The sequence below is a fragment of the Sinorhizobium fredii NGR234 genome (assembly GCF_000018545.1).
Classification (GTDB): domain Bacteria; phylum Pseudomonadota; class Alphaproteobacteria; order Rhizobiales; family Rhizobiaceae; genus Sinorhizobium; species Sinorhizobium fredii_A.
In genome coordinates, this window is sequence record NC_012587.1 from 2,817,211 (window position 1) to 3,044,275 (window position 227,065).

At 63.6% G+C, this 227,065-nt stretch carries 198 protein-coding genes, 2 tRNA genes, 1 other RNA gene and 3 pseudogenes (2 of these 204 running past the window's edge); 102 read left to right on the top strand and 102 right to left on the bottom strand.

Features of this window, described 5'->3' with window-relative positions:
* Together NGR_RS24665 and NGR_RS24670 are read left to right on the top strand one after the other, a co-directional pair.
* Window positions 1–595 carry the 3' portion of a YdcF family protein gene (locus NGR_RS24665; protein WP_240545171.1) on the top strand. The gene continues 104 nt to the left of window position 1, outside the view, so only the last 595 of its 699 coding nucleotides appear in the window; its start codon lies beyond the left edge, outside the window; the stop codon is at window positions 593–595.
* Between the two features lie 106 nt (window positions 596–701).
* Window positions 702–1,484, top strand: coding sequence for a lysophospholipid acyltransferase family protein (locus NGR_RS24670; protein WP_012709210.1), 783 nt, complete (start codon window positions 702–704; stop codon window positions 1,482–1,484).
* Window positions 1,485–1,538: 54 nt separating this feature from the next.
* On the opposite strand, the gene NGR_RS24675 is transcribed toward NGR_RS24670, so the two are convergent.
* Window positions 1,539–2,093 carry a gamma-glutamylcyclotransferase gene (locus NGR_RS24675; RefSeq protein ID WP_012709211.1) on the bottom strand — a complete coding sequence of 185 codons (555 nt, stop codon included), beginning with the start codon at window positions 2,091–2,093 and terminating at the stop codon, window positions 1,539–1,541.
* A 233-nt stretch (window positions 2,094–2,326) separates the two neighbouring features.
* Between NGR_RS24675 and NGR_RS24680 the strand changes: the two genes are divergently transcribed.
* Complete coding sequence (locus tag NGR_RS24680) at window positions 2,327–3,340, top strand: DUF2125 domain-containing protein (protein ID WP_012709212.1); 1,014 nt, start codon at window positions 2,327–2,329, stop codon at window positions 3,338–3,340.
* Window positions 3,341–3,355: 15 nt separating this feature from the next.
* Here NGR_RS24680 and NGR_RS24685 read toward each other — a convergent pair whose 3' ends face one another.
* The 3 genes from NGR_RS24685 to NGR_RS24695 form a co-directional block, all read right to left on the bottom strand.
* Window positions 3,356–4,282, bottom strand: a complete 927-nt coding sequence (locus NGR_RS24685) for a prephenate/arogenate dehydrogenase family protein (RefSeq protein WP_012709213.1) — start codon at window positions 4,280–4,282, stop codon at window positions 3,356–3,358.
* Window positions 4,279–5,385 carry a histidinol-phosphate transaminase gene (gene hisC / locus NGR_RS24690; RefSeq protein WP_012709214.1) on the bottom strand — a complete coding sequence of 369 codons (1,107 nt, stop codon included), beginning with the start codon at window positions 5,383–5,385 and terminating at the stop codon, window positions 4,279–4,281. The genes NGR_RS24685 and hisC overlap by 4 nt, the downstream gene beginning before the upstream one ends.
* Window positions 5,386–5,467: 82 nt before the next feature.
* On the bottom strand, window positions 5,468–6,232 hold the full coding sequence (locus tag NGR_RS24695) for a class I SAM-dependent methyltransferase (protein WP_012709215.1): 765 nt from the start codon (window positions 6,230–6,232) through the stop codon (window positions 5,468–5,470).
* 83 nt (window positions 6,233–6,315) lie between these two features.
* Between NGR_RS24695 and gloB the strand changes: the two genes are divergently transcribed.
* Both gloB and NGR_RS24705 read left to right on the top strand, forming a co-directional pair.
* Window positions 6,316–7,086 carry a hydroxyacylglutathione hydrolase gene (gloB, locus tag NGR_RS24700; protein WP_012709216.1) on the top strand — a complete coding sequence of 257 codons (771 nt, stop codon included), beginning with the start codon at window positions 6,316–6,318 and terminating at the stop codon, window positions 7,084–7,086.
* Window positions 7,086–7,538: a cupin domain-containing protein gene (locus NGR_RS24705; protein WP_012709217.1), complete on the top strand. Its 453-nt coding sequence runs from the start codon at window positions 7,086–7,088 to the stop codon at window positions 7,536–7,538. Before gloB ends, NGR_RS24705 begins: the two co-directional genes overlap by 1 nt.
* 152 nt (window positions 7,539–7,690) lie before the next feature.
* Here NGR_RS24705 and yddG read toward each other — a convergent pair whose 3' ends face one another.
* A complete protein-coding gene (yddG, locus tag NGR_RS24710; protein WP_012709218.1) occupies window positions 7,691–8,581 on the bottom strand; it encodes an aromatic amino acid exporter YddG in 891 nt (296 codons plus the stop codon).
* 127 nt (window positions 8,582–8,708) lie between these two features.
* On the bottom strand, window positions 8,709–9,485 hold the full coding sequence (locus NGR_RS24715; protein WP_012709219.1) for a DUF3108 domain-containing protein: 777 nt from the start codon (window positions 9,483–9,485) through the stop codon (window positions 8,709–8,711).
* Between the two features lie 464 nt (window positions 9,486–9,949).
* Here NGR_RS24715 and rpmB point away from each other — a divergent pair, with 464 nt between their 5' ends.
* Window positions 9,950–10,240, top strand: coding sequence for a 50S ribosomal protein L28 (rpmB, locus tag NGR_RS24720; RefSeq protein ID WP_012709220.1), 291 nt, complete (start codon window positions 9,950–9,952; stop codon window positions 10,238–10,240).
* A gap of 142 nt (window positions 10,241–10,382) precedes the next feature.
* Entirely contained in the window at window positions 10,383–11,021 is a 639-nt protein-coding gene (locus NGR_RS24725; protein WP_012709221.1) for a VUT family protein, read from the top strand.
* A 37-nt stretch (window positions 11,022–11,058) separates the two neighbouring features.
* Here the strand turns inward: NGR_RS24725 and NGR_RS24730 are convergent, their stop codons facing one another.
* From NGR_RS24730 to NGR_RS24745, 4 genes are all read right to left on the bottom strand, one after another.
* The gene (locus tag NGR_RS24730) at window positions 11,059–12,063 is read right to left on the bottom strand and encodes an esterase-like activity of phytase family protein (RefSeq protein WP_012709222.1); all 1,005 of its coding nucleotides are present in this window, start codon (window positions 12,061–12,063) and stop codon (window positions 11,059–11,061) included.
* A 114-nt stretch (window positions 12,064–12,177) separates the two neighbouring features.
* The gene (gene cobT / locus NGR_RS24735) at window positions 12,178–14,070 is read right to left on the bottom strand and encodes a cobaltochelatase subunit CobT (RefSeq protein ID WP_012709223.1); all 1,893 of its coding nucleotides are present in this window, start codon (window positions 14,068–14,070) and stop codon (window positions 12,178–12,180) included.
* A 32-nt stretch (window positions 14,071–14,102) separates the two neighbouring features.
* Entirely contained in the window at window positions 14,103–15,098 is a 996-nt protein-coding gene (cobS, locus tag NGR_RS24740; RefSeq protein WP_012709224.1) for a cobaltochelatase subunit CobS, read from the bottom strand.
* A 76-nt stretch (window positions 15,099–15,174) separates the two neighbouring features.
* On the bottom strand, window positions 15,175–15,813 hold the full coding sequence (locus NGR_RS24745) for a J domain-containing protein (protein ID WP_012709225.1): 639 nt from the start codon (window positions 15,811–15,813) through the stop codon (window positions 15,175–15,177).
* A 124-nt stretch (window positions 15,814–15,937) separates the two neighbouring features.
* Between NGR_RS24745 and NGR_RS24750 the strand changes: the two genes are divergently transcribed.
* Window positions 15,938–16,219 carry a BolA family protein gene (locus NGR_RS24750; RefSeq protein ID WP_012709226.1) on the top strand — a complete coding sequence of 94 codons (282 nt, stop codon included), beginning with the start codon at window positions 15,938–15,940 and terminating at the stop codon, window positions 16,217–16,219.
* A gap of 1 nt (window position 16,220) precedes the next feature.
* Here the strand turns inward: NGR_RS24750 and NGR_RS24755 are convergent, their stop codons facing one another.
* Genes NGR_RS24755 through NGR_RS33595 form a run of 4 tightly spaced genes read right to left on the bottom strand, consistent with a single transcriptional unit; the run spans window position 16,221 to window position 19,367 of the window.
* On the bottom strand, window positions 16,221–17,528 hold the full coding sequence (locus NGR_RS24755; protein WP_012709227.1) for an HlyC/CorC family transporter: 1,308 nt from the start codon (window positions 17,526–17,528) through the stop codon (window positions 16,221–16,223).
* Complete coding sequence (gene aroB / locus NGR_RS24760) at window positions 17,525–18,655, bottom strand: 3-dehydroquinate synthase (RefSeq protein ID WP_012709228.1); 1,131 nt, start codon at window positions 18,653–18,655, stop codon at window positions 17,525–17,527. Before aroB ends, NGR_RS24755 begins: the two co-directional genes overlap by 4 nt.
* Entirely contained in the window at window positions 18,652–19,239 is a 588-nt protein-coding gene (locus NGR_RS24765; protein ID WP_012709229.1) for a shikimate kinase, read from the bottom strand. The genes aroB and NGR_RS24765 overlap by 4 nt, the downstream gene beginning before the upstream one ends.
* A complete protein-coding gene (locus NGR_RS33595) occupies window positions 19,239–19,367 on the bottom strand; it encodes a hypothetical protein (RefSeq protein ID WP_282096852.1) in 129 nt (42 codons plus the stop codon). The genes NGR_RS24765 and NGR_RS33595 overlap by 1 nt, the downstream gene beginning before the upstream one ends.
* Window positions 19,368–19,394: 27 nt before the next feature.
* Here NGR_RS33595 and NGR_RS32445 point away from each other — a divergent pair, with 27 nt between their 5' ends.
* From NGR_RS32445 to NGR_RS24795, 7 genes are all read left to right on the top strand, one after another.
* Window positions 19,395–19,544: a hypothetical protein gene (locus NGR_RS32445; protein WP_012709230.1), complete on the top strand. Its 150-nt coding sequence runs from the start codon at window positions 19,395–19,397 to the stop codon at window positions 19,542–19,544.
* On the top strand, window positions 19,541–20,482 hold the full coding sequence (gene xerD, locus NGR_RS24770) for a site-specific tyrosine recombinase XerD (protein ID WP_012709231.1): 942 nt from the start codon (window positions 19,541–19,543) through the stop codon (window positions 20,480–20,482). Before NGR_RS32445 ends, xerD begins: the two co-directional genes overlap by 4 nt.
* 63 nt (window positions 20,483–20,545) lie before the next feature.
* Window positions 20,546–21,499 carry an acetyl-CoA carboxylase carboxyltransferase subunit alpha gene (locus NGR_RS24775; RefSeq protein WP_012709232.1) on the top strand — a complete coding sequence of 318 codons (954 nt, stop codon included), beginning with the start codon at window positions 20,546–20,548 and terminating at the stop codon, window positions 21,497–21,499.
* Between the two features lie 269 nt (window positions 21,500–21,768).
* A complete protein-coding gene (locus NGR_RS24780; protein ID WP_012709233.1) occupies window positions 21,769–23,178 on the top strand; it encodes a L,D-transpeptidase family protein in 1,410 nt (469 codons plus the stop codon).
* Window positions 23,178–23,414, top strand: coding sequence for a sulfurtransferase TusA family protein (locus NGR_RS24785; RefSeq protein WP_012709234.1), 237 nt, complete (start codon window positions 23,178–23,180; stop codon window positions 23,412–23,414). The genes NGR_RS24780 and NGR_RS24785 overlap by 1 nt, the downstream gene beginning before the upstream one ends.
* Before the next feature lie 110 nt (window positions 23,415–23,524).
* On the top strand, window positions 23,525–24,007 hold the full coding sequence (locus tag NGR_RS24790; RefSeq protein WP_012709235.1) for a methyltransferase family protein: 483 nt from the start codon (window positions 23,525–23,527) through the stop codon (window positions 24,005–24,007).
* Window positions 24,008–24,198: 191 nt separating this feature from the next.
* Window positions 24,199–26,022: a M10 family metallopeptidase C-terminal domain-containing protein gene (locus tag NGR_RS24795; protein ID WP_012709236.1), complete on the top strand. Its 1,824-nt coding sequence runs from the start codon at window positions 24,199–24,201 to the stop codon at window positions 26,020–26,022.
* A 30-nt stretch (window positions 26,023–26,052) separates the two neighbouring features.
* Here the strand turns inward: NGR_RS24795 and NGR_RS24800 are convergent, their stop codons facing one another.
* Together NGR_RS24800 and NGR_RS24805 are read right to left on the bottom strand one after the other, a co-directional pair.
* Window positions 26,053–27,183 (bottom strand): CobW family GTP-binding protein, encoded by a 1,131-nt coding sequence (locus tag NGR_RS24800; RefSeq protein ID WP_012709237.1) that lies wholly within the window; start codon window positions 27,181–27,183, stop codon window positions 26,053–26,055.
* Between the two features lie 65 nt (window positions 27,184–27,248).
* Window positions 27,249–28,346, bottom strand: a complete 1,098-nt coding sequence (locus NGR_RS24805) for a D-alanyl-D-alanine carboxypeptidase family protein (RefSeq protein WP_164924675.1) — start codon at window positions 28,344–28,346, stop codon at window positions 27,249–27,251.
* Window positions 28,347–28,496: 150 nt separating this feature from the next.
* Here NGR_RS24805 and NGR_RS24810 point away from each other — a divergent pair, with 150 nt between their 5' ends.
* Complete coding sequence (locus NGR_RS24810; protein WP_012709239.1) at window positions 28,497–29,660, top strand: M20 aminoacylase family protein; 1,164 nt, start codon at window positions 28,497–28,499, stop codon at window positions 29,658–29,660.
* Window positions 29,661–29,684: 24 nt separating this feature from the next.
* On the top strand, window positions 29,685–30,149 hold the full coding sequence (locus NGR_RS24815) for an Lrp/AsnC ligand binding domain-containing protein (RefSeq protein WP_012709240.1): 465 nt from the start codon (window positions 29,685–29,687) through the stop codon (window positions 30,147–30,149).
* 127 nt (window positions 30,150–30,276) lie between these two features.
* Here the strand turns inward: NGR_RS24815 and NGR_RS24820 are convergent, their stop codons facing one another.
* Window positions 30,277–31,323 (bottom strand): NAD(P)-dependent alcohol dehydrogenase, encoded by a 1,047-nt coding sequence (locus NGR_RS24820; protein WP_012709241.1) that lies wholly within the window; start codon window positions 31,321–31,323, stop codon window positions 30,277–30,279.
* 330 nt (window positions 31,324–31,653) lie between these two features.
* Between NGR_RS24820 and NGR_RS24825 the strand changes: the two genes are divergently transcribed.
* Window positions 31,654–32,595 (top strand): AraC family transcriptional regulator, encoded by a 942-nt coding sequence (locus tag NGR_RS24825; RefSeq protein ID WP_012709242.1) that lies wholly within the window; start codon window positions 31,654–31,656, stop codon window positions 32,593–32,595.
* A 245-nt stretch (window positions 32,596–32,840) separates the two neighbouring features.
* On the opposite strand, the gene NGR_RS24830 is transcribed toward NGR_RS24825, so the two are convergent.
* Window positions 32,841–35,768, bottom strand: coding sequence for an aminotransferase (locus tag NGR_RS24830; protein ID WP_012709243.1), 2,928 nt, complete (start codon window positions 35,766–35,768; stop codon window positions 32,841–32,843).
* A gap of 28 nt (window positions 35,769–35,796) precedes the next feature.
* Complete coding sequence (hutC, locus tag NGR_RS24835) at window positions 35,797–36,540, bottom strand: histidine utilization repressor (protein ID WP_164924474.1); 744 nt, start codon at window positions 36,538–36,540, stop codon at window positions 35,797–35,799.
* A 129-nt stretch (window positions 36,541–36,669) separates the two neighbouring features.
* Between hutC and hutF the strand changes: the two genes are divergently transcribed.
* From hutF to NGR_RS24865, 6 genes are all read left to right on the top strand, one after another.
* A complete protein-coding gene (gene hutF / locus NGR_RS24840; RefSeq protein ID WP_012709245.1) occupies window positions 36,670–38,043 on the top strand; it encodes a formimidoylglutamate deiminase in 1,374 nt (457 codons plus the stop codon).
* A 34-nt stretch (window positions 38,044–38,077) separates the two neighbouring features.
* Entirely contained in the window at window positions 38,078–39,112 is a 1,035-nt protein-coding gene (locus tag NGR_RS24845) for an ABC transporter substrate-binding protein (RefSeq protein ID WP_012709246.1), read from the top strand.
* A 134-nt stretch (window positions 39,113–39,246) separates the two neighbouring features.
* The gene (locus tag NGR_RS24850; protein WP_012709247.1) at window positions 39,247–40,104 is read left to right on the top strand and encodes an ABC transporter permease; all 858 of its coding nucleotides are present in this window, start codon (window positions 39,247–39,249) and stop codon (window positions 40,102–40,104) included.
* Window positions 40,097–40,924 (top strand): quaternary amine ABC transporter ATP-binding protein, encoded by an 828-nt coding sequence (locus NGR_RS24855; protein ID WP_012709248.1) that lies wholly within the window; start codon window positions 40,097–40,099, stop codon window positions 40,922–40,924. Before NGR_RS24850 ends, NGR_RS24855 begins: the two co-directional genes overlap by 8 nt.
* A complete protein-coding gene (locus tag NGR_RS24860) occupies window positions 40,917–42,404 on the top strand; it encodes an HAL/PAL/TAL family ammonia-lyase (RefSeq protein WP_164924475.1) in 1,488 nt (495 codons plus the stop codon). Before NGR_RS24855 ends, NGR_RS24860 begins: the two co-directional genes overlap by 8 nt.
* A complete protein-coding gene (locus NGR_RS24865; protein WP_012709250.1) occupies window positions 42,401–42,973 on the top strand; it encodes a HutD/Ves family protein in 573 nt (190 codons plus the stop codon). Before NGR_RS24860 ends, NGR_RS24865 begins: the two co-directional genes overlap by 4 nt.
* Before the next feature lie 36 nt (window positions 42,974–43,009).
* Here NGR_RS24865 and NGR_RS24870 read toward each other — a convergent pair whose 3' ends face one another.
* The 3 genes from NGR_RS24870 to NGR_RS24880 form a co-directional block, all read right to left on the bottom strand.
* Entirely contained in the window at window positions 43,010–43,258 is a 249-nt protein-coding gene (locus tag NGR_RS24870) for a hypothetical protein (protein WP_012709251.1), read from the bottom strand.
* Between the two features lie 34 nt (window positions 43,259–43,292).
* The gene (locus NGR_RS24875; RefSeq protein ID WP_012709252.1) at window positions 43,293–43,481 is read right to left on the bottom strand and encodes a hypothetical protein; all 189 of its coding nucleotides are present in this window, start codon (window positions 43,479–43,481) and stop codon (window positions 43,293–43,295) included.
* Window positions 43,482–43,559: 78 nt separating this feature from the next.
* Window positions 43,560–43,955: a low affinity iron permease family protein gene (locus tag NGR_RS24880; RefSeq protein ID WP_012709253.1), complete on the bottom strand. Its 396-nt coding sequence runs from the start codon at window positions 43,953–43,955 to the stop codon at window positions 43,560–43,562.
* A 199-nt stretch (window positions 43,956–44,154) separates the two neighbouring features.
* Between NGR_RS24880 and NGR_RS24885 the strand changes: the two genes are divergently transcribed.
* Window positions 44,155–44,553 carry a hypothetical protein gene (locus tag NGR_RS24885; protein ID WP_164924476.1) on the top strand — a complete coding sequence of 133 codons (399 nt, stop codon included), beginning with the start codon at window positions 44,155–44,157 and terminating at the stop codon, window positions 44,551–44,553.
* 27 nt (window positions 44,554–44,580) lie between these two features.
* Here NGR_RS24885 and NGR_RS24890 read toward each other — a convergent pair whose 3' ends face one another.
* The 5 genes from NGR_RS24890 to NGR_RS24910 form a co-directional block, all read right to left on the bottom strand.
* Window positions 44,581–45,159, bottom strand: coding sequence for a hypothetical protein (locus NGR_RS24890; RefSeq protein ID WP_012709254.1), 579 nt, complete (start codon window positions 45,157–45,159; stop codon window positions 44,581–44,583).
* Between the two features lie 237 nt (window positions 45,160–45,396).
* Window positions 45,397–45,633, bottom strand: a complete 237-nt coding sequence (locus NGR_RS24895) for a hypothetical protein (protein ID WP_012709255.1) — start codon at window positions 45,631–45,633, stop codon at window positions 45,397–45,399.
* A gap of 483 nt (window positions 45,634–46,116) precedes the next feature.
* Window positions 46,117–47,124 (bottom strand): aldo/keto reductase, encoded by a 1,008-nt coding sequence (locus NGR_RS24900; protein ID WP_164924477.1) that lies wholly within the window; start codon window positions 47,122–47,124, stop codon window positions 46,117–46,119.
* Window positions 47,125–47,296: 172 nt separating this feature from the next.
* Complete coding sequence (locus tag NGR_RS24905) at window positions 47,297–48,286, bottom strand: PQQ-dependent sugar dehydrogenase (RefSeq protein ID WP_012709257.1); 990 nt, start codon at window positions 48,284–48,286, stop codon at window positions 47,297–47,299.
* 190 nt (window positions 48,287–48,476) lie between these two features.
* Entirely contained in the window at window positions 48,477–48,686 is a 210-nt protein-coding gene (locus tag NGR_RS24910; RefSeq protein WP_240545216.1) for a hypothetical protein, read from the bottom strand.
* A 716-nt stretch (window positions 48,687–49,402) separates the two neighbouring features.
* Between NGR_RS24910 and NGR_RS24915 the strand changes: the two genes are divergently transcribed.
* Complete coding sequence (locus NGR_RS24915) at window positions 49,403–49,627, top strand: hypothetical protein (protein ID WP_164924479.1); 225 nt, start codon at window positions 49,403–49,405, stop codon at window positions 49,625–49,627.
* 659 nt (window positions 49,628–50,286) lie between these two features.
* Here NGR_RS24915 and NGR_RS24920 read toward each other — a convergent pair.
* Window positions 50,287–50,363: transfer RNA gene (locus NGR_RS24920), tRNA-Met, on the bottom strand.
* Between the two features lie 134 nt (window positions 50,364–50,497).
* Entirely contained in the window at window positions 50,498–51,694 is a 1,197-nt protein-coding gene (gene mnmA, locus NGR_RS24925; protein WP_012709259.1) for a tRNA 2-thiouridine(34) synthase MnmA, read from the bottom strand.
* A gap of 433 nt (window positions 51,695–52,127) precedes the next feature.
* Here mnmA and NGR_RS24930 point away from each other — a divergent pair, with 433 nt between their 5' ends.
* Both NGR_RS24930 and NGR_RS24935 read left to right on the top strand, forming a co-directional pair.
* A complete protein-coding gene (locus NGR_RS24930; protein ID WP_003527546.1) occupies window positions 52,128–52,403 on the top strand; it encodes a DUF1153 domain-containing protein in 276 nt (91 codons plus the stop codon).
* Window positions 52,404–52,663: 260 nt separating this feature from the next.
* Window positions 52,664–52,945 carry a GNAT family N-acetyltransferase gene (locus NGR_RS24935; RefSeq protein WP_012709260.1) on the top strand — a complete coding sequence of 94 codons (282 nt, stop codon included), beginning with the start codon at window positions 52,664–52,666 and terminating at the stop codon, window positions 52,943–52,945.
* A gap of 131 nt (window positions 52,946–53,076) precedes the next feature.
* Here the strand turns inward: NGR_RS24935 and NGR_RS24940 are convergent, their stop codons facing one another.
* On the bottom strand, window positions 53,077–53,427 hold the full coding sequence (locus NGR_RS24940; RefSeq protein WP_012709261.1) for a flagellar export protein FliJ: 351 nt from the start codon (window positions 53,425–53,427) through the stop codon (window positions 53,077–53,079).
* Window positions 53,428–53,949: 522 nt separating this feature from the next.
* Between NGR_RS24940 and ctrA the strand changes: the two genes are divergently transcribed.
* Window positions 53,950–54,651 carry a response regulator transcription factor CtrA gene (ctrA, locus tag NGR_RS24945; RefSeq protein ID WP_012709262.1) on the top strand — a complete coding sequence of 234 codons (702 nt, stop codon included), beginning with the start codon at window positions 53,950–53,952 and terminating at the stop codon, window positions 54,649–54,651.
* Between the two features lie 170 nt (window positions 54,652–54,821).
* Here ctrA and NGR_RS24950 read toward each other — a convergent pair whose 3' ends face one another.
* Both NGR_RS24950 and chpT read right to left on the bottom strand, forming a co-directional pair.
* Window positions 54,822–55,184: a response regulator gene (locus tag NGR_RS24950; RefSeq protein WP_012709263.1), complete on the bottom strand. Its 363-nt coding sequence runs from the start codon at window positions 55,182–55,184 to the stop codon at window positions 54,822–54,824.
* Between the two features lie 260 nt (window positions 55,185–55,444).
* Window positions 55,445–56,089 carry a histidine phosphotransferase ChpT gene (gene chpT, locus NGR_RS24955; protein WP_164924480.1) on the bottom strand — a complete coding sequence of 215 codons (645 nt, stop codon included), beginning with the start codon at window positions 56,087–56,089 and terminating at the stop codon, window positions 55,445–55,447.
* Window positions 56,090–56,441: 352 nt separating this feature from the next.
* Between chpT and NGR_RS24960 the strand changes: the two genes are divergently transcribed.
* Together NGR_RS24960 and NGR_RS24965 are read left to right on the top strand one after the other, a co-directional pair.
* The gene (locus NGR_RS24960; RefSeq protein ID WP_012709265.1) at window positions 56,442–57,035 is read left to right on the top strand and encodes a DUF1134 domain-containing protein; all 594 of its coding nucleotides are present in this window, start codon (window positions 56,442–56,444) and stop codon (window positions 57,033–57,035) included.
* Window positions 57,036–57,197: 162 nt separating this feature from the next.
* On the top strand, window positions 57,198–58,355 hold the full coding sequence (locus NGR_RS24965; protein WP_012709266.1) for a hypothetical protein: 1,158 nt from the start codon (window positions 57,198–57,200) through the stop codon (window positions 58,353–58,355).
* 229 nt (window positions 58,356–58,584) lie between these two features.
* On the opposite strand, the gene NGR_RS24970 is transcribed toward NGR_RS24965, so the two are convergent.
* Both NGR_RS24970 and NGR_RS24975 read right to left on the bottom strand, forming a co-directional pair.
* Window positions 58,585–59,415: a TrmH family RNA methyltransferase gene (locus NGR_RS24970; RefSeq protein ID WP_012709267.1), complete on the bottom strand. Its 831-nt coding sequence runs from the start codon at window positions 59,413–59,415 to the stop codon at window positions 58,585–58,587.
* A 3-nt stretch (window positions 59,416–59,418) separates the two neighbouring features.
* Window positions 59,419–59,802, bottom strand: a complete 384-nt coding sequence (locus NGR_RS24975; RefSeq protein WP_012709268.1) for a hypothetical protein — start codon at window positions 59,800–59,802, stop codon at window positions 59,419–59,421.
* A 28-nt stretch (window positions 59,803–59,830) separates the two neighbouring features.
* Here NGR_RS24975 and NGR_RS24980 point away from each other — a divergent pair, with 28 nt between their 5' ends.
* Together NGR_RS24980 and rpoH are read left to right on the top strand one after the other, a co-directional pair.
* The gene (locus NGR_RS24980; protein ID WP_164924481.1) at window positions 59,831–60,859 is read left to right on the top strand and encodes an RluA family pseudouridine synthase; all 1,029 of its coding nucleotides are present in this window, start codon (window positions 59,831–59,833) and stop codon (window positions 60,857–60,859) included.
* Window positions 60,860–61,065: 206 nt separating this feature from the next.
* Window positions 61,066–61,971, top strand: coding sequence for an RNA polymerase sigma factor RpoH (gene rpoH / locus NGR_RS24985; RefSeq protein WP_012709270.1), 906 nt, complete (start codon window positions 61,066–61,068; stop codon window positions 61,969–61,971).
* Window positions 61,972–62,061: 90 nt separating this feature from the next.
* Here the strand turns inward: rpoH and NGR_RS24990 are convergent, their stop codons facing one another.
* Together NGR_RS24990 and NGR_RS24995 are read right to left on the bottom strand one after the other, a co-directional pair.
* Window positions 62,062–64,410, bottom strand: a complete 2,349-nt coding sequence (locus NGR_RS24990; RefSeq protein ID WP_164924482.1) for a hypothetical protein — start codon at window positions 64,408–64,410, stop codon at window positions 62,062–62,064.
* 63 nt (window positions 64,411–64,473) lie between these two features.
* Window positions 64,474–65,772, bottom strand: a complete 1,299-nt coding sequence (locus NGR_RS24995; RefSeq protein ID WP_012709272.1) for an adenylosuccinate synthase — start codon at window positions 65,770–65,772, stop codon at window positions 64,474–64,476.
* Between the two features lie 207 nt (window positions 65,773–65,979).
* On the opposite strand from NGR_RS24995, the gene NGR_RS25000 reads away from it, so the two are divergent.
* Complete coding sequence (locus NGR_RS25000) at window positions 65,980–66,870, top strand: DMT family transporter (RefSeq protein ID WP_012709273.1); 891 nt, start codon at window positions 65,980–65,982, stop codon at window positions 66,868–66,870.
* Window positions 66,871–67,086: 216 nt separating this feature from the next.
* On the opposite strand, the gene serA is transcribed toward NGR_RS25000, so the two are convergent.
* The 13 genes from serA to tolQ form a co-directional block, all read right to left on the bottom strand.
* Complete coding sequence (gene serA / locus NGR_RS25005) at window positions 67,087–68,682, bottom strand: phosphoglycerate dehydrogenase (protein ID WP_012709274.1); 1,596 nt, start codon at window positions 68,680–68,682, stop codon at window positions 67,087–67,089.
* Between the two features lie 79 nt (window positions 68,683–68,761).
* A complete protein-coding gene (locus NGR_RS25010) occupies window positions 68,762–69,940 on the bottom strand; it encodes a phosphoserine transaminase (RefSeq protein WP_012709275.1) in 1,179 nt (392 codons plus the stop codon).
* Window positions 69,941–70,089: 149 nt separating this feature from the next.
* A complete protein-coding gene (locus tag NGR_RS25015; RefSeq protein ID WP_012709276.1) occupies window positions 70,090–70,908 on the bottom strand; it encodes an outer membrane protein in 819 nt (272 codons plus the stop codon).
* 174 nt (window positions 70,909–71,082) lie between these two features.
* The gene (locus NGR_RS25020) at window positions 71,083–71,847 is read right to left on the bottom strand and encodes an outer membrane protein (protein WP_012709277.1); all 765 of its coding nucleotides are present in this window, start codon (window positions 71,845–71,847) and stop codon (window positions 71,083–71,085) included.
* A 214-nt stretch (window positions 71,848–72,061) separates the two neighbouring features.
* A complete protein-coding gene (gene glmM / locus NGR_RS25025; RefSeq protein ID WP_164924677.1) occupies window positions 72,062–73,414 on the bottom strand; it encodes a phosphoglucosamine mutase in 1,353 nt (450 codons plus the stop codon).
* Window positions 73,415–73,773: 359 nt separating this feature from the next.
* Complete coding sequence (gene ftsH / locus NGR_RS25030) at window positions 73,774–75,711, bottom strand: ATP-dependent zinc metalloprotease FtsH (RefSeq protein WP_012709279.1); 1,938 nt, start codon at window positions 75,709–75,711, stop codon at window positions 73,774–73,776.
* Between the two features lie 99 nt (window positions 75,712–75,810).
* On the bottom strand, window positions 75,811–77,148 hold the full coding sequence (gene tilS / locus NGR_RS25035; RefSeq protein ID WP_012709280.1) for a tRNA lysidine(34) synthetase TilS: 1,338 nt from the start codon (window positions 77,146–77,148) through the stop codon (window positions 75,811–75,813).
* Window positions 77,149–77,158: 10 nt separating this feature from the next.
* Entirely contained in the window at window positions 77,159–78,181 is a 1,023-nt protein-coding gene (ybgF, locus tag NGR_RS25040; protein WP_012709281.1) for a tol-pal system protein YbgF, read from the bottom strand.
* 191 nt (window positions 78,182–78,372) lie between these two features.
* Window positions 78,373–78,903 carry a peptidoglycan-associated lipoprotein Pal gene (gene pal / locus NGR_RS25045; RefSeq protein ID WP_012709282.1) on the bottom strand — a complete coding sequence of 177 codons (531 nt, stop codon included), beginning with the start codon at window positions 78,901–78,903 and terminating at the stop codon, window positions 78,373–78,375.
* Between the two features lie 337 nt (window positions 78,904–79,240).
* Window positions 79,241–80,548, bottom strand: coding sequence for a Tol-Pal system beta propeller repeat protein TolB (gene tolB, locus NGR_RS25050; protein WP_164924483.1), 1,308 nt, complete (start codon window positions 80,546–80,548; stop codon window positions 79,241–79,243).
* Window positions 80,549–80,629: 81 nt separating this feature from the next.
* Entirely contained in the window at window positions 80,630–81,700 is a 1,071-nt protein-coding gene (locus NGR_RS25055) for a hypothetical protein (protein WP_012709284.1), read from the bottom strand.
* A 9-nt stretch (window positions 81,701–81,709) separates the two neighbouring features.
* Window positions 81,710–82,162, bottom strand: a complete 453-nt coding sequence (gene tolR / locus NGR_RS25060; RefSeq protein WP_012709285.1) for a protein TolR — start codon at window positions 82,160–82,162, stop codon at window positions 81,710–81,712.
* A 27-nt stretch (window positions 82,163–82,189) separates the two neighbouring features.
* Window positions 82,190–82,909, bottom strand: coding sequence for a protein TolQ (tolQ, locus tag NGR_RS25065; RefSeq protein ID WP_012709286.1), 720 nt, complete (start codon window positions 82,907–82,909; stop codon window positions 82,190–82,192).
* Window positions 82,910–83,287: 378 nt separating this feature from the next.
* On the opposite strand from tolQ, the gene NGR_RS25070 reads away from it, so the two are divergent.
* A complete protein-coding gene (locus tag NGR_RS25070) occupies window positions 83,288–84,142 on the top strand; it encodes a Ku protein (RefSeq protein WP_012709287.1) in 855 nt (284 codons plus the stop codon).
* Window positions 84,143–84,151: 9 nt separating this feature from the next.
* Entirely contained in the window at window positions 84,152–86,749 is a 2,598-nt protein-coding gene (gene ligD, locus NGR_RS25075) for a DNA ligase D (RefSeq protein WP_012709288.1), read from the top strand.
* A 7-nt stretch (window positions 86,750–86,756) separates the two neighbouring features.
* Here ligD and ybgC read toward each other — a convergent pair whose 3' ends face one another.
* On the bottom strand, window positions 86,757–87,209 hold the full coding sequence (ybgC, locus tag NGR_RS25080) for a tol-pal system-associated acyl-CoA thioesterase (protein WP_012709289.1): 453 nt from the start codon (window positions 87,207–87,209) through the stop codon (window positions 86,757–86,759).
* A gap of 126 nt (window positions 87,210–87,335) precedes the next feature.
* Here ybgC and NGR_RS25085 point away from each other — a divergent pair, with 126 nt between their 5' ends.
* From NGR_RS25085 to NGR_RS25095, 3 genes are read left to right on the top strand one after another with little or no spacing between them, the layout of a single operon-like run.
* Window positions 87,336–88,556 (top strand): NAD-dependent epimerase/dehydratase family protein, encoded by a 1,221-nt coding sequence (locus NGR_RS25085; protein ID WP_012709290.1) that lies wholly within the window; start codon window positions 87,336–87,338, stop codon window positions 88,554–88,556.
* On the top strand, window positions 88,553–89,416 hold the full coding sequence (locus NGR_RS25090; RefSeq protein WP_012709291.1) for a glycosyltransferase: 864 nt from the start codon (window positions 88,553–88,555) through the stop codon (window positions 89,414–89,416). The genes NGR_RS25085 and NGR_RS25090 overlap by 4 nt, the downstream gene beginning before the upstream one ends.
* Window positions 89,413–90,414: an NAD-dependent epimerase/dehydratase family protein gene (locus tag NGR_RS25095; RefSeq protein WP_012709292.1), complete on the top strand. Its 1,002-nt coding sequence runs from the start codon at window positions 89,413–89,415 to the stop codon at window positions 90,412–90,414. The genes NGR_RS25090 and NGR_RS25095 overlap by 4 nt, the downstream gene beginning before the upstream one ends.
* A gap of 80 nt (window positions 90,415–90,494) precedes the next feature.
* Here the strand turns inward: NGR_RS25095 and NGR_RS25100 are convergent, their stop codons facing one another.
* From NGR_RS25100 to ruvC, 4 genes are all read right to left on the bottom strand, one after another.
* Entirely contained in the window at window positions 90,495–91,397 is a 903-nt protein-coding gene (locus NGR_RS25100; protein ID WP_012709293.1) for a metallophosphoesterase, read from the bottom strand.
* Between the two features lies 1 nt (window position 91,398).
* Window positions 91,399–92,439 carry a Holliday junction branch migration DNA helicase RuvB gene (gene ruvB, locus NGR_RS25105; RefSeq protein WP_164924484.1) on the bottom strand — a complete coding sequence of 347 codons (1,041 nt, stop codon included), beginning with the start codon at window positions 92,437–92,439 and terminating at the stop codon, window positions 91,399–91,401.
* A 154-nt stretch (window positions 92,440–92,593) separates the two neighbouring features.
* Window positions 92,594–93,211: a Holliday junction branch migration protein RuvA gene (ruvA, locus tag NGR_RS25110; RefSeq protein WP_012709295.1), complete on the bottom strand. Its 618-nt coding sequence runs from the start codon at window positions 93,209–93,211 to the stop codon at window positions 92,594–92,596.
* Window positions 93,212–93,458: 247 nt separating this feature from the next.
* Complete coding sequence (gene ruvC / locus NGR_RS25115) at window positions 93,459–93,971, bottom strand: crossover junction endodeoxyribonuclease RuvC (protein ID WP_012709296.1); 513 nt, start codon at window positions 93,969–93,971, stop codon at window positions 93,459–93,461.
* 168 nt (window positions 93,972–94,139) lie between these two features.
* Between ruvC and NGR_RS25120 the strand changes: the two genes are divergently transcribed.
* Window positions 94,140–95,138 (top strand): LLM class flavin-dependent oxidoreductase, encoded by a 999-nt coding sequence (locus NGR_RS25120; protein ID WP_012709297.1) that lies wholly within the window; start codon window positions 94,140–94,142, stop codon window positions 95,136–95,138.
* Between the two features lie 244 nt (window positions 95,139–95,382).
* On the opposite strand, the gene NGR_RS25125 is transcribed toward NGR_RS25120, so the two are convergent.
* The 6 genes from NGR_RS25125 to NGR_RS25150 all read right to left on the bottom strand — a co-directional run bounded on the left by NGR_RS25125 (window position 95,383) and on the right by NGR_RS25150 (window position 103,379).
* Window positions 95,383–96,129: a YebC/PmpR family DNA-binding transcriptional regulator gene (locus NGR_RS25125; RefSeq protein WP_012709298.1), complete on the bottom strand. Its 747-nt coding sequence runs from the start codon at window positions 96,127–96,129 to the stop codon at window positions 95,383–95,385.
* 143 nt (window positions 96,130–96,272) lie between these two features.
* Complete coding sequence (locus tag NGR_RS25130; RefSeq protein ID WP_012709299.1) at window positions 96,273–97,112, bottom strand: MBL fold metallo-hydrolase; 840 nt, start codon at window positions 97,110–97,112, stop codon at window positions 96,273–96,275.
* A 174-nt stretch (window positions 97,113–97,286) separates the two neighbouring features.
* Window positions 97,287–100,463 carry an efflux RND transporter permease subunit gene (locus NGR_RS25135; RefSeq protein ID WP_012709300.1) on the bottom strand — a complete coding sequence of 1,059 codons (3,177 nt, stop codon included), beginning with the start codon at window positions 100,461–100,463 and terminating at the stop codon, window positions 97,287–97,289.
* A complete protein-coding gene (locus NGR_RS25140; protein ID WP_012709301.1) occupies window positions 100,460–101,617 on the bottom strand; it encodes an efflux RND transporter periplasmic adaptor subunit in 1,158 nt (385 codons plus the stop codon). Before NGR_RS25140 ends, NGR_RS25135 begins: the two co-directional genes overlap by 4 nt.
* A 350-nt stretch (window positions 101,618–101,967) precedes the next feature.
* Entirely contained in the window at window positions 101,968–102,792 is an 825-nt protein-coding gene (locus NGR_RS25145; RefSeq protein ID WP_012709302.1) for a TIGR00282 family metallophosphoesterase, read from the bottom strand.
* 5 nt (window positions 102,793–102,797) lie between these two features.
* Window positions 102,798–103,379 (bottom strand): 5-formyltetrahydrofolate cyclo-ligase, encoded by a 582-nt coding sequence (locus NGR_RS25150; RefSeq protein WP_012709303.1) that lies wholly within the window; start codon window positions 103,377–103,379, stop codon window positions 102,798–102,800.
* 267 nt (window positions 103,380–103,646) lie between these two features.
* Here NGR_RS25150 and NGR_RS25155 point away from each other — a divergent pair, with 267 nt between their 5' ends.
* Complete coding sequence (locus NGR_RS25155) at window positions 103,647–103,856, top strand: transcriptional regulator (protein WP_164924485.1); 210 nt, start codon at window positions 103,647–103,649, stop codon at window positions 103,854–103,856.
* On the opposite strand, the gene NGR_RS25160 is transcribed toward NGR_RS25155, so the two are convergent.
* Window positions 103,851–104,075 (bottom strand): hypothetical protein, encoded by a 225-nt coding sequence (locus NGR_RS25160; protein WP_164924486.1) that lies wholly within the window; start codon window positions 104,073–104,075, stop codon window positions 103,851–103,853. The two genes, NGR_RS25155 and NGR_RS25160, sit on opposite strands and share 6 nt — an antisense overlap.
* Window positions 104,076–104,178: 103 nt before the next feature.
* Here NGR_RS25160 and NGR_RS25165 point away from each other — a divergent pair, with 103 nt between their 5' ends.
* Complete coding sequence (locus NGR_RS25165) at window positions 104,179–105,045, top strand: LysR family transcriptional regulator (RefSeq protein WP_164924487.1); 867 nt, start codon at window positions 104,179–104,181, stop codon at window positions 105,043–105,045.
* 9 nt (window positions 105,046–105,054) lie between these two features.
* Here the strand turns inward: NGR_RS25165 and ssrS are convergent.
* From ssrS to NGR_RS25180, 3 genes are all read right to left on the bottom strand, one after another.
* Window positions 105,055–105,213, bottom strand: a non-coding RNA gene (gene ssrS / locus NGR_RS25170) — 6S RNA.
* Between the two features lie 96 nt (window positions 105,214–105,309).
* Window positions 105,310–105,687, bottom strand: a complete 378-nt coding sequence (locus NGR_RS25175) for a cell division protein ZapA (RefSeq protein WP_012709306.1) — start codon at window positions 105,685–105,687, stop codon at window positions 105,310–105,312.
* 12 nt (window positions 105,688–105,699) lie between these two features.
* Window positions 105,700–105,969 (bottom strand): DUF4164 domain-containing protein, encoded by a 270-nt coding sequence (locus NGR_RS25180; RefSeq protein WP_012709307.1) that lies wholly within the window; start codon window positions 105,967–105,969, stop codon window positions 105,700–105,702.
* A gap of 414 nt (window positions 105,970–106,383) precedes the next feature.
* Between NGR_RS25180 and tkt the strand changes: the two genes are divergently transcribed.
* From tkt to NGR_RS25210, 6 genes are all read left to right on the top strand, one after another.
* On the top strand, window positions 106,384–108,360 hold the full coding sequence (tkt, locus tag NGR_RS25185; RefSeq protein ID WP_012709308.1) for a transketolase: 1,977 nt from the start codon (window positions 106,384–106,386) through the stop codon (window positions 108,358–108,360).
* A 72-nt stretch (window positions 108,361–108,432) separates the two neighbouring features.
* A complete protein-coding gene (gene gap / locus NGR_RS25190; RefSeq protein ID WP_012709309.1) occupies window positions 108,433–109,443 on the top strand; it encodes a type I glyceraldehyde-3-phosphate dehydrogenase in 1,011 nt (336 codons plus the stop codon).
* Window positions 109,444–109,447: 4 nt separating this feature from the next.
* Entirely contained in the window at window positions 109,448–110,038 is a 591-nt protein-coding gene (locus tag NGR_RS25195; protein WP_012709310.1) for a putative glycolipid-binding domain-containing protein, read from the top strand.
* Window positions 110,038–111,237 carry a phosphoglycerate kinase gene (locus NGR_RS25200; protein ID WP_012709311.1) on the top strand — a complete coding sequence of 400 codons (1,200 nt, stop codon included), beginning with the start codon at window positions 110,038–110,040 and terminating at the stop codon, window positions 111,235–111,237. Before NGR_RS25195 ends, NGR_RS25200 begins: the two co-directional genes overlap by 1 nt.
* Before the next feature lie 244 nt (window positions 111,238–111,481).
* On the top strand, window positions 111,482–112,507 hold the full coding sequence (locus NGR_RS25205; protein WP_012709312.1) for a class I fructose-bisphosphate aldolase: 1,026 nt from the start codon (window positions 111,482–111,484) through the stop codon (window positions 112,505–112,507).
* Window positions 112,508–112,669: 162 nt separating this feature from the next.
* A complete protein-coding gene (locus NGR_RS25210) occupies window positions 112,670–113,587 on the top strand; it encodes a PhzF family phenazine biosynthesis protein (protein ID WP_012709313.1) in 918 nt (305 codons plus the stop codon).
* Between the two features lie 18 nt (window positions 113,588–113,605).
* Here the strand turns inward: NGR_RS25210 and NGR_RS25215 are convergent, their stop codons facing one another.
* Together NGR_RS25215 and NGR_RS32450 are read right to left on the bottom strand one after the other, a co-directional pair.
* Window positions 113,606–115,498 carry a TPR end-of-group domain-containing protein gene (locus tag NGR_RS25215; protein WP_240545172.1) on the bottom strand — a complete coding sequence of 631 codons (1,893 nt, stop codon included), beginning with the start codon at window positions 115,496–115,498 and terminating at the stop codon, window positions 113,606–113,608.
* A 185-nt stretch (window positions 115,499–115,683) separates the two neighbouring features.
* Window positions 115,684–115,839 carry a hypothetical protein gene (locus NGR_RS32450; RefSeq protein ID WP_012709315.1) on the bottom strand — a complete coding sequence of 52 codons (156 nt, stop codon included), beginning with the start codon at window positions 115,837–115,839 and terminating at the stop codon, window positions 115,684–115,686.
* Between the two features lie 180 nt (window positions 115,840–116,019).
* On the opposite strand from NGR_RS32450, the gene NGR_RS25220 reads away from it, so the two are divergent.
* The 3 genes from NGR_RS25220 to NGR_RS25230 all read left to right on the top strand — a co-directional run bounded on the left by NGR_RS25220 (window position 116,020) and on the right by NGR_RS25230 (window position 118,363).
* Window positions 116,020–117,321, top strand: coding sequence for an MFS transporter (locus NGR_RS25220; RefSeq protein ID WP_012709316.1), 1,302 nt, complete (start codon window positions 116,020–116,022; stop codon window positions 117,319–117,321).
* Window positions 117,308–117,496 (top strand): DUF1192 domain-containing protein, encoded by a 189-nt coding sequence (locus NGR_RS25225; RefSeq protein WP_012709317.1) that lies wholly within the window; start codon window positions 117,308–117,310, stop codon window positions 117,494–117,496. Before NGR_RS25220 ends, NGR_RS25225 begins: the two co-directional genes overlap by 14 nt.
* Before the next feature lie 348 nt (window positions 117,497–117,844).
* Entirely contained in the window at window positions 117,845–118,363 is a 519-nt protein-coding gene (locus tag NGR_RS25230) for a DUF1465 family protein (RefSeq protein ID WP_012709318.1), read from the top strand.
* A gap of 511 nt (window positions 118,364–118,874) precedes the next feature.
* Here NGR_RS25230 and rpmE read toward each other — a convergent pair.
* Window positions 118,875–119,096 (bottom strand): 50S ribosomal protein L31, encoded by a 222-nt coding sequence (gene rpmE, locus NGR_RS25235; protein ID WP_012709319.1) that lies wholly within the window; start codon window positions 119,094–119,096, stop codon window positions 118,875–118,877.
* A 198-nt stretch (window positions 119,097–119,294) separates the two neighbouring features.
* Here rpmE and NGR_RS25240 point away from each other — a divergent pair, with 198 nt between their 5' ends.
* Together NGR_RS25240 and NGR_RS25245 are read left to right on the top strand one after the other, a co-directional pair.
* Entirely contained in the window at window positions 119,295–121,097 is a 1,803-nt protein-coding gene (locus tag NGR_RS25240; protein WP_012709320.1) for an ABC transporter transmembrane domain-containing protein, read from the top strand.
* A 248-nt stretch (window positions 121,098–121,345) separates the two neighbouring features.
* The gene (locus NGR_RS25245) at window positions 121,346–122,338 is read left to right on the top strand and encodes a Bug family tripartite tricarboxylate transporter substrate binding protein (RefSeq protein ID WP_012709321.1); all 993 of its coding nucleotides are present in this window, start codon (window positions 121,346–121,348) and stop codon (window positions 122,336–122,338) included.
* A gap of 151 nt (window positions 122,339–122,489) precedes the next feature.
* Here the strand turns inward: NGR_RS25245 and NGR_RS25250 are convergent, their stop codons facing one another.
* The 6 genes from NGR_RS25250 to NGR_RS25275 form a co-directional block, all read right to left on the bottom strand.
* Window positions 122,490–124,139 (bottom strand): FAD-binding dehydrogenase, encoded by a 1,650-nt coding sequence (locus tag NGR_RS25250; protein WP_012709322.1) that lies wholly within the window; start codon window positions 124,137–124,139, stop codon window positions 122,490–122,492.
* Between the two features lie 73 nt (window positions 124,140–124,212).
* Window positions 124,213–125,244 (bottom strand): peptidoglycan -binding protein, encoded by a 1,032-nt coding sequence (locus tag NGR_RS25255; protein WP_012709323.1) that lies wholly within the window; start codon window positions 125,242–125,244, stop codon window positions 124,213–124,215.
* A gap of 3 nt (window positions 125,245–125,247) precedes the next feature.
* Window positions 125,248–126,354, bottom strand: a complete 1,107-nt coding sequence (locus NGR_RS25260; RefSeq protein ID WP_012709324.1) for a MotA/TolQ/ExbB proton channel family protein — start codon at window positions 126,352–126,354, stop codon at window positions 125,248–125,250.
* A gap of 359 nt (window positions 126,355–126,713) precedes the next feature.
* A complete protein-coding gene (locus NGR_RS25265) occupies window positions 126,714–127,514 on the bottom strand; it encodes an inositol monophosphatase family protein (RefSeq protein WP_012709325.1) in 801 nt (266 codons plus the stop codon).
* A 244-nt stretch (window positions 127,515–127,758) separates the two neighbouring features.
* Complete coding sequence (locus NGR_RS25270; protein ID WP_012709326.1) at window positions 127,759–128,895, bottom strand: tetratricopeptide repeat protein; 1,137 nt, start codon at window positions 128,893–128,895, stop codon at window positions 127,759–127,761.
* Between the two features lie 8 nt (window positions 128,896–128,903).
* On the bottom strand, window positions 128,904–129,557 hold the full coding sequence (locus NGR_RS25275; RefSeq protein WP_012709327.1) for a thiamine phosphate synthase: 654 nt from the start codon (window positions 129,555–129,557) through the stop codon (window positions 128,904–128,906).
* A 103-nt stretch (window positions 129,558–129,660) separates the two neighbouring features.
* Between NGR_RS25275 and NGR_RS25280 the strand changes: the two genes are divergently transcribed.
* On the top strand, window positions 129,661–130,440 hold the full coding sequence (locus tag NGR_RS25280; protein WP_012709328.1) for a sulfite exporter TauE/SafE family protein: 780 nt from the start codon (window positions 129,661–129,663) through the stop codon (window positions 130,438–130,440).
* Window positions 130,441–130,551: 111 nt separating this feature from the next.
* Window positions 130,552–130,812, top strand: coding sequence for an ArsR/SmtB family transcription factor (locus NGR_RS25285; RefSeq protein ID WP_037389169.1), 261 nt, complete (start codon window positions 130,552–130,554; stop codon window positions 130,810–130,812).
* Window positions 130,813–130,991: 179 nt separating this feature from the next.
* On the opposite strand, the gene NGR_RS25290 is transcribed toward NGR_RS25285, so the two are convergent.
* The gene (locus NGR_RS25290) at window positions 130,992–131,165 is read right to left on the bottom strand and encodes a YdcH family protein (RefSeq protein WP_012709330.1); all 174 of its coding nucleotides are present in this window, start codon (window positions 131,163–131,165) and stop codon (window positions 130,992–130,994) included.
* A 211-nt stretch (window positions 131,166–131,376) separates the two neighbouring features.
* On the opposite strand from NGR_RS25290, the gene NGR_RS25295 reads away from it, so the two are divergent.
* From NGR_RS25295 to NGR_RS25320, 6 genes are all read left to right on the top strand, one after another.
* Window positions 131,377–131,580, top strand: a complete 204-nt coding sequence (locus NGR_RS25295; protein ID WP_012709331.1) for a YdcH family protein — start codon at window positions 131,377–131,379, stop codon at window positions 131,578–131,580.
* A 53-nt stretch (window positions 131,581–131,633) separates the two neighbouring features.
* Window positions 131,634–132,098, top strand: a complete 465-nt coding sequence (purE, locus tag NGR_RS25300) for a 5-(carboxyamino)imidazole ribonucleotide mutase (RefSeq protein ID WP_164924679.1) — start codon at window positions 131,634–131,636, stop codon at window positions 132,096–132,098.
* Window positions 132,095–133,144 carry a 5-(carboxyamino)imidazole ribonucleotide synthase gene (locus tag NGR_RS25305; protein ID WP_012709333.1) on the top strand — a complete coding sequence of 350 codons (1,050 nt, stop codon included), beginning with the start codon at window positions 132,095–132,097 and terminating at the stop codon, window positions 133,142–133,144. The genes purE and NGR_RS25305 overlap by 4 nt, the downstream gene beginning before the upstream one ends.
* Window positions 133,145–133,321: 177 nt before the next feature.
* Window positions 133,322–133,447 carry a type B 50S ribosomal protein L36 gene (ykgO, locus tag NGR_RS25310; RefSeq protein WP_012709334.1) on the top strand — a complete coding sequence of 42 codons (126 nt, stop codon included), beginning with the start codon at window positions 133,322–133,324 and terminating at the stop codon, window positions 133,445–133,447.
* Between the two features lie 96 nt (window positions 133,448–133,543).
* Window positions 133,544–134,143, top strand: a complete 600-nt coding sequence (locus NGR_RS25315; protein ID WP_012709335.1) for a hypothetical protein — start codon at window positions 133,544–133,546, stop codon at window positions 134,141–134,143.
* A gap of 50 nt (window positions 134,144–134,193) precedes the next feature.
* The gene (locus NGR_RS25320; protein ID WP_012709336.1) at window positions 134,194–135,240 is read left to right on the top strand and encodes an alpha/beta fold hydrolase; all 1,047 of its coding nucleotides are present in this window, start codon (window positions 134,194–134,196) and stop codon (window positions 135,238–135,240) included.
* Here the strand turns inward: NGR_RS25320 and pyk are convergent.
* Window positions 135,207–136,646 (bottom strand): pyruvate kinase, encoded by a 1,440-nt coding sequence (gene pyk, locus NGR_RS25325; RefSeq protein ID WP_012709337.1) that lies wholly within the window; start codon window positions 136,644–136,646, stop codon window positions 135,207–135,209. The two genes, NGR_RS25320 and pyk, sit on opposite strands and share 34 nt — an antisense overlap.
* Window positions 136,646–137,029: pseudogene (locus NGR_RS25330) on the bottom strand (DUF1036 domain-containing protein); the annotation flags it as partial. The pseudogene NGR_RS25330 and the gene pyk, both read right to left, overlap by 1 nt.
* Before the next feature lie 387 nt (window positions 137,030–137,416).
* Between NGR_RS25330 and NGR_RS25335 the strand changes: the two are divergent.
* From NGR_RS25335 to NGR_RS25345, 3 genes are all read left to right on the top strand, one after another.
* Window positions 137,417–138,211 (top strand): N-formylglutamate amidohydrolase, encoded by a 795-nt coding sequence (locus NGR_RS25335; protein WP_012709339.1) that lies wholly within the window; start codon window positions 137,417–137,419, stop codon window positions 138,209–138,211.
* An 18-nt stretch (window positions 138,212–138,229) separates the two neighbouring features.
* Entirely contained in the window at window positions 138,230–138,535 is a 306-nt protein-coding gene (locus NGR_RS25340) for a DUF1244 domain-containing protein (RefSeq protein WP_012709340.1), read from the top strand.
* A 176-nt stretch (window positions 138,536–138,711) separates the two neighbouring features.
* Window positions 138,712–138,978: a DUF2312 domain-containing protein gene (locus NGR_RS25345; RefSeq protein WP_012709341.1), complete on the top strand. Its 267-nt coding sequence runs from the start codon at window positions 138,712–138,714 to the stop codon at window positions 138,976–138,978.
* A gap of 169 nt (window positions 138,979–139,147) precedes the next feature.
* Here NGR_RS25345 and NGR_RS25350 read toward each other — a convergent pair whose 3' ends face one another.
* Window positions 139,148–141,010: a DUF882 domain-containing protein gene (locus tag NGR_RS25350; protein ID WP_012709342.1), complete on the bottom strand. Its 1,863-nt coding sequence runs from the start codon at window positions 141,008–141,010 to the stop codon at window positions 139,148–139,150.
* 180 nt (window positions 141,011–141,190) lie between these two features.
* The gene (locus tag NGR_RS25355) at window positions 141,191–142,735 is read right to left on the bottom strand and encodes a sigma-54-dependent transcriptional regulator (protein WP_012709343.1); all 1,545 of its coding nucleotides are present in this window, start codon (window positions 142,733–142,735) and stop codon (window positions 141,191–141,193) included.
* A 185-nt stretch (window positions 142,736–142,920) separates the two neighbouring features.
* Here NGR_RS25355 and NGR_RS25360 point away from each other — a divergent pair, with 185 nt between their 5' ends.
* From NGR_RS25360 to NGR_RS25370, 3 genes are read left to right on the top strand one after another with little or no spacing between them, the layout of a single operon-like run.
* Window positions 142,921–144,789 carry a M3 family oligoendopeptidase gene (locus tag NGR_RS25360; protein WP_012709344.1) on the top strand — a complete coding sequence of 623 codons (1,869 nt, stop codon included), beginning with the start codon at window positions 142,921–142,923 and terminating at the stop codon, window positions 144,787–144,789.
* A gap of 45 nt (window positions 144,790–144,834) precedes the next feature.
* Complete coding sequence (locus tag NGR_RS25365; RefSeq protein ID WP_012709345.1) at window positions 144,835–145,992, top strand: aminodeoxychorismate synthase component I; 1,158 nt, start codon at window positions 144,835–144,837, stop codon at window positions 145,990–145,992.
* Complete coding sequence (locus NGR_RS25370; protein WP_012709346.1) at window positions 145,989–146,615, top strand: aminotransferase class IV family protein; 627 nt, start codon at window positions 145,989–145,991, stop codon at window positions 146,613–146,615. Before NGR_RS25365 ends, NGR_RS25370 begins: the two co-directional genes overlap by 4 nt.
* Here NGR_RS25370 and NGR_RS25375 read toward each other — a convergent pair.
* On the bottom strand, window positions 146,580–147,530 hold the full coding sequence (locus tag NGR_RS25375) for a GGDEF domain-containing protein (RefSeq protein ID WP_012709347.1): 951 nt from the start codon (window positions 147,528–147,530) through the stop codon (window positions 146,580–146,582). The genes NGR_RS25370 and NGR_RS25375 overlap by 36 nt on opposite strands.
* A gap of 117 nt (window positions 147,531–147,647) precedes the next feature.
* Here NGR_RS25375 and NGR_RS25380 point away from each other — a divergent pair, with 117 nt between their 5' ends.
* The 5 genes from NGR_RS25380 (at window position 147,648) to hemH (ending at window position 154,173) form a co-directional block, all read left to right on the top strand.
* Window positions 147,648–148,559: a heme-dependent oxidative N-demethylase family protein gene (locus NGR_RS25380; RefSeq protein WP_012709348.1), complete on the top strand. Its 912-nt coding sequence runs from the start codon at window positions 147,648–147,650 to the stop codon at window positions 148,557–148,559.
* A 190-nt stretch (window positions 148,560–148,749) separates the two neighbouring features.
* The gene (locus NGR_RS25385; protein WP_012709349.1) at window positions 148,750–150,201 is read left to right on the top strand and encodes a homospermidine synthase; all 1,452 of its coding nucleotides are present in this window, start codon (window positions 148,750–148,752) and stop codon (window positions 150,199–150,201) included.
* 349 nt (window positions 150,202–150,550) lie between these two features.
* The gene (omp10, locus tag NGR_RS25390; protein ID WP_012709350.1) at window positions 150,551–150,916 is read left to right on the top strand and encodes an outer membrane lipoprotein Omp10; all 366 of its coding nucleotides are present in this window, start codon (window positions 150,551–150,553) and stop codon (window positions 150,914–150,916) included.
* Between the two features lie 226 nt (window positions 150,917–151,142).
* The gene (locus NGR_RS25395; protein ID WP_012709351.1) at window positions 151,143–153,020 is read left to right on the top strand and encodes a bifunctional metallophosphatase/5'-nucleotidase; all 1,878 of its coding nucleotides are present in this window, start codon (window positions 151,143–151,145) and stop codon (window positions 153,018–153,020) included.
* A gap of 115 nt (window positions 153,021–153,135) precedes the next feature.
* The gene (hemH, locus tag NGR_RS25400) at window positions 153,136–154,173 is read left to right on the top strand and encodes a ferrochelatase (protein ID WP_012709352.1); all 1,038 of its coding nucleotides are present in this window, start codon (window positions 153,136–153,138) and stop codon (window positions 154,171–154,173) included.
* Window positions 154,174–154,223: 50 nt separating this feature from the next.
* Here the strand turns inward: hemH and NGR_RS25405 are convergent, their stop codons facing one another.
* The 4 genes from NGR_RS25405 to NGR_RS25420 all read right to left on the bottom strand — a co-directional run bounded on the left by NGR_RS25405 (window position 154,224) and on the right by NGR_RS25420 (window position 159,066).
* On the bottom strand, window positions 154,224–154,511 hold the full coding sequence (locus NGR_RS25405) for a glycine zipper 2TM domain-containing protein (RefSeq protein ID WP_012709353.1): 288 nt from the start codon (window positions 154,509–154,511) through the stop codon (window positions 154,224–154,226).
* Between the two features lie 100 nt (window positions 154,512–154,611).
* Window positions 154,612–155,868: an arginine deiminase gene (locus tag NGR_RS25410; RefSeq protein WP_012709354.1), complete on the bottom strand. Its 1,257-nt coding sequence runs from the start codon at window positions 155,866–155,868 to the stop codon at window positions 154,612–154,614.
* Window positions 155,869–155,882: 14 nt separating this feature from the next.
* A complete protein-coding gene (locus NGR_RS25415; protein WP_012709355.1) occupies window positions 155,883–157,316 on the bottom strand; it encodes a basic amino acid/polyamine antiporter in 1,434 nt (477 codons plus the stop codon).
* 322 nt (window positions 157,317–157,638) lie between these two features.
* Window positions 157,639–159,066, bottom strand: coding sequence for a basic amino acid/polyamine antiporter (locus tag NGR_RS25420; protein ID WP_012709356.1), 1,428 nt, complete (start codon window positions 159,064–159,066; stop codon window positions 157,639–157,641).
* A gap of 261 nt (window positions 159,067–159,327) precedes the next feature.
* Here NGR_RS25420 and NGR_RS25425 point away from each other — a divergent pair, with 261 nt between their 5' ends.
* The 3 genes from NGR_RS25425 (at window position 159,328) to NGR_RS25435 (ending at window position 164,469) form a co-directional block, all read left to right on the top strand.
* Window positions 159,328–159,807 (top strand): YqhA family protein, encoded by a 480-nt coding sequence (locus NGR_RS25425; RefSeq protein ID WP_012709357.1) that lies wholly within the window; start codon window positions 159,328–159,330, stop codon window positions 159,805–159,807.
* Between the two features lie 337 nt (window positions 159,808–160,144).
* On the top strand, window positions 160,145–161,320 hold the full coding sequence (locus tag NGR_RS25430; RefSeq protein WP_012709358.1) for an efflux RND transporter periplasmic adaptor subunit: 1,176 nt from the start codon (window positions 160,145–160,147) through the stop codon (window positions 161,318–161,320).
* Entirely contained in the window at window positions 161,317–164,469 is a 3,153-nt protein-coding gene (locus tag NGR_RS25435) for an efflux RND transporter permease subunit (RefSeq protein WP_012709359.1), read from the top strand. Before NGR_RS25430 ends, NGR_RS25435 begins: the two co-directional genes overlap by 4 nt.
* 79 nt (window positions 164,470–164,548) lie before the next feature.
* On the opposite strand, the gene NGR_RS25440 is transcribed toward NGR_RS25435, so the two are convergent.
* A complete protein-coding gene (locus tag NGR_RS25440; RefSeq protein ID WP_012709360.1) occupies window positions 164,549–165,985 on the bottom strand; it encodes a metal-dependent hydrolase family protein in 1,437 nt (478 codons plus the stop codon).
* Between the two features lie 161 nt (window positions 165,986–166,146).
* Window positions 166,147–168,033 (bottom strand): diguanylate cyclase, encoded by a 1,887-nt coding sequence (locus NGR_RS25445; protein ID WP_012709361.1) that lies wholly within the window; start codon window positions 168,031–168,033, stop codon window positions 166,147–166,149.
* A gap of 305 nt (window positions 168,034–168,338) precedes the next feature.
* On the opposite strand from NGR_RS25445, the pseudogene NGR_RS25450 reads away from it, so the two are divergent.
* The 4 genes and pseudogenes from NGR_RS25450 to NGR_RS25465 all read left to right on the top strand — a co-directional run.
* Window positions 168,339–169,328: pseudogene (locus NGR_RS25450) on the top strand (SPFH domain-containing protein); the annotation flags it as partial.
* 13 nt (window positions 169,329–169,341) lie between these two features.
* On the top strand, window positions 169,342–169,809 hold the full coding sequence (locus NGR_RS25455) for an NfeD family protein (protein ID WP_012709362.1): 468 nt from the start codon (window positions 169,342–169,344) through the stop codon (window positions 169,807–169,809).
* 28 nt (window positions 169,810–169,837) lie between these two features.
* On the top strand, window positions 169,838–170,443 hold the full coding sequence (locus NGR_RS25460; RefSeq protein WP_012709363.1) for an ankyrin repeat domain-containing protein: 606 nt from the start codon (window positions 169,838–169,840) through the stop codon (window positions 170,441–170,443).
* A gap of 102 nt (window positions 170,444–170,545) precedes the next feature.
* Entirely contained in the window at window positions 170,546–171,985 is a 1,440-nt protein-coding gene (locus tag NGR_RS25465; RefSeq protein WP_012709364.1) for an outer membrane beta-barrel protein, read from the top strand.
* Between the two features lie 23 nt (window positions 171,986–172,008).
* Here NGR_RS25465 and NGR_RS32455 read toward each other — a convergent pair.
* The 3 genes and pseudogenes from NGR_RS32455 to galU all read right to left on the bottom strand — a co-directional run bounded on the left by NGR_RS32455 (window position 172,009) and on the right by galU (window position 174,561).
* A pseudogene (locus tag NGR_RS32455) lies at window positions 172,009–172,319 on the bottom strand (DHCW motif cupin fold protein).
* Window positions 172,320–172,350: 31 nt separating this feature from the next.
* The gene (locus tag NGR_RS25470; protein ID WP_012709365.1) at window positions 172,351–173,352 is read right to left on the bottom strand and encodes a threonine ammonia-lyase; all 1,002 of its coding nucleotides are present in this window, start codon (window positions 173,350–173,352) and stop codon (window positions 172,351–172,353) included.
* A gap of 321 nt (window positions 173,353–173,673) precedes the next feature.
* The gene (gene galU, locus NGR_RS25475) at window positions 173,674–174,561 is read right to left on the bottom strand and encodes a UTP--glucose-1-phosphate uridylyltransferase GalU (RefSeq protein ID WP_012709366.1); all 888 of its coding nucleotides are present in this window, start codon (window positions 174,559–174,561) and stop codon (window positions 173,674–173,676) included.
* 251 nt (window positions 174,562–174,812) lie between these two features.
* Between galU and NGR_RS25480 the strand changes: the two genes are divergently transcribed.
* The gene (locus NGR_RS25480) at window positions 174,813–176,030 is read left to right on the top strand and encodes a lytic murein transglycosylase (protein ID WP_012709367.1); all 1,218 of its coding nucleotides are present in this window, start codon (window positions 174,813–174,815) and stop codon (window positions 176,028–176,030) included.
* A gap of 105 nt (window positions 176,031–176,135) precedes the next feature.
* Window positions 176,136–177,386: an SGNH/GDSL hydrolase family protein gene (locus NGR_RS25485; protein ID WP_012709368.1), complete on the top strand. Its 1,251-nt coding sequence runs from the start codon at window positions 176,136–176,138 to the stop codon at window positions 177,384–177,386.
* 284 nt (window positions 177,387–177,670) lie between these two features.
* Here NGR_RS25485 and NGR_RS25490 read toward each other — a convergent pair whose 3' ends face one another.
* The gene (locus tag NGR_RS25490) at window positions 177,671–179,128 is read right to left on the bottom strand and encodes a glutamate synthase subunit beta (RefSeq protein ID WP_012709369.1); all 1,458 of its coding nucleotides are present in this window, start codon (window positions 179,126–179,128) and stop codon (window positions 177,671–177,673) included.
* A gap of 99 nt (window positions 179,129–179,227) precedes the next feature.
* A complete protein-coding gene (gltB, locus tag NGR_RS25495; protein ID WP_012709370.1) occupies window positions 179,228–183,952 on the bottom strand; it encodes a glutamate synthase large subunit in 4,725 nt (1,574 codons plus the stop codon).
* Between the two features lie 554 nt (window positions 183,953–184,506).
* Here gltB and NGR_RS25500 point away from each other — a divergent pair.
* Window positions 184,507–185,553, top strand: a complete 1,047-nt coding sequence (locus tag NGR_RS25500) for a threonine aldolase family protein (protein WP_012709371.1) — start codon at window positions 184,507–184,509, stop codon at window positions 185,551–185,553.
* A 726-nt stretch (window positions 185,554–186,279) separates the two neighbouring features.
* On the opposite strand, the gene NGR_RS25505 is transcribed toward NGR_RS25500, so the two are convergent.
* On the bottom strand, window positions 186,280–186,741 hold the full coding sequence (locus NGR_RS25505; protein WP_012709372.1) for an Hsp20 family protein: 462 nt from the start codon (window positions 186,739–186,741) through the stop codon (window positions 186,280–186,282).
* A 390-nt stretch (window positions 186,742–187,131) separates the two neighbouring features.
* Here NGR_RS25505 and NGR_RS25510 point away from each other — a divergent pair, with 390 nt between their 5' ends.
* Window positions 187,132–188,115 (top strand): alpha/beta fold hydrolase, encoded by a 984-nt coding sequence (locus tag NGR_RS25510; protein ID WP_012709373.1) that lies wholly within the window; start codon window positions 187,132–187,134, stop codon window positions 188,113–188,115.
* A gap of 1 nt (window position 188,116) precedes the next feature.
* Here the strand turns inward: NGR_RS25510 and hisN are convergent, their stop codons facing one another.
* Complete coding sequence (hisN, locus tag NGR_RS25515; protein WP_012709374.1) at window positions 188,117–188,893, bottom strand: histidinol-phosphatase; 777 nt, start codon at window positions 188,891–188,893, stop codon at window positions 188,117–188,119.
* Between the two features lie 248 nt (window positions 188,894–189,141).
* Window positions 189,142–190,023 carry an N-formylglutamate amidohydrolase gene (locus NGR_RS25520; RefSeq protein ID WP_012709375.1) on the bottom strand — a complete coding sequence of 294 codons (882 nt, stop codon included), beginning with the start codon at window positions 190,021–190,023 and terminating at the stop codon, window positions 189,142–189,144.
* A gap of 190 nt (window positions 190,024–190,213) precedes the next feature.
* On the opposite strand from NGR_RS25520, the gene cpdR1 reads away from it, so the two are divergent.
* Together cpdR1 and NGR_RS25530 are read left to right on the top strand one after the other, a co-directional pair.
* Window positions 190,214–190,576 carry a response regulator CpdR1 gene (gene cpdR1 / locus NGR_RS25525; RefSeq protein WP_012709376.1) on the top strand — a complete coding sequence of 121 codons (363 nt, stop codon included), beginning with the start codon at window positions 190,214–190,216 and terminating at the stop codon, window positions 190,574–190,576.
* Window positions 190,577–190,873: 297 nt separating this feature from the next.
* Window positions 190,874–190,948: transfer RNA gene (locus NGR_RS25530), tRNA-Val, on the top strand.
* A 212-nt stretch (window positions 190,949–191,160) separates the two neighbouring features.
* Here NGR_RS25530 and NGR_RS25535 read toward each other — a convergent pair.
* Window positions 191,161–191,634 carry a hypothetical protein gene (locus NGR_RS25535; RefSeq protein WP_012709377.1) on the bottom strand — a complete coding sequence of 158 codons (474 nt, stop codon included), beginning with the start codon at window positions 191,632–191,634 and terminating at the stop codon, window positions 191,161–191,163.
* Between the two features lie 287 nt (window positions 191,635–191,921).
* Between NGR_RS25535 and NGR_RS25540 the strand changes: the two genes are divergently transcribed.
* Entirely contained in the window at window positions 191,922–192,125 is a 204-nt protein-coding gene (locus NGR_RS25540) for a hypothetical protein (RefSeq protein WP_164924489.1), read from the top strand.
* A 146-nt stretch (window positions 192,126–192,271) separates the two neighbouring features.
* Here the strand turns inward: NGR_RS25540 and NGR_RS32460 are convergent, their stop codons facing one another.
* The 3 genes from NGR_RS32460 to NGR_RS25550 form a co-directional block, all read right to left on the bottom strand.
* Window positions 192,272–192,439 carry a hypothetical protein gene (locus tag NGR_RS32460; protein ID WP_012709378.1) on the bottom strand — a complete coding sequence of 56 codons (168 nt, stop codon included), beginning with the start codon at window positions 192,437–192,439 and terminating at the stop codon, window positions 192,272–192,274.
* A 301-nt stretch (window positions 192,440–192,740) separates the two neighbouring features.
* Entirely contained in the window at window positions 192,741–193,421 is a 681-nt protein-coding gene (locus tag NGR_RS25545) for a peroxiredoxin-like family protein (RefSeq protein ID WP_012709379.1), read from the bottom strand.
* An 87-nt stretch (window positions 193,422–193,508) separates the two neighbouring features.
* Window positions 193,509–196,778, bottom strand: coding sequence for an AAA family ATPase (locus NGR_RS25550; RefSeq protein WP_012709380.1), 3,270 nt, complete (start codon window positions 196,776–196,778; stop codon window positions 193,509–193,511).
* Window positions 196,779–197,116: 338 nt separating this feature from the next.
* Between NGR_RS25550 and ilvD the strand changes: the two genes are divergently transcribed.
* Window positions 197,117–198,955, top strand: coding sequence for a dihydroxy-acid dehydratase (gene ilvD / locus NGR_RS25555; RefSeq protein ID WP_012709381.1), 1,839 nt, complete (start codon window positions 197,117–197,119; stop codon window positions 198,953–198,955).
* A gap of 69 nt (window positions 198,956–199,024) precedes the next feature.
* On the opposite strand, the gene NGR_RS25560 is transcribed toward ilvD, so the two are convergent.
* Window positions 199,025–199,429 carry a GFA family protein gene (locus NGR_RS25560; RefSeq protein ID WP_012709382.1) on the bottom strand — a complete coding sequence of 135 codons (405 nt, stop codon included), beginning with the start codon at window positions 199,427–199,429 and terminating at the stop codon, window positions 199,025–199,027.
* A 101-nt stretch (window positions 199,430–199,530) separates the two neighbouring features.
* Between NGR_RS25560 and NGR_RS25565 the strand changes: the two genes are divergently transcribed.
* Window positions 199,531–199,992: a MarR family winged helix-turn-helix transcriptional regulator gene (locus NGR_RS25565; protein ID WP_012709383.1), complete on the top strand. Its 462-nt coding sequence runs from the start codon at window positions 199,531–199,533 to the stop codon at window positions 199,990–199,992.
* Window positions 199,993–200,009: 17 nt separating this feature from the next.
* On the opposite strand, the gene NGR_RS25570 is transcribed toward NGR_RS25565, so the two are convergent.
* Complete coding sequence (locus tag NGR_RS25570; protein WP_012709384.1) at window positions 200,010–200,456, bottom strand: MarR family winged helix-turn-helix transcriptional regulator; 447 nt, start codon at window positions 200,454–200,456, stop codon at window positions 200,010–200,012.
* 287 nt (window positions 200,457–200,743) lie between these two features.
* Here NGR_RS25570 and NGR_RS25575 point away from each other — a divergent pair, with 287 nt between their 5' ends.
* Window positions 200,744–201,214, top strand: coding sequence for a DUF1579 domain-containing protein (locus NGR_RS25575; RefSeq protein WP_012709385.1), 471 nt, complete (start codon window positions 200,744–200,746; stop codon window positions 201,212–201,214).
* 37 nt (window positions 201,215–201,251) lie between these two features.
* A complete protein-coding gene (locus NGR_RS25580; RefSeq protein ID WP_012709386.1) occupies window positions 201,252–202,013 on the top strand; it encodes a VOC family protein in 762 nt (253 codons plus the stop codon).
* A gap of 39 nt (window positions 202,014–202,052) precedes the next feature.
* Here NGR_RS25580 and NGR_RS25585 read toward each other — a convergent pair whose 3' ends face one another.
* On the bottom strand, window positions 202,053–203,006 hold the full coding sequence (locus NGR_RS25585; protein WP_012709387.1) for a LysR family transcriptional regulator: 954 nt from the start codon (window positions 203,004–203,006) through the stop codon (window positions 202,053–202,055).
* Between the two features lie 108 nt (window positions 203,007–203,114).
* On the opposite strand from NGR_RS25585, the gene NGR_RS25590 reads away from it, so the two are divergent.
* From NGR_RS25590 to NGR_RS25645, 12 genes are all read left to right on the top strand, one after another.
* On the top strand, window positions 203,115–204,149 hold the full coding sequence (locus NGR_RS25590; RefSeq protein WP_012709388.1) for an aldo/keto reductase: 1,035 nt from the start codon (window positions 203,115–203,117) through the stop codon (window positions 204,147–204,149).
* 138 nt (window positions 204,150–204,287) lie between these two features.
* Complete coding sequence (locus tag NGR_RS25595; protein WP_012709389.1) at window positions 204,288–207,614, top strand: DUF2126 domain-containing protein; 3,327 nt, start codon at window positions 204,288–204,290, stop codon at window positions 207,612–207,614.
* Window positions 207,615–210,023: a circularly permuted type 2 ATP-grasp protein gene (locus NGR_RS25600; protein ID WP_012709390.1), complete on the top strand. Its 2,409-nt coding sequence runs from the start codon at window positions 207,615–207,617 to the stop codon at window positions 210,021–210,023. It abuts the gene before it with no gap.
* Between the two features lie 257 nt (window positions 210,024–210,280).
* Entirely contained in the window at window positions 210,281–211,159 is an 879-nt protein-coding gene (locus NGR_RS25605; protein ID WP_012709391.1) for a transglutaminase family protein, read from the top strand.
* A gap of 175 nt (window positions 211,160–211,334) precedes the next feature.
* Complete coding sequence (locus NGR_RS25610) at window positions 211,335–212,576, top strand: vWA domain-containing protein (RefSeq protein ID WP_012709392.1); 1,242 nt, start codon at window positions 211,335–211,337, stop codon at window positions 212,574–212,576.
* 274 nt (window positions 212,577–212,850) lie between these two features.
* Complete coding sequence (locus tag NGR_RS25615) at window positions 212,851–215,316, top strand: glycogen/starch/alpha-glucan phosphorylase (protein ID WP_012709393.1); 2,466 nt, start codon at window positions 212,851–212,853, stop codon at window positions 215,314–215,316.
* The gene (gene glgB / locus NGR_RS25620; RefSeq protein ID WP_012709394.1) at window positions 215,313–217,523 is read left to right on the top strand and encodes a 1,4-alpha-glucan branching protein GlgB; all 2,211 of its coding nucleotides are present in this window, start codon (window positions 215,313–215,315) and stop codon (window positions 217,521–217,523) included. The genes NGR_RS25615 and glgB overlap by 4 nt, the downstream gene beginning before the upstream one ends.
* Before the next feature lie 114 nt (window positions 217,524–217,637).
* Window positions 217,638–218,900 carry a glucose-1-phosphate adenylyltransferase gene (glgC, locus tag NGR_RS25625; protein ID WP_012709395.1) on the top strand — a complete coding sequence of 421 codons (1,263 nt, stop codon included), beginning with the start codon at window positions 217,638–217,640 and terminating at the stop codon, window positions 218,898–218,900.
* Window positions 218,901–218,911: 11 nt separating this feature from the next.
* Window positions 218,912–220,354 (top strand): glycogen synthase GlgA, encoded by a 1,443-nt coding sequence (gene glgA / locus NGR_RS25630; protein ID WP_012709396.1) that lies wholly within the window; start codon window positions 218,912–218,914, stop codon window positions 220,352–220,354.
* Window positions 220,355–220,359: 5 nt separating this feature from the next.
* Window positions 220,360–221,988 carry an alpha-D-glucose phosphate-specific phosphoglucomutase gene (locus NGR_RS25635; RefSeq protein ID WP_164924490.1) on the top strand — a complete coding sequence of 543 codons (1,629 nt, stop codon included), beginning with the start codon at window positions 220,360–220,362 and terminating at the stop codon, window positions 221,986–221,988.
* A 250-nt stretch (window positions 221,989–222,238) separates the two neighbouring features.
* Window positions 222,239–224,203, top strand: a complete 1,965-nt coding sequence (gene glgX / locus NGR_RS25640) for a glycogen debranching protein GlgX (RefSeq protein WP_012709398.1) — start codon at window positions 222,239–222,241, stop codon at window positions 224,201–224,203.
* 77 nt (window positions 224,204–224,280) lie between these two features.
* Window positions 224,281–224,769 (top strand): MaoC family dehydratase, encoded by a 489-nt coding sequence (locus tag NGR_RS25645; RefSeq protein WP_012709399.1) that lies wholly within the window; start codon window positions 224,281–224,283, stop codon window positions 224,767–224,769.
* 275 nt (window positions 224,770–225,044) lie between these two features.
* Here the strand turns inward: NGR_RS25645 and soxG are convergent, their stop codons facing one another.
* Both soxG and NGR_RS25655 read right to left on the bottom strand, forming a co-directional pair.
* Window positions 225,045–225,593, bottom strand: coding sequence for a sarcosine oxidase subunit gamma family protein (soxG, locus tag NGR_RS25650; protein WP_012709400.1), 549 nt, complete (start codon window positions 225,591–225,593; stop codon window positions 225,045–225,047).
* A protein-coding gene (locus NGR_RS25655; RefSeq protein WP_012709401.1) for a sarcosine oxidase subunit alpha crosses the window boundary here: on the bottom strand, window positions 225,586–227,065 show its end. Its footprint extends 1,514 nt past the window's final position; 1,480 of the gene's 2,994 nt are visible here — the last part of the coding sequence; its start codon lies beyond the right edge, outside the window — the gene reads right to left on this strand; its stop codon occupies window positions 225,586–225,588. Before NGR_RS25655 ends, soxG begins: the two co-directional genes overlap by 8 nt.

Here is a 227,065-nt window from a genome sequence, read left to right on the forward strand (position 1 = left end):
TCTCGCCGTCTTCGTCGCCGGCTTCCTGTATTTCGCCGACACGGTGGCCTCGCTGCAGCCGCCTGCCGCACCCAAGGCGGATGCGATCGTCGTACTGACCGGCGGCTTCCAGCGGATAGAGCAGGCGGTCGAGCTTCTGAAATCCGGTGCCGGCAACCGGCTTCTCATCTCGGGCGTCAATCCGGCGACGACGGGCAGCCAGATACGCCGCAACACGCAAAGCTCGGCCGACCTCTTCAAATGCTGCGTCGATATCGGCCATGAAGCGGTCGACACGATCGGCAACGCAACCGAGGCCGGTCAATGGATCCACGATCACGGCTACAGGAGCGTCCTCGTCGTCACCAACAACTACCATATGCCGCGCAGCCTTCTCGAACTACGCCGGGTTCGGCCTGACACAGAATTCATCGCCTATCCGGTCGTCAATTCGGATCTGAAGACATCGAACTGGCTGCGCAATCCGCGCTTTATCAAGGCAATTCTGCTCGAATATGCCAAGTATTCCATCGCGTTCTTGCGCGATTTCGCGAACGCGCACTTGGCAGACAGTTCGAGAACGGACACCGCCCCGCCGATCCAGGCGAAAGAGTAGCGGGCCGGATTCTGCAAGAACAGTTTTCCTCGGTGCGAGTTTCGTGTAGGCAGCGAACGGCCAGCCGTCTCGCGGTCGGCATCGCCTTCCCATCGAGAGCCTATTGATGATCATCCTGCGTTCGATCCTCTTCAACCTGGTCTTCTACACCAATCTGATCGTCCAGATGATCGTGCTGACCCCGATCTATTTTCTCGTGCCGCGCAAGACGGCCTGGTTCGTGCCGAAGAACTGGGTGCGCAGCAACCACTGGCTCATGGAGAAGATCGTCGGAACGACCTTCGAGATCGAGGGTCTCGATAACGTCCCCAAGGGCGCCTACATCTTCGCGCCGAAGCATCAGTCCTTCTGGGACGCCTATGCGCTTCTGCCGTGGCTCGACGACCCGTTCTACATCCTGAAGCGCGAGCTCACCTGGATACCGCTTTTCGGCTGGTACATCGTCAAGCAGCGGATGGTGCCGGTAAACCGCGCGGCGCGCGGCAAGGCGATGACCGAGGTCATGGAGCGCACCAAGCGGGAAATGGCGACCGGCCGCCAGTTGATCATCTATCCGGAAGGCACGCGGCGCCCGCCCGGCGCACCGCCGGAGTATAAGTATGGCATTGCGCGGCTCTACCGCGACCTGCAGGTACCGGTTGTCCCGGTCGCCATGCATCCGGGCCTGTTCTGGCCACGCCGCAAGTTCCTGCGCTTCCCCGGCCATTTCAAGGTCCGCGTCCTGCCGCCCATCGAAGCCGGCCTGGATCCGGATGCCTTTTTGGCGAGGCTCGTGGAGGTGACCGAGGCCGCGAGCGACGAACTCCTCGTCGAGACCGTCAGGGCCAATCCGCATCTGCCCCTGCCACCCACGGCAAAACAGCGTCTGCGCGAACTCGGAGCCGCATGAGGAAAAGCGTGCGCGGTTTTCCGCCCGCATCCAGCTCTAAGATTCTGGAGCCGGTCAGGCCTGATCCGAAGCTGCTGCGCCGGCCATAAGATTGGCGGCGACTTCCTCGAGCCAATGGTCGCGGATGCCCATCTCCCTGAGATGCGCAAGCGTATTGAGCACATATTCCCTGTTGTTCCCCGACTTGCCCACGGCGGTTGCGACCGTGGCCGCCGCCGCGGCGGCCGTCAGCGCACCGGCATATTGCACGTGCTTGCGGTCGGTTACATAGGCCAGCGCCGGAACCCGGCGACCGTCGGAGAGCTGCACCGGCATGGTCCGCTCCTTGTAGACATGCGTGACCAGTTCGCGCTCGCGCAGGTAGTCCGTCACTTCCGCCCTTTCGGCGGCGGCAACGCGAAACGCCATGCCGATGCAGGAACCGCCGTAGTCGAGTCCAAGGACCAGTCCCGGATGCCGCTCGGTGCCGCGGTGCACCCACGAATGGACGCACAGGGAGCGGCGATAGCCGAAGGCCCGCGCCGTCAGCTTCTCCTCGAAGCGAAAGCCCGGATTCCACATCAGCGACCCGTAGCCAAAGACCCAAAATTCGTCCATATCCGCTGCCATTCAACCGAATGTTGCCGCACTTGCCGAATCACCAATGGGTTTGGGCAGCGGCCGACGGGAACTTTCTAAAGCGGGACAGGCGAGACTGTGAAGCGGTTTTCCGCCTCAATGCCGTTCCAACGTGTTGAGACCCGCTGCGCGCCGCTTAAAAGCGGAAGCGATTCGCCGCGGTCGAAGTCGAGTTTGCAGAGAGGCCGATAACACCGGCCGGGTAAGTTGGAGTACGCGATACCATGACGGTCACCGAGGTCGCAAAGGGACGGACCGCCAGCCGGAAGTTTCTCTGGCTTGCAATAGGCATCATCCTCGTCGCCGGCATCTATTCGGGCGCCTGGTTCGCCGCCGCCGACCAGATCGAGAAACGTCTGCCGGCCTATCTGGCGGAAAGGCAGGCGAGCGGCCTTGGCGGCGAATGCACCGACCCGGAAATTCGCGGCTTTCCGTTCCGCATCGGTCTTTTCTGCGACAAGGTACGCCTCGACGACACCCGCCACGGTGCGTCCGCATCCTTCGGAGCCCTGAGGACGGCCGCACAGGTCTACCAGCCGGGGCGCGCCGTCGTGGAACTCGACGGGCCTGCGGAAATCCGGGTCTCTCCGGGCGTATCGGTGTCCGCCGACTGGACGCTCCTGCATGCCAGTCTCGCCGCGACGCTTTCCGGTGTCGACCGCACCTCCATTGCCTATGACAATCTGACCGGCACCGTCCGTTCGCCGCTCCTGGGCAAAGGCGTGGGATTCGGCGCGAGCCACGGGGAAATCCACCTGAGGCAGAATGGCGACGACCTCGACGCGGCGCTCAGCGTGGACAAGCTCGATCTGCGCCCCGAGGAAGGTCCGAGCCCCGCCCCGCCGGCCAACATCGCCGCCGACCTTACGGTCACCGGCAAGGCCGAATGGCTGCGCGGCGGTCCGCTTTCCCCACACATGCTGCGCGGCACCAAAGGGGAATTGCGTCAGTTGATCCTGGATGCGGGGAACGGCATGAACGCCAAACTCTCGGGGCCCTTTTCGGTCAACGAGCAAGGGCTCGTTTCGGGCGAATTCTCCCTGACCCTGGTGAACATCGACGCATGGCGCGAGAACATGGTGAAAGCCGTCCCCGAGGAGACTGACCTCATCAACAACATCGCCAACATGTTGACGGCGCTCGCCGCCGGCAAGAACGAGGCGACCGTCAAGCTCAACGTGCGCGACGGCACTGCCTTCCTGGCCTTCGTTCCGATCGGTGTCCTGCCGGCTCTCTGAGTCGAGCGATCGAACTTATTTCTGATCCATGGCATGCCGGCCGAAGTCCGGCATGGCCGTATCCTGGCCGGCCTGGATGATCGACCGGCGGATCGCCCGCGTGCGGGTGAAGAGATCGAACAGCTTGTCGCCGTCGCCCCAGCGGATCGCGCGCTGCAGCGAGGCGAGATCCTCCGAGAAACGCGCCAGCATTTCGAGGATCGCATCTTTGTTGTGCAGGCAGACGTCGCGCCACATGGTCGGGTCCGAGGCGGCAAGACGGGTGAAATCGCGGAAACCGGAAGCCGAATACTTGATCACTTCGGACTCGGTCACGGTTGCGAGGTCGTCCGCGGTGCCGACGATGTTGTAGGCAATGATGTGCGGAAGATGCGAGACGATCGCCAGCACCATGTCGTGATGCTCCGGGTCCATCTCGTCGACCATCGAGCCGAGCGCTTCCCAGAACAGCCTGAGCTTGGCGACGGCTTCCTCGTCCGTGCCCGGAGGCGGCGTCAGAATGCACCAGCGACCGCGGAAAAGCCCGGCGAAGCCGGCATCCGGACCGGAGTGCTCGGTGCCCGCGATCGGGTGGCCCGGCACGAAATGCACCGTGTCCGGCAGATGCGGCGCCATCTGCGCGATCACCGAGCCCTTCGTCGAGCCGACATCGGTGACGATCGCACCGGGCTTCAGATGCGCGGCGATTTCGGCGGCCACAGATTCCGAAGCACCGACCGGCACGGAGACGACGACGAGATCGGCATCCTTTACCGCCTCGGCGGCCGAGAGCGTGTAGCGATGCCCGAGGCCGAGCTCACCGGCACGCTTCAGGGTCGCTTCGCTGCGCGTCGAGACGACGATCGTTCCGGCCAGCTGCCTGTCGAGAATATCCCGCGCGATCGACGAGCCGATCAGGCCGATGCCGATGAGGGCGATGGTTTCGAACTGCTGTGCCATCATTTCCGTCCCATGAATTCGGTTAGCGCCGCGACCACGCCCTCATTCGCCTCTTCAGGGCCGATCGTCATCCGCAACGCATTGGGGAAGCCGTAAGCGCTGACCGCACGCAGGATGAAGCCGCGGCTCGTCAGGAATGTATCCGCCTCCTCGGCCGATCTGCCGCCCGCTTCCGGGAAGTGGATCAGCACGAAATTGGTGACCGACGGCGTGATGCGTAGACCAATCGCCGTCAGCGCTTCACTCACTCTCGCAAGCCAGGCGAGGTTGTGATCGACAGCCGCGGCGAGGAAGGCCTGGTCCCGGATCGCCGCCGCACCTGCCGCAATCGCCGGCGCATTGAGGTTGAAGGGACCGCGCACGCGGTCCACGGCCTCGACGACCTGGCGCGGCGCATACATCCAGCCGATCCGCAGGCCGGCGAGGCCGTAGACCTTCGAGAAGGTGCGCGTCATCACGACGTTGAAGTTGGACGAAACCAACTCTATTCCCGCCTCGTAATCGTTGCGCCGGACATATTCGGCGTAGGCAGCATCCAGCACGAGCAGAACGCCGGCTGGCAACCCGGCATGCAGGCGCCGCACCTCGTCGACGGGGATATAGGTGCCCGTCGGGTTGGCCGGATTGGCGATGAAGACAATTTTCGTCCGCTCGGTAACGGCAGCGAGGATTGCGTCGACGTCGACGCGCGCATCCCTCTCCCCGACCGTCACCGCAGTGCCGCCTGCGGCGGTGATCTGGATCTTGTAGACGAGAAATCCGTGCTCCGTGACGATCCCTTCGTCGCCGGGGCCGAGATAGGTGTGGCAGAGGAGCCCGAGCAGCTCGTCCGAGCCGTTGCCGCAGAGGATATTGGCCGGATTGAGCCCGTGAACCGCTGCAATTGCGTCCTTGAGATCGTGCGCCTGCCCGTCCGGATAGCGCTCGAGATTGAACGCCGCCTGCTGGAACGCCTCGATCGCGCGCGGGCTCGCGCCGAGCGGCGTTTCGTTCGACGACAGCTTGTGCACCTTCGCAACGCCCGGTGCATGTTCCCTGCCCGGCACATAGGCGGCGATATCCAGGATGCCGGCGCGCGGCTCGGGGCTCTTCAAGGCAAGGTTCATCGGCTCGGCTTTCGCGGGAGGAATGCGGTCCAGCCAATACCGGGGCAGAGGAAATTTGTCGAGTGCGACGTGGTGGCCGTAACTACGGGGCTTCCGGCGCTCGAATGCGGGTGCTGGGAACGCCATGCGGTGCCAGGACAGGGACGAAGACGCGGCGGGAGGCACGCGCCGCCACGGGTAGGCCCTGATAGAGCCGCTTTTGTGCTTCGACGATGATCACCCCGGAAAAGACCGGCCACACCGAGCGACCGAAGCGCTCCAGCCCGTGGCGCAGCCGCAGGATCATCTTTCGTCTGGACGGCGGAAAGAAAAGCGCCTCCGAGCTGGCTCCCGGCGTGAAGTTCGTCTCGCGCAACAGTGCGGTCAACTGGCCCCGCGAATAGGGCCGGCCCGAGCCGAAGGGGGTATGCTCCATCCGCGCCCAGACGCCGCGCCGGTTCGGCACCACGATGACGAGCCGACCGCCCGGCGCAAGGACGCGCCAGATCTCCTTCATCGTCTCGCGCGGGCTCTCGGCAAATTCCAGCGCATGCACCATCAGCACCCGGTCGATCGAGGCGTCCGGCAGCGGCAATTCCTCGTCGAAGACGAGCGCCGTGGAGGAGAGTTCGGCAACCGGCCAATTCACCGCGCCCTGGCCGGCCGGCATGAAGGCGAAAGTCCGCTCGGTGTCGGCGCGGAAACGCTCGAGATAGGGAACCGCGTAGCCGAGGCCGACCAGCCGCTCCTCCGGCATTCGCGCCCAAACGGAGGAGAGCGCCATGCTGACGGCTTGCTCCGCCATCCGGCCGAGCTCGGAATGATAGAATTGGCGGAGATCGACGATATCGGTGTGCATGCGCAACATGTTAGCCCTGAAGCGGTGGACTTCAAGGCGGGGCTCGCTACATTCGCCTAGACCCGCCGCACGCACAATGGGAGGACCAAGCCATGGCCGCGCTCGAACTTGACCTCTTTCTCTGCCGAACCGACAATTTTGGTGTGCTGATCCACGATCCGGCCAGCGGCGCGACGGCGTCGATCGACGCTCCGGAGGAGCGACCGATCCTCGAGGCACTGGAGCGGCGCGGCTGGCGGCTTACCCATATCCTCACCACCCACCATCACGGCGACCACGTGGCGGCAAATGTCAGCCTGAAGCAACGCTTCGGCGTCACCATCATCGGCCCGAAGGGCGAGGCGTCAAAAATTCCGGGGATCGACAAGCAGGTGGCGCATGGGGAACGCTTCGACTTCGCCGGCCATCCGGTCGAAGTGATCGAAACGCCAGGGCATACCGCCGGTCACATCAGCTTTCATCTGCCCGAAGACAAATTGCTGTTCGCCGCCGATACACTGTTTGCGCTCGGCTGCGGGCGGCTCTTCGAAGGAACGGCCGAGACGATGTGGCAATCGCTGAACCGGCTGATGGCGCTTCCCGACGATACGTCCGTCTATTTCGGCCATGAATACACGCTGTCGAACGCCCACTTTGCCGTGACGATCGATCCGGAAAACGCGGCACTCAAGGAGCGCGCCGCCGAGATCGAGGAGACCCGTTCGGACGGCGGCTTCACCGCACCGACGACGATCGGCCTCGAGAAAAGAACCAACCCGTTCCTGCGCGCCGGCGATTCGAAGATCCGCGCTCATCTCGGCATGGAGAAGGCAAGCGATGCCGCCGTCTTCGCCGAGATCCGCAAGCGCAAGGATAATTTCTGATGGATGCCGCGTGGAAAATGACGGCCGCGACGATCATCGAGACGCTGAGGCTGGCCAGGCATCCGGAAGGCGGCTGGTACGCCGAGACCTTCCGCGATGCCGACGGCGGGCCGCGCGGCCATTCGACGGCGATCTACTACCTGCTCGAAAAGGGTGACCGATCGCATTGGCACCGGGTCCGCGACGCCGCCGAAATCTGGCACTACTACGCCGGCGCACCGCTCGAACTCAGCATCGCCGAACCGGACAAGCCGGCTGCGCGCCACAGGCTAGGCCCGGATCTTCTCAATGGCGAAAGGGCGCAGCGTGTCGTCCCCGCCGGCTGGTGGCAATCGGCCAGATCGCTCGGCGACTGGACCCTCGTCGGCTGCACGGTCGCGCCGGGCTTCGATTTCTCCGCCTTCGAGATGGCCGCACCGGAGTGGAAGCCGCCGGAGGACGGGGCCGAATAATACCTGCCCAGCTTTTTCCCCCTCATCCGGCCTGCCGGCCACCTTCTCCCCGCAAGCGGGGCGAAGGGACTCGCGGCGCCAACCTAAGTCCCCTCTCTCCGCCTGCGGGGAGAGGGCTAGGGTGAGGGGCAGCGCCGCATCCCGTCTTCAAGCTACTCCGCCGCTTGCGCCGCCGTCCCGCCCTTGCGGAAGATCATATCCTTCGCCGCAAGCACCGCGCCGCCGGTAACCAGCAGGCAGGCCGCGGCGATTCGCCAGGACGGCTCGGCAAAGCCGAACAGGATGAGGATCAATGTCGAAAGCACCGGTGCCGCATAGCTGGCAACGCCCAAAAACTGGATGTCGCCGTTCTTGACGCCGTAATCCCACGCATAGAAGGCGGCGCCGACCGGCAGGAGGCCGAGACCCGCGACTGCAAGCCATTCCAATGGCGTCTGCGGCCAGACCGTGGTCTCCAGGCCGAGATGGCACAGCAGGGACAGGATCGAGGTCGCCAGGCAAAAGCCGGTCACCACGTCGGTCGACACCGCGCCGAAACGCCGCGTGAGCAGCGAATAGCCTGACCAGGTGAAGGCGCAGAGGACGGCTGCCCCATAGCCAAGCATATAGGCGTCGTCGAAGGCGACGCCGTTGCGCGCCACGATCAGGATTGTGCCGGAAAGCCCCGCAAACGCGCCGGCGACATGGTACCAGCCAAGCCTCTCGCCGGGCAGCAGCGCCGAGCCGACGACGATCAGAAGCGGCCAGAGATAGGCGATCAGGCCCGCCTCCACGGCCGGGGCATTGCGAAGTGCGGTGAAATAGAGAAAGTGATAGCCGAACAGCCCGGCGATGCCGGTGATCCAGACCTTGGCCGGCTGCTTCAGAAGAACAAGGCGCTCAGGCTTCGACGCCAGCACGACGATGCCCGGCAGGCTACCGATCAGGAAGCAGATCGCCGAAAGCTGGAACGGCGGCACACTGCCGGAGGCCGCGGTAAAGAGCGCCAGCAGCGACCACATCAGGATCGCGGAAAAACCGATCAGCGTTGCCTTGAAATTCATGCCACTCCCTCACGCAGACGGCACCCGATGACCATGCCCCGGAAGGCACGTCGCGAGGCGGCTTTCAACTTTTCACTGATCTAGCGCGCCGCCGTGATTCCCGAAAGAGACAATGGGGCCGGTGCAACTACCCGCCAAACCGCGTGGCGGAGACGATTACGGGACCGATCTTGGTGGGGATGCGGACATAGACCGGGGCATAGACGTCGACCGAATCCGATTTTGCGAACCACATTTCCATCGTTTCCAGGCGGCGAAGATATTCGACGTCCTCGCGACCCTTCTTATATCCAGCCCTTGGCACGAATCGGACCCCGCAGACGATGACCTCGCCGTCGAAACCCTTGGTTTTGAAGTTCCGTTTTCCCTTGGCCGACAGCTTTATGTCGAGGCGCGATTCGCCGTCGAAGATGGGCAAGGTATTGGGGCAGACGCGGGTCGTCGCCGGAATGATCAGGCCGGAGAGCGGATCGAGCACGTTGCGCATGTCGCGGCTGGTCACCGGCACCCAGTTCTTCGGCAACGGCGTGCGCTTCGGGACCATGCTTGCGCGCACGACATTGCCGTTGCGGTAGCTGACGCTGATCGCCCGAGACTTCTTGCCGCTGCGATAGGACATCGAATACTGGGTCGCTTGAAGATGGTTACGGCCGATCATGCCGGAGACCCGGGTCTGACCGGAGGTCGGGCTGATGATGTTCACCAAGCCGGCCGAATTCAGCGTTCCTGAAATCGTGTAGCGATTCTGGTCGACCTCGGTGTGAAACGAGGCCCGCGCCAGCGGCAGGCCGGCGAGCGCGATGCTGTAGTCCGTTTGATGCTGGATTTCCGCAGCGAAACAGGCTGTGGAAAACATCCCGGCGGCCAGGAGTGCCGGCACGCAAAGCAGAGTGCGCAACATCATTGCCGAAGCCCCATTCCTACTCTCTTGCAAGGGTCCGCGAAGCAGAACCGGTTCGAGGACAAAATCATGCAGCTGCTCAAAGCGTTACATCGTCGTTTGTGCGTCTTGTCAACGTCCGGCGCGGCCACATCGCAATCCCCCGAAATGCAGGCGGTTTGCGGCATTTCTGCGCCCGGTTCGTCGCATTCATCCGGCAAGCGAAACCAATGCTTCGATTTCACCTTGCGCCCGAGAGGAGATAGCGCGGCGCGGCGCAGCCGGAAAGATGAAGGGTCGCGGCGACGCCTAGATTTTGCTAATTCTTTTAAAGGCGGCGGATTTTCGGGAAAGCGCAGGTTTGGCTTGACTGCCGGCCCATCACTGACTATAGAACCGCGACTTTCCAATAATGGCCAGTAGGAACGCGGCCTGGGCTCTGGGCCCGCTACCGCATTGTCCGGCGGCGAAAAGAAAATAGGTGTACAATGTCCCGTAGTTGCGAATTGACCGGCAAGGGCGTCCAGTCGGGTCACAATGTGAGCCACGCCAACAACAAGACCAAGCGCAAGTTCCTGCCGAACCTGTGCAATGTCACGCTGATCTCCGATGCACTCGGCCAGCGTTTCCGCCTGCGCGTCTCTGCTGCGGCTCTGCGTTCGGTCGAACACCGCGGCGGCCTCGACGCCTTCCTGCTGAAGGCCGACGAGAACGAGCTGAGCATGCGCGCTCGCCTGCTGCGCCGCCAGATCGTCAAGAAGGCTGCCGAAGCCGCCTGATCGGCGCAAGCATCCTTCCGAACACGGCTCGAAAGGCTTGCGGGTTCACCCGGCAAGCCTTTTTCGCGTGCTCAATCTTCATTGGCCGGATGCATGCATTCGGTAAAGTCCTCGCACTGGTGGCATCTCCCAGGATAAAAAAATGCTGATCAAGCGAACCTTTTTCGTCTATGTCGCGCTGATGACCCTGGTGGTCGTCGCGTCCAATTTTCTCGTGCAGTACCCACTGCCCGGCTCGATCGCCGGCATGCAGCTCGGCGATCTCCTGACCTGGGGCGCCTTCAGCTATCCCTTCGCCTTCCTCGTCACGGACCTCACCAACCGCCACTTCGGCCCGCGTATCGCGCGCCGCGTCGTTGTCGCCGGTTTCGTCGTCGCCGTGGCGCTTTCCTTCTTCGCTGCAACGCCGCGCATCGCGATCGCCTCTGGCTCTGCCTTCCTCCTCGGCCAGCTCCTCGACATCTCGGTTTTCAACCGGCTGCGGCGTCAGACCTGGTGGCGCGCGCCGCTCGCCGGCTCGCTGATCGGCTCGGCTCTCGACACGGCGATGTTCTTCTCCTTCGCCTTCGCACCGTTCTTCGTCTTCCTCGGTCCGAACGACAGCTTCGCGCTGGAAGCCGCGCCGCTCCTCGGCGTCATCGCCACCGAAGCGCCGCGCTGGATTTCCTGGGCGCTCGGCGATCTCGCCGTGAAGATCCTGTGCGGTATCGTCCTGCTCCTGCCCTATGGCGCGCTGATGAGCGTCATCAAGCCGATGCCGGCAGCCAACGCCACGGCGTAAGATCGAAGAGATGGGGCCGGCATGGCCCCGTCGCACTTCAGTTGGTGTAGTCGTCCCTCAAGCGGAACTCGAGCATCAGGTTGCGCTCGAGGATCGAGTGGTTGTCGTCGGAGACGAGGATCACCCGGGTCTCGCCGTCGGGCCGGACAATCACGTCCAGACCTTCCATATTGTCGATCTGGTAGCTCATGTCGGCCTCGAGCAGTACCTCGCCGTCAACCACCGCGCCCGGCCGGATATCAGCGGCCGCGAGCCGGCGGATGCGCATGCCGAGACCCGAAGCGAGATTGAAGCGGCGCTCCAGGATGAGCAGATCTCCGTTCGGCAGGAATGCGCCATCGGTCACCGCATAGGGGTCCTCGCGCACCACCGAGAACGCGCCGCGCATCGGTCCATCGAGAATGCCGGCCAGCAGATTGTCGGACGTGTCGACGCTGCGCTCGGCGACGACCACTGCAGCGCCGGCGAGCGGCCCGCCCTTCGGGGCAAGCGCGATCGTCTCCAGGCCGCCATTGCTGCGCAGTTCCTCGACCGGAAAGGGCAAGCGCATCTGGCCGATGGGCCTCGAAGCGGCAAACCCAGGATCGGGATAGACATCGACGCGCGACGCCTGCTCGAAGCTGACGATCACCGCGCCGTCGCGGAGCGCCAGCCCTTCGGAATCCACCTTCCACTTTTCGAGATGCGCCCCGCCATTGCCATCGGTCATCGCGGTTATGGCAAGATCGGTCAGCCCCTGGAGCCGGCCCGCCCCATCGCGAATGACGGCGCCCTCGACCCAATGTCCGGTATCCAGGACGGCGACGAAGGATCGGCCGTCGGGCCGGAAGCGGATCGCGGACACCGCTCCGAACAGCGCATTGGGCGAGGTCATTTCGATGCCGCCGAGGAATTCGAGCCTACCGAAAGTCTTCACGTCGGAGCCGACCTTGAACTCGGAGATCTGCCGGCTTCGGACGGGAACGATCTCGCGCGGTGCCTCCGCCTCGGCGGCCACGGCCGATGTCACCAGGAAGAGAACGACAAGAGTTCGGCGGAGCATTCGAGGCACAACTTTCCAGGGGGCAAGTTTCCAGGGGACCAGACGGGCGCTGAGGGAAGCAGCCTCTTAGCAGATAATCGGGATACGGGCGAATTTACGGCCGGACACAACCGGTCAGCCGGCGCGCCGCAAGCGCCCGACGCGGCCGTGCCTCTCTTCCTCGAAGAGTGCGGCAAGCTGCTCCGTCATCGCGCCGGCCAGTTCGTCCGCATCGACGATCGTCACGGCGCGGCGATAATACCGCGTCACATCGTGGCCGATGCCGATTGCCAGAAGCTCGACCGGCGAACGGGTCTCGATCTGCTCGATGACGGCCCGCAGATGGCGCTCGAGGTAGTTGCCGGGGTTCACGGAAAGCGTGGAATCGTCGACCGGTGCGCCATCCGAGATCATCATCAGGATGCGCCGCTGCTCCGGCCGGCCGAGGAGGCGGTCGTGCGCCCACATCAGCGCCTCGCCGTCGATATTCTCCTTGAGCAGCCCTTCGCGCATCATCAGCCCGAGATTGCGGCGCGCGCGCCGCCAGGGAGCGTCAGCCGACTTGTAGACGATGTGGCGCAGGTCGTTGAGGCGGCCCGGCGCTTGCGGCTTGCCGCCGGCAAGCCACTTTTCACGCGATTGCCCGCCCTTCCACGCCTTGGTGGTAAAGCCGAGAATCTCGACCTTGACGCCGCAGCGTTCCAGCGTGCGGGCGAGAATGTCCGCGCAGGTGGCGGCAACGGTGATCGGCCGGCCGCGCATCGAGCCGGAATTGTCGATCAGCAGCGTCACGACGGTGTCGCGGAAGTTGGTATCCTTCTCCCGCTTGAAGGAAAGCGGCTGCATCGGATCGATGATGACCCGCTGCAGGCGGGCCGTATCGAGGAACCCTTCCTCGAGATCGAACTCCCAGGAGCGGTTCTGCTGAGCCATCAGCCGGCGCTGCAGGCGGTTGGCGAGGCGTCCGACGGCTCCCTGCAGATGGGCAAGCTGCTTGTCGAGGAAAGCGCGCAACCGGTCGAGTTCCGCCTCGTCGCAAAGCTCCTCGGCCGTGATCGTCTCATCGAACTCGCGCGTATAGACCGCGTAGTCGACCTTTTCGTTCAGGTCCGCGAAGGGATGGTTCGGCCGCTTGACCTCGCCCGGCGTCTCGCTGTCCTCGTCGCCCTCGTCCTGAAGGTCGTCGTCGGAGATCTCGGCGCCGTCCATCTCGCCTTCTTCCATCTGCTCCTCGGCAGACTGGTTTTCGTCGGCGGGAGCGGCGTCGGAGCCCTCCTCTTCCTCGCTGGCGTTCTCGTCCTGCTCCTGGCTGCGCGGCTGGTCCTCGTCGGTCTCGCTTTCCTGCTCGTCCGGCTCGATGTCGTCCTCGCGGTATTTCTCGGCGACATCCATCGAAGCGAGCATGTCGCGCACGACCCGGGAGAAGGCCTGCTGGTCGTTGATCGCCGCAGGCAGGTTCAAGATGTCGGCGGCCGCCTTCTGCTCGATGAAATCGCGCCAGAGGTCGAGCACCTTGCCGGCGGCGGCAGGCGGCTTCTTGCCGGTCAGCTTCTCCCGCACCAGCAGCGCCACCGCCTCTTCCAGCGGTGCTTCCGACTGGCTGTCGATCGCCCCGAAATTAGCCTTGGAGTACTTCTCCTCGAGCATGGAGGAGAGATTGTCGGCGACACCCGGCATCCGGATCGCCCCGATCGCCTCGACACGCGCCTGCTCGACGGCATCGAAGATCGCCCGCGCATCGGCTCCTTGCGGCGACATGGTGGCATGGATCCGGTCGTTGTGGCATGCCTTGCGCAGCGCCATCGAGTCGCCCAGACCCCGCGCCACGGCGAGCTCGTGCCGGGTCGGACGCTTGGAAAGCTCCGGCAGGCGGATGCGCTCGCCGGTCATCCCCGGGCGCTCGTTCGCGAAGGCGACTTCAAGCTCCGCATCCCCGGCGATCGACCGGACGCAGCCGGAAAGCGCCCGCTTGAACGGCTCGGCGGCGTTCTCCCTCGTTTGCGGCTTCGCCTTGGAATTCGAGCTCACGACAGTTCTTTCTTCAGCTTAAGACGAAGCGATCAGGCCGTGGCTTCCAGCACGATATTGGCGGCGCTTTCCTTGAGCTCGACCCCGAAGGCCCGCTGGTAGTGTTCGGCGACCAGCGCCCGCTCCAGCTCGTCGCACTTGTTGAGGAAGGTCACGCGGAAGGCGAAGGCGATGTCGCCGAAGATATAGGCGTTCTCGGCCCAGGTGATCACCGTGCGCGGGCTCATGACGGTCGAAAGATCGCCGTTGATGAAGGCGGCACGGGTGAGGTCGGCGACGCGCACCATCTTCGATACGGTCTCGCGACCCTTGTCGGCCGTAAAGCCCTTCACCTTGGCAGCGACGATGTCGACTTCCTTGTCGTGCGGCAGGTAGTTGAGCGTCGTCACGATCGACCAGCGGTCCATCTGCGCCTGGTTGATCTGTTGCGTGCCGTGATAGAGCCCGGTCGTGTCGCCGAGTCCAATCGTGTTGGCGGTGGCAAACAGCCGGAAGGCCGGGTGCGGGCGGATGACGCGGCTCTGGTCGAGCAGGGTCAGGCGGCCGGAGGACTCCAGGACGCGCTGAATGACGAACATGACGTCCGGACGGCCGGCATCATACTCGTCGAAGACGAGCGCCACATTGTGCTGGTAGGCCCAGGGCAGGATGCCGTCCTTGAATTCGGTGATCTGCAGCCCGTCCTTGACGACGATTGCATCCTTGCCGACGAGATCGATACGGCTGACATGGCTGTCGAGGTTGATGCGCACGCAGGGCCAGTTGAGCCGCGACGCGACCTGCTCGATATGGGTCGACTTGCCGGTGCCGTGATAGCCGGACACCATCACGCGTCGGTTGTGGGCAAAGCCTGCAAGAATGGCGAGCGTCGTTTCCCGGTCGAACAGGTAATCGGGATCGAGATCCGGCACATAGGCATCGCCCTTCGAATAGGCAGGAACGCGCAGATCCGTATCAATACCGAAAGCCTCCCGGACCGAGATCGTCGTATCGGGGAGGTTGGAAATGTCGAGGTCAATCTTGCTCATCATGTCTCCAGAGCGGCCGCCGGACGGCACCCGCGCATTCGCCTGCAAAAAGTGATTTCTGTCTTAATCCGCGTTGTTAGCAGAAACCAGCCTGTTTTAACAATTGATAGGCTTGAATCACGGCCCGAAAACGCTCCTCCGAGCCTCTGTCTCCGCCATTCGCATCGGGGTGGTGTTTCTTGACGAGATCCTTGTAGGCGGCCTTGATATCGGCGGAGGTCGCCGAGGCCGAAAGCCCGAGCGTTTCGAAGGCCTTGGCCTCGAGCGTCTTCAGCTTGCGCAACCGCGGTTCGTGCCGCGCCGACCGGGCTCGCGCCTCGTTGAAGAAGCCGAACGGATCGCGCATGCGCGCCTGGGCGCCGGCTGTGCCGGAGCGCATCTGTGATTGCGCCGGACCGTTGCGGGCGTTCTTGTTGACGCCGACCGTCCAGGTGGGGCGATGCCCGGTTACGGCTTCCTTCTGATAGCGCGAGATTTCCGTATCCGACAGCCCGGAAAAGTAATTGTATCCCTTGTTGTATTCCTTCACGTGCTCGAAGCAGAACATGAAATATTCGCCCTCGGCATTGCGGCCGACGGGAGCCCGATGCACGCCCCTCTTGTCGCAACCGTCCCACTGGCACACAGGCGCAGTCGGCTCCACGCGCGCCTCTGCTCCCTTGGGGCGCGTGCGAATGCGATCGAAGTATTTTGAATCGAGCTTCATGGCACCCATTATGGGGTTTGCGGCGAGTCACAACAAGAATTGACAAAGCGGAATGTTGCTGGCTTTGTGCGCGCATTTTGCATCGCCGGCGCCTTTTCGCGGCGCAAGAGCAACAGGAAAATGGGACGGAAGCATGTCGCTGCAAAGCCGCATCGAAGAGAAGCTCGAGAAAGCCTTCCATCCCGAACGGCTGATGGTGATCAACGAAAGCCATCTGCATGCCGGCCACCAGCCGGGCTTCGACGGCGGCGGTGAAACCCACATGCGCATCCGGATCGTCGCGAGCGCCTTTGCCGGCATGAGCCGCGTGGCGCGCCACCGGGCGGTCAACGACCTCCTGAAGCCCGAGCTCGATGCCGGCCTGCATGCGCTCGCGGTGGAACCGGCCGCGCCCGGCGAACCGACGCGCTGGTAGGCTAAAGTCCCGCCGACTCTCCCTCGGCCGGACGAATACGCAGCTTGGTGATCCGGTTCTTCACCCGCTTCATGACGATGAAGCGCTTGCCGTAGAAGGTGAAGGCCTGCCGCTCCTCCGGAATGCTCTTGGCTTCGTGGATGACGAGGCCCGCGACCGTGGTCGCCTCCTCGTCCGGCAGCGACCAGTCGAGCGCCCGGTTGAGATCGCGGATCGGCACGGACCCATCGACGACGATCGAGCCGTCGGCCTCCTGCCGGACGCCCTGGATGTCGAGATCGTGCTCGTCGGCAATGTCGCCGACGATTTCCTCGAGAATGTCCTCCAGCGTGACGAGGCCCTGGACCTGGCCATATTCGTCGACGACGATCGCCAGATGCAGCTTTCGCCTCAGGAAGGCGTTGAGCTGGTCCTTGAGGTTGGTCGTGTCCGGCACGAACCATGGCTTCTGCGCGATCCTGACGATGTCCACGGCATGCGGCTCGACGCCCGGCTCGGCAAGCGCCCTCTGCAGATCCTTGGAATGAACGACGCCGATGATGTTGTCGGTCGAGCCGCGCCACAGCGGCAGGCGCGTGAAGGGACTTCCGAGGATTTCCCGGACGCAGGCATCCGGCGGCTCCTCCGCGTTGACCGCCTGCATGGCGGTGCGGTGGATCATGATGTCTGAGACCTCGAGCTCGCCGAGATCGAGGACGCCGCCGAGCCGGTCGCGATCCGCCTTGACCACCGCCCCTTCCCGATGCAGCAGGTCGACGGCACCCCGCAGTTCTTCCTGGGCGGAGAGCATCGGCCTGTCGGAAGAGAGATTCACGCCGAAGAAGGTCAGAAGACGCCTGACGATCGCGTTGATGAGCGCCGATATCGGCCCAGCGACCGCCACGAAACGCCTTACCAAAGGCGCCACGGCAAGCGCGAACCGGTCAGGAGAGGCGAGCCCCCAGCTCTTCGGCAGGACTTCGCAGAACAGGACGAGCAGCACGGTCATGCTGAGGGTGGCGACCAGCACGGCGAGATTGCCGACGAGGCCGATCAAAAGGCTCGTCGTCAGTGATGTGGCGAGAATGGTGACGAGGTTGTTGCCGAGCAGCAGCGCTCCAACCAGGCGGTCACGTCGCTCGATCAGCCGATTGACGAGCCCGGCGCGACGATAGCCGTTGCTCTCCAGCGTGTGCATGCGTGCCCTGGAGGCCGCGGTCAAGGCAGCCTCCGACCCGGAGAAGAATGCCGAAAGGAGCAGAAGACAGACGACGGCGAGGAGAGACAGCCAATGGTCCGTCAAAAAGAGCCATACTGCCTCGGCGCTCATTGCGGATGCTTTTCCTTGAGGAACCCCAGCACCTCGGACGCCGGAACGTCATCGGCGACGAAGGACTGGCCGACCCCCCTCGTCAGGATGAAGGTGAGCCTGCCGCCCTTGACCTTCTTGTCCTGACCGATCGCCTCCATCAGCCGCTCGGCCGGCGGAAGGTCGCCGGGAATGTCGGCCATGCGCGTCGGCAGGCCGACGGCCTTGAGATGGGCTTCGACGCGACGGGCATCGTCCGGGCTTGCGAGGTTCATCCGGGCGGAGAATTCGTGCGCCAGCACCATGCCGATCGCAACACCCTCCCCGTGCACCAGCCTGCGGCTGTCATATTCGGTCGCGGCCTCCAGGGCGTGGCCGAAGGTGTGCCCGAGATTGAGGAGTGCCCGCAGGCCGTTCTCGCGCTCATCTGCTGCGACGACATCGGCCTTGGCCTGGCAACTGACCGCAATCGCCTCGATACGGGCCGCACCTCCGGCGAAGACCGCCTGCCAGTTGCGCTCGAGCCAGTCGAAGAACTCCGGCTTGTCGATGAGGCCGTATTTCGCGACTTCGGCATAGCCGGCGCGAAATTCGCGCGGGCTGAGCGTATCGAGCACCTCGGTGTCGGCAAGCACCAGGTCCGGCTGGTGGAAGACGCCGATCAGGTTCTTGCCGTGCGGCGAGTTGATGCCGGTCTTGCCGCCGACGGAGGAATCGACCTGTGCCAGAAGCGAGGTCGGAATCTGGATGAAGCGCGAGCCGCGCCGGACGATGCCGGCGGCAAAGCCGGTCAGATCACCGATCACGCCGCCGCCGAGCGCGACCACCGCGTCGTTGCGCTCGATCCGCGCCCCGAGGATCGCTTCGCACACCGGGATCAGATGCTCGAAGCTCTTGGTTTTTTCGCCCGCAGGCAGGACCAGCGACACCGCCTCGATGCCGCTCTCCTTCAGGCTCGCCATCAGCGGCTCCAGATAGCGCGGCGCCACGTTTTCATCTGATATGACCGCCATCCTGCGGCCCTTGAGACGGGATGCGATTTCCCCACCTGCCGCGGCGATCAGGCCGGGGCCGATGAGAATGTCGTAGGACCGGTCTCCGAGGTTTACGCGGACTTTGCGCTCGGCGGGCGTTGCGTGGTTCGTCATGGCATCTCGACCTTCTTGCAGTCGGCGATGGCGGCGAGGACCTCCTCGACCATCGTTTCCTTTTTCACGTCGCGCGACAGGACCACGAGATCGGCTTCGGCATAGACCGGGTAGCGGGCCCGCATCAGGTTCTCGAGCGTCTGCTTCGGGTTTTCCGTTTTGAGAAGCGGCCGGGTGTCGCGCTTGTTCACCCGCTCCCACAGCACCTCGAGATCGGCATTCAGCCAGACGGTCAGGCCGCCCTTCTTGATCTGCCGGCGGGAGCGCTCGTTGATATAGGCGCCGCCTCCGGTCGAAACCACGCGCGGCCCCGACCGCAGCAGCCGCTTCAGCACACGCGCCTCCAGCGCACGGAATTCCTCCTCGCCATAGGCGGCGAAAAGCTCGCTCACCGTCATGCGCGACACCCGCTCGATTTCATGATCGGAATCGACGAAGGGAACACCGAGCGCCTGGGCGGTCAGCCGACCAATCGCCGATTTTCCCGCCCCCATCAGGCCGATGAAAATGAGATTGCGCTTACCGAGAGTGAGTTTCGCCCGTTCGGCGAGCGTCGAAGAAGCCGGTTCGGTCACATCGTTCATTAGCCGCCATAGTCCCCATTCCACTTCGGTATCGACAAATCGGCGGGGGGCGTCAAGTCGTCGCGCGGAGCGCCGCGACGCTTCTTGAACTTGCCGGACGAGCCGTTCATATAGATCACGGTCCGCATGGCGTCACCCGCGTACTGGAGACTGAAATGCCAACCCTCTTCCGGTTCCTGTTCTTCTGCGCCATCGTGGCCGGCATGATCTATGGAACCATGGTGGCGCTCGTCACCTTCGTCGAGCCGGTGGAGCGCGACGTCACGGTGCGCATTCCATCCGAACGGGTCAACAAGCCGCAATGACGGATCTTTCGGAAGCCCATCTCGAAGCTTTCCTGGAAATGATGAGCGCCGAGCGCGGTGCGGCGATCAACACGCTGCAATCCTACGAACGCGATCTCAGGGACGCGCTCGCCTTCCTGCGCTCGTCAGGGGCACGGCTCAACAGTGCGACGGCCGACGATCTGAAACGCTATCTCTCGCACCTGGCCGGCGAGGGCTTCAAATCGTCCTCGCAGGCGCGCCGGCTGTCGGCGCTCCGGCAATTCTACAAGTTCCTCTATGCGGAGGGGCTGCGCGGCGATGACCCGACCGGCATCCTGGATGCGCCCAAGAAGGCGCGTGCCCTGCCCAAAACGCTCAGCATAGACGACGTCACCCGACTGATCGGCCAAGCCGAGGCGGAAGCCGCCGCCGGCGGCGAGGACGCCTTCGCGCGGCTTCGCATGCACGCACTGATCGAGCTTCTCTATGCGACCGGCATGCGCGTCAGCGAGCTCGTCTCGCTGCCTGCGAGCGTGCTTGCGCAGAATGGCCGCTTCCTGGTGATCCGCGGCAAGGGCAACAAGGAACGGCTTGTGCCGCTGTCGCAGGCGGCGATCCGCGCTATGCGGACGTACGGCGACGCGCTGCGCAGGAGAGCGGCGGAAGCGGAGAGCCCCTGGCTGTTCCCCTCCTCCGGCAAATCCGGCCACCTGCCGCGCCAGGTCTTCGCCCGCGACCTCAAGAGTCTCGCCGCGCGCGCCGGTATCAGGGTCGCCGTGATCTCGCCGCACGTGCTGCGCCACGCCTTCGCCAGCCATCTGCTGGCCAATGGCGCCGACCTCCGCGCCGTGCAGGAGCTGCTCGGTCATTCGGACATTTCGACGACACAAATCTATACGCATGTGCTGGAAGAACGGCTGCACGAGCTGGTGCAAAACCACCACCCCCTTGCCAAACAGGCGAAAAAACAGGATTAGGACCGGCGGGCAGGTTGGCTTTGCCGGACGGTCCTTGTCGCAAAACGATCGGAAACGCATCTCATGCACAACTATCTCGACTTCGAAAAACCCATCTCTGATCTCGAGGGCAAGATCCTCGAATTGAAGAAGCTTGCCGGCGAAGACGAGAGCGTAAACACGTCCGACGAGGTCGCGCGCCTCGAAGGACGCGTCCGCGATGCGATGATGGAGATCTATTCCAAGCTGTCGCCCTGGCAGAAGACGCAGGTCGCGCGCCACCCGTCCCGGCCGCATTTCCTCGACTATGCCGCGGAGCTCTTCACCGAGTTCACGCCCCTTGCCGGCGACCGCAATTTCGCCAATGACGATGCCATCCAGGCGGGCCTGGCGCGGTTCCGCGGCGCACCGGTTGCGGTGATCGGCCAGGAAAAGGGCAACGACACCAAGTCGCGCATCAAGCACAATTTCGGCAGTCCACGCCCCGAGGGCTACCGCAAGGCGGTCCGCGTCATGGAAATGGCCGATCGGTTCGGCCTGCCGCTGATCACGCTGGTCGACACCGCCGGCGCCTATCCCGGCGTTAACGCCGAGGAGCGCGGCCAGGCCGAGGCGATCGCCCGCTCGACCGAAATGTGTCTCAACGTCAAGGTGCCGATCGTCACCGTCGTGATCGGCGAAGGCGGTTCCGGCGGCGCCATCGCCATCGCCACCGGCAATCGCGTCTATATGCTGGAGCATTCGATCTACAGCGTCATCTCGCCGGAAGGTGCGGCCTCGATCCTCTGGCGCGACTCGACGCGCGCCAAGGAAGCGGCCAGCAACATGAAGATCACTGCCGAGGACCTGAAGTCGCTCGGCGTCATCGACGGCATCATTCCCGAACCGGTCGGCGGCGCCCATCGCGATCCGCAGGCCGTGATCGGCCGCACCGGCACGGTCATTGCCGATGCGCTGAAGGAGCTGTCCGGGCGCAACGGCGACGAGCTTAGGGCGGATCGCCGGCAAAAATACCTGAATATCGGCCGGAATCTTTGACCGGACGAGGCGGCGAACCGCGTTTCGCCTTAACCTTGGTCGGGATCCAGGATTAACCATTGCGATCAAGTTGCCACGCATGGCAACCGGAAATCGGGACTATGGCCAAATCTTGGCCATATTCATGGGGTCATGAGAAACGGCCGTTCGCAGGGGGCGCCTGCACGGTTAAGATTTCGTGAAGAATAATGTCTTACTGATTCGTTGATGCCTCTTCTTTGCGGATGAGGTGTGCACGGATGGAATCTGGCTAAAACGGGCTTTTGCCAATGCGTTTCAGGAATCTTGTCATCACCACCGCCATCGCCGCCGGGCTCGCCGGCTGCACGAACGAAACGCTCGATTCGGTCAACCTCTCCTCCGTCAAGAACAAGACGGAATACCAGCTGTCCAGCAAGATGGTCAGCAAGATGAGCGAGCTGGGGATGCAGAAGACGTCCCCGATCCTCTTGCGCATATTCAAGGAAGAGGGAACGCTCGAGGTCTGGAAGGCGAATACGTCAAGCCGCTTCCAGCTTCTGAAGAGCTACAAGATCTGCGCCTGGTCGGGAAAGCTCGGCCCCAAGGTGAAGGAGGGCGACCGTCAGGCGCCGGAAGGCTTCTATCCGCTCTATCCGCACCAGATGAATCCCAATTCGAATTACTATCTGGCGATCAATACCGGCTTCCCGAACGCCTATGACAAGGCGAACGGCCGCAGCGGCACGCATCTGATGATCCACGGCGCCTGCTCGTCGTCGGGCTGCTATTCGATGACGGACGAGCAGATCATCGAGATCTTCGCCCTGGCACGCGACGCCTTCAAGGGCGGCCAGGAGAGCGTCCAGTTGCAGGCCTTCCCCTACCGGATGACCGCGGAAAACATGGCGCGCCACCGGGACAATCCGAATATCGAGTTCTGGAAGATGCTGAAGGTCGGCTACGACCAGTTCGAGGTGACCAAGCGTCCCCCGCAGGTCAATGTCTGCGAGAGGAAGTACGTCTTCAACCAACAGACCGACGGCAGCTTCAATCCATCCGGCCAGTGCCCGGCCATGTCGACGCCGCCGGCCCTGCAGGTCGCAATGGCGAACTTCGAGAAGGATTATCAGCGCGACTATCAGAAGTCGGTGAAGAAATTCGACGGCATGGTCTGGTACGAACCCAGCGAAGCGGAGCGCAAGGCGATCGTTGCCGAACAACGCAAGGGCCGCGAGTTGGCCTATGCGCCGACCGGCACGTCGCTCGACGCCGGCAAGCTGATGAAGGTGAGCGATCTCGAGAAGCGCCTCGCCGACCAGAAGGAGGCCGAAGAGGCCAAGCAGGCGGCACTGATCCAGAAGGAGGCGCTGGAGAAGGCGACGCGTGCCGGCAAGGCTGTGCCCGTGCCGCAGCAGAGCCCCATCGAACGCCCCGTCCAGCAGGCGGCGCTGCAGACGGCGCCTGCCCAGAAATCCTTCTGGAACCTGTTCTCGAAAAGCGAGCCGGCAGCGCCGGCAATCGCGCAGCCGAGCGCGGCCCCGGCGGCGGCTCAACAGCCCGCTGCGGCTCAGGAGCAACCCTCCACCGCTCCGCAGCAGGCGACTGCGCCGGCCGCGGCCAATCCGCAAGTGGCCACCGCCCCTGTAGCCGGCGGCGAGACGGCACCGGCGGAACAGCCGCCGAAGAAGCGCCCCTTCTGGAAGATCTGGGGCAATTGATGCCGGCCGAGGAGCGGATCGTCTACGATTTGAGGGGGCTGAAATGCCCCCTTCCCGTTTTGAAGACGCGCAAACGCATGGAGACGATAGCGCCCGGCGCGCTCATTGAGATCGAAACGACCGACCCCCTGGCGGTGATCGACATTCCGCACTTCTGCAACGAGGACGGACACCGGCTCGAGCAGGCAGCGTCGACCGCAGCCGGCCATCGCTTTCTCATCCGCAAGAAAGTGTAGCCGATCCGCGCAGGCGCGACGCGCCTTTCATCCTCGCTCAGCCTCGGCCAAGCTGGGCTCCAAGCCAATCGGTATTCCTGCTATCCTGCCTCGGAGAGGCGGGCGGCAGGATGAACGAGGCGAATGACAGTTTCCGCGACAATTCCGGTGCGATGGTCCGGCCACCGCTTGCCTGGATCCTTGCGGTCGCGGTTGGGTTCCTGTCCGATGGCGTCTTCCCGCTGCCGTTCCTGCCGCCGGCCATGCCGGCCTTTTGGTTGGGTGCCATCGTGTTCCTCGCTGGCCTGGCACTGCTCATCTGGGCAGCGACGACCTTTCGGGGAGCGGGCACGCATATTCAGACTGTCGAGCCGACGACCACCATCGTCGAAGAGGGACCTTACCGCTACAGCCGCAACCCGATTTACATCGGCATGTTCCTCGGCCTGATCGGTCTCGCCATTGGCTTCGACAGCCTGTGGCTCTTCATCCTGCTGGTGCCGTTCTACTTCGTCATCCGTCACGGCGTCGTCGCCCGTGAGGAAGCCTATCTCGAGCGCAAGTTCGGCGACGTCTATCGCACCTACAGGACTCGCGTCCGCCGCTGGCTGTAGCGCGGGCAGAGAAAGACGTATCCGCGCCCTCCGGCGCCGCGACGCGCTGTCGGCAAAATTCTGCGGGCCAAATCGCCTGATCGCGCACCCATTATCCGCTTGACGCGAAAGAGTGGCGAAGTCCCGTTGCAGGCATCGCGAGCCGTCTGTATCCGACCGTGGATTGAAGCAGGTTGGATGGGAAATCGTCGATGGCAACCACCTACAAGCGCGTCGCTTCTTCGAAGAACGCGGTCACCGACGGTGTGATCGGCGGCTATGCCTGGACGTCGAAAACCCTGACCTTCGGGTTCACCAAGCAGGACATCGACAAGAACGGCATAGACGATTTCGCGGAGGGAGACTGGAAGGACTTCTATCGCGAGATGTTCGCGGACATCGCGGCCTGCATCAACGTGACCTTTCGCGAGACGACCATCGCCAATGCGACGCTGAAGCAGACGCTGCTCGACACCGGCGGCGGCGGGTTCTCCGGCGGGCCGGGGCCGACCGAAGATACGGTGACGACCGCCGTCGGCATCGACCCGAAGAGCGTCAAGTCGGCGGCCGACATCATTCGTCTCGGCACCTTCTCGGACGTCTGGCTGCACGAGATCGCCCACAGCCTGGGTCTCAAGCACACGCACGACTCGATCGCCGGTCCAACCCTGCCCGGAGTCGTCGACGAAGACGACAAGGGCACGGGCCTGCTCAACTCGTCGATCTATTCCGTCATGGGCTACACCTATGCCTTCTGGGGCGAGGACAACCCCTTCACCCAGGCCAGGGATTTCGGAACAACGCTGAACGCGCAGCCGGGTTCGCTCGGCGCCATCGATATCGCCGCACTCCAGCACATGTACGGCGCCAAGGCCCACAACACCGGCAACGACCTCTATCGCTTCAGCGACAATGTCGATTTCAACCGGGGCTACACGACGCTATGGGACACCGGCGGCAATGACACCATTGCCTATACCGGCACCAGCCGGGCGAAGATCGATCTCCGTGCCGCGACGCTGAAAGCCGAGATCGGCGGAGGTGGTTGGCTTTCCACCTCCGAAACGCTGACCGGCGGGTTTACCATTGCCAACGGCGTGGTGATCGAAAACGCCAAGGGCGGTCCCGCCGCGGATATCCTGATCGGCAATGCAGTTGGCAACGTTCTCGATGGCGGGCGCGGAGCCGACCAGCTGCACGGACTTGCCGGCAACGACATCTATGTCGTCGACAATGTGGGCGACCGCGTCTCGGAAGCAGCTTCGGCCGGAACGGATCTGGTGAAGAGCAGCGTCTCCTTCGCGCTTGGCGCCAATGTCGAGAACCTTCTGCTGACGGGAAACCTCGCCGTCAACGGAACGGGGAACGGTCTCGCAAACAGGCTCACCGGCAATGCCGCCGCCAATGTCATGAGCGGCGCTGCCGGCAACGACACGCTTGATGGCGGACAGGGAGCGGACTCCCTGACCGGCGGTACCGGCAATGACACTTACGTCGTCGACAACAAGGGCGACAAGGTCATCGAAGAGGCGAACGCCGGGACCGACATCGTCAGAAGCAGCATTTCCCTGGCGCTTGCGGCCAACGTCGAAAATCTCGTCCTGACGGGCAGCGCAAGCATTGGCGGCAAGGGCAACGCGCTTTCGAACACAATCACCGGCAATGCCGCTGCCAACACGCTGGATGGCGGAGCCGGCGGTGATCTGCTCTCCGGGAATGCGGGCAAGGACCAGTTCGCCTTCAGCACGGCGCTCGGGGCCAGCAATGTCGATCATATCCGCGACTTCTCGGCCATCGACGACACGATCGTGCTATCAAGCAAGATCTTCGCGGCATTGACGCCCGGTACTCTGCCGGCGGGCCTCTTCAAGGACCTCACGGCCGCCAAGGTCGATGCGAGCGATCGGCTCCTCTACGACCGCGATACTGGCGTGCTCTTCTACGATGCCGATGGTTCTGGCGCGGGGAAAGCCGTGCAATTTGCGCATCTCGACAACAAGGTGGCCATCACCTCTGCCGACTTCTTCATCGTGTGACGGCCGCGGTGCGCCGGGCGGCGCATTGCATCAGAACTTCATGCCGGGCACGGCGAGCGGATTGTCGGTAAGCGCCTGCGCATCCGGGCGGTCGACGCGCGGCTTGCCGGTGAAGGCGTCGAACAGGTCTCGCACGAAGGCCTCCTCGAGCCCCTTGGTGATCAGTACCATCCGCGTCCGGCGATCGGCCGGGTCCGGCCAGGCGGCAAGCCGTTCGGGCGCGTGAAAGACCGTCTGGACGCCGTGCAGCACCACCGGCCGCTCCGGCCGGTCGGCAACCGCGACGATCGCCTTCATGCGCAACAGCTTCTCGCCATGCGCCGAGCGCAGGAGGTCGATGAACATCTCCAGCGCCATCGGCTCGATCGGCTGGTCGTGGACGATGCTGAACGAGCGAATGTCCGAGCCGTGGCGATTGACGTCATGGTGGTGATGGTGCCCATGATCGTCGTGGTCGTGATGATGGTGGTGCCCGTGAGTCCCGTCGGCCTCGTCCTGCAGCCAGCGGCCGACATCGGCAACCTTGGTCGATGGATCGTAGAGTCCGCAGGCGAACAGCTCGGCGCGGCCCGCCTCTTGCCCGTCGCCGTCGATGATCGGTGCGCGCGAATTGAGGTCCGTCAGGGCATCGTAGAGCCCGTCGAGCTGCTGCTTGCTTGCCAGTCCGGTCTTGCTGATCACGAGCCGGTCGGCAACCGCGACCTGCTTCATGGCTTCCACGTGACTTGCGATCGTCCGGGCGCCATTGACCGCGTCGACGACAGTCACCACGCCGTCGAGCCGAAAATTCTGCGCGATGACCGGATTGCCGAGCACTGATTGCAGCACCGGCGCCGGATCGGCAAGCCCGGTCGTCTCGATGACGACGCGCTTCAGCGGCTTGATGCGCCCGGTCTGCATGCGATCCATCAGATCGGCCAGCGTATCGACGAGCTCACCGCGCACGGTGCAGCACAAACACCCGTCGGAAAGCTCGATCACGCCGTCGCTCGACGCCTCGACGAGCAGATGATCGATCGAGACATCGCCGAACTCGTTGATGATGACCGCCGTGTCGGCGAGTTGCGGATCCTTCAGCAGGCGGTTCAGAAGGGTCGTCTTGCCCGCACCGAGGAAGCCGGTGAGGATCGACACCGGCACGACCGGCAAGGGACCGTTCATGGAAAGACTCCGTGTGAAGTTGGCGCGAGATGCGAGCGGAAAGCCGCGCGTATTTCCCATCGCGCTCAGAAGCTGGGGCGCGGGACCGGGACCGGGACGTTGGCGACGTCACCCTGTCCGGCGACATCGCTGCCCGCCTTGGCCGTCTTGTCGCCGCTGCCCGGAATAAGTCCGGCGAAGGCGAGCTTCAGCGGACGGTCGATCTCGTGGATATAGGGCGAAAGCAGCTTTTGCCGGCCGGCCTCGTCGCGTCCTTCGCTGCGGACCTTGGCGGCCTGCTTGGAGCAGATCTCCTTGCTGACGTCGGCAACCACTTCGCGGCTCTCGCCATAGGGGGCGATGGCGGTGAGCGACGGCTTTTCCGCGGCACTGGTCGTCAGCGCCATCTGGAGGAGCCGGGCCGACTCGTCGGCGCGAGCGCCGAGACTGTCCTCGCCGAGCACCACCGATACGACGCTGCGGCCGGCCCGCGTCGCCGAAGACACCTGATTGAAGCCCGACGCGCAGATGAAGCCGGTCTTCATACCATCGGCACCTTCGAAGCGGCCGATCAGCATGTTGTAGTTGGCGTAGTCCTTCTTGCCGGTGGTGAAGCCTTCCAGCGAAAAATAGGAGGCGTATTGGGGGAATTCGCGCTTCAGCGTGATCGCCAGCACGGCGAGGTCGCGCGCCGTCGTGTACTGGCCCTGGCCAGGCAGACCGTTGGCATTGATGAAATGCGACGAGGTCATGCCGATCCGCCGCGCTTCCGCATTCATCCGGTCGATGAACGCCTGCTCAGACCCGCTGACCGTTTCCGCAATCGCCACGGCAACGTCGTTTGCCGATTTGACGAGCATCATCTTCAGCGCGCTGTCGAGCGTCATCGCCTGGCCGGGCTTGTAGAACATCTTGCTCGGTGGCTCGGACGCGGCGTTCTTCGTCATGACGACGGGGCTTTCCAGTGTCAGCTGGCCGGCCTTGATCGCCTGAAACGTCGTATAGGCCGTCATCAGCTTGGTCAGCGACGCCGGATACCATTTCTGGAAGATGTCCTGGTGCTCGTAGACTTTCAGGGTTGCGACATCGACGACGAGCCGCGGATTGGCCGACACCGGAAGCGCCGCCGCCAATGCCGCACAAACACCGGCAAGAACGCCGATCGCGCCTGCCCTGTTGCGCATCAGGAGTCGAACTGTCACCACTACCTTAACCTCGAATTTCCGCAGTTGCCTCGTATCGTCCGGCTATTTAGCCTATATGGCAAGGAGATGGCAAAGCCCAATCACCTGGCCGCCAGGCCCATCCACCGAACAGACCCACAGGGAAGCATCATGCCGATATTGAACCGTGCAGCCGAACTCCAGAACGAAGTGACCGAATGGCGGCGCCACCTGCACATGAACCCGGAGCTCCTGTTCGCGGTGGAAAATACGGCAGCCTTCGTCGAAAAGAAACTGAGGGAATTCGGCGTTGACGAGATCGTGACCGGCCTCGGCCGAACCGGCGTCGTCGGTCTCATCCGCGGCAATCTCGGCGCGGGGCGCACCATCGGCCTCAGGGCCGACATGGACGCACTGCCGATTACCGAGACGAGCGGCAAGGCCTGGTCCTCGACCACGCCCGGCAAGATGCACGCCTGCGGCCATGACGGCCATACGGCGATGCTGCTCGGTGCGGCGAAATATCTCGCCGAGACGCGCAATTTTTCCGGCAACGTCGCCGTCATCTTCCAGCCGGCCGAGGAAGGCGGCGGCGGCGGCAACGAAATGGTCAAGGACGGCATGATGGAGCGCTTCGCTATCGAGGAAGTCTACGGCATGCACAACATGCCCGGCATGCCGGTCGGCCATTTCGGCAGCCGCGTCGGCCCGATCATGGCCTCGACCGACGAGTTCACCATCACCGTGAAAGGTCGCGGCGGCCACGCCGCACAGCCGCACAAGACCATCGACCCGATTGCCATCGGCGCGCAGATCGTCAACGCGCTGCAGACGATCGCCTCGCGCACCGTCGACCCGCTCGCCTCGATCGTCGTCTCCGTCACCAAGTTCAATGCCGGCTTCGCCCACAACGTCATTCCGGAGCAGGCGGTTCTGGCCGGCACGGTGCGTGCCCTCACCCCGCAGGTGCGCGACACCGGCGAGGCACGGATTCGCCAGATCGCCGAGAGCATTGCCGGCGCCTATGGCGCGACTGTCGACGTCTGGTACGGCCGTAACTATCCGGTGACCGTCAACCATGCGACAGAGACCGGCCATGCCCTTGCCGTCGCCGCGACGGTCGCGGGCGAAGGCAATGTCAATGCCGCGCTCGACCCGATGATGGGTGGCGAGGACTTTTCCTACATGCTGCTTGCCCGGCCGGGCGCCTTCGTCTTCATCGGAAACGGCGAGTCCGCCGGGCTCCACCACCCCGCCTACGACTTCAACGACGATGTGATCCCGCACGGGATTTCCTATTGGGTGAAACTCACAGAAACGCGGCTTGCCGCCTGAGAGACGCAAGCGGGGGGCGGACAGATGCATCAGATCGACAAGACCGATCGCCGGATCCTCAACATCCTGCAGGCGGACGGGCGGATCACCAATCTCGAACTGGCGGACCGTGTCGGCCTCTCGCCGACGGCGACCAGCGAGCGGCTGCGGCGGCTCCTGAAGGAAGGCTACGTCTCCGGCTTCGGGGCGCGCCTCGATCCGCACAAGCTCGGCTTCGGGCTATTGGTTTTCATCGAAGTGATGCTCGACAAGACGACGCCGGAAGTCTTCGACCAGTTCGCCGCCGCCATCAGACAGGCGCCGGCCGTGCTCGAATGTCACATGGTCGCCGGCGGCTTCGACTACCTCGTCAAGACCCGCTTCGAGGACATGGCCGCCTACCGCAATTTCCTCGGCCAGGTGCTGTGGACGCTGCCGGGCGTCAAGGAAACCCGTACCTATGCGGTGATGGAGGAAATCAAGAACGACGGGCCGCTGCCGCTCGTCTAGGTGGGATCCGGGTGGTACCCCCCTCTGCCCGGCAGGGCAGAGGGGGGTATCGCCCCCTGCTCTTCCTTCCGCTCATACGCTCGATATAGCGCCGTATATCCGATGGGACACACGGCGCCCGTGATCTTCACGCCTTGATCGACGCCATGTCGATCACGAAGCGATAGCGCACGTCGCTCTTCAGCACCCGCTCATAGGCCGCGTTGACCTCCTGCATCTGGATGATCTCGATCTCCGAGACGATGTTGTGCTCACCGCAGAAATCGAGCATCTCCTGCGTTTCCTTGATCGATCCGATCATCGAGCCGGAGATGCTGCGCCGCGCCGGCACCAGCGAGAAGGCATGGACCGGCACCGGATTTTCCGGAATGCCGACGACCACGAAATCACCGTCGACCTTCAAGAGATTGAGATAGGCATTCCAGTCGATCTCGGTCCCTACGGTGCAGATGATCAGATCGAGGCTTCCGGCGAGCTTCTCGAAAGTTTGCGGATCATTCGTTGCATAATAGTGGTCGGCACCGAGCTTCAGGCCGTCTTCCTTCTTGGAAAGGCTCTGGCTGAGGACGGTGACTTCGGCACCCATCGCATGGGCGAGCTTGACGCCCATGTGACCCAGACCGCCCATGCCGACGATCGCCACCTTCTTTCCGGGTCCGGCCTTCCAGTGGCGCAGCGGCGAGTAGAGGGTGATGCCGGCGCAAAGCAGCGGGGCGGCCGCATCGAGCGGCAGGTTCTCCGGAATCGAGAGAACATAGCCTTCCTTGACGACGATGTGGTCGGAATAGCCGCCCTGGGTCGGGGTCTTTCCATCCGCCTCGACGCCGTTATAGGTCACGACCAGCCCGGGCATATAGTGTTCGAGATCGAGATCGCGGCTGGCGCAGGTCGTGCAGGAATCGACGAAGCAGCCGACACCGACCCGGTCGCCGCGCTTGAACTTCGTAACCTTCGAGCCGACCGCCCGAACGATGCCGACGATTTCGTGGCCCGGCACCATGGGGAAGGTCGAGTTGCCCCACTCGTTGCGGGCCTGGTGGATGTCGGAATGGCAGACGCCGCAATATTGGATGTCGATGACGACGTCGTCGTCATGCGGTTCGCGGCGTTCGAAGGTGAAAGGGGCGAGCGGCTTCGATGCGTCGGTCGCCGCATATCCTCTTGCAATGGCCATGGGGTCTTTCCTTCATGTCTAGATCACGATGATTTTGGGTCGAATCGACCCAAAATCATGAACGTGATCGATTCCTAAGAGTTAGAGCGGGATGCGGGCGGAAAACCGCACGCACTTTTCCTCATCCCGCTCTGGGAATAGCGCGCCGCGCGGAGGCATGGACCTCGGGCGGCAAGGCGGACTATGCTGTCCCGGACGCCACTGCGTTAGTGCGATCCTGCAAAGTTTTTGCACAATCCTGCAAGAATGAAGAACGGCCGTTGCGCCAAAACTTCCTCCTCCTATTTGTGCCCCATCTCGCAAGCCAAAGCACCGGGAAGAATACCGAAGATGTCAGACATGCAACGGACGCCGCGCCAGGAGATGATCGAGATCATTGCTAGGATTGCCGAGGTGGACGGCGACCACCCGACGATCGTTCCGGGCCTCAGCATTCACCGGCATTCGAGCTCCGCCAAGCCGAATTGCGCCGCCTACAAGCCGAGCCTGGCAATCATCGTCCAGGGCGCCAAGCGCGTCCTGCTCGGCGGGGAGTTGTTCGTCTACGGCGCATCGGACTATCTGCTGACCTCAATCGACCTGCCGGTATTCTCGCAGATCTCGCTGGCTTCCGCCGACGAACCCTATCTCAGCATGAACTTTCAGATCGATACGACGAAGATTCCCGCGCTGCTCGACAGGCTCGGCGAACAGCCGGCAGCATCGCCCGCATCGTCGCGCGGCATGACGGTCAACACGCTCACGGCCGATCTCGAAGACGCGGCGCTGCGGCTGCTGCGGCTCCTGGATCGGCACGCCGAGATGCCCATCCTGCTGCCCCTCATCGAACAGGAAATCCTCTATCGGCTGCTCGTGGGGCCGCATGGTGCGAGGCTGCGTCAGATGACGACCGCTGAAAGCCAGCCGCACCAGATCGGCCGCGCCGTCGCCTGGCTGAAGGAGCATTATTCCCGCCCGCTGCGCATCGACGACCTGGCAAGCCGGGTCAGCATGAGCGTCTCCTCGCTGCATCATCATTTCAAGGCGATCACGGCGATGAGCCCGCTGCAATACCAGAAGCAGCTTCGCCTGCAGGAGGCGCGACGCCTGATGCTGGAGGAACGCCTCGACGCCGGCGATGCCGGCCACCAGGTCGGCTATGACAGCCAGTCGCAGTTCAGCCGCGAATATGCCCGCCACTTCGGCGAACCGCCGATGCGCGACATCGGCCGCGTCCGCCGCAGCCTCGTCGACCTTTTGGCCGGCGAGCGGGAGATGCTGAGCGAGGGGTAGTGCGGGCAAGAGACGAGGCGAAAGACGGCCGCGTGTTTTATCTTGGAAAAAGAACCCCTCCCCAACCCCTCGCCACAGGTGGGGGGGCTTCGGTGCAATCGCCTACCATTTTTCGAAACCTGCGCTTGACGCCAAGGTTGTGATGAAGGCGGGAACAGTGCGGCTGGCAAGTCCCTCCCCCTTGTGGGTCCCTTGTGGGGAGGGGCCTTCGCTGCGGTCGAGACGGAAGGGCTGCCTTGGCGTTTCTACCACCCCTCCTCCAGCACCCTCGCCAACATATCGGCAAAGAAATCGGCGCTCTCGCGGCTGAGGCAGAGCGGCGGCTTGATCTTCAGCACATTGAGATGATCGCCGGTCGGCTGCATGATGACGCCGAGGTCGAGGAGACGGTCGCAGATTGCCGCCGTCTCCTCGGTCGCCGGTTCCAGCGTCTCGCGGTCGCGGACGAATTCGACACCGAGATAGAGACCCATGCCGTGCACCGCGCCGACGATCGGGAAGCGTTGCGCGAGCGCTTGCAACCGGTCCCTCAGGTGATCACCCACGGTGCGGGCGTTTTCCTGCAAGGCCTCATCATGCAGAATGTCGAGGACGGTGAGACCGACGACCGAGCTCACCGGACTGCCGCCGGATGAAGAGAAGAAGTACCCCTCCTTCTCCAGAGCGTCGGCGATCTCGCGGCGGGTAATCACCGCACCGAGCGGGTGGCCATTGCCCATGCCCTTGGCGACGGTGATGACATCCGGCACGACGCCCTGTTCCTCGAAGCCCCAGAAATGATGCCCCAGCCGGCCGTAACCGACCTGCACCTCGTCGGCGATGCAGATACCGCCGCGCGCCCTGACCATCTGGTAGACGGCTTCGAGATAGCCGGGCGGCAGCGGAATGCCGCCGGCATTGCCGTAGACCGCTTCACAGATGAAGCCGGCAAGGCTTTCGCCCTTTTCGTCCAGTTCTTTGAGCTTTGTGGTCACAGCGCCCACGTAGTCGCCGGTCGAGCCCTGGCCGCGATAGGGTCCACGGTAGGTGTTCGGCGAGACGACCGGATGCACCCAGTCCGGCCGTGTCGTCAAAGCCTGCGGATTATCGGCGATCGAAGTAGAGACTGCGTCGCTTGCCACCGTCCAGCCATGATAGGCCTCGAGCAGCGAGAGCATGGTGCGTGCCCCGGAATGAGCCCAGGCGAGCCGGATGGCGAGGTCGTTCGCCTCCGATCCGCTGTTGACGAGAAAGACCGTGTCGAGGCCTTCCGGTGCAAGAGCGGCAATCCGCTCCGAAAACTCGGCGACCGCCGCGTAATGGAAGCGGGAATTGGTGTTGAGCAGCGACCATTGCCGCCCGACCGCGGCGGAGAGGCGCGGATGGCCATGCCCGACGATGGTGACGTTGTTGACCATGTCCAGATAGGCCCGCCCCTCGACGTCGAAGAGGTGCTCCTTCCAGCCGCGCTCGATCTCGGGCGGATTGCGGTAGTAGTTCTTCTGCGGCCGCGCGAAATGTCGTTGTCGCCGTTCGAGCAGCGCCGCCGCTTGCGGTGGCGGCGCGTCGCAATCGAAACCGAGGACATCGGCTGGCGACGGGCAGAGCCGGCGCCAGGCTTCCGCCTGATGCGGCCGCGCGAAAGGCGGCGGGTCGATTTCCGCGGCGTTTGAGAGCTGCACGCGCATGAAGCCAAGCGCCATGGGGTCGGCGGGGATAGTCCCGATCCGCTCGCCTGCCTCGACGCTTCCACTCTCTACGCCTGCCGGCTCGATTCCCAACAGATGAAGGTGGAGGCCTTGCGCCGAGAGGATCAGTCTGCCGCCACGCTCGTGCAGTTGGCCGGCGAAGGGCGCGTGCACCGACATCTGCCCATGCAGGCAGAGGTCGACATGGAGGGCCAGGGTTTGCGGCCCGTTTGCCTGGAGCAGCCGGGTTTCCGTCAGGCGGAATTCACCGTAGCGGGTCGCAGCAGCGCCGGCCGCACGCGCCGCCGACTGCAGGAGCAGCGCTTCGGTGTCCTCGTAATGCCAGCGGTCGGCGGGCAGATGCGGTCCGAGCAGCGACAGGTCGACAATCGCGACGCTGCCCGGGTCGATGTCCGGCAGCAGGCGGCCGACTATCGGCGGGGCGACCGGGGCCAGCTCCTTGCCGATGGCCTGGTGGATGGCATGATCCATCAGCTCGAAGGGAACGGAGACCGCGACATCGAAGATCTCGCGCTCGTGCGCGGCGTTGCCCTGGACATAGGCATTGTCCGGCTCGATCTCGAGCTGCCGTGCGGAACTCGCGACAAGAATGCCGGCTCTCGCGACGATCAGCGGCCAGAGCGCCTTGATTTCGGCCTCGGTCAGCGGGCAGACGGCGTGGAAAGCCTTGACTGCCGGCAGGATGCGGAAGGGATCGCCATCGGCGTGGTGAAGCAGCGACGCGCAGGTGACGGCAAGCTCCGCGAGCAACCAGCCCTTCAGCACGTCGCCGAAGTCGATGACCCCCTCGGGAACGAGGCGGCCGCTTTTATCGGCCCTGCTCACCACATTGTCGTCGGTGACATCCTGATGGATCGCCTGCAGGCGCAACTCCGGCATCAGCGGCTGGACGCGGCGCATCGCGCCGACCATCGCCTCGGCGATACGCTTGCGGAGATCCACGTCCGTCATCGCCGAAAGCAGCTCGAGCGCCACCGGACCCGCCCGCCGGAGATCCCATTGCAGTTGCCGGTCGAGCCCCGGATGGTCGAAGTCGGCGAGCGCGGCGGCGAGCCGGCCGGCGAGGTCACCGAGGGCCGAGACGGTTTCCGCCGAGAGGTGCTTGCGGCGCGTCAGCGGCGTTCCCTCGAGATAGGTCAGCAGCCGGAACTGATAAGTGACGCCGCGCACGGCGGCGCTGACGATCTCATCGCCGTCGTGCGCCGGAACGACCTGCGGCACCACCGGCGCATCGGCTTTGGCGCCCACGTGGCGCAACGCGGCGTTCTGGGCTTCCAGCTCGACGCGCGCATATTCCGCCCTTGCTATCTTCAGCACGAAGCGGCCATTGGCCGTGTCGATGCGGTAGTTGCGGTCCTGCTGGCTGCCGAGTTCGGCGATATCGCCGGATAGACCGTAATGCTCCAGCAGGATCGTCCTCGCCTCGTCGGCCGACACATCGGGCCTTGCGAGCTCGGTGCGACGCTTCAGCGCGTCCTCTTCCATATTTCGCTCCCGTCCATCTGAAGGCTTCTTACGATGAAACGCCCTCGAGACGATAGCGCGTGCCGGGATAGATGAGTCGCGCGACCGTGACGTTCCTGTTTTCCGACCAGGTCCGGCGTCGGATCATCAGGCAAGGTTCGTCGCGGCCGATCGAAAGCAGCTTGCACTCCCAAGGCTGCGGCAACACCGCCTCGACGACCTGTTCGGTGCGGGTGATCGGTGCCACCAGCGTCAGATAGGCGTTCGGCGTCATGCCGGCGAAATCCTGTGCCAGGTAGTCGGGGCAGATCACCGGGTTGACGAAGCGGTCCTCGATCTGGATCGGCACGCCATTCTCCGCGTGAACGATGATCGAGTGGAAGACCCGTGCCCCGGTCGCGAGCCCCAGTGCGTCGGCAATCTCGGGGCTCGCCGACCTTTCCTCGAGGCGATCGATATGGGAGGTGTGACGGTGGCCACGCTCACGAATTTCGTCGGCAATGTTGCGGACTTCGAGCAGCGCCGTGCTGCCCTTTTGCGCGGCGACGAAGGAACCGACGCCTTGCACCCGGGTAATGGCGCCCTCGCTGGCCAGTTCGCGCAGGGCGCGGTTCGCGGTCATCCGGCTGACCCCGAGATCCGCGACGATGTCGTTTTCGGAGGGGATGCGATGATGCGCCGGCCACTCGCCGCTTTCGATACGGCTACGGATGAACTGCTTCACCGCTTCATAACGCGGGATAGGCCCATCCTCAAAGGCGGATACATCGCTTTTGCGCTCCATTGACGTCATGAATACTCCGTTCGTCGGCCTGAACCGACATGCCTTCGGCGGCTCTTGAACTGTTTTCGACGATTTTGAGGTTGCGCGCCACCAGAAAATATCTATAGTTCCATATACAACCACGTACAGGAGGAAGCGATGCCTGCCTTTTCCGCTCACCGGCTCTTCGCCGAGCAGGCGCTTCTGTCGACGGGCTGGGCGGAGAACGTCGTCATTTCCATCGGCGCTGATGGGCACATCGCCGCGGTTGAAGCCGGCCAGGCGCCGGCCCGGGGCGATGGGCGTGCCGCCGGTCCCGTCGTTCCGGCCATGCCGAACCTGCACTCCCATGCTTTTCAGCGCGCCATGGCCGGCCTCGCCGAAGTGGCGGGCAGCGGCGACGACAGCTTCTGGACCTGGCGCGAAGAGATGTACCGCACCGTTGGGCTGGTCGATCCGGACGATGTCGAGGCGATCGCCACCAAGCTTTACGTGGAGATGCTGAAGGGCGGCTTCGGCCGCGTCGTCGAGTTCCACTACCTGCATCATCAGGCAGACGGCACTCCCTATGCCGACCCCGCGGAGATGTCGCTGCGCATCGTCAACGCGGCGCAAGCCGCGGGCATCGGCCTCACGCATTTGCCGGTCTTCTACGCGCATGCCAATTTCGGCGGCATGGCGCCCAATCCGGGACAACGCCCCTTCCTGCACGATCCGGATCGCTTTCTTGCCCTTCTCGAGCGCCTCGTTCCGGCGAGCGCCGAAGCCGGCGCCGAGCTCGGCTATGCCATTCATTCGCTGCGCGCCGCGACGCCGGACGAGATGCGGACGATCCTCGGCGCCGCCCCGGTTTCCGGACCGATCCACATCCACGTCGCCGAACAGACCCGCGAGGTCGAGGATTGCCTCGCCTGGAGCGGCCGCCGCCCGGTCGAGTGGCTCATCGACGAGATGCCTGTCGATGAGCGCTGGTGCGCCATTCACGCGACGCACATGACGGCGGCGGAAACCGAACGCCTGGCGAAGTCGGGCGCGGTTGCCGGCCTCTGCCCGGCGACAGAGGCCAATCTCGGCGACGGCATTTTCCCCGCCACGGATTTTCTGGCCGCCGGCGGGCGCTTCGGCATCGGCACCGACAGCCATGTGGCGACCAGCGTCGCGGAAGAGCTGCGGCTTCTCGAATATGGCCAGCGGCTGCGCGACCGCAAGCGCAACCGGCTCGCCGGCCCGGGTGCTTCCGTCGGCAGGACGATTTTCGACGCCGCACTCGCCGGCGGTACGCAGGCTGTGGGCCTCGGCGCAGCAGGCATCTCGGCCGGCGCCCGGGCGGACCTCGTCGTGCTCGACGGTGCCAATCCCTATATCGCCGCCGCGAGCGGCAATCAGATTCTCGACCGCTGGCTCTTTGCGCTCGGCGGCGAGACGGTCCGCGACGTCATGGTCGCGGGCCAATGGAAGATCCGCAACGGACGCCATGACCGGGAGGAAGACATCGATCGCGCCTTCGCGCGAGTTCTGACCAAGTTGAAATAGAATCCAGTCGACGATCAAAAAAAGGGGAATGCGCATGTCGATCAGCACCATGAAACTGACCTTCGCCGCCGCCGGCCTGATGCTCGCCGCTTCCGCCGGCAGCGCCAATGCTTCCTATTGCGGCGACGGCAAGACCGTGACCTTCGCCGGCATCGATTGGGAAAGCGGCGCCTTCATCACCGAGGTGATGAAGACGATCCTCGCCAAGGGTTACGATTGCCAGGTCGATTCGATCCCCGGCAATTCCGTGACGCTCGAACAGGCGACAGCCAACAACGACGTGCAGATTTTTGCCGAGGAATGGCTCGGCCGCTCGGACATCTGGAACAAGGCGGTCGAAGAGAAAAATGTGGTTGCCGTCGGCAAGACCTTCGTGGGCGCCAGCGAGGGCTGGTTCGTGCCGGACTATGTCGTCCACGGCGATCCGGCTCGCAACATCGAAGCCAAGGCGCCGGACCTCAAGAGCGTTTCGCAGCTTTCCGACCAGAAGATCGTCGAAGTCTTTGCCGACCCGGAAGAGCCATCCAAGGGACGCTTCCTGAATTGCCCCTCCGGCTGGACCTGCGAGGGCGTCAGCACCGCCAAGCTCGAAGCCTACAAGCTCGGCGAAGCCTATGTGAACTTCCGCCCCGGCACCGGCACGGCGCTCGATTCGGCAATCACCTCCGCCTATCTCCAGGGTGAGCCGATCCTGTTCTACTACTGGTCGCCGACCGCGATCATGGGCAAGTTCAAGCTGGTCCAGCTCGAAGAGCCGGCCTACAACGAAGCCTGCTGGAAGGAACTGAGCAGCGCCAACGGCAAGCGTGACCAGGGCTGCGCCTTCCCCTCCGTGGATGTCGCCTATGGCGTCAACAGCACCTTCGCGTCCGAGGCTCCGGAGATCATCGCGATCCTCGAGAAGGCGACATTTCCGCTCGAAGACGTCAACGGCAGCCTCGCCTATATGGCCGACAACAAGGTCGACGCAACCGCCGCCGCGGCTGAGTTCCTGAAGACCAAGGCCGACATCTGGGGCAAGTGGGTCTCCGAAGAGGCCCGCGGCAAGATCGAGGCGAGCCTCAAGTAGGACGAACTAAACCCCGTCTGCGTTCGCCGCGCCTTACCGAGCCATCACGGACAGGCGCGGCGCCCGCAAACTGACAAGATGCCCGCGAACAGGCGGCGATGATCGCCGGCGGCTCTCCGAGCAAGGAATTTCCGATGTTTCCGGATTCTCTCAATCTTTCGATCCGCGCCCCGGTGAATGAGTTCATCCAGGCGCTCGTCACCAACTACGGCTGGGTGTTCAAGGCGATCAGCGGCGTCATCCTGAAGGCGGTCCTGTTCATCGAATGGATCCTGCGCGGCCTGCCCTGGTGGCTCGTCATCCTCGCCTTCATGGCGCTCGCCTGGCAGAGTTCGAAGCGCTGGACGCTGACGCTTGCCGTCGGTGTTCTGCTTCTCGCCGTCGGCGTGCTGGGTCTATGGGACCTGACGATGCAGACGCTCGCCCTGATGCTGATGGCGACCATCGTCTCTGTGGTGATCGGCGTGCCGATCGGCATCCTGGTCGCCAAGAGCCGGGTCGTGCGCAACGTCACCCTGCCGGTTCTCGACGTCATGCAGACCATGCCGAGCTTCGTCTACCTGATCCCGGCGCTGATGCTCTTCGGTCTCGGCAAGGTGCCGGCGATCCTGGCGACCATCATCTACGCGGTTCCGCCGCTGATCCGCCTGACCGACCTCGGCATCCGCCAGGTCGACGGCGAGGTTGTCGAGGCGGCAACCGCCTTTGGCGGCAGTCCGACGCAGATCCTGTTCGGGGTAGAGCTGCCGCTCGCCACCCCGACGATCATGGCCGGTCTCAACCAGACGATCATGATGGCATTGTCGATGGTCGTCGTCGCCTCGATGATCGGCGCCCGCGGTCTCGGCGAGCAGGTGCTGAACGGCATCCAGACGCTGGATGTCGGCAAGGGCCTGGAGGCCGGCATCGGCATCGTCATTCTCGCAATCGTACTCGACCGCATTACGCAGGGCTTCGGCAAGCCCCGGACGGAGGACGCCCGCAATGGCTGATATCGAAATCCGCAACGTCTACAAAATCTTCGGGCATGACGCGAAGACGGCGCTTGCCATGGCCAAGGATGGCCTGGACAAGGCCGATATCCTTGCCCGAACCGCCTGCAGCGTCGGTCTCAACGACGTCAGCCTGAAGATCGGCGCCGGCAAGATCTTCGTGATCATGGGCCTTTCCGGGTCCGGCAAGTCGACCCTGGTGCGCCACATCAACCGGTTGATCGAGCCGACGAGCGGCGAGGTCGTGTTCGACGGCAGCAACATCCTCGATCTCGACGCCAAGGCACTGCGCGCCTTCCGCATGCGGCGCGTCAGCATGGTCTTCCAGAGCTTCGCCCTGATGCCGCACCGGACCGTGCTGCAGAATGTCGTCTACGGCCAGCGCGTGCGCGGCGTCTCGAAGGCCGACGCCCGCGAGATCGGCATGAAATGGATCGAGACGGTCGGCCTCTCGGGTTATGACGCGAAATTCCCGCATCAGCTCTCCGGGGGCATGAAGCAGCGCGTCGGCCTTGCGCGGGCGCTCGCCGCGGATACCGACGTGATCCTGATGGACGAGGCCTTCAGCGCGCTCGATCCGCTGATCCGCAGCGATATGCAGGATCAGTTGCTGCAACTGCAGCAGAATCTCGCAAAGACCATCGTCTTCATCACCCACGACCTCGACGAGGCGCTGCGGATCGGATCCGAAATTGCGATCCTGAAGGACGGTCAGGTCGTGCAGGTCGGCTCGCCCGGTGATATTCTCGACAATCCGGCAAACGACTATGTCGCGCGCTTCGTCCAGCGCCGGCAGGGAAGACCCGAGAAGCATGGTTGAAACGATCACCATCGATGGGCCGCTGACATGGCGTGATATCGCCGCCGTCGCTGACGGCGCCCGCCTCGCCTTGTCCGCGCGCGCGCGTCAGCGGATCATCGATGCGCGCCGGATCGTTGATGCGCTGGTCGAGCGCGGCATGCGCGGCTACGGCATCAACACGGGCGTCGGCGCGCTTTGCGATGTTGTGATCAGCCGCGACAACCAGCATGCCCTGTCACACAACATCATCCTGAGCCACGCCTGCGGCGTCGGCGACCCGCTCGGGCGCGGCGAAGCGCGTGCGGTGATGGCAGCGCAGATCGCCAATTTCGCCCACGGCTACTCCGGCGTTCGGATCGAGACGGTCGAGGCGCTGCTGGCACTGCTCAACGCCGACGTCGTTCCTCTCATACCCTCGCGTGGCTCGGTCGGCTATCTCACTCACGCTGCTGCCATCGGCCTCGTTCTGATCGGTCATGGCACGACCACACAAGGGACCGATAGGTTGAGCGGCTCCGAAGCGCTCGCCCGCATCGGGCTCGAGCCGCTGCGGCTTCAGGCGAAAGAGGGACTGAGCCTCGTCAACGGCACGCCCTGCGCCACCGGCCAGGCGGCGCTGGCGCTGACCCGGACGGAACGGCTCTTCCGCTGGGCCGATGCGGCCGCGGCGATGACTTATGAAAATCTCGGCAGCCAGGCCGAGGCCTTTGCCGAGGGGCCATTGGCACTGCGGCAGTCGCCGGGCCTCCAGGCCGTCGGCAAGGCCCTGCGCGACTGGCTGGCCGAGAGCCCGATGCTCGCCGAGACGGCCGGCCGCCGCACGCAGGACCCGTTGAGCCTCCGCGCCGTGCCGCAGGTCCACGGCGCAGCGCGTGATGCCTTCGACCACGTCGCCGGTATCGTCGACCGCGAGCTTTCGAGCGTCACCGACAATCCTGCCGTCTCCGGCTCGCCCGAGGCGCCGCGGGTGCATTCGCAAGCCCATGCCGTCGGGGCGGCGCTCGGCCTCGCGCTCGACAGCCTCGCCGTCGCCGTAGCCGAAGTCGCTGCAATTTCGGAGCGGCGCATCGACCGTCTGGTGAACCCTCTGGTGAGCGGTCTTCCGGCGTTTCTTGCCGATGACAGCGGCGTCTCCTCCGGCTTCATGATTGCCCAGTACACGGGCACCGCCCTCGTCGCCGAGAACCGCCGGCTGGCGGCGCCGGCAAGCCTTGATGGCGGCATCACCTCCGCGCTGCAGGAGGACATCCTGACCCATGCCACGCCTGCCGCATGGAAAGTCTTGGCGATCCTCGACAATCTCGAACGGATCGTCGCGATCGAACTGCTGGCGGCAGCACAGGCCTACGACCTGCAGCCGTATTCCCGCGGCAGGGCACCGCGCACCGATGCACTTTACGGCCGCATTCGCGGAGCAATCTCAACCTATGCCGACGACCGGCCGATGAACGAGGACTTCGACCGGATGCGCGACCTCATGCGAGGAGTGGCACCATGAAGATCCTGCGCTCTAACGACTACAGGCACATGCCCTGGAAGAACGGCGGCGGCGAGACTATCGAAATCGCCGTGTCACCGGATCGTGCGCCGCTTTCCGATTTCGACTGGCGCGTCAGCATGGCGACGGTTGCCAATGACGGGCTGTTTTCCAGCTTTCCGGGCATCGACCGGACGCTCTCCATTCTCGAAGGCGCCGGCATGACGCTGTCGATCGAGGGCCGCCCGCCGAAGCTTTTGACCGTGGCCGACGCGCCCCTCTCCTTCCCCGCCGACGTCACCACCTCGGCCAAGCTCGCCAATGGCCCGATCACCGACCTGAATGTCATGACGCGCCGGCAGTCGCTCAGGCACCGGGTGCGAAAGCTCCATGTCGAGCATTCGCAACCGATCACCTCGCACGCCCGCGAACTCATTTTCTTCTGCCACCGCGGCAGCGTCGCACTTTCAACCGAAGGCGTCTCTGCGACCTTGCATGCGCTGGACACGGCAGTGCTCCAGCCTGTCGCCGTCACTCTGTCCGCCGATATCGCCTCTGAAGTTTTTCTTATCGAGATCAGTTCCGCTTAGGCTAGAGCGCCGCGTGAATAATGCGACGCGCTTTGTTCAGATGACCAGGGCGTAGCGGATTGCACCGATGAGCAGGAGGATGGCCCCGAGCGCCATCAGCAGCGTCGCGGGCCAGGTCCGCGTCAGGCCGAGGAACCGCAAGCCCTGATGCCCTGGTTCCAGCGTCTGTGGATCATTATCGACGGGATGCGGCGGCTCGCTCAGCCGTCGCCGGCCAAGCGCTTCCCACGTCATGACGAGAACGCCGCTGATAAACAGGAATGCACCGCCAAGGACTGCCCACACGCGCTTGCTCCGCAAAACGACGCGCGATCACGCCTCAGCGCGTGCGCGTTTGGGGACGCACGACATTCATCTGCAGCTCGTGGCTCGAAGCATATCTGCCGAGAACCTTGATCAGGCGTTGCTCCTCGGTCTTGTGAAGTCCGGTGCGCCGGCAATACTCCGCCACGTCCCAGACATGCTTGGCATGGAATTTTTCGAGCTTACGGATGTCCATGTGTCTCATACTTCACCTCCCACCTCTGTCGAGACAACGTCCGCGGGCATGTTTGGTTCCACGCCTTCGCCAAGGTTCCGGGGACGGTCACGCCTGGCAGTCGCTGCCTGTGACACCATTCTCCGCCTCCCGCGCGTCGGTACCCTCTTGCATGCAGGTGCGGCGAACCTCCTTCAGCTGACGCTCGTCGAGCTTCTCGATTCCGATGTAGCGGTTCTCGGCGTCGCTGACGCGGATGAGCTCGTCGATCTTTGCCTGCACCGCGATACGGTCGCGGTTTTGGGAGTTCTGAAGCACGAAGACCATCCAGAATGTCATGATCGTCGTGCCGGTATTGACGACGAGCTGCCATCGTGCCGAGAAATCGAAAAGCGGCCCGAGAATGGCCCAAACGACGATCGCCGCAAACGCAACGGCAAAGGCGGGCGGCCGTCCAGCGAGATCGGAAATCTTGTTGGTGAAGCGGGTAAAGATCGGCTCCATCTAGCGGTCTCCTTCTGAACTGCGCGAACGCGGCCAGAGGCTTGTTGGTTCCTGGGGCGGTTGCCGGCCGAGCCGGCAGACGGAACAAATCATGTCGCCTGCCGTTCAGCCAATGCCACGCAAGCCGGCTGCCGATGGCTGTCCCGCGGCCAGGACAGCGCCGGTGGAGGCGAACGCAAAACAAGAACGGAAGAGCCCGATGCCTCAGAACGAAAACAAGCTTCAGAAACTGACACTGATGCTCGGCCAGACGGTCGCCGCGATGCGCGTCAACGAGATGCTGACGTGCCGCCTGCTGAACTGGATTGCCGCGCAGACGGACGACCCGCAACGTTTCCTCGCCGAAGCCGTGGATGATGTCCGAAACGAACTGCGAAGCGCGGCCAAGGAGGACGGCAGCCGGGTCACCGCGGAGGCAGCCAAACAGGCTCTGGAATATCTCGACAACCTTGGCACCGAGATGTTGGCCCCACGCGGGCGCAAACGCGAATCTGCCGAAACCAAGGGCCTCTCGCCGCTGGACGGCTATCGCTTCCCGTCGTTCACGTCCGCCCTGGACGGTCGCATCCAGGGCTCCGCTCGACACCGGGATCACTGACCACGCAGGTTTGGGTCTCGACGCCCCTCACTGAACTCCGTGATGCGGCACGGACTTCGGCGCCTCTTCCAGCAAAGTATAGGGCCCTTCAGGACACTTCACGTCCGGATTGACTGGATGGAACAGGCCGAGCGGATTCGGTTTGAAGATCCAGGCATGCAGATCGTAATGATGCAGTTGCGCCGGCAGGAGCGGCTCATGGCCCTCCATCGGCCCGTCGAACGGCTGGCCGAACAGTTCAGGCTTCGATTTGATACCCGTCGCGAGCGGTATCAGCCACTCCACGGCGACGAGTTGCAGCTTGTCGCCAACCGGCTCGTAGACCAGCAGGGTCGGCTTCATCGGATCGGGCTCCGGGCCGATCAGCGCGGGGTTGAGGAAATGTACCCCCATCGTGCCGGTCGCAAAGGTGACGCAGCCCAGCGTCGAGAAATAGCCGTCGCGCACGGCAACCACCGGATCCTGGTATTTTTCAAGCGACGCCTTGAGCTTCTCGAGCTCCGGCGGAAGCTTGTCGGACGCGTTCACCAAGTGTGCGGACATGATAGCAATGGCTGCCGCCAGACAATTAACCCACAGGCAGCGCAGCACCGAAGACATAGGCATGGCTCGGTCCTCCCTGGCTCCCCTCGCCTCCCGCGAGGAGCAGGGCGCCATGATACTGCGGGCTGTCTTCCCGCGCTATTCCTGCGATTGGGTTAGTGCGGGAGGCGGGACCGGCGCGCCGACCGCCGCTGATATCGACTTCGCCCCCGCGTCGAACAGGCCAGGAAAAAGGGAGGGGCGCGCCTGGCACCCCTCCCCGAACCCACCCAACCGGGGGGTCCCCAGTTGGGTGACACCTCAAAGCCGGACATCCCAGAGGGGGAATCTCGCTTCCAGGAGCCGGTCTTCATTCTCCGGAAGACCGATGTCGCGGCGCATACGATTTGACATATGCGAGACCTGATTGGTCATCTGACGATGCCTCCATATCGCCGTCAGCAGCGCGCGCGCAGTCTTCCAGACGCCGAATTTCCGGCACAGGTCATCGACCGTCGCGCCGAGGGTATCAACAACTAATAATTGTGCTTCACGCATGATTTTCCGTCCCGGCGCAACGACGCGGCCAGGTCCTTTCGAATGTCAGAAAGACGCACGGATGCGGACGCGAGGATACGAGAAAGTCGCTCCGTCAGCCGGTCACGTCAGGTCAAATGGGAGTATGCCAAACGGCGGAAATCCGGGGTTTAATAGCCCTGGACACAAAATCGGCTTGGCGTGGATGCACGATGCATCGAGGCCACAGCAGCCGTTCCGCGAGTGAGGCGCACAGTCACGAGAATTGAATCCATTTCACGCCTCCTCTGGCTTGAATTGCAAGTGACGCCAACATACACGAGTTCGGCCGATTGGCAAACACACAATTTCGGATTGCAACAATCGCCAAGGGAATCGTTGCAGGACAGCAACAGTTTGCCCTGCCTCGGCGGCATGCGGCGCCATGCGGGCCGATCTGGCCGCGATCGGCCGGCTCGAAAGGTCCGGGTCTGAACGCCGCAGCGGCGGTGCCGGCCGGAGCGGCTACCGATCGCCGTTTTTGGCGAGAAGAGCGTCGATTTCCGCTACCGCGGCTACCGGCAAAGGCCCCATTTCCAGCACGGCCAGATTTTCCCGCACCTGTGCCTCCGTCTTGAAGCCGGGTATCGGAAAGGTGTTGGGTGACCGGGCGAGAATCCAGCCAAGCGCCCCTTGCGCCAAGGTCCTGCCGCCGGTCGTCAGCAGTTCCCGCACAGCAGCGAGGCGCCGCAGATCATCGGCCCGCGGAACCCCGTCCTCGAAGAAGCGCACCCAGCCGTGGCCCGCCGCGCGCACGTCGCTTGGCGGCAAGCGCGTATCCGTCCCGAACTTGCCGGTCAGGAATCCCATCGCCAAGGGCGAGCGATTGAGGCTGGCGAGGTCGTAGCTCTCGCACAGCGCAAGTATGTCCGGCCCGTCCGTGAAGACGTTCAGTTCCTGCTGGACCGCGACGAAATGCGGGTACTTCAGCATGCGCTGCGCCGCGGCGGCGTCGTCCGTGCTCCAGCCCCAGAAACGGATGGCGCCTTCTTCCACCAGTTTCTCGAGCGTCTCGCCGGCCGCATCCGCCTCGTCGACGGAAAGCACCCCGACATGAATTTGATAAAGGTCGATATAGTCGGTGCCGAGCCGCTGCAGCGATGCAGCGCAGGCCTGCCTGATATAGGCCGGGCTGACATCGGTGCCGATCAGGGCGCGGGCGGCGCGATCATAGGTGTATCCGAACTTGGTGGCGATGATCGCATCGCCTCGCCGTCCGCGGAGCGCCCGGCCGATCACCTCCTCACTGTGCCCCGTTCCATAGGCATCCGCCGTGTCGATCAGCGACGCACCCATGTCGAGGCCGAGGCGGATCGCCCGGATCGACTGGTCGTCGTCGACCTCTCCCCAGCCATCCGGCTTGCCGTTGAGGGTGAAAAAGCCTCCGATTGCCCAGCCGCCCAAGCCGATGGCCGCGGCTGACAGGCCGGAGCGTCCCAAGGGTCTGCGTCCTTTAATCGAGATGTCGAGCATGGCCTTCCCTTCCATCCTGCTTCGATGCTCCCCCACCATGTCATCTGAGGTTGGCGATCGGAAGCTTGGATTCCGCACGGTGTTTTTCAAGAATGAAAAACGCGATTTGCAAGAGACGAGAACCGCGAAGCGAAGGGAATCGCCACTGATGCGCCAAACCCCTCGGGCGGCCTCATTGCCTGAAGATGTAAATCGCGCCGCCGGCGTCGTCGGACACGAGGACGGAACCGTCCGGTGCTTCTTTGACGTCCACCGGCCGGCCGACGTCCCTGAGGAAGGATGTCGCCGAGACCGGCCGCCCGCCCCGGAAGCGCAGCCGGACCACCTGATAGCCGACCGGTACCGACCTGTCCCAACTGCCGTGCTGGGCGACCAGCGCGTCGCCGCCGAGGCTGCGGAAGAAATGGATCCCCAAGGCCGCGACATGGGCCTGAAAATTGAAGACCGGCGCAATCTGGCGCGCCGGCGGCGGCGCGTCCTCAAACCCCTTGAGCCGGACCTGGCCACCGAAATAGGGAAAGCCGTAAAAGCCGCCCGGACGAAGCGCGTTCAGTTCGTCGGGCGGGATATCGTCGCCCATCCCGTCGGCGCCGTTGTCGGTAAAGAACATGGTGCCGCCGCGCCAGTCGAAGCCGACCGAATTGCGTACGCCCCAGGCGACGCGCCGAAGGCCCGAGCCGTCTTGGTTCATGCTGACGATCGTGCCCTGCAGCCCGCGCGGCAGGCAGATGTTGCACGGCGAACCGAGCGACACATAGAGCCGGGCATCGGGGCCGACGCCGATATAGCGAAAACTGTGGGCTCCCGAATTCGGCAGGTCCCGGCGAATATCGCGCCGGCCACTCAGAGCACCGCCCCGCCCGATAGCAAAGGCGGTGACGCTATCCCTCGAAGCGACGAACAAGCGGCCGCGCGAGCATGCGACGCCGTTCGGGGCGGAGAAGCCGGAGGCGACGCGCCGGGCGCTGCCGCCGGACAACGGCACGGCATAGACCGAGGACCCCTTGGTCCCGACGAACAACACGTCGCCGCAGACCGCCATCTGGCGCGCCGCCGGTACGCGGGCAAGCAGTTCGGCCCGTGCCGGGCCGGCGACGCCGGATGCGATGGTCGCGACGGCGGCGAGTACGAGAAATCCGGCTCTGGCGGCAAAGACGTCCATCGGCGCCCCTCCGGACAAACGGAATTTGCTGAAGGGAACTGGAGCGGTTTGTCGTCGTTTCAAGCCGGAGCCCGGGTCTCACGGTAAAGTGATCGGCTGGCCGGGGTCCGGTTCGGGAGAGAGGCTCGTCGACTTTTCCGCCGCTGCGGACGGTCGCCGCGGATGGGTTTTCTGCCCGCCTTTTTTCGGTCTAGGCACAGCGCTCGCCTTCAGCCAGCAACCGCAGGACTTCCGCCTGGATGTGCAAGCACCTGGTCTGGTAGTCGGCGAGCAGTTCGGGCTGGTCTTCCAAGTGCAGCTTTTCCAAGGTTTTTGCCGCACGCGCATAGGCTTCGAAGAGGTCATCCAACTCACGGCTCTTCATGGAGAGAAGTTGCTTTCGAAACTGCGGCAGGGCCATCGCCAAGCGGGCCCTGCCGACTCGAACTAGTGACATTTTTTTGCCTGCCAGGGAATCAAGCCGAGCCGCCCGTTCATCCAAGAAGAGCTGGCGCAGTCGGCCCGCAGGTGGTCCGAAGGGTCCCTTCGGCCATCCTCAATCAGCTTAGGCATCTTCTCGGCAGTCATATCGGGGCGCCTCGAATCCGAACGGGCCGACGGGGAAATCCCAGAGCGTTGCAGAAGGGACGGACGGCACCGCTCTGGGACATCGCACCTTAGCGGCGAGGTTTTTTACTCTTCTTCCGGGGTACGCCCTGTCGCATATGGATCGGGAAAATCGCCTGGCAATGGGCATGGGACCTTTGGCGAGTCCCACGTTGGACTAAAGTCCCCTGGGCAGTCCGAGCGGGAACCCGGGGACGCCACATTCGTTGTCCTACCTGCAAACGGGAGTGAATAGATGTTGCCCCGCGATGGTCATGACACGCACTCGACTGCTTTCCCGATCGGCCTCCTTCTGCTCGCCGTAAGCGCTATCCTGGCCTACTTGGCGATCGGCGGGGCTTGGTCCGAGAACCGGACCGAAACAGCTGTCTACACGCCGCAGATAACAGATAACGCGAAGCCGCGCTGAGATCCGGCCTATCTGGAAGCCAGACACGGGACGAGGCCCCTTCTTTCACGAAGCCATCACGGTGGCAGAAGTTTCACCTGCTTGGACTGGGAGGAACCACAATGGCCAAGCGTTTAGCAAGGAACACGTCGCCAACGAAAGAAACCGAGGCCGAGCTTGTCGAACAGGTCGTTTCCGATTGGTGCAAAATGCATCAGGTCGACCCGATAAGCCATACGGCCGTGATGGAGGGGCTGAGAGTTCTCTACATGATCCGCGAGTTTGATCTGACGGACAGAGAGGAACTTCTGAAGGAATTGCTGGCGAGCGACGAGGAGGGCGCTTGAGCCACGGGAAGAAACCGCCCCTTGCGGGTGCATGGAGGCCGCGACTGGCGCCGCTCCGGTCGTTTCGTTGCCGCGACGGACACCGAAAAGCCCAAGCTGAAGCTACCCCGGAACTATCGGACGTTAGTCCGACGCGTGCCGCTAAAGGTCTGAGTCCGGTTGCCCAACAACTGTCGCGACACATAATTGTGGGAAACGACGAAGTGCAATCGGAGCTACAGTGATGCGATCCAGCAGGTGGAAAGATTATCTTGCCGATATAGGTTGGAGGATCACGTCTGGCCCCGGATCGACAGCGATCTACCTCGCAGCGGCCATGTCGAGTGCTGCTCTTGCGAGCGCAGCGACCGGCATTCCGGCCTATGTACTCGTTGCCGTGGCCGTTGTCCTGGTGCTGCTCGTGGACCCGCCGCAAAAGATTCGAAAGTTCCGACAGCAACAGCGCCGGCGGGAGCACCGATGCTGATCCCGATGCTCGGCTCCGACAATCGGCTCTACCAATCGTCTGGAAGCGATTTTTGCCAAGGAATCCGGAAACTCAACTTTTCCGATTTTGGGTGTCAAAATTCCGGAAACGCGCAACCCGCTACAACGAGGTTGTCACCCATGTCTTAGGAACGATCTGTTACCTATGTCTCCGGGCTGGACAACGGGAACGATGGTAGCGGAGGAGGGATTCGAACCCCCGACACAAGGATTATGATTCCTCTGCTCTAACCTACTGAGCTACTCCGCCGCCGGTGCCGTGGCAGCTTCTTGGCGAAGCCCGTCTCGGCTGGACGGGCGGCTTATAAGGTGCTGTTCCGGCTAGTGTCAAGCAATGTCTTCGGGAAAGTGTGAAGTTTTCCCGACGTGCCGGATCGGGCCGGCTCAGGCGGCCGCGGGCGCCTGCAGAAGCGCCTGAAGGGCCGCCTCGGCCGCCGGTTCGCGTTCCGATTTGCGGATGAAGCCGCCGCCATAGACGCGGGCGTCCTCGCCGGTGCCGGAATAGAGTGCGCAGGCCTGGCCGGGCGCCACGCCCGCCTCGCCGTCGACGAGTTCGACATAGATGCCGTCCGCATCGCATTTCATCTCGGCCGGCGCCGGCTGGCGGGTGGAGCGAACCTTGGCGAAGCATGCGAAGCCGCGGCTTGCCGCCGCGTCGATTTCCTCGTCGCCCAGCCAGTTGACGTCGCGCAGATAGACGCGGCGGGTCTCCAGCGCCTCCTTCGGGCCGACGATGACGCGGCGCGAGCGGGCGTCGAGATAGACGACATAGAGCGGCTCGCCGGTCGCCACGCCAATGCCGCGGCGCTGGCCGATCGTGTAGTGCAGGATACCCTCATGGGTGCCGAGCACCCGCCCGTCGAGATGCACGATCTCGCCGCCAAGCGCCGCATTCGGCTTCAGCTTCGAGACGATGTCGCTGTACTTGCCCTGCGGCACGAAACAGATGTCCTGGCTGTCGGCCTTCTTGGCGACGACGAGGCCCATTTCCTCGGCCAGCGCCCTCGTCTCGGGCTTGGAGAGGTTGCCGAGCGGAAAGCGCAGATAGTCGATCTGCTCCTGCGTCGTCGCGAAGAGAAAATAGCTCTGGTCGCGCTCCGCGTCGGTCGGCCGGTAGAGGGCACGCTGGCCCTGGTAGCGCGGCTTCGGGCTCGGCCGCGAGCGGATGTAGTGGCCGGTCGCCAGCGCGTCGGCGCCGAGTTCCTTGGCGGTCGCCAGGAGGTCGGCGAACTTGACGGTCTGGTTGCAGGCAACGCAGGGGATCGGCGTTTCGCCGGCAATGTAGCTTTCGGCAAAGGGGTTGATCACCGTCTCGCGGAACCGCGCCTCGTAGTCGAGCACGTAATGCGGAATGCCCAGCGTCTCGCAGACACGCCGCGCATCGTCGATATCCTGGCCGGCGCAGCAGGAGCCGGCCCGGTGAACCGCCGCGCCATGGTCGTAAAGCTGCAGGGTGATGCCGAGAACGTCGTAGCCCTCGCGTTTGAGCAGCCCGGCCACCACGGAGGAATCGACGCCGCCGGACATGGCGACGACGACACGCGTATCTTCGGGCTTGCGGTCAAAATCGAGACTGTTCACGGGTTCCAATCCGGCATCCGGGCGCGGCTATCACTGCCGGCGTCCTGTTTTATCTCCTGCATGCTTCCTTCAATCGTTGCCGATTCAAGGATGAGAACGTGCAGCAATTCAAAATGCTACAGAGACCTTGCGCGTCTGATAGACGCGCGGCGCTGTAGAGGCCGCGGACGCTGATCTTCGCTGCGCAGGCGGCGCTCCTTCGGCTTTCTGTGCCGCGACATATAGAAACTTGTGCTTCGCGGGGCAAGAGCGCAGGCGTGACGGGCCGCGCGGCTGCCGATCAAGCCGCCTCCCGACCTGCCCTCGCGGGGATTCTCTGGTGGCCCAAGGCCGCTCAAATTATGAGCAAATTGTTACCAGCCGCTTAGGCAAATGTTAAATGTGGCAAGCTAAGGTCGCCTCCATATGGTCTTGAGTTTGTGTAGAGAGTCCCATGACCGAAATGATGCGTCCACGCGTGAAATATGTCATCGGCCCCGATGGCAGTCCTCTGACGATTGCGGATCTGCCGCCGGCCAACACCCGGCGCTGGGTGATCCGCCGCAAGGCCGAAGTCGTCGCTGCCGTGCGTGGCGGCCTCCTGAGCCTTGAGGAGGCCTGCGAGCGTTACACGCTTACCGTCGAGGAATTCCTCTCCTGGCAGTCCTCCATCAACGACCACGGTCTCGCCGGCCTGCGCACCACCCGCATTCAGCAATATCGCCACTGATCCATTCGCGACAGGGCCATAGATCGAACCGGCGGCTGGGGACATGCCCCAGCCGCCGGTTTCGTTTCGACAGGGGCGCTTTCGTCGAAAATCGGCTGTACCTTGCGGGATTATCCCCTACAGCGCCGTGCGTCTTTTCAGACGCACAAAGGTCGCTGTAGCCCTTTGAATCGCTGCATGTTTTTATCCTTAAATCGAACACGATTTAAGGAAACATGCAGTAGCATCGGCCCGCAGAGCAACCTGACGAAAGCGAAGCCATGCAGATCGACGAGGAGAAAACCGGCGCCAAGGGCCGCTATACCGCGACCGTCGACGGTCATACCGGCGAAATGACCTATTCGCGATCGTCATCGCAGCTGGTGATCATCGACCACACCTTCGTGCCGGACGAATTGCGCGGCAAGGGCGTCGGCCAGGCGCTTGCAAGGCACGCGGTCGAGGAAGCGCGCCAGGGCGGCTGGAAGATCATTCCGCTCTGCCCCTTCATGCGCGCCCACGCGATGCGCCATCCCGAATGGCAGGACGTGATCCAGGCCTGATCGCGCGGACTTCGGAAGCACGACGGCCCGCCTTCCGGAAGGGAAGCGGGCCGTTCGTTATCGGGTAAGAGGAAGCGCCCCGCCGCAGTTGCGGCCGAGGCTCCTGTTAAGCGTTAGCCGCCGATCTCCCCTCAGGCGCGAAGCCGGGTGGACGAATCCCGCTCTTCCAGAGCCGCGGCCTTGGCATACTCGGCCTGAACTTCGGCAAGTGCCAGTTCCGCCGCATCCTGCTGCACCTTCAGCTCGCGGATCGACACCTGCAGGTTATCGGCACGCTGGCGCGCCGCCTTGGCGAAGGTCGGATAGGCAAAATGCGAGGGATCGGAAATCCCCGACTTCCTTTCCTCGAAGACGATCTGGCTTTCGAGGTCCTTGGTCATCCGCTCGAACTCGGACATCATCATCTGAAGCTGGGTCAACTGACGCTGCTTCTCCCGGACCTGAAATTCCTTCAGGCGGGTAAGGCTCTCACGTGCTTTCATACGCAATACTCCCGTGGATAGCGAGACCCCGGTTACTGATTCCTGCGCCCGAATGCCGGCCCATTGCTGCATGTTTGCTTTAGCGACATGCAGCAATTCAAACCGCTACAGCGACCTTTGGCGTCTGCAGACGCATGGTGCTGTAGGGCCGGAAACAAAAAACGACTGCGGTCTTAACAAATACCTACCGCTGGTAACCTTTCGTTTACGGGCATCGTTAATCATAGGTGCGATGATTTAAGGCTCCGTAAATGCTGAGGTACGAAATGTGGCGGCTTCGGCATTTGCGAGTCTAAAGAGTCAGATAGCGGCAATCCCTCATCTAAAGCATGAAGATTGCCATTTCAGATTCACCTTTGAAATCAGGAGACTGCTAAAAATATTTAACATTTTCGATACACCTTGCCAGAGTGAATCAGAATTTGTTAACCATTTGATGGCAGCCTCCAAATCAGGCAACGACTGGATCCGTATCGCGTAAGGGGGCCACGACGACCTTGGGCGGCGGAAAAGGGGAAGACTATGCGGGTTCTACTGATCGAAGACGACAGCGCGACGGCGCAAAGCATTGAGCTGATGCTCAAGTCCGAAAGTTTCAACGTCTACACCACCGATCTCGGGGAAGAAGGCGTCGATCTCGGCAAGCTTTACGACTACGACATCATTCTCCTCGACCTGAACCTGCCGGACATGTCGGGTTACGAGGTGCTGAGAACGCTGCGCCTGTCGAAGGTCAAGACCCCGATCCTCATTCTCTCCGGCATGGCCGGCATCGAAGACAAGGTCCGCGGCCTGGGCTTCGGCGCCGACGACTACATGACCAAGCCGTTCCACAAGGACGAACTGGTGGCCCGCATCCATGCGATCGTGCGCCGCTCCAAGGGCCATGCCCAGTCGATCATCGCGACCGGCGAACTGATCGTCAATCTCGACGCCAAGACGGTGGAAGTCGGCGGTCAGCGCGTGCATCTGACCGGCAAGGAATACCAGATGCTCGAGCTCCTGTCGCTGCGCAAGGGCACGACGCTCACCAAGGAAATGTTCCTGAACCACCTCTATGGCGGCATGGACGAGCCGGAACTGAAGATCATCGACGTCTTCATCTGCAAGCTGCGCAAGAAACTCGCCAATGCCGCCGGTGGCGCCAACTATATCGAGACGGTGTGGGGCCGCGGCTATGTGCTGCGCGAGCCCGACGGCAACGACTATCTCGAAACCGCCTGATTTCCCCGCCATAACCTAACCCGCAGACCCGCCGCACCGGCGGGTTTTGCATTTGCAGCGCGAAATTTGCTTTTGCTCGCGAGCGCCCTCGCCTCTTCGATCTCCGCGAATGCAAGAAAGCCGCAGCAAACGCCGCGGCTACCATGCCCTGCTATGCGTTATCCGATGCCTCAGGCGGCCATCGATTGACTGGCGAAGACGCTCGTCAGGATCTTGCGGTCGAAGGGTTTCAGCAAGAAGTCGTCCGCACCGGCCCGCTTGCCTGCCATCATCTTCCTGAGATCCGCCTCGACGACGCAGTAATAGATGCGCACCGACGCGCCCTCGGACAGCCGGCGGATATTGGCGATGAGCTCGAGGGCACCGTCGAGGCCGGAATCGACGATCAGGATGTTCGGCAGTTCGGCTTCGCAGCGGACAAGCGCCTCGAGGCTGCTCGGCGCTTCCAGCACCAGGAAGCCCATGCCCGACAGAATGCGTTTCCCGACCTTCCTCACTACATCCGAGCCATCGGCAATCATCAAGCGCCGCATGTCCAACTCCTTCACGCCCTATCGGACGCGAAAACGCGTCCATGAAGCAAAGGTAGAGAGATTTGGCAAAGAAACCGTTACCGCCGTGGTTGACGGCGGATTTTCATTTCTCGCCCAGGATCTAGAAACGGATCCGCGCCGCCTGCCGGCACCATGAAAAAGCGAAAGGCCTCCACCCGTATCGACGGATGGCGGCCTCGCTTAATGTCATAGCGACGCGCGGATCAAATCGATCCCGACCTAAGGAAACATGCAGTGGATCAGGCCTCGATTCGCGCGGTGAAGACGATCGCCTCGCCGGTCGAGGTGACGTCGATCGCCATGCCGGCCTCTTCGGCAAGCAGGACCGTGTAATAGGGCTGGATCGAGTGGGCATCCACCGCTTCCTCCGGGGTGCCGGAAAGGAGCTCCATCAGCTTGGGCGGGACACGCATCATCCGCCCCTTGGCGACAAGGGTAAAGACCGCGTCGAACTCCGGGTTCTCGAGGGTAATGTCGATGGAGCCGCCGCGCGGGATCGCGCCATAGGCGATCAGGAACAGGTTGAGGAGCAGCTTGACCCGGTTCTTGCCGATGATCGCCCGCGGGCCGCTCCAGTTGACCTCGGTCTTCTTTTCCGCCGCGGCGAAGTCCTTGGCGGCCTTCTCGGCTTCGCCGGTGTCGATCGATGCGCCGACCGAGCCGGAGGCGCCGAAGGCAAGCCGCGCGAATTTCAGCCGCACCGAGGCGTTGAGCGCGCTGGTGCGGATCAGGTCCATCGCATCGGCGTCGGCGCCGCCCTCGTCCAGCAGTTCGAGCCCATTGTTGATGGCGCCGACAGGCGAGATGATGTCGTGGCACACCCGGCTGCACAGCAGCGCCGCAAGATCGGGTCCCGTCAACGTCAGGTTCGGATTTTTTGCCATCATTCTTTCCCGTTCGGTTCCATGCGGATATCGACACGTGGCCACGTCTCGCCGCTCCGGCGAGGCTTCGCCCGAGTCCGGCATAGCCACGCAGCCCGCGCCGATCAATAGGCCATAATGACATCACATTTGGTAAACCGATTGTTAAGAGGATCGGTTCAAATTGTCGGGGCACCCCCGGATTCACGTGGGATCACGGAAAGCGGATCGGGTGCACTCGTTCGAGACGACGGTGCGTTGCATGGCGCCGCTGCCTCAAATGGCCCAGACCCGCGCTGGCCCGCGCACCCGATGCATGAGCTGGCCATGACGGCCGGCCCGCGAGCCGCATTCGCGCCTGACGGAGGAAACGATGCAGCCGATCATGAAGGCAACCGCAATGGCTGTTCGCGCCATTCTGACCACGATGCTGCTCATCGGCAGTGTCCTGATGTCCGCCGCCTATGCTCAATCTGCGAATGGCAGCCAGTACACGATGCAGGAGATCGTCGACGCCGGCCACGGCTTCTTCGGCGAGACTTCGGGCGGGCTTGCGAAAGTCGTGGAGCGCGCCTTCGAGCGCTACGGCCTGCCGAACGGCTACATCCTCGGCCAGGAAGGTTCCGGCGCCTTCATCGCCGGACTGACCTATGGAGAGGGCGAGCTCCACACCAAGAATGTCGGCCAGCACACTGTCTTCTGGCAGGGCCCGTCGCTCGGGCTCGACTGGGGCGGCCAGGGCAGCCGGGCGATGATGCTCGTCTATAACCTCTCGAGCGTCCCGGCTCTCTACAAGCGCTTCGGCGGCGTCTCCGGCTCGGCTTACGTCGTCGCCGGCGTCGGCATGACGGTGCTGACCGACGAGCACGTCGTCGTCGTGCCGATCCGCACCGGCATCGGCGCCAGGCTCGGCCTCAATGTCGGCTATCTGAAGCTGACCCAGCAGCCGACCTGGAACCCGTTCTGACACCAAAAGGCCGCACACGAGCCTCTGGAACGAGCCAAGGGCGTCCATCCCCTGCAGTAATTGTTGCAGCTTTCGAGCCGTCGTGTTTACTGCAGGAGAAGGAAGCAACCGCCCAACCGCATGGATGCATCGGATCCGGTCCAGACTTGAAACGGCCAGCACGTGATTGAATATGCGCTCCTCTTTGCCCTCGGTTTCCTGACGGCGGCGATCATCGGCCTTCTGGTCGCACCGGCCATTCAAAGGCGCATCGTCCGCTTTGCCGAGGACCGGCTGAAAGCGACGATGCCGCTCAGCCCCCAGGAGGTTCGCGCCCAAAGGGACGCAGCACGCGCCACCTATGCCGCCGAGAACGCGAAGATATCGCAGGCGCTCCGCCGCGAGCGCGACAAGGGCGTGACACTGATGCTGGAGAATGAAAGGGCACTCCACGAGGCCCGGCGGCTGGCTGGCGAAAACACCGATCTCCACGCGCAACTTGCCGACATGAACGTCGAGGCTGCCGAGATGCGATCGACTATCCGCCAGCTCGAGCTTCGGATGGCCGACATGAGAGCCTCATTCGACAACCAGCACCGTGACAACGGCACCAAGAGCGAGGCGATCCGCGCCTTGAACAGCCAGATCGACAAGCAAGCGGCCGAACTGGATCATCTGCGTATCGACTTGGCGACGCGCGAAACGCAGATCGAAGACTTGAAGAGCCGGGCCGCCGGCCTGCGCGACGAGCGCGAGGCCCTGCGCGCCGATATCAAGGCCGAAAACGCCCGGGCCCGCGAAATGGAGCTGCGGCTGGGCCGGGACGAAAACCGCATCCGCCAGCTCGAAGCCAAGCTCGCACGGGAAACCGCTGCGAACGCCGACCGCGAGAGCGCGCTTGAGCGGCGGGCAGAAGAGATCGAGCGGCTGAAAACGCGGGTAAAGGCGGCGAACCAGGAAATTCGCGACGCGACGCGGGCACTCCGCCTGGCTGGCACGAAGCTGCCGAAGCGAGCAGAACAGCACAATATCGCGGCTATGGGTACCGAGGGCGACGCGGACGGGGCGTTTCCTGCCCCCGACGAAACCAGCCTCTCGGATGACCTGCGCAACCGCGCGACGGCGCTCTCGGAACGTCTCGTCCATTCGAAATCCCCCGCCCATGACGAGGCGCTCCGCGAAGAGGTGGCGGAGATTGCCGCCGGCATGGTGGCGCTGACGGCGGTGCGGGAAGGCCCGTCCTCGCCGATCCATGGACTTCTCGCCCGAGAGGAGACTGCGATGCCGGGAGCCCGCAAGAGCCTGGCCCAAAGAGCCAAGGAAATGCTGCCGCCTGAATGAGGACCGGCGGAGTTCTTGCCGGAATTCGTCGGCCGCCTCTGACTGACTGAACGAGCCCCTCATCCGGCCTGCCGGCCACCTTCTCCCCGCACGCGGGGCGAAGGGAACTCGCGGCGACGCATCGCCAAACCCCTCCTATCGGCGAGAAACCGGTGCAGGCGGCTTGCCCCCTTCTCCCCGCGCGCGGGGAGAAGGTCGCGGCAGCGGGATGAGGGGCCCGGTACCCCCGTCAGATCCGGCCGTTGATGCGGGCGACCTCGTGCAGCGCAATGCCGGCCGCCATCGCAACGTTCAGACTGTCGAGGCCTGGGCGCTGCCGGATTCGCGCGGTGCGGACGGCGGAAAGGACCGCCTGCGGCAGTCCCTCGCCTTCGGTGCCGACCAGTAATGCCACTCGCTGCGCGGGCGGAATTTCGGTGACTTCGGTCTCGCCGCGCGGCGAAAGTCCCCATATCGCGAAACCTGCGGCGTGGAGCCGTTCGATCAGTTCGGCGGCCGTGCCCTGGCGCGCGAAAGGCAGCGTCAGCACCGATCCGACCGAGACCCGGATCGACTTGCGGTACATCGGGTCGCAGCTCGCCGCATCCATCAGCACCGCGTCGACGCCGAAGGCGGCGGCATTGCGAAACAGCGATCCCATATTGTCGTGGTTCGACAGGCCGCAGGCGGCAAGCACCAGACTTGAGGCGGGCAGCGCGGCGATCAGCGCATCGCGGTCGGGAACCGCATCGGATCGCCCGAGCGCCAGAACGCCGCGATGCATGTTGAAGCCGGCGATCGCGTCGAAGACCCGGGCGTCGGCCACGAAGACCGGCACATCGGCCGGGAACTCAGCCAGCAGCTCCGCGAGGCCGGCGAGCCGGTTCTCGAGCAGCAGGATCGCCTCGGCGGTGATACCGCGCCCGGCGCGATGCGCCGCCGCCAGCAGGCGCAGCACGACCGTGCCTTCGGCGATGAAGCGGCCCTGCCGGCCAGTGAGATCGCGCTCCTTGATCGACATAAACGCGGCGATGCGCGGGTCCGACGGGTCCTCGATGCGGATCGGCGCGACCTCAGCCATCGGTTACTGCGTCCTGACGGTGACGTCCGCGACGATGCGCCCTGCCTTGATGTCGAAGACGATCGCACGGGGTTCGGCCCCCGGCAGGCTGCCATAGAACAGCAGCTGCGAACCGGAGAGCGCCACATTGGTCACGGAAAAACCGGCCGGCAGCCCCGCAATCGCGGTAAGCGGTGCATCGCCCGGCACGCTGAGCGCCGGCTGCGCCTCCTCCGCAGCGCCGTCGCTCCGCGTCAGCTTGTAGACAATCGCCCCGAGGACGGCCATAAGCATGATCAGCATCACGCCGGCCGAAACGAGCTGCAGGCGCACCATCTTGCGGCGGACACTCTCCATCGCCGGGTCAAGCGGCTTGTCTTCCTGTTCATCGGTCTCGATCGCAGTCATGGCTGGCTTTCTATCGGAATTAAACGGAATGAACGATCCCTTTAAACAAGCGACCGGCAATAGGAAAGTCCTGACGGCCGACGAGAATGCCGCCGGGCGGCTGGACGCGTTCCTGACGGAGGCGCTTTCGGGCGAATTCTCCCGCAATCGCATCAAGGCGCTGATCGAGCAGGGAGCCGTTTCGATCAATGGCGTCACGGTCCTCGAACCGAAGCGGAAGGTCCACCCGGGCGACCGCTTCGAGATTACCCTGCCTGCCCCGGAGGATCCGGAGCCCAAGGGCGAGGACATCCCGATCGACGTTCTCTACGAGGACGATGACCTGATCGTGCTGGTGAAACCCGCCGGTCTCGTCGTCCATCCGGGTGCCGGCAACTGGACGGGGACGCTGGTCAATGCCCTCATTCACCATTGCGGCGACAGCCTTTCCGGCATCGGCGGCGTCAGGCGTCCCGGCATCGTCCATCGGCTGGACAAGGAAACGAGCGGCGTCATGGTTGTCGCGAAGAACGACGCCGCCCATCGGCATCTCTCCGACCAGTTTGCCGATCACGGCCGCACCGGGCCGTTGGAGCGTGCCTACCAGGCCGTCGTATGGGGGCGTCCGCGGCAATTGAAGGGCACGATCAATGCCGCGCTCGGTCGAGCCGGCGACCGGACGAAACGCGCCGTCAAGCGCGAGGAAAGCGATGACGCGCGCGAGGCGATCACCCACTACGAAGTGGTCGAGCGCTATCACGAAAAGCCGGACGGCACCTGTCTTGCCGCAACCGTCGAATGCCACCTGGAGACCGGACGGACGCACCAGATCCGCGTCCATATGGCCCATATCGGCAATCCGCTGATCGGCGATCCGGACTATGGCGCCGCCTTCCGCACCAAGGCGAATCTGCTGCCGGAAACCGCCAGGAGCGTGGTCAATCGCTTCTCCCGACAGGCGCTGCATGCCTTCATGCTGCAGTTCGAGCACCCGTCCAGCGGGGACACGATGCATTTCGAAGCACCGCTGCCGGCGGACATGCAGGAACTGGTCGCCGCGCTTCGCGCCGGAGCCTGACAGGCTCTTGAAATTGTTGCGAAGAATTCCGATCTTAAGGGTGCTTCAACAGGAAACATCCTTTCCACCGGTCTCACGATAGCGTGAAACCGGACTCCTTGAATCATGCTTTCGCCGTACTTATCTTCTAGCCTCGTGGGGTCTGGACGAAGACCCACGCCCGGCCTGCCGTCCCGGAGGCCGGAGATGCACAAAGGGGGTGCTTCATGGCCCGCAGCACATTGCCGTCCATTGCCGCTGGAGAGGGCGGTCTCAACCGTTACCTCGACGAAATCCGTAAATTTCCGATGCTCGAGCCGCAGGAAGAGTACATGCTCGCCAAGCGGTATCAGGAGCATGACGACCGCAGCGCCGCCCACAAGCTGGTGACGAGCCATCTGCGCCTCGTCGCGAAGATCGCAATGGGTTACCGCGGCTACGGCCTGCCGATCGGCGAAGTCATGTCCGAAGGCAATGTTGGCCTGATGCAGGCCGTCAAGAAATTCGAGCCCGATCGTGGCTTCCGCCTGGCGACCTATGCCATGTGGTGGATCAAGGCGGCGATCCAGGAATATATCCTGCGCTCGTGGTCGCTGGTGAAAATGGGCACGACCGCCAATCAGAAGCGGCTGTTCTTCAATCTCCGGCGGCTGAAGGGCCGGATTCAGGCGCTCGACGAAGGCGACCTGAAGCCGGAGCAGGTGAAGGAAATCGCCACGACCCTGAAGGTCAGCGAGGACGAGGTCGTTTCCATGAACCGCCGCCTCTCCGGCGACGCATCGCTCAACGCGCCGATCAAGGCCAGCGAGGGCGACTCCGGACAGTGGCAGGACTGGCTCGTCGACGAGCACGACAACCAGGAGGAAATCCTGATCGAGCAGGACGAACTCGACAGCCGTCGCGCCCTGCTTGCCAGCGCCATGAAGGTCTTGAACGACCGCGAGCGCCGCATCTTCGAGGCGCGCCGGCTGACCGAAGAACCGGTGACGCTGGAAGAGCTCTCGACCGAGTTCGACATCAGCCGCGAGCGCGTCCGCCAGATCGAAGTCCGCGCCTTCGAGAAGGTGCAGGAAGCGGTTCGCAAAGCGGCTCTCGAGCGCGCCAATGCGCTGCGGGTCGTCGAGGGCGCCTGATCGGGGCACCTGATCGGCCTTCCCCCTCAGAACGAACAAAACCCCGGCTGGATGACGTCCAGCCGGGGTTTTGTTCGTCTCAATCTTTTCTTACTGACCGCTCGCCGCGGCGGCGCTGCCGAGTGAACCCCAGGCTTGCATGGCCTTGCTGAAGGCCTCTGTGCCGCTCGCCCCCTTCTCGAGGGTGAGCAGGGCGCGGCGACCGTTCCGATAGGTGATCGGAATGTCGATCCAGCTGCGGCTGCGCAGGAGTTCGGTGTTGCTGCCGACGGCTTCCGCGAAGTCGTTGAGCGCGATCATATGGAAGTCGTCGGTGATCTTCGCCGGCACGGCAATGAGCGGATCGCCGCGATCCTGCTCGGTGCGCTTCATCGACACGCGCTGCACGCCCTCGATGGCGCCGCCCTCGAAGTTTTCGGGCAGCGAGAACACGAATTCGATCACGTGGCTTGCCGGCAGCGATGGATCGACATTGCGCTTGATCGTCATCAGCGCCGTCAGTCCACGATCGGGCACGGTGATCTGGGCCTGGATCGCCGGCTCAGGCTTGGCGTCTCCACCCGGCGATTCTTCCTTGATGGACCAGGCGGCGGCGCCGGGAACGGCGGTGGGCGAAGATTGGCCGAGCCGCTCCTCATATAGGAACATCTTCTCCCCGTCGGCGATGGAGACCTCTGTTTGCGGCGCTCCGCCGTCCTGATTGGCTGGGGGCTGAGCAGTCTGGGCGGCGGCCTGCTGGGATCCCGCCGCGTCGCTCTGCGGTTGCGCGGCTTCCGTCTGAGGTGCGACGGACTTGCCTTCCTGCGCTATTTCGGTGCCGTTCGCGCCCGCCGGACCCTCGTCGCGTTCGGAACCATCGGCAAGCAATCGCTGCGTAAACTTGCTCGATGTATCTTCCGGCAGCGCCGTGCCTTCCGGAGTGCCGGGCTGCTCGCCCGGCTGGTCGGCAGGCGCGCCTTCACCCGTGGGCGGCGTTTGCGTCTCGGAGCCGGCGGGGATGATCTTCGCGAGCACGGCCGAAAGCCAGGCATTGCCCGCTTCCCGATTTACCCAATAGGCAAAGCCGCCGCCGCCGAGGAGCAGCAGGATCAGCGCGCCGATTGCCAGGCTCTTCGCGTTGAAGCGTGACGGCTTGGGGGCAACACGGTAGGACGCAGGCCGGGGAGACACGGGCGCCGGCGCCAAATCGCTACTCTGGTCCTCGTCCTTGGCGACGGCGGCCGTCCCGTTCTCCCGGCGGCCGGCGTCATCCAGGCCGAGCAGATCATCGATATGATTCCACGCCGTGCCGGCGCGTTCCTCTTCGCTCGATGCGGCCGGCGCCTTTTCAACCGGCCAGGCCCATTCGGAGACGTCGGGCTCGGCCGCCTTGTCCTTCTTGGCCTCGGTTGGCGCGGCGAATGGATCGCTGTCGTCGAAGGACCAGGCCTGCGCCGTCTCCTCGCCCGCCCGATGGGCGGGCTGGCTTGTCTCCGGCTCGACCGGATGCAGGCCAAGCCGCTCCGGCTCGGGCACCGCTTCGTCGCGTCGTGCGTCGGGCGCCGGCGACGGATCGCTCGGCGGTGCATCCTCCCATTCCGGGAGCGCCCACTCGGACGAATCCTGTTTCGCCGGTGCCGCCTCCTCGACGGGCGCAGCTTCCTCGCTCACCGGCTCTTCCAGGGTCCCCTGTACGTCCGGGCTCGCCGGTTCCACGGCTTCAGGCTCGGCGGCGGGCTCACCGCGTTCGTATTCTTCCGCTTCTACCGCGTGCTGCTCGGGGGCAGTTGTCTCTTCGACGGGGGCTTGCTGCCAGGTTTCGACTTCCTCTGGCGCTGGCTCGGCCGGTGCGCCCCACTGCGGCGCGGCCGGGATAGTCTCCGGTTCTTCGACGACCGCAGGCGGCTCCTGAGGGTGCTCGTCCGAGGCGGCCTCGAGGGTAGGCTCTGCTTCCAGCTGTTCCGGCACCACATGCTCGGCCGCCGGAGCGATTTCGTCTGCCGGGGCCGGTTCTTCGAAGGTTTGCCGGGATTCCGGAGCCGCTTCCTCAACGTGTTCCTCGGCTGCGGTCTGCTCAACCTCGGCAGCCTCGGCCGGAACCGGCTCCGGCGAGACCGGCGCGGCAGACTCCGGCTCGGCGGGAGCTTCGACAGCCTCCGGCTCGAGCACTTCGGTTGTCTCGAGCACTTCGGTTTTCCCGAGCGCCTGGGCTGTCTCGGGTGCTTCGGTCTCCTCGATTGCCGGCAAGGCCTCGGCGTGTTCGCTTTCGACCTCGGTGATCGCCAGTTCCAGCTTGTTCAGCTGCCGGTTGATCATGTCGTCCGATGGCCGGGGGGTCATGTTCTCGAGCTGGCGGCGCACCGCACTGCGCGCCTTCTCATAGACCCTGCCCCGCATTTCGGGTGTGTTTTCCGACAGGCCGTCAACGGTCCTGCGAATAACTGCAACAAAATCCGCCATCAGATGCTTTCTCAAATCCTAGTCATGCGGGCCGCAATGCGGCGCGGCTCCCTTGCGCCGACACTAGTCCTCAAAAGGGTCGGTCACAAGTATCGTGTCGTCTCGCTCCGGGCTCGTCGAAAGAAGCGCGACCGGCGCACCGATCAGTTCCTCGACCTGGCGAACATATTTGATCGCCTGTGCCGGAAGATCGGCCCAGCTGCGGGCGCCGACTGTCGATTCCTTCCAGCCTTCGAGCGTAATATAGACTGGCTTTACCGAAGCTTGCTGCGCCTGACTTGCAGGGAGATGATCGATCTCTTGTCCATCCAGAGTATAGCCGACGCAGATCTTCAGCTCATCGAGACCGTCGAGCACGTCGAGCTTGGTCAGCGCGATGCCGGTGATGCCGTTGGCGGCGACCGACTGGCGCACCAGGGCGGCATCGAACCAGCCGCAACGGCGCTTGCGGCCGGTGACCGTTCCGAATTCGTGACCGCGCTCGCCGAGGAACTGGCCGACCTCGTCATGAAGTTCCGTCGGAAATGGGCCTTCGCCGACGCGCGTCGTGTAGGCCTTGGTGATCCCGAGAATATAGCCGAGCGCGCCCGGCCCCATGCCGGAACCGGCAGCCGCTTGCCCGGCAACCGTGTTCGAAGAGGTGACGAAGGGATAGGTGCCGTGGTCGATGTCGAGCAGCGTGCCCTGCGCGCCCTCGAACAGGATGCGCGCGCCTTTGCGGCGCTCCTTGTCGAGCAGCAGCCAGACCGTGTCCATGAACGGCAGCACGCGCGCGGCGACGGAGGAGAGCTCGTCCATGATCGCCTGGTGGCTGATTTCCGCCTCGCCCAAACCGCGGCGCAGCGCATTGTGGTGCGTCAGCAGCCGGTCGACCTTGGCCGGCAGCGTGTCGAGATCGGCGAGGTCCATGACGCGGATGGCGCGGCGGCCGACCTTGTCCTCATAGGCCGGGCCGATGCCGCGGCGCGTCGTGCCGATCTTCGTGCCGCTGTTCGAAGCGGCGTCCTCGCGGAAGCCGTCGAGCTCGCGATGCAGCGACAGGATGAGCGTGGCATTGTCGGCAATGCGCAGGTTGTCGGGGGTGATCTGGACGCCCTGCTTGCCGAGCTTGTCGATCTCCGCGATCAACGCGTGCGGATCGATGACGACGCCATTGCCGATGACGGCGAGCTTGCCGGGGCGGACGACGCCGGACGGCAGCAGCGACAGCTTGTAGCTGACACCGTCGATCACCAGCGTATGGCCGGCATTGTGACCACCCTGGAAGCGCACGACGATGTCGGCGCGCTCCGAGAGCCAATCCACGATCTTGCCTTTGCCTTCGTCACCCCACTGGGAGCCGACCACCACGACGTTCGTCATAATTCTCTTCCTGTTCACGCGCGCACGAGGACGTTGCGCTGTTCTCAAACCCGCGCATCTATACTGTGTTGTCTTTCGGAAAGCGACCCCGTTATGCCCGAGGCAGAGCCCTTTTTGCATGACAAGCTATGGCCTTAAAGCCTATATCTGCAATCTCTCCCGCCGCTTCGGCACTCCATTCCTCCTCCCCATACGGATCGCCGCGCCGTGAATTCCAGAGCCTATTTCTATCTCGCCATCACCGCGCTTTTCTGGGGCGGCAATTCGGTCGCCGGCAAGATGGCGGTCGGGCACGTCAGCCCGATGATGCTGACGACGCTGCGCTGGCTGGTCGCGGTCAGCGTCATTCTGGCGCTGATGACGCCGCAGATCCGCCGCGACTGGGACAAGATCCGCCGCCACTGGCTGCAGTTGCTGGCCTATGGCGCCGTCGGCTTCACGATGTTCAATGCTTTCCTCTACTCGGCGGTGAAATACACGAGCGCCATCAATGCCGTGATCCTGCAGGCCGGCATTCCGATGCTGATCTTCCTGTTCAATTTCGTCTTCTTCCGGACGAGGGCGTCGATCGCCCAGATCGTCGGCTTCACCGTGACGCTGATCGGCGTGCTTACCACGGCCGCGCACGGCGACTTCACGAGCCTCATGCGGCTGCAGTTCAATTTCGGCGACGGGCTGATGATTCTGGCCTGCATCGTCTATGCCGTCTATACCGTCACCTTGCGCTGGAAGCCGGCGATGCACTGGCAGAGCTTCATCGCGGCGCCGGCCTTCGGGGCGCTGCTCAGTTCCATTCCGCTGCTCGTCTGGGAAGCCTCGAAGGATAGCGCCATCGTGCCGGACGCAACCGGCTGGGCCATCGTACTCTATGCGGCGATCTTCCCGTCGCTGATGTCCCAGGTTCTCTATGTGCGCGGTGTCGAAATGATCGGCGCCAATCGCGCCGGCCTGTTCATCAATGCCATCCCGGTCTTTGGAACGCTGCTCTCCGTCCTGCTCGTCGGCGAGACGTTCCATGCGTTCCATCTGGTGGCCTTGCTGCTCGTCCTCGGCGGCATCGCGATCGCCGAGCGCGGCCGGCCGAAACCGCCACGGTGACGCATAAATGGGCGATGCAGGAAGACCCCTCCCCAACCCCTCCCCACAAGGGGGAGGGGTTTAAGACGCCGCCTCCGCTCCTTTCCCGCATCAACCCTTCCGGAGGCTCGGACGTCGGGAAATTGTAGGCGGATGCAGCGGGCGCCAAGCCCCTCCCCCTTGTGGGGAGGGGTTGGGGAGGGGTGAGGGTAAATCTTCAGAAGAGCGAGTGGCCGCTCAATCGACGTTGAACACCAACGGCTTTGCCTGGCGGACCGCCGGGTTCGCACGCAACTTGTCGAGCACCGCTTCGGAAACCGGCCCATCGACGTAAAGCAGTGCGATCGCGTCGCCGCCCTGCTTTTCGCGGCCGAGTTGGAAGTTGGCAATGTTGACGTTGGCGTCGCCGAGGGTCGTGCCGATGAAGCCGATCATGCCCGGAACGTCGGTGTTGGTCAGGTAGACCATGTGGTTGCCGACATCCGCATCGAGGTTGATGCCCTTGATCTGGATGAAGCGCGGCTTGCCGTCGGAGAAGACCGTGCCGGCGACCGAGCGGGTCTGGTTCGCGGTCTTCACCGTCAGCTTGATGTAGCCGTCGAAGACGCCCGTCTTGTCGCGCTTGACCTCGGAAAGGATGATGCCCTTTTCCTTGATCATGATCGGTGCGGAAACCATGTTGACATCGGCCACCTGCGGACGGATCAGGCCGGCGAGAACGGCGCTGGTCAGCGCCTTGGTGTTCATCGTCGCGGTCGAGCCGTCATAGAGAATCTCGATCTCCTTGATGGCGCTTTCCGTCACCTGCCCGACAAAGGCACCGAGAACGTCGGCAAGCCGGATCACCGGCTTGAGGATCGGCGCCTCCTCGGCGGTGATCGACGGCATGTTGATGGCGTTGCTGACGGCGCCCTTGACGAGGTAGTCCGCCATCTGCTCGGCAACCTGCAGCGCCACATTCTCCTGCGCCTCGGTGGTCGAGGCGCCGAGATGCGGCGTGCAGACGACGTTGGGCAGACCGAACAGAGGGCTCTCCGTGGCCGGCTCCACCTCGAAGACGTCGAAGCCCGCACCGGCAACGTGGCCGGACTTCAGCGCATCGGCCAGCGCCTTCTCGTCGACAAGGCCGCCGCGGGCGCAGTTGACGATGCGCACGCCGGGCTTCGTCTTGGCAAGTGCTTCGGCGCTGAGGATGTTGCGCGTCTTGTCGGTCAACGGCACGTGCAGGGTGATGAAATCCGCCTGCGCAAGCAGTTCGTCCAACTCGACCTTGACGACGCCCATCTCCTCCGCCCGCTCCTTCGACAGGAACGGATCATAGGCCAGCACGTGCATCTTCAGGCCGATCGCACGGGCGCAGACGATCGAGCCGATATTGCCGGCACCGATGACGCCGAGCACCTTGCCGGTGATCTCCACGCCCATGAACTTCGACTTTTCCCACTTGCCGGCCTGGGTGGAATTGTCGGCGGCGGGAAGCTGGCGGGCCACCGCGAACATCAGCGCGATCGCGTGCTCGGCGGTGGTGATCGAGTTGCCGAACGGCGTGTTCATGACGATGATGCCGCGCCGCGAGGCGGCCGGGATGTCGACATTGTCGACGCCGATGCCGGCGCGGCCGACCACCTTGAGATTGGTCGCCTCGGCGATCAGCTTTTCCGTCACCTTGGTGGCGGAGCGGATGGCGAGGCCGTCGTAATTGCCGATGATCTCGGCGAGTTTCTCCTTGTCCTTGCCGAGCTTCGGCTGGAAATCCACTTCGACGCCGCGGTCGCGGAAGATCTGGACGGCGGTTTCCGACAGTTCGTCGGATACGAGAACGCGAGGTGCCATGGAGGCCTCCTTCAAATCAGGTCTGAACGGAATTGGGGGTGGCCTCGCCCTCAGGGAGAGCGAAGCAAATCGCATCGGATCAGGCGGCGGCCTGCGAAAGCGTCGCCTTCTGGGTCTCGAAGGCCCAGGAGAGCCACGGCATCAGCGCGTCCATATCGGCTGTCTCGATCGTCGCGCCGGCCCAGATCCGAAGGCCGGAGGGCGCATCGCGATAGTGGCCGATATCGAAGGCAACGGCCTCCTTTTCGAGCAGGGCGACGACGCCCTTCGCGAACGCAGCCTGGCCGTCGGCATCGAGCGCCAAGACGTCCTTGTCGACGATCTTGAGGCAGACCGAGGTGTTGGAGCGGGTTTCCACCGTGTTCGCCAAGTTGGCAATCCACGCATTGGCGTCGACGAACCGATGAATCGCGCCGGCATTCGCGTCTGCCCGGGCAATCAGGCCCTTGAGCCCGCCAACCGACTTCGCCCAGAGAAGCGCGTCGATATAATCCTCGACGCAGAGCATCGACGGCGTGTTGATCGTCTCGCCTGTAAAGATGCCTTCGATCAGCTTGCCGCCGCTGGTCAGGCGGAAGATCTTCGGCAGCGGCCAGGCGGGCGCATAGGTCAGCAGCCGCTCGACGGCACGCGGCGAAAGAATGAGGACGCCGTGTGCACCCTCGCCGCCGAGGACCTTCTGCCAGGAAAAGGTGACGACGTCGAGCTTGGCGAAGTCGAGTTCCTGGGCAAAGGCGGCCGAGGTCGCGTCGCAGATGGTCAAGCCCTTGCGGTCCGCCGGGATGAAGTCGGCGTTCGGAACGCGCACGCCCGAGGTCGTGCCGTTCCAGGTGAAGACGACGTCGCGGTCGAAATCGACCTTGGAGAGATCCGGAAGTTCGCCGTAGTCGGCCTCGAAGCGGCGGACGTCGGCGAGCTTCAGCTGCTTGACCACGTCGGTCACCCAGCCGGCACCAAAACTCTCCCAGGCGAGCATGTCGACGCCACGCGCGCCGAGCAGCGACCACAGCGCCATTTCGACGGCGCCGGTATCGGAAGCAGGCACGATACCGATGCGGTAGTCGGCCGGCACTTCGAGAATTTCGCGGGTGAGGTCGATGGCTTGCTTGAGCTTGGACTTGCCGATCTTGGCGCGGTGCGAACGACCGAGCGCGGCATCGGAGAGAGCTTCGAGCGTCCAGCCGGGACGCTTTGCGCAAGGACCAGAAGAAAAATGGGTATTTGCCGGGCGCACGGCCGGCTTGGCAGGCTTCGTCATATGCTATCCTCTCAGATAGAAGCCCCTCGTTGGGGAGGGGTGTCCCGCCGTCGGAAATATTGTGCGTCGGAGAGGAAGTCAAGCGACTTGTGTCGCGTATGGCACGATTTTTGGCGCTTCAAGCATATCGCGCGGGCTAGAGACGAGGTTCACCAGAGCGCGAAGCGCAGGCCTGCGCGGATTTCATGACGGGAGAGACCGTCATCGTAGCCCTTGGCGCCCTCCGACCCGGAGCTGAACATGTCGCCATCGGCAATGTGCGAATAGCGATAGCCGACATCGAACTTCAGCCGATCGGTGATATCGTAGGAGACGCCCGCCATCAGGGCATAGGTGAAGCGCCAGCTGTCGCGCCCAACGTAGGAGGTGCCACCCGTCGCCCCAGAGCAGGCACCCCCGCCGGCGACGCAGACCGAGCCCTCATGCACCGTGTTCCAATCGATATGGGTTGCGCCGATGCCGGCGCCGACATAGGGCGTGAATCCGGCGAGCGTCGCCAGATCGACATAGCCGTTCGCCATCAGCCCGAGAGCGGAAAAATTGGCGCTGTGGGAGAGTGAGCAGGACGTACCGGCCCCCTCGCCCGCGCAAGGACTTGCCGAAACCAACGAGCCGTCGAAACGGCCCTCGAAATATTCGGCCGTCAGATCGGCACGGAACACGTCGCTGAAGCGATAGCCGAGGCCGATGGTGCCGGAGACCGGCTTGTCGAAGCGGGCGCTGTCGAACGGAACATTGCTGTAGCCGCCGGTGCCGCCGTCAAAATTCCGGTAGAAAGGATCGCCCTCGTCGAGCCAGCCCGAATAACCGATGTCGCCGCGCAGATAGAGGTTGCCGCCGTTATTCGCCTCCGGGGAAATGGTGATCTCCGGCGCGTCGAGAAGGTCTTCGTCATTCGCCGCGGCGAAGCCGGGCAGGAGCAGGCCGGCGCCGAGAACGATGCTGCAAATCCCGTGCCGCCAATTCATGTCGCATGCCCTCGCCAGTCGCCGACGCCACGCCAAAGGCCTCGTGGCGGTTCGCGTTAACTATTGGCAGGGACAAGTTAACCGGCGGTTAAGCATGTTTGTTAACCGGCATGTCGCACAAAAAGAAAGGGCCGCAGAAGCGGCCCTTTGGAATGCGCTTCGCCGAGCGCTCAATCATTGCAGCGCGTAGCGCATGCCGAGCTTGAAATCGTGCGACGTGATGTCTTCGAAATGCATCGGGGCGTTGACGACACTGCCATCGTAGGCGCGGATATTGCCGGTCTTCGCGTCTCCGAGGTCGACGTAGCTGTAGCCGAAATCGATCGCCAGACGCTCGGTCGCCTGATAGGCGACGCCTGCATGCAGCGCCCAGGCAAAGTTCCAGGTCGGGTCTTCATCGGCATAGGCGACGCCGGCCATCGGCACGTTGATGTCGCGGAAGCCCGATATCGTGTTGCGCGACGCGCCGATACCGGCGCCGACATAGGGCTTGACGCCGTACCAGTCGCCGATGTCGACATAGGCGTTGGCCATCAGCAGCCACTCCGACTTGGCGCCGTCATAGTCGTTGGTGTTGTCGAATACGCCGTCACCGTCGCCGTCATAGCGGTCGAGGGCGGAGAAATCCGCCTTGCCGCGGTATTCGACGATACCGTCCATGCGTAGCCATTCATTGAACTGGTAGCCGATGCCCACGCCTGCCAGCGGCGCGCTGTCGAAGCTGCCCTCATCGACGAATTCATGAAGCGCGACGACGTCGAACAACTCATGCTCCATGCTGCCGAGCCGCTGGTTGCTCATGCCGAGGTGACCGCGTAGGTACCAACCACCGACGACGACAGGCGCCGGGTCGACCGGATCTTCAACGTAAAGGTCGGCGGCCAACGCGGGCGTGCCGCCCAGCCATGCAGCCACAACCGCAATCAAGGACTTCCTCATGACATGCTCCGCGAATAGTCTTTCGGCGCCGGTAGTTCCACCGGACAGACCATGCAACTTCTGTTGCAACCAAAACTCGCACAGCTCGGTTAATATTGGATTAAGTATAGAAATTTACTTCGTTTATTAAGATTTAGCGATTCGGCTGTTCCCAAAAGCAAAAGCCGGCAATAATGCCGGCCTCTGCAATGCGTTCTGGCTTGTCCGAAAACCCCTATGCGGCGTTGCGTACGCTGCCGATCACGGTAACCAGTTCGTCGACGATGCGCTCGACCTTGCTGCGGTCGTCGCCTTCGGCCATCACGCGGATCAGCGGCTCGGTACCGGAAGGACGGATCAGAAGCCGGCCGCCCTTGGCGAGTTCCGCTTCTGCGTCGGCAATCGCCTGGCGCACCGCCTCGTGTTCCAGCGGCTTGCCGGCCGAAACGCGGACGTTCTTCAGCACCTGCGGCACCGGCTCGAAGCGCCGGCAAACCTCGCTCACCGCCCTTCCCTGCCGCTTGACGACGGCGAGGATCTGCAGCGCCGCAACCAGGCCATCGCCCGTCGTACCGAAATCGGAAAGCACGATGTGACCGGACTGTTCGCCGCCGACATTCAGGCCGTCCTGCCGCATCTGTTCGACGACATAGCGGTCGCCGACCTTGGTGCGGTGCAGCTTCAGGCGGCGCGCCTGCAGATAGCGCTCGAGGCCGAGATTCGACATCACGGTCGCGGCGATCCCGCCGCCCTGCAGCATGCCGTCCGCCGCCCAGCTATCGGCGATCACGGCCATCAACTGGTCGCCGTCGATCACCGTGCCCTTTTCGTCGACGATCAATACCCGGTCGGCGTCGCCGTCGAGCGCGATGCCGATATCCGCCCGCACCTCGTGAACCTTCTTCTGCAGGGCCTCCGGATGCGTCGACCCGCATTCGAGGTTGATATTGACGCCGTTCGGCTCGGTGCCGATCGACACCACTTCGGCGCCGAGTTCCCAAAGCGCCAGGGGCGCGACCTTGTAGGCGGCACCATTCGCGCAATCGATGGCGATCCTGAGGCCCTTCAGCGTGACGTCGCGCGGCAGCGTGCGCTTCGCCTGCTCGATATAGCGGTAGATGTCGCCGTCGACGCGCTTGGCGCGGCCGATGTCCTCCGGCTTGGCAAGCTGCCCCGACATGTCCTGATCGATGAGTTCCTCGATCTTTTGCTCGATGTCGTCCGAGAGCTTGTAGCCGTCCGGCCCGAACAGCTTGATGCCGTTGTCGCGGAACGGATTGTGCGAGGCGGAGATCATCACGCCGATATCGGCGCGGAGCGACCGCGTCAGCATGGCGACGCCGGGCGTCGGGATGGGCCCGAGCAGGAAGACATCCAGCCCGGCCGCCGTGAATCCGGCAACCATGGCGTTTTCGAGCATATAGCCCGAAAGCCTTGTGTCCTTGCCGATCACCACCCGGTGACGATGCGCACCGTTACGGAAAATGGTGCCGACCGCGACGCCGACCCGCATGGCGAGATCCGCGGTCATCGGAAAAATATTGGATTGGCCGCGAATGCCGTCGGTGCCAAAATACTTGCGCTTCATAAGAACTCCATCGTCCTGCTTCGGCAGGATCTCTTTTGCCGGCCGCGTCTGATTGCGTGCTCCACGACTGGTTTTCATGTCCCCGGGACCTCGCCTGCGGGCCTTATCCAAGGCGGGATTGCCAACGCGATTGCGTTGCCGCCCCTCGCTCCAACTATAGAACGCCCCTTCCGGCCAAACCGGTGAATCGGGCGGCTTTGCGCCATCTTTGGCACAAATGCACAACAAACGGCAGCAACAGTATCATCAGAAATCATTACAGCCCGTTACCAAGCGCACTCGCTTCACGCCGCAAAAAACCGCCGCTCCTTTCGGAAGCGGCGGCTTGGTCTTCATAGCCTGCTTGCCACCGGCTGCAACTATTGAGGCTGCGGTTCGAAGCCGCCTTCGGGTTCCTCGCCCTTGTTGCCGACTTCCTTCTTGGTGCCGGCCGAAGGCACGGCCGAACCGCGATGCGGCGGCGTGTCGTCGCCGAGGTCGCGTGCCGGCTTCTCGCCGCGGATCAGCGCCTTGATCTCATCGCCGGTCAGCGTCTCGTATTCCAAGAGCCCCTCGGCGAGAGCGACAAACTCGTGGTGCTTTTCCGTCAGGATGCTGCGCGCCGCTTCATAGGCGTCGTCGATCAGGCGGCGGATTTCGTTGTCGATCTTCTGCGCGGTCGCTTCGGAGACATTCTTCTGCTGCGCGACGGAGTGACCGAGGAAGACCTCCTGCTGGTTCTCGCCATAGGCGACCTGGCCGAGCTGATCGGAGAAGCCCCATTGCGTCACCATCGCCCGCGCCAGCTTCGTCGCCTGCTCGATATCGGACGACGCGCCCGACGTGATGTTCTCCTTGCCGAAGGTCAGTTCCTCGGCGACGCGCCCGCCCATCATGATTGCAAGGCGCGAGATCATCCACTTGTAGCTCATCGAATAGCGATCGCCTTCGGGAAGCTGCATCACCATGCCAAGGGCGCGGCCACGCGGAATGATGGTCGCCTTGTGCAGCGGATCGGCCGAAGGAACATTGAGCGCCACGATCGCGTGGCCGGCCTCGTGATAGGCGGTCAACTTCTTCTCGGCCTCGGTCATGGCGGAGGAGCGACGCTCCGCACCCATCATGATCTTGTCCTTGGCGTCCTCGAACTCCTGCATCGTGACGAGGCGCTTGTTGCGCCGCGCCGCCATCAGCGCCGCCTCGTTGACGAGGTTCATCAGATCGGCGCCCGAGAAGCCCGGCGTACCGCGCGCCAGCACCTTGAGGTCGACATTCGGCGCCAGCGGCACGTTGCGGACATGCACCTTGAGGATGCGTTCGCGGCCGTTGATGTCCGGGTTCGGCACGACGACCTGACGGTCGAAGCGGCCCGGGCGCAAGAGCGCCGGATCGAGCACGTCGGGGCGGTTCGTCGCGGCGATCAGGATGATGCCTTCGTTCGCCTCGAAACCGTCCATCTCGACGAGCAACTGGTTCAGCGTCTGTTCGCGCTCGTCGTTGCCGCCGCCGAGGCCGGCGCCGCGATGACGGCCGACCGCGTCGATTTCGTCGATGAAGATGATGCAGGGTGCGTTCTTCTTCGCCTGCTCGAACATGTCGCGGACGCGCGAAGCACCGACACCGACGAACATTTCGACGAAGTCGGAGCCCGAGATGGTGAAGAAGGGCACGTTCGCTTCACCCGCAACCGAGCGGGCAAGCAGCGTCTTACCCGTGCCGGGAGGGCCGACCAGAAGCACGCCGCGCGGGATGCGGCCGCCGAGCCGCTGGAACTTCTGCGGATCGCGCAGGAATTCGACGATTTCCTCGAGGTCCTGCTTGGCCTCGTCGACGCCGGCGACGTCGTCGAAGGTCACGCGCCCATGCGCTTCCGTCAGAAGCTTGGCCTTGGACTTGCCGAAGCCCATCGCGCCGCGCGAGCCGCCCTGCATCTGGCGCATGAAGAACAGCCAGACACCGAGGATCAGCAGCATCGGCAACAGGGTTCCGATATAGCTCAGGAATCCCGAAGAACCGTCGGTTTCCGGTCGCACCGTCACCGTTACGTCCTTCGCCTCGAGCCGCTCGGTCAAGGCCGTGTCGACGGCGGGAGCATAGGTCTGGAACGTCGCACCACTCTCGGTGTAGCTGCCGATCACCTTGGAGCCCGTGATCACGACTTCCTTGACGCGGCTGGCATCGACGTCCTTCAGGAATTGCGAGAAGGGAATTTCACGCGAACCCGTCCGCTCCGTCGGCTGCTGGAACATGCTGAACAGCGCGATCAGGAGAAGCGCTATGATCGCCCAAAGGGCAAAATTTCGAAAATTAGGGTTCATCGAACTCCCCGGAACCTGTGACAGCCCGCGCTTTCGCCGGGCTGCTGTATGGTCCTTAACATAGGGTTCCGGCAGCGCCTTGCCAAGGAAAACCGCCGGTTACCCTTCCATTTCTGTCAAACCATCATCAACCGGCGGCGCGGGGTATCGATCGCGCCCGAACAACAGCCCGATCGTATCGGCCATGATCCTGTCGAAACCCGGCAAAAAGGTGTCGTATGGGCCGATCCGGCATTCGACCTTGGCCTCTGCGGCCGTGGAACCGAGGCTGCCGACATCCTCTGGCGCGACGCGCGGCGCCACCAGCGAAGCCCGCTTGGCAACCCCCTCAGGCAGGCCTGCGGCAAAAAGCCTCTGCCTCCACACCCCGCCCTCGGCCTCCGCGCAGATCGTCAGGGCGGTTCCAACGCTCGTGATGTTGAAACGCCCATCCCATGTGCCGCTCTCATTTGCGCCAATTCTCAAGGCCGGCAAGTTGCGTGGCTCCCGATAGAGATAGAGGCCGCTTCGCCGCCGATCGAATACCACGCGCCCCGCCGTCATGCGCCCGGCCTCGCCAGATCGCAGAAAGCCGGACAGACGCTCGATCGTTGCGCGTCCCGGCAGGTGTTCACGGCCGCCGATGACCGCGCCAACAGTCATCAGGGCGCGGCGCCAATCGGGGTCGTCGATCCGACCGGCCTGCGCCGCCGCGACCTCGGCGACGAGACCCTCGTGAACACGCAGATGCTCGCCCAACAGGACAGCGGCTCTTGCCGAAGAGGCCATGCGCAGTTGTCCGCCCCGCCGAGGCGGCGGTGCGACGCCCGAAGCCGCTAGGCTGGCGCGCACCCGAGCCCGCTCGAACAGCGGATTTTCATTGCTCGGATCGTCGAACCAACCAATGCCGCGGCCCCCCAGGTAGGCGCGAATATCGGCCCGTCGTAGCCCGAGGAACGGTCGCAGGACCCACGTGCGGCGTCCATAGAGCATGGCTGCCGCCATGCCTGCGCTGCCGTGTCCCTGTCCCTGGTCGCGCGCGCCGCGCATGGCGATCGTCTCGTTCTGGTCATCGAGCGTGTGCCCGGTGGCGATGCAGTCGGCCCGGAAGACGGCCGCCGCTTCGGCCAGCATGTCGTAGCGCTTGAGGCGCGCCGCCGCCTGAATGCCGGCGCGCGGCTTGTCGCCCGGCCAGCGGCAGACTTGATGGGGAATGCCGAGCCCGGCGCAGAATGCCCCGACGGCCGCAGCCTCGTCGGCGGAATCGGATCTCAGGGCGTGATCGACCGTGCAGGCGACGAGCGAGAACCCCTCGAAGTCCGCTGTCCCGAGCGCTGCGTGAAGCGCGACGAGAAGCCCCTTGGAGTCGCTGCCACCGGAGATGGCGACGAGAATCCGGCCTGGTTTGATAAAGGATCTTAGAAAACGTCTTGCCGCAGCGATGACGGCCTCTGGCATTGGGTCGGCCTCAGCAGCCAAAGCGGCTCTGCTCGCTCGTCACCTTCGCCCGAACCGCGGCCGATGCCTTGGGATAGCGCTTGTCCACCTCGCGCAAGGTGGCGCAGGCGGTTTCCTTGTTGTCGAGAGCCCCGAGCGACATGCCAAGCTTGAGGAGCATCTCGGGTGCCTTGGGCGACTTGCCATAGGCCTGATGCGCGTTCAGGAAGGTCTTGGCGGCGTCGCTGTATTTACCCTGGGAATACTGCGCTTCGCCCATCCAGAAGCTTGCGTCGGCCGCCTTTTCGCCCTCCGGAAAGGCGGCGAGATAGTCGCGGAACTCCTGCTCGGCCATGCCATAGTCGCCGGACAGAACATGGCCATAGGCCGACTGATAAAGATCGCCCGGATTGCTGAGGGAAGCGGTCTGCTGCTCGCTGCCGGGATTGGCGTTGAGGCCGCCATTGCCTTGATCGGCGATCCCCGTGTCCACGCCGGGCAGCGTGGCGTTGGCGCCGGGCTCAGTGCCCGTGGTCGCCGATACAGGATTGCCGCTTTCGTCGAAGATGATCTGGCCGAGCGTGCTTGGCGGCGGTGCCGCCCCTGCCGCATTCGGATCGGCATCGGCCATGTTCGCGCCGTCCGCCGGGGCAGTCGTCGGGCTATCCGTCACCTCGGGGGTGACGGACGCCTGATCGCTGGACTTCGGCGTTTCAAGTGCGCCGCTTTTCTTGGAGGAGGATTTGCCGCTTTCCAGATCCTGGAAGCGGAACTCGTTGTCCTCCTGGAACTTCCGGATCTGCTCCTGCATCTGCAGGAGCTGGAAGCTCATTTCTTCGATACGCCCGTTGAGAGAGCGGATCTGTTCCTCGAGTTGGCCAATCCGGCCGACGTCGGCCGATTGCACCTTCACCACCGGCAGATCGCTCTTGCTGGCGGCATCGCCTTGGGTCGCGCGGTTCAGCAGCCCCGAGAGCGGCATGGCATTCGCCGTTTGGCCGAGGCCCGCAAGGGCCGCAAGACCAATCAGCCCTGCCACGACAAATTTCTTCATCACATTTGTCCTGTTCGATAGATTGTTCCCGCCCCGGACCGCGCTCCGCTGTACATGCGACGATTCCATAGGGCGAGTGCCGCACAGTTTTCCAACTGCCGTGAAAAAGCAACGGAGTTCGGCCAAAGTGTGGTAAAAAAGAAAGGGCGGCCCACGGCCGCCCCTCCAAAATCATCGCAAATCGAGAGCGATCAGCTTCCGGCGCCGCCGAGAACGGTGACGGCGCGGCGATTCTGCGACCAGCAGGAGATGTCGTCGCAGACGGCGACCGGCTTTTCCTTGCCGTAGGAGATCGTCCGCATGCGGTTCGCCGGAACGCCTTGGCCTGCGAGATACTCACGTGTCGCGGCAGCACGGCGGGCGCCGAGTGCCAGGTTGTATTCGCGCGTGCCGCGCTCGTCGGCATGGCCTTCGATGGTGATGGCATAGTTCGGATACTTCGCCAGCCACTGGGCCTGACGGGCGAGCGTCGCCTGCGCATCGGCGCGGATCGAGCTCGAGTCGGTATCGAAGAAGATGCGGTCGCCGACATTGACGGTGAAGTCCTGCTGCGAGCCCGGCGTCGCAGCGCCGGCACCGAGGCCGAGGCCGGCGGCGTCGTTCGGCAGGTTCTTCTTGGAAGCGCAGCCGGCGACGGCAAGGGTCATGACGAGGGCGAGCATGACGGGATTGCGGGCAATGGTCTGCATGCGGCTTGCTGCCGGGGTGTCAATTCGGCTCATGGGCCGGGTCTCCTTGAGAAGTGTCTGAATTCACGGTTGCCAGACTGTAACCGGAAGCGGTTAATTGCTTTTCAACAGGTATGGTTAACAAATCGACAATCTGCGGCGGAGGGCCTGCTACAACAGCACTTTGCGGCGAGAAAGCGGCACTTCGGCCACAATTGCCGCCGCACCTGTGGACAACAGGTCCACGCATGTCGCCCAAAAGTGCGCCGCGGTTTTGGGGTAACGAGATGCATAAAAACAACAGCCTGAAGCGCGCCGCGTGAACAATGCGACGCGCATCAGGCGCGCAATGCGGGCGGAAAACCGCCCGCACTCTTCCTAAAACTCCGCACTATTCCATCAATGGCGACCAGGCCGGATCCGAAGCGAAGCCCTGGGTCTGGATCTGCTGTTCGTTGTAGCCCGTCAGGTCGATGGAGTAGAGCTGCGGCCCGCCGGCGCCGGCGTTCTGGCGGAAGAACATCAGCACGCGGCCGTTCGGCGCCCAGGTCGGCCCCTCGTTGTGGAAGCCGGTGGTGAGGATGCGCTCGCCGGAACCGTCCGGCTTCATCACGCCGATCGAGAACTTGCCGCCCGATTGCTTGGTGAAGGCGATCAGATCGCCGCGCGGAGACCAGACAGGCGTCGAGTAGGAACCGTCGCCGAAGGAGATGCGCGTCTGGCCTGAACCGTCGGCGCCCATGACATAGAGCTGCTGCTTGCCGCCACGGTCGCTCTCGAAGACGATCCGGGCGCCGTCCGGCGAATAGGACGGAGAGGTGTCGATCGCATTGGTGTTGGTCAGCCGTGTGGTCGTGCGCGAGCGCAGGTCCATCGTGTAGATGTTGGCGTTGCCTTCCTGCTGCAGGCTCATGATGACCCGCTGCCCGTCCGGCGAGAAGCGCGGCGCAAAAGTCATGCCCGGAAAATTGCCGACCACCTCGCGCTGCCCGGTTTCGAGCTGCAGCAGATAGACGCGCGGCTGCTGGTTCTCGAAGGACATATAGGTGATTTCCTGACGGTTCGGCGAGAAGCGCGGCGTCAGAACGATGTCGTTCGAATTGGTGAGCGCGCGGGCGTTGAAGCCGTCCTGGTCCATGATCGCCAGCTGGCGCTTGCGGGCGTTCTTCGGGCCGCTTTCGGCGACATAGACGATGCGGGTATCGAAGTAGCCTTTTTCGCCGGTGATCCGCTCATAGATCGCGTCGGCGATGATATGGGCGACGCGGCGCCAGTTTTCCGGCTGGGTGTAGAACTGCTGGCCGAGCATCTGCTGTCCGGCGAAGGTGTCCCACAGGCGGAACTCGGCCTTCAGCCTGCCGTCGCCTTCCTGGGTGACGCGGCCGGTGACGAGCGCCTGCGCATTGATGACCTTCCAGTCCTCGAAGCGCGGCGCCGCATCGGGGTTGGCGATCTTCTCGATGAAGGCGCCCTTGTCGATCGGTGCGAAAAGCCCGGAACGCTTGAGATCGGCGGCAACGACGTCGGAGATCTTCTGACCGAGCTCACCCTGCAGGAAATCCGTGATCGCGACCGGCAGCGGCTCGACGTTGCCCTTGTTGATATTGATCTCCACGACCGCGTTTGCCGGCGCGGCGAAAAGAACGCCTGCGAACACTAGCGTGAAAAGACGGAAAAAATTGCGTCTCAGCATTTCCATAAAGCCTTTCAGCCTTTCATCTTTCTGGGCGGAGCGAGGAAAGCGTGCGCGGTTTTCCCGCCACATCGCGCCCCAACCTGTCTAGAGCATTGAGCTCGGGTCGAAGTTGACGACCACCTCGCTCCACGAATCGTACTTGTCTTTGGGCAGAGCCGTGAAAGGAGCCGATTTGAGAACGGCGCGTCGCGCACCGCTGGCAAGCGCCCGGCGTGCCGCCTCCGAACCGCCGGTCGCTTCGACTTCCGGTTCGCCGATCAACTCGCCGTTCGGATCGAGCTGGAAGGTCACCTTGATGCGCACGTCCGCCGCATCGGCCATGCCGGGGATGATCGACCAGTTGTTCTGGATCTGACCGCGCAGCGCATCCATTTCGCTCTGCGAAAGCGTGTTGCCGCTCGTCGTCTTCTTGCCGCCGAGGGCCGCCTCCTCGGTCGAGCGCTTGGCGCCGCCGCCGGAAGACTCCTGCTTGTTGAGCAGCGCCGCGATCTCGTCGGCGTTGAAGTCGCTCTCCTTCTGGGAGGACGCCTTCTTCTGCTCCTTCTTGGTCTCTTCCTTCTTGCGCTCCGGGGTCTTCGCCGTCTGCGCCGGCTTTTCGACTTTCGGCTTCACCTGCGGGGTCGGCACCTTGTCCGGCAACGCCTCGGCCTCGGGGTTCTCGGCCGGCTGTTCCTCGGCCGGCGCAGGCTCCGGTTTGGTCTCCGGCTTCACTTCCTGCTTCGGTTCGGGGAGTGCTGCAACTTCGGTCGCGGGCTCCGAGGCAGGCTTGGGCTCCTCGACCTTCTGGATTTCCTCCTTCACCGGATCGGGAGTCGGCGGCGCCTTCTCGGTTTTCTCCGGTGCCGCGGCCGACTCGTTTTCGATGGGCTTGGCGTCGGGCTTCGGCGGCGTCTTCAGGTCGACGTCGTTGTCGCCGATGTTTTCGGCGTTCTCGACGGGCGTTGGCTTCTTGGTCGGGACCGGCGAAGCCTTCTCCTTGGCCGGGGCCTTCTTGTCGCCCTGCTGGATCTGGGTCATGTCCGTGATCGGCACGATGTCGACCGGCAGCGCCTCGACGTCCGCGACCTCGAATTCGGCCGGGCTGCCAAGCGACACCAGCGCCCAGGTCAGGACCAGGGCGTGGAGGACAGCAGATGTAGCAAGACCGCCCTTCATGTCCGGGGATCACTTTTCCTGTTCTTGAAGCGTTACCAGCCCGAGATTCTTGAAGCCGGCAGCCGAGATGCGCGCCATGACCTTCATCACCGTGCCGTAGTCGGCATTGGTATCGCCGCGCACATAGATGCGCTCGTTGTAGCCCGTCGTGGCGATCGCCTCGAGCTTCGGAACGACCTCGTCGATGCCGATCGGGGTCTCCTGCAGGAAGATTTCACCGGCCGGATTGACCGAGACGGTGATCGGCTGGGTGTCGGCGTTCATCGCCTTCGCCTGCGTTTCCGGCAGGTCGATCGGCACGCCAACGGTCATCATCGGTGCCGCCACCATGAAGATGATCAAGAGCACCAACATGACGTCGACGAGCGGCGTCACGTTGATTTCGCTGATCGTACCGCCCTTGCCCCTGCGCCGGCGGCGTCCGCCGCCCGACCCCTTGGCTCCGCCTACTGCCATACCCATCAGCGTCGTCTCCGTGCTCGAAGGTCGTTATTGCGCGGCCTGGCGCGAAGGCTGCAGCTTCTCGTCGATCTGCCGCGACAGGATGGCGGAGAACTCGTCGGCGAAGGCTTCCATGCGGGCGCTGAGCTTGCCGGCGTCGGCGGTGAACTTGTTGTAGGCGATGACGGCGGGAATAGCGGCGAGCAGGCCGATGGCGGTTGCCAGCAGCGCCTCCGCGATACCGGGCGCAACAACGGCGAGGTTGGTCGATTTCGACCCGGCGATTGCCTGGAACGAGGTCATGATACCGACGACGGTACCGAAGAGGCCGATGAAGGGGGCGGACGAACCGATCGTCGCGAGCGAGCCGAGCCGCGCCTCGAGCGATTCGGATTCGCGAGCGAGCGTCACATCCATGGCGCGGTCAATGCGCATCTGCAGGCCGATCGGCGAACGGGCGCCGCGTTCGAAGCTCTTCTTCCACTCGCGCATCGCCGAGACGAAGATTGCGCCCATGCCGGTCGTCTGCCGATCGGAAAGGGTGCGATAAAGTTCCTCGAGCGACTGGCCGGACCAGAAGACCTGCTCGAAATTGTCGAGCTGCCGGCGCACGCGCCCGTAGTTGAGCGACTTGTCGACGACGATCGCCCAGGTCCAGACCGAAGCTGCAATCAGCCCCAGCATGACCAGCTTGACCACCAAGCCCGCTTGCATGAACAGCGACCAGAGGGTCACATCGCTCGTCGCGGCCAATCCAACCTGTTCCATCGATCTCAGTCCCCGAATCCAAACACCCGGCAGGAGCAACGCATGCTCATGACCGGGTCGCCCAAACGTCCTGCTGCAAAATGCCCCGGCATCGCCGCCGTTCGCGGCAATTGCGATCTACTCGCTTCAGCCTGCCTTCTTGCCGTCAATTTTGGTCAAAGGATGACGTGCACTGCACAAATCCTGATACACAGATAAAGACACTATTATCGTTAAGGGAGTGTTACCGGAGCGGCGCTGCCGGCGGCTGCGGCGCGGAACTTCGCCAAAGCTCGTACGTTTCCGGTCAATGGGCGCTCACGCGAGAATACAACCGAGACGAAACAGTCACCGTGGCTCGACCGCAGCGGCGCGGCGCCGGCTGAGCGGGGCATAGCGATGGCGGCACGCGCACTCTGGAAAGGGCAGCTTCGCCTGTCGCTGGTATCGATCGCGGTCGAACTGTTCAGCGCGACCCGCTCCGGCGCGAGCATCTCGTTCCGGCAGATCCACAAGCCGTCCGGCAAGCCGATCCATTACGAGAAGGTGGTGGAGGGCGTCGGACCGGTCGATGTCGACGATATCGTCAAGGGTTTCGAATACGAGGACGACCGATACGCCCTGCTCGACCCGGAGGAGGTCGACGCGATCAAGCTCGAAACCAAGAAGACGCTGGAGCTGGTGCAGTTCGTCGATGTCGGCGAGATTCCGCCGCTCTATTTCGACAAACCCTATTATCTCGTTCCGGCGGACGATCTGGCCGAGGATGCCTACCGCGTCGTCCGGGATGCGCTGAAGACGGCCAACAAGATCGGGCTGGGGCAATTGACGCTGCGCGGCCGGGAGTATCTCGTCGCGGTGAAACCCGGCGGCGACGGCCTGCTCCTCGAGACGCTGCGCTATGCCGACGAGTTGCGCAAGGCCGACCCGATGTTCTCGGACATATCCGGCAAGAAAGCCGACAAGGAACTGCTGGAGGTCGCCGCAGCGCTGATCGAGCGCAAGACCGCTCCCTTCGACGCCCAGGCCTTCAAGGACAATTACGCGACGGCCCTTCGGGAGCTTGTGAAACGCAAGATGAAGGGCAAGTCGGCGCGCGTCGAGGTCGAGGAAGGCGAACGGCCTGAGCGCCGCGGCGACAATGTCGTCGACCTGATGGCCGCCCTGAAGAAGAGCCTCGAAAGCAACGAACCCAAGAAGAAGCCGGCAAAGGCGCACTCGTCGTCGCGCCGCACCCGGCGGAAATCGGCGTGAGGACGATCGATGGCCGCGCGAAGTGCACCGCTTTCCGAATACAATCGACGCCGCGATTTTACCAAGACGCGCGAACCGAAGGGCGCGGTCGCCCCGGCAAGCGGCGACAGGAAGCGCTTTCTCGTCCAGAAGCACGACGCGACCCGGCTGCATTACGATTTCCGTCTCGAATGGGAAGGCGTCCTGAAGAGCTGGGCGGTCACCCGCGGTCCAAGCCTCAATCCGGAGGACAAGCGCCTCGCCATCCGTACCGAGGATCACCCCCTCGCCTATGGCGACTTCGAGGGCACGATCCCGGAAGGAGAGTATGGCGGCGGCACGGTGATGCTCTGGGACACCGGCTGGTGGGAGCCGGAAGGTGACCCGTCGAAAGGTCTGAAGAAGGGCAAGCTTTCGTTCAGGCTGCATGGCAGCCGGATGAAGGGCGGCTGGGCGCTGGTGCGCATGCGGCCGCGCGACGGCGAGAAGCGCGAAAACTGGCTGCTCGTCAAGGAGACGGACGAGATAGCCTCCGAGGAAGGCGAGAGCCTGATCAAGGAGAACGTCACCAGCGTGGCGACCGGCCGCACGATGGACGAGATTGCCGGCGGCAAGGGTGAAAAACGGGCACGCGTCTGGCATTCCAACAAAAGCACGGCCGCCAATCTGAAGGCCGGTGCGATCGCCGGGAACGACAACCCTCGCAAGCGTCAGGCACGAAAATCCTCGGGCAAGCTGCCCGCCTTCAAGGCTCCGCAGCTCGCCACGCTGGTGACCAAAGCACCCGCCGGCGAAACGTGGCTGAACGAAGCCAAGTTCGACGGTTACCGCCTGATATGCGCCATCGGTGGCGGCGCTGTCCGCTGCTACACCCGCAATGGCCTCGACTGGACCGAGAAGTTCCCGGCGATTGCGGCCGCCCTTGCCGAGCTCGATTGCAAATCCGCCCTGATCGACGGCGAGGTGGTGGCGCTGTCGGACGCGGGATCAAGCTTTTCGGCGCTGCAGAAGGCGCTGAAGACCGGCGCCAGCACGAGGCTCTACGCCTTCGACCTCATCGAACTCGACGGAAAGGACCTCGGCCGCGCGCCGCTCATCGACCGGAAGGAAAAGCTGAGAGGTCTGCTCGACTCGCTCGGTACCACGGCGACCGTCCAGTACAGCGAGCACGTTCAGGGCAACGGGGAGCATGTGCTTGCGGCGATATGCAAGGCCGGCCAGGAGGGTATCATCGCCAAGGAAGCGAAGGCGCCCTATCGCAGCGGCCGCACCCGAAGCTGGCTCAAGGTCAAATGCACCAAGCGTCAGGAGTTCGTCATCGGCGGCTATACACCCTCATCGAAGAAAGGGCGGCCGTTCGCCTCCATTCTCGTCGGTACTTTCGAGGGCGGCAAATTGATCTATCGGGGCGGCGTCGGTACCGGCTTCGGCGAAAAGGTGATGGAGGAACTCGCTGCCGCCTTTGCAAAGCGCAGCCGCGAGACGCCGCCGTTCGACAGCGTGCCACGAGAAAGAATGCGAAAAGCGGTCTGGCTGAAGCCGGATCTGGTGGCGGAAGTGGATTTCGCCGAATTCACCGCCGACGGACATGTCCGCCACGGCTCGTTCGAGGGATTGCGCGAGGACAAGGAGGCCAAGGCCGTGAAACTGGAAACAGCGAAACCGACAGGCGCCGCGTCGAAAGCCGCGAAGGGCAAGCCCTCGGCCAATACCGGCAAGGCGTCGTCGCCCAAGGGCGACACCGATGTCCTCGGCGTCCAGATCTCGCATCCCGACCGCATCCTCTTCGAAGGTCAGGGTATCACCAAGATCGATCTTGCCCGCTACTACGCCGTCGTCGCCGACAGGATGCTGACCTTCGCCGCCGACCATCCCGTCTCACTGGTCCGCTGCCCCCAGGGCGGGCAGCGGCACTGCTTCTTCCAGAAACATACGAACGACGCTTTCCCGGAGGCGATCCGCGAAGTGCCGATCACCGAGTCCTCGGGCGAAACCGAAAACTACATGTATGTCCATGACGCCAAGGGCCTCGTCGCCGCCGTGCAGATGGGCACGCTCGAGTTCCACATCTGGGGCGCGACGATCGACAAGCTGGAAACGCCTGACCGGTTGGTCTTCGATTTCGACCCCGATCCGAGCGTCGACTTCACGACCGTGAAGAACGCCGCCCGCGCCCTGCGCGACGAGCTGGCGGACATCGGTCTGCAGTCCTTCGCGCTGGTGACCGGCGGCAAAGGCGTTCACGTCGTCGTGCCGCTTGTCCGGCGAGCCAGTTGGGACGACGCGAAGAGTTTCGCCAAGGCCGTGGCGCAGAACATCGCCGATCGCGATCCCGATCATTTCGTTGCCACCATGTCGAAGGCGAAGCGCAAGGGGCGGATCTTCATCGACTGGCTGAGAAACGAGCGTGGCGCCACGGCGATCGCCCCCTATTCCAGCCGCGCCCGCGAAGGCGGGCCGATCGCCACGCCGGTCGGTTGGGACGAGTTGGAACGGCTGAGCGGGGCCAACACCTTCCGCATCGGCGATATCCTCGAGCGCATCGAAGCGGACACCGACCCGTGGCGCGATATCGGCAAGGTCAAGCAATCGCTGACAAAGAAGATGATGGATTCGGTCATAAAATAGGAAGTCTTTAGGCCGCCCCTTGGGCCGCCAGGAACTTCGTCGCCAGCGCCTCCGGCAATCGGCGCGGACGCCCCTGCCCGTTGATGACAGCGATGATCACCTTGGCCGCGATCAGCAGCGCGCCGGCACGGCGGATCTCCTGCTGCAGCACCATCTTGGCACCGCCGGCCTTCTCGGTGGTCGTCTCGATCGTCAGTATGTCGTCCATGCGCGCCGGCGATTTGAAGTCGATCTCCATGCGGTGAACCACGAAAACCAGGCCTTCCGCATCGCTCTCGATGGCGAGCGACGCCTGCTCCACGCCGAGCAACCGCAGATAGTCGGTCCGGGCACGCTCCATGAAATGCAGGTAACGGGCATGGTAGACGACGCCGGAAAAATCGGTGTCTTCGTAATAGACCCGCTGGATCAAACGGTGGCCGGTCTCGGTCAGCTCGCCGGCAAGCGAAATCAGTGACATGGCATTCTCCGGGAGGATTTTTGCTTTTTCTGTGCAGGAACCAAAAGACATTTGCAAGCATTGCAGCTTTGTCACAATCCTATCCTATCAGGTCACCGTGTTCCTTCCCGATCAGGAGAATCGTGCATGAAGATCGCAATCCTCGGCGGCGATGGTTTTGTCGGCTGGCCCACCGCGTTGCATCTTTCCGATGCGGGCCACGACACCCACATTCTCGACAACCTCTCACGCCGCTGGATCGACACCGAGCTTGGCGTGCAGTCCTTGACCCCGATGGATTCCATCCAGGAGCGCACCCGTATCTGGCATGCAGAGACCGGCCGGCGCATCCATTTCAACCTGATCGACCTCGCCCGCGACTACGAGCTCCTGAAGAAATGGCTTGCCGAACATCGTCCCGACGCCATCGTGCATTTCGCCGAGCAGCGCGCCGCGCCCTATTCGATGAAGAGCGACCGCCACAAGAACTACACCGTCAACAACAACGTCAACGCCACGCATAACCTGCTGAACGCGCTGGTCGAGATCGACCTCGACGCCCATCTCGTGCATCTCGGCACCATGGGCGTCTACGGCTATTCGACGATCGGCGCGGCCATTCCGGAGGGCTACCTGCCGGTCGGGATCGAGACGACGGACGGCGAGACGGTCAGCCAGGAGATCCTCTACCCGTCCAATCCGGGCTCGATCTACCACATGACCAAGTGCCTCGATCAGTTGCTCTTCCAGTTCTACGCGAAGAACGATGGGCTTCGGATCACCGACCTGCACCAGGGCATCGTCTGGGGAACCCACACGGAGCAGACGCGCCGGCATCAGCAGCTCATCAACCGCTTCGACTATGATGGCGACTACGGCACGGTGTTGAACCGCTTCCTGATCCAGGCGGCGATCGGCTATCCGCTGACGGTTCACGGCAGCGGCGGCCAGACCCGCGCCTTCATCCACATCCAGGATTCGGTCCGCTGCATCGAGCTGGCGCTGACGAATCCGCCGGCACGCGGCGGCCGGGTCGAGATCTTCAATCAGATGACCGAGACGCACCGCATCCGCGACCTGGCCGAGATGATCGCGCGGATGACCGGATCGGAGATCGCCTGGCTGCCGAACCCGCGCAAGGAAGCGGCCGAAAACGATCTCGTCGTGCACAACGAAAAATTCCTGGCGCTCGGTCTCGACCCGATCCGGCTCGAAGACGGGCTGCTTTCGGAGATCGTCGACGTCGCGAAGAAGTTCGCCTACCGCGTCGACCGCTCGCGGGTGCCGGCCGTTTCCGCCTGGACGAAGGACATCGCCTCCGTGATCAACCATGATCCGGAGGGCAAGCGGCTGAAATCCGTCTCATGAGTGGCGCGGTCGCCAATCCGGAGGAATTCAGCCCGTCATCTCCGGCGGCCGCTCACCAGGCCTTCGTGACGCTCGTCACTAACGCCGACTACGCGCTCGGCGCGCGCGCCTTGGTACGGTCGATCCGCCTGACGCGGACCCCGGCCGATATCGTCGTGCTCTACACCGGCGGGGTGGATGCCGCCGCTCTCCAGCCGCTCGTCGAATTCGACTGTCGCCTGATCGAAACCGAACTGCTGCCTCTTTCCGATGAATTCAACGCCCGGCACGCGCGCCGCAACGTCCACGAGAAGGCGCCCTTCACCAAGGGCCGGAAACCCGACTTCCACTCTCCGCTCGACAATTTCTGCAAGCTCCGCCTCTGGCAGCTCGTCGAATACGAGTGCTGCGTCTTCATCGACGCCGACGCGATCGTGCTGCGCAACATAGACAAGCTCTTTTCCTATCCGGAGTTTTCCGCCGCGCCGAACGTCTATGAGAGCCTCGCCGACTTCCATCGGCTGAATTCCGGCGTCTTCGTCGCAAAACCGTCGCTCGAAACCTTCGGGAACATGCTTGCGGTCCTCGACGCGCCGGATGCCTTCTGGCCGCGCACCGACCAGACCCTCCTGCAGAGCTACTTCCCTGACTGGCACGGGCTGCCGGTAACGATGAACATGCTGCAATATGTCTGGTTCAACCTGCCCGAGCTCTGGGACTGGCGGTCGATCGGCGTGCTTCACTATCAATATGAGAAGCCGTGGGAGAAGGACCATCCGCGCGCCGAAGCGCTGCGCCCGCTGATCGACCTCTGGTTCGCCTACCTCGCGGGCGATGATATCCCTGACGTCGCAACCCTTGCCAATCCGGCTCAATCATGACGCGCGTCCTTGTCTCCGGCGGCACCGGTTTTGTCGGACGCTTCATCGTCGAGCATCTGCTTCAACGAGGCTACAAGGTCGCGGTCGGCGGCCGCTCTGAGCCGCCGGCAGGCTTCTTCACGCAGCCGGTCACCTACGTGCCGCTTCGGCTCGATCCGGACGCCGACCAGGTCGCCGCCTTCGACAATGTCTGCTATTTCGTCCATGCCGCCTTCGAGCATGTCGAGGGCAAGTATCGCGGCGGCGAAGGCACCGACCCGGAGGGCTTTCGTCGCGCCAACGTCGATGGGTCGGTCCGCCTGTTCGAGGAGGCCCGCACCGCCGGCGTGCGCCGCTGCGTCTTCCTGTCGAGCCGTGCCGTCTACGGCGAAACGCCGTCAACTATCCTTCACGAAAACACGCCCACGCAGCCAGATACGCTCTATGGCGTGGTGAAGCTTGCCGCCGAAGATGCACTGGAATCAATGACCGCCCCTGACTTCGTCACCACCAGCCTGCGGGTCACCGGCGCCTACGGACCGGCCGGACCGGGCCGGACACACAAATGGAGCGGGTTGTTCGCCGACTATTTGGCCGGCCGGCCTGTCCAGCCGCGTGTCGGCACCGAAGTATATGGAGATGACATCGCCGCGTCGGTACGCCTGATGCTCGAAAACGATCCGGCAAAGGTTTCCGGACAGGTTTTCAACGTTTCTGACGTGCTGACTGGAAATCGCGACATTCTCTCCGTCCTTCAGGTGGCAACCGATTGCCCCAATCCTCTCCCGCCGGCTGCGGAAGCGAAGGAGTTCAAGGAGATGTCGACCGAGAAGCTGCGCGCGCTCGGCTGGTTGCCCGGCGGACGCGAACGGCTGGCGGCGACGATCAGGGAACTGGCGGGGGCCGGAGCGCAATGTAATGTGTCAGAACCGCATACGCCGGTGACTGCCCCTCTCCTCGGGTTTAACCCGAGGACTAGCCCTCTCCCCGCACGCGGGGAGAGGGGACCGGGAGCGTGACGCGAGTCCCTTCTCCCCATCGGAATGGGGAGAAGGTGCCGGCAGGCGGATGAGGGGCAATCGGGCAAATCTCATCACGACTATCCAAGATCCACCACGACAATCTCCGGCGGCACGCCGAAACGAACAGGCGCGATCGAGCAGCCAAGCCCGCCCGAGACGATCAGATTGCGCTCCTCCTCGACGATATGGCCATAGGCATAGCGGTCGCCGAAGCGCGACGGCACGACCGGTGAGTGGCCGATGAAGCGGACCTGCCCGCCGTGGGTATGGCCGGAAAGCGTCAGCGAGACCCGCGGCGGTACCCTCGGGAAGATGTCGGGCTCATGCGCAAGCAGGATGACGGGCGCCTCGTCGGTAACCTGCGCCAGTGTCCCGTCGAGGTCGTCGAGCCCGCCCATGGCGCTACGCTTCCATTTCTTGCCGGGCAGCAGTGCAAGCTGGTCCTCGAGGCCGGCGATCCAGAAGCCCAGACCATCCTTCTCGAAGCGCAAGGCGCGGTTGCTGTAGACCGGGATGCCGACCTCCGCCAAGGCGCGATGGCCGAAGGTGTCGCCGCCGCCGTTCTTCTGGGCGGTCCTGTCCTCCCACCAGTCGTGGTTGCCCATGATCGCGTGGATGCCGAGCGGCGCCTTCAGCGTCGACAGCGCCTTCGACCACTCGGCCGAATGGACGTAGCGCGTCACCAGGTTCATGCCCGAGGCATAATCGCCGAGAAGCACCGTGACGTCGCCGCCCAGCTCGTTGGCACGCTCGCAGATGGACGCAATACGCCGTGCCGACATCCAGGGCTCGCAGGCATGCAGGTCGGCGAGAGCGACGACGCGCAGCCTGAGGCCGGGCGTCCAGCCGGGCGGCGTCAGGCTGTAGTGCGCAATCCTCAGGCGCGCCAGCGGCTCGACCGCAAAGGCATAGCCGCCAAGCGCCATGGCGCTCGCGAAACCACTGCCGAGAACCTGCAGGAAGCCGCGGCGGGTGATCATCTCAGTCGTCCTCGAGCGTCAGCCGGAACTGGGCCGCCTCGACATCCTTCGGCGGATTGAGGCCGAGATGTTTCCAGGCATTGGCGGTCAGGACACGGCCGCGCGGCGTACGCTGGATGAAGCCCTGCTGGATCAGATAGGGCTCGATGATGTCCTCGATCGCATCGCGCGGCTCGGAAAGCCCGGCCGCGATCGTCTCGATGCCGACCGGTCCGCCGCCGAAATTCTGCGCGATCATGAACAGGTAGCGGCGGTCAAGCTGGTCGAGCCCCATGCTGTCGACGAGCAGCCGGGTCAGCGCCTCGTCGGCGATCTGCCGGGTCACCGCCTCGGCGCGAGCCACCTCTGCGAAGTCGCGCACCCGCCGCAACAGGCGGCCGGCGATGCGCGGCGTGCCGCGGGCCCGCCGGGCGATTTCGCGCGCGCCCTCGTCGGTCATGCCGAGCCCCATCAGCCGCGCACCGCGCCGGACGATCAGTTCCAGTTCCTCGACCGTGTAGAAATTGAGCCGTACGGGGATGCCGAAGCGATCGCGCAGCGGTGTCGTCAAGAGGCCGAGACGCGTCGTCGCCGCCACCAGCGTGAATTTGGCGAGGTCGATCTTTACCGAACGCGCTGCCGGCCCCTCACCGATGATCAGGTCGAGCTGGAAATCCTCCATCGCCGGATAGAGGATTTCCTCGACCGCCGGGTTCAGCCGGTGGATTTCGTCGATGAACAGCACGTCGCGTTCTTCGAGATTGGTGAGCAGCGCCGCCAGATCGCCGGCCTTGGCGATCACCGGGCCCGACGTCGAACGGAAATTGACGCCGAGTTCCTTCGCCATGATCTGCGCGAGCGTCGTCTTGCCGAGACCGGGCGGGCCGACGAAGAGCACATGGTCGAGCGCCTCGCCGCGATTGCGCGCCGCCTCGATGAAGATCTTGAGATTGGCGCGTGCCTCCGCCTGACCGGTAAACTCGTCGAGCGACTGCGGGCGCAGTGTCGCATCGAGATCTTCGCCCCGCTTCTCCGGCGCAATCAGGCGTGCGGCTTCAGTCATCTCAAACATCCATTGCGGGGTGGATCGCGCGGCTGTTCAACGCCGCTGTGCGCATCTCAACCTTAGTGCGAGCGCGGCAGTCAATCCAGTGCGATCGGTTCACGAACCCCCTCACTCCAATTCCATTGTGGCTGCAGAAAGGCTTGGCCACCCCTCAGCGCGCCAGTTCCTTTAGCCCAAGGCGGATCAATTTGGCGCTGTCGCCCCCCTCGCCGCCATTCTTCAGCGCTGCTGCCACGGCGTTTGCCGCCTGGTCGCGCGAATAGCCGAGATTGGTAAGCGCCGAGACCGCGTCGGAAACCGGTGCCGCGGCGACCCCCTCGCCCAATTCCTGCTTGAGGCCGATCGACGCGGACATCTCGCCGGCAAAGGCCGGCGCCTTGTTCTTCAGCTCCGTGACGATACGCACCGCCACCTTGGGACCGACGCCCGGAGCGCGCGCCACCGACGTCTTGTCCTGCAGCGCGATGGCATTGGCGAGTTCGCCGGGCGTCAGCGTCGTAAGCAACGCCAGCGCCACCTTGGAGCCCACCCCCTGGACGGTTTGCAGCAGGCGGAACCATTCCCGCTCAAGCGCCGACAGGAAGCCGAAGAGCCTCAACTGGTCTTCGCGAACATAGGTCTCGATGAAGAGCACGGCCGCCTCGCCGGCCGAGCCAAGCTTGGCGAGCGTGCGCGCCGAGCAATAGGCGACATAACCGACCCCGTGCACGTCGAGGACGACAAAGTCCTCGCCGATCTCGTCAATGGTGCCCTTGAGTTTGCCGATCATCTGGCTTCCGTCTTTCTGCTTTCATTCCCTTGGAGGTTGCGTTCCGCGCACCCCCTCTGGCCTGCCGGCCATCTCCCCCACAAGGGGGGAGAAGAGAGGTTGCACGATCCGCGCCTCCACGGCAGCGTCCTGTTTCCTGAAACGTTTCGGTCGGAGCCCGGGGCCAACCGCACATATTCTCCCCCCTTGTGGGGGAGATGGCCGGCAGGCCAGAGGGGGTTAGGCCTCGTCACCATTCTGATCTCCACTACCCGGCTAACGCCGCGAGGCGGCTCGTTACCGCCTGGCGGTTATGCGCATGGCAGATGGCAATCGCAAGCGCGTCGGCCGCGTCATTGCCCTTGAACTCGGCCTTCGGCATCAGCACCTTCAGCATCATGTGGATCTGCTGCTTCTCGCCGTGGCCGACGCCGATCACCGCCTTCTTCACCGCGTTCGGTGCATATTCGGCGACCCGAAGGCCGGCGCGCGCCGGAACGAGCATGGCGATGCCGCGCGCCTGGCCGAGCTTCAACGTCGCCGTCGCATCCTTGTTGACGAAGGTCTGCTCCACGGCCGCCTCGTGCGGCTGGTAGCCGTGCACCACCTCGGCGAGCCCGTCGTGCAACTGGCAGAGGCGCGAGGCAAGGTCCATCTCGCCATCGGAGGTCACGGTACCCGAAGCGACGAAGCGCAGCGAATTGCCGAGCGTTTCGATGATGCCCCAGCCGGTGCGCCTCAGGCCCGGATCGATGCCGATGATGCGAATCGTAGTCTGCATGGCTCACCCTATGTCGGTCGACGGGACGCTGCCAGCAAAAAGTGAACAAAACAAAAACATTACACAGAAACGACGAACCTTCGAATAAATCGGCCGGCTGGCCCTTGGCGTAAGGAAACTTGAACCTACATTGCGATCAATCAATTTCCCTTAACCACAGGCGTTGCCATGATCCCCTTTTCCGTTCTCGACCTGTCACCGATCACCGAGGGCGGCAGCGTCGCCCAATCGCTGCAAAACTCGCGCCGGTTGGCGGTTGCGGCGGAGGAAAATGGCTACAAGCGCTTCTGGCTGGCCGAGCATCACGGCATGACGGGAATTGCCAGCGCCGCGACGTCGATCGTCATCTCGCATGTGGCCTCGGCGACGAAAACCATCCGGGTCGGCTCCGGCGGCATCATGCTTCCCAACCATTCGCCGCTGGTCATCGCCGAGCAATTCGGCACGCTCGCGGCGCTCTACCCCGGCCGCATCGATCTCGGCCTCGGCCGCGCGCCTGGCACCGACATGCGAACCGCACAGGCGCTCCGCCGCAACATGGAAACGAGCTCCAACAATTTCCCGAACGATGTGGTGGAACTGCAGGCGTTGCTCGGCCCGATCAGCGAAGACCAGAAGATCGTCGCGGTTCCCGGGGCCGATTCGAATGTGCCGATCTGGCTGCTCGGCTCCAGCCATTTCAGCGCCCATCTCGCCGGCATGCTCGGCCTTCCCTTCGCCTTCGCCTCGCACTTCGCGCCGGACATGCTGCTCTCGGCGCTGGAGATCTACCGGGAGCGCTTCACGCCGTCGGCGCAGCTCGACAGGCCGCATGTGATGGTCGGCGTGATGGGGGTTGCCGCCGATACGGACGACGAGGCGAACCATCTCTTCACTTCGATGCAGCAATCCTTCGTGGCGCTTCGCCGCAATGCGCGCGGCCGCTTCCCGCCACCGGTCCAGTCCATGGACGGCCTGTGGGCCCCGGACGAGAAGATCTTCGTCGACCACGCCATGCGCTATGCGGTCGTCGGCGGCCCGGAAAGCATCCGCAAAAAGATTGCCTCCTTCGTCGATCTCACCAAGGCCGACGAACTGATCGTCTCCATGCCGATCTTCGACATGGACAAGCGACTGCATTCGCTGGAGCTGTTTGCCAAGGCGCAGAGGGCGCTGATGGCGGCCTGACTGCAAAAGATGGCACCCCCCTCTGCCCTGCCGGGCATCTCCCCCACAAGGGGGGAGATCGGCCAGAGGCAAGGCTCTGCCTGTCAATGAGTTTGCGAATGCCGACGAGACTAACTTTCACGTTGCGGCTGAATAGAATAGCAATTGGTTGAGCGGGACATCGCTGCTTGCCGATCTCCCCCCTTGTGGGGGAGATGCCCGGCAGGGCAGAGGGGGGTCACACCGCGTGCCCGAGCACCGGACCTCAGGCCGAGAGCTTCGCCAGCACTTCCTCGGAGACTTCGAAGTTCGAATAGACGTTCTGGACGTCGTCGTCGTCTTCGAGGTTGTCGATGAGCTTCATCAGCGACTGGGCCTTTTCCTCGTCGACCGGCACGGTGTTCTGCGGCTTCCAGATCGCCTTGACGGTTTCGGCTTCGCCGAGCACGCCTTCGAGCGCTTTCGAAACGTCGCCGATTTCTTCGAAACCGCAGAGGATCGTGTGGCCGTCCTCGTCCGTCGTCACGTCGTCGGCACCCGATTCGATCGCCGCTTCCATCACCTTGTCGGCGTCGCCGGCGGAGAGCGTGTAGGTGATTTCGCCGACGCGATCGAAGGAGAAGGAGACCGAACCGGTTTCGCCGAGCGCGCCGCCCGCCTTGGTGAACATCGAGCGGACGTTGGAGGCGGTGCGGTTGCGGTTGTCGGTCAGCGCCTCGACGATGACGGCGACGCCGCCCGGGCCATAGCCTTCGTAGCGGACTTCCTCGTAGTTCTCCGCATCGCCGCCGGCAGCCTTCTTGACGGCGCGCTCGATATTGTCCTTCGGCATCGACTGCGCCTTGGCGTTCTGGATCGCCAGTCGCAGGCGCGGGTTCATCGCCGGGTCGGGCATGCCGGACTTCGCCGCGACGGTGATTTCGCGCGCGAGCTTGGAAAACATTTTGGAACGTACCGCATCCTGACGGCCCTTGCGGTGCATGATGTTCTTGAACTGTGAATGGCCAGCCATGACGCCCTCTGCATGCATGAATTTATTGGGATGGGGCGCCTTATAGTTTCATTGCCGCTTTTCGTCCAGCAGGGGCCGTCTTTTCGGCGCGCGGAAATCGGCGCACCTTGAGCTCCGTGATGGAGCTCCGGAACGGTCAGATGTCACACGCCCTGAAGGACGTGGATCAGCGGCTTGCTCGGCAGCGTGCGCAGGGAAACGCTGATGCTCGGACCGGTGGCGAAGCTCTTGTCGTAGTCGTCGCCGAACATCGCCAGGAAATCTCCGATCGGCGGGCCGCGCCGGTGCATGGGCAGGATCAGCGCGGCGCGCAACCGCGAGGTGACGCGGCTCATGCTTTCCGCGCCCATGGTCAGGCCGCCGTCGACCGGCACCATCAAGACGTCGAGCCGGCCGATCTGCCGGTAATGGCTGTCGTCAAGCTCGTGATGCAAATGGCCGAGATGGCCGATGCAGAGGCCGGCGACCTCGAAGATGAAGATCGAATTGCCGTCGGGCTCCATGCCCTCGAAGCCGGCGCGGATGTCGGTCGTCACGTTGCGGATATAGGTGTCGCCGACGACGAGGTCATAGTCGGCCGGCTCACCATCCTCGCCCCAACCATGCAACACGTAGCGGATCGCCGGATCGGGCGTCAGCGTGTAATGGCTCGAATGGGCCTTGTTCATCGTCACGACGGTCGGCGGCGTCGTCGGCCGGAACCAGCCGTTGTAGTCGGTGGCGATCGAGATGCCGCCAGGCGTCTCGATCAGGAAGGTCGAATGGCCGAGATAGGCGATGGTGACTTCGCCATCGGCGGCTGCCGCGGCGGGCGCGACCTCAGGCGCCGCGTAGCTGGCGAAGCTTGCCTTCGGCATGGCTTCGGCGATCGCCTGGCACTGGCTGATCGGGGCGGATGCATCCTGCGCATGGGCCGGCTCGGGCCAAAGCGTATGGATGAACCAGATGGCGACGAGCGCGTAGGCAAGGTAACGCACCAGCATCCTTCACCTCTCAGGCGCGGTTTCAGGGCGGGACGAGGAGCAGCCCATGCGGCCTTCCTCCCGTATTCCCCTTCAACGACCAGGATCGGCCCGCAGGATCATTCAAGCCCGCCGCGCCGTCCATAAACAAACGGCCGCCCGCCGCTCACAATCGTGTCATTGCACCGGTTCCGGCTACTCCGCCGGCGCGCCTGCGGCCTTTGGCAACGCCGCAGGCTTGCGGCGGAGTGAGCGCAGCGTCACGTAGAAGACCGGGGTCAGGAACAGCCCGAGGAAAGTGACGCCCAGCATGCCGGAGAACACCGCCGTGCCGAGAGACTGACGCATTTCGGCGCCGGGGCCGGTGGCGATCACCAGCGGAACCACGCCGAGAATGAAGGCAAAGGCGGTCATCAGGATCGGACGGAGCCGCAGCCGGCTTGCCTCGATCGCCGCCTCGATCGGCGTCTTGCCCTCCTCCTCGCCCTGGCGCGCGAATTCGACGATCAGGATCGCGTTCTTCGCCGCCAGGCCAATCAGCACGATGAGGCCGATCTGCGTCAGTACGTTGTTGTCCATGCCCCGGAGCGACACGCCCAAAAGGGCTGCGAGAACGGCGAGCGGCACGATCAGGATGATCGCCAGCGGCAGCACCCAGCTCTCATACTGGGCGGCCAGCGCCAGGAAGACGAAGATCACCGAGAGTGCGAAGATGAACGCGGCCGTGTTGCCGGTCTGCCGCTCCTGGAAGGCAAGCTCGGTCCATTCGAAGGTGGTCCCCTGCGGCAGGATCTGCGCGGCGAGCGCCTCCATCTTGTCGAGCGCCGTACCGGTCGCCACACCGGGCGCCGGATTGCCTTGGAGCGGCACGGAGACATACATGTTGTAGCGCTGCACGAGCGCAGGCCCGCTCGTATCGCGGATCTCGACCAGCGTACCGAGCGGCACCAGCGCCCCCGACGCGGAACGCACCTTCAGCGCAAGAATGTCGTCGCGCTCGACGCGATATTGCTGGTCGGCCTGGGCGCGCACCTGGTAGACGCGGCCGAACGCATTGAAATCGTTGACGTAGGACGTTCCGAGATTGATCGACAGCGTCTCGAAGATGTTCGGGATCGGCACGTTCAGGGCTCGTGCCTTGTCGCGGTCGATCGCCAGGAAGAACTGTGGGCTCGAGGCCGAGAAGGTGGTGAAGACGCCCGTCAGTCCTTCGGTCTGGTTGGCCGCCCCCATCATCTGGAATGCGAGTCCGAGGACGCGGCGCATATCGGCGCTCTGGCGGTCCATGATCTGCATCTTGAAGCCGCCCGAATTGCCGATGCCGCGCACCGACGGCGGCGGCACGGCGATGATGAAGGCCTCCTGGATGCTCTGCATCGCGCCGAAGAGCTGGCCGATGATCTGCGTGGCGTTTTGGCCGTGTTCGAGCCGCTCCTCGAAACTGTCGAAGGGCGTGAAGATCACGCCCGAGTTCGAGGCGTTGGTGAAGGTCGCCCCGTTGAAGCCGGCAAAGGCGACGGCGTCCCTCACCCCCGGAACTTCGCGGATCATCGCCGATGCCCGCTGGACGACGGCATCCGTCCGCTCGAGCGAGGCGCCGTCGGGAAGCTGGATGACGACGATCGCGTAGCCCTGGTCCATCGTCGGGATGAAGCCGCGCGGCACGACCTGCGCCATATACCAGGTGGCCCCGAGCAGGGCGACGAAGACAACGAGGGCGGCGACCAACGCAACGCGCGTCTGGACAAGGCGGCGCACCGTCCAGGCATAGCCGTCGGCCATCCGGTCGAAACCGTTGTTGAAGCCGTTGGCCAGCGCCCGGCCGAAACGGGTGACGGGATTGCGGCTTTCGTGTTCGTGGTCATCGTGGGGGCGTAGAAGGATTGCCGCAAGCGCCGGCGACAAGGTCAGTGAATTGATGGCGGAGATCACCGTCGCCACCGCGATCGTCACGGCGAACTGCAGGTAGAACTGGCCGGAAATACCCGGAATGAAGGCGGTCGGCACGAAGACGGCGGTGAGAACGAGCGAGATGGCAATGACCGCCGCACCCACCTCGTCCATGGTCACATGCGCCGCCTCCCGCGGTGTCATGCCGCGCGCCAGATTGCGCTCGACATTCTCGACGACGACGATCGCATCGTCGACCACGATGCCGATCGCCAGCACCAGCCCGAAGAGGGTCAGCATGTTGAGCGAAAAGCCGAAGGCGAAGAGCAGCGCGAAAGTGCCGATCAGCGAAACGGGAATAGCGACGATCGGAATGATCGCCGTGCGCCAGGACTGCAGGAAGACGATGACCACCAGCGCGACGAGGATCACCGCCTCGCCGATCGTCATATAGACCTCGTCGATGGACTCCGAGATGAATTCGGTCGGATTGTAGATGATCCGATGTTCGAGTCCCTCGGGAAAGTCCTTGGCAAGGTCGGTCATCGTCGCCTGGATCGCGTCCGCCGCCGCAAGCGCATTGGTGCCGGGGCGCGAGAAGATGCCGAGCGCGACGGCCGGGCTGCCGTTCAGATAGCTGTTTGTCACATACTCGCGCGCCCCGAGCTCGACGCGGGCGACGTCCTGCAACTGGACGAGCCTGCCATCCTGGGTGGCCTTGACGATCACATAGCGAAATTGCCGGGCGTCGCTGAAGCGGCCGTCGGTGGTGACGGTGTATTGAAAGGCCGTGTCGCCCGACATCGGCGGACCGCCGATCGAGCCGCCGGAGACCTGGACGTTCTGCTGGCGCAACGCCTCGACGACGTCGCCGGACGTCATGCCGTAGGCGGAGAGCTTCTGCGGGTCGAGCCAGACACGAAGCGCGTATTCACGCTCGCCGAACAGGATGACGTCGCCGACGCCGTCGAGCCGGACAAGCAGGTCGCGAATGCGGGTGCGCGCATAATTGGAGACATAGAGCTGGTCGTAGCGGTCGTTCGGCGACAAGAGGTGAACGACCATCATCAGGTCGGGAGAGCTCTTGGTCGTGGTGACCCCGATGCGCCGGACGTCCTCCGGCAGACGCGGCTCGGCAATCGAGACGCGGTTCTGCACGAGAACCTGCGCCTGGTCGAGGTCCGTGCCGAGCTTGAAGGTGATCGTCAGCGACATCGAGCCGTCGGCGGTCGAGTAGGAGGACATGTAGAGCATGTTCTCGACGCCGTTGATTTCCTGTTCGAGCGGCGTTGCGACCGTATTGGCGACGGTCTCCGCATCCGCTCCCGGATAGGAGGCCCTGACGACGATGGTGGGCGGTGCGATTTCCGGATATTGCGCCACCGGCAGCTGGAAATAGGCGATGCCGCCGACGATCAGGAGGACGATCGACAGAACCGAAGCGAAGATCGGCCGGTCGACGAAGAAATGCGCAAATCTCATTGGCCATTCTCCGCCGATTGCGGCGCGTCCTGCGGCAGCACGACGAGTTCCGGCTTCACCTTGACGCCGGGCCGCGCGCGCATGATGCCGTTGACGATGATCGTCTCCTCTCCGGTCAGGCCGCTGCGGATGACCCGGTAGCCATGCAGCCGCGGCCCGAGGCGCACGGGCTTGGTCGCGACGCTTCCGTCCTCGCCCACCACATAGACGACGCGTTCGTTCTGGTCGGCGGCGATTGCCTCATCGGGGATGAGGATCGCCTGGTAGGTGTTCGACCCCTCGACCTCGACGCGCCCGAAAAGGCCCGGCTGCAGAGTGAAGTTCGGGTTGGAGAAGCGGGCGCGCAGGCGCATCGTACCCGTCTGGGTGTCGACCCTGTTCTCGGAAAAGTCGAGCTTTCCCTCGAAGGGCGGTTCCGTGGCGTCGGCGATCGTCACCAGCACCGAGAGCGCGCCGGCGCCCTCCTGCAGGGCGCTGCCGCGTTCGCGGGCGGTGCGCGCATAGGAAAGCAGGCGCCGCTCGTCCACGTCGAAATAGAAATCGATCGGATCGAGCGAGACAATCGTCGTCAACACCGTCTCGTCCGCCTGAACAAGGTTTCCCGGCGATATCCAGCGCCGGTCGACGCGGCCGCTGAGCGGCGCGGTGATCGTGGTGTATTCCAGATCGAGCCGAGCCCGATCGACGGCCGCCTCGGCGCCGCGAATATTCGCTTGCGCGGCGAGCAGGGCGCGGCGGTCGTCGTCGAGCTTGGAAATCGAAAGCGTGCCGGTGCCGGTCAGGGACTCGGTTCGCTTGAACTGCGCTTCGGCGAAGCCGAGCGTCGACTGTGCCGAGGCAAGCGACGCCTCCGCCTGTGAAAGGGCCAGGCGGAAGGGCCGCTGGTCGATGACGAAGAGCTTGTCGCCCTTGTTCACCAAGGCGCCGTCGGTAAAGAACACCTGGTCCAGATAGCCGCCGACACGCGAACGGACGGAAACCTCGTCCACCGCCTGGAACCGGCCGATGAACTCATCGGCATCGATGACGTCCCGCACCACCGGCTTGGCGACGGTCACCGCCGGCAGTTGCGCGTCCTGCGCCCCTGCCGGTGCCGACATGAGAAGGGAGATGGAAATGCCGGCGATCGCCGGCAGACGCCACTTTCGCAACATGCACGCTCTCCAGGCACTTGAACATCAAGATCGCCCGGCGCGGGTTGGATTGATCCAGTTGCCGTGGCGACAGTCTCGAACCCGGGGCATTCGCCTCCGGGTAGCGCCAGAGCGGGGAAGAAGAAAGTGCGTACGCGGATTTCCCGCACGCATTCGCTCTGGCTTCTAGATCGACATGGGAACTTGCGAATAGCGGCCGCTCGATACGGCTCTGATTTTGCGCGCTAACCTGCCACCATTTTCAACGCCTGTCACTGAAAAAAGCATGTCCGCATCAGCGACTGAAAAAGGCCCTGCGCCGCTTCGCACGGGCTTACCCGACAGGCAAATCGGCCGAAGACAGGCGTCGCCTAGGACCAGAAGTCCGGGATCGTTTCGCCGAGCCGGGGGCCGAGCCGGAGCGGCGCGATCTTCTCGGCCAGACCCGTGCGGTCGGAGACCTCGACGCCGACGCCGCAGATCGTGGCAGGACCGGAGGCCGCCTCGAACCGGCCCTTGGGCATCTTCGAGATGAAACGGTTGAGCGGCTCTTCCTTGTCCATTCCGAGCGAGGAATCGTAGTCGCCGCACATGCCGGCGTCGCTGATATAGCCGGTGCCGCCGTTCAGGATCTGATGATCGGCGGTCGGCACATGGGTATGCGTGCCGACCACGAGGCTGGCGCGTCCGTCGACGAAATGGCCGAAGCACTGCTTCTCGCTCGTCGCCTCGGCGTGGAAGTCGAAGACGACCGCATCGGCCTGTTCTCCAAGCGGGCAGGCCTCGAGGATCGCCTCGGCGCATTTGAACGGGTCATCGAGCTCCGGATGCATGAACACCCGGCCCATGACGTTGGCGACCAGCACACGAGCGCCGTTGCGGGCGAAGAACAGGTTGGAGCCGCGCCCCGGCGTGCCGGCCGGATAGTTGGCCGGTCGCAGGAACTGGTCGTGCCGCTCGCAGAAGACGACGGCCTCTTTCTGGTCCCAGACATGATTGCCGGTCGTCACCACGTCGGCGCCGGCGGCGATCGTCTCCAGGAAGATGTCCTCGGTGATGCCGAAGCCGCCCGCAGCGTTCTCGCCGTTGACGACGACGAAGTCGAGCTTCAGATCGCTCACCAGTCCCGGGAGGCGCTCCCAGACCGCCGTGCGGCCAGTCTTGCCAACCATATCTCCCAGAAACAGAAGTCGCATGCCGTTCAATCCCGCTCGAAGTGTCGAAAACCGCTCTCGGTCAACACGGCATCCAATGCCACGTCATGCGGTTCCGCCGGCACTGATGCCACTTCCTGGCAGTCGAATGCAATCCCGATCAGGCGCGGCATGTGGCCTTTGCTGCGCAAACGGTCGATGGCGCGGTCATAATAACCGGCACCGTAACCGATACGGTGGCCGACCGCATCGAAGGCGGACAGCGGTACCAGCATGATATCCGGGTCGAGCTGCGGTGCCTCCGGTCCCGGACCGGTCGTGCCGAACCCGGTCGAAACGACCGCCACGCCATCGGCGAGTTCGCGAAATACGATGGTCCTCTTGTCAAGGATCACCGGCAGGCAAAGCCGCGCGCCGCGGTCCTTGAGCCGTACCATCAGCGGCCGGATGTCCGCCTCCGAACGGATCGGCCAGAAGCCGGACACGACATGGCCGGGATCAAGCGCGATGATGTCGGCGGCATGATCCGCCATGGCAAGGCTCGCCTCGATCCGCGCTTCGGCCGGCATCGCGTCGCGCATCGCCAGACGCTCGTTGCGTAACGCGGCCTTCAAGTTCTTCGGTGACATCAAGCGTCCTTTCCGGCAAACCATTCTCGGGCAACGAGGTAGTGCAGATCGCAGGCGAACTGAACCCGTGTCTCCGTCGCTTTTGCAATATTTCGCGACAGTCCTCCACCCTTCCCATATCGAAACAGCATTAACGTGGCCTTCACCTTTTGCCACGGTTCGGCTTCGCCAGGCGCGCCGCGCGTGTAATTAGCGTCATGTTTTCAAATGATTGGAGAGTTGCGATCCGGCGATTTGCCGGAGGCTCTCAAAGGATAGGCCGTGTCCATGACGGACAGGATCGACCAGCTCGGCCCTCTTGAACTGCGCTGCCTCTCGCTTGCAGCGCGTGGTCGGACCCGCTTGGATATGATGCGTGAAACCGACATTCCGATGGAACGGATCGATCAGGCTCTGGAAACGGCAATACGCAAGCTCAAGGCGAGCAATCTTGCCGAAGCCGTTTTCCGTGCTGCCAGGCTTGACCTTCTCTCATAGCATCCAGTGTGAATGCCGGACCGGGTCCGGCCACCAGCCCTCCAGCGGACGCTCGACATCGGCGAGGCCCGCGTCGTCGATGAGATGCGGATCGCACCGATCGATGACCCGCGTCCAATAGATCTCGATCGCATAGCGCAACCGGAACCGTACAACGGCCGCCCTCAACGGGGAGCTCTGCCGGGGTGTCGGAGATGCAGGCACGACCAGTACAGGCATGACGGGCCTCGAGAAGATGGAACAACCCCATCTTCCGCCTTTCATTGACATGAGACAAACGAATTGCGAACATGGCTATCATCAGATTTTCTTATGTCGAACCATGTCCCTTCCGCTCGACAGCGACCTCCTCAGAACCTTCCTCGCAGTTGCCGAGACCGGCAACCTGACACGCGCTGCCGATGCGGTTCGACGCACGCAATCGGCCGTCAGCATGCAGATCAAGAAGCTCGAGGACCTGCTCGGCTTCCCGCTGTTCGAGCGTCATTCGCGCGGCGTCGTGCTGACCGCCGAGGGCCGGCGCCTCGTCGACAATGCGCGGCGGATCGTGGCGCTGCTCGACGACACCGCGGCGGCGCTGCGCCAGCCCGCTCTGCGGGGCTCCGTCCGCATCGGCATATCGGAGGAATACATCAACTCGACCCTGCCAAAAGCACTCGGCGCCTTCGCCGCAATCCACCCGAGCGTCGAGGTGACGGTGCAGCAGGGGCATTCGATGTCCAACCTGACATCGCTCGAAGCCGGCGAGATCGACATCGCCGTCGTCTTCGAGCCGGGCGGCCGGACCAGGAACGAAGTCCTGATGGTCGACCCTACGGTGTGGTCAACCTCCGACCAGCACGCCACGCATGAACGGCGACCGGTACCGATCGCCACCTACACCCACTATGAAGGCGGCTGGTGCGACGACCTGGCGATGCGCAGCCTGAAGAAGCGCGGCATAGCGAGCCGCGTCGCCTATGTCAGCCGCACCAGCAGCGGCCTGATCGCTGCGGTCGTCTCGGGTCTCGCCATCGCCCCGATGTCGCGCAGCGCCATACCCGCCGGCTGCCGCGAACTGACCGAAGACGACGGCTTCGGCGTCATCGACATGTCGAACGTCGTGTTGCGCACCAAGCCGGACCATCGCTCCCCGACGATCGACGCGATGGCCGACGCCATTCGCCGCGCCTTTCGGGGTACTGAGTGAAAAGGAAGAGTGCGATCCACGACGACCGGTGGATAGTTTACGATCCCGGGTGCCTACAAAGTAGGTGGGCACCGTGTGTCCAGACCCACGGGTCCGGACAGGGACAGTTCCCTTGAGATCGTGTATGGCCCCGGGGATTGTGGTTCCTGTCGGGAAGCGCAGACCGCCGGGCAGATATAGAACGTCCTGACCGCTTTCGCCAGAGCGGGTTCTGCGGAAAAATGCGCTGAAATCGACAATTCGAAATCCGGGAGGCCGGAAACCTCAATTTGCCGGGGCGACCGGGCGGCCGTTGAGCTTGGCGGTGATATCCTGGATCTGCGCCGTGACCTCCGTCAAGGCCGCGGCAAGCGCCTCCTCGCCTCTCGCCTGGTCGGAAAGGTTTGTGTCTCGACTGTTCCTAAGGTTGCCGACCTCGGCCTCGAGGTTCTTCAGCCGCCGATTGACCTCGCTCAGCTCGTCCATGACCATGATGCCCGCCATCACCGTCAGCCGCAGGTCGCCGATTTCGCCGAACTGTGCCTTCAGATGGCCGACATATTGATCGAACCGGGCGGCGAGGTCGCTCAAGTGATCCTCCTGCCCCTCCTCGCAGGCCATGCGGTAGGCCTTGCCGTCGATCGTCACCGTCACCTGTGCCATGCTTCAAGAACCTCAGCGATCCAGCACTGCCCGAATGGTTTCCATCGCCGTCACCAGACGACGGGACACTTCGCGATTGACCTCTTCCAGTCTATTGGCCCGGAACTGCGACTGGTCGAGTTCCTGCGCCAGCCGCGACCGGTCCGTATTGACCCGGCGCACCTCGCCCTCGAACTCGCTCACGTCCTTTTCCTTGTCAAAGCGGCCGTCGATCGCGATTTCAAGAGACTGAACCGCGTTTCGCAATTCCTCGATCGCCGCATTGACCGTCTTTGCAGGCATCTCTTTCGAAACCTCTCCGGAGGGTGAGATAGGTCGATTACCCTCTCATTGCCCTAAACAAGGTGCAGGCCGATCCAACGTCTGTTGCTTGAACGTGTCTCGCTCCGCGCTCCGAATCGACCGGCGTTCCGGCCTCGGATAGCCCTTTTTAAACCCAATCCATAAGGCTCAACAATGGCGGCTTCGCCAATTGCACCCTGCAAGCTGTGGATCGCCGATTTTATCTTCCGGTGATATGCTTGCCGGCACGATCCCGCGGCCCAGCCATGATCGCAAAAAGCTCGCCGCCACGGGCGACGGAAGGCCTGTATTTGTTGACTCGGGCGGCGCACCTGCTATGTGTTCGGCCGCTTCTCATACGGTCTTTGGAGGATAGAGACCGTCCCCTGACCACCGAACTCAAACGGAACAGTCATGATCTCTCGCGAAAAACACGACCGGATGGCGAATGCAATCCGTTTCCTCTCCATGGACGCCGTCGAGAAGGCAAATTCCGGCCACCCAGGTCTCCCGATGGGCGCGGCCGACATAGCAACGGTCCTCTTCACTCGTTACCTCAGCTTCGACCCGAAGAACCCCGCCTGGCCGAACCGCGACCGCTTCGTGCTGTCGGCCGGCCACGGCTCGATGCTGCTCTATTCGCTGCTCTATTTGACCGGCTACGAAGACATCACCATCGACGAGATCAGGAATTTCCGCCAGCTCGGCTCGAAGACGGCGGGCCATCCGGAATACGGCCATGCCGCCGGCATCGAGACGACGACCGGCCCGCTCGGCCAGGGCATTGCCAACGCCGTCGGCATGGCGCTCGCCGAGCGCAAGCTGCGCGACGAGTTCGGCAGCGACCTGATCGAGCACTACACCTATGTGATCGCCGGCGACGGCTGCCTGATGGAAGGCATCAGCCAGGAGGCGATCGCGCTTGCCGGCCATCTGAAGCTCAACAAGCTCATCGTCTTCTGGGACGACAACAACATCTCGATCGACGGACCGATCTCGATCGCCGACTCGACCGACCAGCATGCCCGCTTCCGTGCCTCCAAATGGCACACCATCGCCGTCGACGGCCATGATCCGGAGGCGATCGCCGCCGCGATCGAGGAAGCGCAGAAGTCCGACAAGCCGACGATGATCGCCTGCAAGACCGTCATCGGCTTCGGCGCCCCGAACAAGGCCGGCACCCACAAGGTGCATGGCTCGCCGCTCGGCGCCGAGGAAATCGCCGCGACCCGCAAGGCGCTCGGCTGGGAAGCCGAGGCCTTCACCGTTCCGGCCGACGTGCTCGACGCCTGGCGTCTTGCCGGCCAACGCTCGGCGGAAACCCGCAAGGCATGGGAAGAAACCCTCCAAACTGCCGAGAAGAAGGCCGAATTCGTGCGCCGTTTCTCCGGCGAACTCGAGGCCGGCCTCGCCCCGGCAATCAGCGCCTACAAGCAGAAGCTCGCCGAGACGAAGCCGTCGCCGGCGACCCGCAAGGCTTCCGAGGATGCGCTGGAAGTCATCAACGGCGTACTCAACGAGACGATCGGCGGCTCGGCCGACCTGACCGGTTCCAACAACACCAAGACGAGCCAGACCCATTCGATCACGCCGGACAATTTCTCCGGCCGCTACGTCCACTACGGCGTCCGCGAGCACGGCATGGCCGCCGCCATGAACGGCATGGCGCTGCACGGCGGCGTGATCCCCTATTCCGGCGGCTTCCTGATCTTCTCGGACTATTGCCGTCCGTCGATCCGCCTCGCCGCCCTGATGGGCATCCGCGTCATTCACGTGCTCACCCACGACTCCATCGGTCTCGGCGAGGATGGTCCGACGCACCAGCCGGTCGAGCATCTGGCCGCCCTGCGCGCCATCCCCAACCTCCTGGTGTTCCGCCCGGCCGACGCGACCGAAACGGCCGAATGCTGGCAGCTGGCGCTTGAGAGCAAGAAGCGCCCGTCCGCCATCGCGCTGACGCGCCAGAACCTCATGGCGGTGCGCACCGAATACAAGGAAGTGAACCTCTGCGCCCGCGGCGCCTATGACCTGATCCCGGCGAGCGACGCCAAGGTGACGATCTTCGCCACCGGCTCGGAAGTCGAAATCGCCGTCAAGGCAAGCCAGGCGCTGACGGAGAAGGGCATCTCGACGCGTGTCGTTTCCGTGCCCTGCATCGAGCTTTTCGCCGAGCAGAGCGACGACTATCAGCAGGCGGTCATCGGCAAGTCGCCGGTCAAGATCGCCATCGAAGCCGGCGTCCGCCAGGGCTGGGACCATATCATCGGCAGCGACGGCACCTTCGTCGGCATGTCGAGCTTCGGTGCCTCCGGTCCCTACAAGGAGCTCTACAAGCACTTCGGCATCACGCCGGAAGCGGTTGTCGCGGCCGCCGAAGCCAAGCTGTCCTGATCAAGCCGGAGGGCGCCCTGGTGGCGCCGTCCATTCGTTTACCCACGCCATCCTGATAGGGAGAGACCCGACATGACAGTGAAAGTCGCCATCAACGGTTTCGGTCGCATCGGCCGCAACGTGCTTCGCGCCATCGTCGAATCCGGCCGCACGGATATCGAAGTCGTCGCGATCAACGACCTCGGCCCGGTCGAGACCAACGCCCACCTGCTGCGCTTCGATTCCATCCACGGCCGCTTCCCGGCCGACGTGAAGGTCGAAGGCGACACGATCGTCATCAACAATGGCAAGCCGATCAAGGTGACCGCCGTCCGCAATCCGGCTGAACTGCCGCACAAGGACCTCGGCGTCGACATCGCGATGGAATGCACCGGCATCTTCACCGCGCGCGACAAGGCAGCCGCCCATCTCGAAGCCGGCGCCAAGCGCGTCATCGTCTCGGCACCGGCCGACGGTGCCGACCTGACCGTCGTCTACGGCGTCAACCACGACAAGCTGACGAAGGATCACCTCGTCATCTCCAACGCATCCTGCACGACCAACTGCCTTGCACCGGTCGCCAAGGTGCTGAACGACGCCATCGGCATCGACCATGGCATGATGACGACGATTCACTCCTACACGAACGACCAGCCGTCGCTCGACCAGATGCACAAGGACCTCTACCGCGCCCGTGCTGCGGCGCTGTCGATGATCCCGACCTCGACCGGTGCAGCCAAGGCCGTCGGCCTCGTGCTGCCGGAGCTCAAGGGCAAGCTCGACGGCTTCGCCATGCGCGTGCCGACCCCGAACGTCTCGGTCGTCGACCTCAAGTTCGTCGCCAAGCGCGACACCACCAAGGAAGAGATCAACGCGGCGATCAAGGCAGCCGCCGACGGCCCGCTGAAGGGTATTCTCGGCTATACGCTCGCCCCGAATGTCTCGATCGACTTCAACCATGATCCGCATTCCTCGGTCTTCCACATGGACCAGACCAAGGTGATGGAAGGCAAGTTCGTGTCGATCCTCACCTGGTACGACAACGAATGGGGCTTCTCGAACCGCATGTCCGATACGGCGGTCGCCCTCAGCAAGCTCATCTAAGACCATGTTCCGGGCCCTTTCCTCAACGACGGTGCGCTGGCGTCCGCTCGAGGGGGAAGGGCTCGAACATCTGACGATCCGACCTCTCGATGCATCCGTCGGCGCGGCGATCCGCGCCGAAAGCGTTCTGATCGGCGAGCGCGGCGGGGCTCCCTACGGGGTCCGCTACCGCATCGATTGCGATGCCGGCTGGCGCGTCACGTCCTTCGTCATCGAGACGACGGACGCGCGCCGGCTACACCTTCTTTCCGACGGCACCGGCCATTGGCGCACGGCCGAGGGCGTCGCCCTCCCCCGCTTCGACGGCTGCATCGACATCGACCTCGCCGGCACGCCATTCACCAATACGCTGCCGATCCGCCGTATGGACCTCACGCGTGCGTCCGGCACCGCCAAACTCAAGATGCTCTACGTGCCGTTCGACAGCTTCGAGCCGACTGTCGACGGTCAGCACTACACCTGCCTCGAGGACGGCAAGCTCTATCGCTACCAGGCGGAGGACCGCAGCTTCACCGCTGACCTGCCGGTGGACGAGGACGGCCTCGTCATCGACTATCCCACCCTGTTTCAGAGACTATCACTGGAGACGAACTGATGACTTTCAAGACCCTTGACGATCTGACCGACATCGCCGGCAAGCGCGTGCTGGTGCGCGTCGATCTCAACGTTCCGGTCAAGGACGGGCAGGTGACCGACACCACCCGCATCGAGCGCGTGGCGCCGACCATCCGCGAACTCTCCGAAAAGGGCGCCAAGATCATCCTGCTTGCCCATTTCGGCCGTCCGAAGGGCGAGCCGGTCGCCGATATGTCGCTGAAGGCGATCGCCCCTGCCGTCGAGGAAATCCTCGACCAACGTGTCCACTTCGCCGCCGACTGCATCGGCGACAAGGCCGCCAACGCGATTGCCGAGATGAATGACGGCGACGTGCTGCTGCTTGAAAACACCCGCTTCCACAAGGGCGAGGAAAAGAACGATCCGGCCTTCGTCACGGCACTGGCCGCCAATGGCGACCTCTATGTCAACGACGCCTTCTCGGCCGCGCATCGCGCCCATGCCTCGACCGAGGGTCTGGCGCAGCATCTCCCCGCCTATGCCGGCCGCACCATGCAAGCCGAACTCGAGGCACTCGAAAAGGGCCTCGGCAATCCGAAGCGGCCGGTCGTCGCGATCGTCGGCGGCGCCAAGGTGTCGACCAAGATCGACCTCCTGCAGAACCTCGTGAAGAAGGTCGACGCGTTGGTCATCGGCGGCGGCATGGCCAACACCTTCCTGGCCGCACAAGGCGTCGACGTCGGCAAGTCGCTCTGCGAGCACGATCTTGCCGAAACGGCAAAGTCGATCATCGCCGCGGCGGCCGCGGCCGGTTGCGCCATCGTGCTTCCGGAAGACGGCGTCGTTGCTCGCGAGTTCAAGGCCGGCGCCGACAACGCGGTCGTCGACATCAAGGCGATCCCGGCCGACGCCATGGTCCTCGACGTCGGGCCGAAATCCGTCGCCGCCATCAACGACTGGATCTCGCGTGCCGAGACGCTCGTCTGGAACGGTCCGCTCGGGGCCTTTGAAATCGCGCCCTTCGACAAGGCGACGGTGGCGGCGGCCAAGCACGCGGCCGCCCGGACCCGCCAAGGTTCGCTCGTCTCGGTCGCCGGCGGCGGCGATACGGTGGCCGCCCTCAACCACGCCGAGGTCGCCGACGATTTCACCTATGTCTCGACGGCCGGCGGCGCCTTCCTCGAATGGATGGAGGGTAAGCCGCTCCCGGGCGTCGATATCCTCCACAAACAGAAGTAACAGCAAGTTCGCCGACCCGCGCAAACGGATACGCCCGGGTCGGCGCTCAAAATAATAATGATATTTCAAACGATTAAATTTTTTTAAATCGTTTTAGTCGATTTTACTGCCATTTTCCCGCACACTATCTTCTGTTATCGCGCCCCTGCCCTTCGGCGGCGCGAAGTATGTCTCTCGCGCCCTCAGACCGAAACGGTTTCTTGCGCCGCTCCGCCTGGGTCGGCGCTGTGTGTAGGAGAAAAAGATGAGCGAAAGACTGGAAGATATTGCGGTTGCCATGGTCGCCAACGGCCGGGGCCTGCTCGCTGCCGACGAGTCGACCGCAACGATCAAGAAGCGCTTCGACAGCATTGGGCTGGAGTCCACCGAGGACTCGCGCCGCGACTATCGCGAGATGCTGCTGCGCTCGGACGAAGCGATGCGCAACTATGTCTCCGGCGTCATCCTTTACGAGGAAACCCTGTTCCAGAAGGCGGCCGACGGCACGCCGCTCGTCGACATCATCAAGAGCGCCGGCTCGATCCCCGGCATCAAGGTCGACACCGGCGCCAAGCCGCTGCCGCATTTCCCCAATGAGACGATCACCGAGGGCCTCGACGGCCTCGCCGCCCGCCTCGCCAAATACTACGAAGCCGGTGCCCGCTTCGCCAAGTGGCGCGGTGTCATCGCCATCTCCGGCACCCTGCCGAGCTTCGGCGCAATCAAGGCCAACGCCCATGCTCTGGCCCGCTACGCGACGCTCTGCCAGGAGGCCGGGATCGTCCCGATCGTCGAGCCGGAAGTATTGATGGACGGCGCTCCGGGCGACCACTCGATCGATCGGTCCGAAGAAGTAACCGAATGGGTACTTCGCACCGTCTTCGAGGAACTCGGCGACCTGCGTGTGAAGCTCGAAGGCATGATCCTGAAGCCGAGCATGGTGATCGACGGCAAGAAGACCCGCAAGGCCTCGGTGGAAGAGGTGGCCGAGCGCACCGTCAAGGTGCTGAAGCGCACCGTGCCGGCCGCCGTGCCGGGCATCGCCTTCCTGTCCGGCGGCCAGTCGACGGAGGAGGCGACCGCGCATCTCTCCGCCATGAACACGGTCCACGACCTGCCCTGGAAGCTGACCTTCTCCTATGGCCGCGCCCTGCAGCAGGAAGCGCTCAACGCCTGGAACGGCAAGCCGGAGAACGTCGCCGCCGGCCAGCGCGCCTTCACCCATCGCGCCAAGATGTGCAGCCTCGCCGCCAAGGGAAGCTGGAAGAAGGATCTCGAGCAAGCCGCCTGAGTAGGCCGATATTAAAAGGGGAGCGAGGAGAAGGCCCGGTGGCAGCGATGTCACCGGGCCTTTGATTTCAAAGGGGTCAATTGTCAGGGAGACAAGTTTGCTGTTTCGGGCGGGGCGGCAACGATCTTACATCTCGGGCAACTCGGATTGCCAGGGGCTCCCATGAACACTGTCTCCTATGTCACCGTCGACGTCTTCACCGCCGAGCGCTTTGCCGGCAACCAGCTTGCCGTCATCCCGGACGCACGGGGCTTGAGCGACGATGAGATGCAGGCGATTGCCGCCGAGTTCGGCTATTCGGAATCCACCTTCGTCCTGCCGCCCGACGATCCCGCGAACACCGCCCGCGTGCGCATCTTCACGCCGACCGCCGAAATTCCCTTTGCCGGACACCCGAATGTCGGCACCGCCTTCGTGCTCGGCCGGCAGCAGGAGATCTTCGGCAGGAAGCCGGGCGACACGTTGCGTTTCGAGGAGAAGGCGGGTCTGGTCGAGGTCACCCTCCTCAGGAAAGACGGCACCATCACCGGAGCGCGTATCGTCGCTCCCCGGCCGCTCAGCGTCGGACCCGTCATCGACGCTGCGACCGTCGCCGCCTGCGCCTCGCTCGAGCCGGAGGACGCAACCGAACGCACTCATCCGCCGGTCCGCGTGTCAGTCGGCCTCGCCTTTGCCGTTGCCGAACTCAAGGATGTCGATGCCCTGTCAAAGGCCCGGCCCAACGTCAGCGCCTTCCATGACGCGGATGCCCGCTACCCACTTGCCGACGACAGTTTCAGCCTGTTTCTCTATGCCCGCACGCCCGAGCGCCCCTGGCAGATCCGGGCCCGCATGTTCGCGCCGCTCGACAACGTCATCGAGGACCCGGCGACCGGTAGCGCCTCGGCGGCACTCGGCGCCTATCTGGTTTCGCTTCTGCCGCAGGCCGATGCCGATATTGAGCTTGCCATCGAGCAGGGCGTCGAGATGGGCCGCCGCAGCCTCATAGATGTCGCCGTCAGAAAGAAAGGCGGCACGGTCCGCGAGGTCAGCGTTTCGGGCAATTGCGTGGCGGTGATGCGCGGATCGATCGAAGCCTGAGCGTCGAGGCCCGCCGGATCAGCGCGTCTCGGGCGTGCAATCCTTCATCGACGCGAGAAGCGCCCGAAATCGGGGATGATCGCGAATCGGATCCAGATCGGAGTCCTGCTTGAACCAGAGGAGGTGATAGCTGGAGCTCTGCGGGACGACGGCTTCGAGGAGATCGAGCGCACGCTCGTTCTCCCCCAACAAGGAATGGACACAGGCCGCGTTGTATTGGGCGACGATATCGTCCGGATCGATCGCCAGCGCTCGCGCCGCCCATTCCTTGGCGCGGTCGCCTTCGCCCAAATGCGCGAGCGCCAATGCACCGCGATGGGCCGGGCTGGCGTTTTCCGGGTGCCGCTCCAGCGCGGCTTTCGCCCGCTCGATGCCGATCCGCGCCCAGCGCTGGCGCTCGGAGTCCACGCCGAGCGAGAGATAGCAGTTCAACAAATGAATCGGCGAGAAATAGTCGTCGGGCCGGATTTCGGCGGCGCGTTTGAAGAACTGCACCGCCTCCTGAAAACGACCCTGTGCAAACAGGAAGCGGCCATAATACAAATTCGCCTCATAGAGCGAAGGGCTCAGCGCCAGCGCCTGACGGAACTCGCGGCCGGCTTCCTCCGTTTGGCCATTGTGGGTCAATGCCAGTCCGCGGGAGGCATGCGCCTCCGCCAGATTCGGATCGAGGGCCAGCGCCTTGGCGCTCATGTCGAATATGCTCTCGAGCGGAAAATCCTTTTCGTGCCAATCCCGGATCGCACATTCGCATTCGGCTATGCCTGCATAGGCGCGGGCATAATTCGCATCGAGCTCGACGGCCTTCAGGAACATCCGGCGCGCAAGCAGCAGGTAGGGCCGTGTCCAGGTATGCGAAAACTGCCGACCGCGCAGATAGTAGGTATAGGCCTCCACGGAGGTGGTCGGATCGCTCTCGATCGCCTTTTTTTCCTCCGGCAGCAGCTTGATCCTCAGCTGGTCGACGATCGCATGGGTGATCTCGTCCTGAATGGCGAAGATGTCGGTGAGGTCGCGATCGTAGCGATCGGCCCATAGATGTCCGCCGGTGTGCGCATCGATGAGCTGGCCGGTGATGCGGACGCGTTCGCCCACCTTGCGCACGCTGCCTTCCAGGATGAAGCGGACGCCGAGTTCCTGGGCGATCTGCTTAACCTTCACCGCCTTGCCCTTATAGGTGAAGACGGTGTTGCGGGCGACGACATGCAGGCGCGAGATCTTCGACAGGTCGGTGATGATGTCCTCGGTGATTCCGTCGGAAAAATATTCCTGCTCGGGATCGTGGCTCATATTTGTGAACGGCAGCACGCCGATCGACAGCTCGTAGCCGGTCTCGAGGGTCGCGTCAGACGCCTCCGGCTCCTGCCGGGCAGCCGCATCGCCGAGCGCCACCGTATAGACGCGGATGTTCGGAGCGATGTTCTTGAGGCTGTACTCGCCCTTGTCGACGAAGCCGAGATCGAGCCTTGAGCCGACCTGATCGCGCACCGACGAGGACACCGCAATGCCGGACGGATCGGCAAGCCCCTCGAGCCGGGCCGCAACGTTGACGCCGTCCCCGAAGATATCGCCTTCCTCCACGATCACGTCGCCGAGATGGATGCCGATCCGGAGCTCGACACGCCTGCTCCTCGGCAGGCCCTCGTTGCGGGCGAGCATGCCGCGCTGGATCTCAGCTGCGCAGGCAACCGCATTCACGACGCTCGAGAATTCTATGAGCATGCCGTCGGCGGACAGCTTGACGATGCGCCCCTTGTGTTCGGCGATCTTCGGCTCCAGGCACTCGCGTCGATGCAGTTTCAGCGTGGCCAGCGTCCCCGCCTCGTCGGTTCCCATCAGACGGCTGTAGCCCACGACATCGGCAGCGAGAATGGCGGTCAGGCGGCGTTCCAAGAGAGCCTCGATTTTCATCTTGTGGCCGAGCACGGTAATTTAACCTTTTCTTGACTGCATGTCGTGCGCAGACTTCGGGGATTTTGGCCGTAACTATAGCCCCACCCTGCAAAGTTAGCTGTTTCTAAGGGAACGTCGGACGGTCGCGCATTCCATGCGCATGTGATATCCGCGGGAAGGAGTTGCTGCGCGACCGCCTGCGATTAGAGCCGGATGAACACCGTGACCATCATGACGGCGATGGCGAAGACGGCGATCTTCCAGAAGTCCCGGCGCTGCCTGAGGCCGGGATATCCAAGCGGCTTGATGAGCTGCAGACACATGGCGAGGATGAGGAGAAGCGTCAGTGTCTTCGACATTCATTTATTCCGGAGAAATTCACGGCCTCGGTTGCAACGTCATACGGCCGTCACTTTTCGTCGCATAGAGGGCTATTGTTTTCGCCGCCGATTTGCAATGACCGGCGGTAGCGATTCCGATTGGCACGGCACCACCGCGCTGCCACGACTTGCCGGTCGCAGAACGATTTCGGATGGACGATGAGAAACAACCTGCTCCCCGTCGCCGCGCTGTTGCTCGGCACTCTGTTCCTCTTTCTCGGAAACGGTCTGCTCGGTCTGCTCCTGCCGGTGCGCGGCACGGCGGAAGGATACCCGACCACGATTCTCGGCCTGATTGGCACGTCCTGGGCTTCGGGCTTCGTGCTCGGCTGCTTCTTCGCCCCCAATGTCGTCAAGCGAATCGGGCACGTGCGGGCCTTCAGCGTCTTCACTGCCCTGATTGCAATCGTTTCTCTTTTGACGGGCATGATGATCGACCCCATCTGGTGGTTGGCCTTGCGCGCGCTGACGGGTTTCTCGACCGCCGGCACGTCGATGATCATCGAAAGCTGGCTGAACGAACGCGCCACGAATGAAAGCCGCGGCGTTATCTTCTCCCTCTATATCGCCATCACGCTCTTCGGCGTCGTCGGCGGCCAGATGATGATTCCGTTCGGCGAAACGGGCACCACCTTCTTCTTCATGATCTGCGGCATTCTCTACTGTGTCGCGATGTTGCCGACGCTCTTGTCCAAGGCCGCCTCGCCCACGCCGCTGAAACAGGTCCGGCTCGACCTTCGCGGCCTTTATCGCAACTCGCCGGTTTCCTTTCTCGGCATCCTGCTGATCGGCATCGCCAACGGTGCCTTCGGCACCCTCGGCGCCGTTTTCGGCCGCCAGGCGGGCCTATCCGACAGCACCGTCGCAGCGATGATGAGCGTCGCGATCTTCTCCGGGGCGGTCATGCAACTGCCCGCCGGCCGCATTTCCGACCGGGTCGATCGCCGTTACGTGCTCGCCGTGCTGGCCGGCGTCGGCGCCCTGGCGGGACTCCTCCTCTTCCTCGTCGAGCCGGGCCAGGTCTGGATCGTGCTGACGCTGATCGCCGTCTACGGCGCCGCCGCCAACGCGCTCTATCCGATCGCCGTCTCGCACGCCAACGACTTCGCCACGGCCGAGGATTTCGTCAAGGTTTCGGGCGGCTTGCTGCTGCTATACGGCATCGGCACGATCATCGGCCCGACGATCGGCGGACCGGTGATGACCGCGACGGGCCCCTATGGCCTCTTCATGATCACCGCCTGCGCGCATATGCTGATCACCGCTTACGCGATCATCCGCAGCCGCCGGCGCGCACCGGTCCCGGTCGCCGAGCGCGAGACCTTCTCGCCGGTCAATGCCGGTGCGCCGACGACGCCGGAAAGCCTGCAGCTCTCCCCGCGCGCGGCCCCGCTTGAGGAGGCGCGAGGAGACATCGTCGACGACCCCGAAGAGGAGGAGAGAGCCAATGAGCCTGTTTGACGACGATCAACCGAAGAAGAAGACCGCGCACGAGATCGGCAGCGACCTTTCGCTGCTCTCCGTCGACGAGCTCACCGCTCGTATCGCGCTGTTGACGGAAGAAATCGCCCGACTGGAAGCGGAGCGCGCCCGCAAATCGGCGAGCCGCTCGGCTGCTGAAGGGTTGTTCCGTTGATGCAGACGCCAAACCGGCCGTGCCGAATGGACCCCGCTTAACGGGATATTAGGCATTTTCTGTAATAGTCCGGTCATCCGGTCCTTCCGGACTCAGACATTTTCACCAACTGGCGAATGGGTCTGATTTTCTCCCTGTTTTACCTTGAGAGCCGCCCCGCGCGGCTCTTTTTTTGTTTCGCGACAGCTGAATTCAAAGAATTGTGGAGATTAACCCTTTCTTAAGAATACCCTTGCGCGGAATGCGGTATCAGATCATTCTTCGGGCATAGAGGGGCGGCAAGGAAACTTTTCCCAAGGCCACTTCGTTACCTGACCGTGATGCGTTTTGAACCAGGAAAGACAGGCCATGTCCGAGAGAGGATTGAATACCGTCAGTTTCGCAGGACATGCTGCGTCCTCGGCGCAGTTCAAGGCGCTCTATGCGGAGGGGATGGGCCTTGTCGAGGAGACGGCGGGCTATCTCGACGGACCTGGCCGGACCGCCTCCAAAGTTCTGCCGCGCATGGCCTCGGTGCTTTACGCCGCCGAGTCGATGCGGCTGACCACGCGGCTGATGCAGATGGCTTCCTGGCTTCTCCTGCAGCGCGCCGTCAACAACGGCGAAATGAGCCGCGAGCAGGTCATGTCGGAAAAGAGCAAGGTTCGCCTCGACAGCTTCAACGTCGACCGCAGCGCGCCCGGCTGGAACGAGCTGCCGGACTCGTTCCGCGAGTTGATCGAACGCTCGCTCCGCCTGCAGAACCGCGTCGCGCTTCTCGATCGCGAGATCTACCGGCCGCAGGAAGCGACGACCTTCGTTCCGGACAACCAGAACGGCGTCAAGGCGCAGATCAAGCTGCTGCAGACCGCCTTCGGCAGCAACTGACGCCGACAGCGATCACGATGAAGTTGGAAGCCCGGCCTCGCGCCGGGTTTTTTCAGGCCTGTTCCATGCCTTTTGCGAGACCGTGCAAAGAGGATCCTCGGGTCAAGCCCTTGGGTCAAGCCCGAGGATGACGCCCTTGGAAGGCATCAAAGTCAAGAAGGGCGCCGAGAGGACGGGCGGCGTTCGATCGCCTCGCTCGACATCGTCCGATTCCCCCCAGACATCGTCGCCCCTGCATAATCCTGACGGCCGACTCCCCCCCGATGTCATCCTCGGGCTTGACCCGAGGATCCATGAACGGACGCCCGAATTCACAACCTGCCCGTCTGACATCTTGCCGACCGACGTTCGCTGAGTGAAACCGGACCGGGAACCCGAGAGACCCCGACGCCAGGATCGCTATTGCCTTCACCGTGTACTACGCGATAGGCCGGCTGGACTGCTGAATGCCGTCACAGACAACAAAAAAGCCCGGCAAGGCCGGGCTTCATAAATGCCGTATGGCGAGAACTTAGAGGCCGAGGCCTTCGAAGCGCTTCTTGAACTTCGAAACGCGGCCGCCGCGGTCGACGAGCTGCTGGTTGCCGCCGGTCCAGGCCGGGTGCGACTTCGAGTCGATTTCAAGGTGCATGGTTGCGCCTTCCGAACCCCAGGTCGAGCGGGTTTCGTATTCGGTGCCGTCGGTCATGACCACCTTGATCGTGTGGTATTCGGGATGGATGCCTGCCTTCATAACAATCTTCCTAGAGTTCCAGGGTCCAATTGTCGCAAGGCATTGCGACTTTGGGACCGAACACGTAAATGAAGCCGCGGACCGCTCTCGGCCACGGCTTCTTTAATTCGATGCCGTGCCTATACATGAAGGTCCGCGGGATAACAAGTGCCGCGCGGAAGACTAATCGACCCTCCGTGACAGGCGATCGGGGATCACGTGCCAAGACAAGAGAACCAAGCGCGCGAGCGCAAGTCCGTCCGGCCGCTTGCAGCCGTGCTGCCCTATGTCAGGCGATACCGCCGCTTTGCGATCGGCGCCGCCATCGCGCTGACGGTTGCCGCCGTCACCACGCTGACGCTGCCGCTGGCGGTCCGCCGGATGATCGACCACGGCTTCTCCAACTCCGATTCCGCCTTCATCAACACCTATTTCACCATGCTGATGGTGCTGGCGATCGTCCTCGCTTTGGCAAGCGCCGCCCGCTACTATTTCGTGATCTCACTCGGCGAGCGCATCGTCGCCGATCTCAGGCGCGACGTCTTCGCCCGGGTGACGGGGCTTTCCGCCTCCTTCTTCGACGTCAACCAATCCGGCGAGATCGTATCGCGCCTGACCGCCGATACCACACAGATCAAGTCGGCGGTCGGCGCCACGGCCTCCGTCGCGCTGCGCAATCTGATCCTCTGTCTCGGCGCCATCGGCATGATGGTCTACACCAGCCCGAAACTGTCGAGCCTGGTCATCGCCGCCATTCCGCTTATCGTCTTCCCGCTGGTCGGCTTCGGCCGCTCCGTCCGCCGCCGCTCCCGCGAGGCGCAGGATACGCTCGCCGCCGCCTCCGCCTATGCCGGCGAGGCGATCGGGGCCACCCGCACGGTGCAGGCCTTCAACGGCGAGGAGAGCGCCAACCGCCGTTTCGGCGCGGCAGTAGAGGAAGCCTACGGTGCTGCGCGCGCCGCGATCCGGGCACGCTCTGCGCTGACCGCCTTTGCCATCACGATGGTGTTCGGCAGCGTCGTCGCCGTGCTGTGGTTCGGCGCCCGCGACGTCCTCAACGGAACGCTTTCCGCCGGCACACTCAGCCAGTTCCTGCTCTATTCGGTTTTTGCCGCCGGCAGTCTCGGAGCGCTCTCGGAGGTCTGGGGCGAACTCTCGCAGGCGGCAGGCGCCGCCGAGCGCCTCAACGAACTGCTGAGCGAAGTCCCGCAGATCCGCGCGCCCGAGCATCCCGTTGCAATGGCTGTTCCAGCCCGGGGAGCGATCGCTTTCGATGACGTGCATTTCGCCTATCCGGCGCGACCCGACTACAAGAGCCTCAAGGGCCTGACCCTGGCAGTGCAGCCGGGCGAGACCGTCGCCATCGTCGGCCCTTCCGGCGCCGGCAAGAGCACCGTCTTCTCGATGCTGCTGCGCTATTATGACCCGATCAGCGGAGCCGTCCTGATCGACGGCGTGGACATCCGCAGCGTCGATCCGAAGGATCTGCGCGACCGGATCGCGATCGTCCCGCAGGATGTGACGATCTTCGCCGCCTCGGTGCATGACAACATCGCCTTCAGCGCCCCGGAGGCGAGTCGCGAGGCGGTGCGGGCGGCGGCGATTGCAGCGCAGGCCGATGAATTCATCGCAAAGCTCGATCGGGGCTACGACACGCTGGTCGGCGAGCGCGGCGTGACGCTTTCCGGCGGTCAGCGCCAGCGCATCGCGATTGCCCGGGCGATCCTCAGGAACGCTCCGATCCTGCTCCTCGACGAGGCGACATCGGCTCTCGACGCGGAGAGCGAGACCCTGGTGCAGAAGGCGCTCGACGGTCTGATGCGCGAGCGCACGACGCTCGTCATCGCGCATCGGCTGGCAACGGTGCTGAAGGCCGACCGCATCCTCGTCATGGATCATGGCCGCATCGTCGAGGAAGGCACCCACGCCTCGCTGATCCGCCACGGTGGCCTCTATGCCAAGCTCGCCCGGCTCCAGTTCGATCATGGGGCGGAAGGCCTGTTCGTCGCATCCCAGCTCTAGAGCGGGATGAGGAAAAGTGTGCGCGGTTTTCCGCCCGCATCCCGCTCTAACCTATTAGAATCGATCACGTTCATTATTCTAGGTCGATCCGACCTAAAATCATCGTGATCTAGGACCGGAGCGTTAACCACTCGCTCGTCGGATGAGATTGTTTGTCGATCCGCCGTTGCCCGCGGCAACCACGGCCCTATTGTAAGGAGGCCGGCTGTTGCCGGCAGCGCCGTCGACAAGATTGGGAGGATATCCGTATGCCATTTCTCAGCATGACCCGCCGCGCCGCCCTTGCCTTCGGCATCGCCACGCTTTCCGCGATGACACTCGGCAGCCCGGTGCAGGCGCAAAGCTTTCCGGACCGGACGATAACGCTCGTGGTCCCCTTCGCCGCCGGCGGCTCGACCGACGTGGTGGCGCGGATCATCGCCCAGAAGATGTCCGAGGATCTCGGTCAGCAGATCGTCGTGCAGAACGTCGCAGGCGCCGGCGGCAACCTCGGAGCGTCCAATGTGGCGCGCGCCGATCCGGACGGCTACACGATCCTGATGGCCACGGTCGCAACCCACGCCCTCAATCCGCTGATCCTGAAGACCAAGCCCTACGATCCCGAGAAGGATTTCGCGCCGGTCTCGCTGCTGGTCATCGTGCCGAACGTGCTGGTCGTCAATCCGGAACTGCCTGCCAAGTCGGTGCAGGAACTGCTGGCGCTGCTGAAGGCGTCGCCCGACCAGTACAGCTACGCATCCTCCGGCAATGGCACGCCGCTGCATCTTTCCGGCGAACTCTTCAAGACGATGGCCGGCGTCCAGATGCAGCACATTCCCTACAAGGGCTCCGGCCCGGCGCTGAACGACGTCATCGGCAACCAGGTGCCGATCATGTTCGACAACCTGCCCTCGTCGTCGAGCCACATTAAGGCCGGGACGCTGAGGGCGCTCGCCGTGACGACGGCTGAACGCGCCCCCTCCTTCCCGGACGTGCCGACCATCGCCGAGTCCGGCATTCCCGGCTACGAGACCTATACCTGGAACGCCCTCTTCGCCCCGGCCGATACGCCTCAGCCGGTGATTGCTCGCCTCAACGAGGCGGCCAACAAGGCTCTCGCCGATCCGGCGGTCAAAAAGCGCATGGGGGAGTTCAGCGCCAAGATCGTCGGCTCGACGCCCGAAGAGCTCGCTGCCCATGTGAAAGCAGAGTTGGCAAAGTGGACGCCGGTCGTGCGCGACGCGAACGTGCAGATGGATTGACGAGAGACTGGCGTTTGCCCCTCATCCGCCTACCGGCCCCTTCTCCCCGCAAGCGGGGCGAAGGGGACTCGCGGCACCGTATTGCCACCATCCCCTGAGGAAGAGGCCGGCAGTGAGGATCGGAAGTCCCCTACGATAGCAACGCCGTGCCTCAAACCTCCCCGGCCGCGCCCCGCCCCGCGGCACGGCCGGAAAAGATGCAGCCACCCAGGAAGGTGCCTTCGAGGGCGTTGTAGCCGTGCATGCCGCCGCCGCCGAAGCCGGCCACTTCGCCGGCCGCATAAAGACCCGGCACCGGCTCGCCGGAAAGTTCCAGCACCTGGCCGGACAAATTGGTCTGCAGCCCGCCGAGTGTCTTGCGCGTCAGGATGTGCAATCGCACCGCGATCAGCGGCCCGGCCTTCGGGTCGAGCAGACGATGCGGCTTGGCGGTGCGAAGCAACCGGTCGCCGCGATAGGCGCGGGCACCGCGGATGGCGGTAACCTGCGCATCCTTGGAAAACGGATTGTCGATCTCCCGGTCGCGCGCCTCGATCTGCCCCTTGAGATGGTTCACCGAAAGGCGGTTCTCGCCGGTCAGCCGGTTCATCGCCTCGACGAGATCCTCCAGCCGATCCTTGACGATGAAATCCTCGCCCTTTTCCATGAAGGCCTGCACCGGGCCGGGCGGCTTGGCGCCGAGCCGCCTCAGGAGAAGCGCGATGCTCTTGCCGGTCAGATCTGGATTCTGCTCGGATCCGGAAAGGGCAAACTCCTTCTTGATGATCGCCCGCGTCAGGATGAACCAGCTATAGTCGTGGCCGCTCTCGCGGATCGCCGCCAGGGTCCCGAGCGTATCGAAGCCCGGCATGGCCGGCGCCGAAAAGCGGTTGCCGTCGGCATCGCACCAGAAGGAGGACGGGCCCGGCAGGATACGGATGCCATGATCCGGCCAGATCGGCTCGAAATTCCTGAGGCCTTCGGTATAGTGCCACATGCGGTCGGCGTTGATGACCGAGCCGCGGGCGCGGCCGGCGATCTCCAGCATCCGGCCGTCGACATGATGCGGCACGCCGCTGACCATCGAGGCCGGCGGCTGGCCGAGGCGCTTGCGCGGCCAGTTGCGGCGCACCAGTTCGTGATTGCCGCCGATGCCGCCCGAGCTGACGATCACCGCGCCGGCGGAAATCTCGAAGTCGCCGGCCACCTCCCGCGCACTGCGCTCGCCGCGGCCGACCGGATCCGCCTTGAGGATTGCGCCGCGGGCGCCGCTCACGGCGCCGTCGGTGGTGACAAGCTCGTCGACGCGGTGGCGGAAGCGGAACCGGACAAGACCGCGGCTTTCCGCCTCCCGCGTCAGCCGGATGAAGGGGTCGAGCACCGCCGGGCCGGTGCCCCAGGTGACGTGGAAGCGGGGAACGGAATTGCCGTGGCGATGCGCAAGGCCGCCGCCGCGCTCGGCCCAACCGACGACCGGAAACCAGCGCAGCCCGAGCCGATGCAGCCAGCGTCGTTTCTCGCCGGCAGCGAAATCGAGATAGGCCTCGGCCCAGAGGCGCGGCCAGTGATCCTCGGGCCGGTCGAACTGCGACGACCCCATCCAGTCCTGGCCGGCCAGGTCACGGCTGTCGCGAATGCCCATGCGCCGCTGCTCGGGACTGTCGATGAAAAAGAGGCCGCCGAGCGACCAGAAAGCCTGGCCGCCGAGATTCTGCTCCCCCTCCTGGTCGAGAACGATCACCTTGCGGCCCAGCGCCGCCGCCTCGGACGCCGCCACGAGCCCGGCAAGGCCCGCGCCGATGACCAGCACATCGCAATCCATCAACGGTGTCTCCCCAATCTCCCTCGACGACTCTTACGCACACGTCAAGGTCAATTCAAGCGGGAGTGTCCGCCTATTTTTCGGTCAGCTTGAGCTCGATGCGCCGATTTTGCGCCCGCGCCTCCAGGCTCTCGCCGACCGCGATAGGCTGGTATTCGCCGAACCCGGCCGCCACGAGGCGATCGGCTGGTACACCCCTGGAGATCAGGAACTTGACGACCGACGTGGCGCGCGCCGACGACAGTTCCCAATTGTCCGCGAAGCGGCCGGTGCCGGACAGCGGCACGTTGTCCGTGTGGCCGTCGACGCGCAGCACCCAGTTGATCTCGGCCGGAATTTCCTTGGCGAGATCGAGCAGAGCCGTGGCGAGCTTCGCCATCTCCCCCTGGCCTTCAGGGTTCAGGTCGTTGCTGCCCGAGGAGAACAACACTTCCGACTGGAAGACGAAGCGGTCGCCGACAATGCGGATGTTCTCGCGATCCGAAAGGATTTCCCGCAGGCGTCCGAAAAAGTCCGAGCGATAGCGGTTGAGTTCCTGCACGCGCTGGGCGAGCGCAACGTTCAGTCGCCGGCCGAGATCGGCGATCTTGGCCTGCGACGACTGGTCCTTGGCCTCGGAAGCCTGCAGCGCGCCCTCGATGGCGGCGATCTGGCTGCGCAGCGCGGCGATCTGCTGGTTCAAAAGCTCGATCTGGCTCATCGCCCGCGAACTGATCTGCCGTTCGTTTTCGAGCTCCGAACCCAGCCGGCCGATTTTCTGGCTGGCCGCGTCGGCGCTGCCGGCCCCCTGGTCGAGCAGCGACTGCAGGCGCGATCGCTCGCCTTCCGACTGGGAAAGCGAGGCCTGGAGATTGGCGAGCGAATCCTCGAGGTCCTGCTTGCCGCTCTTTTCAAGGGCCAGAAGCTGGGTGAGTTCGTTGATCTGGCTGTTCAGGCGGTTCAGAACCTCGTCCTTGCCGGTGATTTCCCGCCCCATCAGGAACTGCGCCGTGACGAAGACGCTGAGCAGGAACATGATCGCCATCAGCAAGGTCGAAAGCGCATCGACGAAGCCCGGCCAGTAGTTGATCGTCCGCGGATTGCGGCCCCTTCGGGCGAGCGCCATGGATTACTCGCCCCCGCTTTCGTCGGCGTGACTGAGTTTCGCCTGCGCGGATGTCCGCTCGCTGTTCACGGCGATACGGTCGGCCTGGCCGATGCGCGATGTCAGCCGGTCGAGCGTCTTGCGCATCGACTTGGCCTCCTCCTGCTGCGCCTCGATCCAGTCGCGCAGCATCTGCTGCTCGCCACGCATGTTCTTGACGAGACCCTGGATGCCTTCGGCGAGGCTCGCCATCGCCGCCGTCGTGCGCTGGTTGACGCCTCCGTCGTGCGCGAGACGGGAGAGCTGGTCGGCGACGCGCCGCATTTCCTCGGCGGGGGCGCCGCCGGCCGTCTCGATCGGTGACGAAAAGCCGGAGCCGACATCGGTGACCGATGAAAGCCAGTTTTCAAGCTCCGTGTAGAAGCGGTTCTGGGCGCGGCCCGCCTGGAGATCGAGGAAGCCGAGGATCAGCGATCCGGAGAGGCCGAACAGCGAGGCCGAGAAGGCCGTGCCCATGCCGGTCAGCGGCGCCGACAGGCCGCTCTTCAGCGAACTCAGCAGGTCCTCGGTGGTGCCGGAGCCGGCGTCCAGCGACTGGATGACGGTATTGATCGAGCCGATCGTCCCGAGAAGGCCCCAGAAGGTGCCGAGCAGGCCGAGAAAGACGAGGAGGCCGGCGAGATAACGGGTGATGTCGCGCGACTCGTCGAGGCGCGTCGCGATGGAATCGAGGATCGAGCGGAGCGCGATCGTCGAGATGGCCGTCGTCTGCCGCCCGCCGATCAGGGAGCGCATGGGCGCAAGCAGTACCGGATCGCGACCCACCTTGTCGGCACTGCCGGCGGCACGGAACGAGTTGAACCAGCGCACCTCGGGCCTCAGGCCGAGCACGTGGTTGAACGCCAAGAGAATGCCGATCAGGAGCACGCCGAGGATCAGTCCGTTGAGACCGGGATTGCCGACGAAAGCTTCACGCGCCTGCCGGAAGAGGATCGCCGAGACAAAACCGACGATGATCAGGAAGATGACCATCGTCCAGAAATAGGGCATCGGGCTCGAAAGCTTGTGCGGATTGTAGTTCTCCTCCGCTACTTCCTGCCCACGCCAGCCGGACAGATTCAGTTTCGTCATGCGTTTGCCAATCTCCCGGTTTGCGGCATCTGTCGCGCGCCTGCGTGCACAAGCGGCTGTTGCTGCAACTCTTTGAAGTAGCGGATCATTCTCGAAATCAATAGTGATCTCGGCCGAACGATGCCGCCGATGGCCGGAGACCATCCCTATCGGCCGGAGACTAGTGGAACTTTGCGCCAAATTGAAGGGAAAACGGAAAGTCCCGCGCAGGAATGCGGCGGCTCCCGTCCGGGACGTCGGGCCGGCGCGCTACCAAGGCACGGATATGTTCGATTCCAATGCGTTACGGTGAAACGCGGGCGCTGCGACGCCCGCTCTTTCGCGGCCGTTCAAGCGATGGCCGTGGCCATGCCCATCGGCTACTTTGTCGGAACAGGGCGATGGATGACGTCGCGCAGCGCCTTGGCGATATATTCGTTGCCGCAGATGATCGAGCCGTCTTCGACGGGCTTCGATCCACCGTCGATGTCGGTCACCCAGCCGCCGGCCTCGCGGATCAGCAGGACTCCGGCGGCGATGTCCCAGGCGGCAAGGTCACGCTCCCAGAAGCCGTCGAAGCGCCCGGCCGCCACGTAGGCGAGATCGAGCGAGGCGGAGCCGAAGCGGCGAATGCCGGCGACCTCGCCCATGACGTGGCGAAGTTCGATGAGATACTTGCCGTGATTACCGCGGCCGAGATGCGGCGTGCCGGTAGCAACCACCGCATCGGACAGCGCCTTGCGGGCGCCGACGCGCAGGCGCCGGTCGTTGAGGAAGGCGCCGCCGCCCCGCTCGGCCGTGTAAAGTTCGTCGGTCGCCGGGTTGAAGACGACCGCGCCGACGATCTCGCCCTGGCGCTCCAGCGCGATCGAGATGGCGAAATGCGGCAAGCCGTGGAGGAAATTGGTGGTGCCGTCGAGGGGATCGACGATCCAGCGATGGGCGCCGTCGGTGCCCTTGATCTCCTCGCCCTCCTCGCCGAGGAAGCCGTAGGTCGGGCGGGCCTTCAGGAGCTCCTCGCGGATGATCCGCTCGGCCTTGCGGTCGGCCTGGGAAACGTAATCGCTCGGCCCCTTCAAGGAGACCTGCAGGTTCTGGACTTCGCCGAAATCGCGCGCCAGCGACTTGCCGGCCTTGAAGGCCGCCTGGACCATGACGTTGAGAAGGGCAGAACGGGCCATTGGGCAATCCTCTGAAAGCGAAGGCCGGCCGAGCCATCTCGACCGGACATTGAACCTGCTTGACGGTTCGCCCCAGCAAGGGTCGGCGAAGGGACGCAACCGTCGTCAAAAAACCGAGTGAGAAGTCACTCTGTCCGCACGGCCGGGATGTTGGGGCCGCGGACAAAACCGCGGCTTCAAGACCACAAAATCCCCGAAAGTTCAAGGGAAATAGACGGCGCCGTCGAATCGCGACGCGACGCGATCAGGACGAGCGGAACTTGTTCGCCGCCGCGAGCGCCGATTTCTGCTGCTGGTCGTTGAGGCCGAGATAGAAATCCTCGAGCGCATCGTCCTTGAGCCCGGCCCGGCGCGACAGCACGTACCACTTCGCCGCCTCGATCGGATCGGGTCGTGTGCCGATGGCATTGACGAGGAGATGGGCAAGGCGGTTCTGCGCGACGACATTACCGCCCTCGGCGGCCCGCTTCATCCAGGCAAAACCCCCGTCGAGGTTGCGGTCGCCACCGATCCCCTCGATCAGCCAGATCGCCATGTCGAGCTGCGCCGTGTCATAACCGGCGCGCGCCGCCCGGGCGAGCCATTCGCGCGCCCGCGCCCGCTTGCCGTCGTCGATGCCTTCGACATTGAGATAGATCTGCGAGAGCGCGTACTGGGCGTCGGCAATGCCCTGTTCGGCCGCCTTCTCGTAATAGGGCATTGCCGCCTTCAGTCCCTTCTGGCCCGGAGCGTCGGCAACGAGCGTCTGGCCATAGTTGAACTGGGCGGCCGCATTGCCGAGATCTGCGGCCTTTTTCATCAATTCATCGGCGCTCTTGCGGTCGCGCTTGACGTAGCGCCCCTCCATCAGGATCAGCGCATATTTGAACATCGCCGCCGGATCGCCGTTATTGGCCGCCTGGCCATACCAGAAGGCCGCATCCTTGGGATTGCGCGCGACGCCGAGGCCCTGCTCGAGGATCGATGCGACAAGCGTCTGAGCCGCCGGATCGCCGAGCTGGGCGCGCGGCAGGGCGAGATCCATTGCCGTCAGGTAAAAGCCGCGCTGGAAGGCCCCGTAAGCGTCGTCCACCTTGCCGGCGAACGGTTTTTCCGCCGGAAGCGCCGGAAGTTCGGCGCCCATGCGGTCGATGACGTTGACGCCACCGGACGGCTTCTCGGCCTTCGGCTTGGCCTTTTCATCGCTCTTCGCCGGCTTTTCGGCGCCCTCCGGCAGCGCTGCGCCGTTATAGGGCGTGATCCGGCCGCGCTTCGGGACCAGTCCCTCGTCGGCCGGCGCGGGAGAGGGCGGCTGCTCGGCGAGCGCCGGAAAAGCGGCCAGCGCAAAGGCGACGGCAAGGGTCGCAGCCCGGCTCAATGTGAGGAAGGATCGGCTCAGCATCGCCACGTCTAATCTTCAAACCGTGGCGCTTTTTCGTCAAGCAAGGCGTTGACGGCGGCGACCACGGAGGGCGCCTGACCCGGCTCGGCAAAGACAGCGAGGCGAAGCGCAACGAACTCGGCGCCGGTCTCGGCCACCGCAAGGGCCGATTGCGGATCGGTGCCGCCCATCACGATGCAAGGAATTTCGATCATCGATGCCCACCACTCGGCGAGCGCCAGGTTCTTCGGATGCGCTTCCGGCTTGATGTCGCCGTCGGTGCGGCCGAAAAACACATAGTCCGGCCGGAGTTCGCCGATCTCGAGCGCATGGTGGCGGTCGGTCGCATTGCCGCCGCCGACGATCATCTTCGGCGTATGCCGCTCGATCGCCTCTCCGAGCACATCCGCGCCGGCGGCGATGTGAAGGCCGTCGGCCTTGGAACGACCGGCGACGCGCGTGTCGCCCTCGATGAGCGCTGCCGCCCCCGCCTTCTGGATCACTGGTACGAGCGCTTCGGCGTGCTTTTGGAAATCCGTCTCGTTGAGGCCGTATTGCGGGACGATGACGGATGCCACATCGCCGCCCTTGAGGGCATCGGCGAGCACTTTCGAGCGTTCGGCAAGGTCCGGCATGTCGGGTGCGATCAGCACGAGGCGGCAGCGGTTATCGGTATTGCTCATATCGTTCGTTCCTGGCGAAGCCCGCTTGAGGGCGGAAATCCGCTACTCGATTTCATTCGGGAAAACCGATAGACGGAGATGACCAAAGGATCAACCGCCGCCCATGCTCCCCGATCTCGACTTCTATCTCGTCGCCGTTCCGGCAGTGCTGCTCGTTGGCCTCAGCAAGGGAGGCATGGGCGAGGCGCTGTCGCTGATGGGCGTTCCGATCCTCTCCCTGGCGGTCTCGCCCGTCCAGGCGGCGGCATTGTTGCTGCCGATCCTCATCGCCATGGACATCGTTTCCCTGTGGATCTGGCGCAAGCACGGCGACCGCAAGACGCTTACCATGCTGCTGCCCGGCGCGCTCGCCGGGATCGCCATCGGCTGGGCGACCTCCGCCTATGTGCCGCGCGATGCGCTGCGGCTGATCATCGGCGCCATCACCGTCGTGTTCGTGCTGCGCTACGTCTATACCGTCTGGCGGAGCCGCAGTGGCGCAGCAATCCTTCCGAAGCAGCATCGTCTGGGCCCAGCCGCTCTGTGGGGAGGTTTCGCAGGATATGGCAGCTTCGTCGCGCATGCCGGCGGGCCGCCGTTCCAGATCTACGCGCTGCCGCTGAAGCTCGACCCGCGCGAATATACCGGCACCATCGTGCGCTTCTTCGCGACGCTCAATGCGGTGAAGCTCATTCCCTATTTCGCGCTGGGGCAGCTCGACACCAGCAACCTCATGACATCGGCAACACTCTTTCCCCTGGCGATGGTCGCGACCGCCTGCGGCGCCTGGATCGTCCGCCGCATGAAGCCGCAGGTGTTCTACCCCTTCATGTACACCATGGCTTTCATCGCCGGATCGAGACTCGTCTGGGAAGGGTTGACCAGCCTTCTATCCGGCGGTTGATCCAAAGCGGGCGAGCTCCGCAAACCGGCACGGATGCTGCAAAGCAATGCGGATTTATCGCAATGCACAATTTTCTTGCTGCCCCGGGAGAATTCGCATAACGTCCCGGTCATGACGATCGCGGACCCATTCGACGCCATTGCGGATCCGAACCGGCGCTACTTGCTGGAGGAACTGCGGCGCGCCCCGAAGACTGTCAATGAACTCGCCGAGGGGCTGCCGATCAGCCGGCCGGCGGTGTCGCAGCATTTGAAGGCGCTGCTCGATTGCAATCTCGTATCGGTATCGACGAGCGGCACCCGGCGTATCTACGCGATCCATAGACCCGGCTTCGACCGCCTCAACCTATGGCTCGATCAGTTCTGGTCCTGACGGCGCAGACGCGCGGCTCGTTGCCCGCAACGGCCGAATTGACAAGACCGGGCGGAGAAGCGGACCGGGCCATCAGCCCGGTCGAGCGATCCGTCATGTAATGGGATTGTTCTTGACCTTGCGCCGTGTCGCCTCCGCAAAACGACGCCTCCCGAAAACGCGGGAAATACCGTTCACATTCAGTGTGTCGAGGAACGGAGTCTTTCGATTTCGTCCTTGATGCGCAGCTTCCGCCGCTTGAGTTCGCTGATCAGTTCGTCCTCGCAGGAGGGAGAATTGAGCGCTTCATGCAGTTCCTCTTCCAAGGCGCCATGTTTTTTCTCAAGCGTTGCAAGATGAGCCTCAATGGTCATTGGCAGTCCCTTCCTTTTGCTTGCATCCAGCACGCAAATGCCGGATGTTCCATGGTTGTAACCTTACTAGTGTGCCATGCCATTTTTCATTTGTCGAAGGCGAAATGATGACGTCGGATAACTTCCCGTCACCGCCCAAGATGTGATAGAGCGGCGCAGGAAATTCCGGATTGCGTCGTCGACGTGACCGGGCTTATGGGGATCGTTTTGCATGCCGGATCAGGACCAGGCCGAACTCAGACTGACCATAGCGCGCCTGAGGCAGGAACATGAAGACTACGACGTCGCCATCAATGCCATGATCGAGACCGGCTGCGACGCCCTGCGCATCCAGCGCATGAAGAAGAAGAAGCTGGCCATCAAGGACAAGATCAGCAAGATCGAAGACCAGATCATCCCCGACATCATCGCCTGAAACGGATCCTGACAGACGTGACCGAAACCACGACCCCGCCCGTCGCCATCATCATGGGAAGCCAGTCGGACTGGGAGACGATGAAGAATGCCGCCGATACGCTCGAGGCACTCGACATCGCCTACGAGGCCCGTATCGTTTCGGCGCACCGCACGCCCGACCGGCTGGTCCGTTTTGCCAAAGGCGCGCGCGACGAGGGCTTCAAGGTGATCATCGCCGGCGCCGGCGGGGCCGCTCACCTGCCGGGCATGTGCGCCTCGATGACGCCGCTGCCGGTGTTCGGCGTTCCGGTACAGTCTAAGGCACTCTCCGGCCAGGACAGCCTGCTGTCGATCGTGCAGATGCCTGCCGGCATTCCGGTCGGCACGCTCGCGATCGGCAGGGCCGGGGCCGTCAATGCCGCCCTGCTTGCCGCCGCCGTCCTGGCGTTGAGCGACGACGACCTCGCCGACCGTCTTGACGACTGGCGCGAACAGCAGACCGTTTCGGTCGCCGAGTATCCGGTAGACCAGGCATGAAAACCATCGGAATCATCGGCGGCGGCCAGCTCGGCCGCATGCTGGCCATGGCGGCTGCCCGGCTGAATTTCCGCACCGTCATTCTCGAACCGCAGCCGGATTGTCCCGCCGCCCAGGTGGCGAATGCCCAGATTGTCGCGGCCTATGACGATCCTGGAGGGCTCGACGAACTCGCCCGGGCCTCAGACCTGATCACCTACGAGTTCGAGAACGTTCCGGTCGCTGCGGCCGAGCGGCTGACCGCGGCGCGGCCGGTCTTCCCGCCGCCGAAGGCGTTGGAGGTCGCGCAGGACCGGCTGGTTGAGAAGCAATTTATCAATGGCTGCGGCATTGCCACAGCCCGTTTCCACGCCGTCGGCAGCCAGGCGGACCTCGAGGCGGCGCTTGCCGATTTCGATGGCGCCGGCGTGCTGAAGACCCGCCGCCTCGGCTATGACGGCAAGGGGCAACGCCTCTTCCGCTCCGCAGCCGACGATCCGTCCGGCGCCTTCGCCGCCCTGGGGAGCGTGCCGCTGATCCTCGAAAGTCTCGTGCCTTTCGAACGGGAAATCTCGATCATCGCCGCGCGCGGCCCCGACGGCGCCACCGCCTGCTTCGATCCGGCGGAAAACGTGCATCGGGACGGCATTCTCTACACGTCGACCGTGCCCGCGTCGGTCGCCGCCCCGACCGCCGAGGCTGCCCGCAAGGCCGCGACCGCCATTCTCGAGGCGCTCGGCTATGTCGGCGTGATCGGCGTCGAATTTTTCGTGCTTGCCGACGACAGCGTCGTCGTTAACGAGATTGCCCCGCGCGTCCACAATTCCGGTCACTGGACGGAAGCCGCCTGCGTCGTTTCGCAATTCGAGCAGCATATCCGCGCCATTGCCGGCCTGCCGCTCGGCGACCCGTCGCGTCATTCGGACTGCCTCATGCAGAACCTCATCGGCGACGAGATTGCCGAATTGACCAACCTGCTCGGCGAGCCGAACGTGCTGGTTCACCTCTACGGCAAGGCCGAGGCCCGTCCCGGTCGTAAGATGGGTCATTTCACCCGTCTCGTTTGAGCCCGTTGGCCACAGGTTTGGGCCCGCCCGTGCCGAAATCCCGCGGTCCTGCGGTTGACACAGTGGGGGCGACACGGTATGTGCCTGCCTACTTGAAGAGCGCGCTGAATGGCGCGCTTTTGATTGTTGGAATTACCGGGCGAATTTTCGTTCCCCGAAACCTGCGGATCAGGAAAAATGAAGATCAAGAATTCGCTCAAGTCGCTGAAGACCCGTCACCGCGAAAACCGCCTGGTTCGCCGCAAGGGTCGCGTCTACATCATCAACAAGTCGAACCCGCGCTTCAAGGCTCGCCAGGGCTGATGCCCTCGGGCGGCCCAAGGCCGCCGGCCTGAACGTCGGTCGCTTCGGTGATCCTCATTCACATTTGATTTTGAACTTGTTTCATGGCGGGCTACGATGTCCGCCATGCGCATTTTTCTGACTTTGATTCTGGCCCTGACCGTCCCGGCAACTGCGGCCCTGTCGCAGGCGACCCAGCCCGCCCCTCAGCCGGAGACGGCCAGTCTCACGACACCCCAACAACGCCTCGACGCCCTGTTCCTGGACCTCAAGAAGGAGCGCGACGAAAACAAGGCGCGCGAACTTGCCGACCGCATCCGCCTCGAATGGCAGGAGTCCGGCAGCGCCACGGTCAACCTTCTGATGCAATCGGCCGACAAGGCGATCACCGACGACAAGAAGCCTGTGGCCCTCGATATTCTCGACCAGGTCATCGCGCTTGCTCCCAATTACGTCGAAGGCTGGAATCGCCGCGCCACGCTGCATTTCCAGATGGGCAACTACCGCAAGTCGATGTCCGACATAAACCGTGTGCTGGCGATCGAACCCCGGCATTTCGGCGCGATCGCCGGCATGGCAACCATGCTGGAGGCGGCTGGCAAGAACGAGCTGGCGATGCGGGCATGGCAACAATTCCTCGATGTCTATCCCTCCGACCGCAAGGCCCAGGAGCAATTCGGGGAACTCGCCGAAAAGCTCGCCGGCAGCCGTACGTGACGGGCGGCGACATCCAGTGACCCACAGCCGTTCGCCGATATGACCGACGCATGCTCCTGGCTCTTCTGATTATCGCCGCGCTGATCCTTGCCGCTTTCGCCCACAGCCAATGGCAGGCGCACCGGATCGCAGCGCGATTCCCGAACGGCGGCGAACTGGTGGACGTCGGCGGTTTCCGGATGAACTGCGTGCATATCCGGCCGAATGGGGCGGTGGATCTACCGCCGGTCGTCTTCATTCATGGCGCCGGCGGCAATCTTCTCGACCAGTTGCACGCCTTTCTGCCGGCGCTCGACGGCCGTGCCGAAATGCTCTTCGTCGACCGGCCGGGTCACGGTTATTCGGAGCGCGGCGGGCCGGCCAATGCACGTCCGGACGGCCAGGCCGACGCTATTGCCCGCCTGATGGACAAGCGCGGCGTCTCCCGGGCAATCATCATCGGTCACTCTTTCGGGGCGGCGATTGCCGCCAGCCTGGCCCTTCGCCATCCGGACAGAACCGAAGGCGTCGTGCTGCTCGCCCCGGCAACGCATCCCTGGCCGGGTGGCGTCGACTGGCATATTACCTTCGCGGCACTGCCCTTTATCGGCTGGCTTTTCGCCAACACTGCCGTCATTCCGATCGGGCTAAGGCGCATCGACCGGGTCACGCAGACGATATTCTGGCCGAACCCGCGCCCGAAAGACTACGTAGACAATACGGCGCCGCACCTCGTGCTCAGACCAGCCACTTTTCTCAACAATGCCGTCGACGTCGCCAACCTGCACGCCTACGTCACGCAGGTGGCGCCGCGCTATGCGGAGATTTCCGCGCCGACGGTGATCATCACCGGCGACCAGGACGGGATCGTCCTTGCCGACATCCATTCCCGCGGACTGGCATCATCTATCAAGGGATCTGAGCTGCTGTGGATCGGCAATCTCGGCCATAAGCCGGATTACGTCGTGACCGACCTCGTCGTCGCCGCGATCGAGAAGCTCTCCGGCAAGCCGCGCGATCTTCAGGAAATAGCAAGACGGGCCGAAGCCCGCCTGTCGGTCAAGGACCCGATTGAGGATCTTTCCTATACGCCGGTGCGGCCGTCCGAGCCGATATAGGCGATGCGCAGCATGTTGGTGGCGCCGGGCGTTCCGAGCGGCACGCCGGCGGAGATGATGATGCGATCCCCCGGCTTGCCAAAACCCTCGGAAACGACGATGCGGCAGGCGCGATTGACCATGTCGTCGAGGTCGGTCGCATCCTCCGTGACGACGCAATGCAGGCCCCACACGACCGAGAGGCGACGGGCCGTCTGGACGATCGGCGAAAGGGCGATGACCGGCACCTGCGGGCGCTCGCGGGCGGCGCGCAGACCGGTCGCGCCCGACGACGTGTAGGTGACGATCGCCGCCAGATTGAGCGTCTCGGCGATCTGGTGGGCGGCAAGCGAGATGGCGTCGGCGCCGGTTGCCTCCGGCGGCGTGCGCTGGGCGTAGATGATGCCCGAATAATGCGGGTCGCGTTCGACGTTGCTGGCGATCGAGGCCATGGTTGAGACCGCTTCGACCGGGTATTCGCCCGAGGCCGATTCGGCCGAAAGCATGACCGCATCGGCGCCTTCGAACACGGCGGTGGCGACGTCCGAGACCTCGGCGCGCGTCGGCACCGGCGAGGAGATCATCGATTCGAGCATCTGCGTCGCGACGACGACGGGCTTGCCGGCACGCCGACAGGCGCGCGTCAGCTGCTTCTGCAGGCCGGGGACGGATTCGAGCGGCATTTCCACGCCGAGGTCGCCGCGTGCCACCATCAGCGCGTCCGAAAGCTCGATGATCTCGTCGATGCGCTCGATCGCCTGCGGCTTCTCGATCTTCGACATGATTCCGACGCGACCGCGGGCGATCTTGCGGACCTCGGCAAGATCCTCCGGCCGCTGGATGAAGGAGAGCGCCACCCAGTCGACCTGGCCGGTGGCGAGCACCGCGTCGAGATCGGCCCGGTCCTTGTCCGTGAGGGCGCCGACGCCGAGCAACGTATCGGGCAGGCTGACGCCCTTGCGGTCGGAGATCCTGGTGCCGGAAACGACAGTGGTGACGATGCTTTTGCCGTCGGTCTTTTCGGCTCTGAGATGCAGCTTGCCGTCGTCGATCAGCAAGCGGTCGCCGGGCTTCACCGCCTCGAGAATTTCCGGATGCGGAAGATAGACGCGCGTGGTGTCGCCGGGCACGTCCTTGTTGTCGAGCGTGAACGTCTGGCCGATCTTGAGGTCGACCTTGCCGTCGGCGAACTTGCCGACGCGCAGCTTCGGCCCCTGAAGATCGGCAAGGATGCCGATCGGCCGGCCGCAACGCGCTTCGACACTGCGAATCCGCTCGATGAGCATGCGCATGACGTCATGGCTCGCATGGCTCATATTGATGCGGAACAGGTCGGCCCCCACCTCGTGCAGCTTCTGGATCATCTGCTCCTCGGACGATGCCGGCCCGAGCGTGGCGAGGATTTTGACTTTTCTGTTCCGTCTCATCAATTCTGGCTTTCCTGCGTGCCGGGCGTATCGGAAAGCTGAACCATCCAGCTCCCCTGCCGCCCCGTGTCATATTCCTTGAATCCCATCCGCTGGAAACCGCGCGCGAAGCAGTCCTGCACGCCGGCGATCTTGAACTCGTTTTCGGCGACGCACATGTTGATGTCGCCGGTCCACCGGCCGCCCTTGGCCGCGTCCTCCGCATAGAGATAGTAGTAGCGGGACTGGAGTTCGCCCTCGATCAGCGTCGCGCAGGTCGTTGCCGGCACCTGCCACCAGCCCTCCGTGACCCAGCCTTCCTTGGCACGATAGCCGATCGCCACGCCGACCAGTTGCTGCGTCCCGTTGCAGACCCGAAAGTCGGCCCGAGCTTCGCCAGAAATGAGAAATGCGCCGGAAACTACCAAGGAATACAGGAGGATAGCTCCTAACGTCGTCGACCCCGGCTTCGCTTTGGAAAAAGGATATCTAGACACGGCTTCCTGCGGAACTCCGTTTTTGAAATTGCGTGGCACTTTCTTGCGACGGCCAGCCCGGAAAGTCAACGCAACTCTAATCGATTATATTTGCCATTCCTGTGACAGAAGGCGCTGAACTCACGGCTTTTTATTGCGAGGCGCAAATTTGCGTGCGATCAGGTTCGCAACGCCCTGCTGCATGTCTCCTTAAATCGACCTCGATTTGAGGAGACATGCAGCAATTCAAAGTGCTACAGCGACCTTTGCGCGCCTGATAAGGCGCGCGGCGCTGTAGAGCGACACGGGATCGGAATGCGCCACTTCTCCCCCTACGAAATCATCGACGGCAAACGGGAAAAGGGTCTCGTCCTGCTTGCCGACCACGCCATGAACCGGCTTCCCCAGGAATATGGGCGCCTCGGCCTTGCCGACAGCGTCTTCGAGCGCCACATCGCCTATGACATCGGCATCGAATCTTTGGTGCGGCGATTGTCCGCGGCACTCGAGGCACCTGCGGTGCTCGGCTGCTTCTCACGCCTGCTGATCGACCCCAACCGCGGCGAGGACGACCCGACGCTGATCATGAAGATCTCGGACGGCGCGATCGTCCCGGGCAACCATCCGATCACCGACGAGGAATGGCAGAACCGGCTGAATCGTTTTCATCGGCCGTACCATGAGGCGGTGTCGCAGACCATCGCCGAGGCCGCTGCCGCCGGCGGCAAGCCGCCGCTGGTGATCTCTCTGCATTCCTTCACACCCGCCTGGAAGGGTATTGCGCGCCCCTGGCACGCGGCGGTCCTCTGGGACAACGACCCGCGCGCCGTCTTCCCATTGATCGAGAAGCTCGAAGCGGCCGGCGACATCATCGTCGGCAACAACGAGCCCTATGACGGCGCCCTGCGGGGCGATACCATGTACCGCCACTGCATGATGCCGGGCATCGCCCATGCCTTGATCGAGGTGAGGCAGGACCTGATTGCCGACGCAGCAGGGGTTGCCGCCTGGGCCGAGCGGCTGGCGCCTATCCTCGCGGAGCTCAACGCCATGCCGGCGCTTCATGCGTATCAGCGCCATCCATCGCGGACCGGCGCCTATGAGGGCTGACGAATAGGAGACAATGCATTGACCGAACTCAGCAGTGAGCAGCGCATCCAGTTCGAGGCCGCCGCCTTCCGCCGGCTGGTCGAGCATCTGCGCACCCGTAGCGACGTCCAGAACATCGACCTGATGAACCTCGCCGGCTTTTGCCGCAACTGCCTGTCGAACTGGTACCGGGAGGCCGCCGAAGCGTCGGGCACCGAGATGAGCAAGGAAGAGTCGCGCCAGATCATCTATGGCATGCCCTATGACGAATGGCGGGAGCGTTACCAGAGCGACGCGTCCGCCGAACAGCAGGCAGCCTTCGAGCGCAACCGCCCGAAGGAGTAGCGCAATCCAGGAAGACGGGAATTTCCCGCCATATCCACATCAATCCACATGTGCAGCACCGCTCCGCGCCGGCTCGCGGAGGAATTGCCCGTTCTGTTGCGTAAAGGCCCTTGACCTCGCCTGCCGTTCGCGGCAGGTCACGGCACAAGAATTGTATTCCCCCTAAGGAGAAGACCATGTCGGATGCTCAAGGCTTCGCACGCGATCAGCTTCGCGCTTTCATCGAACGGATCGAGCGGCTGGAAGAGGAAAAGAAGACGATCGCCGATGACATCAAGGATGTCTATGGCGAAGCCAAGTCGATGGGCTTCGACACGAAGATCCTGCGCAAGGTCATTTCCATCCGCAAGCAGGACGCCGACGAGCGCCTGGAGCAGGAAGCGATCCTTGACACCTATCTGCAGGCACTGGGGATGGTTCCGGCGGCCGAGGAGGCCGCATAGTTGCTAGAGCATTTTGCAGTCAGGTGGAATCACCTGATGTCGCACAAATGCGACAAAAACAAATAGTTAGAGCTGCGGCGCGAACGCATGTGAGCGCATCCCGGTCTAAGAGTCGGGATCAACAAAAAGCCCGCCGGTCGGCGGGCTTTTTCATGTCCGGTGGATGACTTCAATTGGTACTGAACTTCTTCACTTCCATGAAGTTCACGGCATTGCCGCTGAAGCGAGCCGTATCGACCGAGCCGACACCGCTGTTGAAGCCGGCTGCATAGACGGTGGTCGGCGCGGCCCTGAGCGAGCTGCTGACGAACCGAGGTGCCTTGACAGGCTTCGACAGCGTGGCGACGCGTCCGGTAGAAAGCGCCCATTCGGAGATGATCTTCTTGGTCAGCTTCGGCTCCGTTCGGACGGAGGAGCGGCTTGCCGCCTCCGCATCCTGCCGTTTTGGACGGGCACCCTTCGAAGGAAGGTCGGCCTCGGTATCGAAGGCGCTGTCGAAGATTGCAGCCTGCGAACGGGTATCGGACTGCGGCGCGTAGGCGGCCACCTGGATCGCCGACCCCTGATGCTCGTCGACGGTCGGTGCCGCCAGCGCAACACGCGTATCGACCGGCGGGGTCATATCAGCCGGGGCCATGTCGATCGTCTCGGCAACGGATGCGGCCGCAACCGGGCGCTCCGGAACGAGCGGCACGGTGACATTGGCTTCGGCGACGGCGGCGAGCGCCGCTTCCCCGGCCGGACGCATCCCCGGCACCGGAACGAAGCCGAGTTCAGGCGTCTGGCCGTCTGCCGAGGCCACCAGCGTCTCGCCGGCCACCAGCGCGTTCATGTCATGCCGTGCGAGCATCTGCGGGACCGGCACCTTCAGCGTGCTGAGATCCGCATATTCCGACGGCGTCTCGGCCGTCTGCGGCATGGCGGCGGCCAGGGCCTCCTGGGCACTGTTCTTTTCCGGTGCAACAAGCGCGACGGCTACGCCGCCCTCCGCTGGAGCATTCTTGAAGGCAGGGCGCACGGCGGGTACCGGCGCGTTGATGGTCTGCTGTTCTTCCGCCGACGCACCGGCGACCGAACCCGCGACACCCGGCAACGCCTCCTGATCTGCCGACGCCGCGGCGGTCTGGACCTTGGCCGGAGCTCCCTCGTCGCCGCCCTCGCCTGCGCCGGCGGCGATCGCTGTCGGTTCTTCGTCCTCGTCCCCGCCGCCGCCGAACAGCGCGGCAAAGAGGTTGCGGCGCTTGCCGCTGCCGACATCGCCCGGTCCTTTCGCGCCACCGCCGGCGACCTCGATCGCCGAGGAACCGACGCGCCGCTTGTAATCGGCAACCGCCTGCTCATAGCCCGGCAACGGCCGGCCGTCGGCCGGGATATGCATGGTCTTGCCGTCTGGGAAGAGCCGTGCGAGTTCGTTGCGGGTCATGCGCGGCCAGGCGCGCACGCCGCCGACGTCCATGTGCACGAAGGGCGACCCCGAGGTCGGATAATAGCCGACGCCGCCGACCTGGAACTTCATGCCGATCTCGCGCAGCGTCTTCAGCCTCACGTCGGGCAGGTAGAAGTCCATCGCCTTGCCGAGCATATGCTGGCTCTTCTTGGCGACGCCCTTCGAACGGGACCGCAGCATGCCGTTGGTGGCGGGCGAGCGATAGGCGGAGACGACGTGGATGTAGTCGCGCGAACCGCTCTTCTGGTAGACTTCCCAGATCAGGTCGAGCAGGCGTGGGTCCATCTTGGTCGGCTCGTTCCGCCGCCAGTCGCGCAGGAACCGGTTGATCTGCTGCAAGCCCTTCGAATCGTAGCGGCCGTTGCGCTTGAAGGTGATCTGCGCCTTTTCCTTGGTATGGATGAAATAGAGCTTCAGTGTCCGTGTCTGGCCGGCGGCCTCGACCGGCGGCGCCATTCCGGGAGTGACGAGGGAGCAGGCCAAGGCGATGGAGGCGAGAACCTGCGGCCCCTTGCGGGTAATCGCCGAGCAGAGTCTGCGCGTCAAGGAACCAAGAGGCTCCCCCAAACCGAACAAATTTGGCATTCAATCCCCGTTCGCCGGACTACCGTGCTTTGCTGTCTCAGATGACTGTCAAATAAGGTGACAGCATGGCAAATATGCCACAGTCGTCACCGCCCCTTATAATATAGTGAACAGTTTCCTAACAAGGTCTAAACGGCGGTGAGCGAATTGCACGGCAAATGAGGTGTGAATGCGTCGATTTTATGCCGCTTCGCGCACCGGATTGTCCGGATCGATGCCGTAATCCTTGAGCTTTCGATAGAGAGTCGAGCGCCCGATGCCGAGTTTGCGGGCTACCTGGCTCATCTGGCCGCGATAGAACTTCAGCGCAAACCGAATCAGTTCCTCCTCGACTTCGGCAAGTTTGCGCACCTCGCCGCCCTCGTCGACGCTGGCGATGGCGTTTTCGGAACGTCCTTCCGGCACCGGGCCGAAAGGCTCGGACCGTTCCGGGATATCGGGGCGCGAAGGGAGAACGGTTGCAGTGGCGCCAGCCGGCGGACGGCGTTCCGGACCCGCCTCGCCCCAGGAGAACCCGCTGCGGTCGGCAACGACGTAGCCCGGTATCTGGGTGGCGATCTGCGGAAAGTCCTTGACGGTGAGTTCGCCGCCTTCGGCAAGCACGACGGCGCGGAAGATGGCGTTTTCAAGCTGGCGGATATTGCCGGGCCAGTCATAGGCGGTCAGCAGCGCCATGGCGCCGCTCGAAACCGTCACAGGCTGGTTAAGCCTCTGCTCCGCGGTGAAGCGCTCGACGAAGGCGCGCACCAGCACGGGAATGTCCTCCTTGCGCCGGCGCAACGCCGGGATGGTGATCGGGAAGACGTTGAGGCGATAATAGAGGTCCTCGCGGAAGCGCCCCTCGCGCACCTCGTTGATCAGGTCCTTGTTGGTGGCCGAGATCAGCCGCACGTTGACGCGCTGCGGCTGGCGTGCGCCGACCGTCTCGATCTCGCCCTGCTGGACGGCGCGCAGCAGCTTCACCTGAACCTCGAGCGGCAGGTCGCCGATCTCATCGAGGAACAAAGTGCCGCCGTCCGCGTCGACGAACTTGCCGCTGTGCTTTTCGGTCGCGCCGGTAAAGGCGCCCTTCTCATGGCCGAAGAGGATGCTCTCGACGAGGTTATGCGGGATGGCCCCGCAGTTGACGGTAACGAAGGGCTTGCTCGCCCGGTCGCTTGCCGCCTGTATCGCCCGCGCCACCATCTCCTTGCCGACGCCGGATTCGCCCTCGAGCACGACCGGAATGTTCGACTGCGCGGCACGCCGCGCCAGATCGAGGACGCGGATCATCGCCGGGCTTGCCGAGACGATATCGTCGAAACCGATCGCGCCGCCACGCGGCCGGCGAGCGGTTTTGACCCTTCCGTCGCGGCTTGCCATCTTCAGCGCATTGCCGATGGCAATCGACAGCCGCTCCGGGGAGACCGGCTTGACGAGGAAATCGAAGGCACCCGCCTGCATCGCCTGCACGACCGTCTCGATGCCGCCCTGCCCTGTCTGGACGATGACCGGCGTATCGATACCCCTTTCGGCAAGCGCCTCGAGAAAGCCGTGGCCGTTCATCTCCGGCATCAGCAGATCGAGCAGGATGACATTGATCATGCCGCCCTTGCGCTCCAGGAGTTCGAGCCCGCTGCGCCCGTTGTCGGCGAGATGCGCGACATGGCCGAGCCGCTCGATCATGTTCGTCAGCAAACGGCGCTGCACCGGATCGTCATCGATGACAAGAATATGGGATGTCACGAAAGCCTCCTGCTTAGGACACGCGGTACTCTTTGGCCAGCCTCATGTGCCAAATCATGCCAGCCATTCGTGCCATAGAGGACTGAACATCGTGTTTTGAGAAATGCTTGCATTTTAGCCATTGCGGACGATAGCAATGCGCCCCATATCGCTTGCCTGCTCCAGGCAAAACGGGAGACCCGCCAATGACACTCGCTTCGCCCCTTCTCGCCGCCTTCGGTCCCTCCCCAGTGCGCGCGCCGGCGGTGCAGGCGGCGAGCGCAGTTGCCGACCTCGGCGATCTGCCCACCTGGCGGCTCGAGGATCTCTACGCCTCCGCCGGCTCCGACGAATTCCGCCGTGATCTCGCAAAGGCCGAAGCCGACGCGCTTGCCTTCGAGAACAGGTGGAAGGGCAATCTGGCAGACGCCGCCGCCAGGACGGGCGATCAAGGCATCGGCGCGGCCGTCAAGGAGTTCGAGGCGCTCGAGGACCTGATGGGCCGCATCGCCTCCTTCGCCGGCCTCACCTATTTCTCGGACACGTCCAATCCGGCGAACGGCAAGCTTTACGGCGACGTCCAATCGAAGCTCACCGATATATCGGCGCATCTGTTGTTCTTCTCGCTGGAGCTCAACCGGATCGACGACAAGGTAATCGACGCCACGCTCGAGGCGGACAGCCTTGCCGGCCATTACAAGCCGTGGATTCTCGACCTGCGCAAGGACAAGCCCTACCAACTCGACGACAGGCTGGAGCAGCTCTTCCTGGAAAAGTCGATGACCGGGGCGAACGCCTTCAACCGGCTGTTCGACGAGACGATCGCGTCGCTGACCTTCTCGGTCGACGGAGAAGCGCTGCCGCTCGAGGTGACGTTGAACCTCTTGCAGGATGCGTCCTCCGAAAACCGCAAGAAGGCGGCGATCGCGCTTGCCGAGACCTTCAAGGCGAATATCCGCACCTTCACACTGGTCACCAATACGCTCGCCAAGGACAAGGAAATTTCCGACCGCTGGCGTGGCTTCGAGGACATCGCCGACAGCCGCCATCTCGCCAACCGGGTCGAGCGCGAAGTGGTGGACGCGCTTGCCGCGGCGGTCAAGGACGCCTATCCGCGCCTCTCGCATCGCTACTATGGGCTGAAAGCCAAGTGGCTCGGCATGGAGCAGATGGAGTTCTGGGACCGCAACGCGCCCCTGCCGGAAACACCGAACGCGCTGATCCCCTGGGGCGAGGCGAAGGACACGGTCCTATCCGCCTATCACGGCTTCGCGCCGGAAATGGCATCGATCGCCCGGCGCTTCTTCGATGACCGCTGGATCGACGCACCCGTGCGGCCGGGCAAGGCGCCCGGCGCCTTCGCCCATCCGACGGTCCCCTCCGTGCATCCTTACGTGCTCGTCAATTACATGGGCAAACCGCGCGACGTGATGACGCTCGCCCATGAACTCGGGCATGGCGTCCACCAGGTGCTCGCCGGTGGGCAGGGCGCGCTGATGGCATCGACCCCGCTGACGCTCGCGGAAACCGCCTCGGTCTTCGGCGAGATGCTGACCTTCCGCGCCCTCCTCGACCGGACCAAGGACAAGCGCGAGCGCAAGGCCATGCTCGCCCAGAAGGTCGAGGACATGATCAACACGGTCGTGCGCCAGATCGCCTTCTACGAATTCGAACGCAAGGTCCATACGGCGCGCAAACAGGGCGAGTTGACCGCCGACGATCTCGGCGAACTGTGGCTGTCGGTGCAGCGCGAAAGCCTCGGGCCGGCCATCCGGATTTCGGAAGGCTATGAAACCTACTGGGCCTATATCCCGCATTTCATCCATTCACCCTTCTATGTCTATGCCTATGCCTTCGGCGATTGCCTGGTGAATTCGCTCTATGCCGTCTATCGGAACGCCGAGAGCGGCTTCCAGGAGAAATACTTCAACCTGCTGAAGGCCGGCGGGACCAAGCATCACTCCGAACTCCTTGCACCCTTCGGGCTCGATGCCGCCGATCCGTCGTTCTGGGCACAGGGCTTGTCGATGATTGAAGGGCTGATCGATGAACTGGAGGCGCTTGATAAGGCGTGATCCGCGCCCCGCGGAACGTTGACCGACTGACAGCGACCAGCCTCGATGATTGACCACGCGCCCTTTGTCCTCTTCCGGGACGACAGCGAAGACCGCACGACGGTGTTCGCTGAACCTTCGCGCATGATCACGGCGCGCACGCGGGCGGAGTTCCGACGCGGACTTTCAGAACTCGAGGCTGCCCGCCGCGCCGGCAAATGGCTCGCCGGCTACATGGCCTATGAGGCGGGGCATCTCTTCGAGGCAAAGCTCACCCCCTTTGCCGAGGAGCAGCGCGAGACGCCGCTGATGTCCTTCGGTGTCTTCGATGCACCGGCGGAAGGCCACGCGCTCGCCGAGCCACAGCGACGCGTCGAGAACGAGCCCTTCCTTTCCGAGCTCCGGGCCGGCTGGGATTTTCCGGCCTATCGCCAGCGTTTCGAACGGCTGCACCAGCACCTGCGCCAGGGTGATTGCTACCAGGCGAACCTGACGATGCCGATCCATGCGCGCTGGTCCGGCGATCCGCGCGCCGCCTTCTGGTCGCTGATCGAACGCCAGCCGGTCAAGTACGGCGCGCTGGTGGCGCTCGATGGACCCGTCCTGCTGTCGCGATCGCCCGAGCTCTTCTTCCACGTCGATACGGACGGCTGGATCGAGACGCACCCGATGAAAGGCACCGCACCGCGTGGCGCGACCGCCCAGGAGGATGCGGCGATCATCGCGGAGATGCGCGAGGACGAGAAGACACAGGCCGAAAACCGGATGATCGTCGACCTGTTGCGCAACGACATCTCCCGCATCACCGAAGTCGGCACGCTCACCGTGCCGAAGCTCTTCGAGATCGAGACCTATCCGACGGTCCACCAGATGGTGAGCCATGTGCGGGCCAGGCTCCTGCCGGATATTTCGGTCGCCGACATCTTCGCCGCCCTCTTCCCCTGCGGCTCGATTACCGGCGCGCCGAAGATGCGGGCCATGCAGATCCTGCACGAACTGGAATCCGGCCCCCGCGACGCCTATTGCGGGGCGATCGGCTTCATCGCGCCGGATGGCGTGATGCGCTTCAACGTGGCGATCCGGACGATTTCCCTGTTTCCCGACGGCCGCGCCATCTTCAATGTCGGCGGCGGCATCGTTTTCGATTCCAGGGCCGAAGCCGAATATGACGAATGCCTGCTGAAGGCCCGCTTCGCCGTCGGCGACGCCGGGATCGCCCGATGACGGATTTCTCGCTGATCGAGACCCTGCGCTATGAGCCCGACACCGGCTTCGTCCGCCTCAGACTGCACCTCGCACGGCTGACACGCTCCGCCCGCCGCCTCGGCTTCGCCGGCGCGGCGGCCGCCGCGGCGCGGCTGCAAGAGGCGGTTCGCGAGGCGGAAGGGCCTTTGCGCGTGCGGCTCACGCTCGACCGTCACGGCGCCGTTGCGGTCACCACCGCGCCGTTCACACCGCTACCGGCCGACGCGCTGTGGCGCATCCGGATCGCCTCCACCCGGCTCGATTCTTCCGACCGGCTGCTGCGGGTGAAGACGACGCGGCGCGGCGTTTACGATGCCGCACGCAGCGAGTTTTCCCCGGATCAGGCCGACGAAGTGATCCTGCTCAACGAGAGGGACGAGGTCTGCGAGGGCACGATAACCTCGATCTTCCTCGACGATGGCCATGGAGTGCTGAAGACGCCACCGATTTCCTGCGGCCTGCTCGCCGGCGTCCTCAGGACGGAACTCATCTGTCAGCGGCGCGCGCGGGTCGCGCGGCTGACGGCCGCCGACCTGCATGGTGGCCGCCTCTATGTCGGCAATTCCCTACGAGGTCTGATCCGGGCGGAACTCATGGTCTGAGCCGGGCAGGGTATAGCGCTTCACCCGGTCGCGGCCCTCGCGCTTCGCCAGATTGAGTGCCTGATTGGCGCGGGAATAGATGTCGCTGACCTTGTCGCCCTCGCGATACTCCGCAAGCCCGACCGAGCAGGTGTAGTAGAATTCCGGAATGTTCGACAGCGGCCTGGCGCCGCGCACCTTTTCCAGCAAGCGATCGAGGATGAGGTTCGACTCGCTGACCGTCGTGTCGGGCAGGATCAGCATGAAGGCCTCGCCACCGAGGCGGCCGAAGCAGTCGGAGCGACGGACGAAGCCCTGCATTTGACGCGCGAAATCGATCAGCACATCGTCGGCGCGCTGCGGACCATAGCGATCGTTGATCGCCTTGAAATAATCGATGTCGACGATCGCCACACAACCCCACATCTGCGGATTCTCGGCGCAGTTCTGGATGAATTCGGCGAGCTTACCGAGGGTATGGCGCCGATCGGGAACATGGGTCAGTTCCTCCACCGGCGTATCCCGCAAGGCGAAATCCCTGTCCTTCCGGTGCTTGCGCTCCTCCTCCCTTATGGCGGTCACGTCGACCGCCATCGAAAGCGTCCAGCCCTTTTCATCGATGGTCTCCGTCACCCACAGCGAGCGGCCGTCATGCAGTTCGGCCTCCGTCGTGCGGGACGGCACGGTGAGGCGCCGCTCGAGGGCCGTGCCGATCCAGGTATCGATGTCGTCGGTGCCGAGTATCATGCCCCGGCCCGCCGCGTGATTGCGGCGCACGATCTCTTCCCAGGTCGGCGACTCGTCGGCGCCGACATGATAGGTGGAACGGAATGCCGCATTGGCAAAGCGCAGCCGATCGTGCTGATCGTAGAGCGACATCAGCACGGGCGATCGGGCTTGCAAACCCATCAGGGCCTTGAGGTAATCACCGGTCATGGTTGGTCTGCTCCAGCTTGAACAAGAAATCAATCACGGCGCGAAGCGGACGGATCAGCTAAAGCTATAGCACGAAAAGCTTGTGGCAAGCCGTATAACATGTGAAACGAAGAGAAAATGATCAAGCCGCAGAATGTGCCAAAATCGCAGATGAAGCACACACCCTACGACGGCTCGTCGAAGCCCTTCACGATCGGGTTGACGCAACTCGACCCCGACCGATGGATTGAGCCGGACGAGGCGCTGGACTTCTATCTCTCGGAAAAGGCGCGGCTGCTGGCGGCAGATCGCGGCAGCGTCTTTGCGGCCGAGGCCGGAACGGAGATGGCCCAAACGGAGCTCCTCGATTTTCTGACCGACTATCTCCCGCACCGCTACCCGCAGGTCTACCGGCGCGAGAACGGTGCGATCATCGCCGGCAGCCGTCGTGTGGGGCTCGACGATGACGTCCCGCTCGTCACCGCCGGGTCGCTGATCCAGGACGATCTGGCGATCATGGAAAGCAAGGACGGCGAATGGCGCCTCACCGCCGGCTATGTCGCCTTTCCATCGTCCTGGTCTCTCGGCGAAAAGTTCGGCCGGTCGCTCGATGAGATCCACGCCCCGGTGCCGGGCTTCGAAGCGGGGAGCCGCAATGCGGAGCTGATCGCCCGCATGTTCGACAATCTCTCGCCGGCCCGCTTCGTCGAGCGATTCAATTGGGCGGTCAATGTCGGCGGCGCACTGCATCTACCCAAGTCGAAATCGGAAGGCATCGGCGCCGAGGCCGTCCGGCTGACCGAGGACGGCACCTTCATCCGGGTCGAAAGGCAGACGCTGCGCAAGTTGCCGCGAAGCGGCGCGATCGTCTTCACCATCCGCATCTATTCCGATCCGCTCGCCGCGCTCAGAAACCGACCCGACGCGGCCGCGCTTGCCCGTGCCTTCATCGAGCAGCTCAACGAATTGACCCTGCCGCAGGCGGCCTACAAGGGCCTGGCCAGCAAACGGGAGGCCCTGATCTCCGTCTTGCTATCGATAGCCGGTTAAGCAACATCACAAATCGCCGTTGACCCGACGGCCCTTTATTGTGACATGAAACTATGCTCTACAGCGCCGCGCAAGGGCAGCCGCGGCGGCTTTTCAGTTGAATCCGGCAGCCCCAGAGAAATCCCCAGGCGCGCTTTTCTGCGCGCATTCAAGCAGCACACAGAGACGTTTTGTCAGGAGAGACGCAAAAATGGCAGACACCAGCTACCCGGTCTATGGCGAGATTACCGGCCCGATCGTCATGATCGGCTTCGGTTCGATCGGCCACGGCACCTTGCCGCTGATCGAGCGCCACTTCAAATACGACAAGAGCCGGTTGATCGTGGTGGAGCCCCGTGAGGACGCCAAGGACACGGAGATCTTTGCGCGCCATGGCGTGCGCCACGTCCGCACCGCCGTGACCAAGGACAATTACAAGGAAGTTCTGAAGCCGCTCCTGACCGAAGGCGGCGGCCAGGGCTTCTGCGTCAACCTCTCGGTCGATACCTCTTCGCTCGACATCATCAAGCTCTGCCGCAAGCTCGACGTGCTTTATATCGACACGGTCGTCGAACCCTGGCTCGGCTTCTACTTCGACGCCGAAATGGACAACGCCGCCCGTACCAACTACGCGCTGCGTGAGACGATGCGCCGCGAAAAGGCCAAGAACCCGGGCGGCACCACGGCCGTTTCGACCTGCGGCGCCAATCCGGGCATGGTCTCCTGGTTCGTCAAGAAGGCGCTCCTCAACCTCGCCGACGATCTCGGCCTGAAATATGAGGAGCCGCACCAGGACGACCGCGAAGGCTGGGCAAAGCTGATGCGGAAAGCCGGCGTCAAGGGCATCCACATTGCCGAGCGCGACACCCAGCGCACCAAGCATCCGAAGCCGCTCAACGTCTTCTGGAACACCTGGTCGGTCGAGGGCTTCATCTCGGAAGGCTTGCAGCCGGCCGAGCTCGGCTGGGGCACCCATGAAACCTGGATGCCGAAGAACGCCAGGAAGCACAAGAAGGGCTGCAAGGCGGCGATCTATCTCGAACAGCCGGGCGCCAACACCCGGGTGCGTAGCTGGTGCCCGACGCCCGGTCCGCAATACGGCTTCCTCGTCACCCACAATGAATCGATCTCGATCGCCGACTTCTTCACCGTGCACGACAAGAATGGCGACGCCACCTATCGTCCGACCTGCCACTATGCCTACCATCCGGCCAACGACGCGGTGCTGTCGCTGCACGAGATGTTCGGCAACGGCGGAACATCGCAACCGGTGCACCACGTCCTGGACGAGACCGAACTCGAGGACGGCATCGACGAACTCGGCGTGCTCCTCTACGGCCACGACAAGAACGCCTATTGGTACGGCTCGCGCCTTTCGTTGGAAGAGACCCGCCGCATCGCCCCCTATCAGAACGCCACCGGTCTGCAGGTGACGAGCGCCGTTCTCGCCGGAATGGTCTGGGCGTTGGAGAACCCGAAGGCCGGCATCGTCGAAGCCGACGAGATGGACTACAAGCGCTGCCTCGAAGTGCAGCTTCCCTATCTCGGTCCGGTCGAGGGCCACTATACCGACTGGACGCCGCTCGACGGCCGTCCCGGCCTCTTCCCCGAAGACATCGACACCAAGGATGCTTGGCAGTTCAAGAACATCCTCGTCCGCTAAAGCGGGATGAGGAAAAGTGCGTGCGGTTTCCGCCCGCATCCCGCTCTAACCCGTTGGAATCGATCGCGCCCGGAGCTCGCCGCTCCGGGCGCCTCGACATGATTTTCGCGCCGCGCTCGTCGCTTCCTGCAATTGCCTGCAACCCACGATCGGGCCGCGAAATCGAAACTCCCCTGCGGCTTGGGTGCAACGCCCGGCGTACAAAGTCGCCCCAGAACGTTGCTCTGCTGCTCAATTTGCCGTCAAGCCGGTTCCGGCGGAGCGAAATATGCGGTAGAGCGGGGCGAGAAGAAGTCTGTAGCGGTTGCGGTTGCATCCCGCTTCAACTCGTGACGCGGGAGAAACGCCGATGAAGCCACTCGCCATAATGACCGTCCTGGCAACCGCCGCGGCGCTTGCATCATGCCAGTCGTCCCCCAGGGAAATCCGCCAGGCGCCACAGGCGCGGGCTGGCGGTGTGGAGGGATCCTGGGTCGATCCGAACGGCATCGTTTCCACCTTCGCCGCCGGCACGTTCTCGACGCGCACCACCGATAACAATCAGCTTCTCGCCTCCGGCACCTATGTGAATGTCAGCCCGACCCTCGTCGAGATCAACATGACCTCGCTGGTGCGCCAGACCCAATCCAGGGTCAACTGCGCGCTGGTGACGCCGACGCAGCTGAACTGCACGACGGATGCCGGCGCCCAGTTCTCGCTCGCCCGCCAGGGCTGAGCAGGATCAAAAGACAATACCTCTGCGAAGCCCCCAACCCGGGGGCTTCTTTGTTTCTGAATCCGGCTTAACCCTAGTTGGAATCCGGCAAAGGAGGGGCGCGTTTAGCGCTTGAAGTCCGGCGCGACTGATGAAAACATCCCGCCTGCTAAATCCACTCGGCCAGGAGAGGGTTTCCTTTCGGGGCTTGCAATCGGCTGAAGACGACAGGCAACAGGAGAACATCATGATCAGATACATGCGGACCGGTCTTCTCACCGCATCCCTTCTCGCCCTCTCATCGGGCGCCGCCTTCGCCGATTACGAATTGAACATCCTGCACATCAACGACCTGCATTCGCGCATCGAACCGATCAACAAGTTCGATTCGACCTGCTCGGCCGAGGAGGAAGGCAAGAACGAGTGCTTCGGCGGCGTCGCCCGGCTGAAGACGCTGATCGACCAGAAGCGCCAGGAGCTCACCGGCAAGAACGTGCTGCTGCTCAATGCCGGCGACAACTTTCAAGGGTCGCTCTTCTTCACCACCTACAGGGGCGCGGCGGAAGCGGAATTCCTCAACCTCATGAAGTTCGACGCGATGACCGTCGGCAACCATGAGTTCGACGAAGCCGAGGACGGGCTCGCCAGTTTCCTCGACAAGGTCACCTTCCCGGTCGTGACCGCCAACGTGTTGCCGAGCCACAAATCGAAGATCGGCGACCGGATCAAGCCGTCGATCGTGCTGGATGTCGGCGGCCAGAAGGTCGGCATCGTCGGTGCGGTCGCCAACGACACGCCGGAGCTTTCCTCGCCGGGGCCGGACATCCTGATCGGCGAGGACGTGGCAACGATCACCAGCGCGATCGAGGAATTGAAGAAACAGGGCGTCAACAAGATCGTTGCGCTGACCCATGTCGGCTATCCGCGCGACCTTGCGGCAATCGCCAAGATCCCGGATGTCGACGTCGTTGTCGGCGGCCATTCGCACAGCCTGCTCTCCAATACCGACGAGAAGGCCGAAGGCCCCTATCCGACGATGGTCGACAATCCCGGCGGCTACAAGGTGCCGGTGGTCCAGGCGGGCTCCTACAGCAAATATCTCGGCGATCTCGTCGTCACCTTCGACGACAGTGGCGTGGTCAAGGCGGCCAAGGGCGACCCGATCCTCGTCGACTCCAAGATCAAGCCGGATGAGGCAGTCGTCGCCCGCATCAAGGAGCTTGCCAAGCCGATCGAGGAGTTGAGGTCCAAGGTCGTCGCCAAGACGGAAGCGCCGATCGACGGATCGCGCGAGAACTGCCGGGCGAAGGAATGCGAGATGGGCAGTCTCGTCGCCGACGCCATGCTGGATCGCGTCAAGGGCCAGGGCGTGACGATCGCCATCACCAATGGTGGCGGCCTCAGGGCCTCGATCGACGCCGGCGACGTGACGATGGGCGAAGTGATCACCGTCCTGCCGTTCCAGAACACCGTCGCGACCTTCCAGTTGAAGGGCGCCGATATTCGTGCTGCTCTGGAGAACGGCGTCAGCCAGGTCGAGGAAGGCGGCGGGCGCTTCCCGCAGGTGGCCGGCCTCAAATTTTCCTTCGACCGTTCGAAGCCCGCCGGCAGCCGGCTGGTTTCGGTCGAAGTGAAGGAAGGGGACGCCTTCAAGCCGCTCGATCCGGAAAAGACCTATTCGCTCGTCAGCAACAACTTCATGCGCGGCGGTGGTGACGGCTACGCCGTCTTCAAGGCCAAGGGCGAGAACGCCTACGACTACGGCCCGGGCCTGGAAACGGTGCTGGCCGACTATCTCGCCGCGCATCAGCCGTTCAAGCCTTATACGGACGGCCGCATCGCGGAGGCCGCCGCTGCGGCGGGCGCCACGGCGACCGCGCCGGCTGCGGAAACCAAGCCGGCCGAGAGCGCTGCCGCAGCACCCGCTGCCCAGCCATCGGGCGAAACGGCAGCCGCCGCCGGCGGTCCGCAGAAGCACGTCATCGCCAGGGGCGACACGCTCTGGGATCTCGCCGAGTCCTTCTACGGCAACGGTGTCGAGTGGAAAAAGATCGCCGAAGCCAATGGCGACCCCGAGCCGCGGGCCCTGCATATCGGGCGGGAACTGGAGATTCCGGCGAAGTAAGACAATTTGCCTCTATGGCAAAAGCCGGCGCGGGCTTTCCCGCGCCGGCTTTTGTTTTTAGAAGGATTTGAAACTGGAGGCGTCTGAGGACATATAGGCGCCCATGAGGAAGACGATGACAGAAGTACTTGCCGAACCGACCGCCGCCGCTCACCCGCCCGTGAAATCCGGAAAGGTCGGTGTGCTGCTGGTCAATCTCGGCACGCCTGATGGCACCGACTACACCTCGATGCGTCGCTACCTCAAGGAGTTCCTGAGCGACAGGCGCGTCATCGAGTGGTCGCGCCTCTTCTGGTACCCGATCCTCTACGGCATCGTCCTCAACACGCGTCCGCAGAAGGTCGGCAAGGCCTATGAGCTGATCTGGAACAAGGAGCGGAATGAGAGCTGGCTGCGCACCTATACGCGCAACCAGGCCGCGTCGATGGCCGAGGCACTTGTCGATCATTCGCATCTCGTCGTCGATTGGGCGATGCGCTACGGCCAGCCGTCGATCACCTCGCGCATGGAGGCGCTGCAGAAACAGGGCTGCGAGCGCATTCTGGTGTTTCCACTCTATCCGCAGTATGCGGCGGCGACCACCGCGACGGTCAACGACAAGGCCTTCGAGGCGCTTCTCAAGATGCGCTGGCAGCCGGCACTGCGCACCGTGCCGCCCTATCACGACGACCCGGTCTATATCGATGCGCTCGCCGCCTCGATCGAGCACCATCTGGCAAAGCTCGACTGGCAGCCCGAGGTGGTTCTGGCCTCCTTCCACGGAATCCCGAAGAGCTATTTCGATCTCGGCGATCCCTATTACTGCCAGTGCCAGAAGACGGCGCGGCTGTTGCGCGAGAAGCTGGGCTGGACGAAGGAAAAGCTGCAGGTGACCTTCCAGTCGCGCTTCGGCCCGGAGGAATGGCTGCAACCCTATACGGACGCGACGGTCGAGAAGCTCGCCAAAGACGGCGTCAAGCGCATCGCCGTCATCAATCCGGGCTTCGTTTCCGACTGTCTGGAAACGCTCGAGGAAATCGCCGGCCAGGCAGCCGAAAGCTTCCATCACAATGGCGGCGAGAAATTCGCGCACATCCCCTGCCTGAACGACAGTCCCGAAGGCATGGCGGTGCTCAACCACGTGGTGCGCCGCGAGCTCGAAGGCTGGCTCTAATCTAGCGCGTTGCGGGCCAAGCTTCTTCTGAGATGCGAGCAAGGGCGGAATCATCGGCACCGAGCGATGATGATCGTGCCGTCCGGTTGCCTGTATCTGCAGTTGCCACGATTGTAGGACGGGGTTGTTGCAGTCCCGACCGCGGCGCCCACAAGAGCTCCGCCAGCCGCACCGGCGACCGTGCTCGTTGTGTTCCCACCGATAAGCTGGCCTGCCACAGCGCCAGTTCCAGCGCCCACCAGAGCGCCGGTCAAGCCGCGTTGATTCTGTTCTGTGGCGCAGCCGGCGGCAAGGGCGGCCGATATGGCGAGTGCGAAAGAGAGTGTCCTTCGAGTCATGGCATGCTCCTTCTTGAGTGACCACCCTCTCCGCATCCGGCTTGAACATTCAGCAACCTAGAGCAGGGGCCACGGTCGGTCGCGGCCTGAACCGTCGACCTTAATAGTCAACTGCGTCTCGCATGATCGGGCAGGTCATGCAGTGGCCGCCACCGCGTCCCCGTCCGAGCTCGGCACCGGAAATGGTGATCACCTCGATTCCCTGCTTTCGCAGCAGCGTGTTGGCGTAGGTGTTGCGGTCATAGGCGAAGACGACGCCGGGCGAGGCGCAGACGAGGTTTGCACCGCTGTCCCATTGTGTTCTTTCGCGCATGTAGTCGTTGCCTCCCGTCTCGACCACGCGCATCGCCTTGAGGCCGAGGGCATCGCGCACGGTGTCGACGAAACTGCCCTCGTCCTTGCGCAGGTCCACGGTTCCCGGCTTTGACCCGGGGCGGTAGGAGAAGGCAGAGATGGCGTTGACGATATCTGGGTAGATCAGCACGCAGTCGCGGTCGGCAAAGGTGAACACCGTGTCGAGGTGCATGGCTGCACGCAGCTTCGGCATTGCGGCGACGATCACACGATCCGCTGCGCCCTTTTCGAACAGGGTCGCAGCGAGTTGGCTGATTGCCTGCCGCGACGTCCGCTCGCTCATGCCGATCAACACGTTGCCTTTGCCGATCGGCATGACGTCGCCACCCTCAAGCGTGGCGAGACCCCAGTCCTTGGTAGGGTCGCCCCACCAGACATTGACCTTGCCGGCGAAGTCGGGGTGGAACTTGTAGATGGCGGCGGCGAGGATCGTCTCTTCGTGGCGCGCCGGCCAATAGAGCGGATTGAGCGTCACCCCGCCGTAGATCCAGCAGGTGGTATCACGCGTATAGAGCGTATTGGGCAGCGGCGGCAGGAGGTACTCCGCCACCCCGGCAGCGTCCCGGATCAGCTGCAACATCTCGCCCCCAAGCGTCTCGGGGAACTCGTAGGTCGACAACCCGCCGATCAGGGTCTCCGCGAGCTCACGGTCAGGCAGCCCTTCGAGGTAGCTGCGGATCTCGTCCACGAGCCCAAGCCCGACTTGGTTCGGCACGACCTGATTGTCGAGGATCCACTTCTTGCCTTCTGGAATTGCCACCGTTTGGGCCAGCAGGTTGTGCATCTCGAGAACTTCGACGCCACGGTCGCGCATCTTGTTCATGAAGTCGACATGGTCGCGCTTGGCGTTGTCGACCCATAGGACATCGTCGAACAGAAGGCTGTCGCAATTGCTGGGTGTCAGACGATGATGGGCGTGGCCCGGCGCGCACACCATCACCTTTCTCAACTGGCCGACCTCGGAGTGTACGCCGAAAGTGTGGGTCGAGCTTTCAGAAGACATGACACATCTCCTTTTCAGATCGTCAGGTAGCCGGTGGACAAACCGATGATCGCGGCGATACAGCCGATGACTGCGGCCGCGAAAATCAGCCAGTCGACGGATGTGTTGAAGAGCTGCTTGCCTTGCTCGCGCCTGGCCCAGAAATAGAGGATGGTGCCAGGGGCATAGAGAAGCGCCGAAAGCAGGACGAACTTCATGCCGCCGGCGACAATCATGAAAAACGTGTAGACGGCGGCGATGCTGGCGATGATCAGGTCGCGGTTGCGCTCCTGCGGCCTGACTTCGTAGGTCTCGGCGCGTCGTGCCAGCAGGAACCCGAAAGCGGCCACGAACAGGTAGGGGATCAGCGACATGGAGCTTGTCAGATTCAGCATCAGCGCGAACGCATCCCGCGACCAATAGGTGCTGATGACGAACAGCTGAACGACGATGTTGGTGAGCCATAGCGCGGCTGCGGGGACCTTGTTCTGGTTCTCGGTGCCGAAAACCCGGGGCATGTCGTCCGTGCGCGCAGCCACGTAGAGCACTTCCGCGCACACAAGCGACCAGGCGAGATAGGCGCCAAGCACCGAGACGATCACGCCGATGCTGATGAAAACCGCTCCCCAGGGGCCGACGACGGCTGCAAGCACGCCGGCCATCGAAGGCTGGCTCATGGCGGCAATCTCGGGGCGCGTCAGGGCCGCATAGGGCAGCAGCGTGACCAGCACCATCAGTGCGCTGACGCCGATGAACCCCATGATCGTGGCCGTGCCGATATCGGAGCGCGTCTGCGCATAGCGCGAATAGTTGCTCGCGCCTTCGATGCCGATGAAGACGAAGACCGTCGCCAGCATCGTCGCCTGGATCTGTTGCAGGAGCGTTGCCTCCGGCATCCCCTCGCCGCCCCAGAAGTTGAGGCGGAACAGGTCCAGCTTGAAGAAGAAGAAGAGGATGATGATGAAGGCGATGATCGGAACGACCTTAGCGACGGTTACGACGGTGTTGATGAAGGCCGCCTGCTGGATGCCCCTCAGGATCGTGAAGTGGAAGAGCCAAATTCCGACCGATGCGACGAGGATGGCGATGACGGTGTTGCCGTCGCCGAAGGCTGGAAAAAAATTGCCGAGCGTGGACTTGATCAGCACCCAATACGACACGTTGCCGATGCAACTGCCGATCCAGTAGCCGAAGGCGGACAGGAAGCCCGGATAGTCGCCGAAACCTTCCTTGGCATAGGCGAAAACGCCGGCATCGAGATCGGGCTTGCGTTCGGCCAGCGACTGGAAGACGCGCGCCAGCATGTACATGCCGCCGCCCGCAATGCACCAGGCGATGATTGCGCCGAACGGCCCTGTGGCGATGCCGAATGTTCGCGGGAGGGAGAAGATGCCTGCGCCGACCATGGAACCGACAACCATGCTGGTCAGAGCGAAAAGGGATAGCTTCTGCTCAGCTTTGATCGCCATCGCGCTACTCCCGGGTTGACCGATGTAGGGGGCCGTCCACGCCGGTGCGGACGCCGATCAGATCTGGTATCGCTGGTGATGCCGGAGGAGCTTGTGGACCTTGCCATAGGCTTTCGACGCGAAGCGGTTATCCGCTTCTGGCACCACCTCTATAACATGCTTGGACCCTCTGACCGCAATGTTAGCGTGTAATCTTCAAGATTCCTAGAGGGAATCGATATACGCTGATATGCCGACACAACGACGGGTATGCACCAAAGCGCTGCGCATTTCGCGCAAAGGAAGCTGCAACACTTTGAATTGCTGCAGTTTTCTCGAAGATCTACAAGGTGATGTTGCCGGTCACAAGACGGTAGATGCCGAAAACGCATCCGGCTGCTGCGGTCATGAAGACGAGCCATTCCCGAGGGTTGAACGTCGGCTTCTGCTGCTCACGCCTTGTGTAAAGGAACAGGACCGTTCCAAGTGCGTAGAGGATGGTGGAAAGCAGCAGAAATTCCAGGCCTCCGGCATAGATCATGAAAGCCGTGTAGACCGTGGCGGCACCCGCGAAGATCAGATCGCGGAACCGCTCTTCCGGCCTGATGTCATAGGTCTCGCCGCGCCGGGCGACGAGGAAGCCGTAGGCTGCTACCAGCAGGTACGGAACCAGGACCATTGCGCTCGTCAGGTTTACCATCAACAGGAACGCGTCCTCGGAGAACAGCGTGCTGACGAGGAAGAACTGGATCACCCCATTCGTCAGCCACAGAGCCGCAGCAGGAACGTTGCGGCTGTTCTCCCTGGCGAGAACGCTCGGCATGTCTCCGTTCTTGGCGGCGCAGAAGAGCACCTCGACGCAGATCAGCGACCATGCCAGATAGGCTCCGAGCACGGAAACGATCAGACCGGCACTGACAAAGACCGAGCCCCATGGCCCGACGACGGATTCCAGCACGGACGCCATCGAGGGTTGCCGCATGGCTGCGATCTCCGGCCGTTCCAGGGCGGCGTAGGGCAGCAGCGTCACCAGCACCATCAATCCCAGAACGCCCACGAAACCCAGTGTCGTGGCCACGCCCACATCGGAACGTTTGCGGGCGTAGCGCGAATAGACGCTCGCGCCCTCTACGCCAATGAACACGAAAACCGTGACCAGCATGGTTGCACGAACCTGCTCGAACAGGCTCGCCTCGGGCATGCCCGCGCCGCCCCAAAAATTGGCGCGAAAGAGGCCGGTCTCGAACGCGCCGAGCAGGATGACTATGAAGATCACAATGGGGACGATCTTTGCCACGGTGACGACAGTGTTGATGGCCGCTGCCTCTTTGATCCCCCTCAGGATCATGAAGTGGAAGCCCCACAGCGCGACGGAGGAGACAAGCACGGCGGCGACCGTGTTGCCGTCTCCGAAGATCGGGAAGAACGCCCCGAGGGTGGCCTTGATCAACACCCAATAAGACACATCGGCAATGCAGCCGACCAGCCAGTAGCCGAGGGCCGATAGGAAGCCGGCATAGTCACCGAAGCCGGCCTTCGCATACGCATAGACGCCGGCATCGAGATCCGGCTTGCGTTCCGCGAGCACCCGGAACACGTGAGCCAGAGTGAACATGCCCGCTCCTGCGATGCACCAGGCCACGATCGCGCCGAAGGGTCCGGTCGCATTGCCGAAGGTGCGCGGCAGGGAAAATATGCCCGCCCCTACCATGGAGCCGACGACGAGCGCGGACAGAGAAGCAAGCGAGAGTTTCTGAGCAGTGCTGGTCATGCGGCCTCCGCGTCACGGTTGCCTGATCGAACGAAAAGCACTTGCCGTTGAGCGGCCTCCACTGCACATGCAGCAATCCCAAGTGCTACAGCGTCCCTTGCACGCCCGACAGGACGCGCGTTGCTGTAGGTGGCACGGCGGAAACGTTGTACCTTTAGTTTCAAAACTTCAAGCTGTAAAATCCCGGGGGACCCGACCAGATTTAGTTGTGCTAATCTGCGTCTGTCGCCAGCACCTGCATGAAATAAGGCAGCAAGGCCAATGATCTCGTTTTTCTTGAGCCTCCGCTACATCATGATCCTGGCGTCCATAGGAGTCCTGGGCGGCGCGCTGTTGATGTTCTTCGAAGGCGCGCTTCTCTTACGCAACGCCTTCGCCTTCGTCAGAACCGAGCCGGAGCTTTCGGTGACCGCCGCCGTCTTGCGCGCGACGGACAAGTTTCTTTTCGGCATCGTGCTCACCATCTTCGGCTATGCGATCACGTTCGGTTTCGTCATCGACGTCTCGGACGAAGTCAGGAAGAGGGTGCCCAGATGGATGATCCTCAACACGGTCGCGGAAATGAAGATCCTCTTCATCGAGGTGATCATCCTTTACCTCGTCGTTCATTTTGCGACCGTTGTGGCGGAAACCGAAGGCATGCTGGACTGGAACGGTCTTGTACTGCCGGGCGCGGCACTTCTCCTTGCGGCGGCGATGAAGCTTGTTGCCAGTTCCACGCATGATGTGGGTCCGAAATAGACGCGGTGCGGGCCCACCCCAGGCGCGTTCGAGCCGGACCACCGCGTCATTTTGCTTGAAGGACACCGTCTTTGCGCGTATAACTTGCCGATCCTTCGGCCTGACACTTCTAGGCGTTGCAGCGTCCGCGCTGCATCCGTGCATATCTCTCGTAAAGCGCTCCCAGCGGGTTACCGATAGAGGGCAATATGCAGACGAAACGACCCCTCCTTCGGCGTGTGACAAGTCCCGACAGGCATTCCCAGGGATCTCCCTCTCTAAGAAGGCCGCGTCAGGCGGCCTGATAGCAGCCTCGCCATTAGGAGGCTTGCATCGGAAACTCGAAGCGGGGTCTTCGATGTTCAGAACGGTGTTTCGGTCTGTGGAGTTCGTTCTAGGCCTGGGCAGCCTTCTGTTCTGCGCGACCGCAGACGGCATCGCCCAGAATGCGCCCGTCGTGGGCGTCATGACCGTTCAGGTCGAAGACGTGTCGCCCGGCTACGAGTTCGTTGGCCGGGTCGAGGCCCTCAACGCAGTCGACATCCGAGCCAGGATCGAGGGCTTCCTGGAGAACCGGCTCTTCGCCGAAGGCCAAAACGTCGACAAGGATCAGGACCTCTTCACCCTCGAGCGCACGGCCTACGAGCTCGCGCTCCAGGATGCACAGGCGGTCCTCGTCGCCGCCCAGACGACGCTCGATAATGCCGAGCGCCAGTTCCAGCGAAACCAGGCGCTCCGGAGCACCGTCTCGCAGGCCGTGCTTGAGGAGAGCCAGGCGGCGCGCGACACTGCCCGGGCAGGCGTCCTATCAGCACAGGCCAGGGTCGAACAGGCGGAGATCAATCTCGGCTACACGCACATAAAGGCCCCGATCGGTGGCCGGATCGGCCGCGCCGCCTTCTCCGTGGGAAGTCTTGTCAGCCCTTCGTCGGAGCCGTTGGCCCGGGTGGTTCAGGCGGATCCCATCCGCGTGGTCTTCTCGGTCAGCGATCGTACTATCCTCGACTTGCGGACTGCCGCCGGAGGGGCGGGCAAGGACGAATTGGCAAAGCGCTATACCCTCAAGCTGCGTCTCTCGAATGGCGAGCCCTACCAGCAGGCAGGGAAGGTCGAATTCTTCGAAAATGAGGTCGACGTGCAGACCGGGACGCTGCCGATCCGAGCGCTTTTCGCCAATGCGCAATCGCTCCTCATGCCGGGGCAGTTCGTGACGGTGATCGTCGAGCCCGCGGATCGGCAGCAGCGTCCGGTTGTACCCATCGGGGCGGTTGAGCAGGACCGCGACGGCCGCTTCGTGCTCGTCGTCGACGGGGAGAGCCGCGCCGCCGTGCAGCGCATTCGCGTCTCCACGCAGCTCGGACAAAACTGGGTCGTCGAAGAGGGGCTGAAGGGCGGGGAGCAGCTCATCGTCCAGGGCCTCCAGCGCGTCTCCCCGGGTGCCGCCGTCGAGGCGCAGAGCGTATCAGCCGGCGACGCCGCGACGAATGTCATGGCGCCGACATCCGGTTCGGCGCCGGGATCGTCAAGCCAATGAACCTGTCGGCCCATTTCATCGACCGCCCACGTCTCGCCATGGTCATCGCCGTGGTCATGGCCATCGCCGGTGCGCTGGCGCTGTCTCAGATTCCGATCGCTCAATTCCCGCAGATCACGCCGCCGGAGGTTCAGGTCACCGCGAGCTATCCGGGGGCCAATGCCAGCGTGCTGGAAGAGAGCGTCGGGGCGCCGATCGAGGACCAGGTCAACGGGGTCGAGGACATGCTTTACATGTCGTCGGCGAGCAGCAACAACGGAACCTACTCGCTGACCGTGACCTTCGCAGTCGGCACCGATCCGGCAATGGCGCAAGTGAACGTGCAGAATCGTGTCGCACTCGCGACGCCGCGCCTTCCCGCCTCCGTAACCCAGACGGGGGTGTCCGTGAGAGCGCGGTCGTCCAGCATGCTGATGGGCGTCGCGATCTATTCCCCGAAGGGAACGCGCGATGAGATATTCATAAGCAACTTTGCCGCCAACAATATTCGCGATGCGATCGCCCGGGTTGCCGGCGTCGGCGAGGCCGGCATTTTCGGCCCGTCATACAGCATGCGCATCTGGATGAACCCGGACCAGATGCAAGCCCTCGGCATCACCGCTGCAGACCTGGCGAGCGCCATACAAGCCCAGAACGCGCAGGCGTCTGCCGGCCAGCTGGGATCTCCGCCTGCGGCCTCGGGCCAGCAGTTGCAACTCACGATCATGGCCCAAGGGCGCCTCGCGACCGAGGAGGATTTCGCCAACATCATCGTTCGCGCCAATGCGGACGGTGCGATCGTCCGCCTCCGCGACGTTGCGCGCGTCGAACTCGGTGCGCAATCCTACGACACGACGTCCAGTTTCAACGGGCAGCCGAGCGCGACAGTCGTCGTGTACCAGAGCGCCGACGCCAATGCGCTTGCAGTGTCGAGGGCAGTCCTCTCCGAGCTCGATCGGCTTTCGCGACAGTTTCCCGAGGACGTAGCCTATGCGGTCGTCTTCGACACCACCGCCTTCATTACCGAAACGATCAAGGAAATCGGCATCACGCTTGCGATCACTTTCGCGCTCGTGGTCGCCGTCACCTACCTCTTCCTGCAGGACTGGCGGGCGACGGTCATACCGACGCTGACAATTCCGGTGTCCCTGATCGGCGGCTTCGCTGTCCTTTATCTGCTGGGCTACTCGGCCAACACCATCACGCTCTTCGCCGTCATCCTCGCCATCAGCCTGGTCGTCGACGACGCAATCATCGTCGTCGAGAACGTGCAGCGTGTGATGAGCGAAGAGGGCTTGGACGTCCGCGACGCGACCCAACGCACGATGACGCAGGTGACGGGTCCGATCGTAGCGACCACGCTCGTCCTTGCGGCGCTGTTCGTCCCGATCGCGTTCGTGCCGGGGATCACCGGGCAACTCTATCGCCAGTTCGCGGTAACGATCCTGGTCACGATCAGTTTCTCCACCATCAACGCACTGACGCTCAGTCCGGCCCTGTGCGTCCTCATGCTCGAGCGGCCGCGCCAGAACCGGCGCGGGATTTTCGGGAGGTTCAACCGTGGCCTCGACGTCTCCCGGCAATGGTATCTCGACATGCTGGACCGCATGTCGCGACGGCTGGTGATCGCCTCGGTGCTTCTCCTCGCGATCCTCGGAGGGGTCTATGGATTGTTCCGGACGCTTCCGACCGGGTTCGTGCCGATGGAGGACCAGGGATACCTCTTCATCAACGTGCAACTGCCAAATGCCGCGTCGCTTGAGAGGACCCAACAGGCGCTCGACGCCGTCGTCGGGATCTTGCGCCGAGCGCCCGGCGTTGCGAATTCCGTCGGCATCGCCGGCAACAGCATGGTGGGCGGCGGCGGCTCGAATGCGGGGATGGTGATCGCCGCGCTCAATCCCTGGGAGGAACGCAGCAGCGCCGATGAAAGCATCGACGCGATCATGAACCACCTGCGCGCCGAATTCGCCCGGATTCCCACCGCCTTCGTCGTGCCGTTCAATCCTCCGGCCATTCCGGGACTTGGCGCAACCGGCGGCTTCGATCTGAGGCTTCAGGCGCGCGACGGCCAGAGCCAGCAGGAGCTTGCGGAGGTGATGCGCGGCCTGATCGTCAAGGCGAACCAGGCCCCGGGCCTCGCCAGTGTCTTCAGCACCTTCACGGCAGACGTGCCACAGGTCTTCCTCAACGTGGATCGCCGCCGGGCGGAACTGCTCGGCGTTTCGACGGCGACCATCTTCAGCGCTATGCAGTCCCATCTCGGATCGTCCTATGTCGACGATTTCAACATCTTCTCGCGCGTGTATCAGGTGCGCATCCAGGATGAGCCGCAGTTCCGTAGCCGGGTCGAGGACATTCAGCGGCTCCGCGTCCGCAGTCGGAACGGGGAACTGGTGCCTCTGCAGGCCCTCCTGTCCATCTCGACCATCTACGGGCCGAACGCGATAAGCCGCTACAATCTGTTTCCTTCTGCGTCGATCAATGGTCAAGCCGCAACCGGGACAAGCACCGGCGAGGCCCTCGCCATCATGGCGTCCCTTGCGGAGCAGAACCTGCCGGAGGGCTTCGGATTCGAGTGGACGGGGCTCGCACTGCAGGAGCGACAGGCCGGCAACCAGACGGTCGCCATTCTCATCATGGGCATCATCTTCACCTATCTCTTTCTCGTCGGGCAGTACGAAAGCTGGAGTGTTCCCCTCGCGGTGATGCTCTCCGTGTCCGTTGCCGTGCTCGGTGCCCTCGCGGCTCTGATGCTCGCATCGATCGACGTCAACATCTACGTGCAGATCGGCCTCGTTCTATTGATCGGGCTTGCCGCGAAAAACGCCATCCTCATCGTGGAGTTCGCCAAGGAACGGCGCGAGGAGGGGATGACGACGCGCGAAGCCGCAGCAGCAGGCACGGCCCAGCGCTTTCGCCCGGTTCTCATGACGGCAGTGGCGTCGATTCTCGGAGTCGTTCCCCTCGTGATCGCCACAGGCGCAGGCGCAGGCAGCCGCCGCGCCATCGGCATGACGGTGTTCGGCGGACTGCTCGTCGGCACGGTCATCGGCCTCCTGCTCATCCCCTTGCTCTATGTCCTGATCCAGACCGTTCGCGAGCAAATCAAGGCGCGTCTCTTCAGCCGCAGCCAGGGCACCGGCGGCACCGCCCGACCTCAGCCCTGAGCGGAATTTGAGAGGCTTGGATTGTCTTTTGTGTTGCGGCCTCGCGGCGGTCGCGCATGGCGCTGTAGGACTGCAGAACTCAAAGCGTGTTCTTATGGACCTTGCCGTCCTTCATTATGACGGCCAGGTTCTTTCCGGGATCTTCGATCAGTCGGATGTCCTCAAGCGGATTGCCGTCCACGACCAGCATATCCGCGAGTGCGCCTTCCTCTATAACTCCCAGCTTACCCGGATACGGATTGCGCAGATTGGAAAGCGCAAGCAACTCCGCATTGACCGATGTCGCCATCCGGAGCGTCTCGGCATTCGTGTACCAGTTGGTGAGATGGGTCAGCATGATGCCTTGGCGCGGCGTTATTTCCGGTGAGAAGAGGACATCCGAACCCCATGCCGCCTTGATCCCATGCTTGCGAATAAGCTCGTAGATCCTCGGAGTCCCGGCGAAGACCTGGTGCATGCGTTCGGCGGATGGCCCGGCCTGCGGGGCGACATCCTCCGTCGACAGGAAAGGTTGGGTGCTGAGCCAGACTTCCTTGTCGGCCATGATCCTTGCCGTCTCCTCGTCCATCAGATGCGCATGTTCGATGCACGCCGCTCCCGCCGCGATCGCCCGCTGCACGGTGTTCGGGGCATAGGCGTGCACGGTGGCGTAGGTGTTCCAGTCCCGGGCAACGTCGATCGCCTCACGCAGCTCTTCTTCGCTGAAGGTCGACATGTCGAGCGGACTGCGTGGCGACGACACGCCACCGCCTCCGACGATCTTGACCTGCGAGGCGCCCTGCAGGAGCTGCTCCCGAACGCGTTGCTTCAAGTCCCCTATGCTGTCGGCGATCGCCGACGCGCCCACCAGTTCACTGACGCTGAGCCGCCCGGAGTCGGGTGGAATCTCACTCGGCATGCGAAGGTCGCCATGCCCGCCGGAGGTGGTGATCATCGCACCTGACGGAAAGATGCGCGGACCCGGTATGACACCGCTGTCGATCGCTTGCTTGAACGAGAAGACGGGACTGCCCAGGTCACGCACGGTGGTAAAGCCGCGCATGAGCGTCCGTTCGGCTTCGGCCGTGGAGGCGGAGAAGACGAAGCCGGGATCGCCTGTCGCGATGACCGCCAAGGGAACGGCAGCATAGAGCGTATGCCAGTGCGCATCGATCATGCCAGGCATGAGAACGCGATCGCCGCAGTCTATGACCGTCGCTCCGGACGGCGGAGCGCTGTTCGTTGTGTCGACGGACGTGATCCTGTTGCCCTCGATGAGGACCTGGACCCCGGCCCGCAATGTGTCGGACTTGCCATCGAACAACCGGACCTTGCTCAAGAGAATCTTGGAGGCCGGTTCCTGGGCAAAGGATGGCCCAGGCATTATCCCGGTGACAGCCGCTGCACCTAAACCGGCAAGAAAGCTTCTGCGGGAAAATTCATCCAGACGGCGCGATGCTTGCTCTAGAACGGGGCTGAGGCAGCCGCAGCCAGTGCCGTGAACGAGGTGTTGATACTTGGTACCCAACCGAATCATGACACCTCTCCGGTTTCACGTCGTCAGACGACCATGATCAGACTACCATTGGGTGCATGGAATATCCACTGCCGCGTGTAGGTGCACGCACATGATGCGCACCGCGTGAGATCGCGATCGGTGAGCCGGAAAGTCTTGCGGCTCGTTCCGAAGCCTGCGCCCTAACCAGCCAACTTGACGTCCGCGGCATCGGCGAGCACGCGCACGAGAATGCGATTGCGGCCGCGCATCTTCGCTTCGTAGAGAGCGGCGTCCGCTTCCGACAGGAGGCGGCCCGGCTCTGCCTGCAGGAGATGCCCCATCGCCGAGGCTATGCCGATGCTTGCCGTGACATGTCCGAATTCGCTTTGCGCATGGACGATGTTTTCCTCGCCGAGCAGACGGGCGAATTTCTCGGCAACGACGGCCGCGGCCTTCTCGTCGGCCTCCGGCAACAGGACGACAAATTCCTCGCCACCGTAGCGGGCGACGATATCGCCCGGGCGTTTCGCCGAATTGAGAAGACACTTGCTGACGAGCCGCAGGCACTGATCGCCGGCCGGATGGCCGTAGGTGTCGTTGTACGCCTTGAACCGATCGAGATCGATCATCAGCAGGCTGAGCGGCGCGTTGCCCCTTGCGCATCTGGCCGCCTCGCGCATGAAGGCCTCATCGAAGGCGCGACGGTTGACGATGCCGGTCAATCCGTCCGTCTCCGCCAGGTTCTTCAACTGCTCGGCCGAAAGCCTGAGAGCGATTTCGGCCTGCTTCATCACCGTGATGTCCGAGACGACCACCATCGCCGTACCGTCCGTCGCGAGCCTTGTCTTGATGCTGCGCCAATCGCCGTTGTGAAGCTGAACCTCCTCGTCCTTGTTGCGGTGCAATGTGGACGTCGCCACAGTGATCCACTCGTCCACCGAATCGTAAGGGACGTTGAGCCGCTCGCGTGTTTCGGCGGTTTGGCGAACGATATCGCTGATATGCGCGCCGACCACCCGGGCGCTTCCCGACAGCGGAAAGGCATTGCGGTATTGCTCGTTGCAGAAGATCAGATAGCCCTGCCGGTCGAACATGGCGAAGCCGTCGGACATTCCCGCCATCGCGTGGGAGAGCAGGTTCTTGCTTTCGCGCAGCTCCCGCTCGAGCGCGGTGCGGTCCGTGATGTCGCGCGTGACGCCCGCCAGACCGATGACGCGTCCCTCCTTGTCGCGCAGCGGCACCTTGGAGGCGAGCAGGTCGCGGCCTTCGATATGCTCGAGGGAATCGAGAAGGGGCACGCCCGTCCGCATCACCTCCTGCTCTCGATGATACAGTTCCTCGGCAAGCTTTTGCGGATGGAGATCGAAATCCGAAAGACCCACCATCTCGACCGTCGTCTTGAAGCGGTAGAGGCGGATCATGTTTTCGTTGACGGTAATGAAGCGGCTGTCTCTGTCCTTCACGTAGAGATAGTCGGGCGATTGGGAGAACGCGGTCTCCAGCATCCTGCGCTCAAGTTCCAGATGCTGCGTCGTCAGCACGATGAAACCGCAGACGATGGTGGCCGCGCAATTCATCGCCGCCATGGGCAGGCCCATTGCCGCCAGGGCGTGAGCTTTCGACAGGGTAGGCAGCACCGCCATCAGCACGGTCAGCAGCCCCCCCACCGCCACGCCGAACACGACGACGGAGAGAAGCGTCGGAGACCTCTTCTTCATGACGAGGTTGACGCTCAGGCCCATGCCTGTGACAGCAAGGATCGCGATGACGCCATCAATGGCCGAAACACCGCCGAGCGCCGCCCGGAAAGCAGCGGCGAGGAATGCACTCAGTGCCGCCGCCAACGGCCCGCCGAACATGCCGGCGAGAGCGAGCGGCGCGAAGCGCAGGTCCATATGGATGCCGGGGCCGAAGTCGACGGCGAGCAGGATCGAGCCGATCGATGCAACGCCGGCCATCAGTCCGAAGAGGATCTTGTCATGTCCGGCAAACCGCCGGCGGAGCCAGATCGACAAATGCGCCCAGATCGAGATCGCCAGGCTTACAAATGCGAGGTTGCCAACAAACTGCCCCCAGATGCCATTCATCGCGCTGCGTTCGGCCTTTCATCACGTTCAGAAGACCGACCTTAGACGACAACTGGTTTGAGCTTTATTAAACCGGAATGCCGCAAAGCGAGCCGGAATGCCTGCTGCATGTCTCCTCAAATCGACCTCGATTTAAGGACAAAGACATGCAGCAATTCAAAGTCCTACAGCGACCTTTGCGCGTCTGATAAGACGCGCGGCGCTGTAGTCAACTCGGCCGGGTGCTTGAAATATTGCGGCGAATCGCCACGTCATGGGCTGGGCGGCACTCCAAGTCCTGGAGTTGCGAAGAGGGAGGACTATCCTTGGGCGGCTTCGATTACGCGGTTATCGCACTCGTTGTTCTTGTATTCTTGACGCTTTTTGCCGGGATCAAGACCGTTCCGCAGGGCTATCGCTATACGATCGAGCGTTTCGGTCGCTACGTGAAGACCATAGAGCCCGGCCTGAACTTCATCGTCCCCTACTTCGATCGGATCGGCGCCAAGATGAACGTCATGGAGCAGGTCCTCGACGTACCGACCCAGGAGGTCATCACCAAGGACAATGCGAGCGTCTCGGCCGATGCGGTGGCCTTTTACCAGGTGCTGAACCCCGCTCAGGCCGCCTATCAGGTCGCCAATCTCGAAAACGCCCTGCTCAATCTGACGATGACCAACATCCGCTCCGTCATGGGCTCGATGGATCTCGACGAACTGCTTTCCAACCGCGACACGATCAACGACCGGCTGCTGCGCGTCGTCGACGAGGCGGCCAATCCCTGGGGCATCAAGATCACCCGCGTCGAGATCAAGGACATCGCGCCGCCGACCGACCTTGTCGAGGCGATGGCCCGGCAGATGAAGGCAGAGCGCGAGAAGCGCGCCCAGGTGCTCGAAGCCGAAGGCAGCAGGAATGCGCAGATCCTCCGCGCCGAAGGCGCCAAGCAATCGGCGATCCTCGAGGCGGAAGGCCAACGCGAAGCCGCCTATCGCGAGGCGGAGGCGCGCGAGCGCTTGGCCGAGGCGGAAGCGAAGGCGACCCGCATGGTTTCCGAAGCGATCGCGGCCGGCGACGTGCAGGCGATCAACTATTTCGTCGCGCAGAAATACACCGAGGCCTTGGCTGCGATCGGCACCGCGAACAACCAGAAGATCGTCCTGATGCCGATGGAAGCGTCGTCGCTGATCGGCTCGCTCGGCGGCATCGGCGCGATCGCCCGGGAAGTGTTCGGCGACGGCCAGGCGCCGGCTTCCCCGCGCCCGCGCCGATCGACGCCGCAAACCGGGCCAGCGTCCAACCCCGTAGAGAACCCGTACGCGTCGTACCATGATCCAGCGCTTCGCTATCGAACTCGGGCCCTGGAGCTGGTGGGTCCTGGGCCTCGCCCTGCTGGCGGCGGAAGTGATGCTGCCGGGCGTTTTCCTGGTGTGGATCGGCCTTGCAGCGCTCATCACCGGCGGCCTCTCTCTCCTCCTCTGGGAAACGGCATTCTGGGTTTGGGAGGTCCAGGTCGTCGTTTTCGCGCTGCTGTCGATCGCCTCCGTCTTCATTGGCCGACGCTTCGTCGTCTCTTCGTCGAAGAGCGACGAGCCCTTGCTCAACAAGCGCGGCGAGAGTCTCGTCGGCCGCACCGCAGTGCTCGAACAACCGATTGCCGAGGGCCGCGGCCGCGTCCGCCTCGACGACACGACCTGGGTCGTCGAGGGGCCCGACCTGCCCGCGGGCACCCGGGTGCGGATTGTCGCGAGCAGCGGCCGGCAGCTGACCGTCGAGCGAGCGGAAGCAAGTCTTTAATGCGATCGAGGCGCACCGCAGGCACGGAATGAAGAAGTTCTCGGTAATCGCAGGCAGGGTTCTCGTTGCCCTCGTGTCGTCTTGGCTTATCGCTTTTGTCTATTTTACCCGACCTTGGATCCTGCCTGTATCAATAGCCGACGGCGTCTGCTCCGGTAATCCTGTTGGAGTGTATCGCCGAATAACAATGGGCGATAACGTAAAAAGTCACAACAGCGAGTGGCAATTGGACGGGATTCCTCTTTTCCTTTATTATGATAATACTGGGTGTAAAAAGCCATTTTCAGACCCACTATTGGGAACAATACTTTTTGGCAACGGCGCTGATATTCACCAAGTTACCGGATCAGGGTATTCCCTCGTCATGCTGGTTTCTGCCGAGAACAACGTTGCCGACTTGCGGTACTTATTGGAGAAAGGAGCGAACCCAAACGCGCAAGACAGCGAAGGCGAGACGGCGCTGATGATCGCAGCGCGTCTGGCTAACCTCGACGCCGCTCGTTTACTTATGCGATACGGAGCCGATCCGCGCCTCGTTTCGAAATCGGGGAAGACTGCGGCGGACCTTGCCGGTGAACGCGGTCGCAACGCCCTGATCGACCTGCTTGAGCGCTCTGCCTCAATGCAGGAATGACGCGGGACCATTCTCGGCTGATTTCCCTTCAGAAACGATTGCTTAACCACGTGCCTTTACGATTGCGAAACGATTGCAATCAGGTTCGCGGACAGACGGCAGATGGCGCCCAGGATTTCAGGCTCGATCAAGGCGGGCGCCTTGCTTGTGAAAAAGCGAGCCAGGCTTCTGGCGGGCTGCGTCCTTGTTTTCGCCGGACCCGCGGGCGCGCAAAGCCTCGAGACCTCGCCAGGCATGAACGCCCCGATCGCCGCCGCAATGGCTGACGCGGCCACCCCGGCGATCACCGATCCCCAGACGACCGGCGCCGTTGCAGCCTCAGACCTTCCGCCGGCCCTGGACGAGGATTTCAACCGCCTCAACCGGCGCGAGGAGACGATCGACGGCCTGCGCAGGCGCATCGATCCGGAGGCCGGCCAGGCGACTGGCCTGCGCATCGGCAGCTTCGTCCTGAAACCGGCGCTCAGCGAAACCCTCAATCACGAGCGGCAGAAAAACGGCAGCACCAGCCAGAGCCGCAGCTTTCTCGAAACCGGCCTCAAAGGCTCGCTCACCTCGGACTGGTCGCGCCATCAGTTGAGCGTGACCGGCGAAGGCGTGCTGCAGAACAACATATCGGGCGAAGGCGAGGAAGAACCGCGCGCCGACGCCGATGCGAAGCTGCGTCTCGACTTGAGCGACGAGACGGTGGCCAGACTGAGCGCGGGCTACAGTTTCGAGCGTGAGGACGCCAACGATCCGAACGCCATCGCCAATGCGGAGGAGCAATCGGCGGTCAACACCTACCGGCTGGGCGCCGCGGTCGAGCGCGACCTCGGTCTCATTCGCGGCTCCGTCGGCCTCGACTTCGAGCGCCAGACCTATGGCGATGTCGATCTCGACAACGGAACGACGCTGTCGCAGGAGGATCGCGACCGCAATACCGGCACGCTCACCGGACGCCTCGGCTACGAGCTGTCGCCGGCCCTCATCCCCTTCCTCGAGGCCTCGGTCGGCAAATCCATCTACGATCTCAGGCGCGATACACTCGGCTTCGAGCGTTCCTATGTGAGCTATGCGGGCCGTGGCGGCCTGGAGGTGGATCTCGGCGAGAAGCTCAACGGCGAACTCGCGCTCGGCTACGAGACCTATCGTTTCGACGACGACCGGCTGGGCGACCTCGGCGGCCTCTCGGTCGACGGGCGGGTCAACTGGTCGCCGCAGCGCGGCACCGACGTGCTGTTCGGCCTCTTGACCTATCTCGATCCATCGACGACCGCGGACAACCCGGGCTCGATCAACTACGAGCTGACCAATATCATCACCCACCAGCTCCGTTCGACACTGGTCGCGACTCTATCGAACAGCCTGACACTGCGCGATTTCCCGTCGGATGCCACCGCATCCGACGAGGCCACCTGGCGCACCGGCGCCGGTCTGACATGGGACATGAGCCGCTATCTGGCGCTGACAGGGGACGTCAGCTACGAGCGCACGAACAGGGATGTCGGACCTTCGAGCGACACGACGCGCGTCGGCGTCGGCCTGACGCTGCGGCGTTGACCGCGCTCCCGTCGGCGCCCTCCTCAGTCCACGACGAACAGCTTTGCCCCGACCGACGTGAATTGTCGGCCACCTGATAACTCGTGCCGGGTTTCAGAACAAACCGCCGTCCATCCTGCAATTCCGTATGCAGTTCGCCCTCCAGGCAGTAGAGAATGTGTCCTTTGGAGCACCAATGGTCGGCAAGATAGCCAGGCGTGTATTCGACGACGCGCACGCGTATCGGACCGAACCACCGCGTCCGCCAGTAGGCGACGCCCGTTTCACCCTTGTGCTCGGTTGCCTCGACCTCGGCCCAGTCGGTGATTTCGAAAGGGATGGCGTTTATTTCCACGGCAGGCGCTCCTGATTGCTGAAACGGGGCATCAGGCTGCTTCCTGCTGCAACGCCCGCCGGGCAAGGTCGGGGTTCACGTTCCGGCCGGAGAGAACAACGACGACGGTCTTTCCGCCAATCGGCATCTTGCCGCTCAGAACTGCCGCTAGGGCCACCGCCCCGCCGGGCTCGACGCCGAGGCCGAACTCGCCGAAGGCGACGCGCATCGCCATCAGGGTTTCCCCGTCCGTAGCAGCGAAGGTTCCCGCCAGCCTGTTCCTGACGATGTCGAACGGGATTTCGGCCATGTAGAGACCGGTGATCGCATCGCAGATCGAACGCCCGCCCGGCGGAAGATTGATCCGCCGACCCGCCGCCAGCGAATTCGCCATCTTTTCGAATCCGGCCGCCTCGACGCCATGGACCCTGGTTCCGGGCGACCTTTGCTCAAGTGCGAGAGCACAGCCTCCGGCCAGCCCGCCACCCGAGCAGGGGACAACAACGTCATCGATCGTCGCCCCGAGCGCCACCGTCTGGTCCGCGATCTCGAGGCCGACGGTGCCCTGGCCGGCGACGACCCAGAAGTCGTCGGCCGGATCGACGAAGACGCGCCCTTCGCGACTGGCGATATCGGCCGCTACCTCGGCAATCTTCTGCATCGGCGCCTGGACGACCGTGGCGCCGTAGCCCTTGATTCGCTCGACTTTGGCGGCCGGAGCGGTATCGGGGACCACGACGGTGGCCGAGGTGCCGATCAGGCTGGCGCAATAGGCGATCGCCAAGCCGTGATTGCCGGAGGAACGGACCACGACGCCGCGCCGGTGCTCGTCCTCCGTCAGCGCCTTCATCCGGTTCGCAGCGCCTCGAAGCTTGAACGAACCGGTTACCTGCAAGTTCTCCGCCTTGATGAGAAGCCGGCCGCCAAGCTCGCGGTTGAGCCAGGGGGATTCGAGCAACGGCGTCACGATGCCGATGCCGGCGATGCGGCGGCTGGCCACCTCTATGTCTGCATAGGTTGGCAGGGGTTTTGCGTGGGATGCCGCTTCGGCCATTGATGACGCTCCTTGGGAGATTTCGCATCAATCTGCCAATGGGTGGGATCAGCGCAACCGCAATATTGTACCCGGAGCAATTTTGTCGTGACCGATTCTCACCATGTGGCGCGGGTGAGCGAGACATCTGAACACCACACCGTGAGCGGCCTTCCACCGCGCCTCGGACGGCGGACTCAGGCCGTATCTACAGCGCCGTGCGTCTTTTCAGACGCACTAAGGACGCTGTAGCACTTTGAAATGCTGCATGATTTTGTCCTTAAATCGATTCCGATTTAAGGAATCATGCAGTCGGGACGCGGCCCGAGACTTCCGATGAGACTACTTCAATCCTTGCAGCAGCGTCTTGAGCGGCCCCTCGACGGTCGGGCGAATGTCGGCGCGCTCGAGGGCGAAGGCGACGTTGGCGAGGATGAAGCCGTCCTTCGCCCCGCAGTCGAAGGTCTCGCCGCGGAAATGATAGGCGGCGAAAGCCTGTGCCTCGGCAAGCTTCACCATCCCGTCGGTCAGCTGGATCTCGTTGCCGGCGCCGCGCTCCTGGCGCTCCAGAATCGGGAAGATTTCCGGCTGCAGGATATAGCGGCCGTTGATGAAGAAATTGGACGGCGCCGTGCCCCGGGCCGGCTTCTCGACCATCTTGGTGATCTTGAAGCCGTCGCCGACCCTATCGCCGACGCCGACGATGCCGTATTTGTGCGCCTGCTCGGGGGCGCATTCCTCGACGGCGACGACATTGCCGCCGCTGTGTTCGTAGAGGTCGACCATGCCTTTCAGGCAGCCCTTTTCACCCTTCATGATCATGTCGGGGAGAAGCAGTGCGAAGGGCTCGTTGCCGACCAGATCGCGCGCGCACCAGACCGCGTGGCCGAGGCCGAGCGGTGCCTGCTGGCGGGTGAAACTCGTCGTCCCGGCCTTCGGCAGTATCGCTTCGAGCAGCTCGATTTCGGCTTTCTTGTTGCGTTCTCTGAGCGTCTGGTCGAGCTCGACCTGAATGTCGAAATAGTCCTCGATAACCGCCTTGCTGCGGCCGGTGACGAAGATCAGGTGCTCGATCCCCGCTTCCAGTGCCTCGTCGACGACATACTGGATGACCGGCTTGTCCACGACCGTCAGCATTTCCTTCGGCACCGCCTTGGTGGCGGGAAGAAAACGTGTCCCCAGCCCGGCAACGGGGAAGACGGCTTTGCGGACTTTACGCTTCTCGGTCATGAACACCTCCTTGGAGTGAACTTCAGTCTAGCCTGAACAGGCGAATTGAATCGGAATTCGTCGTCATTTGCCATTTTTTGCGAAGGGAGACGACTCGGGAATTTCATGGTAAAGACTTTGTTGACTTCGTTTCTGTAGGCTTCTCCACTGACCCGACACAGCCGCTGCGGGCAACATTCGCAAAACCCGGAGTAATCGGTCCGGCATGAACGCCGGCTGAATGCTCCGCCGAGAAACGGAACCGACAGCAGATGATCAGAAACCGCAGGACGTTCTTCCGACATATCGCCGCCGCTCTCGTCGTTGCCGCCGCTCTCGGCCCCTCTGCCGCGCGGGCGGACCAAGGTTTTCAGAACTGGATCAACAGCTTCTACGCAACGGCGGCCAAGAGCGGGATCACCCAGGCGACCTACCGCAAGGCTTTCGCCGGCGTGAAGACCCCCGACCCGGCCGTCATCGAAAAGGCCAACTACCAGCCCGAATTCAAGCACAAGATTTGGGAATATATCGACTCGCGTGTCAATCCGTACACCAGGCGCATCGGCCAGGAGATGGCGGCCAAACACGGGCGCACGCTTGACGCGATCGAGCGGCATTTCGGCGTCGACAGGTCCATCCTTCTGGCGGTCTGGTCGATGGAGTCGAATTATGGCGCCGTTCTGCAGAAGGACGACCGGCTGCATTATGTGCCGCGCGCGCTTGCAACGCTTGCCTATGCGGACCCGAAACGGGCGAAATTTGCGAAGACCCAGCTGATTGCCGCATTGAAGATCCTGCAGAGCGGCGACATCACGCCGCGCGAACTGACCGGCTCCTGGGCCGGCGCCATGGGGCATACCCAGTTCATCCCGACCAGCTACCTGCTTTATGCGGTCGACGCCGACGGCAACGGACATCGCGACATCTGGAATTCGGTTCCCGATGCGCTGGCGACGGCTGCGAACCTTTTGAGGAAGAACGGCTGGCAAGCGGGCGAGACCTGGGGCTACGAGGTCGTGCCGCCGGCCAATGCCGGCAAATATTCCGGCCAGACCAAGACGCTCGGCCAATGGGCAGCGCTCGGCTTCCTCCGTCCGAACGGCAAGGGATTCCGCAACGCGAAAACCCGGGCCGAACTCAAGCTGCCTGGCGGTGGCGGTGGCCCGGGCTTCCTGATGACCCGCAACTTCTTCGTCATCAAGCGCTATAATGCTTCCGACTCCTATGCGCTCGGCGTCGGGCTGCTCGCCGACCAGATCTCCGGTTACGCCGGCATGCAGCAGCGTTGGCCGCGGCCCGACGGTTCGCTTGACATCAGCGAAAAGTTCGAACTGCAGAACCGCCTGAAGGAACTCGGCTATTACGATGGCGAGGTGGATGGCAATTTCGGCTCCGGCTCGAAAGCCGCGATCCAGGCCTTCCAGACGCAGAACGGTCTGACGCCGGACGGTGAACCGACGCAGAATCTGCTGCGCGCCCTGCGCAAGTAACCGCTCTGGCAGAAACCCTCTCGGATCACGACGATTTTCGATCCCCCAAATCGTCGTGATTTGGCGTATGGTGAAGGCGCCCTGCCATTCGATGGTGATGTAATCATGTTGAGAACCAGAGACGCCGGGAAAGGATTGCTTCTCTTGCGCCTGGCGCCGGTCTTCATGGCCGCCGCCGCAATGCTGGTTACTGGCTTCTTTGCCACCATGGCCGAGGCGCAGGAGCCCGCCCCGCGCCGCACCCTGTTTCAACGGCTCTTCGGCGGCTTCGCCCCGCAGCGACGATACCAGGACCCCAGCGCCTATCCGCCGCAGCCGAGGCCGCGTCGCATACAGAAGCGGCGGCAGCAGCCGGCCGAGCCGCAGCGGCCGCGCCAGCAGCGCGCCAAGCCGCGTGTCGCCGACGCCCCGCCGCCGGCACCCGTGGTGGAGAAGTCGCCCAATGCGAAAAAGGTTCTGGTGATCGGCGACTTCGTTGCCGGGAGCCTCGGCGACGGCCTGAAGACCGCCTTTGAAATGACGCCCGGCGTCGTGGTCGAAACGCGCGCCAACGGTTCCTCGGGTCTTGTCCGGGACGACTATTTCAACTGGCCGGGTAGCCTGCCGGGCTACGTCGCCGAGCTCAAGCCCTCGGTCATCGTCGTCAGCCTCGGCGCCAATGACCGGCAGGCGATGCGGATCGGCGAAACCAAGGAGACGTTCCGCACCGACCTCTGGACGACCGAATACCGCAAGCGCGTCAACGCCCTCGCCGCGCTTGCCCGACAGGACAATCTGCCGCTTCTCTGGGTCGGCATGCCGCCCTTCCAATCGACCGCCATGACCGCCGACATGGTCACCTTCAACGGCATTTATCTCGAGGAAGCGGAGAAGGTCGGCGGTCAGTTCATCGACATCTGGGACGGCTTCGTCGATGAGGGAGGCAAGTTCGTGCTGACCGGCTCTGACATTAACGGCCAGCAGGTCCGCCTGCGCGGCTCCGACGGCATCAACCTGACCAAGGCCGGCAAGCGCAAGCTCGCCTTCTATGTCGAGAAGGACATCCGCAAGCTGCTCGGCGAGGCGGCCGCGGATGCGGCCGTGCCAGGCGCCGAGGGGCTCAAGGACCTCGTGGTGACCGCCCCGCTTGCCAACGAGGATATCGTCAAGACGCCGCCGATCGGCGTGACCGATCCCGCGCTCGACGGCGCCACCGCCCTTTTGGGCGCGGGTGCCCCGCAGAAGGGCACCGGCAAGAGCCCGAGAGACCTGCTCGTCGAAAAGGGCGAAGTTCCGGCCGCCCCGGCCGGCCGCATCGACGATTTCAGGTTGGCAAAGCCCGAGACGGTGATCAGCAAGCCGCTGCTGCGGAATTGAGCGCGAGTCGCCAAGAACCCGGAACCGGCCTTGATGATCGTGTCAGCCTCCTCCAAGGGTGTCATCCTCGGGCTTGACCCAGGGCTTGACCCGAGGATCCATGCGCAAAGGTTCCTCGGCTCGGTTCGGCGTGTGCGTCGGTTCTCAGCGTGCGGTTGCGCGCGCACCGCGTTGGCGACCGTGCCTGGATCCTCGGGTCAAGCCCGAGGATGACAACCATTGAAAGAGGCGGCCCAGCGGAAGTGCCGAGGGCGCATACACAGGAAGCGCTTAATTAACGCCAACTACCGCGGCAGCACCGTCGATCCCATCAGGGCCTCGTCGATCGCGCGGGCCGCCTGGCGGCCTTCGCGGATCGCCCAGACGACGAGCGACTGGCCGCGGCGGACGTCGCCGGCGGTCCAGAGCTTGTCGACCGAAGTCCGATAGTCCCGCTCGTTGGCAACGACGTTGGTCGAGCCGCGCCGGTCGGTATTCAGCGACAGCCTGTCGCCGAGATCCTTGAGCACGCTGGTGGTGAAGGGACCGCGGAAACCGATGGCGATGAAGGCGAGGTCGGCCTTGATGATGAACTCGGTACCGGCAATCGGCTTGCGCCGATCATCCACCTGGCAGCACTTGACGCCCGTCAGGTTACCGTCCTCGTCGCCGACGAATTCGAGCGTCGCGACCTGGAATTCGCGAACCGCACCCTCGGCCTGGCTGGAGGAGGTGCGCATCTTCGTCGCCCAGAACGGCCAGACGGCGAGCTTGTCTTCCTTCTCCGGCGGCTGCGGGCGGATGTCGAGCTGCGTCACCTTGACCGCCCCCTGACGGAACGCGGTGCCGACGCAGTCGGACGCCGTGTCGCCGCCGCCGACGACGACCACATGCTTGCCGCCGGCAACGATCGGTTCGGACGGCCAGCCGACGCTGTCGATGTTCTCGCGGCCGACGCGGCGGTTCTGCTGCACCAGATAGGGCATGGCGTCATGCACGCCGATGAATTCGACGCCCGGGATTCCGGCATCGCGCGGGGTCTCGGAGCCGCCGCAATAGAGCACCGCGTCATGGTCGTCGAGCAGCGTCTGGACGGCCAGATCGACGCCGACATTGACGCCGCAGTGGAAGGTCACGCCTTCGCCCTTCATCTGCTCGACGCGGCGGTCAATGAAGTTCTTCTCCATCTTGAAATCCGGAATGCCGTAGCGCAGCAGCCCGCCGGGCTTCGACTCGCGCTCGTAAAGATGGACCTCGTGGCCGGCGCGGGCGAGCTGCTGGGCGGCCGCCATGCCGGCCGGACCGGAACCGATGACCGCGACCTTCTTGCCGGTCTTGGTGACGGCCGGCTGCGGCACGATGTAGCCCATCTCATAGGCCTTGTCGGCAATCGCCTGCTCGACCGTCTTGATCGCTACCGGCACGTCTTCGAGGTTCAGCGTGCAGGCTTCCTCGCAGGGAGCCGGGCAGACGCGGCCGGTGAATTCCGGGAAGTTGTTGGTCGAATGCAGGTTGCGGATCGCCTCGTCCCAGTTGCCGTTGTAGACGAGGTCGTTCCAGTCGGGGATCTGGTTGTGCACCGGACACCCGGTCGGCCCATGGCAGTAAGGAATGCCGCAGTCCATGCAGCGAGCGGCCTGCTTCTGCACCTCCTGGTCGGACATCGGAATGGTGAATTCACGGAAATGGCGGATGCGGTCGGATGCCGGCTGGTACTTCGCCACCTGCCGGTCGATCTCGAGAAATCCAGTAACCTTGCCCATCTTACGATCCTGATATCTTCAAATCTGCACAGGCGCCCTCAGGCGCGTGATGGCCCCCGTCACTAGGGACGGTTCGGGGGGCCGCTGTCACAGGGGCCGTTACTCGGCCGCTTCAGCGATTTTCATGCGCTCCATGTCCTCAAGCGCGCGGCGGTATTCGACCGGCATGACCTTGCGGAATTTCGGCCGGTAATCCGCCCAGTGTTCGAGGATTTCCTTGGCGCGCGGCGAACCGGTGAAGTGCAGGTGGTTGGAGATGAGCTGGTAGAGCCGCTCCTCGTCGTGGCGCGTCATGTCGCCCGAGACGTCCACCCGCCCCTTGTACATGAGGTCGCCGCCGTGATGGTGCAGCTTCTCCAGCATATCGTCCTCCTCCGGCACCGGCTGCAGCTCGACCATCGCCATGTTGCAGCGGCGGGCGAAGTCGCCCTCCTCGTCGAGCACATAGGCGACACCGCCGGACATGCCGGCCGCGAAGTTGCGGCCCGTGCCGCCGAGCACGACGACGACGCCACCCGTCATGTATTCGCAGCCATGGTCGCCGACACCCTCGACGACCGCCACCGCGCCGGAGTTGCGAACTGCGAAGCGCTCGCCGGCGACGCCGTTGAAGTAGCACTCGCCGGAGATCGCCCCGTAGAGCACGGTGTTGCCGACGATGATCGACTGGTGCGGCACGATCCTGGCGTTTTCCGGCGGCCGGACGATGATGCGTCCGCCCGAAAGGCCCTTGCCGACATAGTCATTGCCGTCGCCGACGAGCTCGAAGGTGATGCCGCGCGCCAGGAATGCACCGAAGGACTGCCCCGCCGTGCCCTTGAGCGTGACGTGGATCGTGTCGTCCTTCAGGCCCTTATGGCCCCAGCGCTTGGCGAGCGCACCGGAGAGCATCGCGCCGGCCGAACGGTCGACGTTCTTGATCTCCGCCTCGAAGGCGACCGGCACCTTGGTTTCGAGCGCCAGTTTGGCCTTCTCGATCAGTCTGCGGTCGAGAATGTCGTCGATCGGATGGTTCTGGCGGGTCGTCCAGTAGGTCGCTTCCTTCGGCGCTTCCACCTTGTGGAAAATCTTCGAGAAGTCGAGGCCCCTGGCCTTCCAATGTTCGATCATCCGGTCACGCTCGAGCAGTTCCGATGCACCGATGATGTCATCGAGCTTCCTGACCCCGAGCGAGGCGAGGATTTCGCGCACTTCCTCGGCGACGAAGAAGAAATAGTTGATGACGTGTTCCGGCGTGCCCTTGAAGCGCTTCCTCAAGACGGGATCCTGGGTGGCGACACCCACGGGACAGGTATTCAGGTGGCACTTGCGCATCATGATGCAGCCGGCCGCGATCAGCGGCGCGGTGGCAAAGCCGAATTCATCCGCGCCGAGCAGCGCGCCGATGATGACGTCGCGGCCGGTCTTCAGGCCGCCGTCGACCTGAAGCGCGACGCGCGAGCGCAAGCCGTTCAGCACCAGCGTCTGCTGTGTTTCGGCAAGGCCGATTTCCCACGGGCTGCCGGCATGCTTCAGCGAGGTGAGCGGCGAGGCGCCGGTGCCGCCGTCGAAGCCGGCAATGGTGATGTGGTCGGCGCGCGCCTTGGCGACACCGGCCGCAACCGTACCGACGCCCACTTCGGACACCAGCTTGACCGAGATATCGGCCTCCGGGTTGACGTTCTTCAGATCGTAGATCAGCTGCGCCAGGTCTTCGATCGAATAGATGTCGTGGTGCGGCGGCGGCGAGATAAGGCCGACGCCCGGTGTCGAATGCCGGGTCTTGGCGACGGTCGCATCCACCTTGTGGCCGGGCAACTGACCGCCCTCGCCGGGCTTCGCGCCCTGCGCCACCTTGATCTGCAGCACGTCGGCATTGACCAGGTATTCGGTGGTGACGCCGAAGCGGCCGGAGGCGATCTGCTTGATCGCCGAGCGCTCCGGATTCATCGAACCGTCCGGCAGCGGCAGGTAGCGATCGCTCTCCTCGCCGCCCTCGCCGGTGTTCGACTTGCCGCCGATCCGGTTCATCGCCTTGGCCAAGGTCGTATGCGCCTCGCGGCTGATCGAGCCGAAGGACATCGCCCCGGTCGAGAAGCGCTTGACGATCTCGGCTGCCGGCTCGACTTCCTCGACCGGAACCGGCTTGCGGCCGGCGGCTTCGGCGCTCTTGATGGTGAAGAGGCCGCGGATCGTGTTCATGCGCAACGCCGTCGCGTTCACCATTTCGGCGAATTCGCGGTAGCGGTCATCGGCATTGCCGCGCACCGCATGCTGCAGCGAGGCGATGGCGTCCGGCGTCCAGGCATGGCTCTCGCCGCGCATCCGGAAGGCGTATTCGCCGCCGATGTCGAGCGTGTTGGCCAGCACCGGGTCGGCGCCGAAGGCGGCCTTGTGGCGGGTCACCGTTTCGGCCGAGATCTCCTCGAGGCCGATCCCCTCGATCGTCGTCGCGGTGCCGAAGAAATACTTGTCGACCAGCTTCGACGACAGGCCGACGGCGTCGAAGATCTGCGCGCCGCAATAGGACTGATAGGTCGAGATGCCCATCTTCGACATGACCTTGAGGATGCCCTTGCCGACCGCCTTGATATAGCGGTAGACGACCTCCTTCTCGTCGACTTCCTTCGGGAAATCGCCGCGCTTGTGCATGTCCACGAGCGTGTCGAAGGCGAGATAGGGATTGATCGCTTCCGCGCCATAGCCGGCGAGCAGGCAGAAGTGATGCACCTCGCGCGGTTCGCCCGATTCCAGCACGATACCGACCGAAGTGCGCAGGCCCTTGCGGATCAGGTGGTGATGCACGGCCGCGGTGGCGAGCAGCGCAGGGATCGCGACGCGATCCGGCCCGATCTGCCGGTCGGAGAGCACGATGATGTTGTAGCCGCCCTTGACGGCCGCTTCGGCCCGCTCGCAAAGCCGGTCCAGCATTTCCGGCATGCCTTCCGCGCCGCGCGAAATGTCATAGGTGAAGTCGAGCGTCTTCGTGTCGAAGCGGTCTTCGGTGTGGCCGATCGAACGGATCTTCTCGAGGTCGCCATTCGTCAGGATCGGCTGGCGGACTTCCAATCGCTTGGCATGCGCCATGCCGGCGTGGTCGAGGATGTTCGGCCGCGGACCGATGAACGAGACGAGGCTCATTACCAGTTCCTCGCGGATCGGGTCGATCGGCGGGTTGGTGACCTGGGCGAAGTTCTGCTTGAAGTAGGTGTAGAGCAGCTTCGGCTTGTCGGACATCGCCGAAATCGGCGTGTCGGTGCCCATCGAGCCGATCGCTTCCTGGCCGGTCGTCGCCATCGGCGACATCAGAAGCTTGGTGTCTTCCTGGCTGTAGCCGAAAGCCTGCTGGCGGTCGATCAGCGACACGTCGCGACGCAGCGCGCGGGGCTCGACCGGCTTCAGGTCTTCGAGGATCAGCTGCGTATCGCCGAGCCACTGGCGGTAGGGATGCTTGCCGGCAAGCGACGACTTCACCTCTTCGTCGGAGATGATGCGGCCCTCTTCCATGTCGATCAGCAGCATCTTGCCCGGCTGCAGGCGCCACTTCTTGACGATCTTTTCCTCATCGACCGGCAGCACGCCGGCTTCCGACGCCATGATGACGCGGTCGTCACTGGTGACGATGTAGCGGGCCGGGCGCAGGCCGTTGCGGTCGAGCGTGGCGCCGATCTGGCGGCCATCGGTGAAGGCGACTGCCGCCGGCCCGTCCCACGGCTCCATGAGCGCCGCATGATACTCGTAGAACGCCTTGCGTTCCGGCGACATCAGCTGGTTGCCGGCCCAGGCTTCCGGGATCAGCATCATCACCGCATGCGACAGCGAATAGCCGCCCTGCACGAGGAACTCGAGCGCGTTGTCGAAACAGGCGGTGTCGGACTGACCCTCGTAGGAGATCGGCCAGAGCTTGGAGATGTCGTCGCCGAACAGCGGCGAGGAAACCGACGCCTGCCGCGCCGCCATCCAGTTGACGTTGCCGCGCAGCGTGTTGATCTCGCCGTTGTGCGCCACCATGCGGTAGGGATGTGCCAGCTTCCAGGACGGGAAGGTGTTCGTCGAGAAGCGCTGGTGAACCAGCGCCACCGCCGACTGGAAGCGCTTGTCGGCGAGGTCTTTGTAATAGGCACCGACCTGATAGGCGAGGAACATGCCCTTGTAGACGATGGTCGAGGTCGACAGCGACACGACATAGAAGCCGAGGTCGCCGCCATCCGCTTCCGCATAGATGCGGTTGGAGATCACCTTGCGCAGCGTGAAGAGCCGCCGCTCAAACTCGGCATTGGTGGCAGCGTCTCGGCCGGCGCCGATGAAGACCTGCACATGGTGCGGCTCGGTGGCGGCGATGTCGGGCGCCTTGGAGAGCGACGAATTGTCGACCGGAACGTCGCGGAAGCCGAGCAGATGCTGGCCTTCCTCGGCCACCACCTCGCTGATGACCTCCTTGAAATGGGCGATAAGCTTTTCGTCGCGCGGCATGAAGAGATAGCCGACGGCATATTCGCCGGCCTTTGGCAGGGTGACCCCTTGGCTTGCCATCTCCTCGCGGAAGAAGCGGTCGGGAATCTGCACGAGAATGCCCGCGCCGTCACCCATCAGCGGGTCGGCGCCGACGGCGCCGCGATGCGTCAGGTTTTCGAGCATGAAGAGGCCGTCGCGCACGATCTGGTGCGACTTCTCCCCCTTCAAATGCGCCACGAAGCCGACGCCACAGGCATCGTGTTCGTTGCGCGGATCATAGAGGCCCTGTCTTCGCGGCAGACCGGAGGGGAATGCGGGCGTTTTCACAGCCGTCGCGGCACTGTGCGCGAGGTTGGGCCCAATCTGTTGTGATGGCGAATGATCCGTCACCGTCTTCCCTCCTGTTGAACCCGGAATCCCGGGCGATAACGCGGCCCGCGCGCTATCGCCACGTTGCGTTTTCGCATTGCGGCAAGCCGGGGCATTATCGTCGCATGATCCTGATCAGGTCGCAAATAAAGCGCTGCTCATCAGGCACGAATGTCCGCGACCATGGTGATGGCAGGCGATAACAGCCGCATGAAATACGGCCAAACCCCTTGCGCTCCACCGCCGAGGCCGCTTTTCGCAGGCCTTCCGGCGATTGTTCCGGTCCCTAGACCGAAATAGGACAGCAAACCTGTCCTATTTCATGCGCTCTATGCCAGAAAGCGCCCCCCTCTGCAAGGGCATGGTCGCAAATAATAGAGGAGATTTTGCCGAACATTGCCGAAAATTTCGCAGTTTTGAAATTAAATTACGCGGCCGGGCCGGTTTCTTACCTTTGGTTTCAAAGTGGTCTCCTGTTGGCCTTGGCTCCCAGCAAATCATTGCGCGCCGGACCAACTCGGCTAAGGTCTCGCCGAAGCGGCCGCCAAAGGCCCGAGAGACAGGGTGATTTGCCAATGATATTCGCCTCCGACAACTGGGCTGGCGCCCATCCGGCCATTGCCGAGAACCTCGCCGCGCATTCCCACGGCTATGTCCCGGCCTACGGCACGAGCGAACTCGACCGGAAAGTGGAAAAGCGCCTGTCGGAGATTTTCGAAAGGGAAGTCGCGGTGTTCTTCGTCGGCACCGGAACGGCCGCCAATTCGCTTGCGCTGGCGAGTGCCAACCGTCTGGGCGGCGTCGTCTTCTGCCACCGAGAGGCGCATGTGAATGTCGACGAATGCGGCGCGCCCGAATTCTTCTCGCATGGTGCCAGACTGAGCCCGGTCGATGGCGAGCTTGGCAAGATGGAGGCGGCAAGGCTCGAGACGGGGATCCGCCGGTTTCCGCCGGAATTCGTGCATGGCGGCCAGCCGATGGCGGTGACGCTGACGCAGGCGACCGAGAGCGGTACCGTCTATTCGCTTGCCGAGATCGAGGCGATCGCCGCGATCGCCAAATCCCACAAGCTGCCGCTGCACATGGACGGTGCACGTTTTGCCAATGCCCTCGTCAGCCTCGACGTCATGCCGGCCGAGATGACCTGGAAGCGAGGCGTCGACCTTTTGTCCTTCGGCGGGACGAAGAACGGCTGCTGGTGCGCCGAGGCCCTCATTCTCTTCGACCTCTCCAAGGCACACGACATGCACTTCCTGCGCAAGCGCTCGGCCCAGCTCTTTTCGAAGTCGCGCTTCATCGCCGCCCAGTTCGATGCCTATCTTGCCGGCGATCTATGGCTCGATCTGGCCCGCCATTCGAACACCATGGCGCGTCGCCTGGCGGAGGGAATCTCGGCTTCGCCCGAGAGCCGGCTGGCCTGGGCACCGGACGCCAATGAGGTCTTCGTGATCCTGAAGAACAGCGCGGCAACGCGGCTGAAGCAGCAGGGGGCGGTCTTCTACGACTGGCCCGTGCCGCACCATCTCGCCGGCAGCCTTGCCGAGGACGAGGGCCTCTACCGGTTGGTCACCAGTTTTGCCACGCAAGCCGAAGACGTCGACCGATTCGTCGCCTCCTGCTGAGGGCGGACGCGCAGCAATGGATCGGGTAGGAGGGAGCCTTACGGCATCCCTCCTCCCACACCACCGTGCGTACGGTTCCGTACACGGCGGTTCCCGACATCCTCGGCGTCGTGGTCCTCAATGCCTGTCACCTTATAAGCGCCCAGCTTTGTCTCACGGATTCCGTCCGCTACTTCCAGCTTTAGGTCCTCTTGCGAGGCATCTGCTCAAGGCGATCAGAAAAGCGGTCCTTGCTTCGCATGTCAGGTTCAGCCCTTCACCGCTTGGTCCGGCTACTACGGCCTCTGCTGACTCCTGCCGCCCCATCCCGACGCCTTTCGACGCCGGTAGCACATCTGTCTCCAGAGGCAGGCCGGCAGGTCTCCCAGGGTAAAACGCGCGACCTTCGTGCCATATACCTGTCGCATCTACGCCCGCACCCTCCGGGTGATATCGGGCTTCGGGCACTTTGGCTCCCTCGCCCGGATGCGGACGCCTTATATGCGCTTCCTGTTCGTCAGGCCGGCACTTTGCTTACAGCTTCCTTCAGACCCCGCCTCGCGACGACGCCCTTGCTGTTCGGCTAACGGTTCCCATCACCAGGGCCCGTAGAGGACTTCCACCTCCAAGTCATCGACCGGATACCATCCCGATCAAACGGTGCTTTCGCACCACGCGCCATGCCTGGCGCACCAATAAAAAACGGCGCCCCATGGGCGCCGTTTCTGGAAGTCTTAATCGTTGACGTCAGGCGTTCTGGGCCTCGATCTGCTTGGGCTGAGAGGAGACCGAAGCAATCGCGATACGGCGCGGCTTTGCCGCTTCCGGAATCTCGCGCACGAGATCGACATGGAGCAGGCCGTTCTTCAGCGACGCCGCTCGGATCTCGACATGGTCGGCAAGCTGGAAGCGGCGCTCGAAGGCGCGCTTGGCGATGCCGCGATGGAGAAACTGGCTTTCCTCGCCCTTCTCCTCGCTCTTTTCGCCCTTGATCGTCAGCGTGTTTTCACGCGCTTCGACCGAAAGCTCGCTCTCGTCGAAGCCGGCAACGGCCATGGTGATGCGATAGGCGTTTTCGCCGGTCCGCTCGATGTTATAGGGCGGATAGGTCTGCGCCTGATCGGGCTGGCCGAGGCTGTCGAGCATGGTGAACAGGCGATCGAAGCCGACGGTGGAGCGGTAGAGGGGGGAAAAATCAAAGTGACGCATGGTGTCCTCCTTCAAGAGCAACGGTTTGCGATGTCTGGCCTGCCACCCCGAAAGGCTGTGACGCGACCGGTGAACGGACCCGTCTTCGGCGTCCGCAACCAAGACATGGGAACGTCTTCGCGCAAGTTCAAGGGCCTCTCCGGCAGCGGCACGCTTGGTGAACGGCATATGAACAACGGGTTCGGCCGCCGTTCAGCCACGACCGACTAAAACAAGCGCACTGGGCCGAAACGCCCAGGGCTGAAGTGACACGTCCCTTCTCCTTCAGCGGCCGGAAGCGGTGATCGTCCGGATTTCATCCGCCGCTTCCGGCTTTTTTCTTTGACGCAGGCGAGACTGGCGCCTATCCCTGAAGGGACCCGACCTCGTTTCCGTTCGCCGACGCGCATCATGACGACGATCCTTCATCCCACGCCGGACAATCCGATCCCGGGCAAGCCGCAAGTGGGCTTTTTCGACGGCGCCGGCGGCCGCAAGATCCGCTATGCGGTGTTCAAGGCGAACGCGCCGGCGACGCGCGGCACGATCGTGCTCTTGCAGGGGCGCAACGAGTCGATCGAGAAATACTTCGAAACGATCGGCGACCTCACCGCGGCGGGATTCTGGGTCGCCACTTTCGACTGGCGCGGCCAGGGCGGATCCGAGCGGCTCTTGCCGCAGCCGGGCCGCGGCCACGTGGAGCATTTTGCCGATTACGAGCGCGACCTCACGATCTTCCTCGAACAGATCGTCCTACCGGACACGCGCCTGCCTTTCTCCATCGTCGCCCATTCGATGGGCGCTTTGGTCGCCCTGTCGCTGGCGCCGATGCTGGCAAGCCGCATCGACCGCATGGTGCTGCTTGCCCCCTTCCTGGGCCTGAGCGGCCAGGCGATCGGCGAGCGCGGCATCGTGGCGATTGCCACCGTCATGCGCTGGTTCGGCCTCGGCAGCCTGCCGGTGCGCCGCGACAAGGAACGCCAGTCCCCCTTCAGGAACAATCCGCTCACCTCCGACAGCCGGCGTTATCAGCGCAACCTGGCCTTGATCGACGCCCGTCCGCATTTGCGGATCGGGCCGCCGACGGGCCGGTGGTTGAGCGAGTCGTTCAGAGCGATCAGGCGCGCGATGCGCCGCGAGCACCTGACGAAGGTCATCGTCCCGACCGTCATCCTGGCGCCGACGGCCGACGCTCTCGTGCCCTATCTCGCGATGGAATTTCTCGCCAGCAATTTCCGCGCCGGGCATCTGATCCCGATCGATGGCGCCCGCCACGAGCTCTTTCAGGAGGCCGACCGCTACCGCGCCCAGGCGCTCGCGGCGATCCTGGCCTTCCTTCCGGAGGCGGATGCCGAGGCGGCCGAGCTTCCGCCACGCACCATGGAGGATGCCTAGGTCAGCGCGATCGCAACATCTGCAATGCCTGCGCATGCAGCTCCGGACTGCCGGCGGCAATGACCTCGCCGCCCATTTCTGCCGGCCCGCCCTGCCAGTCGGTGACGACGCCGCCGGCCTGCTCGATCAGCGGAATGAGCCCGCCGACGTCATAGGGCTTGAGGCCGCATTCGACGACGAGGTCGACATGGCCGGCCGCAAGCAGCGCAAAGGCGTAGCAATCGCAGCCGTAGCGGAAGAGCCGCACCTTTGCCTGCAGCGCCTCGAAGCGCGCCTTCAGTTCGCCCGTGTAGAGATGCGGCGAGGTGGTGAACAGGACAGCGTCCGAAAGCGCATCGCAGGCACGCGTTGAAAGCACATTCTCGCCGCCCGGACCGCGATAGATCGATTTCTGGCCGTCGGCGAAATAGCGTTCTCCCGTGAAGGGCTGGTCCATCAGGCCCATGATCGCCTTGCCGTTGCGATAGAGCCCGATCAGCGTTCCCCAAACCGGCAGTCCGGAAATGAAGGCACGGGTCCCGTCGATCGGATCGATCACCCAGACATGTTCGCGGTCGAGGCCGATATTGCCGTGCTCCTCGCCGAGGATGCCGTGCTCGGGGAAACTGTCTTCGATCAGCCGCCGGATCGCCGCCTCCGCCGACTGGTCGGCTTCGGTGACGGGATCGAAACCGCCTTCGAGCTTGTTGACGACGCTTGTGCCCGTGCGGAAGCGCGGCAGGGTTTCCGCCTTGGCGGCATCGGCGAGACGGTCGAAGAAGGAGCGGTCGGGCAGCATGTCACTCTCTTGAGCAGAGGAAGGAAGTGCATTCTGAATAGAGGAAATTTATCGAAAGGCAACGACGGCACTGGCCGACGTCCGCTGCGCTGCAAAGACCTGCCCCGCCAAAACTTGACAATTGTGCAGTGCAATATTACTGTTTTCCTGCAGTCACGCGTGGCTGCAAATACCCTCCTTGGGTGTTTCCTCCCTAGACTTGACCGCGCCGCTGGCGCGGTTCTTTTTGAGCGCAGGGTGTTTTCCCGCTACTCCGCGGCGAGCGGCAGATAGGCGCCGTAGTCCTCGACATGGCGCGCCAGCGCCGCGACGAAGGTCGCAAGATCGGTTGCCAAGGCCGCGAATCCGGGCTTTTTGACCAATGTCGACTCGTCGACATAGAGGCTGCGGTTGATCTCGATCTGAAGCGCGTGCAGACCGCGCGTCGGCCGACCGTAATGCTCGGTGATGAAGCCGCCGGCATAGGGCTTGTTGCGGGTCACCGCATAGCCGAGTTCTTCCAGCAGTTCGACCGCAACGCGTGACAGCTCCGCTGCGGCGCTTGTTCCGTAACGATCGCCGATGATGAAATCCGGGCGCTGGCCGCTTCCGGGCAGGTGGACGTTTCCAGGCATCGAATGGCAATCGACGAGCACGGCCATGCCGAACTGGGCATGGGTGCGGGCGATCAGCCTCCTGAGCGTCGCATGATACGGCTTGTAGATTGCCTCGATGCGCGCCAGCGCTTCCTCGACCGGAAAGCGGCTGCGATAGATTTCCATGTTCTCGGCAACCAGCCGCGGCACCGTCCCGAGCCCGCCGGCGACCCGCATCGAACTGATATTGGCGTGGGCCGGCAGCACGCCATCGAACATGCGCGGGTCGAGCTCGTAGGGTTCCCGGTTGACGTCGAGAAAGGCGCGCGGGAAATGCGCCCTGAGCAGCGGTGCTCCAAGATGCGTCGCACTTTGAAAGAGTTCGTCGACGAAGTGGTCCTCGGACCGGCGGATCGAATGCGAATCAAGTCGCGACTGATCGAGAAAGGTCTGTGGATAATATCGGCCGCTGTGCGGGGAGTTGAACACGAAGGGGATCCGCTGGCTCGCGGGTTCCAAGACCTCGAACACGTCCCACTCGGCCACTTCCCCCATCGGAACCCTTTTACCATACGCGGATCTTGCTGTGCGGATCATGTTGCCAGTTGGCCGGCTCTGTGTCCATAGTGGCTTCCCGCCGGTTCCGGGGGTTGACCCCTGCCGTTCACCGGATATTTACGCTGTTGCGGTTTGCTAGGCTGCCGCATCCCAGAAGCATTGAAAAGAAGTAGCCACGGCTGAATTCATGACTGTGAAAATCCTCCTTGCCGAAGACGACAACGACATGCGCCGCTTCCTCGTGAAGGCGTTGGAAAAGGCGGGCTACAAGGTCCTGTCCTACGACAACGGCGCCAGCGCCTACGACCGGCTTCGCGAAGAGCCCTTTTCGCTGCTGCTGACCGATATCGTCATGCCCGAGATGGACGGCATCGAGCTCGCCCGCCGGGCGACCGAGCTCGATCCGGACCTGAAGGTGATGTTCATCACCGGCTTTGCCGCCGTCGCGCTGAACCCGGACTCGAAGGCCCCGAAGGACGCCAAGGTTCTCTCCAAGCCCTTCCACCTTCGTGACCTGGTCAACGAGGTCAACAAGATGCTGGCCGCCTGAGGCCAGAAGGTTTCTCCCGTCTGTGAAATCGCCGGCCGGCCGATCTCGTTGATCGGTCTTGGCTTGCGATTCGTCCCGCCCGGTTCGCAAACCGTTGGTGATGCTGCCCCTTCGTCGGGCAGCGGTCTCTTTTATTTCAATTATTTAGCCGGCCCTCTGCCCGCGCAGCGGGCAGAGGGCCGAACGCGTTCTTGCACGATCCCGTCGACGCCGACGCCGTCGAACTTTCTGTCAAAAAACCTTCGAAAAGCCTATTGACGCCGACGCCGGTTTTATGGTCTATGCGCCGCATCGGATGGGCGTGTAGCTCAGCGGGAGAGCACTACGTTGACATCGTAGGGGTCACAAGTTCGATCCTTGTCACGCCCACCATCCAGGTTTCTGATTTGAAGGCCTTTCGAGAAATCGAGGGGCCTTTTTTACATAGCGCTCTTTGGATTCACCGAGCTTCTTCGAGACTGCCCGAGCGGTTGTCCCGTCGCAGGAGCGCCCTGGCCAGTGAACCATTCGAGGCGCATGCTGCCGACGCTCCGCGTCCTTTGGCAAGCCGCCGATGGCGCCCGATCGGGCTCCGTCTTGCCGCTCTAACGCTTCCCGATCCTCCTCAGGTGTCTTTTGTAGATTCCCGGGAACCGCTTCAGTTTTCCCGCGCCGGGCCTGTTCGCCTGGTCTACCAGGTGGGAAAATTCCGGATTCTCCGCTTTCAGCCGTCTTATCTGGCGGCCCTGATGGGAGATGGGCAGGAGTTCGACAATCGACCGGTACTTTATGAGGAAAGGCAGAAGCTCGCCTCCATCGACCGGTATCTGGCCAACGGGCGAGGCCATCGTGGGCGAGGATTCCTTGCCGGGGATACCGAGCTCTTCCCATGTCTTCACAATGGGCATCCACTCGGCGAAGCTCGCAGGGATGTCTTCACTGGGGCAGCTCGCGCCCTCTTCAATTTCCCCATGCCTCAGAAGCCATTTTAAAGGTGTGCCGGGCAACAGGGCGACTGAAAGACGCCACCCCGAGATAAGGCCGGGATTTTGTTTTGCGAGTTCCTGCATACTCGACATGGTCCACCCCCGGCGTAAAAATGCTGCGTGACGCGGGACCTGTCCAGTTACACATTCGGGTAGGTAAGCCAGCAAAAAACAACCATGAAGAGAGATAACGCACGCTTCGTCAACCGTAGAAAAGCTGCGATAGGGCGAAGGTGCCGAACTTTTTAGGACCTTGGTCCGACGGCAAAATGGGCCGGAGGTCTTAGCCCGATTTGTCTGTATCCCATTGATATTTCTTGTAATCCTTGACTGAAACGTGCCCTGTGCGACCCTCGGGCTCCGAAGGATCGCGAGGGAGAATGGCAGTGAGAATCAGGAAGGTGAAGAAGAAGTATCCCCGAAAGATCCACGGGCCGCTCTTAACCGAGCGCCTCGCTGATGAAATCAGCGTCAATCGGCGTGCAGCCCCCGGTTTCTCGTACCGCGCAGAATGGATTCTCGATGGCTGTCCGGGGACTTTCGAGGCGTGGCTGGCAAGCAAGGGCGTCACGCCCAAGCGGTAGCCTTACAGCGGCCGAAAGATCGCCGGCCGCCGATCGCTGGCGCTGGTTTGCCCGTCGGCATTGCTTGTCTTTGTCCCTTGAATCGAGGTCGATTTGAGGGACATGCAGCAAAGCGCGCCGCGTGAATACGTTGAATGCGGCGCGTTTTAGAGCCTGACGACGTCCTTGACCCAATATTCCACGCGGTAGCGAAGGGAATTCGCTTGTTCCTTCGCTTCGCGCATGGCCGCCCGGCTGTACCCGCCCTCCCAGACGATCCGGTCGATCGTCCAGAAGCCAGCCAACGCAACAATGAAGAGTAGCAGGCCGCGCATGGCGACATCTTGTCGATGAATCCTTTAGGAAATCCTAATTCTCTGGCTTGCTTTCGACGGGTTCGGGTCGACGTGGACCTCGCAGTCGATGCAACCGGCGCCTTCGATTGCGCGTCATCCGGCTGTCATGATCGCGGTCTAGAAAGGACCCACCTCGTCATTGACCACGGATGGACTGGCAAAGGCGGAAGGTGTGAGGAAGGTCGGGTTTACCCCGGCCTTTTTTGTTTGTTCGAACAGGTGTCTAAGAGACGCGGCCGGCGCCGTCCGCCCACAGGAAGGTGTCTCGGCGTTTAGGCTGTCAATGAACAACCTGTGACGCTGCCGACATCACCTCGTCCGGGGAAGGCGAACGGAACATGTTGCGGCCGTCCGGCGAGGCTTCGGTGAAGGACCATCGCACGACACCGTCACGGTCGAGCAGGAATTCCCCGACGAGTTGCGCCATGGCGACGGCCTCCATCCGCCTGTCGTCATCGGTCATCTCGTAGCCGTCGGCTTTCTGGAGATAATCCGACGCCGCGACCGGATCCATCGGTTCCGGCAGTACGCCAGGCATGTCAAGGCGCATCGACATCACCGTCTGCATGCCCAGCTTACGCGGCCAATCGTCCTCGTCTTCGGTGAATTCGAGATTCGGCAGACCGAAGGCTCGGTGCGAAATCCGTTCGGGATCCGCCGCGGCGAGCAGATTCGGCAACGGATGGTAGCGGAAATAGAGGCGCGCCCGCTCGATCGGCGTATTCACGACCGTCAGGGTCTCGACACCCTTTTCACTGAGAGCCGCCTTGAGCTGGGCCATCGTGGCGATCTGCCGGCGGCAGAACGGACATTGCAAGCCTCTGAACAGGCCTACTAAAACAGGTTTGCGCCCCCGGAAATCGTCGAGGGCGATCTTGCCCTCCTGGGTGATCGCGTCGAGCACGACGTTCGGCGCCCGGTCGCCAGGCTGCAATGGCCCGGAACTGGCATATTCCGCCATGGCTGTTCTCCTCCCTGCACGCCTGCAGCACCCGGCCCTTGTGGCGAGCGACCTTTTCTCTCCGGACCTTGCGTGACTGGAGCCTGTTCAATCGAGGAACGGCAATATCACCAAGGCTTCCGGGTCGAGATCGTGACTCTCGCAGATGTCGCGAGCCGAACTGAAATGCCGCTCGGCCTCGGCGAGCTCGCCCTCATCTAGGCAAAGTGTCGCCAGGCCATCATAGCATGGAAACAGGACCTGCGCTTCGCCCGTTTCGCCGGCAAGGTCGAGCGCCTCGCCGTAAAGTTTGCGGGCGTCGGCCGGCCGGCCGTGGCACTGGAAGATCTGCCCGAGCACGAGCAGCGACACCGGCAGATGGTCGCGCTGGTCGAGCGCCCGGTCGATCTCGATCGCCCTTTGCGCCGCCGGCACGCCTTCGGTCGAGCAGCGGTCGGTGAAGGTGCAATGGGCGACCGCAAGATTGGCGAGAAGCCGCGCCTGGAAGCCGAGGTCGCCGATGCGGCGGGCCATGTCGAGGCCACGCCGGCAGATTTCGATGGCAAGCTTCGGATCGACGATCGTGTAGAGCACGCCGAGATTCGTATAGCCACGGCAGGCCGCGTGCATCAGGGCCGCGGCTTCGGCGACCGCAACGCTCGTCTCCACAGCGTCGATCGCCTCCTGCGTACGGCCGCGTCGCGCGAGAGCCACTCCCTTTGTATTCAGTGCCTCGGCGGTCACGAGGGCAACCTCCCGGTGGGTCTCTCCGCTCACATCCGGACCAAGCGCCTTGACCTTTTCCAAGGCTTCGTCCGCCCATTGGGAGGCGCCGTGATAGTCACCCATGCGGAAAGCCAGATGCCCCCGCTCCTGCAGCAGCGACGCGCTTTCGATCGGTGCCTCGGCGCGTTCGAGGAGGCCGGCCGCTTCGGTGAAGTTCGCCTGCGCCTGATCGCGCTTGCCGGCCTCCCATCGAAGGTGGCCGAGCTTGCGGAGGATTCGAGCGGACGCCACGGCATCTGCCGCGGCATGACCGGTGTCGAGCAGCGCGCGGTAGTGCTCTTCCGCCTGGGCGCGCTCGCCGAAGGGGCCCAGGAGATCGGCGATCCTCTCGCGAGCGACGAACGAGTCCGGCTGCTCTTCGCCGAGCGTGGCAAGAGCCGCCATCGCCTGCCGATAGAACCGGATTGCATCCTCGTTGGCATAGAGCTGGCTTGCCCGGTCTCCGGCGGCCATCAGATAGCGGGCTCCCTTGGCCCGATCGGCCGACTGACTGTAGTGATGTCCGAGGACAGCGAGATCCTCGAAACGCTCCGGGTTCTCTCCATAGCGGCGCTCCAGGGCGTTTGCGATGGCCGCATGAATCTCCGTCCGCCGTTTGACGAGGAGATTGTTGTAGACGACTTCGTGCAGCAGCGACTGCACGAAGCGATAGCTCTGCGATGCCTGCGTCCCGCCCCTGGCACTCTCTTCAATGATCTCGGCATCGCAAAGCAACTCCAGACCCGATGCGACGCCGCCCGGTTGGAGGGCGATGACGGCCAGCAGTTCCGCGTCGAAGCGGGGGCCGATGACCGCGGCGCCATGGACGAGACGGCGCACCTCCGGCGGCAGCCGATCGATCCGCGCCAGCAGCATCGCCTCGATACCGACGGGAATATCGACGCTCGCTTCGCCGTCGGCCACATGCCATCGGGAGCCGTCGCGGCGAAGCGTTTCGAGCTCGATGAGGCCGCGGATGATTTCTTCGATGAACAGCGGGTTGCCGCCGGCACGCGCCAGGATTTGCCGACGCAGGCTTCCAGGCAGGCAATTCTCTCCGAACAAACCCGCAAGGAGCCGCTGTCCATCGGCAACAGAGAGCGGCCCGAGACGCAGCGCGGTGACGCTCGTGCGGCCCGGGGCCAGACGCTCCGGGCTCGCATCGGGGCGCTGCGTGGTGATCAGCATCAGCGGGCGGCGATCCAGCCGGTCGAGCACGAAGCGCAAGGCCTCCAGCGAGGCGGAGTCCGCCCAGTGCAGATCCTCAAGCACGATGAGCAAGGGCGTCCGTTCAAGCCTGCGCTCGAACATCGTGCGAATGACCGAGAGGAGTTGGCGCCGAATCTGGTCGGGAGCCACATGCTGCAGGGCGCCTTCGCGATCCCCCATACCGAGAATATGGAAGAGAAGCGGCATCACCTCACCGACCTCGTCGGCGCTGAAGCCGATTTCGCCGAGACCGGCCGCCAGCCGCTCCTGCGTTTCCTCCGCCGTGCCGCCGGCCGGTATGCCATAGGCGCTGCTCAGCACGGCTGCGAGCGTCCCATAGGACGGCTCGCCGAGCGGAGAACAGGCCGCGCGCCTGACGGCCACATGCGCAAAGCGCGGGTCCTCGCCGATAGCTGCCAGGAATTCGCGCACCAAACGCGACTTGCCGATGCCGGCTTCTCCCGTCAGGCGCACGACTTGCGCCGTGCCGGCGCAAGCGAGGGCCAGGCAGTCGCGCATGCGGGCGATCTCGGTATCGCGTCCGATGAAAGGAGCGCTCAGACCGAGGGCGTCGAGGCCCCTTGCCGGGCGTGGCGCCTCGAGCGCGCCGGTGACGCGATGAACCTGAAGGCTGCCGGACTTGCCGCGCAAGGCAACGGCACCGAGCGTCTCATAGGCGAAGGCATGCCGAGTGAGCTTGTGGGTAACCGGGCCTGCAAGGATTTCGTCCGGGCCGGCCATCGCCTGCAGGCGCTGCGCCGTGTTCACCGTATCGCCGGTGACCGAATAGGATTTCGTGTCTCCCGCCCCGAAACCGCCGGTGACCACCGGGCCGGTGTTGACGCCGATATGCAGGCTGAGCGGCAGACCGATGCGTCTGTGCCAGCGGTCACTCACCCGCGCGGCCCGATTGAGCATCTCGAACGCGGCCCGAAGGGCCCTCTCCGGATCGTCCTCATGCGCCACCGGGGCGCCGAACAGCGCAAGCAGCGCATCGCCGATGAATTTGTCGACGAATCCGCCAAACGCCTCGACGGCGCTGGTCAACGCCTCGAAGAGCTCGTTCTGCAGCGCCTGCAGAATTTCCGGATCGATCTGCTCGCTGAGTCCGGTGAAGCCGCAAAGATCGGCGAACAGGACCGTGACCGTACGCCGGTCGGCACCTATTTCCGGGCTTGACGCTGCCGGAGGCGCGCGCGGCACAGGCGGCGTCTGGAGCAGCTTTGCAGCCGGTCGTGCGTCGTCCGCAGGCTCTCCAAGCCGGCTGCCACAGCGCGGGCAGAAGGCGAAATGCGGCGCACAGAGATAGCCGCAAGAGGCGCACGAACTCTGCTGCTTGGCACCGCATTTCGGGCAAAACGCGAAGCCGCTCTCTATTTCGCTACCGCATTCATGGCAGTTCATCGCGGACGAACCTCACTACGCCCCCGGCAGCGAAGAATTCCGCTGCACGGGCGTGAATGCTGCAAAAACAATGGACTTGTTGATCCGGCTTGGCAATGCGCCATCCTGGCGGAGATCGAACGCCCCTTGCAACTAAGACTTCCGGGCGAGGTCTCGAGCGCCGCCAGCGACGAGGCCCCGCCAAGCTCGCGACTAGGACCGGCGCGCGACCACCCGCGGGGCGGAAATAATCTGACGCGAAAGATGACGCGCGCGCAATTTTGCGCTAGTACCCCCTCGACCGGCGCTCAAGGATCGCCATATTCGCGTATCGATATTCGTCCGTGAAGGAACACGTCATGCCTGCCTATCGCTCCCGCACCACCACTCACGGCCGCAACATGGCCGGCGCCCGCGGCCTCTGGCGCGCAACGGGCATGAAGGACAGCGACTTCGGCAAGCCGATCATTGCGGTGGTGAACTCGTTTACGCAGTTCGTGCCCGGCCACGTGCATTTGAAGGATCTTGGCCAGCTCGTCGCCCGCGAGATCGAGGCGGCCGGCGGCGTCGCCAAGGAATTCAACACCATCGCCGTCGATGACGGCATCGCCATGGGCCATGACGGCATGCTCTATTCGCTGCCGTCGCGCGAGATCATCGCCGACAGCGTCGAATACATGGTCAACGCCCATTGCGCCGACGCCATGGTCTGCATCTCGAACTGCGACAAGATCACTCCCGGCATGCTGATGGCCGCCTTGCGCCTCAATATCCCGGCTGTCTTCGTCTCGGGTGGGCCGATGGAAGCCGGCAAGGTGGTGCTGCACGGCAAGAAGCACGCACTCGATCTCGTCGACGCGATGGTGGCGGCCGCCGACGACAGTGTTTCCGACGAGGACGTCAAGGTCATCGAGCGCTCCGCCTGCCCGACCTGCGGCTCCTGTTCCGGCATGTTCACGGCCAATTCGATGAACTGTCTGACCGAGGCGCTCGGCCTGTCGCTGCCCGGCAACGGCTCGACGCTCGCCACCCACGCCGACCGCAAGCGTCTCTTCGTCGAGGCCGGCCACCTCGTCGTCGACCTGGCGCGCCGCTACTACGAGCAGGAGGACGAACGCATCCTGCCGCGCTCGGTCGCGTCGAAGAAAGCCTTCGAGAACGCCATGGCGCTCGACATCGCCATGGGCGGCTCGACCAACACCGTGCTGCACATCCTTGCCGCCGCCTACGAAGGCGAAGTGGATTTCACCATGGACGACATCGACCGGCTGTCGCGCAAGGTTCCCTGCCTGTCCAAGGTCGCGCCGGCGAAGAGCGACGTGCACATGGAAGACGTGCATCGCGCCGGCGGCATCATGTCGATCCTCGGCGAACTCGAGAAAGGCGGCCTCATCAACCGCGATTGCCCGACCGTGCACAGCGAGACGATCGGCGACGCCATCGACCGCTGGGACATCACCCGAACGTCAAGCGAAACGGTCCGCAACTTCTTCCGCGCCGCCCCCGGCGGCATCCCGACGCAGGTGGCCTTCAGCCAGGAGGCCCGCTGGGACGACCTCGATACCGACCGCGAAAAGGGTGTCATCCGCTCGGTCGAACATCCCTTCTCCAAGGACGGCGGTCTCGCGGTCCTGAAGGGCAACATCGCGCTCGACGGCTGCATCGTGAAGACGGCCGGCGTCGACGAGAGCATCCTGAAGTTCTCCGGTCCGGCGCGGGTGTTCGAGAGCCAGGACGCCTCCGTCAAGGCGATCCTCGGCAACGAGATCAAGGCCGGCGACGTGGTGGTCATCCGCTACGAGGGGCCGAAGGGCGGCCCGGGCATGCAGGAAATGCTCTATCCGACGAGCTACCTGAAGTCGAAGGGCCTTGGCAAGGCCTGCGCACTGATCACCGACGGCCGCTTCTCCGGCGGCACCTCCGGACTGTCGATCGGCCATGTCTCGCCGGAAGCTGCGAATGGCGGCACGATCGGGCTCGTCCGCGAGGGCGACATCATCGACATCGACATCCCGAACCGCACGATCAGCCTGCGGGTCGATGAAGCCGAGCTTGCCACACGCCGCGCCGAGCAGGATGCCAAGGGTTGGCAACCGGCCGAACAGCGCAAGCGCCGCGTGACGACGGCGCTCAAGGCCTATGCCGCCTTCGCAACCTCCGCCGATCGCGGCGCCGTGCGCGACCTCGGCGACCGATAGTCGGCGCAACGCCGCCAACAAAAAAGGCTCCTGCCACGGCGGGAGCCTTTTTCGTTTCGAGCTTTGATATCACATGTGTTTCGTCTCGGCCGGCACGTTCCACCAGTTGTTGTGAAGCCCATCCATGTATTGGATCGGCAAGGTCGCCAGCACGGCCGGATCGATCCCGTCCAGGCAGGCGATATTGATGGAAACGAAGGCTCCACCGATCTCCTCGACATATCCGTGCCCATAGGGCGCCGTGCCGCAGTTCATGCAGAACCGGTGATGGCCGCTCATCGTGCCGAACTGATAGTCTCCGATACCGCTCTCTTCGCAGAGGAGCCGGAAATCCTCCGGCTTCACGGACGCCCCCCAATAGCGCATTTTCGAGCAGTAGGAACAATTGCATCGACTGGTCCCGGCCTCGAGATCGACATCGACCTCGTAGCGAATCCGTCCGCAGTGGCAGCTACCCTTGTAGGTCATCTTCATCTCGATCCTCCCCGTGTTGGAACGTCGCACTTGCCAAGCCTGGTTCGCCATGACAACTTATTGTCAAAATCTTTTATCCGCAACGACAACATGTTGTCAACATGAGTTCACCTCTTCGTACGCCTTCCGGCGATGCTTTCGCCGAATTCGCCATCTTGGTCATTCGCCTTGCCGGACATCTGACCCTTGAAGGAGATAGGCTCGCGCAGCCGTCTGGCCAGACCAGCGCTCGCTGGCAGGTGTTGGCCGCCGCGAGACATGCGACGATGTCGGTTGCCGATGCCGCCCGCGCGCTTGGACTGGCGCGGCAGGGCGTGCAACGCATTGCCGATCTCCTCGAGGCCGACGGGTTGCTCGCCTACCGGCAAAATCCGGCACACCAGCGCGCCAAGCTGATGACACTCACGCCAAAGGGAGAGGCCGCGCTGACGGAGATCACCGCGCGACAAGCCGTCTGGGCGAACCAACTTGGCGCCGAGATGGGAGAAGAGAGACTGCGGCAGGCGACGGCGCTGATCACCGAGATCGTCACGCTCGTCGGCGAACGCCGCAGTTCATCCTGATCGGTTCGCGACGGATACTATGTAAGCGCGAGAAGCTCGGCCCGCAGCCTGTCGGAAGCGGCCTCGCCAAGATGCGCATCGATGGCTGCATGCGTCTGCTTCCAGATCGGCACGGCTTCGGCCAGCAGCCGCTCGCCCGTTTCCGTCAGGCGCAGGCGACGCAGCCGCCTGTCCTGTGCGTCCACGAAGGTTTCCAGCAGACCGCGGCGCTCCAGCGGTTTCAACGCCGCCGTCAGCGTCGTGCGATCCATGGCAAGCAACGACGCCACCGCGCTCATGCTCGGCGGTTCCGGGCGGTTCAGCGACATCAGCAGCGAGAATTGCCCGTTGGTGATATCGAGCGGCCGCAAGGCCTCGTCGAAGCGACGCGCCAGTGCCCGGGCGGCACGCTGGACATGCAGGCAGAGGCAGGTGTCCCGGACGAAGAGCGTGGTCGAGAAGGGGATGAGCGGCGGCTTTGACATAAACGACTAATGTTGATATCAACGTAAATAGTCAAGCGAAATGACAATGCTTCCTTCCGTTCGACCTGCTCATCGCATTTTCAAGCTGCATCACAACCGGTGCTGGAGGAGGACGGATACGGCGCCGAGCACTCCCGAGACGGCATGCCTGATGCGACCGAATGGACTTAGCGGCCACCGGCCCTATTTCAGGCTCCGTGCGTCGTAGCATCGGGCATGGAAGGCCATGCAATCGAAAAGCTCAAGGCCGGGAAACCGCCCATGGGTGAAAAACCAAGGAGGAAAAAGTGAAAGCGGAGCCCCAGGAAGAACACCGCTGGCTGGAGCAACTGCTCGGCGAATGGACGGTCGCGTCCGAAGATCCGGCAGGAAGCGAGGCGAATGCGCCATGGGTGGAGAATGTCCGTACGATGCAGGGATTGTGGGTCGTTTGCGAAGGGCAAGGAACCATGCCGGACGGAAATCCTGGCCAGACCCTGATGACGCTCGGCTTCAATCCGCTGACCGGCCGCTATGTCGGCACATGGGTCGGCTCGATGATGACCCATATGTGGGTCTATGACGGCGAGATCGAAGATGACGGCAAGACGCTCGCGCTGAATTGCGACGGCCCGGACTTCGAGAGTCCCGGCAGGTCCGCCAAGTACCAGGACAGGATAACGCTGAAGGACGCGAACCACAGGACGCTAACGGCCCACGTCCAGGCCGAAGACGGAAGCTGGAAGGAATTGATGAAGGCGGAATACCGACGCCGATAGCAATGCTGCGTGCATCAAACAACCGGGAGAAGCAATCATGCATGGAAAATTCATCTGGTACGAACTGATGACGACGGACACGAAGGCCGCCGAAGCCTTCTACAAGAGTGTCGTCGGCTGGTCCGCCCGCGACGCCGGCATGCCCGGCATGGATTACACGCTCTTTTCCAAGGGCGAGCACCAGGTGGCCGGTCTGATGACCATGCCCGACGGCGCGCTTGAGATGAAGGTACCGCCGGCCTGGCTCGGCTACGTGGCGGTCGATGACGTCGATGCGACCGCCGACAAGCTCGCCGCCGCAGGCGGCACCGTCCACCGCCCGCCGGACGACATCCCCGGGGTCGGCCGCTTTGCGATCGTCACCGACCCGCACGGCGCGGCTTTCGCCCTGTTCAAGGGTGATGGCGAACCGCCGCCGGCCATGGACCAGATGGCCGCCGGCAACGTCGGCTGGCATGAACTGATGGCCGGCGACCTCGATACCGCCTTCGACTTCTATTCGAAGCTGTTCGGCTGGACCAAGGACCAGGCGATGGACATGGGCGAGATGGGCGTTTACCAGATCTTCGCCTTCAACAGCCAGCCGATCGGCGGCATGATGACCAAGCCGAAGGAAATACCCGCCCCCTACTGGCTCTATTATTTCAACGTCGAGGCGCTTGACGCGGCGATCGACCGCGCCAAGTCCGGCGGCGCCAAGATCATTCAGGAACCGATGGAGGTGCCCGGCGGCGCCTGGATCGTCCAGGCGACCGATCCGCAGGGAGCGATTTTCGCGCTCGTCGCACCGAAGCGCTGACGGTCACTGAGAAGGCTCGCGGTTCTCGCGAGCCTTCCCCTATTTCGAGGCTCGTACCCTCTGCCGTTTGAAACTTTCGGGCAGCACCGGCGTCACGCGGGCATGGCTGGCGAGGAAGTCGAGAACCGCACGCACGCGCGATGGGAGAGCCCCGCCCTGCCCCAGAAAAACGGCGTGGATCTCCTCGAGATCCCCCGGGTTCAGATCCTCGAGAACCGGCAGCAGCCGGCCGGCGCGAACGTCTTCGCGCACCGCGAACTCGGCAAGCCGCGCCATCCCGGCGCCGGCAAGGGCAAGGTGGCGCAGCCCCTCACCGTCGCTCACCTGCACGGCCCCCGAGGCGGGCAGCACGATCGTCTCGCCTCCGTCCCGGATCGGCCAGCCATCGACGACGCGCATGTAGCAGAAGCCTAGTCGCTCATGAGCGCGCAAGTCCCCGAGGCTCGCGGGCATGCCGTTTCGTTCCACATAGGACGGCGCTGCAACGATCATCATCCGCGTCGCGCCGAGCTTGCGGGCGATCAGTGTCGAGCCTTTCAGCGGCCCCGCCCGGACCGCCACGTCGGCGCGCGCTTCCATCAAGTCGACGACGGCGTCGGTCTGCACGATCTCGAGCGTGACGGCCGGGAAACGGGCCCGGAATTCCGGCACCAGCGGCATCAGGATATGGGTGCCGAAGGAGGCGTTGACATTCAGCCGCACGCGGCCGGTCGGGCTTTCTCCGGCCGAGGCGCAACGCTCGGCCTCGTCGATATCGGCGAGGATCCGCGTCGTGCGCTCATGGAAGGCATGTCCCTCCGGCGTAAGCTGTAGCTTACGCGTTGAGCGATTGACCAACCTGACGCCGAGCCGCTCTTCGAGCCGCAGCACCAGCTTGCTGACCGCCGAAGGCGTCATGCGGAAGTGGCGGGCGGCGGCGGAAAAGCCGCCGAGCTCCACCGCCTTGGCGAAGACCTCCATTTCGCCCGAACGGTTGACCGAGGGTCGCGACATGTGAATTCAACTCACAGATAATGTGCCCGCCGCCAGTCTATATCCAAATTTCGCTCTGCTCCATCTTTCTCGTCGCAGGAAAGACATGAGCATCAAGGAGATCTTGGAATGGAATATCGACGTCTCGGTTCGTCCGGATTGAAAGTGCCGGCGCTCAGCTTCGGCGCAGGCACCTTCGGCGGCAAGGGTCCGCTTTTCAGTGCCTGGGGTACGACGGCGGAGGCGGAGGCCCGCCGCCTGGTCGACATCTGCCTCGAGGCGGGCGTCAACCTTTTCGACACGGCGGACGTCTATTCGGAGGGTGCTTCCGAGGAAATTCTCGGGGCGGCGATCAAGGGGCGGCGCGACGAGGTGCTCCTGTCGACGAAGATATCGCTCCCGGTCGGCGACGGGCCGAACGATGCCGGATCGTCCCGTGCGCGCCTCATCAAAGGCGTCGACGCCGCTCTGAAGCGGCTCGGCACCGATTATATCGACCTGATGCAGTTGCATGCCTTCGATGCCGATACCCCCATCGAGGAAGTGCTGTCGACGCTCGACATGCTCGTGCGATCGGGCAAGCTGCGCTATGTCGGCGTTTCGAATTTCTCCGGCTGGCAATTGATGAAATCGCTCGCGATAGCCGACCGGCACGGCTATCCGCGCTACGTCGCCAACCAGGTCTACTACTCTCTGGTCGGGCGGGACTATGAGTGGGAACTGATGCCGCTCGGTCTCGACCAGGGCGTCGGTGCGCTTGTCTGGAGTCCGCTTGGCTGGGGGCGGCTGACCGGCAGGATTCGCCGCGGCGAGCCGTGGCCGGACGGAAGCCGGCTGCACGACACCGCCGCTTTCGGCCCGCCCGTCGACGACGAAAAGCTCTACGGCATCGTTGAGGTGCTGCTTCAGATCGCGGAGGAAACCGGCCGCACCGTGCCGCAGGTAGCCATCAATTGGCTGCTCCGGCGCCCGACCGTCTCGAGCGTCATCATCGGAGCGCGCAACGAGGAGCAATTGCGCCAGAACCTCGGCGCCGTCGGCTGGTCCCTGTCGGCCGAACAGATCGACCGCCTCGACGCGGCGAGCGCAACGACGGCGCCCTATCCCCACTTCCCCTATTATCGACAGGAGGGCTTCGCCCGGATCAACCCTCCGCCCGTCTGAGACGTTGAGGGAGTTGCCTCAGGGACGGCAAGGCAGGCCCGAACAAGCCTGGTTTCGGCTTGCTTTCTTCCTTCGCATTGCACAAAGTCCCATCGAATGACGGGCGACGGACCCGCCATCGAGGGGAAAAAACGCTGCATGTCGATCAAGGCCAGTATCTATCACCTGACCCACTACAAGTATGACCGGCCGGTAAGGCTCTCACCGCAGATCATCAGGTTGAAGCCGGCCGCGCATTCGAAGACCAAGGTCATCAGCCACTCGCTGAAAGTCTCGCCGGAGAACCATTTCGTCAATCTGCAGCAGGACCCTTACGGCAATTATCTCGCCCGTTATGTCTTTCCCGACCCGGTGACGGAGCTGAAGATCGAAGTCGATCTCGTCGCCGACATGACGGTCTACAATCCCTTCGACTTTTTCGTCGAAGAGGAAGCCGAGCACTGGCCGTTCCGCTATCCCGACGAGCTCAGCGAGGACCTGAAGATCTACATGACGCCGGAGCCGGCCGGCGAAAGGCTTTCGGCGTTCCTTTCAGGCGTCGATCGCTTCCGTCAGCGCACCATCGACATGGTGGTCGGCCTCAATGCGCGGCTGCAGAAGGAGATCGGCTATGTCATCCGCATGGAGCCGGGCGTCCAGTTGCCGGAGGAAACGCTCGGTCTCGCCAGGGGCTCCTGCCGCGATTCGAGCTGGCTGCTGGTGCAGATCCTCCGCAATCTCGGCTTTGCCGCCCGCTTCGTCTCCGGCTATCTCATCCAGCTGACGCCGGATCTGAAGGCGCTCGACGGCCCCTCCGGCACCGAGTACGACTTCACCGACCTGCATGCCTGGGCCGAGGTCTATCTCCCGGGTGCCGGCTGGGTCGGGCTCGATCCGACCTCCGGCCTCCTGACCGGCGAAAGCCACATTCCGCTGGCCGCCACCCCGCACTATCGCAACGCCGCACCGATCTCCGGCGGCTTCTTCGGGGATCCGGACACGCAGTCGGAGTTTGCCTTCGACATGAAGGTCGCGCGCGTCGCCGAGCATCCGCGCATCACCAAGCCGTTCTCCGACGAAAGCTGGGAGGCGCTCAACGCGCTCGGCAGCGAGGTCGACCGGGTTCTGGTAGAGAACGACGTGCGGCTCACCATGGGCGGCGAGCCGACCTTCGTGTCGATCGACGACTTCGAATCCGACGAATGGAACACCGCCGCCGTCGGCCCGACCAAGCGTGAAAAGGCCGACGCGCTCATTCGCCGCCTGCGCGAGCGCTTCGCGCCGGGCGGCTTCCTGCACTACGGGCAGGGCAAGTGGTATCCGGGCGAGAGCCTGCCGCGCTGGACCTTCTCGCTCTATTGGCGCCGCGATGGCCTGCCGATCTGGCAGCGGCCGGAACTGATTGCCGAGGAACGCGGCAAGAACGATGTGACCGAGCGCGAAGCCGAACGCCTGCTGGTCGCCATCGCCGGCGAACTCGACGTCGCCGTCGAGATGGTCGTTCCGGCCTATGAGGATCCGGCCGAATGGATCGTCAAGGAGGCGAACCTGCCGGACAATGTCGATCCGTCCAACTCGAAGCTCAAGGACCCGGAGGAGCGCAGCCGCCTCGCCCGCGTTTTCGAGCGCGGCCTGACGACGCCGACGGGCTACGTGCTGCCGGTCCAGGCTTGGAATTCCAAGGCATCGGGCCGCAAATGGACGAGCGAGAAATGGAAGACCCGGCGCGGCCGCATCTTTCTGGTGCCCGGCGACAGTCCGGTCGGCTACCGCCTGCCGCTCGGTTCCCTGCCCTATATCTCCCCCTCCGCTTATCCCTATATCAATCCCGTCGACCCGACCGTTCCGCGCGCAGACCTGCCGAACTTCACCGAAGAGAAGGGGCGCGCCCAGCAGTCGCGCTTCCAACCCTCCGAGGAGCCGCAAACCCCGCTGCCCGCTTCGCGCGACGAGATCGGCGGCTCGGTGCGCACCGCGATCACCGTCGAGCCGCGCGACGGCCGGCTCAGCGTCTTCATGCCGCCGACGACGGACATCGAGGAATATCTGGACCTGATCGCCTCGACCGAGCGGGCCGCGGCAGCGCTTGGTCTGACCGTCCATATCGAAGGCTATGCGCCGCCCCAGGACGAGCGCATCAACGTCATCCGGGTGGCGCCCGACCCGGGCGTGATCGAGGTCAATATCCACCCGGCTTCGAGCTGGGGGGAATGCGTCGACATCACAACGGCGATCTACGAGGAGGCGCGCGAGAGCCGGCTCGGCGCCGACAAGTTCATGATCGACGGCCGACACACCGGAACCGGCGGCGGCAACCACGTGGTGGTCGGCGGCCGCAGCCCCAATGACAGTCCCTTTCTGCGCCGGCCGGATCTTCTGAAGAGCATCGTCCTGCACTGGCAGCGCCACCCCTCGCTCTCCTACCTCTTTTCCGGCCTGTTCATCGGACCCACCAGCCAGGCGCCGCGCATCGACGAGGCACGCCACGATTCGCTTTATGAACTGGAAATCGCCCTCGCCCAGGTGCCCGCACCGGACACGGGCCGGCTGCCGCCGCTGCCGTGGCTCGTCGACCGGCTGTTCCGCAACCTGCTCGTCGACGTCACCGGCAATACGCACCGCGCGGAGATCTGCATCGACAAGCTCTTTTCGCCCGACGGTCCGACCGGCCGGCTCGGCCTGATCGAGTTCCGCGGCTTCGAGATGCCGCCCAATGCACGCATGTCGCTTGCCCAGCAATTGCTGGTCCGTGCCCTGATCGCCCGTTTCTGGAAGAACCCGGTCGAAGGCGGCTTCGTGCGCTGGGGCACGGCGCTCCACGACCGCTTCATGCTGCCGCACCATGTCTGGCAGGATTTCCTCGACGTTCTCGCCGATCTGAGAGCGCACGGCTTCGATTTCCGGCCGGAATGGTTCGCGGCACAGCTCGAATTCCGCTTCCCCTTCTGCGGCGAGGTGGAATACGAGGAAGCGAAGCTCGAAATCCGCCAGGCACTCGAGCCTTGGCACGTGATGGGCGAGCAGGGCGCGATCGGCGGCACGGTGCGCTACGTCGATTCATCGGTGGAGCGGCTTCAGGTGAAGCTCGAGACCGGCAATCCCGATCGCTACGTCGTGACTTGCAACGGCCGGCCGGTGCCGCTTTCGAAAACCGGGACGAACGGCGTCGCCGTCGCCGGCGTGCGCTACAAGGCCTGGCAGCCGGCAACCGGCTTGCACCCCGTTTTGCCGGTGAACACTCCCCTTACATTCGACGTTTATGATACATGGTCGAATCGGGCGATCGGCGGCTGCGTCTACCATGTCGCGCATCCAGGCGGGCGTAACTACGAGACGTTCCCGGTCAACGGCAACGAGGCGGAGGCACGCAGGCTGGCGCGCTTCGAACCCTGGGGCCACACGACGGGCATCTATCGGCTGCGACCCGAGACCCCATCGGCGGAGTTTCCCCTGACGCTCGACTTGAGGCGTCCGGCAGGAGTGTAAATGGCGAAGAAGCAGGCGGCAGAGGCAACAGGCAAGGGGCGGTTCGAGGGCGACCCGGCATTCGGCTATCGCGCCCTGCCGGGCGTCGCCGACGAGATGCTCGACCCCCAGGGCAACGTCCGGCCGGTATGGCAGCGGCTGCTTGCCGCGCTCGGCCGGATGGACGAAACGGAGCTCGCCAACCGCTTCGCCCGTGCCGACCGTTATCTGCGCGACGCCGGCGTCTTCTATCGGGCCTACGGCAAGGAAAACACCGAACGAAGCTGGCCGCTCTCGCACATACCGGTGCTGATCGACGAAGCCGAATGGGCCGCCGTTTCCGAGGGGTTGATCCAGCGGGCCGAGCTCCTCGAAAGGGTGGTCGCGGATATTTACGGCGAGAACCGCCTCGTCCGCGAAGGCCTGCTGCCGCCGGCGCTCGTCGCATCCAATCCGCAGTTCCTGCGCCCGCTGGTCGGCGTCGAGCCGGCTGGCGGACATTTCCTGCACTTCTGTACCTTCGAGATCGGGCGAGGCCCGGACGGCAATTGGTGGGTTCTTTCCGACCGGACCGAGGCACCGTCCGGCGCAGGCTTTGCACTTGAAAACCGCGTCGCGACGACACGCGCCTTTTCCAACCTCTACGCCGAAACCCATGTCCACCGCCTGGCAAGCTTCTTCGGGGCGTTCCGCGACACCCTTCAGGCGCAAAAGCTGCATCCGGACGACCGCATCGCCGTCCTCTCGCCCGGCATCGCCAACGAAACCTATTTCGAGCATGCCTACATCGCCCGCTATCTCGGCTTCATGCTGCTCGAAGGCGAGGACCTGACGGTCGTCGGCGGCCGGGTGATGGTGCGCACCGTCGCCGGCCTGAAGCCGATCGGCGTGCTCTGGCGTCGGCTCGACGCCTCCTTCGCCGATCCGCTCGAACTCGATCAATCCTCCCATATCGGCACGCCCGGACTCGTTGAAGCGCTGAGGGCCGGCTCCGTCTCGATCGTCAATGCGATCGGTTCCGGCATTCTCGAAACGCGCGCCTTCCTCGCCTTCATGCCGACGTTGTGTCGCCATTTGCTTGGCGAAGAGCAGAAGCTGCCGTCGATCGCCACCTGGTGGTGCGGCCAGGAATCGGAGCGCCAGCAGGTCGCGAACAACATCGAGGGCATGGTGATCGGCCCGGCCTATTCGACGCGGCCCTTCTTCGACGACAACGGCCAATCGGTGCTCGGCGCCTCGCTGCGCGACACCGCCAAGACATCGGTCGGCGAGTGGTTGGCGACAGATGGCGGCAAGCTCGTCGGACAGGAGGTCGTGACGCTGTCGACGACGCCGGCCTGGGTGCGCGGACGGCTGACGCCGCGGCCGATGAGCTTGCGTGTCTTTGCGGCGCGCAGCCGCGACGGCTGGCAGATCATGCCGGGCGGTTTTGCCCGGATCGGCTCCGGCGACGACGTGGCGGCGATCGCCATGCAGGCGGGTGGCACCGCCGCCGATGTCTGGATCGTCAGCGACAAGCCGGTCGAACGCACCACCCTGCTCCCGGCCGAGGAGAGCTTCACCCGCAATCTTCCGGGCAGCCTGCCGAGCCGCGCGGCCGACAATCTCTTCTGGCTCGGCCGCTATATCGAGAGGGCGGAGGGCGCGCTTCGTATCCTGCGCGCCTGGCATGCGCGCTTTGCCGAAGCGGCCGATCCGAGCATGCCGCTCCTGAAGGACGTCACCAGCTACCTTGCCGCGCTCGACATCAGCACCCGTCAGCCGGTACCGGTGAGCCTGCTCGCCAACATCGACAGCGCGCTCTTCAGCGCCGGCAACATCCGCGACCGGTTCTCCCCCGACGGCTGGCTCGCCCTGAACGACCTGTCGAAAACGGCGCGAAAGTTCCATGCGACCGTGCAGGCCGGCGACGACGCGACCCATGCGATGACCATTCTGCTGCGCAAGCTTGCCGGTTTTGCCGGTCTCGTCCACGAGAACATGTATCGCTTTACCGGCTGGCGGTTCCTGTCGATCGGCCGCTATCTCGAGCGCGGCCTGCACATGACGAGGCTGCTCGGCCATATGTCCGGGCCGGAGGCTCCGGACGGCGCCTATGACATGCTGCTCGAGATCGGCGACAGCGTCATGACCCATCGCCGCCGCTACAACGTCAACACCGCCGCCTTGACGGTTACCGACCTTTTGGCGCTCGATCCGCTCAACCCGCGTTCCGTGCTTTTTCAGTTGAACGAGATCAAGACGGAGGTCGAGCTGCTGCCGAACGCCTTCGTCAACGGCCAGATGTCGCCTTTCTACCGGGAGACGATGCGGCTTCACTCCGGCCTCGCGGTGATGACGCCGGAGGCAATGAGCGAAGCCGTCTACAAGCGGCTCGAGCAGGACCTTGAAAGACTTTCGGACCTGATTGCGCAAACCTATCTCGGCTAGAGTGAACATGAGGCGACACAGCAGCGCAGGCGTGCACGTCTGTAACCTCTCCCCAACCCCTCCCCACAAGGGGGAGGGGCTATCGCGGCCGCACCGCCTCCGCCTCCATGTCGACCTTTGCGCTGGACGCCGAGGCGGAAGTGGCAGCCGATCGCAGCGGTGGCTAAGCCCCTCCCCCTTGTGGGTCCCTTGTGGGAGGGTTGGGGAGGGGACTTGTCCCTGCACCGGAGGTGAACCAGTGAACGGCAGCCCTTCCCATGCTCTATGACATCAATTTGAAGATCACCTACGGTTACGAGGTTCCGGTGAGCGGCGGTCGCCATCTCGTGCGCGTGTTGCCCGCGTCGATCCCCGGCCGACAGCGCCTCATCGCCGGCGCCGTCACGTGCCAGCCGACGCCCGGCGAACGGTCGGAGAGCGTCGATTTCTTCGCCAACGCCACCACCTCCATCCTGTTCCGCTCCGCTCACGAGAACCTGGTCATTCGCATGCAGGCGCGCGTGCAGGCTGAAGCGACGCCGCTCACCGCCGATCTGTCGCCGCCGCTGGCTAGCCTGCCCTCGCAACTGGCCGCCTGCTGGTCGATCGATGCCGACTCGCCGCATCATTTCATCGGCCCGAGTCCGCTGCTGCCGGAGGCTGGGGAAATCGCCGCCTATGCGCGCGAGATCGCCGGGGAGGACATGACGGTGCGTCAGATCGGCATCGCCGTCTGCGAGCGCATTCACCGCGATTTCGCCTACGATACCGAAGCGACCACCGTGACCACGACGCCCGCCGAGGCCTTCAAGCTGAAGCGCGGCGTCTGCCAGGATTTCACCCATGTGATGATCGTGGCGCTGCGCAGCCTGGGTATCCCCGCCGGCTATGTCAGCGGCTTCCTCAGGACCCTGCCGCCGCCCGGCAAAGAGCGGCTTGAAGGTGCCGACGCCATGCATGCCTGGGTCCGCTTCTGGTGCGGCACGACCGGTGGCTGGATGGAGCTCGACCCGACCAACAATATTCCGGCCGGCACCGATCATATCGTCGTCGGCCATGGCCGTGACTATGGCGACGTGGCGCCGGTCATCGGTGTGCTGAAAAGCTACGGCAGCCACACTACCGAACAGGCCGTCGACGTCATTCCCGTGGAATGACCCGAAACGGAACGATTCGCACCATTTTCGCACAATTCCGCCCTGCGGAATGCCCCCAGAAGACATGGGCTTTCCGGCCGTTTCGTTAAGATTGCAACGATCGTCTCAACGGGACCGTAACGCATCACCACTAGTGTCATGGATGAAAATCTACAACGTGCGGGGGTGCGTACACATGAGAAGACGGTCCATGATCGGCCGGTCCTTCATCACGATGCTCAAGGACCGGGGCGGCAATTTTGGAATGATGACGGCAGTCGCGGCGCCGCTGCTTCTCGCAGCAGGCGGCGTTTCGATCGACATGGCCAACATGCTGATGACGAAGAACCAGCTCCAGGATGCGACCGACGCGGCCGCCCTTGCGGCGGCGTCCGCGCTTGTTTCCGACGAACAGCCGGATATCGCTGCAGCCAAGGAGATCGCCCGCAAATTCCTGAAGACCCAGGCCGGCGGCACCACGACGCCCGATGCTCCGGCCGACAGCGGAGAGGGAGCCTCCTCCGGCGCTGCTTCGTCGACACCTGATTGGGACGACGTCAACACGCTCGAGGTGAACATCACCGAGACCCCCAACGGTACGAAAGGAAAGATCTTCCAGGTCACCGTCATCAACAAGCGCGTCACCGAGTTCAACGCCATGACGCGGCTGCTCGGCACGGACTCGATCGAACTCGAAGCCAGCTCCACGGCGGAAAGCGCAACCGAGAGCAAGAACGCGCTGTCGATGTACCTGGTCCTCGACCGATCCGGCTCGATGGCGTGGAAGACGAACACGATCAACGCGGCAAAAAAGAGCTGCCCCAACTACACGGAGTCCAACTGGAGCAGATACCCCAATCTTTGGGCGAGCAGTCCCTGCTACGTCACCAAAATCGACGCTCTGAAGACTGCCGTCACGGACCTGCTGGCGCAATTGCTGGTCGCCGATCCGGATCAGATCTATGTCCGTACCGCCGCGATCTCCTATAATTCCGTTCAGGACACCGCTGGAACGCTCGCCTGGGGTACGAGCGGCGCCGCGGCCTATGTCAATGCGCTCGTCGCAACCGGCGGCACGGCATCGGCCGGCGCCTTCAAGACCGCCTACCAGAAGGTCATCGCGGCGACGGAAAACACGGCCCACGCCGCCAAGAACGGCCAGGTTCCGTCGAAGTACATGGTCTTCATGACCGATGGCGAGAACAACTACGCCAATGACGACACGGTCACGAAGCAATGGTGCGACACCGCCAAGGCCAACAAGGTCGAGATCTATAGCGTAGCGTTCATGGCACCGGAGCGTGGCCAGGCGTTGCTGAAATACTGCGCCTCCTCCAGCTCGCATTATTTCGAGGCCGAGGAAGTGACAGACCTTGTCGCGGCCTTCAAGGCCATTGGCGAACGCGCCGCGGCAGTGGTTTCCCGCCTGACCAAATAGCCGGCGCACAACCGCAGCCCGGGATATTGGGGCTGTCGGGCCGGAATTGTCGCCGTCCAATCATTTTGCCATGCCGTTCGGTCTTTGCCGGACGGCATTTTTCTTTCTGCGAAACTATTGAAATAGAAGCCTAACTGCATCCGCGCCCGGCGTCGGAATGATCTAATCCATTTAAAAACACCTGTTGCAAGCGCTTCGGATCGATGCATAAATGCCTGTCCCGGCCGGTTCGGCTTACGGTTTCCTGAAATGCAACAAGGGTTTGACAGTTCTCATGATGAATCGGCTCTCCACCAACGAACTGCCGCAGCCGGCACTGAGATCCTCCGAACCGGGCCAGCTTGCCGTCGAGATTCTCGAGCGCCTCAAGTACCGCATCGGCAAGGATCCGAAGGTCGCAAAGCCGCACGACTGGCTGACCGCCGCCATTCTTGTCGCTCGCGACCGGATCACCGACAAGTGGATGGACTCGACGCGCAAGACCTATGCGACCGGGGCGAAGCGGGTCTACTACCTTTCGCTCGAATTCCTCATCGGCCGGCTGATGCGCGACGCCATGACGAATATCGGCCTGATGGACGAGATGCGTGATGCACTTGCCTCGCTGGGCGTCGATATCGACGTGGTCGCGCAGCTCGAGCCGGACGCCGCCCTCGGCAATGGCGGCCTTGGGCGCCTTGCCGCCTGTTTCATGGAGTCGATGGCGACCGTCGACGTTCCCGCCTATGGCTACGGCATCCGTTACATGCACGGCCTGTTCCGCCAGCAGATGGCCGACGGCTGGCAGGTCGAACTGCCCGAGACCTGGCTGGCCCACGGCAATCCGTGGGAATTCGAGCGGCGGGAGAGCTCCTACGAGATCGGCTTCGGCGGCAGCGTCGAGACGGTCAATATCGACGAGGAAGTCCAGCGCTACGTCTGGAAGCCGGCGGAGCGGGTGATCGCCACCGCCTTCGACACGCCGGCGGTCGGCTGGCGGGCAAAGCGCGTCAACACGCTGCGGCTGTGGGCTGCGCAGCCGATCGATCCGATCCTGCTCGACGCCTTCAACGCCGGCGACCACATCGGTGCGCTGCGCGAGAGCAACAAGGCGGAGTCGCTGACGCGCGTGCTTTATCCGGCCGACGCCACGCCGGCCGGCCAGGAACTGCGCCTCCGACAGGAATACTTCTTCTCGTCCGCCTCGCTGCAGGACATCCTGCGCCGGCACCTGCAGCAATATCCGGACTTCACGTCGCTGCCGGATGCGGTCGCCATCCAGCTCAACGATACGCACCCGGCGGTGTCCGTCGCTGAACTGGTGCGCCTGCTCACCGACATCCATGGCCTTGGTTTCGAAGAGGCCTGGGACATCACCCGGCGGACCTTCGCCTATACCAACCACACGCTGCTGCCGGAAGCGCTCGAAAGCTGGCCGGTGCCGCTGTTCGAGCGGCTGTTGCCCCGCCACATGCAGATCGTCTATGCGATCAATGCGAAGGTCCTCATCGAGGCGCGCCGGCAGAAGCATGCGGTCGACGAGGAGATCCGCTCCATCTCGCTGATCGACGAAACGGGCGAACGGCGGGTGCGCATGGGCAATCTCGCCTTTGTCGGCTCCCATTCGATCAACGGCGTTTCGACGCTGCACACCGACCTGATGAAGGAAACGGTGTTTGCCAATCTGCACAAGCTCTATCCGGACCGCATCAACAACAAGACCAACGGCATCACGCCGCGCCGCTGGCTGATGCAGTGCAATCCCGGCCTGTTCGGCCTCATCCGGGACGCGATCGGCGACGAGTTCATGGACAATACCGAGGCGCTGCAGGCGCTCGACGCCTTTGCCGACAAGGCGGACTTCCAGGAACAGTTCGCTGCCGTCAAGCGCGCCAACAAGGTGAAGCTGGCAAAGCTTGTCCAGGCGAGCCTCGGCATCAGGCTCGATCCGTCGGCGATGTTCGACATCCAGATCAAGCGTATCCACGAATACAAGCGTCAATTGCTGAACATCATCGAGGCGGTGGCGCTCTACGACCAGATCCGCTCGCATCCGGAACTCGACTGGGTGCCGCGCGTCAAGCTCTTCGCCGGCAAGGCGGCGCCGAGCTACCACCACGCCAAGCTGATCATCAAGCTCGCCAATGACGTCGCGAAGGTGATCAACAACGACCCGGCGGTGCGCGGTCTCCTGAAGATCGTCTTCGTTCCCAACTACAACGTCTCGCTGGCCGAGGTAATGGTTCCAGCCGCCGACCTCTCCGAGCAGATCTCGACGGCCGGCATGGAGGCGTCCGGCACCGGCAATATGAAGTTCGGCCTCAACGGCGCGCTGACCATCGGCACGCTCGACGGCGCCAATGTCGAGATGCGCGACTGGGTCGGCGAGGAAAACATCAAGATCTTCGGCATGACCGCCGAGGAGGTGGCCAAGGCACGGGCCGAGGGGCACAATCCGCGGGCCGTCATCGAGGGCTCGCGCGAGCTGTCGCAGGCGCTTCAGGCGATCGCCTCCGGCGTCTTCTCGCCGGATGATCGCAACCGCTTCGCGGGCCTAGTCGACGGCCTCTACAACCATGACTGGTTCATGGTCGCCGCCGATTTCGAAGCCTACGCCAAGGCGCAGCGCGAGGTTGACAAACTCTGGACCACCCCGTCCGACTGGTATTCGAAGACGATCCGCAACACGGCGCGGATGGGCTGGTTTTCATCCGACCGCACGATCCGTCAGTATGCCGGTGAAATCTGGAGAGCCGGATGACATCACCGCCCGGCAAGGACGAAACGCCCGCTGCATCAGGCTTTCTGCCGGCGCAGGAAATCGAGGCAATACTTTCCGGCACCCATAGCGATCCGTTTGCCGTTCTCGGTGTGCATGCATGCGGCAAGAGCTATGTCGCGCGCTGCTTCATCCCCGGCGCTGCAACGGTGGTCGCGGAGACCCTGTCCGGCGACGAGGTCGGAGCCCTGGAGCGGCGCCACGACGCGGGGTTTTTCGAAGGCCCCGTCTCGCTTCGCAAGACGCAGCCGGTCCGCTACCGGGCCCGCAACGCGGGCGGCGAATGGATCGTGGTCGATCCCTACAGTTTCGGTCCCGTCCTTGGGCCGATGGACGACTACTACATCCGCGAAGGCTCACATCTCCGGCTCTTCGACAAGCTAGGGGCCCACCCGATCGCCCATGACGGTGCCGAAGGCTTTCATTTCGCCGTCTGGGCGCCGAACGCGCGGCGCGTCTCCGTCGTCGGCGGCTTCAACGACTGGGACGGGCGCCGCCATGTCATGCGGCGACGCGCCGACACCGGCATCTGGGAGATCTTCGTTCCCGGCGTGCCGATCGGCTCCCCCTATAAATACGAGATCCTCGGCAAGGACGGCACCCTGCTGCCGCTGAAGGCCGATCCCTTCGCCCGTCGCTCGGAATTGCGCCCCGACACCGCATCGGTAACGACGGGAGAAATCGTCCAGGTGTGGGAGGACGAGGCACACCGGCGGCACTGGGATGAGGTCGATCCGCGCCGCCAGCCGATTTCCATCTACGAGGTCCATGCCAGCTCGTGGCAGCGCCGCGACAACGGCGACATGCTCTCCTGGGACGAACTGGCGGAACGGCTGATCCCCTATTGCGTCGACATGGGCTTCACCCATATCGAATTCCTGCCGATCTCCGAATTTCCCTACGACCCGTCCTGGGGTTACCAGACCACCGGTCTTTATGCGCCGACGGCGCGCTTCGGCGAACCGGAGGGCTTTGCCCGCTTCGTCAACGGCTGCCACAAGGCCGGCATCGGCGTCATTCTCGACTGGGTACCGGCGCATTTTCCGACCGACGAGCATGGGCTTCGCTGGTTCGACGGCACGGCGCTCTACGAGCATGAGGATCCGCGCCAGGGCTTCCATCCCGATTGGAACACGGCGATCTACAATTTCGGCCGTGAGGAGGTCGCCGCCTATCTCGTCAACAACGCCCTCTATTGGGCCGAGAAGTTCCATGTCGACGGCCTGCGCGTCGATGCGGTCGCGTCGATGCTCTATCTCGACTATTCGCGCCAGCACGGCGAATGGGTGCCGAACGAATATGGCGGCAATGAAAATCTCGAGGCGGTCCGCTTCCTGCAGACGATGAACAGCCGCCTCTACGGCATCCATCAGGGCGTCCTGACGATCGCCGAGGAGTCGACCTCCTGGCCGAAGGTCTCGCATCCGGTTCATACCGGCGGGCTCGGCTTCGGCTTCAAATGGAACATGGGCTTCATGCACGACACGCTGCAATATCTGTCGCGCGAGCCGGTGCACCGCAAGTTCCACCACAACGACATGACCTTCGGGCTGCTCTACGCCTTCAGCGAGAATTTCGTCCTGCCGCTGTCGCATGACGAGGTCGTGCACGGCAAGGGATCGCTGATCGCCAAGATGGCCGGCGACGATTGGCAGAAGTTCGCCAACCTCAGGGCCTACTACGCCTTCATGTGGGGCTATCCGGGCAAGAAGCTGCTGTTCATGGGGCAGGAGTTCGCCCAGTGGCGCGAATGGTCGGAAGAGCGCCAGCTCGACTGGAACCTGCTTGAGTACAACCTTCACGAAGGCATGCGGCGGCTGGTCCGCGACTTGAACGGCACCTACCGCTCGAAGCCGGCGCTGCACGCGCGCGACTGCGAGGGCGAGGGCTTCGAGTGGCTGATTGCCGACGACCGGGACAATTCGGTCTTCGCATGGCTGAGAAAGGCGCCGGGCGAGAAGCTGGTCGCGGTCGTCACCAACTACACGCCCGTCTACCGGGAGGGCTACGACGTGCCGCTGCCGGTGGCGGGACGCTGGAAGGAAATCCTCAACACCGATGCGGAGATCTACGGAGGAAGCGGCAAGGGCAACGGCGGCGCCGTGCAAGCGGAAAAGAAATCGAACGGAAGGACGATGGCCACCGTCACGCTGCCGCCGCTGGCGACGCTGATGCTGGAGCAGGATTGACGAGCAGTTCCGGCCGGCACAGCCGGCGGACGGGCAGGAAGAAATCATGGGGCCCGCGAGGCGTCGCAGAATGCCGCCGGGCGGTCCTCGAAGAACTGATCTTGGGGAGGACAAATGGTGGAAAAACGTACGCAACCTCTGGCCCGTGATGCCATGGCCTATGTTCTCGCCGGCGGCCGCGGCAGCCGACTGAAGGAACTGACCGACCGGCGCGCCAAGCCGGCCGTCTATTTCGGCGGCAAGGCGCGCATCATCGACTTCGCGCTTTCCAATGCGCTCAATTCCGGTATCCGCCGCATCGGCGTTGCGACCCAGTACAAGGCCCATTCGCTGATCCGGCACCTGCAGCGCGGCTGGAACTTCTTCCGCCCCGAACGCAACGAGAGCTTCGACATCCTGCCGGCCAGCCAGCGCGTCTCGGAGACGCAATGGTATGAAGGCACCGCCGATGCGGTTTTCCAGAACATCGACATCATCGAGGATCACGGCGTCGAGTACATGGTGATCCTCGCCGGCGACCACATCTACAAGATGGACTACGAGCTGATGCTGCAGCAGCACGTCGATTCCGGAGCCGACGTGACGATCGGCTGCCTGGAAGTGCCGCGCATGGAGGCAACGGGCTTCGGCGTCATGCATGTCGACAACGAGGACCGCATCATCGCCTTCGTCGAGAAGCCCGCCGATCCGCCCGGCATCCCCGGCAACCCGGAGATGGCGCTGGCCTCGATGGGCATCTACGTCTTCCACACCAAGTTCCTGATGGACATGCTGCGCCGCGATGCCGCCGATCCGAAGTCCAGCCGCGACTTCGGCAAGGACATCATCCCCTATATCGTCGAGCACGGTAAGGCGGTCGCCCACCGCTTCACCCACTCCTGCGTCCGCTCGGATTTCGAACGCGAGGCCTATTGGCGCGACGTCGGCACGATCGACGCTTACTGGCAGGCCAATATCGACCTCACCCATATCACGCCGGAGCTTGACATCTATGACAGCACCTGGCCGATCTGGACCTTCTCCGAAATCAAGCCGCCGGCAAAATTCGTCCACGACGACGAGGACCGCCGCGGCTCGGCGACCTCCTCACTCGTCTCGGGCGATTGCATCATCTCCGGCGCGGCGCTGAACAAGAGTCTCCTGTTCACCGGCGTCCGGGTCAATTCATACTCCCGACTCGAAAATGCCGTAGTTCTCCCCGACGTGACGATCGGGCGGCACTCGATTCTGCGCAATGTCGTCATCGATAGCCGGGTCGTGATCCCGGAGGGGCTGGTGGTCGGCGACGATCCGGAGCTCGACGCCAAGCGCTTCCGCCGCTCCGAGAACGGCGTCTGCCTGATTACGCAAACGATGATCGACAAGTTGGGAATGTAGGTCTGCCGCATATGAACATTCTGTCCGTTGCGTCCGAGGTCTACCCGCTGGTCAAGACCGGGGGGCTCGCCGATGTCGCCGGCGCGCTTCCAGCGGCGCTTCTTCCCCACGGCATCCGCACCCGCACCCTGCTGCCCGGCTACCCGGCCGTGCTCCACAAGCTCAAGAAGCCAAAGGCGGCCGGCCGCATCGCCAATCTGTTCGGCCATCCTGCGACCGTTCTTGCGGCCGAATTCGACGGGCTGGACCTGCTCGTACTCGATCAACCGGCACTCTACGACCGCGACGGCGGACCCTATCTCGATCCGACCGGGCGTGACTATCCGGACAATTTCCGCCGCTTCGCCGCCTTGTCGCTCGCGGCCGCCGAGATCGCCGGCGACGATGTCGTGCCTGGCTGGAAGCCGGATATCGTCCACGTCCACGACTGGCAGGCGGCGCTGACGCCGGTTTATATGCGCTTCGGCTCGGCGCGGAACATGCCGACGGTGCTGACGATCCACAACATCGCCTTCCAGGGCCAATTCGGCGCTTCGGTCTTTCCCGAGCTCGCCCTGCCGCCCGAGGCCTTCTCTATGCCGTTCGTCGAATATTACGGCGATGTCGGGTTCCTCAAAGGCGGCCTGCAGATGGCGACGGCGATCACCACGGTCAGCCCTTCCTATGCGCATGAGATCCTGACGCCGGAATTCGGGATGGGGATGGAAGGGCTTCTGGCAAGCCGCGCCATGGACCTTACCGGGATCGTCAACGGCATCGATGTCGATACGTGGAATCCCGAGACCGATCCGCACATCGCCCGACACTACGGTCCGACCGCGATCAAGCAGCGAGCCGCCAACCGCAAGGCTCTGGAAGACCGTTTTGCCCTGGACGACAGCCGCGGTCCGATCTTTTGCGTCATCAGCCGGCTCACCTGGCAAAAAGGCATGGACCTGCTGGCCGAAGTGGCCGACGATATCGTGGCGCTCGGCGGCAAGCTTATCGTGCTCGGTTCCGGCGACAGTGCGCTCGAGGGGGCGCTGATGGCGGCCGCCTCGCGTCACCGCGGCCGCATCGGCATGGTGACCGGCTACGACGAGCCGCTGTCGCATCTCATGCAGGCGGGTTCCGACGCGATCCTCATTCCCTCGCGCTTCGAGCCCTGCGGCCTGACGCAGCTCTACGGCCTGCGCTACGGCTGCATACCGATCGTTGCCCGGACCGGCGGCCTGACCGATACGGTCATCGACGCCAACGAGGCGGCGCTGTCGGCCAGGGTGGCGACCGGCTTCCAGTTCCACCCGGTCACCGCCGACGGCTTGCGCCTTGCGATCCGGCGCGCCATGCGTGCATACGGCGAACCGAAGGTCTGGGCGCGTCTGCAGAACCAGGGCATGAAGTCCGACGTTTCATGGGCCAAGAGCGCGGAACGCTACGCGTCGCTCTATTCCGGTCTTCTCGCGAAAGGCTAAGACAGATGATAAAAACCGTCTCCACCAACCCCTATGGCGACCAGAAGCCCGGCACGTCGGGCCTCAGGAAGAAGGTCCCGGTCTTCCAGCAGAAGAACTATGCCGAGAACTTCATCCAGGCGATTTTCGATTCGCTCGAAGGCTTCCAAGGCGAGACGCTGGTGATCGGCGGCGACGGCCGCTACTACAACCGCGAGGTCATCCAGAAGGCGATCAAGATGGCGGCGGCGAACGGTTTCGGCCGCGTGCTCGTCGGCCGCGGCGGTATTCTGTCGACGCCGGCTGCCTCCAATGTCATCCGCAAATACAAGGCGTTCGGCGGCATCGTGCTGTCGGCAAGCCACAACCCCGGCGGTCCGACCGAGGATTTCGGCATCAAGTACAATGTCGGCAATGGCGGTCCCGCCCCGGAAAAGGTGACGGATGCGATCTTCGACCGCACCAGGGTGATCGACAGCTACAAGATCGCCGACGTCGCCGACGTCAATCTGGACGCCGAGGGATCGCACCAGGTCGAGACCATGACGGTGACGGTGATCGATCCGGTCGCCGACTATGCCGAGCTGATGGAGAGCCTGTTCGACTTTGCGGCGATCCGCAAGCTGATTTCCGGAGGCTTCCGCGTCGTCTTCGATGCGATGAGCGCCGTCACCGGACCCTATGCCAAGGAGATCATCGAGAAACGGCTCGGCGCGCCGAAGGGTTCGGTGATGAACTTCATACCGCTGCCGGATTTCGGCGGCCATCATCCGGATCCCAACCTCGTCCATGCCCGCGCGCTCTACGAGACGATGATGGCGCCCGACGCGCCCGATTTCGGCGCCGCCTCCGACGGCGACGGCGACCGCAACCTGATCATCGGCAAGGGCATCTTTGTCACGCCCTCCGACAGCCTGGCGATCCTTGCCGCCAATGCGCATCTGGCGCCCGGCTACGCCAAGGGGCTGGCCGGCATCGCCCGTTCCATGCCGACGAGCGGGGCCGCCGACCGCGTCGCCGAGAAGCTCGGCATCGGTCTCTACGAGACGCCGACCGGCTGGAAGTTCTTCGGCAACCTGCTCGACGAGGGCCTGGCGACGATCTGCGGCGAGGAAAGCGCCGGCACCGGATCCAACCACGTGCGCGAGAAGGACGGGCTCTGGGCCGTTTTGCTCTGGCTCAACATCCTGGCCGCTCGCCAGGAAAGCGCCCTCGACATCGTTCGCCAGCACTGGTCGACCTACGGACGCAACTATTATTCGCGCCACGACTACGAGGGAGTCGATTCGGACGCCGCCAACGGCCTGATCGCCGCGCTCAGGGACAAGCTCGCCGGGCTGCCGGGCAAGGGCTTCGGCCCACTCACCGTCGAGACCGCCGATGATTTCTCCTACAACGACCCGGTCGACAAGTCGGTGAGCAACAACCAGGGCATCCGCATCCTCTTCAAGGGCGGATCGCGGGTCGTCTTCCGCCTCTCCGGCACCGGAACCTCCGGCGCGACGCTACGCGTCTATATCGAACGCTTCGAGCCGGACCCGGCCGGCCACGACCTGGACACACAAGCAGCACTCGCCGACCTGATCGCCGTCGCCGACAACATCGCCGAGATCAAGACGCGCACCGGCCGCCAGGAGCCGAGCGTTATTACCTGAGGCACTCACGCAGATCTTCCGCTGATGCCCCAGTTCACCCCCCTCTGGCCTGCCGGCCATCTCCCCCACAAGGGGGGAGATCGGATGTGGCCCGCCCTGTGCCAATGATAAGGCTTCCTATTCCAAGCCGTTCGACCCGGGCGAAGTGTTCGCCGCGAGTCGATCCCTTGTGGGGGAGATGGCCGACAGGCCAGAGGGGGTGGACGGCGGCACTGACTTCAACGGTAAAATCAAGAAGGGAAGCGCCTTCATGCCGACGACAGGAATCCCACCCCTCGGCGTGACCCGCACGACTGACGGAACATGCTTCGCCGTCTGGTCCCACAATGCCGCCCGCATCGATCTCTGCCTGTTCGACAAGCAAGGCAAAAAGGAGCTGCGCCGCCTGCCGATGACGCGCGACGGCGATGTGCATAGCATCATCCTCGCTGGCGTGCCGCTCGGTACCCGCTACGGCCTGCGTGCCGAGGGCGTCTACTCGCCCGACCACGGACTGTGGTTCGACCCCTCCAAGCTGCTCGTCGACCCCTATGCCGTGGAACTCGACCGCCCCTTTCGCCACGATCCACGGCTGACGATGTTCGGCGAGGAGACGGCCGACCTCGTGCCGAAGGCGATCGTCACCGACGTCAAGGCCGTGAAGCCGAAGCCGCCGCTGTTTGAGCCCGGCGGGCTGATCTACGAGGTCGCCGTCAAGCCGTTCACCATGCTTCATCCCGGCATTCCGGAGAAGAAACGCGGCACGCTGGCTGCCCTCGCCGAGCCGGTCGTCATCGAGCACCTCACCCGCCTCGGTGTGTCCGCCGTCGAACTGATGCCGATCATCGCCTGGATCGACGAGCGGCACCTGCCGCCGCTCGGGCTCCACAATGGCTGGGGCTACAATCCGATCGCGCCGATGGCGCTCGATCCGCGCCTCGTTCCCGGCGGCGTCAAGGAACTGCGCAAGACCGTCGAGGCGCTGCACAAGGCCGGCATCGGCGTCATCCTCGATCTCGTCTTCAACCATTCCGGCGAGAGCGACCGCTACGGCACGACGCTTTCGATGCGCGGGCTCGACAATCTCACCTATTATCGCCATGTCACCGACGAGCCGGGCGAGCTCATCAACGACACCGGCTGCGGCAACACCATCGCCTGCGATCACCCGATGGTCCGAAGGCTGATCCTCGACAGTCTGCGCCATTTCGTTCTTGCCGCCGGCGTCGATGGTTTCCGCTTCGACCTTGCCTCCATCCTCGGCCGGGACATGGGCGGCTTTCACCGCGACGCAGCCCTCTTCGCCGCGATCGCGGTCGATCCGCTGCTTTCCGACCGCATCCTGATCGCCGAGCCCTGGGACACCGGCCCCGGCGGCTACCAGCTCGGCAATTTCCCGCACCCCTTTCTCGAATGGAACGATCGCGCCCGCGACGATATCCGCCGTTACTGGCGCGGCGATCGGCACGCCGTCGGGACGCTCGCCACCGCGCTTGCCGGCTCTTCCGAGACCTTCTCGCGCTGGGGCGAGACGACGACGCGCAGCGTCAACTTCATCGCCGCCCATGACGGCTTCACGCTCTTCGACCTCGTCGCCTATGCGCGCAAACACAACGAGGCGAATGGCGAAGGCAATCGCGACGGGCACAACGAGAATTACTCCTGGAACAATGGCGCCGAGGGCGCGACCGAGGATCCGGAGGTGGATGCGGCGCGGCGCAATGATGCGATGGCGCTCGCCGGTAGCCTGTTCGCCTCGCGCGGAACGATCATGCTGACGGCGGGGGACGAAGGCGGCCGCAGCCAGCACGGCAACAACAATGCCTATGCGCAGGACAATGTGACGACCTGGCTCGACTGGGAGGCGCTCGACCAGCAACTCGTCGACCACACGGCTGCCCTCTCCGCCATGCGCCGCCGCTTTGGGGTCTTCGACGACACGTCGTTCTTCACCGGACAGGGCGACGTCGACTGGCTGCGGCTCGACGGCCGTCCGATGACCGTCGAGGATTGGGAACATCCGGCGACCGACAACTTTATCATGGTGCTGGCGACGGGAGATCGGCAACAGCAGCGATCGACCCGGCTTGCCGTGGTCATCAACCGCAGCCATGCGTTGCACCCCTTCAGGCCGCCCCCGAGCCTCGACGGCGAATGGCGCGACGCCCTTACGGGCGTGGCGCTGCCGGCCTGCGCCCCGGCGCGTACGGTCACCTTCCTGGTCGAGGTTTTCTAAAGTTTTACCGCCACTTGCTAGAAATTGCCCGGCCGGCCTATAGATCGTTAGGGAGGCCGCTGGTTCAGGACAAGCACATGCCGCAAGACATTTCACTTTCCGAGGTAAGAGATCTGATCGGCAAAGAGATCGGCGTATCCGACTGGATCACCGTTTCCCAGAAGACCATCGACAATTTTGCCGAGGCGACGGGCGACTTCCAGTTCATCCACACGAATCCCGAGCGCGCGGCGGCCGAAACGCCCTTCGGCGGCACGATTGCGCACGGTTTCCTGTCGCTCTCGCTGCTCTCGGCAATGAACTACAATTGCCTGCCGAAGATCCGCGAGCAGACGATGGGCATCAATTACGGCTTCGAAAAGGTGCGCTTCATGGCGCCCGTCAAGAGCGGCGCACGGGTGCGCGGCCGCTTCACCATGGCCGATGCCCGCTTCCGCGGCGCCGGCATGCTGATGATCACCTATGACGCGACCGTGGAGGTCGAAGGCGAACGCAAGCCGGCCCTGACCGCCGTGTGGCAGACGATCATCCAGTTCGACCCGAACGACCGGCCGGCGGATGCCTGAGGCCGGGCCGGCCGAGACCGTCCGCGGTGCATTTCGCGCCACAAGTCGGCCGAAAGCACTTCGAAAAGAAATTTGCCCCTCTCCTCGGGTTTAACCCGAGGACTAACCCTCTCCCGTAACGACGGGGAGAGGGTACTTAGGCGGGTGCGGCAATACCCTTCGCCCCGCTTGCGGGGAGAAGGTGCCGGCAGGCGGATGAGGGGTGAACGTCAAGCAGGCGGCAAAAGAAAAAGCGGCAGATCGCTCCGCCGCTTCCAGTTTAAAAGTACGCCGCTTCAATGCGCGGCGTCTTCAGCGCCTTCCGAAAGCAGGCCAAAGACGAAGGGTGAGAACGACCGCCAGCATTCGAGGCGGAAGGTATCCTCCGCGGTGCGGAGGAGAACGATCTCCGCCTTGCCGAAGACGGTGCGCGAGCAGGCGCCGACCGGGAAAAGGCCGAGCGACAGGTCCTGCGGGCAGCCGCTGTTGATCGCCACTTCCGCACCCGGTCCTCTGACGATGATCGCCGTGTTGCGGTGCGAGACGTCGACGGCCGAATGCAGGGCGCCGCTGGATGCGGCGGCGCCCATCAGGTCGGCACCGTCCTCGTCGATCACCAGCCACTCGTCCGGACCAAGCCAGAGCGCATGGCGGTTGCCGCTCGACGCCGAGGTCTTCGGCCTGAGCGGAAGCGTCACGCCGAGGGCGGCAGAGAGCGCCGGAACCGCGTCCTGGCCGGCGCGCAGCGAGATACGCGAGGCGGGTGCGGCCGGCGTCAGGATCGCCGCGTGCGAGCCGCCCCTGAGGCCGGCGAGCGGAGTTTTGCGAACTGCCTGGTCAGCCATGGAGGCGACCTCCTTCCTTGTCAAAGAACACCATGTCGCTCACCTCGACGGCGATCGTCCGATCGGCCATCGGTACGTAGAGCGTCTGTCCGAGCCGCGCCTGGCCGCCGGCAACGACCGCCATCGCAATCGAGCGGCCGCAATTCGACGACCAGTAGGACGACGTCACATGGCCGAGCATGGTCATCGGTTTCGGTTCGTTCGGGTCGGCGACGATCTGCGCGCCTTCCTCCAGCACCACCTTCGGATCCTTGGTGAGGAGGCCGACGAGCTGCTTGCGGCCGTCCTTGACGAGGTCGGGCCGCTTCAGGCCACGGATGCCGACGAAATCCGGCTTCTTCTTCGAGACCGCCCAGGAAAGCGCAGCGTCATGCGGCGTGAGGGTGCCGTCGGTGTCCTGGCCGACGATGATGTAGCCCTTCTCGGCGCGCAGCACGTGCATCGTCTCCGTGCCGTAGGCGCAGGCGCCCATCGGTTCGGCCCTGGCCCAGATCGCCTCCCAGACCGCCTGGCCGTAATCGGCCGGCACGTTGACCTCGAAGCCGAGCTCGCCGGTGAACGACATGCGGAACAGCCGGGTGGGCACGCCGCAGATGCGGCCTTCGGCAACGCTCATATGCGGGAAGGCCTCGTTCGACAGATCGATGCCTTCGACGAGCGGTGCGATGATCTCGCGCGCCTTCGGGCCCTGCACGGCGATGACGGCCCATTGCTCCGTCGTCGAGGTCAGCCATACCTTGAGATGCGGGAACTCGGTCTGCAGATAGTCTTCCATGTGGTGCAGGACGCGCGGCGCGCCGCCGGTCGTCGTCGTCACATGGAAGCGATCCTCGGCCAGCCGGCCGACCACGCCGTCGTCATAGACGAAGCCGTCGTCGCGCAGCATGATGCCGTAGCGGCAGCGGCCGGGCTTCAGATTGTCCCAGGCATTCGTATACATCAGGTTGAGGAACTGGGCGGCGTCCGGGCCGACCACCTCGATCTTACCGAGCGTCGACGCGTCGAAGACGCCGGCCACTTCGCGGACCGTCTTGCACTCGCGGGCGACTGCCTCATGCATGTCCTCGCCCGCCTTCGGATAGAACCAGGCGCGTTTCCAGTTGCCGACATCCTCGAACTCGGCGCCCTGCGCCTCTTCCCAGGCATGCATCGGCGTCTTGCGGGCCGGATCGAACAGGCTGCCGCGCGAGTGATTAACGATCGTGCCGAAGGTTATCGGCGTATAAGGTTGGCGGAAGGTCGTCAGCCCCACTTCCGGGATGCCCTTGCCGAGTGCTTCGGCGGCAATCGCGAGCCCGTGCATGTTGGAGAGCTTGCCCTGGTCGGAGGCCATGCCGTTGGTGGTGAAGCGCTTGATATGCTCCACCGAATGCATGCCCTCGCGCACCGCAAGGCGAATGTCCTTGGCGCAGACGTCGTGCTGGAAATCGATGAACGCCTTGACGGTCGTGTCCGGTCCCGCCCCTTCGGCC

What these genes read in the sequence shown, in the direction of transcription:
- NGR_RS24670 (WP_012709210.1), top strand. Translation starts at nt 702, where the DNA reads ATGATCATCCTGCGTTCGATCCTCTTCAACCTGGTCTTCTACACCAAT.
- NGR_RS24675 (WP_012709211.1), bottom strand. Translation starts at nt 2,093, where the DNA reads ATGGCAGCGGATATGGACGAATTTTGGGTCTTTGGCTACGGGTCGCTG.
- NGR_RS24680 (WP_012709212.1), top strand. Translation starts at nt 2,327, where the DNA reads ATGACGGTCACCGAGGTCGCAAAGGGACGGACCGCCAGCCGGAAGTTT.
- NGR_RS24685 (WP_012709213.1), bottom strand. Translation starts at nt 4,282, where the DNA reads ATGATGGCACAGCAGTTCGAAACCATCGCCCTCATCGGCATCGGCCTG.
- hisC (WP_012709214.1), bottom strand. Translation starts at nt 5,385, where the DNA reads ATGAACCTTGCCTTGAAGAGCCCCGAGCCGCGCGCCGGCATCCTGGAT.
- NGR_RS24695 (WP_012709215.1), bottom strand. Translation starts at nt 6,232, where the DNA reads ATGTTGCGCATGCACACCGATATCGTCGATCTCCGCCAATTCTATCAT.
- gloB (WP_012709216.1), top strand. Translation starts at nt 6,316, where the DNA reads ATGGCCGCGCTCGAACTTGACCTCTTTCTCTGCCGAACCGACAATTTT.
- NGR_RS24705 (WP_012709217.1), top strand. Translation starts at nt 7,086, where the DNA reads ATGGATGCCGCGTGGAAAATGACGGCCGCGACGATCATCGAGACGCTG.
- yddG (WP_012709218.1), bottom strand. Translation starts at nt 8,581, where the DNA reads ATGAATTTCAAGGCAACGCTGATCGGTTTTTCCGCGATCCTGATGTGG.
- NGR_RS24715 (WP_012709219.1), bottom strand. Translation starts at nt 9,485, where the DNA reads ATGATGTTGCGCACTCTGCTTTGCGTGCCGGCACTCCTGGCCGCCGGG.
- rpmB (WP_012709220.1), top strand. Translation starts at nt 9,950, where the DNA reads ATGTCCCGTAGTTGCGAATTGACCGGCAAGGGCGTCCAGTCGGGTCAC.
- NGR_RS24725 (WP_012709221.1), top strand. Translation starts at nt 10,383, where the DNA reads ATGCTGATCAAGCGAACCTTTTTCGTCTATGTCGCGCTGATGACCCTG.
- NGR_RS24730 (WP_012709222.1), bottom strand. Translation starts at nt 12,063, where the DNA reads ATGCTCCGCCGAACTCTTGTCGTTCTCTTCCTGGTGACATCGGCCGTG.
- cobS (WP_012709224.1), bottom strand. Translation starts at nt 15,098, where the DNA reads ATGAGCAAGATTGACCTCGACATTTCCAACCTCCCCGATACGACGATC.
- NGR_RS24745 (WP_012709225.1), bottom strand. Translation starts at nt 15,813, where the DNA reads ATGGGTGCCATGAAGCTCGATTCAAAATACTTCGATCGCATTCGCACG.
- NGR_RS24750 (WP_012709226.1), top strand. Translation starts at nt 15,938, where the DNA reads ATGTCGCTGCAAAGCCGCATCGAAGAGAAGCTCGAGAAAGCCTTCCAT.
- NGR_RS24755 (WP_012709227.1), bottom strand. Translation starts at nt 17,528, where the DNA reads ATGAGCGCCGAGGCAGTATGGCTCTTTTTGACGGACCATTGGCTGTCT.
- aroB (WP_012709228.1), bottom strand. Translation starts at nt 18,655, where the DNA reads ATGACGAACCACGCAACGCCCGCCGAGCGCAAAGTCCGCGTAAACCTC.
- NGR_RS24765 (WP_012709229.1), bottom strand. Translation starts at nt 19,239, where the DNA reads ATGAACGATGTGACCGAACCGGCTTCTTCGACGCTCGCCGAACGGGCG.
- NGR_RS33595 (WP_282096852.1), bottom strand. Translation starts at nt 19,367, where the DNA reads ATGCGGACCGTGATCTATATGAACGGCTCGTCCGGCAAGTTCAAGAAG.
- NGR_RS32445 (WP_012709230.1), top strand. Translation starts at nt 19,395, where the DNA reads ATGCCAACCCTCTTCCGGTTCCTGTTCTTCTGCGCCATCGTGGCCGGC.
- xerD (WP_012709231.1), top strand. Translation starts at nt 19,541, where the DNA reads ATGACGGATCTTTCGGAAGCCCATCTCGAAGCTTTCCTGGAAATGATG.
- NGR_RS24775 (WP_012709232.1), top strand. Translation starts at nt 20,546, where the DNA reads ATGCACAACTATCTCGACTTCGAAAAACCCATCTCTGATCTCGAGGGC.
- NGR_RS24780 (WP_012709233.1), top strand. Translation starts at nt 21,769, where the DNA reads ATGCGTTTCAGGAATCTTGTCATCACCACCGCCATCGCCGCCGGGCTC.
- NGR_RS24785 (WP_012709234.1), top strand. Translation starts at nt 23,178, where the DNA reads ATGCCGGCCGAGGAGCGGATCGTCTACGATTTGAGGGGGCTGAAATGC.
- NGR_RS24790 (WP_012709235.1), top strand. Translation starts at nt 23,525, where the DNA reads ATGAACGAGGCGAATGACAGTTTCCGCGACAATTCCGGTGCGATGGTC.
- NGR_RS24795 (WP_012709236.1), top strand. Translation starts at nt 24,199, where the DNA reads ATGGCAACCACCTACAAGCGCGTCGCTTCTTCGAAGAACGCGGTCACC.
- NGR_RS24800 (WP_012709237.1), bottom strand. Translation starts at nt 27,183, where the DNA reads ATGAACGGTCCCTTGCCGGTCGTGCCGGTGTCGATCCTCACCGGCTTC.
- NGR_RS24805 (WP_164924675.1), bottom strand. Translation starts at nt 28,346, where the DNA reads ATGCGCAACAGGGCAGGCGCGATCGGCGTTCTTGCCGGTGTTTGTGCG.
- NGR_RS24810 (WP_012709239.1), top strand. Translation starts at nt 28,497, where the DNA reads ATGCCGATATTGAACCGTGCAGCCGAACTCCAGAACGAAGTGACCGAA.
- NGR_RS24815 (WP_012709240.1), top strand. Translation starts at nt 29,685, where the DNA reads ATGCATCAGATCGACAAGACCGATCGCCGGATCCTCAACATCCTGCAG.
- NGR_RS24820 (WP_012709241.1), bottom strand. Translation starts at nt 31,323, where the DNA reads ATGGCCATTGCAAGAGGATATGCGGCGACCGACGCATCGAAGCCGCTC.
- NGR_RS24825 (WP_012709242.1), top strand. Translation starts at nt 31,654, where the DNA reads ATGTCAGACATGCAACGGACGCCGCGCCAGGAGATGATCGAGATCATT.
- NGR_RS24830 (WP_012709243.1), bottom strand. Translation starts at nt 35,768, where the DNA reads ATGGAAGAGGACGCGCTGAAGCGTCGCACCGAGCTCGCAAGGCCCGAT.
- hutC (WP_164924474.1), bottom strand. Translation starts at nt 36,540, where the DNA reads ATGACGTCAATGGAGCGCAAAAGCGATGTATCCGCCTTTGAGGATGGG.
- hutF (WP_012709245.1), top strand. Translation starts at nt 36,670, where the DNA reads ATGCCTGCCTTTTCCGCTCACCGGCTCTTCGCCGAGCAGGCGCTTCTG.
- NGR_RS24845 (WP_012709246.1), top strand. Translation starts at nt 38,078, where the DNA reads ATGTCGATCAGCACCATGAAACTGACCTTCGCCGCCGCCGGCCTGATG.
- NGR_RS24850 (WP_012709247.1), top strand. Translation starts at nt 39,247, where the DNA reads ATGTTTCCGGATTCTCTCAATCTTTCGATCCGCGCCCCGGTGAATGAG.
- NGR_RS24855 (WP_012709248.1), top strand. Translation starts at nt 40,097, where the DNA reads ATGGCTGATATCGAAATCCGCAACGTCTACAAAATCTTCGGGCATGAC.
- NGR_RS24860 (WP_164924475.1), top strand. Translation starts at nt 40,917, where the DNA reads ATGGTTGAAACGATCACCATCGATGGGCCGCTGACATGGCGTGATATC.
- NGR_RS24865 (WP_012709250.1), top strand. Translation starts at nt 42,401, where the DNA reads ATGAAGATCCTGCGCTCTAACGACTACAGGCACATGCCCTGGAAGAAC.
- NGR_RS24875 (WP_012709252.1), bottom strand. Translation starts at nt 43,481, where the DNA reads ATGAGACACATGGACATCCGTAAGCTCGAAAAATTCCATGCCAAGCAT.
- NGR_RS24880 (WP_012709253.1), bottom strand. Translation starts at nt 43,955, where the DNA reads ATGGAGCCGATCTTTACCCGCTTCACCAACAAGATTTCCGATCTCGCT.
- NGR_RS24885 (WP_164924476.1), top strand. Translation starts at nt 44,155, where the DNA reads ATGCCTCAGAACGAAAACAAGCTTCAGAAACTGACACTGATGCTCGGC.
- NGR_RS24890 (WP_012709254.1), bottom strand. Translation starts at nt 45,159, where the DNA reads ATGCCTATGTCTTCGGTGCTGCGCTGCCTGTGGGTTAATTGTCTGGCG.
- NGR_RS24895 (WP_012709255.1), bottom strand. Translation starts at nt 45,633, where the DNA reads ATGCGTGAAGCACAATTATTAGTTGTTGATACCCTCGGCGCGACGGTC.
- NGR_RS24900 (WP_164924477.1), bottom strand. Translation starts at nt 47,124, where the DNA reads ATGCTCGACATCTCGATTAAAGGACGCAGACCCTTGGGACGCTCCGGC.
- NGR_RS24905 (WP_012709257.1), bottom strand. Translation starts at nt 48,286, where the DNA reads ATGGACGTCTTTGCCGCCAGAGCCGGATTTCTCGTACTCGCCGCCGTC.
- NGR_RS24910 (WP_240545216.1), bottom strand. Translation starts at nt 48,686, where the DNA reads ATGGCCCTGCCGCAGTTTCGAAAGCAACTTCTCTCCATGAAGAGCCGT.
- NGR_RS24915 (WP_164924479.1), top strand. Translation starts at nt 49,403, where the DNA reads ATGGCCAAGCGTTTAGCAAGGAACACGTCGCCAACGAAAGAAACCGAG.
- NGR_RS24930 (WP_003527546.1), top strand. Translation starts at nt 52,128, where the DNA reads ATGACCGAAATGATGCGTCCACGCGTGAAATATGTCATCGGCCCCGAT.
- NGR_RS24935 (WP_012709260.1), top strand. Translation starts at nt 52,664, where the DNA reads ATGCAGATCGACGAGGAGAAAACCGGCGCCAAGGGCCGCTATACCGCG.
- NGR_RS24940 (WP_012709261.1), bottom strand. Translation starts at nt 53,427, where the DNA reads ATGAAAGCACGTGAGAGCCTTACCCGCCTGAAGGAATTTCAGGTCCGG.
- ctrA (WP_012709262.1), top strand. Translation starts at nt 53,950, where the DNA reads ATGCGGGTTCTACTGATCGAAGACGACAGCGCGACGGCGCAAAGCATT.
- NGR_RS24950 (WP_012709263.1), bottom strand. Translation starts at nt 55,184, where the DNA reads ATGCGGCGCTTGATGATTGCCGATGGCTCGGATGTAGTGAGGAAGGTC.
- chpT (WP_164924480.1), bottom strand. Translation starts at nt 56,089, where the DNA reads ATGGCAAAAAATCCGAACCTGACGTTGACGGGACCCGATCTTGCGGCG.
- NGR_RS24960 (WP_012709265.1), top strand. Translation starts at nt 56,442, where the DNA reads ATGCAGCCGATCATGAAGGCAACCGCAATGGCTGTTCGCGCCATTCTG.
- NGR_RS24970 (WP_012709267.1), bottom strand. Translation starts at nt 59,415, where the DNA reads ATGGCTGAGGTCGCGCCGATCCGCATCGAGGACCCGTCGGACCCGCGC.
- NGR_RS24975 (WP_012709268.1), bottom strand. Translation starts at nt 59,802, where the DNA reads ATGACTGCGATCGAGACCGATGAACAGGAAGACAAGCCGCTTGACCCG.
- NGR_RS24980 (WP_164924481.1), top strand. Translation starts at nt 59,831, where the DNA reads ATGAACGATCCCTTTAAACAAGCGACCGGCAATAGGAAAGTCCTGACG.
- rpoH (WP_012709270.1), top strand. Translation starts at nt 61,066, where the DNA reads ATGGCCCGCAGCACATTGCCGTCCATTGCCGCTGGAGAGGGCGGTCTC.
- NGR_RS24990 (WP_164924482.1), bottom strand. Translation starts at nt 64,410, where the DNA reads ATGGCGGATTTTGTTGCAGTTATTCGCAGGACCGTTGACGGCCTGTCG.
- NGR_RS24995 (WP_012709272.1), bottom strand. Translation starts at nt 65,772, where the DNA reads ATGACGAACGTCGTGGTGGTCGGCTCCCAGTGGGGTGACGAAGGCAAA.
- serA (WP_012709274.1), bottom strand. Translation starts at nt 68,682, where the DNA reads ATGGCACCTCGCGTTCTCGTATCCGACGAACTGTCGGAAACCGCCGTC.
- NGR_RS25010 (WP_012709275.1), bottom strand. Translation starts at nt 69,940, where the DNA reads ATGACGAAGCCTGCCAAGCCGGCCGTGCGCCCGGCAAATACCCATTTT.
- NGR_RS25015 (WP_012709276.1), bottom strand. Translation starts at nt 70,908, where the DNA reads ATGAATTGGCGGCACGGGATTTGCAGCATCGTTCTCGGCGCCGGCCTG.
- NGR_RS25020 (WP_012709277.1), bottom strand. Translation starts at nt 71,847, where the DNA reads ATGAGGAAGTCCTTGATTGCGGTTGTGGCTGCATGGCTGGGCGGCACG.
- glmM (WP_164924677.1), bottom strand. Translation starts at nt 73,414, where the DNA reads ATGAAGCGCAAGTATTTTGGCACCGACGGCATTCGCGGCCAATCCAAT.
- ftsH (WP_012709279.1), bottom strand. Translation starts at nt 75,711, where the DNA reads ATGAACCCTAATTTTCGAAATTTTGCCCTTTGGGCGATCATAGCGCTT.
- tilS (WP_012709280.1), bottom strand. Translation starts at nt 77,148, where the DNA reads ATGCCAGAGGCCGTCATCGCTGCGGCAAGACGTTTTCTAAGATCCTTT.
- ybgF (WP_012709281.1), bottom strand. Translation starts at nt 78,181, where the DNA reads ATGAAGAAATTTGTCGTGGCAGGGCTGATTGGTCTTGCGGCCCTTGCG.
- pal (WP_012709282.1), bottom strand. Translation starts at nt 78,903, where the DNA reads ATGAGCCGAATTGACACCCCGGCAGCAAGCCGCATGCAGACCATTGCC.
- tolB (WP_164924483.1), bottom strand. Translation starts at nt 80,548, where the DNA reads ATGGAAATGCTGAGACGCAATTTTTTCCGTCTTTTCACGCTAGTGTTC.
- NGR_RS25055 (WP_012709284.1), bottom strand. Translation starts at nt 81,700, where the DNA reads ATGAAGGGCGGTCTTGCTACATCTGCTGTCCTCCACGCCCTGGTCCTG.
- tolR (WP_012709285.1), bottom strand. Translation starts at nt 82,162, where the DNA reads ATGGGTATGGCAGTAGGCGGAGCCAAGGGGTCGGGCGGCGGACGCCGC.
- tolQ (WP_012709286.1), bottom strand. Translation starts at nt 82,909, where the DNA reads ATGGAACAGGTTGGATTGGCCGCGACGAGCGATGTGACCCTCTGGTCG.
- NGR_RS25070 (WP_012709287.1), top strand. Translation starts at nt 83,288, where the DNA reads ATGGCGGCACGCGCACTCTGGAAAGGGCAGCTTCGCCTGTCGCTGGTA.
- ligD (WP_012709288.1), top strand. Translation starts at nt 84,152, where the DNA reads ATGGCCGCGCGAAGTGCACCGCTTTCCGAATACAATCGACGCCGCGAT.
- ybgC (WP_012709289.1), bottom strand. Translation starts at nt 87,209, where the DNA reads ATGTCACTGATTTCGCTTGCCGGCGAGCTGACCGAGACCGGCCACCGT.
- NGR_RS25085 (WP_012709290.1), top strand. Translation starts at nt 87,336, where the DNA reads ATGAAGATCGCAATCCTCGGCGGCGATGGTTTTGTCGGCTGGCCCACC.
- NGR_RS25090 (WP_012709291.1), top strand. Translation starts at nt 88,553, where the DNA reads ATGAGTGGCGCGGTCGCCAATCCGGAGGAATTCAGCCCGTCATCTCCG.
- NGR_RS25095 (WP_012709292.1), top strand. Translation starts at nt 89,413, where the DNA reads ATGACGCGCGTCCTTGTCTCCGGCGGCACCGGTTTTGTCGGACGCTTC.
- NGR_RS25100 (WP_012709293.1), bottom strand. Translation starts at nt 91,397, where the DNA reads ATGATCACCCGCCGCGGCTTCCTGCAGGTTCTCGGCAGTGGTTTCGCG.
- ruvB (WP_164924484.1), bottom strand. Translation starts at nt 92,439, where the DNA reads ATGACTGAAGCCGCACGCCTGATTGCGCCGGAGAAGCGGGGCGAAGAT.
- ruvA (WP_012709295.1), bottom strand. Translation starts at nt 93,211, where the DNA reads ATGATCGGCAAACTCAAGGGCACCATTGACGAGATCGGCGAGGACTTT.
- ruvC (WP_012709296.1), bottom strand. Translation starts at nt 93,971, where the DNA reads ATGCAGACTACGATTCGCATCATCGGCATCGATCCGGGCCTGAGGCGC.
- NGR_RS25120 (WP_012709297.1), top strand. Translation starts at nt 94,140, where the DNA reads ATGATCCCCTTTTCCGTTCTCGACCTGTCACCGATCACCGAGGGCGGC.
- NGR_RS25125 (WP_012709298.1), bottom strand. Translation starts at nt 96,129, where the DNA reads ATGGCTGGCCATTCACAGTTCAAGAACATCATGCACCGCAAGGGCCGT.
- NGR_RS25130 (WP_012709299.1), bottom strand. Translation starts at nt 97,112, where the DNA reads ATGCTGGTGCGTTACCTTGCCTACGCGCTCGTCGCCATCTGGTTCATC.
- NGR_RS25135 (WP_012709300.1), bottom strand. Translation starts at nt 100,463, where the DNA reads ATGAGATTTGCGCATTTCTTCGTCGACCGGCCGATCTTCGCTTCGGTT.
- NGR_RS25140 (WP_012709301.1), bottom strand. Translation starts at nt 101,617, where the DNA reads ATGTTGCGAAAGTGGCGTCTGCCGGCGATCGCCGGCATTTCCATCTCC.
- NGR_RS25145 (WP_012709302.1), bottom strand. Translation starts at nt 102,792, where the DNA reads ATGCGACTTCTGTTTCTGGGAGATATGGTTGGCAAGACTGGCCGCACG.
- NGR_RS25150 (WP_012709303.1), bottom strand. Translation starts at nt 103,379, where the DNA reads ATGTCACCGAAGAACTTGAAGGCCGCGTTACGCAACGAGCGTCTGGCG.
- NGR_RS25155 (WP_164924485.1), top strand. Translation starts at nt 103,647, where the DNA reads ATGACGGACAGGATCGACCAGCTCGGCCCTCTTGAACTGCGCTGCCTC.
- NGR_RS25160 (WP_164924486.1), bottom strand. Translation starts at nt 104,075, where the DNA reads ATGCCTGTACTGGTCGTGCCTGCATCTCCGACACCCCGGCAGAGCTCC.
- NGR_RS25165 (WP_164924487.1), top strand. Translation starts at nt 104,179, where the DNA reads ATGTCCCTTCCGCTCGACAGCGACCTCCTCAGAACCTTCCTCGCAGTT.
- NGR_RS25175 (WP_012709306.1), bottom strand. Translation starts at nt 105,687, where the DNA reads ATGGCACAGGTGACGGTGACGATCGACGGCAAGGCCTACCGCATGGCC.
- NGR_RS25180 (WP_012709307.1), bottom strand. Translation starts at nt 105,969, where the DNA reads ATGCCTGCAAAGACGGTCAATGCGGCGATCGAGGAATTGCGAAACGCG.
- tkt (WP_012709308.1), top strand. Translation starts at nt 106,384, where the DNA reads ATGATCTCTCGCGAAAAACACGACCGGATGGCGAATGCAATCCGTTTC.
- gap (WP_012709309.1), top strand. Translation starts at nt 108,433, where the DNA reads ATGACAGTGAAAGTCGCCATCAACGGTTTCGGTCGCATCGGCCGCAAC.
- NGR_RS25195 (WP_012709310.1), top strand. Translation starts at nt 109,448, where the DNA reads ATGTTCCGGGCCCTTTCCTCAACGACGGTGCGCTGGCGTCCGCTCGAG.
- NGR_RS25200 (WP_012709311.1), top strand. Translation starts at nt 110,038, where the DNA reads ATGACTTTCAAGACCCTTGACGATCTGACCGACATCGCCGGCAAGCGC.
- NGR_RS25205 (WP_012709312.1), top strand. Translation starts at nt 111,482, where the DNA reads ATGAGCGAAAGACTGGAAGATATTGCGGTTGCCATGGTCGCCAACGGC.
- NGR_RS25210 (WP_012709313.1), top strand. Translation starts at nt 112,670, where the DNA reads ATGAACACTGTCTCCTATGTCACCGTCGACGTCTTCACCGCCGAGCGC.
- NGR_RS25215 (WP_240545172.1), bottom strand. Translation starts at nt 115,498, where the DNA reads ATGAAAATCGAGGCTCTCTTGGAACGCCGCCTGACCGCCATTCTCGCT.
- NGR_RS32450 (WP_012709315.1), bottom strand. Translation starts at nt 115,839, where the DNA reads ATGTCGAAGACACTGACGCTTCTCCTCATCCTCGCCATGTGTCTGCAG.
- NGR_RS25220 (WP_012709316.1), top strand. Translation starts at nt 116,020, where the DNA reads ATGAGAAACAACCTGCTCCCCGTCGCCGCGCTGTTGCTCGGCACTCTG.
- NGR_RS25225 (WP_012709317.1), top strand. Translation starts at nt 117,308, where the DNA reads ATGAGCCTGTTTGACGACGATCAACCGAAGAAGAAGACCGCGCACGAG.
- NGR_RS25230 (WP_012709318.1), top strand. Translation starts at nt 117,845, where the DNA reads ATGTCCGAGAGAGGATTGAATACCGTCAGTTTCGCAGGACATGCTGCG.
- rpmE (WP_012709319.1), bottom strand. Translation starts at nt 119,096, where the DNA reads ATGAAGGCAGGCATCCATCCCGAATACCACACGATCAAGGTGGTCATG.
- NGR_RS25245 (WP_012709321.1), top strand. Translation starts at nt 121,346, where the DNA reads ATGCCATTTCTCAGCATGACCCGCCGCGCCGCCCTTGCCTTCGGCATC.
- NGR_RS25250 (WP_012709322.1), bottom strand. Translation starts at nt 124,139, where the DNA reads ATGGATTGCGATGTGCTGGTCATCGGCGCGGGCCTTGCCGGGCTCGTG.
- NGR_RS25255 (WP_012709323.1), bottom strand. Translation starts at nt 125,244, where the DNA reads ATGGCGCTCGCCCGAAGGGGCCGCAATCCGCGGACGATCAACTACTGG.
- NGR_RS25260 (WP_012709324.1), bottom strand. Translation starts at nt 126,354, where the DNA reads ATGACGAAACTGAATCTGTCCGGCTGGCGTGGGCAGGAAGTAGCGGAG.
- NGR_RS25265 (WP_012709325.1), bottom strand. Translation starts at nt 127,514, where the DNA reads ATGGCCCGTTCTGCCCTTCTCAACGTCATGGTCCAGGCGGCCTTCAAG.
- NGR_RS25270 (WP_012709326.1), bottom strand. Translation starts at nt 128,895, where the DNA reads ATGCTGAGCCGATCCTTCCTCACATTGAGCCGGGCTGCGACCCTTGCC.
- NGR_RS25275 (WP_012709327.1), bottom strand. Translation starts at nt 129,557, where the DNA reads ATGAGCAATACCGATAACCGCTGCCGCCTCGTGCTGATCGCACCCGAC.
- NGR_RS25280 (WP_012709328.1), top strand. Translation starts at nt 129,661, where the DNA reads ATGCTCCCCGATCTCGACTTCTATCTCGTCGCCGTTCCGGCAGTGCTG.
- NGR_RS25285 (WP_037389169.1), top strand. Translation starts at nt 130,552, where the DNA reads ATGACGATCGCGGACCCATTCGACGCCATTGCGGATCCGAACCGGCGC.
- NGR_RS25290 (WP_012709330.1), bottom strand. Translation starts at nt 131,165, where the DNA reads ATGACCATTGAGGCTCATCTTGCAACGCTTGAGAAAAAACATGGCGCC.
- NGR_RS25295 (WP_012709331.1), top strand. Translation starts at nt 131,377, where the DNA reads ATGCCGGATCAGGACCAGGCCGAACTCAGACTGACCATAGCGCGCCTG.
- purE (WP_164924679.1), top strand. Translation starts at nt 131,634, where the DNA reads ATGGGAAGCCAGTCGGACTGGGAGACGATGAAGAATGCCGCCGATACG.
- NGR_RS25305 (WP_012709333.1), top strand. Translation starts at nt 132,095, where the DNA reads ATGAAAACCATCGGAATCATCGGCGGCGGCCAGCTCGGCCGCATGCTG.
- ykgO (WP_012709334.1), top strand. Translation starts at nt 133,322, where the DNA reads ATGAAGATCAAGAATTCGCTCAAGTCGCTGAAGACCCGTCACCGCGAA.
- NGR_RS25315 (WP_012709335.1), top strand. Translation starts at nt 133,544, where the DNA reads ATGTCCGCCATGCGCATTTTTCTGACTTTGATTCTGGCCCTGACCGTC.
- NGR_RS25320 (WP_012709336.1), top strand. Translation starts at nt 134,194, where the DNA reads ATGCTCCTGGCTCTTCTGATTATCGCCGCGCTGATCCTTGCCGCTTTC.
- pyk (WP_012709337.1), bottom strand. Translation starts at nt 136,646, where the DNA reads ATGAGACGGAACAGAAAAGTCAAAATCCTCGCCACGCTCGGGCCGGCA.
- NGR_RS25335 (WP_012709339.1), top strand. Translation starts at nt 137,417, where the DNA reads ATGCGCCACTTCTCCCCCTACGAAATCATCGACGGCAAACGGGAAAAG.
- NGR_RS25345 (WP_012709341.1), top strand. Translation starts at nt 138,712, where the DNA reads ATGTCGGATGCTCAAGGCTTCGCACGCGATCAGCTTCGCGCTTTCATC.
- NGR_RS25350 (WP_012709342.1), bottom strand. Translation starts at nt 141,010, where the DNA reads ATGCCAAATTTGTTCGGTTTGGGGGAGCCTCTTGGTTCCTTGACGCGC.
- NGR_RS25360 (WP_012709344.1), top strand. Translation starts at nt 142,921, where the DNA reads ATGACACTCGCTTCGCCCCTTCTCGCCGCCTTCGGTCCCTCCCCAGTG.
- NGR_RS25365 (WP_012709345.1), top strand. Translation starts at nt 144,835, where the DNA reads ATGATTGACCACGCGCCCTTTGTCCTCTTCCGGGACGACAGCGAAGAC.
- NGR_RS25370 (WP_012709346.1), top strand. Translation starts at nt 145,989, where the DNA reads ATGACGGATTTCTCGCTGATCGAGACCCTGCGCTATGAGCCCGACACC.
- NGR_RS25375 (WP_012709347.1), bottom strand. Translation starts at nt 147,530, where the DNA reads ATGACCGGTGATTACCTCAAGGCCCTGATGGGTTTGCAAGCCCGATCG.
- NGR_RS25380 (WP_012709348.1), top strand. Translation starts at nt 147,648, where the DNA reads ATGATCAAGCCGCAGAATGTGCCAAAATCGCAGATGAAGCACACACCC.
- NGR_RS25385 (WP_012709349.1), top strand. Translation starts at nt 148,750, where the DNA reads ATGGCAGACACCAGCTACCCGGTCTATGGCGAGATTACCGGCCCGATC.
- omp10 (WP_012709350.1), top strand. Translation starts at nt 150,551, where the DNA reads ATGAAGCCACTCGCCATAATGACCGTCCTGGCAACCGCCGCGGCGCTT.
- NGR_RS25395 (WP_012709351.1), top strand. Translation starts at nt 151,143, where the DNA reads ATGATCAGATACATGCGGACCGGTCTTCTCACCGCATCCCTTCTCGCC.
- hemH (WP_012709352.1), top strand. Translation starts at nt 153,136, where the DNA reads ATGACAGAAGTACTTGCCGAACCGACCGCCGCCGCTCACCCGCCCGTG.
- NGR_RS25405 (WP_012709353.1), bottom strand. Translation starts at nt 154,511, where the DNA reads ATGACTCGAAGGACACTCTCTTTCGCACTCGCCATATCGGCCGCCCTT.
- NGR_RS25410 (WP_012709354.1), bottom strand. Translation starts at nt 155,868, where the DNA reads ATGTCTTCTGAAAGCTCGACCCACACTTTCGGCGTACACTCCGAGGTC.
- NGR_RS25415 (WP_012709355.1), bottom strand. Translation starts at nt 157,316, where the DNA reads ATGGCGATCAAAGCTGAGCAGAAGCTATCCCTTTTCGCTCTGACCAGC.
- NGR_RS25420 (WP_012709356.1), bottom strand. Translation starts at nt 159,066, where the DNA reads ATGACCAGCACTGCTCAGAAACTCTCGCTTGCTTCTCTGTCCGCGCTC.
- NGR_RS25425 (WP_012709357.1), top strand. Translation starts at nt 159,328, where the DNA reads ATGATCTCGTTTTTCTTGAGCCTCCGCTACATCATGATCCTGGCGTCC.
- NGR_RS25430 (WP_012709358.1), top strand. Translation starts at nt 160,145, where the DNA reads ATGTTCAGAACGGTGTTTCGGTCTGTGGAGTTCGTTCTAGGCCTGGGC.
- NGR_RS25435 (WP_012709359.1), top strand. Translation starts at nt 161,317, where the DNA reads ATGAACCTGTCGGCCCATTTCATCGACCGCCCACGTCTCGCCATGGTC.
- NGR_RS25440 (WP_012709360.1), bottom strand. Translation starts at nt 165,985, where the DNA reads ATGATTCGGTTGGGTACCAAGTATCAACACCTCGTTCACGGCACTGGC.
- NGR_RS25445 (WP_012709361.1), bottom strand. Translation starts at nt 168,033, where the DNA reads ATGAATGGCATCTGGGGGCAGTTTGTTGGCAACCTCGCATTTGTAAGC.
- NGR_RS25455 (WP_012709362.1), top strand. Translation starts at nt 169,342, where the DNA reads ATGATCCAGCGCTTCGCTATCGAACTCGGGCCCTGGAGCTGGTGGGTC.
- NGR_RS25460 (WP_012709363.1), top strand. Translation starts at nt 169,838, where the DNA reads ATGAAGAAGTTCTCGGTAATCGCAGGCAGGGTTCTCGTTGCCCTCGTG.
- NGR_RS25465 (WP_012709364.1), top strand. Translation starts at nt 170,546, where the DNA reads ATGGCGCCCAGGATTTCAGGCTCGATCAAGGCGGGCGCCTTGCTTGTG.
- NGR_RS25470 (WP_012709365.1), bottom strand. Translation starts at nt 173,352, where the DNA reads ATGGCCGAAGCGGCATCCCACGCAAAACCCCTGCCAACCTATGCAGAC.
- galU (WP_012709366.1), bottom strand. Translation starts at nt 174,561, where the DNA reads ATGACCGAGAAGCGTAAAGTCCGCAAAGCCGTCTTCCCCGTTGCCGGG.
- NGR_RS25480 (WP_012709367.1), top strand. Translation starts at nt 174,813, where the DNA reads ATGATCAGAAACCGCAGGACGTTCTTCCGACATATCGCCGCCGCTCTC.
- NGR_RS25485 (WP_012709368.1), top strand. Translation starts at nt 176,136, where the DNA reads ATGTTGAGAACCAGAGACGCCGGGAAAGGATTGCTTCTCTTGCGCCTG.
- NGR_RS25490 (WP_012709369.1), bottom strand. Translation starts at nt 179,128, where the DNA reads ATGGGCAAGGTTACTGGATTTCTCGAGATCGACCGGCAGGTGGCGAAG.
- NGR_RS25500 (WP_012709371.1), top strand. Translation starts at nt 184,507, where the DNA reads ATGATATTCGCCTCCGACAACTGGGCTGGCGCCCATCCGGCCATTGCC.
- NGR_RS25505 (WP_012709372.1), bottom strand. Translation starts at nt 186,741, where the DNA reads ATGCGTCACTTTGATTTTTCCCCCCTCTACCGCTCCACCGTCGGCTTC.
- NGR_RS25510 (WP_012709373.1), top strand. Translation starts at nt 187,132, where the DNA reads ATGACGACGATCCTTCATCCCACGCCGGACAATCCGATCCCGGGCAAG.
- hisN (WP_012709374.1), bottom strand. Translation starts at nt 188,893, where the DNA reads ATGCTGCCCGACCGCTCCTTCTTCGACCGTCTCGCCGATGCCGCCAAG.
- NGR_RS25520 (WP_012709375.1), bottom strand. Translation starts at nt 190,023, where the DNA reads ATGGGGGAAGTGGCCGAGTGGGACGTGTTCGAGGTCTTGGAACCCGCG.
- cpdR1 (WP_012709376.1), top strand. Translation starts at nt 190,214, where the DNA reads ATGACTGTGAAAATCCTCCTTGCCGAAGACGACAACGACATGCGCCGC.
- NGR_RS25535 (WP_012709377.1), bottom strand. Translation starts at nt 191,634, where the DNA reads ATGTCGAGTATGCAGGAACTCGCAAAACAAAATCCCGGCCTTATCTCG.
- NGR_RS25540 (WP_164924489.1), top strand. Translation starts at nt 191,922, where the DNA reads ATGGCAGTGAGAATCAGGAAGGTGAAGAAGAAGTATCCCCGAAAGATC.
- NGR_RS32460 (WP_012709378.1), bottom strand. Translation starts at nt 192,439, where the DNA reads ATGCGCGGCCTGCTACTCTTCATTGTTGCGTTGGCTGGCTTCTGGACG.
- NGR_RS25545 (WP_012709379.1), bottom strand. Translation starts at nt 193,421, where the DNA reads ATGGCGGAATATGCCAGTTCCGGGCCATTGCAGCCTGGCGACCGGGCG.
- NGR_RS25550 (WP_012709380.1), bottom strand. Translation starts at nt 196,778, where the DNA reads ATGAACTGCCATGAATGCGGTAGCGAAATAGAGAGCGGCTTCGCGTTT.
- ilvD (WP_012709381.1), top strand. Translation starts at nt 197,117, where the DNA reads ATGCCTGCCTATCGCTCCCGCACCACCACTCACGGCCGCAACATGGCC.
- NGR_RS25560 (WP_012709382.1), bottom strand. Translation starts at nt 199,429, where the DNA reads ATGAAGATGACCTACAAGGGTAGCTGCCACTGCGGACGGATTCGCTAC.
- NGR_RS25565 (WP_012709383.1), top strand. Translation starts at nt 199,531, where the DNA reads ATGAGTTCACCTCTTCGTACGCCTTCCGGCGATGCTTTCGCCGAATTC.
- NGR_RS25570 (WP_012709384.1), bottom strand. Translation starts at nt 200,456, where the DNA reads ATGTCAAAGCCGCCGCTCATCCCCTTCTCGACCACGCTCTTCGTCCGG.
- NGR_RS25580 (WP_012709386.1), top strand. Translation starts at nt 201,252, where the DNA reads ATGCATGGAAAATTCATCTGGTACGAACTGATGACGACGGACACGAAG.
- NGR_RS25585 (WP_012709387.1), bottom strand. Translation starts at nt 203,006, where the DNA reads ATGTCGCGACCCTCGGTCAACCGTTCGGGCGAAATGGAGGTCTTCGCC.
- NGR_RS25590 (WP_012709388.1), top strand. Translation starts at nt 203,115, where the DNA reads ATGGAATATCGACGTCTCGGTTCGTCCGGATTGAAAGTGCCGGCGCTC.
- NGR_RS25595 (WP_012709389.1), top strand. Translation starts at nt 204,288, where the DNA reads ATGTCGATCAAGGCCAGTATCTATCACCTGACCCACTACAAGTATGAC.
- NGR_RS25600 (WP_012709390.1), top strand. Translation starts at nt 207,615, where the DNA reads ATGGCGAAGAAGCAGGCGGCAGAGGCAACAGGCAAGGGGCGGTTCGAG.
- NGR_RS25605 (WP_012709391.1), top strand. Translation starts at nt 210,281, where the DNA reads ATGCTCTATGACATCAATTTGAAGATCACCTACGGTTACGAGGTTCCG.
- NGR_RS25610 (WP_012709392.1), top strand. Translation starts at nt 211,335, where the DNA reads ATGAGAAGACGGTCCATGATCGGCCGGTCCTTCATCACGATGCTCAAG.
- NGR_RS25615 (WP_012709393.1), top strand. Translation starts at nt 212,851, where the DNA reads ATGATGAATCGGCTCTCCACCAACGAACTGCCGCAGCCGGCACTGAGA.
- glgB (WP_012709394.1), top strand. Translation starts at nt 215,313, where the DNA reads ATGACATCACCGCCCGGCAAGGACGAAACGCCCGCTGCATCAGGCTTT.
- glgC (WP_012709395.1), top strand. Translation starts at nt 217,638, where the DNA reads ATGGTGGAAAAACGTACGCAACCTCTGGCCCGTGATGCCATGGCCTAT.
- glgA (WP_012709396.1), top strand. Translation starts at nt 218,912, where the DNA reads ATGAACATTCTGTCCGTTGCGTCCGAGGTCTACCCGCTGGTCAAGACC.
- NGR_RS25635 (WP_164924490.1), top strand. Translation starts at nt 220,360, where the DNA reads ATGATAAAAACCGTCTCCACCAACCCCTATGGCGACCAGAAGCCCGGC.
- glgX (WP_012709398.1), top strand. Translation starts at nt 222,239, where the DNA reads ATGCCGACGACAGGAATCCCACCCCTCGGCGTGACCCGCACGACTGAC.
- NGR_RS25645 (WP_012709399.1), top strand. Translation starts at nt 224,281, where the DNA reads ATGCCGCAAGACATTTCACTTTCCGAGGTAAGAGATCTGATCGGCAAA.
- soxG (WP_012709400.1), bottom strand. Translation starts at nt 225,593, where the DNA reads ATGGCTGACCAGGCAGTTCGCAAAACTCCGCTCGCCGGCCTCAGGGGC.